The organism is Rivibacter subsaxonicus (assembly GCF_004217215.1).
Lineage (GTDB): Bacteria > Pseudomonadota > Gammaproteobacteria > Burkholderiales > Burkholderiaceae_C > Rivibacter > Rivibacter subsaxonicus.
In genome coordinates this window covers 446085-670798 of sequence record NZ_SHKP01000004.1, presented here as the reverse complement: position 1 = coordinate 670798, position 224714 = coordinate 446085, and the positions used below count along the sequence as shown (strand labels likewise).

General features: G+C 70.1%; 214 protein-coding genes and 2 tRNA genes (2 of these 216 cut by a window edge). 113 read left to right on the top strand and 103 right to left on the bottom strand.

The features are described from left to right. Positions 1-600: the 3' portion of an MBL fold metallo-hydrolase gene (locus EV670_RS03060; RefSeq protein WP_130430332.1), read on the top strand. The gene continues 366 nt to the left of window position 1, outside the view; the window shows 600 of its 966 coding nt (coding positions 367-966); the start codon falls outside the window, past its left edge; its stop codon occupies positions 598-600. A 23-nt stretch (positions 601-623) separates the two neighbouring features. Here EV670_RS03060 and EV670_RS03055 read toward each other — a convergent pair whose 3' ends face one another. The 4 genes from EV670_RS03055 to EV670_RS03040 all read right to left on the bottom strand — a co-directional run bounded on the left by EV670_RS03055 (position 624) and on the right by EV670_RS03040 (position 4448). Next, on the bottom strand, positions 624-998 hold the full coding sequence (locus tag EV670_RS03055; RefSeq protein ID WP_130430331.1) for a TraR/DksA family transcriptional regulator: 375 nt from the start codon (positions 996-998) through the stop codon (positions 624-626). 98 nt (positions 999-1096) lie between these two features. Further along, entirely contained in the window at positions 1097-2341 is a 1245-nt protein-coding gene (locus EV670_RS03050; protein WP_130430330.1) for an MgtC/SapB family protein, read from the bottom strand. Continuing rightward, positions 2334-3689, bottom strand: coding sequence for an MBL fold metallo-hydrolase RNA specificity domain-containing protein (locus EV670_RS03045; RefSeq protein WP_130430329.1), 1356 nt, complete (start codon positions 3687-3689; stop codon positions 2334-2336). The genes EV670_RS03050 and EV670_RS03045 overlap by 8 nt, the downstream gene beginning before the upstream one ends. A 27-nt stretch (positions 3690-3716) precedes the next feature. Next, positions 3717-4448, bottom strand: coding sequence for a helix-turn-helix domain-containing protein (locus tag EV670_RS03040; RefSeq protein WP_130430328.1), 732 nt, complete (start codon positions 4446-4448; stop codon positions 3717-3719). 111 nt (positions 4449-4559) lie between these two features. Here EV670_RS03040 and hemN point away from each other — a divergent pair, with 111 nt between their 5' ends. Further along, a complete protein-coding gene (gene hemN, locus EV670_RS03035; protein ID WP_130430327.1) occupies positions 4560-5957 on the top strand; it encodes an oxygen-independent coproporphyrinogen III oxidase in 1398 nt (465 codons plus the stop codon). Between the two features lie 148 nt (positions 5958-6105). On the opposite strand, the gene EV670_RS03030 is transcribed toward hemN, so the two are convergent. Further along, the gene (locus EV670_RS03030) at positions 6106-6933 is read right to left on the bottom strand and encodes a universal stress protein (protein WP_130430326.1); all 828 of its coding nucleotides are present in this window, start codon (positions 6931-6933) and stop codon (positions 6106-6108) included. Between the two features lie 146 nt (positions 6934-7079). Further along, a complete protein-coding gene (locus EV670_RS03025; protein ID WP_130430325.1) occupies positions 7080-7274 on the bottom strand; it encodes a YgaP family membrane protein in 195 nt (64 codons plus the stop codon). Between the two features lie 209 nt (positions 7275-7483). On the opposite strand from EV670_RS03025, the gene EV670_RS03020 reads away from it, so the two are divergent. From EV670_RS03020 to EV670_RS03010, 3 genes are all read left to right on the top strand, one after another. Further along, positions 7484-7891, top strand: coding sequence for a TraR/DksA family transcriptional regulator (locus EV670_RS03020; RefSeq protein WP_130430324.1), 408 nt, complete (start codon positions 7484-7486; stop codon positions 7889-7891). Positions 7892-7947: 56 nt separating this feature from the next. After that, positions 7948-8982 (top strand): S1C family serine protease, encoded by a 1035-nt coding sequence (locus tag EV670_RS03015; protein ID WP_130430323.1) that lies wholly within the window; start codon positions 7948-7950, stop codon positions 8980-8982. Between the two features lie 127 nt (positions 8983-9109). Beyond that, positions 9110-9748 carry a bacteriocin class II family protein gene (locus EV670_RS03010; RefSeq protein WP_130430322.1) on the top strand — a complete coding sequence of 213 codons (639 nt, stop codon included), beginning with the start codon at positions 9110-9112 and terminating at the stop codon, positions 9746-9748. A 16-nt stretch (positions 9749-9764) separates the two neighbouring features. On the opposite strand, the gene EV670_RS03005 is transcribed toward EV670_RS03010, so the two are convergent. Both EV670_RS03005 and EV670_RS03000 read right to left on the bottom strand, forming a co-directional pair. After that, positions 9765-10385, bottom strand: coding sequence for a thioredoxin family protein (locus EV670_RS03005; protein ID WP_130430321.1), 621 nt, complete (start codon positions 10383-10385; stop codon positions 9765-9767). Between the two features lie 34 nt (positions 10386-10419). Then, positions 10420-12585, bottom strand: coding sequence for a protein-disulfide reductase DsbD family protein (locus tag EV670_RS03000; protein WP_130430320.1), 2166 nt, complete (start codon positions 12583-12585; stop codon positions 10420-10422). A 168-nt stretch (positions 12586-12753) separates the two neighbouring features. Here EV670_RS03000 and EV670_RS02995 point away from each other — a divergent pair, with 168 nt between their 5' ends. Both EV670_RS02995 and EV670_RS02990 read left to right on the top strand, forming a co-directional pair. Further along, complete coding sequence (locus tag EV670_RS02995; RefSeq protein WP_130430319.1) at positions 12754-13419, top strand: DsbA family protein; 666 nt, start codon at positions 12754-12756, stop codon at positions 13417-13419. Continuing rightward, positions 13416-13991, top strand: coding sequence for a TMEM165/GDT1 family protein (locus tag EV670_RS02990; protein WP_130430318.1), 576 nt, complete (start codon positions 13416-13418; stop codon positions 13989-13991). The genes EV670_RS02995 and EV670_RS02990 overlap by 4 nt, the downstream gene beginning before the upstream one ends. 9 nt (positions 13992-14000) lie before the next feature. Here EV670_RS02990 and EV670_RS02985 read toward each other — a convergent pair whose 3' ends face one another. Both EV670_RS02985 and EV670_RS02980 read right to left on the bottom strand, forming a co-directional pair. After that, on the bottom strand, positions 14001-15260 hold the full coding sequence (locus EV670_RS02985; protein WP_130430317.1) for an MFS transporter: 1260 nt from the start codon (positions 15258-15260) through the stop codon (positions 14001-14003). Beyond that, positions 15253-15762, bottom strand: a complete 510-nt coding sequence (locus EV670_RS02980; RefSeq protein WP_130430316.1) for a MarR family winged helix-turn-helix transcriptional regulator — start codon at positions 15760-15762, stop codon at positions 15253-15255. The genes EV670_RS02985 and EV670_RS02980 overlap by 8 nt, the downstream gene beginning before the upstream one ends. A 58-nt stretch (positions 15763-15820) precedes the next feature. On the opposite strand from EV670_RS02980, the gene EV670_RS02975 reads away from it, so the two are divergent. The 4 genes from EV670_RS02975 (at position 15821) to EV670_RS02960 (ending at position 19778) form a co-directional block, all read left to right on the top strand. Then, a complete protein-coding gene (locus EV670_RS02975; RefSeq protein ID WP_207224986.1) occupies positions 15821-16360 on the top strand; it encodes a PaaI family thioesterase in 540 nt (179 codons plus the stop codon). Between the two features lie 20 nt (positions 16361-16380). Next, positions 16381-16800 carry a lactoylglutathione lyase gene (gene gloA, locus EV670_RS02970; protein ID WP_130430314.1) on the top strand — a complete coding sequence of 140 codons (420 nt, stop codon included), beginning with the start codon at positions 16381-16383 and terminating at the stop codon, positions 16798-16800. 124 nt (positions 16801-16924) lie between these two features. Next, a complete protein-coding gene (locus tag EV670_RS02965; protein ID WP_130430313.1) occupies positions 16925-17602 on the top strand; it encodes a gamma-glutamylcyclotransferase in 678 nt (225 codons plus the stop codon). Beyond that, positions 17595-19778, top strand: coding sequence for an acyltransferase family protein (locus EV670_RS02960; RefSeq protein ID WP_130430312.1), 2184 nt, complete (start codon positions 17595-17597; stop codon positions 19776-19778). Before EV670_RS02965 ends, EV670_RS02960 begins: the two co-directional genes overlap by 8 nt. On the opposite strand, the gene EV670_RS02955 is transcribed toward EV670_RS02960, so the two are convergent. The 3 genes from EV670_RS02955 to EV670_RS02945 all read right to left on the bottom strand — a co-directional run bounded on the left by EV670_RS02955 (position 19676) and on the right by EV670_RS02945 (position 23191). Next, entirely contained in the window at positions 19676-20290 is a 615-nt protein-coding gene (locus EV670_RS02955; RefSeq protein WP_130430311.1) for a nucleotidyltransferase family protein, read from the bottom strand. The genes EV670_RS02960 and EV670_RS02955 overlap by 103 nt on opposite strands. 173 nt (positions 20291-20463) lie before the next feature. Beyond that, positions 20464-22716 (bottom strand): xanthine dehydrogenase family protein molybdopterin-binding subunit, encoded by a 2253-nt coding sequence (locus EV670_RS02950; protein WP_130430310.1) that lies wholly within the window; start codon positions 22714-22716, stop codon positions 20464-20466. A gap of 13 nt (positions 22717-22729) precedes the next feature. After that, the gene (locus EV670_RS02945; protein ID WP_130430309.1) at positions 22730-23191 is read right to left on the bottom strand and encodes a (2Fe-2S)-binding protein; all 462 of its coding nucleotides are present in this window, start codon (positions 23189-23191) and stop codon (positions 22730-22732) included. A 132-nt stretch (positions 23192-23323) separates the two neighbouring features. Between EV670_RS02945 and pdxH the strand changes: the two genes are divergently transcribed. Both pdxH and EV670_RS02935 read left to right on the top strand, forming a co-directional pair. Continuing rightward, the gene (gene pdxH / locus EV670_RS02940) at positions 23324-23983 is read left to right on the top strand and encodes a pyridoxamine 5'-phosphate oxidase (RefSeq protein WP_130430903.1); all 660 of its coding nucleotides are present in this window, start codon (positions 23324-23326) and stop codon (positions 23981-23983) included. Positions 23984-23993: 10 nt separating this feature from the next. Then, a complete protein-coding gene (locus EV670_RS02935) occupies positions 23994-24794 on the top strand; it encodes a DUF72 domain-containing protein (protein ID WP_130430308.1) in 801 nt (266 codons plus the stop codon). On the opposite strand, the gene EV670_RS02930 is transcribed toward EV670_RS02935, so the two are convergent. The 15 genes from EV670_RS02930 to EV670_RS02860 all read right to left on the bottom strand — a co-directional run bounded on the left by EV670_RS02930 (position 24791) and on the right by EV670_RS02860 (position 32834). Next, positions 24791-25372: a GNAT family N-acetyltransferase gene (locus tag EV670_RS02930; protein WP_130430307.1), complete on the bottom strand. Its 582-nt coding sequence runs from the start codon at positions 25370-25372 to the stop codon at positions 24791-24793. The genes EV670_RS02935 and EV670_RS02930 overlap by 4 nt on opposite strands. Positions 25373-25406: 34 nt before the next feature. Beyond that, on the bottom strand, positions 25407-25886 hold the full coding sequence (locus EV670_RS02925; protein WP_130430306.1) for a GNAT family N-acetyltransferase: 480 nt from the start codon (positions 25884-25886) through the stop codon (positions 25407-25409). Positions 25887-25953: 67 nt separating this feature from the next. Next, positions 25954-26217 (bottom strand): hypothetical protein, encoded by a 264-nt coding sequence (locus EV670_RS02920; protein WP_130430305.1) that lies wholly within the window; start codon positions 26215-26217, stop codon positions 25954-25956. Between the two features lie 114 nt (positions 26218-26331). Continuing rightward, the gene (locus EV670_RS02915) at positions 26332-26682 is read right to left on the bottom strand and encodes a nuclear transport factor 2 family protein (RefSeq protein ID WP_130430304.1); all 351 of its coding nucleotides are present in this window, start codon (positions 26680-26682) and stop codon (positions 26332-26334) included. An 87-nt stretch (positions 26683-26769) separates the two neighbouring features. Then, positions 26770-27183, bottom strand: a complete 414-nt coding sequence (locus EV670_RS02910; RefSeq protein WP_130430303.1) for a DUF1801 domain-containing protein — start codon at positions 27181-27183, stop codon at positions 26770-26772. Between the two features lie 81 nt (positions 27184-27264). After that, positions 27265-27780 carry an OsmC family protein gene (locus EV670_RS02905; RefSeq protein WP_130430302.1) on the bottom strand — a complete coding sequence of 172 codons (516 nt, stop codon included), beginning with the start codon at positions 27778-27780 and terminating at the stop codon, positions 27265-27267. 250 nt (positions 27781-28030) lie between these two features. After that, the gene (locus EV670_RS02900; protein WP_130430301.1) at positions 28031-28426 is read right to left on the bottom strand and encodes a GFA family protein; all 396 of its coding nucleotides are present in this window, start codon (positions 28424-28426) and stop codon (positions 28031-28033) included. A gap of 167 nt (positions 28427-28593) precedes the next feature. Further along, positions 28594-29034, bottom strand: a complete 441-nt coding sequence (locus tag EV670_RS02895; RefSeq protein WP_165393216.1) for a YybH family protein — start codon at positions 29032-29034, stop codon at positions 28594-28596. Positions 29035-29112: 78 nt separating this feature from the next. Then, positions 29113-29490 carry a VOC family protein gene (locus tag EV670_RS02890; protein ID WP_130430299.1) on the bottom strand — a complete coding sequence of 126 codons (378 nt, stop codon included), beginning with the start codon at positions 29488-29490 and terminating at the stop codon, positions 29113-29115. Positions 29491-29547: 57 nt separating this feature from the next. Continuing rightward, complete coding sequence (locus EV670_RS02885) at positions 29548-30051, bottom strand: cupin domain-containing protein (protein WP_130430298.1); 504 nt, start codon at positions 30049-30051, stop codon at positions 29548-29550. 171 nt (positions 30052-30222) lie between these two features. Continuing rightward, on the bottom strand, positions 30223-30585 hold the full coding sequence (locus tag EV670_RS02880) for a DsrE family protein (RefSeq protein ID WP_130430297.1): 363 nt from the start codon (positions 30583-30585) through the stop codon (positions 30223-30225). A gap of 168 nt (positions 30586-30753) precedes the next feature. Then, complete coding sequence (locus EV670_RS02875; RefSeq protein ID WP_130430296.1) at positions 30754-31218, bottom strand: VOC family protein; 465 nt, start codon at positions 31216-31218, stop codon at positions 30754-30756. Between the two features lie 47 nt (positions 31219-31265). Then, on the bottom strand, positions 31266-31739 hold the full coding sequence (locus tag EV670_RS02870; protein WP_130430295.1) for a hypothetical protein: 474 nt from the start codon (positions 31737-31739) through the stop codon (positions 31266-31268). 99 nt (positions 31740-31838) lie between these two features. Beyond that, the gene (locus EV670_RS02865) at positions 31839-32219 is read right to left on the bottom strand and encodes a hypothetical protein (RefSeq protein ID WP_165393215.1); all 381 of its coding nucleotides are present in this window, start codon (positions 32217-32219) and stop codon (positions 31839-31841) included. A gap of 78 nt (positions 32220-32297) precedes the next feature. After that, entirely contained in the window at positions 32298-32834 is a 537-nt protein-coding gene (locus EV670_RS02860) for a GNAT family N-acetyltransferase (protein ID WP_130430293.1), read from the bottom strand. A gap of 136 nt (positions 32835-32970) precedes the next feature. On the opposite strand from EV670_RS02860, the gene EV670_RS02855 reads away from it, so the two are divergent. Beyond that, complete coding sequence (locus tag EV670_RS02855; RefSeq protein WP_130430292.1) at positions 32971-34056, top strand: integron integrase; 1086 nt, start codon at positions 32971-32973, stop codon at positions 34054-34056. Between the two features lie 27 nt (positions 34057-34083). Here the strand turns inward: EV670_RS02855 and EV670_RS02850 are convergent, their stop codons facing one another. The 3 genes from EV670_RS02850 to msrA form a co-directional block, all read right to left on the bottom strand. Continuing rightward, a complete protein-coding gene (locus tag EV670_RS02850; protein ID WP_242616811.1) occupies positions 34084-36132 on the bottom strand; it encodes a TonB-dependent receptor in 2049 nt (682 codons plus the stop codon). Between the two features lie 124 nt (positions 36133-36256). Then, positions 36257-36634 carry a hypothetical protein gene (locus tag EV670_RS02845; protein WP_130430291.1) on the bottom strand — a complete coding sequence of 126 codons (378 nt, stop codon included), beginning with the start codon at positions 36632-36634 and terminating at the stop codon, positions 36257-36259. Between the two features lie 5 nt (positions 36635-36639). Beyond that, positions 36640-37239, bottom strand: a complete 600-nt coding sequence (gene msrA, locus EV670_RS02840; protein ID WP_130430290.1) for a peptide-methionine (S)-S-oxide reductase MsrA — start codon at positions 37237-37239, stop codon at positions 36640-36642. A 110-nt stretch (positions 37240-37349) separates the two neighbouring features. On the opposite strand from msrA, the gene EV670_RS02835 reads away from it, so the two are divergent. The 4 genes from EV670_RS02835 (at position 37350) to EV670_RS02820 (ending at position 43513) form a co-directional block, all read left to right on the top strand. Beyond that, positions 37350-38171 (top strand): YdcF family protein, encoded by an 822-nt coding sequence (locus EV670_RS02835; RefSeq protein WP_242616810.1) that lies wholly within the window; start codon positions 37350-37352, stop codon positions 38169-38171. Between the two features lie 11 nt (positions 38172-38182). Further along, positions 38183-39907: a DNA primase gene (dnaG, locus tag EV670_RS02830; protein WP_130430289.1), complete on the top strand. Its 1725-nt coding sequence runs from the start codon at positions 38183-38185 to the stop codon at positions 39905-39907. Positions 39908-40220: 313 nt separating this feature from the next. Next, entirely contained in the window at positions 40221-42422 is a 2202-nt protein-coding gene (rpoD, locus tag EV670_RS02825) for an RNA polymerase sigma factor RpoD (protein ID WP_130430288.1), read from the top strand. Positions 42423-42562: 140 nt separating this feature from the next. Beyond that, positions 42563-43513, top strand: a complete 951-nt coding sequence (locus EV670_RS02820) for an adenylate/guanylate cyclase domain-containing protein (protein WP_130430287.1) — start codon at positions 42563-42565, stop codon at positions 43511-43513. A 13-nt stretch (positions 43514-43526) separates the two neighbouring features. Here EV670_RS02820 and EV670_RS02815 read toward each other — a convergent pair whose 3' ends face one another. Further along, complete coding sequence (locus EV670_RS02815) at positions 43527-44243, bottom strand: HAD family hydrolase (protein ID WP_130430286.1); 717 nt, start codon at positions 44241-44243, stop codon at positions 43527-43529. Positions 44244-44321: 78 nt separating this feature from the next. Between EV670_RS02815 and hemH the strand changes: the two genes are divergently transcribed. The 11 genes from hemH (at position 44322) to EV670_RS02765 (ending at position 55658) form a co-directional block, all read left to right on the top strand. Further along, positions 44322-45428, top strand: coding sequence for a ferrochelatase (hemH, locus tag EV670_RS02810; protein WP_130430285.1), 1107 nt, complete (start codon positions 44322-44324; stop codon positions 45426-45428). Between the two features lie 30 nt (positions 45429-45458). Then, positions 45459-45893, top strand: a complete 435-nt coding sequence (locus tag EV670_RS02805) for an RNA-binding S4 domain-containing protein (protein ID WP_130430284.1) — start codon at positions 45459-45461, stop codon at positions 45891-45893. A 201-nt stretch (positions 45894-46094) separates the two neighbouring features. Continuing rightward, positions 46095-46646, top strand: a complete 552-nt coding sequence (gene grpE, locus EV670_RS02800; protein WP_130430283.1) for a nucleotide exchange factor GrpE — start codon at positions 46095-46097, stop codon at positions 46644-46646. A 105-nt stretch (positions 46647-46751) separates the two neighbouring features. Continuing rightward, positions 46752-48689, top strand: a complete 1938-nt coding sequence (gene dnaK, locus EV670_RS02795; RefSeq protein ID WP_130430282.1) for a molecular chaperone DnaK — start codon at positions 46752-46754, stop codon at positions 48687-48689. An 83-nt stretch (positions 48690-48772) separates the two neighbouring features. Next, a complete protein-coding gene (gene dnaJ / locus EV670_RS02790; RefSeq protein WP_130430281.1) occupies positions 48773-49924 on the top strand; it encodes a molecular chaperone DnaJ in 1152 nt (383 codons plus the stop codon). Between the two features lie 31 nt (positions 49925-49955). Continuing rightward, positions 49956-50627, top strand: coding sequence for a response regulator (locus EV670_RS02785; RefSeq protein ID WP_130430280.1), 672 nt, complete (start codon positions 49956-49958; stop codon positions 50625-50627). Then, positions 50624-52054: an ATP-binding protein gene (locus EV670_RS02780; RefSeq protein WP_242616809.1), complete on the top strand. Its 1431-nt coding sequence runs from the start codon at positions 50624-50626 to the stop codon at positions 52052-52054. Before EV670_RS02785 ends, EV670_RS02780 begins: the two co-directional genes overlap by 4 nt. Positions 52055-52093: 39 nt before the next feature. Continuing rightward, complete coding sequence (locus EV670_RS02775) at positions 52094-53830, top strand: phosphoethanolamine transferase (protein WP_130430279.1); 1737 nt, start codon at positions 52094-52096, stop codon at positions 53828-53830. Then, positions 53796-54197 (top strand): hypothetical protein, encoded by a 402-nt coding sequence (locus EV670_RS18805; RefSeq protein WP_242616808.1) that lies wholly within the window; start codon positions 53796-53798, stop codon positions 54195-54197. Before EV670_RS02775 ends, EV670_RS18805 begins: the two co-directional genes overlap by 35 nt. A gap of 289 nt (positions 54198-54486) precedes the next feature. Beyond that, on the top strand, positions 54487-54819 hold the full coding sequence (locus EV670_RS18960; protein WP_341274603.1) for a phosphatase PAP2 family protein: 333 nt from the start codon (positions 54487-54489) through the stop codon (positions 54817-54819). Positions 54820-54860: 41 nt separating this feature from the next. Next, complete coding sequence (locus EV670_RS02765) at positions 54861-55658, top strand: peptidoglycan-binding protein (protein WP_130430278.1); 798 nt, start codon at positions 54861-54863, stop codon at positions 55656-55658. A 3-nt stretch (positions 55659-55661) separates the two neighbouring features. On the opposite strand, the gene EV670_RS02760 is transcribed toward EV670_RS02765, so the two are convergent. Continuing rightward, positions 55662-56768, bottom strand: coding sequence for a PA0069 family radical SAM protein (locus EV670_RS02760; RefSeq protein ID WP_130430277.1), 1107 nt, complete (start codon positions 56766-56768; stop codon positions 55662-55664). Between the two features lie 105 nt (positions 56769-56873). On the opposite strand from EV670_RS02760, the gene EV670_RS02755 reads away from it, so the two are divergent. The 7 genes from EV670_RS02755 to EV670_RS02725 all read left to right on the top strand — a co-directional run bounded on the left by EV670_RS02755 (position 56874) and on the right by EV670_RS02725 (position 64679). Then, positions 56874-57857, top strand: a complete 984-nt coding sequence (locus EV670_RS02755; RefSeq protein WP_130430276.1) for a hypothetical protein — start codon at positions 56874-56876, stop codon at positions 57855-57857. Between the two features lie 16 nt (positions 57858-57873). Beyond that, positions 57874-59598, top strand: coding sequence for a single-stranded-DNA-specific exonuclease RecJ (recJ, locus tag EV670_RS02750; RefSeq protein WP_130430275.1), 1725 nt, complete (start codon positions 57874-57876; stop codon positions 59596-59598). 49 nt (positions 59599-59647) lie between these two features. Beyond that, positions 59648-60895, top strand: coding sequence for a PQQ-dependent sugar dehydrogenase (locus EV670_RS02745; protein ID WP_130430274.1), 1248 nt, complete (start codon positions 59648-59650; stop codon positions 60893-60895). Positions 60896-60922: 27 nt separating this feature from the next. Beyond that, the gene (locus EV670_RS02740) at positions 60923-62074 is read left to right on the top strand and encodes a PQQ-dependent sugar dehydrogenase (protein ID WP_207224985.1); all 1152 of its coding nucleotides are present in this window, start codon (positions 60923-60925) and stop codon (positions 62072-62074) included. A 70-nt stretch (positions 62075-62144) separates the two neighbouring features. Continuing rightward, positions 62145-63026, top strand: a complete 882-nt coding sequence (locus EV670_RS02735) for a 3',5'-nucleoside bisphosphate phosphatase (RefSeq protein WP_130430272.1) — start codon at positions 62145-62147, stop codon at positions 63024-63026. A 29-nt stretch (positions 63027-63055) separates the two neighbouring features. Then, a complete protein-coding gene (locus EV670_RS02730) occupies positions 63056-64036 on the top strand; it encodes a DMT family transporter (protein ID WP_242616807.1) in 981 nt (326 codons plus the stop codon). Positions 64037-64040: 4 nt separating this feature from the next. After that, entirely contained in the window at positions 64041-64679 is a 639-nt protein-coding gene (locus tag EV670_RS02725; protein WP_130430271.1) for an L-threonylcarbamoyladenylate synthase, read from the top strand. A gap of 51 nt (positions 64680-64730) precedes the next feature. On the opposite strand, the gene EV670_RS02720 is transcribed toward EV670_RS02725, so the two are convergent. From EV670_RS02720 to EV670_RS02700, 5 genes are all read right to left on the bottom strand, one after another. Next, positions 64731-65039, bottom strand: coding sequence for a hypothetical protein (locus EV670_RS02720; RefSeq protein WP_130430270.1), 309 nt, complete (start codon positions 65037-65039; stop codon positions 64731-64733). A gap of 100 nt (positions 65040-65139) precedes the next feature. Further along, positions 65140-65553 (bottom strand): glutaredoxin family protein, encoded by a 414-nt coding sequence (locus EV670_RS02715; protein ID WP_130430269.1) that lies wholly within the window; start codon positions 65551-65553, stop codon positions 65140-65142. 6 nt (positions 65554-65559) lie between these two features. After that, complete coding sequence (locus EV670_RS02710; protein ID WP_130430268.1) at positions 65560-65916, bottom strand: RidA family protein; 357 nt, start codon at positions 65914-65916, stop codon at positions 65560-65562. A 26-nt stretch (positions 65917-65942) separates the two neighbouring features. Further along, a complete protein-coding gene (gene plsY, locus EV670_RS02705) occupies positions 65943-66608 on the bottom strand; it encodes a glycerol-3-phosphate 1-O-acyltransferase PlsY (protein WP_130430267.1) in 666 nt (221 codons plus the stop codon). A gap of 26 nt (positions 66609-66634) precedes the next feature. Continuing rightward, positions 66635-67129 carry an aminoacyl-tRNA deacylase gene (locus EV670_RS02700; protein WP_130430266.1) on the bottom strand — a complete coding sequence of 165 codons (495 nt, stop codon included), beginning with the start codon at positions 67127-67129 and terminating at the stop codon, positions 66635-66637. A 46-nt stretch (positions 67130-67175) separates the two neighbouring features. On the opposite strand from EV670_RS02700, the gene EV670_RS02695 reads away from it, so the two are divergent. The 3 genes from EV670_RS02695 to EV670_RS02685 all read left to right on the top strand — a co-directional run bounded on the left by EV670_RS02695 (position 67176) and on the right by EV670_RS02685 (position 69565). Further along, complete coding sequence (locus EV670_RS02695; protein WP_130430265.1) at positions 67176-68015, top strand: enoyl-CoA hydratase-related protein; 840 nt, start codon at positions 67176-67178, stop codon at positions 68013-68015. Next, the gene (locus tag EV670_RS02690; protein ID WP_130430264.1) at positions 68012-68605 is read left to right on the top strand and encodes a hypothetical protein; all 594 of its coding nucleotides are present in this window, start codon (positions 68012-68014) and stop codon (positions 68603-68605) included. Before EV670_RS02695 ends, EV670_RS02690 begins: the two co-directional genes overlap by 4 nt. Positions 68606-68734: 129 nt before the next feature. After that, positions 68735-69565, top strand: a complete 831-nt coding sequence (locus tag EV670_RS02685; RefSeq protein ID WP_165393214.1) for a porin family protein — start codon at positions 68735-68737, stop codon at positions 69563-69565. An 18-nt stretch (positions 69566-69583) separates the two neighbouring features. On the opposite strand, the gene EV670_RS02680 is transcribed toward EV670_RS02685, so the two are convergent. Next, positions 69584-71305, bottom strand: coding sequence for an acetate--CoA ligase (locus EV670_RS02680; protein ID WP_130430262.1), 1722 nt, complete (start codon positions 71303-71305; stop codon positions 69584-69586). Between the two features lie 114 nt (positions 71306-71419). On the opposite strand from EV670_RS02680, the gene EV670_RS02675 reads away from it, so the two are divergent. The 8 genes from EV670_RS02675 to EV670_RS02640 all read left to right on the top strand — a co-directional run bounded on the left by EV670_RS02675 (position 71420) and on the right by EV670_RS02640 (position 79580). Next, a complete protein-coding gene (locus EV670_RS02675) occupies positions 71420-72202 on the top strand; it encodes a 2OG-Fe dioxygenase family protein (RefSeq protein WP_423213558.1) in 783 nt (260 codons plus the stop codon). A gap of 59 nt (positions 72203-72261) precedes the next feature. Then, positions 72262-73179, top strand: a complete 918-nt coding sequence (locus tag EV670_RS02670) for an alpha/beta fold hydrolase (RefSeq protein ID WP_130430261.1) — start codon at positions 72262-72264, stop codon at positions 73177-73179. Between the two features lie 72 nt (positions 73180-73251). After that, positions 73252-73689 (top strand): DUF3617 domain-containing protein, encoded by a 438-nt coding sequence (locus EV670_RS02665; protein WP_130430260.1) that lies wholly within the window; start codon positions 73252-73254, stop codon positions 73687-73689. Positions 73690-73789: 100 nt separating this feature from the next. Beyond that, positions 73790-74894 (top strand): peptide chain release factor 2 gene (prfB, locus tag EV670_RS02660; protein WP_130430259.1). Its coding sequence is split into 2 segments (ribosomal slippage): positions 73790-73870 and positions 73872-74894, totalling 1104 coding nucleotides; the frame shifts between segments, so codons are not numbered across the junction. A gap of 54 nt (positions 74895-74948) precedes the next feature. Further along, positions 74949-75173 carry a type II toxin-antitoxin system Phd/YefM family antitoxin gene (locus EV670_RS02655; RefSeq protein ID WP_165393213.1) on the top strand — a complete coding sequence of 75 codons (225 nt, stop codon included), beginning with the start codon at positions 74949-74951 and terminating at the stop codon, positions 75171-75173. A gap of 5 nt (positions 75174-75178) precedes the next feature. After that, a complete protein-coding gene (locus tag EV670_RS02650; protein WP_130430257.1) occupies positions 75179-75613 on the top strand; it encodes a type II toxin-antitoxin system VapC family toxin in 435 nt (144 codons plus the stop codon). 10 nt (positions 75614-75623) lie between these two features. Then, entirely contained in the window at positions 75624-78311 is a 2688-nt protein-coding gene (pepN, locus tag EV670_RS02645) for an aminopeptidase N (protein ID WP_130430256.1), read from the top strand. 9 nt (positions 78312-78320) lie between these two features. Next, positions 78321-79580 carry a 6-phosphofructokinase gene (locus tag EV670_RS02640; RefSeq protein WP_130430255.1) on the top strand — a complete coding sequence of 420 codons (1260 nt, stop codon included), beginning with the start codon at positions 78321-78323 and terminating at the stop codon, positions 79578-79580. On the opposite strand, the gene EV670_RS02635 is transcribed toward EV670_RS02640, so the two are convergent. Beyond that, positions 79573-80550: an FUSC family protein gene (locus tag EV670_RS02635; RefSeq protein ID WP_130430254.1), complete on the bottom strand. Its 978-nt coding sequence runs from the start codon at positions 80548-80550 to the stop codon at positions 79573-79575. The two genes, EV670_RS02640 and EV670_RS02635, sit on opposite strands and share 8 nt — an antisense overlap. Before the next feature lie 57 nt (positions 80551-80607). Between EV670_RS02635 and EV670_RS02630 the strand changes: the two genes are divergently transcribed. After that, positions 80608-80683, top strand: a tRNA-Thr gene (locus EV670_RS02630). 81 nt (positions 80684-80764) lie between these two features. Here EV670_RS02630 and EV670_RS02625 read toward each other — a convergent pair. Further along, the gene (locus tag EV670_RS02625) at positions 80765-81136 is read right to left on the bottom strand and encodes a DUF2628 domain-containing protein (protein ID WP_130430253.1); all 372 of its coding nucleotides are present in this window, start codon (positions 81134-81136) and stop codon (positions 80765-80767) included. Between the two features lie 803 nt (positions 81137-81939). Between EV670_RS02625 and EV670_RS02620 the strand changes: the two genes are divergently transcribed. Next, positions 81940-84192 (top strand): putative bifunctional diguanylate cyclase/phosphodiesterase, encoded by a 2253-nt coding sequence (locus EV670_RS02620; RefSeq protein ID WP_130430252.1) that lies wholly within the window; start codon positions 81940-81942, stop codon positions 84190-84192. After that, positions 84189-84668, top strand: coding sequence for an ABC transporter substrate-binding protein (locus EV670_RS02615; protein WP_207224984.1), 480 nt, complete (start codon positions 84189-84191; stop codon positions 84666-84668). The genes EV670_RS02620 and EV670_RS02615 overlap by 4 nt, the downstream gene beginning before the upstream one ends. Before the next feature lie 14 nt (positions 84669-84682). Here EV670_RS02615 and EV670_RS02610 read toward each other — a convergent pair. Further along, positions 84683-84770: transfer RNA gene (locus EV670_RS02610), tRNA-Ser, on the bottom strand. An 88-nt stretch (positions 84771-84858) separates the two neighbouring features. Here EV670_RS02610 and EV670_RS02605 point away from each other — a divergent pair. The 3 genes from EV670_RS02605 to EV670_RS02595 are packed head-to-tail and all read left to right on the top strand — an operon-like array spanning position 84859 to position 87928. Next, positions 84859-85278, top strand: a complete 420-nt coding sequence (locus EV670_RS02605; RefSeq protein ID WP_130430250.1) for a DUF2946 family protein — start codon at positions 84859-84861, stop codon at positions 85276-85278. 53 nt (positions 85279-85331) lie between these two features. Beyond that, positions 85332-87416, top strand: a complete 2085-nt coding sequence (locus tag EV670_RS02600) for a TonB-dependent receptor family protein (RefSeq protein ID WP_130430249.1) — start codon at positions 85332-85334, stop codon at positions 87414-87416. Then, positions 87416-87928, top strand: coding sequence for a YcnI family copper-binding membrane protein (locus EV670_RS02595; protein ID WP_130430248.1), 513 nt, complete (start codon positions 87416-87418; stop codon positions 87926-87928). The genes EV670_RS02600 and EV670_RS02595 overlap by 1 nt, the downstream gene beginning before the upstream one ends. A gap of 7 nt (positions 87929-87935) precedes the next feature. On the opposite strand, the gene EV670_RS02590 is transcribed toward EV670_RS02595, so the two are convergent. After that, positions 87936-88757, bottom strand: coding sequence for a symmetrical bis(5'-nucleosyl)-tetraphosphatase (locus EV670_RS02590; RefSeq protein WP_130430247.1), 822 nt, complete (start codon positions 88755-88757; stop codon positions 87936-87938). A 98-nt stretch (positions 88758-88855) separates the two neighbouring features. Between EV670_RS02590 and EV670_RS02585 the strand changes: the two genes are divergently transcribed. Both EV670_RS02585 and EV670_RS02580 read left to right on the top strand, forming a co-directional pair. Then, a complete protein-coding gene (locus EV670_RS02585) occupies positions 88856-90190 on the top strand; it encodes a hemolysin family protein (protein WP_130430246.1) in 1335 nt (444 codons plus the stop codon). A 2-nt stretch (positions 90191-90192) separates the two neighbouring features. Then, positions 90193-90960 (top strand): SapC family protein, encoded by a 768-nt coding sequence (locus EV670_RS02580; RefSeq protein WP_130430245.1) that lies wholly within the window; start codon positions 90193-90195, stop codon positions 90958-90960. Positions 90961-91016: 56 nt separating this feature from the next. On the opposite strand, the gene EV670_RS02575 is transcribed toward EV670_RS02580, so the two are convergent. The 5 genes from EV670_RS02575 to EV670_RS02555 are packed head-to-tail and all read right to left on the bottom strand — an operon-like array spanning position 91017 to position 99844. After that, complete coding sequence (locus tag EV670_RS02575) at positions 91017-92483, bottom strand: c-type cytochrome (RefSeq protein ID WP_130430244.1); 1467 nt, start codon at positions 92481-92483, stop codon at positions 91017-91019. Positions 92484-92497: 14 nt separating this feature from the next. Then, positions 92498-94105: a c-type cytochrome gene (locus EV670_RS02570; protein ID WP_130430243.1), complete on the bottom strand. Its 1608-nt coding sequence runs from the start codon at positions 94103-94105 to the stop codon at positions 92498-92500. A gap of 18 nt (positions 94106-94123) precedes the next feature. Further along, a complete protein-coding gene (locus EV670_RS02565; protein WP_130430242.1) occupies positions 94124-96313 on the bottom strand; it encodes a hypothetical protein in 2190 nt (729 codons plus the stop codon). Positions 96314-96335: 22 nt separating this feature from the next. Beyond that, positions 96336-97241, bottom strand: a complete 906-nt coding sequence (locus EV670_RS02560; protein WP_207224983.1) for a hypothetical protein — start codon at positions 97239-97241, stop codon at positions 96336-96338. Positions 97242-97252: 11 nt separating this feature from the next. Further along, the gene (locus tag EV670_RS02555; protein ID WP_130430241.1) at positions 97253-99844 is read right to left on the bottom strand and encodes a cytochrome c; all 2592 of its coding nucleotides are present in this window, start codon (positions 99842-99844) and stop codon (positions 97253-97255) included. A gap of 209 nt (positions 99845-100053) precedes the next feature. Between EV670_RS02555 and EV670_RS02550 the strand changes: the two genes are divergently transcribed. Then, a complete protein-coding gene (locus tag EV670_RS02550) occupies positions 100054-100401 on the top strand; it encodes a hypothetical protein (protein ID WP_130430240.1) in 348 nt (115 codons plus the stop codon). Positions 100402-100691: 290 nt separating this feature from the next. On the opposite strand, the gene EV670_RS02545 is transcribed toward EV670_RS02550, so the two are convergent. Continuing rightward, complete coding sequence (locus EV670_RS02545) at positions 100692-101471, bottom strand: IclR family transcriptional regulator (protein WP_130430239.1); 780 nt, start codon at positions 101469-101471, stop codon at positions 100692-100694. A gap of 92 nt (positions 101472-101563) precedes the next feature. Between EV670_RS02545 and EV670_RS02540 the strand changes: the two genes are divergently transcribed. From EV670_RS02540 to EV670_RS02475, 13 genes are all read left to right on the top strand, one after another. Beyond that, a complete protein-coding gene (locus EV670_RS02540) occupies positions 101564-102520 on the top strand; it encodes an MBL fold metallo-hydrolase (protein WP_130430238.1) in 957 nt (318 codons plus the stop codon). A gap of 5 nt (positions 102521-102525) precedes the next feature. Next, positions 102526-104133: an FAD-dependent oxidoreductase gene (locus EV670_RS02535; protein WP_423213557.1), complete on the top strand. Its 1608-nt coding sequence runs from the start codon at positions 102526-102528 to the stop codon at positions 104131-104133. 5 nt (positions 104134-104138) lie between these two features. Beyond that, the gene (locus EV670_RS02530) at positions 104139-104354 is read left to right on the top strand and encodes a DUF2783 domain-containing protein (protein ID WP_130430237.1); all 216 of its coding nucleotides are present in this window, start codon (positions 104139-104141) and stop codon (positions 104352-104354) included. Beyond that, positions 104351-105625 (top strand): homogentisate 1,2-dioxygenase, encoded by a 1275-nt coding sequence (gene hmgA / locus EV670_RS02525; RefSeq protein WP_130430236.1) that lies wholly within the window; start codon positions 104351-104353, stop codon positions 105623-105625. The genes EV670_RS02530 and hmgA overlap by 4 nt, the downstream gene beginning before the upstream one ends. Further along, positions 105622-106935 (top strand): fumarylacetoacetase, encoded by a 1314-nt coding sequence (fahA, locus tag EV670_RS02520; RefSeq protein WP_130430235.1) that lies wholly within the window; start codon positions 105622-105624, stop codon positions 106933-106935. Before hmgA ends, fahA begins: the two co-directional genes overlap by 4 nt. 106 nt (positions 106936-107041) lie before the next feature. After that, positions 107042-108079 carry a TRAP transporter substrate-binding protein gene (locus EV670_RS02515; protein ID WP_130430234.1) on the top strand — a complete coding sequence of 346 codons (1038 nt, stop codon included), beginning with the start codon at positions 107042-107044 and terminating at the stop codon, positions 108077-108079. Continuing rightward, positions 108076-108618: a TRAP transporter small permease gene (locus tag EV670_RS02510; protein WP_242616806.1), complete on the top strand. Its 543-nt coding sequence runs from the start codon at positions 108076-108078 to the stop codon at positions 108616-108618. The genes EV670_RS02515 and EV670_RS02510 overlap by 4 nt, the downstream gene beginning before the upstream one ends. Positions 108619-108700: 82 nt before the next feature. Continuing rightward, positions 108701-110026 (top strand): TRAP transporter large permease, encoded by a 1326-nt coding sequence (locus tag EV670_RS02505; RefSeq protein WP_130430233.1) that lies wholly within the window; start codon positions 108701-108703, stop codon positions 110024-110026. Between the two features lie 94 nt (positions 110027-110120). Beyond that, on the top strand, positions 110121-110756 hold the full coding sequence (locus tag EV670_RS02500; protein ID WP_130430232.1) for a hypothetical protein: 636 nt from the start codon (positions 110121-110123) through the stop codon (positions 110754-110756). 55 nt (positions 110757-110811) lie between these two features. After that, on the top strand, positions 110812-111984 hold the full coding sequence (locus EV670_RS02495) for a methyltransferase (RefSeq protein ID WP_130430231.1): 1173 nt from the start codon (positions 110812-110814) through the stop codon (positions 111982-111984). A 176-nt stretch (positions 111985-112160) separates the two neighbouring features. Beyond that, complete coding sequence (locus tag EV670_RS02490; RefSeq protein ID WP_130430230.1) at positions 112161-112658, top strand: hypothetical protein; 498 nt, start codon at positions 112161-112163, stop codon at positions 112656-112658. Between the two features lie 296 nt (positions 112659-112954). Then, entirely contained in the window at positions 112955-113380 is a 426-nt protein-coding gene (locus EV670_RS02485; protein WP_130430229.1) for a YciI family protein, read from the top strand. A 194-nt stretch (positions 113381-113574) separates the two neighbouring features. Further along, positions 113575-113994, top strand: coding sequence for a VOC family protein (locus EV670_RS02475; RefSeq protein WP_130430228.1), 420 nt, complete (start codon positions 113575-113577; stop codon positions 113992-113994). A 225-nt stretch (positions 113995-114219) separates the two neighbouring features. On the opposite strand, the gene EV670_RS02470 is transcribed toward EV670_RS02475, so the two are convergent. Continuing rightward, positions 114220-114678 (bottom strand): RidA family protein, encoded by a 459-nt coding sequence (locus EV670_RS02470; protein ID WP_130430227.1) that lies wholly within the window; start codon positions 114676-114678, stop codon positions 114220-114222. A 175-nt stretch (positions 114679-114853) separates the two neighbouring features. Here EV670_RS02470 and EV670_RS02465 point away from each other — a divergent pair, with 175 nt between their 5' ends. The 9 genes from EV670_RS02465 to EV670_RS02425 are packed head-to-tail and all read left to right on the top strand — an operon-like array spanning position 114854 to position 120738. Then, a complete protein-coding gene (locus EV670_RS02465; RefSeq protein ID WP_130430226.1) occupies positions 114854-115567 on the top strand; it encodes an aspartate/glutamate racemase family protein in 714 nt (237 codons plus the stop codon). A 55-nt stretch (positions 115568-115622) separates the two neighbouring features. Continuing rightward, positions 115623-116033, top strand: coding sequence for a PaaI family thioesterase (locus EV670_RS02460; protein ID WP_130430225.1), 411 nt, complete (start codon positions 115623-115625; stop codon positions 116031-116033). Positions 116034-116057: 24 nt separating this feature from the next. Continuing rightward, a complete protein-coding gene (locus tag EV670_RS02455; RefSeq protein WP_130430224.1) occupies positions 116058-116816 on the top strand; it encodes a sugar nucleotide-binding protein in 759 nt (252 codons plus the stop codon). Positions 116817-116855: 39 nt separating this feature from the next. Continuing rightward, positions 116856-117230, top strand: coding sequence for a nuclear transport factor 2 family protein (locus EV670_RS02450; protein WP_130430223.1), 375 nt, complete (start codon positions 116856-116858; stop codon positions 117228-117230). Next, positions 117230-117679 carry a GNAT family N-acetyltransferase gene (locus tag EV670_RS02445; RefSeq protein WP_130430222.1) on the top strand — a complete coding sequence of 150 codons (450 nt, stop codon included), beginning with the start codon at positions 117230-117232 and terminating at the stop codon, positions 117677-117679. Before EV670_RS02450 ends, EV670_RS02445 begins: the two co-directional genes overlap by 1 nt. Positions 117680-117723: 44 nt before the next feature. Then, positions 117724-118707 (top strand): NAD(P)H-dependent flavin oxidoreductase, encoded by a 984-nt coding sequence (locus EV670_RS02440; protein ID WP_130430221.1) that lies wholly within the window; start codon positions 117724-117726, stop codon positions 118705-118707. 57 nt (positions 118708-118764) lie between these two features. Further along, entirely contained in the window at positions 118765-119526 is a 762-nt protein-coding gene (locus EV670_RS02435) for an SDR family oxidoreductase (protein ID WP_130430220.1), read from the top strand. A 25-nt stretch (positions 119527-119551) separates the two neighbouring features. Continuing rightward, entirely contained in the window at positions 119552-119896 is a 345-nt protein-coding gene (locus EV670_RS02430; protein ID WP_130430219.1) for a hypothetical protein, read from the top strand. A gap of 44 nt (positions 119897-119940) precedes the next feature. Continuing rightward, complete coding sequence (locus EV670_RS02425; RefSeq protein WP_130430218.1) at positions 119941-120738, top strand: alpha/beta fold hydrolase; 798 nt, start codon at positions 119941-119943, stop codon at positions 120736-120738. Positions 120739-120750: 12 nt separating this feature from the next. Here the strand turns inward: EV670_RS02425 and EV670_RS02420 are convergent, their stop codons facing one another. After that, a complete protein-coding gene (locus EV670_RS02420) occupies positions 120751-123348 on the bottom strand; it encodes an ABC transporter permease (RefSeq protein ID WP_130430217.1) in 2598 nt (865 codons plus the stop codon). Between the two features lie 107 nt (positions 123349-123455). Here EV670_RS02420 and EV670_RS02415 point away from each other — a divergent pair, with 107 nt between their 5' ends. From EV670_RS02415 to EV670_RS02400, 4 genes are all read left to right on the top strand, one after another. Then, positions 123456-124340, top strand: coding sequence for a DODA-type extradiol aromatic ring-opening family dioxygenase (locus EV670_RS02415; protein ID WP_130430216.1), 885 nt, complete (start codon positions 123456-123458; stop codon positions 124338-124340). Between the two features lie 115 nt (positions 124341-124455). Then, positions 124456-125043: a CBS domain-containing protein gene (locus EV670_RS02410; RefSeq protein ID WP_130430215.1), complete on the top strand. Its 588-nt coding sequence runs from the start codon at positions 124456-124458 to the stop codon at positions 125041-125043. A 358-nt stretch (positions 125044-125401) separates the two neighbouring features. Beyond that, positions 125402-125878 carry a hypothetical protein gene (locus EV670_RS02405; RefSeq protein WP_130430214.1) on the top strand — a complete coding sequence of 159 codons (477 nt, stop codon included), beginning with the start codon at positions 125402-125404 and terminating at the stop codon, positions 125876-125878. A 21-nt stretch (positions 125879-125899) separates the two neighbouring features. Next, positions 125900-126382: a hypothetical protein gene (locus EV670_RS02400; RefSeq protein ID WP_130430213.1), complete on the top strand. Its 483-nt coding sequence runs from the start codon at positions 125900-125902 to the stop codon at positions 126380-126382. A gap of 149 nt (positions 126383-126531) precedes the next feature. Here the strand turns inward: EV670_RS02400 and EV670_RS02395 are convergent, their stop codons facing one another. The 8 genes from EV670_RS02395 to EV670_RS02360 form a co-directional block, all read right to left on the bottom strand. Beyond that, the gene (locus EV670_RS02395) at positions 126532-127596 is read right to left on the bottom strand and encodes an adenosine deaminase (RefSeq protein ID WP_130430212.1); all 1065 of its coding nucleotides are present in this window, start codon (positions 127594-127596) and stop codon (positions 126532-126534) included. After that, entirely contained in the window at positions 127596-128591 is a 996-nt protein-coding gene (locus tag EV670_RS02390) for an aromatic ring-hydroxylating oxygenase subunit alpha (protein ID WP_130430211.1), read from the bottom strand. The genes EV670_RS02395 and EV670_RS02390 overlap by 1 nt, the downstream gene beginning before the upstream one ends. A gap of 74 nt (positions 128592-128665) precedes the next feature. Further along, complete coding sequence (locus tag EV670_RS02385) at positions 128666-129826, bottom strand: BMP family ABC transporter substrate-binding protein (RefSeq protein WP_130430210.1); 1161 nt, start codon at positions 129824-129826, stop codon at positions 128666-128668. 38 nt (positions 129827-129864) lie between these two features. Next, a complete protein-coding gene (locus EV670_RS02380) occupies positions 129865-130785 on the bottom strand; it encodes an ABC transporter permease (RefSeq protein ID WP_130430209.1) in 921 nt (306 codons plus the stop codon). After that, on the bottom strand, positions 130782-131891 hold the full coding sequence (locus EV670_RS02375; protein ID WP_130430208.1) for an ABC transporter permease: 1110 nt from the start codon (positions 131889-131891) through the stop codon (positions 130782-130784). The genes EV670_RS02380 and EV670_RS02375 overlap by 4 nt, the downstream gene beginning before the upstream one ends. Continuing rightward, on the bottom strand, positions 131884-133419 hold the full coding sequence (locus tag EV670_RS02370) for an ABC transporter ATP-binding protein (protein ID WP_130430207.1): 1536 nt from the start codon (positions 133417-133419) through the stop codon (positions 131884-131886). The genes EV670_RS02375 and EV670_RS02370 overlap by 8 nt, the downstream gene beginning before the upstream one ends. Before the next feature lie 15 nt (positions 133420-133434). Beyond that, positions 133435-134751: a guanine deaminase gene (guaD, locus tag EV670_RS02365; RefSeq protein ID WP_130430206.1), complete on the bottom strand. Its 1317-nt coding sequence runs from the start codon at positions 134749-134751 to the stop codon at positions 133435-133437. Positions 134752-134762: 11 nt separating this feature from the next. Further along, positions 134763-135716, bottom strand: coding sequence for a LysR family transcriptional regulator (locus EV670_RS02360; protein ID WP_130430205.1), 954 nt, complete (start codon positions 135714-135716; stop codon positions 134763-134765). 70 nt (positions 135717-135786) lie between these two features. On the opposite strand from EV670_RS02360, the gene xdhA reads away from it, so the two are divergent. From xdhA to EV670_RS02340, 4 genes are read left to right on the top strand one after another with little or no spacing between them, the layout of a single operon-like run. Further along, a complete protein-coding gene (xdhA, locus tag EV670_RS02355; protein WP_130430204.1) occupies positions 135787-137310 on the top strand; it encodes a xanthine dehydrogenase small subunit in 1524 nt (507 codons plus the stop codon). Positions 137311-137320: 10 nt separating this feature from the next. After that, on the top strand, positions 137321-139675 hold the full coding sequence (gene xdhB / locus EV670_RS02350) for a xanthine dehydrogenase molybdopterin binding subunit (protein WP_130430203.1): 2355 nt from the start codon (positions 137321-137323) through the stop codon (positions 139673-139675). Beyond that, complete coding sequence (gene xdhC / locus EV670_RS02345) at positions 139672-140475, top strand: xanthine dehydrogenase accessory protein XdhC (protein ID WP_130430202.1); 804 nt, start codon at positions 139672-139674, stop codon at positions 140473-140475. Before xdhB ends, xdhC begins: the two co-directional genes overlap by 4 nt. Further along, complete coding sequence (locus tag EV670_RS02340; protein WP_242616805.1) at positions 140472-141047, top strand: hemerythrin domain-containing protein; 576 nt, start codon at positions 140472-140474, stop codon at positions 141045-141047. Before xdhC ends, EV670_RS02340 begins: the two co-directional genes overlap by 4 nt. A 38-nt stretch (positions 141048-141085) precedes the next feature. On the opposite strand, the gene EV670_RS02335 is transcribed toward EV670_RS02340, so the two are convergent. The 6 genes from EV670_RS02335 to EV670_RS02310 all read right to left on the bottom strand — a co-directional run bounded on the left by EV670_RS02335 (position 141086) and on the right by EV670_RS02310 (position 145176). Continuing rightward, positions 141086-141703 (bottom strand): HD-GYP domain-containing protein, encoded by a 618-nt coding sequence (locus EV670_RS02335; RefSeq protein ID WP_165393212.1) that lies wholly within the window; start codon positions 141701-141703, stop codon positions 141086-141088. 131 nt (positions 141704-141834) lie between these two features. Next, positions 141835-142218: a hypothetical protein gene (locus EV670_RS02330; protein ID WP_130430200.1), complete on the bottom strand. Its 384-nt coding sequence runs from the start codon at positions 142216-142218 to the stop codon at positions 141835-141837. Beyond that, entirely contained in the window at positions 142215-142796 is a 582-nt protein-coding gene (locus tag EV670_RS02325) for an RNA polymerase sigma factor (RefSeq protein WP_130430199.1), read from the bottom strand. Before EV670_RS02325 ends, EV670_RS02330 begins: the two co-directional genes overlap by 4 nt. A gap of 9 nt (positions 142797-142805) precedes the next feature. After that, on the bottom strand, positions 142806-143204 hold the full coding sequence (locus EV670_RS02320) for a DUF6249 domain-containing protein (RefSeq protein WP_130430198.1): 399 nt from the start codon (positions 143202-143204) through the stop codon (positions 142806-142808). A 120-nt stretch (positions 143205-143324) separates the two neighbouring features. Beyond that, positions 143325-143711, bottom strand: a complete 387-nt coding sequence (locus EV670_RS02315) for a DUF488 domain-containing protein (RefSeq protein WP_130430197.1) — start codon at positions 143709-143711, stop codon at positions 143325-143327. A gap of 274 nt (positions 143712-143985) precedes the next feature. After that, positions 143986-145176 carry a CHRD domain-containing protein gene (locus EV670_RS02310; RefSeq protein WP_165393211.1) on the bottom strand — a complete coding sequence of 397 codons (1191 nt, stop codon included), beginning with the start codon at positions 145174-145176 and terminating at the stop codon, positions 143986-143988. Between the two features lie 247 nt (positions 145177-145423). Between EV670_RS02310 and EV670_RS02305 the strand changes: the two genes are divergently transcribed. The 9 genes from EV670_RS02305 (at position 145424) to EV670_RS02265 (ending at position 157066) form a co-directional block, all read left to right on the top strand. Continuing rightward, on the top strand, positions 145424-148105 hold the full coding sequence (locus tag EV670_RS02305) for a helix-turn-helix transcriptional regulator (protein ID WP_130430195.1): 2682 nt from the start codon (positions 145424-145426) through the stop codon (positions 148103-148105). Between the two features lie 209 nt (positions 148106-148314). After that, positions 148315-149163, top strand: coding sequence for a TauD/TfdA dioxygenase family protein (locus EV670_RS02300; protein ID WP_130430893.1), 849 nt, complete (start codon positions 148315-148317; stop codon positions 149161-149163). Between the two features lie 67 nt (positions 149164-149230). Next, positions 149231-150289, top strand: coding sequence for a beta-keto acid cleavage family enzyme (locus EV670_RS02295; RefSeq protein ID WP_130430194.1), 1059 nt, complete (start codon positions 149231-149233; stop codon positions 150287-150289). A 72-nt stretch (positions 150290-150361) separates the two neighbouring features. Next, positions 150362-150931, top strand: coding sequence for an RBBP9/YdeN family alpha/beta hydrolase (locus EV670_RS02290; RefSeq protein WP_130430193.1), 570 nt, complete (start codon positions 150362-150364; stop codon positions 150929-150931). A gap of 39 nt (positions 150932-150970) precedes the next feature. Further along, positions 150971-151942 carry a quinone oxidoreductase family protein gene (locus tag EV670_RS02285; protein WP_130430192.1) on the top strand — a complete coding sequence of 324 codons (972 nt, stop codon included), beginning with the start codon at positions 150971-150973 and terminating at the stop codon, positions 151940-151942. Positions 151943-151958: 16 nt separating this feature from the next. Beyond that, positions 151959-153314, top strand: a complete 1356-nt coding sequence (locus tag EV670_RS02280; RefSeq protein WP_130430191.1) for an MFS transporter — start codon at positions 151959-151961, stop codon at positions 153312-153314. 39 nt (positions 153315-153353) lie between these two features. Then, positions 153354-154994: a 3-(methylthio)propionyl-CoA ligase gene (locus tag EV670_RS02275; RefSeq protein WP_130430190.1), complete on the top strand. Its 1641-nt coding sequence runs from the start codon at positions 153354-153356 to the stop codon at positions 154992-154994. Between the two features lie 13 nt (positions 154995-155007). Then, positions 155008-156018 carry a YeiH family protein gene (locus EV670_RS02270; RefSeq protein WP_130430189.1) on the top strand — a complete coding sequence of 337 codons (1011 nt, stop codon included), beginning with the start codon at positions 155008-155010 and terminating at the stop codon, positions 156016-156018. 58 nt (positions 156019-156076) lie between these two features. Further along, positions 156077-157066, top strand: a complete 990-nt coding sequence (locus EV670_RS02265) for a Bug family tripartite tricarboxylate transporter substrate binding protein (protein WP_130430188.1) — start codon at positions 156077-156079, stop codon at positions 157064-157066. Positions 157067-157255: 189 nt separating this feature from the next. Here the strand turns inward: EV670_RS02265 and EV670_RS02260 are convergent, their stop codons facing one another. The 14 genes from EV670_RS02260 to EV670_RS02195 form a co-directional block, all read right to left on the bottom strand. After that, positions 157256-158629: an alpha/beta hydrolase gene (locus EV670_RS02260; RefSeq protein ID WP_130430187.1), complete on the bottom strand. Its 1374-nt coding sequence runs from the start codon at positions 158627-158629 to the stop codon at positions 157256-157258. Positions 158630-158705: 76 nt separating this feature from the next. After that, positions 158706-159698, bottom strand: a complete 993-nt coding sequence (locus EV670_RS02255) for an Lnb N-terminal periplasmic domain-containing protein (protein WP_130430186.1) — start codon at positions 159696-159698, stop codon at positions 158706-158708. Between the two features lie 57 nt (positions 159699-159755). Beyond that, positions 159756-160238 (bottom strand): hypothetical protein, encoded by a 483-nt coding sequence (locus EV670_RS02250; protein WP_130430185.1) that lies wholly within the window; start codon positions 160236-160238, stop codon positions 159756-159758. A 113-nt stretch (positions 160239-160351) separates the two neighbouring features. Continuing rightward, a complete protein-coding gene (locus EV670_RS02245; RefSeq protein WP_130430892.1) occupies positions 160352-161506 on the bottom strand; it encodes a formylglycine-generating enzyme family protein in 1155 nt (384 codons plus the stop codon). 68 nt (positions 161507-161574) lie between these two features. Next, a complete protein-coding gene (locus EV670_RS02240) occupies positions 161575-163923 on the bottom strand; it encodes an arylsulfatase (protein WP_130430184.1) in 2349 nt (782 codons plus the stop codon). Between the two features lie 166 nt (positions 163924-164089). After that, positions 164090-165094, bottom strand: coding sequence for a SphA family protein (locus tag EV670_RS02235; RefSeq protein ID WP_130430183.1), 1005 nt, complete (start codon positions 165092-165094; stop codon positions 164090-164092). Between the two features lie 34 nt (positions 165095-165128). After that, the gene (locus tag EV670_RS02230) at positions 165129-165530 is read right to left on the bottom strand and encodes a response regulator (protein WP_130430182.1); all 402 of its coding nucleotides are present in this window, start codon (positions 165528-165530) and stop codon (positions 165129-165131) included. A 110-nt stretch (positions 165531-165640) separates the two neighbouring features. Next, positions 165641-166261, bottom strand: coding sequence for a response regulator (locus tag EV670_RS02225; protein ID WP_207224982.1), 621 nt, complete (start codon positions 166259-166261; stop codon positions 165641-165643). A gap of 26 nt (positions 166262-166287) precedes the next feature. Beyond that, positions 166288-168057 carry a sensor histidine kinase gene (locus tag EV670_RS02220; RefSeq protein ID WP_130430181.1) on the bottom strand — a complete coding sequence of 590 codons (1770 nt, stop codon included), beginning with the start codon at positions 168055-168057 and terminating at the stop codon, positions 166288-166290. 466 nt (positions 168058-168523) lie between these two features. Next, positions 168524-168985, bottom strand: a complete 462-nt coding sequence (locus EV670_RS02215) for an ion channel (protein WP_242616804.1) — start codon at positions 168983-168985, stop codon at positions 168524-168526. Continuing rightward, entirely contained in the window at positions 168982-170025 is a 1044-nt protein-coding gene (locus tag EV670_RS02210) for a DUF2955 domain-containing protein (protein WP_130430180.1), read from the bottom strand. The genes EV670_RS02215 and EV670_RS02210 overlap by 4 nt, the downstream gene beginning before the upstream one ends. An 8-nt stretch (positions 170026-170033) precedes the next feature. Then, entirely contained in the window at positions 170034-171149 is a 1116-nt protein-coding gene (locus EV670_RS02205) for an HlyD family secretion protein (protein WP_130430179.1), read from the bottom strand. Continuing rightward, positions 171146-172699, bottom strand: a complete 1554-nt coding sequence (locus EV670_RS02200) for an efflux transporter outer membrane subunit (RefSeq protein WP_130430178.1) — start codon at positions 172697-172699, stop codon at positions 171146-171148. Before EV670_RS02200 ends, EV670_RS02205 begins: the two co-directional genes overlap by 4 nt. 14 nt (positions 172700-172713) lie before the next feature. Next, positions 172714-173841, bottom strand: coding sequence for an AI-2E family transporter (locus EV670_RS02195; RefSeq protein WP_130430177.1), 1128 nt, complete (start codon positions 173839-173841; stop codon positions 172714-172716). Positions 173842-174198: 357 nt separating this feature from the next. On the opposite strand from EV670_RS02195, the gene EV670_RS02190 reads away from it, so the two are divergent. After that, entirely contained in the window at positions 174199-175200 is a 1002-nt protein-coding gene (locus EV670_RS02190) for a BamA/TamA family outer membrane protein (RefSeq protein ID WP_130430176.1), read from the top strand. A 112-nt stretch (positions 175201-175312) separates the two neighbouring features. Here EV670_RS02190 and EV670_RS02185 read toward each other — a convergent pair whose 3' ends face one another. The 9 genes from EV670_RS02185 to EV670_RS02145 form a co-directional block, all read right to left on the bottom strand. Next, positions 175313-177766 carry an efflux RND transporter permease subunit gene (locus EV670_RS02185; protein WP_130430175.1) on the bottom strand — a complete coding sequence of 818 codons (2454 nt, stop codon included), beginning with the start codon at positions 177764-177766 and terminating at the stop codon, positions 175313-175315. Positions 177767-177791: 25 nt separating this feature from the next. Continuing rightward, on the bottom strand, positions 177792-178889 hold the full coding sequence (locus EV670_RS02180; RefSeq protein ID WP_130430174.1) for a WD40/YVTN/BNR-like repeat-containing protein: 1098 nt from the start codon (positions 178887-178889) through the stop codon (positions 177792-177794). A 28-nt stretch (positions 178890-178917) separates the two neighbouring features. Beyond that, the gene (locus EV670_RS02175) at positions 178918-180267 is read right to left on the bottom strand and encodes a DUF1329 domain-containing protein (RefSeq protein WP_130430173.1); all 1350 of its coding nucleotides are present in this window, start codon (positions 180265-180267) and stop codon (positions 178918-178920) included. A gap of 11 nt (positions 180268-180278) precedes the next feature. Beyond that, positions 180279-182075: a DUF1302 domain-containing protein gene (locus EV670_RS02170; protein WP_130430172.1), complete on the bottom strand. Its 1797-nt coding sequence runs from the start codon at positions 182073-182075 to the stop codon at positions 180279-180281. A gap of 208 nt (positions 182076-182283) precedes the next feature. Next, a complete protein-coding gene (locus tag EV670_RS02165) occupies positions 182284-183570 on the bottom strand; it encodes a glycerate kinase type-2 family protein (RefSeq protein WP_130430171.1) in 1287 nt (428 codons plus the stop codon). A gap of 22 nt (positions 183571-183592) precedes the next feature. Next, complete coding sequence (gene glxR / locus EV670_RS02160; RefSeq protein ID WP_130430170.1) at positions 183593-184645, bottom strand: 2-hydroxy-3-oxopropionate reductase; 1053 nt, start codon at positions 184643-184645, stop codon at positions 183593-183595. Continuing rightward, the gene (gene hyi, locus EV670_RS02155; protein WP_130430169.1) at positions 184539-185318 is read right to left on the bottom strand and encodes a hydroxypyruvate isomerase; all 780 of its coding nucleotides are present in this window, start codon (positions 185316-185318) and stop codon (positions 184539-184541) included. The genes glxR and hyi overlap by 107 nt, the downstream gene beginning before the upstream one ends. A 5-nt stretch (positions 185319-185323) precedes the next feature. Beyond that, positions 185324-187114, bottom strand: coding sequence for a glyoxylate carboligase (gene gcl / locus EV670_RS02150; RefSeq protein ID WP_130430168.1), 1791 nt, complete (start codon positions 187112-187114; stop codon positions 185324-185326). 117 nt (positions 187115-187231) lie between these two features. Continuing rightward, a complete protein-coding gene (locus EV670_RS02145; protein WP_130430167.1) occupies positions 187232-188170 on the bottom strand; it encodes a glycosyltransferase in 939 nt (312 codons plus the stop codon). 235 nt (positions 188171-188405) lie between these two features. Here EV670_RS02145 and EV670_RS02140 point away from each other — a divergent pair, with 235 nt between their 5' ends. The 6 genes from EV670_RS02140 to EV670_RS02120 all read left to right on the top strand — a co-directional run bounded on the left by EV670_RS02140 (position 188406) and on the right by EV670_RS02120 (position 198320). Then, entirely contained in the window at positions 188406-189317 is a 912-nt protein-coding gene (locus EV670_RS02140; RefSeq protein ID WP_130430166.1) for a LysR family transcriptional regulator, read from the top strand. Between the two features lie 86 nt (positions 189318-189403). Further along, a complete protein-coding gene (locus tag EV670_RS18640) occupies positions 189404-189571 on the top strand; it encodes a hypothetical protein (protein ID WP_165393210.1) in 168 nt (55 codons plus the stop codon). Between the two features lie 156 nt (positions 189572-189727). Next, positions 189728-191407 (top strand): NAD(P)/FAD-dependent oxidoreductase, encoded by a 1680-nt coding sequence (locus tag EV670_RS02135; protein WP_130430165.1) that lies wholly within the window; start codon positions 189728-189730, stop codon positions 191405-191407. Positions 191408-191625: 218 nt separating this feature from the next. Next, entirely contained in the window at positions 191626-193074 is a 1449-nt protein-coding gene (locus EV670_RS02130) for an oxygenase MpaB family protein (protein ID WP_130430164.1), read from the top strand. A 40-nt stretch (positions 193075-193114) separates the two neighbouring features. Continuing rightward, complete coding sequence (locus EV670_RS02125; protein ID WP_242616802.1) at positions 193115-194866, top strand: diguanylate cyclase; 1752 nt, start codon at positions 193115-193117, stop codon at positions 194864-194866. A 151-nt stretch (positions 194867-195017) separates the two neighbouring features. Next, a complete protein-coding gene (locus EV670_RS02120; RefSeq protein WP_130430163.1) occupies positions 195018-198320 on the top strand; it encodes a hypothetical protein in 3303 nt (1100 codons plus the stop codon). A gap of 22 nt (positions 198321-198342) precedes the next feature. Here the strand turns inward: EV670_RS02120 and glgA are convergent, their stop codons facing one another. From glgA to uraH, 5 genes are all read right to left on the bottom strand, one after another. After that, on the bottom strand, positions 198343-199791 hold the full coding sequence (gene glgA, locus EV670_RS02115; RefSeq protein ID WP_130430888.1) for a glycogen synthase GlgA: 1449 nt from the start codon (positions 199789-199791) through the stop codon (positions 198343-198345). A 220-nt stretch (positions 199792-200011) separates the two neighbouring features. After that, positions 200012-201277: a glucose-1-phosphate adenylyltransferase gene (gene glgC / locus EV670_RS02110; protein WP_130430162.1), complete on the bottom strand. Its 1266-nt coding sequence runs from the start codon at positions 201275-201277 to the stop codon at positions 200012-200014. Between the two features lie 57 nt (positions 201278-201334). After that, complete coding sequence (locus tag EV670_RS02105; protein ID WP_130430161.1) at positions 201335-202993, bottom strand: nucleobase:cation symporter-2 family protein; 1659 nt, start codon at positions 202991-202993, stop codon at positions 201335-201337. A gap of 19 nt (positions 202994-203012) precedes the next feature. Beyond that, positions 203013-204212: a urate hydroxylase PuuD gene (locus EV670_RS02100; RefSeq protein WP_130430160.1), complete on the bottom strand. Its 1200-nt coding sequence runs from the start codon at positions 204210-204212 to the stop codon at positions 203013-203015. 154 nt (positions 204213-204366) lie between these two features. Beyond that, positions 204367-204720 carry a hydroxyisourate hydrolase gene (uraH, locus tag EV670_RS02095; RefSeq protein ID WP_130430159.1) on the bottom strand — a complete coding sequence of 118 codons (354 nt, stop codon included), beginning with the start codon at positions 204718-204720 and terminating at the stop codon, positions 204367-204369. An 83-nt stretch (positions 204721-204803) separates the two neighbouring features. Here uraH and EV670_RS02090 point away from each other — a divergent pair, with 83 nt between their 5' ends. The 8 genes from EV670_RS02090 (at position 204804) to EV670_RS02055 (ending at position 214032) form a co-directional block, all read left to right on the top strand. Then, positions 204804-205562, top strand: coding sequence for a GntR family transcriptional regulator (locus tag EV670_RS02090; protein WP_130430158.1), 759 nt, complete (start codon positions 204804-204806; stop codon positions 205560-205562). A gap of 262 nt (positions 205563-205824) precedes the next feature. Further along, positions 205825-206790 carry an allantoinase PuuE gene (gene puuE / locus EV670_RS02085; protein WP_130430157.1) on the top strand — a complete coding sequence of 322 codons (966 nt, stop codon included), beginning with the start codon at positions 205825-205827 and terminating at the stop codon, positions 206788-206790. 10 nt (positions 206791-206800) lie between these two features. Next, positions 206801-208594 (top strand): 2-oxo-4-hydroxy-4-carboxy-5-ureidoimidazoline decarboxylase, encoded by a 1794-nt coding sequence (gene uraD, locus EV670_RS02080; protein WP_130430156.1) that lies wholly within the window; start codon positions 206801-206803, stop codon positions 208592-208594. Then, positions 208591-209841, top strand: a complete 1251-nt coding sequence (locus tag EV670_RS02075) for a M20 family metallopeptidase (RefSeq protein ID WP_130430155.1) — start codon at positions 208591-208593, stop codon at positions 209839-209841. Before uraD ends, EV670_RS02075 begins: the two co-directional genes overlap by 4 nt. Positions 209842-209863: 22 nt before the next feature. Next, positions 209864-210928, top strand: coding sequence for an ABC transporter substrate-binding protein (locus EV670_RS02070; protein ID WP_130430154.1), 1065 nt, complete (start codon positions 209864-209866; stop codon positions 210926-210928). Further along, positions 210925-211767 (top strand): ABC transporter ATP-binding protein, encoded by an 843-nt coding sequence (locus EV670_RS02065; protein ID WP_130430153.1) that lies wholly within the window; start codon positions 210925-210927, stop codon positions 211765-211767. The genes EV670_RS02070 and EV670_RS02065 overlap by 4 nt, the downstream gene beginning before the upstream one ends. Before the next feature lie 73 nt (positions 211768-211840). Continuing rightward, complete coding sequence (locus tag EV670_RS02060; RefSeq protein ID WP_130430152.1) at positions 211841-212617, top strand: ABC transporter permease; 777 nt, start codon at positions 211841-211843, stop codon at positions 212615-212617. A gap of 8 nt (positions 212618-212625) precedes the next feature. Beyond that, complete coding sequence (locus tag EV670_RS02055; protein WP_130430151.1) at positions 212626-214032, top strand: M20/M25/M40 family metallo-hydrolase; 1407 nt, start codon at positions 212626-212628, stop codon at positions 214030-214032. Positions 214033-214236: 204 nt separating this feature from the next. On the opposite strand, the gene EV670_RS02050 is transcribed toward EV670_RS02055, so the two are convergent. Beyond that, entirely contained in the window at positions 214237-215520 is a 1284-nt protein-coding gene (locus EV670_RS02050; RefSeq protein ID WP_130430150.1) for a tetratricopeptide repeat protein, read from the bottom strand. Between the two features lie 123 nt (positions 215521-215643). On the opposite strand from EV670_RS02050, the gene EV670_RS02045 reads away from it, so the two are divergent. Continuing rightward, the gene (locus EV670_RS02045) at positions 215644-216684 is read left to right on the top strand and encodes a GlxA family transcriptional regulator (RefSeq protein WP_130430149.1); all 1041 of its coding nucleotides are present in this window, start codon (positions 215644-215646) and stop codon (positions 216682-216684) included. Positions 216685-216766: 82 nt separating this feature from the next. Continuing rightward, the gene (locus EV670_RS02040) at positions 216767-217660 is read left to right on the top strand and encodes an urease accessory protein UreD (RefSeq protein ID WP_130430148.1); all 894 of its coding nucleotides are present in this window, start codon (positions 216767-216769) and stop codon (positions 217658-217660) included. A 9-nt stretch (positions 217661-217669) separates the two neighbouring features. On the opposite strand, the gene EV670_RS02035 is transcribed toward EV670_RS02040, so the two are convergent. The 4 genes from EV670_RS02035 to EV670_RS02020 all read right to left on the bottom strand — a co-directional run bounded on the left by EV670_RS02035 (position 217670) and on the right by EV670_RS02020 (position 220156). Continuing rightward, entirely contained in the window at positions 217670-218701 is a 1032-nt protein-coding gene (locus EV670_RS02035; protein ID WP_130430147.1) for an NAD(P)H-dependent glycerol-3-phosphate dehydrogenase, read from the bottom strand. Between the two features lie 17 nt (positions 218702-218718). Further along, complete coding sequence (secB, locus tag EV670_RS02030) at positions 218719-219210, bottom strand: protein-export chaperone SecB (protein WP_130430146.1); 492 nt, start codon at positions 219208-219210, stop codon at positions 218719-218721. 140 nt (positions 219211-219350) lie between these two features. Next, complete coding sequence (gene grxC / locus EV670_RS02025; RefSeq protein ID WP_130430145.1) at positions 219351-219617, bottom strand: glutaredoxin 3; 267 nt, start codon at positions 219615-219617, stop codon at positions 219351-219353. Positions 219618-219739: 122 nt separating this feature from the next. Next, positions 219740-220156 carry a rhodanese-like domain-containing protein gene (locus EV670_RS02020; RefSeq protein ID WP_130430144.1) on the bottom strand — a complete coding sequence of 139 codons (417 nt, stop codon included), beginning with the start codon at positions 220154-220156 and terminating at the stop codon, positions 219740-219742. A gap of 87 nt (positions 220157-220243) precedes the next feature. Between EV670_RS02020 and gpmA the strand changes: the two genes are divergently transcribed. Beyond that, complete coding sequence (gpmA, locus tag EV670_RS02015) at positions 220244-220987, top strand: 2,3-diphosphoglycerate-dependent phosphoglycerate mutase (protein WP_130430143.1); 744 nt, start codon at positions 220244-220246, stop codon at positions 220985-220987. Positions 220988-221032: 45 nt separating this feature from the next. Here the strand turns inward: gpmA and EV670_RS02010 are convergent, their stop codons facing one another. The 5 genes in view from EV670_RS02010 to ruvX are tightly spaced (at most 19 nt apart) and all read right to left on the bottom strand, a layout consistent with a single transcriptional unit that may run on beyond the window. Next, entirely contained in the window at positions 221033-221848 is an 816-nt protein-coding gene (locus EV670_RS02010; RefSeq protein ID WP_130430142.1) for a lysophospholipid acyltransferase family protein, read from the bottom strand. Next, on the bottom strand, positions 221848-223173 hold the full coding sequence (locus tag EV670_RS02005) for a dihydroorotase (protein WP_130430141.1): 1326 nt from the start codon (positions 223171-223173) through the stop codon (positions 221848-221850). The genes EV670_RS02010 and EV670_RS02005 overlap by 1 nt, the downstream gene beginning before the upstream one ends. A 3-nt stretch (positions 223174-223176) precedes the next feature. Next, on the bottom strand, positions 223177-224139 hold the full coding sequence (locus EV670_RS02000; RefSeq protein WP_130430140.1) for an aspartate carbamoyltransferase catalytic subunit: 963 nt from the start codon (positions 224137-224139) through the stop codon (positions 223177-223179). Beyond that, positions 224139-224663 (bottom strand): bifunctional pyr operon transcriptional regulator/uracil phosphoribosyltransferase PyrR, encoded by a 525-nt coding sequence (gene pyrR, locus EV670_RS01995; protein WP_130430139.1) that lies wholly within the window; start codon positions 224661-224663, stop codon positions 224139-224141. Before pyrR ends, EV670_RS02000 begins: the two co-directional genes overlap by 1 nt. A gap of 19 nt (positions 224664-224682) precedes the next feature. Continuing rightward, positions 224683-224714, bottom strand: the final stretch of a protein-coding gene (ruvX, locus tag EV670_RS01990; protein ID WP_130430138.1) for a Holliday junction resolvase RuvX. It continues 382 nt past the right edge of the window; the window shows 32 of its 414 coding nt (coding positions 383-414); its start codon lies off the right edge, out of view; its stop codon occupies positions 224683-224685.

Genomic DNA, 224714 nt, shown 5'->3' with positions numbered 1-224714 from the left:
GCGCGCATCTATGGCCAGATCCAGCCGATCGCCTCCGAGCGCGTGCAGACCAGCAGCGACGGTCAGCGCATCCGCCTGGGCGAGCGCGAGCTGCTGCTGATCGACAGCCCCGGCCACGCGCGCCACCACCATTGCATCTGGGACGGCGCCAGCCGCGGCTGGTTCACCGGCGACACCTTCGGCATCTCGTACCCGGAATGCGACGCGCCCGGCGGCCGCTACATCTTTCCGACCAGCACCCCGGTGCAGTTCGAGCCCGAGGCGCTGCATCGTTCGGTGCAACGCATGCTGGAGCAGGCGCCGGTCTGGATGTACCCGACCCATTGCGGCCGCATCGGCGGCAGCGAGGCCGAGGTCAAGCGCCTGGCCGCACTGCTGCTGGAGCAGGCCGACACGATGGCGGCCGGGGCGCGCGAGCTGATCGCAGCCCCCGAGCGCCACGCGGCGCTCAAGCGCAGCGTCGAGGCGCTGTTCAGCGATCGCTGGCACTGGCTCGACCCGGGGCGCAAGCAGGCCGAGATCGCCGAGTTGATCGCGATCGACGTCGAGCTCAACGCCCAGGGCCTGGGCGTCTGGCTCGACCGCGGCGCGCGCGGCTGATCAGGCGGTCGTGGTGGTGGCGCCTAGCGCCGGGCTTCGCGCGCCTGCTGGCAGGGCGTGCAACGCTCCGCCGCGGGCTCGATCTGCAGCCGCGCGAGCGCGATCGCTTCACCGCAATCGGCGCAGCGACCGTAGTCGCCACGCTCGACGCGCCTGAGCGCGGCCTCGATCGCGCACAGCGCGACCGCGTCTCGATGCGCCTCGGCGCCATCGACCGCATGGGCCAGATCGAGCGCGGCCTCGTCCTTGCGATCGAGCACCTCGCGCGGCTCCTCGTCGACGCGCGCGAGTCCGCTCTCGTCCAGGTGACGCAGGCGCTGGCGCAACGCGGCCGCCTGCCGCTCGAGCAACTGCCGCAACACCGGCGTCGCGTCGGCACCCACGAACTCTTCTGCCATCGCGTTCTCCTTGCCAGGCAAGGCCTGCAGCAAGCATTGTTGGCACCCGCGCCGCCGCCGCGTTGACGCGGCGCAAGAAGTGCGCACGCGGCGAGCGTTCAGGACAACCAGTGGCGGGCGCCCCAGGCGGCAGCCAGGCCGCCGCACAGCACCCAGCCGACGCGCAGTGCAAAGCGCGGGCCGCCACTGACCAGGGCCACGCCGAGCCGCGTCAGCGTGTTGACGCCGATCGCCAGCAGCACGCCGGACACGAACTGGCCGCCGTCGAGCCGGCCGGCGGCCTGCAACGAGGCCAGCGAGACGACCGGCGCATGCGCGTCGGCCAGCGCGGCAGTGGCCACGCCGAGCCAGAGCCCGGCGTCGCCGAAATGCTCGTGAGCCAGGCCGACGACGGCCGACACACCCAGCAGCAGCAGCGCCACCGCGAGCGCCTCGCGCGGCCGCAGCGCGCTACCGCTGGCGGCCGCCGGCGACGGCCCGGCGGCGGCGCCCGAACGCCAGAACAGCAGGCTGCACGCGAGGCTGGCGACGACCGCCGCCACCACCACCGGCGCCAGCGCCGCGGCAGCCGCCGGCGCCAGCGCAGCAGTCATCAACAGGGCCTGCAGCCAGGTCGCCACGCCCGACAACCCGGCGCTGCCGGCCAGCGCCCGGGCCTGGGCCGGGTCGGCGCGGACCCGCGCGCCGCACGAAGCCACCGTCGCGGTGCTCGAGACGAAGCCGCCGGCAAAGCCCGACAGCGCCGCGCCGGCGCGCGGCCCGAAGGCACGCAGCGCCACATGGCCGGCCGCCTGCAGGCCGAGGATCAGCAGCACCATCGCCAGCAGCGGACGCGGCGCCATGCCGCCCAGCCACGGCGCCGGCCCGGGCGGGATCAACGGCAGCACGACCAGCGCCAGCGCCGCCAGCAGCAGCGCGTCGTGCAGTTCCTGCTCGCTCAGCCATTCGGTGGCAAAGCGGTGCAGGCGCCGGCGCGCCGACAGCAACACCGCGAGCACGACGCCACAGGCGGCGCCGAGCGCTGGCGCCTGTGCCGACAGCACGCCGACCAGGTAGGTGCAGAACAGCGCGAGTTCGGTCGTGATGCCCGGATCGCGCGAACGGCTGCGCAGGTAGGCCACGACGCCCAGCGCGGCCACCAGCAGCGCGCCAACCGCCACCAGCCATGGCGATGCGAGCGACTGCGCCAGCGCGCCGGCAAGCGCGGCGACGGCGAAGCTGCGCACGCCGGCGGCGGCACGGTCGTCGCCCTGGCCCTTGCGGCGCTCGCGCTCGATGCCGATCAGCAGGCCGCAACCGAGCGCCACGGCCAGGCCGACCCAGGCCGCCTGCAACTCAGACATCGACGCTGGCGCGGTGCTCGGGCACCGAGACCGACCAGCCCAGCTCGTCCTGGATGCGCAGGCGCAGCGTGTCGGCCGCGTCGGGCTCGCCGTGGACCACGAAGCAATGCGCCGGCGCGGCATGGAACCCGCGCAGCCAGGCCATCAGTCCGTCGGCATCGGCGTGGCCGGAGAAGCCCTCGAGATGGCTGACCTCGGCCTTGACCGCGACGTACTCGCCGTGGATCTTGACCTCGCGCGCGCCCCCCACCAGGTGCGCGCCGCGGCTGCCGGCAACCTGGAAGCCGGGGAACACGATGTGGTGGCGCGGGTTCGGCGCCATCGCCTTGAGGTGGTGCAGCACCCGGCCGCCAGTGGCCATGCCGCTGGCCGAGATGATCACGCTGGGCCAGCGCGAGCGCGTCAGGCGCTGCGACTCGGTGGCCTTGCCGACCAGCGTGACGCCCTCGCAGAGGCCGGCGGCCTCGCGCTTGGGGATGCGCAGCAACTTCGCGTGGCGCTGGTAGAGCGCGGTCGCGGTGCTCGCCATCGGGCTGTCGAGGTAGATCGGCAGCTCCTGCGGAATCTCGCCCGCCGCCTTGAGCCGCTGCAGCACCAGCAGCAGCGCCTGCGCGCGGCCGACCGCGAACGAGGGCAGCAGCACGCTGCCGCCGCGGCGAATCGTGGCGCGCACGATGGCACCGAGCCGGGCCTGTACGTCGTCCTGCGGATGGCGCCGGTTGCCGTAGGTCGACTCGACCAGCAGCACGTCGGCCTGCGCCAGCGGCTGCGGCGGCGGCATCAGCAGGTCGTCGGCGCGGCCGAGATCGCCCGAGAACACCAGGCTTCTGCCGCCGGCCTGCAGCCTCAGCGCCATCGCGCCGAGCAGGTGGCCGGCCGGCGACATCGAGACCTCGACCTCGCCGATGCGCACGCTGCGCCCGGTCGCCACCGGCACGATCCTGGCGATCGCGCGCCGCGCATCGGCGCTGGTGTAGAGCGGCAGCGCCGGCGCGTGGCGCGTCCAGCCGCCGCGGTTGGCGCGACGCGCGTCTTCTTCCTGCAAGTGGGCGCTGTCGAGCAGCAGCACCTCGGCCAGGTCGCGCGTGGCCGGCGAGGCATGGATCGGGCCGCGAAAGCCCTCGCGCACCAGGCGCGGCAACCAGCCGCTGTGGTCGAGGTGGGCGTGGCTCAGCACCACCGCGTCGATCGAGTCCGGCGCCACCGGCAGCGGCGCCCAGTTGCGTTCGCGCAGGGTCTTGAAGCCCTGGAACAGGCCGCAGTCGAGCAGCACGCGGGCGCCGCCGGTCTCGACCAGATGGCGCGAGCCGGTGACGCTGTCGGCGGCGCCGAGGAAACTGATCTTCATCGCAGCTTCCGCTGCCGAAGAGTCTGACTAGCAGCCGGCGCCGTTGACCAGCCGCTGCAGCCCCGCCTCGTCGAGGATGCGGATGTCGCGCTGCTTCACCGCGAGCAGGCCCTCCTCCTGGAACTTCGAGAAGGTGCGGCTCACAGTCTCGAGCTTGAGGCCGAGGTAGCTGCCGATCTCCTCGCGCGTCATGCGCAGCACCAGCGCGGTCGACGAGAAGCCGCGCGCCTTGAGCCGCTGCGCCAGGTTGAGCAGGAAGGCCGCGAGCCGTTCCTCGGCGCGCATGCTGCCGAGCAGCAGCATCACGCCGTGGTCGCGCACGATCTCGCGGCTGAGGATGCGATGCAGTTGCTGCTGCAGCTGCGGGAACTGCTGGCCGAGCTCGCCGATCTCGCGGTAGGAGATCACGCAGACCTGCGAGTCCTCGAGCGCCACCGCGTCGACGCCATGGACGCCGGTGCCGATGCCGTCGAGGCCGAGCAGTTCGCCCGCCATCTGGAAGCCGGTGACCTGGTCACGACCGTCCTCGCTGCCGAGGCAGGTCTTGAAGAAGCCGGTGCGCACCGCGTAGAGCGACTCGAAGCGGTCACCGCAGCGGAACAGCTCGCCGCCACGCGGCACCGCCTTGCGCACCAGCTTGAGCTCGTCGAGCCGCGCCAGATCGTCGTGCGACAACCCCACCGGCAGGCACAGCTCGCGCAGGTTGCAGCTCGAGCACGAGACCTTCAGGGCATCGGCGATCGGAACGGTAGCGGACATGGACTTGGCGGCAGACCCGCGCAATGACGGAACTTTGATTCTGCGCCTTCGATCCGGGCTCGGCTTGATCGACGTCAAGACCGATGTTCGCCGCCGCGGCACAGTCGCTGCATGAGCGCCGAAACCGCCGACCGCTTCGGTCAGTTGCTGGCACGTTTTGACGTGCCGGGGCCGCGCTACACCTCCTACCCCACCGCCGACCGCTTCGTCGAGGCCTTCGGCCCGGCCCAGTACCGGCAGGCGCTGGCGCACCGCGCCGTGGCCGGACCGGTGGGCGGGGTACTGCCGCTGTCGATCTACGTGCACGTGCCGTTCTGCGAATCGGTCTGCTACTACTGTGCCTGCAACAAGGTCGTCACGCGCCAGCACGACCGCGCTCGCGAGTACCTGGCGGCGCTCGAACGCGAGATCGAGCTGCATGTGCAGGCGCTCGGCACGGCCCAACCCGTGTCGCAGCTTCACCTGGGCGGCGGCTCGCCGACCTTCCTCAGCGACGCCGAGCTCGAGCGGCTGATGCTGGCGCTGAACCGCGCCTTCCGGCTGCAGCCGCAGGCCGAGGTCTCGATCGAGGTCGACCCGCGCACGGTCGACGGCGCCCGCCTGCAACGCCTGGCCGACATGGGCTTCAACCGGCTCAGCTTCGGGGTGCAGGACTTCGACCCCGAGGTACAGAAGGCAGTGCACCGCGTCCAGCCCTTCGAGTCGGTGCGCGCGCTGCTGCTGCGCGCGCGCGAGATCGGTTTTTCCTCGATCAACGCCGACCTGATCTACGGCCTGCCGCGCCAGACCGAGGCCTCGTTCGAGCGCACCATCGGCCAGGTCGGCGGGCTGAGGCCGGAGCGCATCTCGCTCTACGCCTACGCGCACCTGCCGGCGCGCTTCAAGCCGCAGCGCCGCATCCACGCCGCCGAGCTGCCGCCGGCCGCGGCCCGGGTCGCGATGCTGCGCAGCGCGCTGACCGGCTTTCTCGGCCTGGGCTATGCCCATGTGGGCATGGACCACTTCGCGCTGCCCGACGACCCGCTCGCGGTCGCCAAGCGCCAGGGCCGGCTGCACCGCAACTTCCAGGGCTACAGCACGCATGCCGATTGCGACCTGGTCGGACTCGGCGTCTCGGCGATCGGCCGCATCGGCGCCTGCTACAGCCAGAACAGCAAGACGCTGTCGGAGTACTACGACGCGCTCAATCAGCACCAGTTTCCGGTCGCGCGCGGGCTGGCGCTGAACCGCGACGACCTGCTGCGGCGCACGGTGATCATGGCGCTGATGTGCCAGGGCCGGGTCGACTTCGAGTCGGTGGAACTGGCGCACCTGGTGCGGGTGCAGGATCACTTCGGCGCCGAGCTGGCGCGCCTGCGGCCGTTGGCCGACGAGGGCCTGGTCGAGATCGAGCGCGACGCGATCCAGGTCACCGCGCTCGGCTGGTACTTCGTGCGCGCGATCGCGATGGTCTTCGACCGCTACCTGCAGACCGACCTCAAGCGCGAGCATTTCTCGCGGGTCATCTGAGCTCGTCGACCGACTCGACCAGCGCTCGGTGGCGCCACCGAGCGCGTGACTCGGCCTAGCCAGCAGCCGCCGCGGATCCGGCTCTGCCGGTCCGCCAGCGGCGCCCCCTTGAGGGGGAGGCGCCGAAGGCGCTTCGGGGGTGACCCAGCTAATGCACCATCAGCACCGGCACCGTCATCGACGCCAGCACCGTGCGCGAGGCGCCGCCGAGCACCAGCTCGCGCGCGCGGCTGTGGCCGTAGCAGCCCATCACGAGCAGGTCGGCATTGGCGTCGGCCGCCAGTGACAGCAGGCCGTTGCCGACATCGCGCGCCAGCGCCCCGTGCTGCTCGACTGGCGCCGTCACGCCGTGCAGGCGCAGGTAGTCGAGCAGTTCGTTGCGCTGCTCGGGGCTGACCCCGGGTGCGGCGACCAGGTGCACGCGCCGTGCATTGCGCAGCATCGGCAAGGCCGCGACCAGCGCCCGGGCCGACTCGCGTGCCGGCTTCCAGGCCACCAGCGGCTCGCGCCCGGGCTCGCCGTCGATCTCGCCGGCGTAGGGCACCACCAGCGTCGGACGGCCGGCGCTGACCAGCACCGACTCGGCGAAATCGGCAGGCACGCCGCCGCCGTTGGGATCGGTGGGGTTGTGCTGACCCAGGACCAGCAGATCGGCACTCAGCGCCTGCCGGACCACGCTCTCGATCAGCGGCTCCGTGCCCGCCTCGATCCAGCGCGTCGGTGCCACACCACCGGCCAGGTCCTCGAAGATTGCGCGCGCGCGTTGCCGGCGCTGCGCCTGCAGTTCCTCGATCAGCGGGTAGATCGCGCTCGCCCCACCCATCACGACCGGCAACTGGCTGGTGATCGGCATCACCGCGAACTGGGCGCTGAGCCGCGCGCCATGCTGCGCCGCCAGTGCCCGTGCCACGCGGGCGCAACGCGGATCGTTGTCGCTGCCGTCGAGGTGCAGCAGGATCGACTTGAACTCACTCATGGAGTCGCTCCTTTCGATTGACTTCGCTTAGTCGAGCGTCACCCAGGCCACGCACAGGCGCAGTAGCAGCCAGCCCGCCGCGACCACGAGCGGCAGTGCCAGCGCCAGCCCGGCGATCCACGCGTGGGCATGTGTCATGACCGGCCTCAGCGCGGCTTGGTCGCGCAGGTGCTCAGGCCCAGCAACGAGTAGCCTGGGCAGACCCGCAGCAGGCCGGTTGCCAGTGGCAGCACGCCCAGGTAGCCCCAGACGCCGACGACACCGCTGGCGGCCAGCGCGATCAGCGCCAAGCCGGCGCCGATGCGAGCGACGCGGTCAAGAGATCCGACATTGGGCTTCATGCTGACTCCTGCGTTTGGGTTGAACCATGCTGCGCCGCGCCTCGCAACGCGTCATTGCGCCAGATCAAGGCGCGCCGCAATCGCCTGCGCCATGCTGACCCGCCTGCAGCGTGCCTTGATCTGGCGCAACGATCGGGCGCCGGCGCTGCGTAGAGTTCCAAGCGGGTCGACCCGGCCGACGGGTCCGCCTCTTGAACCGGAGTCTTGCCATGGTATTCAGTCCCAGCACCACCACCGGCATCCAGGACAAGGCGCTCAGCTCGACGCCACGCAGCGAGCTCGTGCGCTTCCTGCTCCGCCAGCGGCTGCACGACCTGGAGCGCCGGCTGATCGACATGTCGCACGCACCGCAATGGCGGCGCTGCGCGGTCGTCGGCGACGGCGAGCTCGAGCCGGCGTCTGCGCCGGCCGAGATCACGGCGCCGCTGGCCGAGGTACGGGCCGCGATCGAGCGCTTCGCCCATGGCCACTTTGGCCACTGCACGGACTGCGGCGTGGAGATCGAGACCGACCGCCTGCTGCTGCGGCCACAGGTGCGGCGCTGCGCCGACTGCGAGGCCGCGGCCCGCGCCGAAGCCGGCTCGCATCGCCCGGAGACCAGCTCGGAACCCCGGTGATCGGCTCCGACGGCGACGCCGGCCCACCCTTGCCGCCACGCTCTCGCGCAACCCGCGTGGCCGCATGGCGGCTGGCGGCGCTGGCCTGGTTGCTGCTGGCCGGCGCCGCGTCGCTCGCAGGCGCGGCCGAGCCCGCATCGCCGCCGACCCGCGCCAGCCTGATGCCGATCAGCTTCGCGCCGGCGCTGCAGCGCGGCCTGGCGCTCGCCGTCGGCGTCTACGGCGTGGCACGTCCCGATCCGGCCGCCGCCAGCACGCGGCGCGCGGGCGAAGAGGCCGGGGCGCGCGCCGGCGACAGCATCGGTGCCGGCTTCATCGTCGGCGCCGACGGGATGATCGTGACCGCGGCGCATGTGGTCGCCGACGCTGCGCAGATCGTCGTGCGCCTGCCCGACCAGCGCATCGTCGCGGCCACGCTGGTCGGCGCCGATGCGGCCTCGGACATCGCGCTGCTGAAGGTGCCGCTGCGCCTGCCCGAGCCGGCGACGCGCGGCGAGTCGGGCACGCTGCGCCCGGGCGACTGGGTGCTGGCGGTCGGCGACCCCTACGGCCTGGCGCGCTCGGTCACGGCCGGCATCGTCGGCGGCACCGACCGCCACTTTGCCGAGGACGCCGGCCTGCTCTTCATCCAGACCGATCTCGCGATGGCGCCGGGCAGTTCGGGCGGACCGCTGCTCGACATCAACGGCCGCGTCGTCGGCATGAACACGCGCATGCTGGTCGGCGCCTACGGCAGCGTCGGCATGGGGCTGTCGGTGCCGATCGAGATCGTGATGCAGATCGCCGAGGAACTGCGCCTGGGCCGGCCACCGAGCCGGCCTCGGCTCGGCGCGAGCTTCGACGACGTGTCGCCGCCGGCCGCCCTCGCCGCCGGCCGGCTGCACGCGCTGGGGGTGGTGATCGACGAGGTCGAGCCGGACGGCGTCGCCGCGCGCGCCGGGCTGCTCGCGGGCGACGTGGTCATCAACATGAACGGCAGCGCGATCGACCGCAGCGCCGACCTCGCGCGCGCCCTGCTGGCTTGGCGCCGCGTCGAGGGCAGCAGCTTCACGGTGCTGCGCGCGGGACGGTTGGTCGAGCTTCGACCCTAAGGTCCGCCAGGTCGCCGAGACTGCTGCCGGTTGCGATCGCGAACGGCCCGCTAGCACCCGACTGAGGAGAGCGCGCGGCTCGCGTGTTGCCTATGCTTGCTCGCCACATACCGCGAGGAGGCAGACCATGCTCAACACCGGCTCCATCCACCCGCGCCGCGCGATGCTCGCAGCGGCCATCGCCGGCACCGCCGCCGCGCTGCCGGTGTTGCCGGCGCTTGGCCAGCCATCCGATCCGGAGAAGCAGAAGCGCAGGCTCGAGGAGTTCCCGGCCGACAAGGCCGGCGAGGCGCATGGCGACGGACTGGACGCCATCAAGAAGCAGATCGGCGACACCCCTCTCTCGACGCCGCCGGCGCTGCAGAAGCTGCTGGACGAACTGGTACGGCGCGGGTTGCTGACGCCGGCCGACGCCAAGGACATTGCCGAGATCATCGCGATGCTCAAGGCCGACAAGCCGGTGTCGGACATCAAGCGCGTTGCGGACCAGATGCACGAGCGCCTGCTGAAGGCCAAGGACAAGAGCAGCCGGCTGGCGCTGGCGATCGTCGGCATCGCCAAGAACAGTTGCCTCAAGGCGCTCGAGTTCGCGAAGGAACATCGCTACCAGATCCGCATCGTCTGCGCCGACATCGGTGGTGCCCTCACCGGCGCACAGGCCGGCGCGATCTTTGGCGGCCCGGCAGTGGCAGCAGCCACCGCCGTCATCGGCGCGATCGCGGCCTCGGCTTACTCCGCCTTCGGTGACGAGCCACCGCGGCGCTGAGCACCGATCGCGGTGATTAGCTCGAGTACTTCACCGAGCAGCCGTAGGCCTGCGTGGTGGGCGTGCTGACCGGCTTGCCGGCCATCGCCTCGGCCAGCGCGGTCTTGACGTAGTTGGTCGCGGCCGGGATGTCGGCCGGGTTCGCGGTCGGCTTGCTGTCGATCGCGCCGGCGTAGATCAGCTTGCCCTGCGGGTCGATCACGAAGGTGTGCGGCGTGGCCTTGGCGCCATAGGCGCGGCCGACCTTGCCGTCGTCGTCCATCAGCGTCGCGGTCGGCGCGCCCCCCTGCTGCTGCATCCACTTGCCGAGTTCGGCCGGCTTCTTGTAGTCGCCCGCGCCCGGCGCGGTGCTGCTCACCGTCAGCCAGACCGCGCCCTTGGCGGTGGCGTCCTTCTGCGTGGCCTGCATGTTGGCGGCGCCGTAGTGCTTGACGACGAAGGGGCAGCCGGGGTTGACCCACTCCATCACGACGTACTTGCCCTTGTAGTCGGCCAGGTTCACGGTCTTGCCGCCGGTGTCGGTGACGCTGAAGGCCGGGGCCGGCTGGCCGACGGTGGCCGCCGCCATCGCGGTGCCGCCGGCGAGGCAGGCGGCGGCGATCAACGCGGGGGCGAACACGAACTTGCTGAAGGTCATGGCAACGGCTCCTTGAGGTTTCGAGGACGGTTCATCACAACTTGCCGAGCGCCTCACGCACCTCGGCCACGCTTGGAAGCTCGGACAGCAGCAACGGGCCACCCGTGGCGCCTGGCTTGTAGAACGCATAGACGGGCACCCCGCTGCGGCCCAGGCGCGCGAGTTCGGCGCTGATGGCGGCGTCGCGCGCGGTCCAGTCGGCGCGCATCAGCGTGACCTGTTTGGCGTCAAAGGCGGCCAGCAGCTCGGCGTTGGCGAAGGTGGTGCGCTTGTTGTACTGGCAGGTCACGCACCAGGCGGCGGTGAAGTCGACGAAGACCGGCTTGCCCTGGGCATTGAGCTCGGCCACGCGCTCGGCCGACCAGGGTTGCCAGCGGGCGCCGCTGGCACCGGTGGCGGCGGCGGTAGCCGGAGCCGCGGTCCACAGCGGCAGCGCCAGCGCCAGCGCGGCCACCACGCCCGCGGCAGAGGCCGACCTGAAGCCCAGCCGCGCCGCCGGGCCGAAACCGCGCGGGCCGAAGGCCCAGGCCGCGAAGCCCACCGCCACCAGCACCGCCAGCAGCGCCGCGGCGCCGTCGACGCCAACCTGGCGGCCCAGCACCCAGACCAGCCAGACCACCGTCGCAAACATCGGGAACGCCAGCAGCGCACGCAGCCGCGCCATCCAGGCGCCGGGCCGCGGCAGCGCGCGCGCGATCGCCGGCACCAGGCTCGCCGCGAGGTAGGGCAGCGCCATGCCGAGGCCGAGCGCGGCAAAGATCACCAGCGCCTGCCAGGCCGGCAGCGCCAGCGCGGTGCCGAGTGCGGCACCCATGAACGGCGCGGTGCAGGGCGAGGCGATCGCCACCGCCAGCACGCCGGTGAGGAAGGCGTCGAGCGCCGGATGGCGGGCGCGCAGCCCGCCGACGCTGCCCGGCAGCACCGAGCCGACCTCGAAGACATCGAGCAGGTTGAGGCCGATCAGCGTGAACAGCACCGCCAGCGCGGCGACGAAGCCGGGCGACTGCAACTGGAAGCCCCAGCCGATCTGCTCGCCGGCCGCGCGCAGCGCCAGCAGCAGCCCGGCCAGCAGCACGAAGCTCGCGATCACGCCCACCGTGTAGGCGACGCCACCGATCGCCAGCCAGCGGCGGTCGTGCGCATGGTCGGCAAAGCTCAGCACCTTGAGCGAGAGCACCGGGAACACGCAGGGCATCAGGTTCAGCAACATGCCGCCGAGCAGCGCGAAGACCAGCGCCAGGGTGAAGCCGGCGTAGCCGCTGGCGGGCTGGGTCGACGTCGCTGCGCCGGCGTTGCGATCGAGCGCCTCCTGCAGCGCCGGGCTCACCGGCGCGATCGGCTTCAGCGCCGGCCAGTCGCCCTCGACCCTGGCCTCGATGCGCCAGGCGGGGCCGCCCTTGGCGTCGTCGAAGCGCAGCAACGCCGCCATCTGCGCCGGGCTCTCGCTGCGCTGCAGGGCCAGCGGCACGCGCGCGGTCCAGGCATCGCCCTGCCATTGCTGCTTGATCGGCGCGGCGGTTTCGATGACGCCGGCCAGTTCGGCATAGAACGCGGCCTCGCGGCCCTGCGCCGATGCGGGCAGGCCGGCGACCGTCCAGAGCAGCGCGTCGCCGTCGATGCGGGCGCTGGCCCTGGCCGCGGGCAGCACCTGCGGCCGGCGCGCGAACGCGGCCTCGAAGGCCGCACCGTGCGCGGCGATCGCCTGCGTGGTCGGCAGGCTGAGGCTGAACTCGCCGGACTCGGGGATGCACTCGGTCTTGCAGACCAGCCAGTCGGCGCGCAGCTTCACGTCGAGCCGCTCGCCGCTGAAGTCGGCCGGGACGGTGAGCGCCACCGGCAGCAGCACCGTGCCCTCGTAGCCGTGGTTCAGCAGCGGGCCGATCGGCAGCCGGCTCGGCGCCGGCCAGTCGATCGCCGAGGCCGTCACGCCGGTCGGCAGGGTCCAGGCCAGCGTGGTCGGCAGGCCGGAGTCGCCCGGGTTCTTCCAGTAGGTGTGCCAGTGCGGTTCATGCTGGATCTGCAGGCCGAGCCAGACCGGCTTGCCCGGGCCGACGCCCTCGGGCGCGTGGGCCAGCAGTTCGGCGCGCACCTGCTCGGTGCTGACGACGGTGCGATCGGTGGCGGCGGCCTGCGCCGACAGCGCGAGCGCAGCGAGAACGAGGCCCGCGAAGGGGCGCCAGAACAGCGAACTCAAGGACATGGGCAATCTGAATGCGAATCGGACCCGGGAGTTCCGGGCACCGGCCGGTTGCGAGCCGGCCGGCCGGTGAGTCGGCGCGCAGCGCGACGCCATTACACTGATTGTCCCCCGTGCCGCGCCCGCGCCGCTGCCACGGGTTTTTCGTTTCAGAACGTAGCTGTCGCCCCGATGTCTTCCTCCACGAACCCCGCCGCCGCCGGCTGGTCGCTGCTCTACGTGGCCGACCCGCTGTGCTCCTGGTGCTACGGCTTTGCGCCCTCGCTGGCGGCGGTGCACGCGCGCTGGCCGCAGTTGCCGATCGAGCTCGTGCTCGGCGGCCTGCGGGTCGAGGGCGAGCCGCTCGACGCGCGCCTGCGCGGCCTGCTGCAGCATCACTGGGACGAGGTCGCACGCCGCAGCGGCCAGCTCTTCGTGCCCGACGCGCTGCAGCGCGAGGGTTTCGTCTACACCACCGAGCCGGCCTGCCGGGCGGTGGTGACGGTGCGCGAACTGGCACTGGCCGAGGATCCGGCCAGCGCGCCGGCGCAGGCGCTGGCGATGTTCCATGCGATCCAGGTCGCGTTCTACGCCGAGGGCCGCGACGCCACCGATGCCGAGCTGCTGGCCGACGTGGCGCAGCGCATCGGCGTCGATCGTGCGCGTTTCGCATCGGCCTTTGCCGATGCCGCGATGCAACTGCGCACGCAGGAAGACTTCGTGACCGCGCAGCGCCTGGGCATCCGCGGCTTTCCGGCGCTGGCGGCGGTGCGCGAGGGCCAGGGCCGATTGCTGGCGCAGGGCTGGCTGGCGCCCGAGGAGTTGCTGGCCCGACTCGAGACCGAGTTCGGCGCATGAACCTCGAGGCCCTGGTGGTCTCGACCGGCGTCGTCGCCGTCAGCGAGATCGGCGACAAGACTCAACTGCTGGCGCTGGTGCTGGCGGCGCGCTTTCGGCGGCCGTGGCCGATCGTCGCCGGCATCCTCGTCGCAACCTTGGCCAACCATGCCGGCGCGGCGCTGCTCGGCAGCGTGATCCAGGATCTCATGCCGGCGCACTGGCTGCGCTGGGCCCTGGCGGCCAGCTTCTTCGCGGTAGCGCTGTGGGCGCTGAAGCCCGACGAGCTCGACGACGACGGCGAGCTGCCGCGCGGCTCGGCGCTTGGCGTGTTCGGCGTCACCACCGTCGCCTTCTTCCTCGCCGAGATGGGCGACAAGACCCAGATCGCGACCGTGATGCTGGCCGCGAAGTTCGACTCGATGCTCAGCGTGACGATCGGCACCACGCTCGGCATGCTGCTGGCCAACGTGCCGGCGGTCTTCCTCGGCGACAAGGCCGTCAAGTTCGTGCCGCTGCACTGGGTGCGGCGGATCGCGGCGGCGCTGTTCGCGCTGCTCGGCGTGCTGGTGCTGGCCGGCGTCGGTGGCTGAGCAGACCGCTCAGGCCGCAGCCGGCTTGACCACTGCCAGCTTGCGCGCCTCGCGAATCGGCAGGTGCAGCAGCGCGGCGGCGACCGCCAGCAGGATGTCGGCGTACCACATCCAGTCGTAGCTGCCGGTCAGCTCGAAGCTCTTGCCGCCCAAGTACGCGCCGAGGAAGCCGCCGATCTGGTGCGCCAGCATCACCACGCCGAACAGCAGGCCCATGTTGGCGGTGCCATGGAACTTGGCAACCAGGCCCGCGGTCGGCGGCACGGTCGAGAGGTAGGTCAGGCCGATCACCGCGGCGAAGACCAGCATCGTGATCTCGGTCTTCGGCGCCAGCACGAAGATCAGCACCGCCAGCGCGCGCGTCGCGTAGATCAGCGACAGCAGCGACTTCATGCGCCAGCGCCCACCCTGGAAGCCGATGGCCCAACCGATGGCGAAGCTGCCGATGATGTTGAACAGCCCGATCATCGCCAGCGACCAGGCGCCCACCGCCGGCGGCAGCTGGCAGCTCGCGACCACGCCCGGCAGGTGGGTCGCGATGAAGGCGACGTGGAAGCCGCAGACGAAGAATCCGGCCGACAGCAGCCGGTAGCTCGGATCGGCCAGCGCCTTGCGCAGCGCACTGCCGCTCGAGACCGGCGCTGCCGCGGCACCCGTCGCGCCCGCGGCCTTCAGCGCCGCCGCACCGCTGCCGCGCAGCACCCAGGCCGCCGGCAGTGCGAGCAGGCTCAAGAGGGCGAGGCTCTGCACCGCCGCCACCCAGCCGGCCGCCGCCGCGATGCCACCGGCGATCGGCGCGAACAGGAACTGGCCGAAGGAGCCGCCGGCGTTGACGATGCCGGTGGCCATGCCTCGCTTCTCGGCGGGGATCAGGCGCGCGGTGGCGGCCATCAGCACCGAGACCCCGGCCAGCCCGGCGCCGCCGGCGGCCAGCACGCCGATCGCCAGGATCAGGCCGGCGGTGCTCTGCATGAACGGGATCAGCGCGGTGCCCAGCGCGACCATCAGCACGCCGGCGACGATCACGCGCCCGGCGCCGACGCGATCGGCCATCAGGCCGGCAATGGGCTGGGTCAGGCCCCACCACAGCTGACCGAAGGCGAAGGCCAGGCTGATGCTGGCGATGCCGAGGCCGGTGGCGCTGTTGATGTTGCCGAGGAACAGGCCCATCGACTGGCGCGCGCCCATCGTCACCGCGAAGGTGCCGCCGGCGGCCAGCAGCACCAGCCAGACGGCGGGCGCGGCGCGCATCGATCGTTGCTCAGTCATCCTGCTCTCCCTCGTCGGATTCCCCGGCCTCGGCGGCGTCGAGCTGCAGCAGGCATTCGTCGATCAGCGCATGCAACTGCACCACGCGCTCCTCGCCCAGGCGCGCGTTGAGCTCGAGCTGCGATCGCTTCCAGGCGCGCTGGGCCTGCGCCCGCAGCGCCTGGCCGGACTCGGTGGCGCTGACCAGCAGGCTGCGCGCGTCGGCGCCGGGCTCGATCACGATCCAACCCTGGGCCTGCAGCGGCTGCAGGTTGCGCGTCAGCGTCGAGGGCGCGATGCCGATGGCCGCGGCCAGCGCGCCGGGCTGGATCGGCCCCAGCTTGACGACATAGGACAGCAGCGAGTACTGGGTGCCCTTGAGCCCCAGCGCCCGCACCTCGGCGTCGTAGAGCCGCGCGACGCGGCGCCCGAGCTGGTGCAGCTTGAGGTTGGTGCAGCCCTGCGGCGACGCCACGGCAAGCTTGCCGTCACGCGTGGCCTTCTTCTTGACGCTGGTGTCCATCTGCATTATTGTAGTTGCATCATTTGTATATGCAACTAGTTTGACCAAGGATCTGGAAATGGACATCAACGAGACCATCGCCCGCTGGGAAGCCGACGAACAGGCGGTGCGCGCCCGGCTGAACCCCGGGATCGGCTGGGCACGGCCCGAGCAGGTGATCGGCAAGCCGGGCATGGCGCTGTTCGAGGCCATCTTCGACGGCAGCCTGCCGTCGCCGCCGATCGGCCACACGCTGGACTTCCTGCCGGTCGAGGTCAGCCCCGGCCGCGCGGTATTCCAGGGCCGACCCAACGCGCGCCACTACAACCCGATGGGCGGCGTGCATGGCGGCTGGTTCTGCACCCTGCTCGACTCGGCGGTCGGCTGCGCGGTGCACTCGGCGCTGCCGGCCGGCAAGGCCTACACCACGCTCGAGATCAAGGTCAACATCGTGCGCGGCCTCACCGATCGCGTGCCGCTGGTGCGTGCCGAGGGCGTGACGATCCACGTCGGCAACCAGACCGCGACCGCCGAGGGGCGGATCGTCGGCCCCGATGGCAAGCTGTACGCTCACGCCACCACCACCTGCCTGGTGTTCGACTTCCCACCCAAGGGTTGAAGCCGAATGCCCGTTCCGCGATGAGACTTCTTCACACCATGCTGCGCGTCGGAGACCTGCAGCGTTCGATCGACTTCTACACCCAGGTCATGGGCATGAAGTTGCTGCGCCGAAGCGAGAACCCCGAGTACAAGTACTCGCTGGCCTTCCTCGGCTACGGCTCCAACCCCGAGCATGCCGAGATCGAGCTGACCTACAACCATGGCGTCTCGAGCTACGAGATGGGCACCGCCTACGGCCATCTCGCGATCGGCGTGCCCGATGCCGCTGCCGCCTGCGAGAAGATCCGCGCCGGCGGCGGCAACGTCACGCGCGAGGCCGGACCGGTCAAGGGTGGCAGCACCGTGATCGCCTTCGTCACCGACCCCGACGGCTACAAGATCGAGCTGATCGAGCGCCGCGAGTCGGCGGCGCAGCCGGCCGACCCGCTCAAGGCCTAGCAGGGCGCCGGCCGCGACCGGTCGCCGGGGCGCCGTCAAGACCCAGTACAAAGCGTCACCAACGCTTGGCGCGGCCGCAACGCGTGGCTTGACGCCGCCGGGGCCACCGCTCAGGCTTGAGTTCATGCAGTCCGACGACGAGCGCCGCGCCGTCAGCCATGAGCCCGAGTCCCCGCCACCGGCGGTGCCGGTGCTGCGCGACCCGCGCCTGCTGCTCGAGCGCACGCTGGCCGGCTGGCAGGACGACCAGGACCTCTGGGTCTTCGGCTACGCCTCGCTGATCTGGCGGCCCGAGTTCGAGGCCAGCGAGCGGCGACTGGCCAGCGTCCACGGCTGGCACCGCTCGCTGCGCATGCGCTCGCGCATCAACCGCGGCTCGCCCGAGCGGCCGGGGCTGGTGTTCGCCCTGCTGCCGGGTGGCAGCTGCCGCGGCGTGGCCTACCGCCTCGCGCGCGAGCGGGTGCCGACCGAGATCGAACGGCTGTGGGCGCGCGAGATGGCCACCGGCGTCTACGACCCGCGCTGGTTGCCCTGCCGCACCCACGCCGGCCCGGTGCGCGCGCTGGCCTTCACGCTCGGCCGCAACAGTCCCAACCACACCGGGCAACTGGCCGAGGAAGAGCTGCTCGCGATCCTGCGCCACGCGCGCGGCCGCTACGGCAGCACGCTCGAGTACCTGCTAGACACCGAGCGCAGCCTGCGCGCGCACGGCATCCGCGACCGCGGCATCGAGCGCCAGGTGGCGCTGGCGCTGCGCCACGGCCTGGCCGCGCCGCGCAGCGAGCGCGGCGGCGATGACTGAGGGCCTGCCTGAGGGTCCGCGCCCGGCGCGCCACCTCCATTTCATCGACGGCCTGCGCGCCCTGGCGGTGCTGGCCGTGATCGTCTACCACCTCGACGAGCGCCTGCTGCCGGGCGGCTTCACCGGGGTCGACGTGTTCTTCGTGATCTCGGGCTACGTCGTGAGCCAGTCGGTGGACGGCCTGCAGCCGCGCAGCCTGCTCGAGTTCGTCAGCGCCTTCTACGCGCGGCGCATCCGCCGCATCGTGCCGGCGCTGCTGGTCTGCCTGCTGGTGAGCGCGCTGGTCTCGACGCTGCTGGTGCCGCGCGCCTGGCTCAGCGACACCAACGAGCAGACCGGCATCGCCGCCTTCTTCGGCGTCAGCAACGTGGTGCTGGCCCACCAGAGCGACACCTACTTCTCGCCGCGCAGCGAATACAACCCCTTCACCCACACCTGGTCGCTCGGTGTCGAGGAGCAGTTCTACCTGGTGTTCCCGCTGCTGTTCTACGGCTGGGTCGCCGCCGGCGCGGGCTGGGCCCGGCAGCGGCGCTCGATGCTCGGCTACGCGCTGGTGCTGGTGGCCTCGGTGGTCGCCGCGCTGCTGCTCGGCAGCAGCCATCCGCAACTGGCCTTCTATTCGATCCTGACCCGCTTCTGGCAGCTGGCGGCCGGCGTGCTGCTCTACCAGCTGACGCGCCGGCCCGCCTGGGCTGCCTTGCGGCTGCCGCCGGCCGCCCTCGCCGCGATCGGCGCGCTGGGCCTGGCGCTGATCGTCAGTGGCTTGCTGTTCGCCAACGCCGAGCGCTTTCCGCTGCCCTGGGCGCTGGCCCCGGTAGTCGGCACCCTGCTGGTGCTGGCAGCGCTGCGCGCGGAGCCCCTGCCCTCGCCCGTGAACCGCCTGCTCTCGGTGCCGCCGGTGGCCTACACCGGCCGCATCTCCTATTCGCTCTACCTCTGGCACTGGCCGGTGCTGGTGATGCTGCGCTGGACCATGGGCATCGAGCAGCCGGCCCAGAAGGCCCTGGCGCTGGCGCTCACCGCCGCGCTGGCGGTGGCCTCCTATCACGCGGTCGAGAAGCCGTTCCGGCAGCAGCGCGGCAGCGGCGGTCCCTCGCGGCGCGCGGTCATCGCCTGCGGGCTCGGCGCGGTGGCGCTGGGCGGCGCGCTGGCGGCGGCGATGTTCGCCGCGCAGCCGCGGCTGAGCCTGAGCCGCACCCACGACGCCGCCATCTGGTACCCGGACGGCGTCCCGGCCCAGGCCGCGGTGGCGCCCGCCTGCGCGCTGGCCGAGAGCAGCGCGCCCTTCGAGGATGGCTCGCTGCGGCACTTCGCGCCCGGTGGCTGCCCGGCCGCCGCCACGGCGCCGCGGCTCTTCGTCGCCGGCGACTCTCATGCCTGGGCCTATACCTCGATGCTGCGCCGCCACGCGCAGATCAGCGGCAGCGAGATCTGGCTCTACACCAAGGGCGGCTGCGGCTTCATGCGGCTGACCTTCGCCCAGTTCGTCGAGCGGCCGCATTGCCACCGCTACCTCTCGGCACTGGCGGCCGAGCTGCAGCGCCAGGCCCGCCCCGGCGACGTGTTGTTCCTGCCTTCACTGCGGCTGGAGCGGCTGGCCAACCAGTGGGGCGCCTTCGAGCGCGAGCAGGTGCTGGCGCGCTCGGCCAGCGAGCAGGCGCAGACGCGGCGCCGCGCGGCGGCCGAGGAGGCGATCGGCGTGCTGCGTCCGCTGACCGAGCGCGGCGTGCAGGTGGTGTTCGAGGCACCGAAGCCGCTGTTCGCGGTGGCGCCGTTTCGCTGCAGCGACTGGTTCAACCGCATGAACCCTTCCTGCGCGGCCGGCTTCGAGATGGCGCGCGACTTCCTGCTCGACTATCGCAAGCCGATCCTCGAGTCGATGGCGCGCGTGTCCGGCGAGCTGCGCCACGTGACGATCTGGGATCCGTTCCCGGTGCTGTGCCCGGCCGCACCCTGTCGCGCGGTGGATGAGCGCGGTCCGATCTACTTCGATGCGGACCACCTCAGCGGCCTAGGCAACCTGCGGCTCTATCCCAGCTTTGCCGAGCGCATGCTGCAGCTCAGGGACGCGGCTCAGGGCGCCGCGTACAACTCGCGCAGCAGCGCGAGGTCGGAGCGTGTGTCGACGTCGAGCAGCACGCCCGGGTCCGCCAACTCGACGCCGAAGGACGGGTAGCGGCCCAGCAGGCGCCGCGCGCCCTCGTCGCCCGAGAGCGTGGCCAGTTCCGAGTAAAGCTCGGCGGCAAAGCCGACCGGATGGCCGCGCTGGCCCTGGTGCTGCGCGTAGACCGCCGGGTGCTGCGGCAGGTGCCGCGCCAGCTGCACCAGCGTCGACGACTTGATCATCGGCATGTCGCCTGGCAACACCAGCCAGCCGCTGGCGTTGGGTCGGGCGCAGACGCCGGAGGCGATCGAGTAGCCCATGCCGAGCGACTCGCCGGCGCCCGGGCTGCCCGGCAGCGGCAGGAGCACGATGTCGCGCGCCGCCACATGGCTGGCCACCTCGGGTTGCAGCGCGCCGGTCGTCACCACGACCACGCCCAGCCCGCTGCCCAGCGCGTTGCTGATCGTCGTGCCCAGCACGGTCGACGTTCCCAGAGACTGCGCCAGCTTGTGGCGCTCGCCGTTGAAACGCGAACTCCGTCCCGCCGCCAGCACGATCACTACCGGTGCCTCGCGGTTCACCATCGCCACATCCTTGCTTCGAACGCCGGCTCCCAACGGCCGACGCATGTGCCTATCTCAGCTTGAGCACCGCCCCGGCGTAACCCGTGCGTGCACTTACTCGATTGCCCGACCCCAAGCTTTGGCTGCGGCGAACCCTAGGAAGTCTCGTGCATGTGCAAGCGCACGCCTGCGCCTCAGGCCAGGGTTTCGAAAGGCAACTTGCGCAAGCGCTTGCCCGACAGCGCCGCCACCGCGTTGGCCACCGCCGGCGCCAGCACCGGCGTGCCGGGCTCGCCGAGGCCGGTCGGCGGATCGCTGCTCGGCACGAAGTGCACCGCCACCTTCGGCGCCTCGGGCAGCCGGATCGGCGCGTAGTCGGAGAACTGACCCTGCTCGATCGCGCCGTTCTTCAGCGTGATCGCCGCCCCCGGCAGCGTGGCGTTGTAGCCATAGGTGGCACCACCCTGGATCTGCGCCTCGGCGTTCTTCGGGTTGACGATGGTGTTGGCGTGCACGCCGGCGGTGACGTTGTGCACCACCGGCCGGCCCTCCTTGATCGACACCTCGGCAACGTAGGCCACCACCGAGCCGAAGCTCTCGTGCACCGCCACGCCGAAAGCGCGACCCTTGGGCAACTGGCGCTTGCCATAGCCGCTCTTGTCCACCGCCAGCTTGAGCGCGGCGACGTGCCGCGCGTGCTTCTTGTCATCGCCCCAGCGCGCCAGGCGCCAGGCCACCGGGTCCTGGCCGGCGGCGCGCGCGACCTCGTCGGCCAGCGTCTCCATCACGAAGGCGGTGTGGGTGTGGCCGACCGAGCGCCACCACAGCACCGGCACCGGCTCCTCGGGGTGCGTGACGCGCACGCGCAGCGGCACGCCGTAGTCGTTCTCGACCACGCCCTCGGTCATGGTGGCGTCGATGCCGTCCTTGACCATGAATTGCTCGAAGGGCGTGCCCTTGAGGATCGACTGGCCGACGATCGCGTGGTCCCAGGCCACGACCTTGCCGCTGGCGTCGAGCCCGATCTCTGCGCGGTGCACATGGGAGGGCCGGTAGTAGCCGCCCTTGATGTCGTCCTCGCGCGTCCACACGACCTTGACCGGGCCGCCGCTCGCGCCGCCCTTCTCGCGCCAGGCCTTGGCGATCTGCGCGGCCTCGCGCAGGTAGTCCGAACTCGGCACCGCGCGCCGGCCGAAGCCGCCGCCGGCCGCCATCGTGTTGAGCACGACCTGCTCAGGCTTGAGGCCGAGCACCTGCGCCAGCGCCATCTGGTCGATGGTCTGGAACTGCGAACCGGCCCACACCGTGGCGCCGCCGTCGCGCAACTCGATCGTCGCGTTGAGCGGTTCCAGCGGCGCGTGCGCGAGGTAGGGGAACTCGTACTCGGCGACGATCTTCTTGGTCGCGGCGCCGAGCGCGCTCACGTCGCCGGCCAGCGCGGTGAGCTTGGGCGCCTTGGCCTCGGTCTTGAAGCGGGCGATCTGCTCGGTGCTGTCCAGACCGGCACTGGCACCCGGCTTCCACGTCACCTTGAGCGCATCGCGCGCCTGGCGCGCCGGCCAGAAGCCGGTGGCGACGATCGCCACGCCGCTGCCGCCGCGATCGCTCGGCACCTCGAAGACATCCAGCACGCCGGGGATCGCCTTGGCCGCGCCGGCATCGAGCGTGTCGACCTTGCCGCCGAAGGTCGGCGCGCGCACCAGCATCGCGGTCTTCAGGCCCGGCAGCTTCATGTCGATGCCGTAGCTCTTGCGGCCGGTGACCGTGGCGACCGCATCGATGCGCGGCGTGCCGTTGCCGATGGTGCGAAAGGCCTTGGCCTCCTTGAGCTGCACCTTGGCCGGCAGCGGCTGCTGCGCGGCCGCGGCGGCCAGCAAGGCATAGCTCGCGCGCCGTTCGCCGGCGATGACGAAGCCCTTCTCGGTGCGGATACCGGCCGGATCGATGCCCCACTCCTTGGCGGCCGCGGCCACCAGCATCGCGCGCAAGGTGGCACCGACCTCGCGGTACTGCGGCCAGGAGTGCGCGGTCGCGGTCGAGCCGCCCGTCATCTGGATGCCGAACAGCGGATCCTTGAAGGGCTCGGCCGCCGGCGCGAGGCTGGCGCGCACCTGCGACCACTCGACGTCGAGTTCCTCGGCTAGCAGCATCGGCAGCGTGGTGAGCGCGCCCTGGCCGAAGTCGAGCCGGTTGACGCGGATCTCGACCGTGTTGTCCGGGTTGATCCTGACAAAGGCGTTGGGATCGGCCGGCGGCTTGGGCGGTGGCGCCGCGCCATCGGCGGCCTCCGCCGTCGGCGCCGCGGCGAAGGCCACCGCGAGGCCGCCTCCGGCCAGAGCCGAGAGTTGCAGGAAGGCGCGGCGATCGACCTCGCCACCCTGCCAGCGCGCGGCGGCCTCGGCGCCAGTCGACTGTTCGTCGCGCCACATCATGCGTTCGAGCTTCATGGTCTTGCTCCCTTCAGGCCAGCGACTTCGCGGCGTCGTGGATCGCGGCGCGGATGCGCTGGTAGGTGCCGCAGCGGCAGACGTTGCCGGCCATCGCGGCGTCGATGTCGGCATCGCTGGGCTTGCGCTTGGTCTTGAGCAGGCCGGTGGCGCTCATGATCTGGCCGCTCTGGCAGTAGCCGCACTGCGCCACGTCGTGCTTGAGCCAGGCCGCCTGCACCGCCTTGCCGACGCGGTCCTCGCCGACCGCCTCGATGGTCGTGACCTTGGCACCGGCCACCGCCGACAGCGGCAGCACGCAGGAGCGCGTGGCCGCGCCGTTGAGATGCACGGTGCAGGCACCGCAGGCGGCGATGCCGCAGCCGAACTTGGTGCCGGTCTGGTCGAGATGGTCGCGCAAGGCCCACAGCAGCGGCGTGGTGGGGTCGGCATCGACCGTGACGGACTGGCCGTTGAGGCTGAACTGGGTGCTCATCGAAGGAGTCTCCTGGCTGGCTCGATCGCCGACTGTGACCGCAGGCGGCGCCGCGCGGCGGCGCTCGCCGCAAACCCCAACGCGGCGCGGGGGCAATGGCACCGGGCCGGTGCCACACTTCGCACCATGACGATGAACAAGCCCTCCGACCTGGCCGAGCTGCGCAAGAGCTACGAGGCCGGCGAACTCGACGAAGCGCAGGCCGCGAGCCTGCCGCTGCAGCAGTTCCGAGCCTGGCTCGAGCATGCGATCGAGGCCAGGGTTCCCGAGCCCAACGCGATGACGCTGGCGACCATCGGCACCGGCAGCGATGGCATCGCGCGGCCCTCGACGCGCGTGGTGCTGATCAAGGGCTGCGACGAGCGCGGCATCGTCTGGTACACCAACTACGAGAGCCGCAAGGGGCGCGAACTGGCGGCGCACCCTTTTGCGGCGCTGCAGTTCCACTGGGTCGAGCTCGAGCGCGTGGTGCGCATCGAGGGCCGGGTCGAACGCGTCAGCGATGCCGAGAGCGACGCCTACTACGCGACGCGCCCGCTCGATTCGCGCCTCGGTGCCTGGGCCTCGCCGCAAAGCCGGGTGATCGAGTCACGCGCGGTGCTCGTGACCGGCGCCGCCAAGGCCGCCGTGCAGCACGGCCTGCACCCGCCGCGGCCGCCGCACTGGGGCGGCTATCGCCTGGTGCCGGAACGCTTCGAGTTCTGGCAAGGCCGCAAGAGCCGGCTGCACGACCGGCTGCGCTACACGCTGCAGGAAGGCGGATCCTGGCTGCGCGAGCGGCTCGCACCCTAGGACGACGGCGATGAGCGCGCGCATTCATGTCGGCATCGGCGGCTGGAACTTCGAGCCCTGGCGCAACAACTTCTACCCGGCAGGCTGGCCGCAGGCACGCGAGCTCGAGTACGCCAGCCGCCAGCTCGGCGCGATCGAGATCAACAGCACCTACTACAGCTCCCAGAAGCCGAGCACCTTTGCGCGCTGGCGCGACGAGACGCCGGATGACTTCGTCTTCTCGCTGAAGGCCTCGCGCTTTGCCACCAACCGGCGCGTGCTGGCCGAGGCCGGCGAATCGATCACGCGCTTCGTCGGCAGCGGCATCGCCGAACTCGGACCGAAACTCGGCCCGATCGTCTGGCAGTTCGCGCCGACCAAGCGCTTCGATGCGGCCGACTTCGAGGCCTTCCTGCAGCAGTTGCCGCCGGCCGTTGACGGCATCGCGCTGCGCCACGCGATGGACGTGCGGCACGAGAGCTTCAAGAGCGCCGACTACCTCGCGCTGGCGCGCCGCCACGGCGTGGCGACCGTCTTCACCGACTCCGACGACTACCCCTCCTTCGCCGACATCAGCGGCGGCTTCGTCTACGCCCGCATGATGCGCACCGACCCCGCGCTGCCCGAGGGCTGCACGCCGCAGGCGCTCGACCAGCTTGCCGCCTGCGCCCGCGCCTGGCGCGACGGCCTCGAACCCGCCGGCCTGCCGCGCGTCGAGGCGCCGCCGGCGGCGCCGGTCGCGCCGCGCGATGTATTCATGTTCTTCATCAGCGGCGCCAAGGAGCGCGCGCCGGCCGCCGCGATGGCGCTGCAGCGGCGGCTGGCGCCTTAGCCCGGACCGGACCGGCTCCGCCCGCCGCCCGCGGGCCACTCCTCGCGCAACAGCCCGTAGACATGGACGTCGTAGGTCGCACCCTTGGCCGTCCAGCGCTGGCGCAGCGTGCCCTCGCGCGTGAAGCCCACGCGCAGCAGCAGCGCATTGGAGGCCTCGTTGGCCGGGTTCACCTCCGCCTCGAGCCGGCGCAGGCCGAGCTGCGCAAAGCAATGCGCGCAGAAGGCCTCGAGCGCCTCGTGCATCAGGCCCTGCCCCCAATGCCGACGGCCCAGCACGTAGCCGATCTCGGCGCGCGCGCTCGACTCCTCGTAGCGAAAGAGCAGCAGCGTGCCGATGACCTTGGCGCTGCTGCCGAGCTCCAGCACCAGCTGCCGGCCCGAGCCCGCCTCGCCCAGGGCCGCCATCCGGGCCAGCCAGCTGCGGCCATCCAGTGCCGACTGCCAGGTGCTGTAGGGCAGGAAGGCGGTGACCTCGGGATCGCCGTTGATCTCGAGCAGGTCGTCGAGATCGGACTCGCGCACCGGGCGGATCGTCAGGCGGGCGGATGCGATGGCATCGATCGGTGGCAGTGACATGGCAGAGCTATTCGTTCGCGGCTCGGCGGCTGGCTCAGGCCAGGTCCGCCACCATCAGGTGGTAGGTGCTGCGCAGCTCGATCTTCCTGAAGCCGCAGGACTCGTACAGCTGCTGCGCGGGGTTCTGCGGATGCACCGTCAGCGCGACGCGCGCATGGCCCGCCTGCCGGGCGGCCGCCAGCGCCGCCTGCATCAGCGGACGTCCGTGGCCCCGGTGCTGGAACGGCGGCAGCAGCGCGATGCCCAACTGCGGCGTCTGCTCATCCATCGAGGCCAGGCCGACGCCGGCCGGCAGCAGGCGCATCCAGCAGGCACCGGCATCGACCCCGTCGACCTGGGCAACGACGCCGACATCGCCCGGCCGGCCCCAGTCCTCGGCGTAGATGCGCACCCCGGGGACCTCGAGCACCTCGATCGGACGCAGGCCCGCGGGCGGCGGGTCCCAGAGCGCCACGTGGAGCCAGTGCCACAACTGCGGCTGGTCGGCGGCGACGAGGGGGCGGAAGCGAAGCATGACTTTCGATTCGAGCTTGGGCGCGCGCTCAGCGCAGCGACGGCGACATGCCGGGGCACCGCATCCGCTAAGACTCGAGCGCCCGGAAGATGAGCAGGAAGACCGGAGGAACCAGCGCGATCGCGAGGCTCACCAGCGAAGGCCTGAGCAGGGGGCCGCTGGTGCGCGCGACCTTGAGGCCATGCACCAGCAGGGCGAGCACCGAGGCAGCCGCGACCGGGATCGCCAGCAGCCCCATGAACGAGCCGCCGCCCTGCGCCGCCATGAAGACGACGATGTAGGCATAGACCTGCAACAGCAGTGGAAAGATGAAGGTGGCAAGAACTCGCATTCAGCAGCGGCGATGCGGTGTAGGCGCAGACGATTGCCTGCGGATCGAAGCTTATCCCGCAGCCACGGGGATCGGCGGTATCGCCGCCGTCCCTGCGTGGAGGCGGCCGCGTCGCTACGACCCGCTGACGAACCAGACCTTGGCGATGCCGGCCGGCGAGACCTCGTAGATCGCCGCGACCTCGAGCGGCGCGTCCGGAACACCGGTGACGCGCTCCTGGTCGATGACCTTGTTGCCGAAGACCATGCGGTTCACCAGCTCGGCATGCAGCCCCGGCAGGTTGAAGCGGTTCTTGCGGTAGTGCTCGGCCAGCGCCGCCTTGCCGACGATGACGGGCTCCGCGCCCGGCAGCCGGTAGACGAGCACGTCGTCGCTGTACTCGCGCACGAAGCGCTCGAGGTCGCGCGCGTTGTAGGCGTCGAGCTGGCGCTGGGCAAAGGCGGCGGGGTCGAAGGCGTCGGGCATGGCGGTGGTGGAGTGCGGAGGGTGGCGAGTCGGGCGAGTTTGCGGCATGCCGGGGCAGGCTTGGCCGCGCCCGGCCCGGCGCCACGTTCAGGCGGTGCTCCGCGCCGCCGGGCCGGCGGCGACGGTCGGGTCGCCGATCACGCGGTTGAGCATGGCGGCCTCGCTGGCGAGGCGCGTCACCGTGGCCCTGAGCAGCGGCGTGTCCGGCCCGAGCTGCAGGGTCGCCATCTCGTACTTGCCTCCGGGCTTGAGCCTCGGCTCGATGTGGCGCAGCCGTTGCCCGCGCCAGAAGCCGAACAGCACCCGGGCAGGCTCGGCCCGGATCAGCAGCACCGGCCCGTTCAGGAAGTAGACCAGGTGGCCCCATTTCAGCCTCTCTTGCAGCTCCGGCACCGCGTCGCGAACCGCTAGCCGCAGCGCCTCGGCCTGGGCCCGCTGCCAGCCACCGAGGCAGGCGATGTACTGGTCGGGATCGGTCGCGGGCGTGAGGATCATCTTCATGGGTCGGGCCGGGTCAGGGTGTACCGGATGTCTGGACAGGTCGAAGCCGGGCGCGTCACTGGCAATGACACGCGGCACGGCTCAGGCCGGCTCGATGGTCATGCTCATGGGGATGACCCGGCGCAGCGCATCGCCCACCGGCGAGTGCGCTTCCGCCCACTCGACGATCTGCCGAAGCTGCCCGGCCGATGCCCCATCGGCGGCGATCACCACGCGGATGCGCATGGTCAGCGGCCCCGCCGGGATGCCGTCGCCAAGCCCGAACATGCCGCGATCGTCCGAGTCGCTCTCCACCGTGACCTCCAGCCTGGTGAGCGCGACACCGAGCTGCGCGGCGCGCATGGCAATGACCGTGGCATCGCAGTTGGCAAGCGCGGCGCGCAGCAGCCAGCCCGGCGTGGGCGCGGACCCGCCGCCACCGATGCTCTCGGGCATGTCACTGAACAGCGCCGCTCCGTTCGGCCCTTCGGCCCTGCAGCGCAGCCCCTCCTCGAGGATGGCAACGGCGGCCGCGTCAGTCACCCGACCCTCTTGCGGATGCTTCGCGAAGAACCTGGCGACGCCTTCGATCGACTGCTGGATCCGGGCCATGGTCATGAGGCAGCTCCTGTCGGCGGTGGTTGTGGGTGAGGCGGCTTTTCATACCTGCCGCTTGCAACGATTGGCGCCGCGCTGACGCAGATTCCTCCTGAGCCTGTCGAAGGACGGCACGGGCCCTCATTACGCAGCACACCTCAGATGCCGGATGGTCGACTGCAGGCTCAACCCTTCGCGCCCTCACCGGATCGGCCAGTCGCTGGCGTTGACAGGGAGTCCATGCAGGAATGGTCGGGCGCCGGTGTGTTCACTACGCCATGTGCTCGATGTTGGAAGGCAAGCCGACCCAAGCGTGCTTGCGTTCTTCGTAGACCGAGAAGCTTGGCTCGGGAAAGGCGGGGTCGGCGAATGCGCCGACCGGAATGACTACGCTGTCTCCTCGACCTTCTATTTCGTAGTGGACTGTTGCGCCGCAAGTGGGGCAGAAGCTGAATGTGGCTCTGCCTCCCTCATCTCCGATACGGACGTACTGCCTGGATTGACCTTGGATCGTTACGCTCTTCTTGTCAAAGCGAGCTTGAGCACCAAACACACTCCCGGTTCGACGCTGACATGCAAGACAGTGGCAGATCGAGACACGAACTGGGTCTTCAGTTGCCGTCGCTGTCAGTTGCCCGCAGCTACAGGAGGCGATTCGTGTTTTCATGATCGGCGACCTCGTCTGCGTGCCTGCTGGCGCCCGACGTCCAAGCTGAGCGGGCGCCACCGGCGTGGCGCAGCGAAGCGGAACGTGCGCATGAACGTGAGAGCTTCGACGAGCCATGCCGGTCGGTCCGCTCGAGCGCAGGGTTGGGCGTCACGAGGTCTGCATCCTCAAGGCTTGCTCGCACGCTGAAGAATTGCCTTCTGATCATCGAAACCTACGGGCGCCGAAGTGTGCTCATGAATGATTCTCGGGACGTGACCACTCGTCTTGAGAACCCACGTGAGCCGGTTCTGCATCGCATTCAGCTGTTCACCGCGCGCTGAATGGACAGCGTAGGTGACTATGGCGCTGACAGATGCGAACGCAGGAGTGGACACCGAGCGAACGTCCTCAAACACAACGCTGAACCGGTCGGCTGGGTGTGACACAAACCAACCTTCGACGGCGACTCGCCATGCTGGAACGGTTTCATACGACCAGACACCCCAGGCGTCGAAGACCCTCGCCGTCGGGTCATAGAGGTGCATGAATGCATCGATATCTCTTGCGGCGACGGAGGCCCTGTACGCCTCGATGACTCTGTCGATGGAAGCTTCGATCTCACTCACTTGGACCTCCTGGTTTTCGTGACGCCTGAGGTCTGCCTTGAGCGCGCCGTCGCAGGCCGGGTCCGCTTGAAGCAATGGTCAGGCCCCGGGTGCGTGGCAAACCGCTTCGATGTTGTGCCCGTCCGGACCAATGACGAAAGCTGCATAGTAGTTCGCGTGGTAGTGCGGGCGCAGACCAGGCGCACCATTGTCTTTGCCACCCGCCGCAAGGGCCGCGCGATAGAAGGCATCGACTTGCTGGCGGCTCTCGGCCGCGAACGCCAAGTGAAGATGCGCCGGCTTCTCCTCGGTTTGGTATAGGCACAAGGAAGCCTTGCTCTTTGGGCCCACCAACTCGACACCGTAGGTTGGCGCCCCCTCCGACACAACAGCTACGCCGAGCGGCTCGAGTGCCTTGAGGAAGAACGCTTTGCTCGCTGCATAGCTGCCGACTCCGAATTTGACGTGGTCGAACATGAGTTCTCCTGAACTGTGCGGGGCCTGCGCGAGGCCCAAGGTTTGAGTCAGGCGGCACTAGCCTTCGCCCTCCCAGTAAGGAAGGCTGTTGCCAGCCTTTCCGATGACTTCGAACGGCTGCTTGGTCGCCAAGCCACCTTCCGCGAGGTACTTGCCGGAGTCCGGGTACTCGCAGATCTCCGGATCGTCGGTCGTACCGATGGCGAGGTACCTGAGTGGGGCGTCGGAGGTGTTGATGATCTGGTGAGGGAACTCGCGCCCCGGAGGGATGAAGATCGTGTCCCCGGCCTTGATTGGGAGCAGTTCGCCAGCGACACGGAGCGTGCCTGAGCCTTCCAACACGATGAACATCTCTTCTTGGGCGTGATGGAGGTGATATGGGCAGGCCCGCTTGCCTGGCGCTACGACGTTGACGCCCACGGCCAACTTTGCGGCTGCAGTGCCTTCGGACAGCCTGGCGTGACTGCATTCGTACTTTGGCTCGAGGGCGGCGTGGTTGAGCGGAACCTCGTTGAAGTTGCGAATGAGCCTTGAGTACAAGGAGGTTTTCGTTTCACTCATGCGCGACTCCCTGGTTGATGCCTGTGACGCCCAACGTCGGAGCTAAGCGCCCGGAATCGGCTGGCCGCGTAGGGCAAGACAGTAAGGCGCCCGTAGCCGCCAGCCGGTGGAGGTCCGCTTGAGCGACCTGTTAGGCGGCACCCTCGGACCTTGAGTTACGGGATTGGGCTGCTAGTAACTGAGTACCCGATCACTCTCGAGCGAGAGGCGAATGAGTACGTTGGGCATGGCGAACTCACCTGGCTTGCCGGCGAGGTCTGCCTCCGACATGCCGCGCGACTTGGCAGACATGCCCGAGAGGTAGAACCGAGCACCTCCAGCGACCAGGGCGTCATAGTGCTCTCGCAGCTTGCCAGTGCCCAGCCCGACGAGGGAGTCCAGCACTGCGTCGCGAAAGAGTTGTACCGCGTCGCCGGCCAAGAAGAGCTTGACCGTGTGGCCTTCGTCGAGCGCGGCCTTTGCCACAAGAAATGAGAGGGCAGCGCGCGTTGGGTCATTCGGCCCGCATGTCGCGTGAACGAGGATGTTCGCCATGGATGCCTCCGTTGCCGATGAGGAGCCAGAGTCTACGGCTAGGCCAGTGAGCCATGGAGCCGCGACTTCCGCTTGGCGAACAGGCGGGTGTCCAGTGCAGCCTGGCGCCTGAATCAAGCCGCGCCACATAGCGGCGTCGGCTTGAATGAATTGTCAGGCCATGGACTTCTAGGCAAGAACCGCCGCTTCGATTTCGGCAATGTCGATCTTCTTTTGCTTCATCATCGCCGCGATCGCCTTGGCAGACACATTCTTGTCGGCACGCAATGTCAATTCTGTCAGCCGCCTCGGGAAAACCTGCCACGACACCCCGTAGCGATCCTTGAGCCAGCCGCAGTGGCTTTCCTCGCCGCCATTTGTGGTTAGCGCTGCCCAAAGCCTATCGGTCTCTGCCTGATCGTCCGTTTCGACCGAGATCGACACTGCCTCGGTTAGAGTGAACATCGGTCCTGCATCGAGTATCTGATACGGCACCCCGCCCAGCGTGAAGTCGATTAGCCAGGAAGCACCGTCGCCTGAGATATCGAAGGTCGCTTCGATCCGACTTCCCGGAATCAGAGCGCAGTAAAACTCTGCGGCCTCACGACCGCGGCCGTCACGGAACCAGAGGCAGGTACGTATGGAACTGGCCATCGTGTTGCTCCTCGTGTGAGTAGGTTGATGCAGCAGTTTTGCGCGGCCTAGCGTTTGACATGAGAGGCTCGACCCGGCTTGCCGGGGCGAGTCCTCTCGATTGATGGGTTGGGCTCTTGTTTTACTCGGACTGTGATGTGCCAGAACACCAGTGCGGCCGTTGTCCAAGCCAGTACCTCCCAGAATGTTCGCTGTAAAGCTTCGGGGGCACTCAAGTCCGTAATTAGCCATGGCGCAGCACGGTACTTGGCAAGCCGGGCGAGGGGCTCAACCATTCCAAGAATGAGCCCAGCGGCAATGTATACCCACCATTGCGTCCAATGAAGTGCCTTGGCTACGGCACAAAAAGGTAGGCCGAGAAATAGCAAGATCCACAGCCCCTTCCAATAGAAGTACGCGAAGGCGAACCAGAACCACGACGCGTTATGCCTTGCCTGCGGCGACAGCAGCAGATCGCTCAACGCGCCGCCCGCCAATGGGACCGCAAGAATGATGATGAGAGCTGCTGCAACGCGCTTCATGAGGCCCAACGTCAGCCGTGAATGGACCGCAACGGCGCACTCAGCACCAAGGAATGGTGACCACGCTGGCCGCCGTTGTGGGTCCACTCGACGAACCCGTTAGGACTTAGCCGGTTCAACATGCAGTCTTCCTTTCACTGCTGAAAGATGAGCGCGATCTTGAACGGTCACAGACCACTCCGGCTCATCCCCTTCCACGCCAGTCAACAGGCGAATACCGTTCGAGAACCCCACCAATAGTTCAGAGTTTGACTGGACTTCGATGCTGAGAATCTCTGCCCCCAAGATCTCCGTGCCGTGAGGCTTCTTGATGTCACCTTGCCAGTGAAAGCCAGCATATACGGTGACCTCGCCTTGAGGGTTGTTTCGCTTCGGAGGTGTTAGCTTCCCAAGCTCGATGTACATGGCCCTGTAATCGCTGAACCAGACGTGCGATACGGTCTTGCTTTTCGCTGCGTTCAGGATATCTATGGGCGTCAAGCTGAGTCCTAACGCTTGAGCTCACCTGCGGGCGCCGGACGGCGAAGCCGGCTGGCGAACGTCAGGTGGAGCGAAGGGTTAGACGGCACCGCGTGCTTCCGTGCCAGAAGGAACAGCCTTTGACATAAGGATACTGAGGAAGTTTGTATGCGGGCGCCAATCGCATGTGCCAACCTGTATGTACCCCCAAGAGCGGTACATGTTGATGAGCGCCACTGCTGGTTGCGCAGTATGCAGCGCCATGACCTGGCAGCCAAGCGTGGCGGCCTCCAGCAACGCGGTATCGTGGAGCTGCTTGCCGAAGCCCCGGCCCTTGTGGAATGGCGCGACTGCGAACTGGCCGAACGACCAGGTGTGTGGCTCGCGCAGGAGCTCGACTTTGGATGCTGGATCTGGCCGGGCCAACGCGATGGTTGCGATGATCTCGCCACCGAGCTCCCCGACGAAGCAGACTCCGCGCGCGATGCGTTTCTCGGTGTCGGCCACCGACTGGTGCGTTGCCCAATACCGCAGGCCGGTGGCAGCGTGGGGCGCATACGCCGCGTGAATAAGCTCAGTCAGCGCGTGCAGGTCGTCCGATGCAGAAACGCGCCGTACGTGGAGATGATCGGACATGTTCCTGTGCCGTCTAACTTTGTTCCCGAATCCGGGACGCAGTCTCCCTAATCTGGCAGGTCGAGTCGGCCGCCAAGCCGCTTGAACGCTCGCGTCGTGGCGCGTAGGCTGTATGTTCATACAGTACTAACGCACCATGAAAAGCGGCAGCCCGACACTCCCTTCGCTGAAGGCGCCAAAGGTACTGGACCAGTTGCGCGAGCGCATCCGATTCTTCCATTACAGCCTGCGCACCGAAGAGGCATACGTGTACTGGGCGCGCGCATTCATCCGCTTCCACGGCGTGCGCCAGCCGGCAACGATGGGCGGGCCCGAAGTCGAGGCGTTCCGCACCTGGCTCGCCAACGCGCGCGGCGTCGCTGCGTCCACCCATCGGCAGGCCCTGTCGGCGTTGTTGTTCCTCTACGGCAAGGTGCTCGGTCACGATCTGCCGTGGATGCAGGATATGGGCCGCCCTCGCGTGCCACGGCGGCTGCCGGTGGTGCTCGGCGCGGCCGAGGTGGCGCGCCTGTTTGCCGCGCTGGCCCACAACACCACGCTGCACCTGCTTGCGCAACTGCTCTACGGCACCGGCATGCGCATCACCGAGGCACTGCAGTTGCGCGTCAAGGACGTGGAGTTCGACCGCGGCGCCTTCATCGTGCGCCAGGGCAAGGGCGGCAAGGATCGCGTGGTCATGCTGCCGGCCACGCTGGTCGAGCCGCTGCGGGCGCAACTCGCTGCCGCGCGCGAGCTGTGGCTCGACGACCGGCACCGTGGCCGTGGCGGCGTGTTCATGCCCGACGCGCTCGATCGCAAGTACCCGCGCGCCGACCAGTCGTGGGTCTGGTTCTGGGTCTTTCCGCAGGCCACCCACGCCACCGATCCGCGCTCAGGCGTCGTCCGCCGCCACCACCTCTACGACCAGACGTTCCAACGCGCCTTCAAGCTCGCCGTGGCTGCCGCCGGCATCCACAAGCCGGCCACGCCGCACACGCTGCGGCACTCCTTTGCCACCCACTTGCTGCAGGCGGGCTACGACATCCGCACCGTGCAAGAACTGCTTGGCCACAGCGACGTGAGCACGACGATGATCTACACCCACGTGCTGCGGCTGGGCGGCGCGGTGCGCAGCCCGCTCGATGCCCTGCCGGGCACGGAGTCGGCCGGGCGCCCCGCGCCCTACTGGGCTGCGACGCTCGGTTCAGCGCATGCCCCACTGGCGTCCGCGCCGGCAGCGTGAAGCTGCTCTTGCCGTCGCCGATGCACCTCAAAAGCTCAACCTCAGCCCCGCGCTTAGCGCCCTCCCGCCCAGCGGCGCGAGCGGTCGCACGGTGCCGATGGTGCTGGCGTTGAAGGCGAGCTCGTCCGTCAGGTTGTCGAGCTTGAGGTAGGCCAGCCCGGCCGCGCCGCCGAGTCCGAAGCTCTTGCTGAGCGCCAGGTTGAGCAGCGTGTAGCTCGGCGTGGCGACGTCGTCCGACGGCACCCGGCTCTGGCGCGCCGCGTGGCGAACTTCGCCGCGCAGCAGCCAGTCCTCGGCAAAACCCCAGCTCGCGCCGAGCGCGGCGCGCAGCGGCGCGATGCGCGGCAGCGGCTCGCCGCTCGTGCGGTTGTCGGCACGCACCCAGTCGAGCTGGCCATCGAGGTCGAGCGTGCGGCCGGCGTCGAGCAGGCGCCAGCGCGCTTCCAGTTCGCCGCCGACGAAGCGGGCCCTGACGCCCTGGAAGGCGTAGACCGGGAAGCTCTCGCCGCTGTCGGCGTCGATGAAGTCCGGCTCGCCGGTCGCCAGCAGCGCGATGTAGTTGGAAAAGTCGCTCGCGAACAGGCTGGCCTTGACGCTGCTGTGCGGCGAGGTCGACCACTGCAGGCCGAGATCGAGGTTGCTGCCGCGCTCCTTGTGCTGGTCGAGGCTGCCGCGCTCGAAGGTGCCGGTGGCGGCGTGCACACCGTTGGCGTAGAGCTCGTAGAGCGTGGGCGCACGCTCGGTGTAGGCGAGGTTGGCGCTCGCCTGCCAGCCGCCCGCCAGCGGCCACAGCCCGCCGAGCGCGGCGCTGCCGGTGGTGAAGCGGCGACTTTGCGGATCGCCGAACTTCGGCTCGGCGGGATCGGCGTCGCCGGCCGAGTCGACTGTGGTGCGCTCGATTCGGCCGCCGAAGCTGATCTTGGCTTCGCCCACGCCGAGCTCTTCGAACACGAAGCCGGCGAACTGGCGCGTGCCGGTGCTGGGCACGAAGGCCTCGTCGCCGAGTGCCGAGAAGTCGGAGTCCTCGGTCTGCAGGCCGATCACGCCCTTGAGCGCGCCGATAGCCGCGTGCTCGAGTTCGAAGCGGCTGTCGGTGCCCTTGTTCTCGAAGGTGGTGCCGACCTCGCCCGTGCCCTCTACCTCCTCGTGCTGGTAGTCGGTGCGCTGGACGCGACCGCTGATCTTGCGCACGAAACCGTCGTTGAAGCGGTACTCGCCGGCGAGCGCGAGCTTGTCGCGCTGCATCTTGATGAGGATGTCTTCCTCGGCCACGACGCCGTAGTCGTTGCGATAGCTGTCCCAGGCCAGGCCGAGGTAGCCGCGGCTGCCGACCCAGGAGCCGCCGAGCGCGCCGCCCCTGCCCTCGCTGGTCGAGTTGATGATGCGGTTCTCGCGCGTGAAGCCGCCGGCGCCGTCGGGGCGCTTGTAGTCGGGCGTGCGCAGGTCGTCTGTGCGGCGCGCGAAGGCATCGGCATGCAGCGCGAAGCCCTCGCCGCCAGCGTCGACCGCACCGACCGCCGCGCGCTCGCGTGCGGCACCGCCGCCGCGGGCTTCGGCCACGCCGCTCACGCCTGGCTGCGGCTCGCGCGGGATGCGGTTGTCGATCGCGTTGACGACGCCGCCGACCGCGCTGCCGCCGTAGAGCAGCGCGGCCGGACCGCGCAGCACCTCGAGCCGCGTGACCAGCAGCGGGTCGAGCGGCACCGCGTGGTCGAAGCTCAGCGAGGAGGCGTCGAGCGAAGCGCCGGCGTTGTTGAGCACGCGGATGCGGTCGCCGTCGAAGCCGCGGATCACCGGCCGGTTGGCGTTGGGGCCGAAGTAGCTGCTGGAAACACCCGGCAGCGAGCCGAGCGTGTCGCCGAGCGTGCTGCCACGGCGCAGCACGAGTTCGGTGCCCGTCAGCACGCTGGCCGGCGTGGCGAGGGCATCGGCGGCGAGCGGGTTGCCGGTGACGAGCACCGGCGCGAGGGTGGCGGCGGCCGCGGCAGCGTCCTGTGCGCGGACGGCGCAGGCAGCGCCCAGCACGGCAAGGGCCAGCACGCTGCGCAGCGGCGGCCGAAAGGGCGGAGTTGGCATGGCTCACGTGGCGCCTCCCTGCGGGGGCGCCATCCGGGAATGGGGTGGTGGCGACCGGCGCGCGGCCACGAGGCCGGCGCGACAGATCAGCAGCTGCGCGCCTCCGGGGCGCGCAGGATCGGGCTCAGGCGCTGTGGCCGAGCGGGGGCGCGCGCGCCGCCGGCCGTTGCCAGGCGGTGGCGAGGACATCGCTGCCGAGGGCCGGCAGCGTGTCGAAGGCGGGCACGAGCACCGGCGATGCCGGTGGCGCGCTCGAGACCAGAGCGGCGGCGACCAGCAGCTGGTCGAACAGGCCGCAGTCGGCGCTGCCGCGCGTGTGACCCAGGGCCGAGCCCGGGTCGGCGAACTCGGCGCTGCCCGGCACGGCCTGCACCAGCGTGGCGGGCAAGCCCTGCGGCGCGTGCGCGATGCGGTGCCAGCCGCCGAGCAACTGCGCGCCGAGCAGCGCCCACGCCAGCAGCAGGGCCAGCGGCAGCGACGGGCGGCGACGCAGCAAGTGCATCGGACTCAGGCGCCGGACGGTTGCCGACGGCGCGCGGCAAAGGTCCTGCGGAACTTCTCGAGCTTGGGCGCGACCACGAAGGCGCAATAGCCCTGGCCCGGATGCTGGGCGAAATAGTTCTGGTGGTAGTCCTCGGCGCGCCAGTAGTTGCGCTCGCGCTCGACCTCGGTGACCACCTTGGCGCCGCGCAGCACGCCGCTGGCCTCGATCTCCTTGATCACCGCGCGCGCGACACCGGCCTGCTCGTCGTCGTGGGTGTAGATGCCCGAGCGGTACTGCGGGCCGACGTCGTTGCCCTGGCGATCGAGCGTGGTCGGGTCGTGGATCGTGAAGAAGATCTCGAGCAGCTCGCGAAAGGCGATGCGGGCCGGGTCGAAAGCCACGCGCACCACCTCGGCATGGCCGGTGGTGCCGCTGCAGACCTGCTCATAGCTGGGATCGATGGCGTGGCCGTTGCAGTAGCCCGATTCCACCGACAGCACGCCCTCGACGTCGAGGAAGACCGCCTCGAGGCACCAGAAGCAGCCGCCGCCGAGCGTGGCCACGGCAGGCGCGGGCCGGCCGGCAACGGCGCTGCGGTCGTCGGCGTCGGGTTCAGGGTTCATCACGAGGCGGCGGGGCCACAGTCCGCGTTGGCGTCAATGCGGGCCACGCGGCCCGCCGGGCAGAATCCTACGGTCTTTTGCCGCCTTGCGTGATCGCCCTGGACCTGACCGTGTTTGATAGCTGGAAACCCATCCTGACCGCGCTGGCGCTGCCGCCGGTGCCCCTGCTGCTGCTGATCCTGCTGGGCTGGGGGTTGTCGGCGCGCCGCCGCTTGCTGGGCGGCATGATGGTGCTGCTGTCGTGCATCGCGATCTGGCTGGCCTGCTGCACGGCGGTGGCCCGCGTGATCGAGCGCCAGGTGCTGCGGCCACCGGCGCCGATTGCCGAGGAGACGCTGGCCGAACTCAAGTCGGGCAGCGGCAAGCAGGCCAAGAGCCACGTCGCGCCGAGCGCGGCGATCGTGGTGCTCGGCGGCGGCCGCATCCCGCGCGCCAAGGAACTCGGCACCGCCGACCTCAACAGCTGGTCGCTGCAGCGGCTGCGCTACGGCATCCGGCTGGCACGCGAGACCGGGCTGCCGATCGCCTTCTCGGGCGGCATCGGCTGGTCGCAGCAGAGCCAGGCGCCGGCCGACAGCCAGCTGAGCGAGGCCGAGATCGCCGCGCGGGTGGCCGAGGACGAGTTCCTCAAGCCGCTGCGCTGGACCGAGACCCGTTCGCGCGACACGCGCGAGAACGCGCAGCGCACCGTGGCCCTGCTGCGCGCCGACGGCGTGCAGCAGATCGTGCTGGTCACCCATGCCTGGCACATGCCGCGCGCGCTGCGCGCCTTCGAGCAGGCGGCCGGCGGCAGCCTGAAGATCACGCCGGCGCCGCTGGGATTCTTCGTCTCCGAACAGGCACCCGAACTCGAGTGGCTGCCGACGCTGCAGGGCTTCACGCAGGTGCGGCTCGCGCTGCGCGAGCTGCTCGGCAGCTTGGTCACTCGATAGGGACCGCGAGGATGATCCCGCCCGGCTTCATCCAGGAGCTGCTGGCCCGCGCCGACATCGTCGAGGTGGTCGGTCGCCATGTCACGCTGAAGAAGTCTGGCGGCGACTGGAAGGGGCTTTGCCCCTTCCACGGAGAGAAGACGCCGAGCTTCTACGTCGTTCCAGATAAGCAGTTCTACAACTGTTTTGGTTGTGGCGTACACGGCGACGCGATTCGGTTTCTCACGGAATTCACAGGCGCCACGTTCGTCGAAGCTGTCGAGGATCTCGCGCAGCAGCTTGGCATGCAGGTGCCCGAGGAAGAACGCAGCCCCGAGGAACGCGAGCGCGCCAAAGCCGCCAAGGAACGCCAGCAGACGCTGACCGAGGTGCTGGCCAAGGCCGCGGCGCACTACAAGGCCAAGCTGAAGGCCGACGCTCGTGCGGTGGCCTACCTCAAGGGTCGTGGCCTCAGCGGCGAGATCGCGGCCCGCTTCGGCCTGGGCTACGCGCCCGAGGGCTGGCGCGGGCTGGCCAGCGTCTACCCACGCTACGACGATCCGCTGCTGACGGAGTCGGGCCTGGTGATCGTGACCGGCGACGAGGGCGAGGAGCAGAAGCGCTACGACCGCTTTCGCGACCGCATCATGTTCCCGATCCGCAGCGTGCAGGGCGAGGTGATCGGCTTTGGCGGTCGCGTGCTCGACAAGGGCGAGCCCAAATACCTCAACTCGCCGGAAACGCCGGTGTTCAGCAAGGGGCGCGAGCTCTACGGCCTGTTCGAGGCACGCCAGGCCCTGCGCGCCAAGGGCTATTGCCTGGTGGTCGAGGGCTACATGGACGTGGTCGCGCTGGCCCAGATGGGCTTTGCCAACGCGGTGGCGACGCTCGGCACCGCCTGCACCGCCGAGCATGTGCAGAAGCTGCTGCGCTTCACCGACAGCATCGTCTTCAGCTTCGACGGCGACGCCGCCGGCCGCCGCGCCGCCGCGCGCGCGCTCGAGGCCGCGCTGCCGCACGCAAGCGACACGCGCAGCTTCCGCTTCCTGTTCCTGCCGACCGAGCACGACCCCGACTCTTACATCCGCGAGCATGGCCAGAGCGGCTTCGAGAGCTACGTGGCGCAGGCGCTGCCGCTGTCGCGCCAGCTCGCCGACCTGGCGCGCGAGGGCTGCGACCTCGGCACCGCCGAGGGCCGCGCGCGCTTCGTCGCCCAGGCCAAGCCGCTGTGGCTGCAGTTGCCCGACGGGGCGCTGAAGCTGCAGGTGGCCGGCGAACTGGCGGCGCTGGCCCAGTTGCCGGGCGAGGAGCTGATGGCGCTGTTCACCGGCGTGCGCCCCGGCGCCGCGCGCTCGGCCGCTCGCGGCGCGCGCGGCGGCGCCCCCCGCGCGCCGCGCCGAGCGCCGCGCGCCGCGATCCGCGGCCCGGCCGACAACGTGGCCTGGGCGCTGGCCGGCCACGCCGAGGGCTGGTTGCAGCTCTCCGACGCCGACCACGAACTGCTGTCGGCCCAGCCCGGCTGGCACGGCGAGTTCTTCCGCTGGCTCGACCGCGAGGTGCAGGAACATGGCGCCCAGCCCTGGGCCACGCTGCGGGTGGCGCTGGCCGGCCTGGAATGGGCCGCGCCGGTGCTGGCCCTGATCGACGCCAACGACCCGGCGCTGCAACCCGCGCTGGAGGACCTGCCGGTGTTGATGAATCAGTTGCAAAAGGATCGGATCCGCGCCGAAATCTCGCCCCTGCTGGGTCGGCGCTAGGGTCTGTCCAGGCCCCGCCAAGGGGCTTCCCGCCTTGATCGGCGGCCCCCAGTTTGTATAATGGCAGGCTTGTCAGCGATGACAACGCTCACATCGCCACCACTTTGAGAGCGAAGCAGCACCTCCGGCCCCGGCCACCCGCGACACGGGTTACATCATCCGGCCAACCTTCCCGCAAGGGCTGCGCTTCCCGACGGTCACCCGACCCGCTCCTGCATTACCGGCCTCCGCGCCCGGCCTGCTTGCGTACGCGCGGCCGGCAGACGCGGACCGATCGCCCCGAATTTCGTCCTAACGCCCGACGAGGAACTGCATGACCGCCAAGAAGAGCGCCCCCGCGAAGACTGCTGCCGCCAAGCCCGCGGCCAAGACCGCCGCTGCCGAGCTGGAAACCAAGAAGCCGGCAGCCAAGGCGGCCGCCAAGGCAGCGCCCGCCGCCGCCAAGCCGACGGCTGCCGCCAAGGGCAAGCCCGGCCGCAAGCCGGCCGCGGCCAAGGCGGCGCCCGAACTCGAGGTGGACCTGTCCGACATCGAGGCCGATCTCGAACCCGATGCGGTCGAGCAGGAGGGTGGCGACGAGAAGGCCGTCAAGGCCAAGCCGCTGCGGATGAAGGTCAGCAAGGCCAAGGAACGCGCGCTGATGCGCGAGTTCGGCCTCGACGAGTCGGCGCTCAGCGAAGAGGAGTCGAACAAGCGCCGCCAGGAGCTGAAGACCCTCATCAAGATGGGCAAGACGCGTGGCTACCTCACGCACCAGGAGATCAACGACCACCTGCCCGAGAAGCTGGTCGACGCCGAGATCTTCGACGCCATCGTCTCGATGCTCAACGACATGGGCATCGCGGTCTACGAGCAGGCGCCCGACGCCGCAACGCTGCTGATCGCCGGCGGCGGCAACGCCACGGCGACCGAGGAAGAGGCCGAGGAAGCGGCCGAGGCGGCTCTCTCGACCGTCGACTCCGAGTTCGGCCGCACCACCGACCCGGTCCGCATGTACATGCGCGAGATGGGCACGGTCGAGTTGCTCACGCGCGAGGGCGAGATCGAGATCGCCAAGCGCATCGAGGGCGGCCTGCAGGCCATGATGCTGGCGATCAGCGAGTCGCCGACCACGATCGCCGAGATCCTGGCACTGGCCGGCAAGCTGCGCGCCGGCGAGATGCAGATCTCCGAGGTGGTCGACGGCTTCGTGCTCGACGACGAGGCCGACGACTACGTGGCCGAGGAAGACTTCGACGAGTTCGACGACTCCGAGGAAGACGACGAAGCCGCCAGCTCGAAGGCACTGACCAAGCGCCTCGAGGAGCTCAAGACTCAGGCGCTGGCCAAGTTCGACGACCTGCAGGCCAACTTCGACAAGATGCGCCGCGCCTACGAGAAGGACGGCTACAAGTCGCAGCCCTACAACAAGGCGCAGTACGCCGTGTCGGGCGTGATCATGAGCATCCGCTTCACGGTCAAGACCATCGAGCGGCTGTGCGACATCCTGCGCTCGCAGGTCGACGACGTGCGCCGCTACGAGCGCGAGCTGCGCAAGATCGTGGTCGACAAGTGCGGCATGCCGCAAGAGCACTTCATCAAGAGCTACCCGCCCAACGCGCTCAACCTGAAGTGGGCCGAGAAGGAAGTCGCCGCCGGCAAGCCCTACAGCGCCGTGATGGCGCGCCACCTGCCGCCGATCCAGGATCTGCAGCAGAAGCTGATCGACATCCAGTCGAAGGCGGTGGTGCCGATCGAGGACCTGAAGCTCATCAACAAGAAGATGAACCAGGGCGAGAAGGCCTCGCGCGACGCGAAGAAGGAAATGATCGAGGCCAACCTGCGCCTCGTGATCTCGATCGCCAAGAAGTACACCAACCGCGGCCTGCAGTTCCTCGACCTCATCCAGGAGGGCAACATCGGCCTGATGAAGGCGGTCGACAAGTTCGAATACCGCCGCGGCTACAAGTTCTCGACCTACGCCACCTGGTGGATCCGCCAGGCGATCACGCGCTCGATCGCCGACCAGGCGCGCACGATCCGCATCCCGGTTCACATGATCGAGACGATCAACAAGATGAACCGCATCTCGCGCCAGCACCTGCAGGAGTTCGGCTTCGAGCCGGACGCGCCGACGCTGGCCGAGAAGATGGAGATGCCCGAGGACAAGATCCGCAAGATCATGAAGATCGCCAAGGAGCCGATCTCCATGGAGACGCCGATCGGCGACGACGACGACTCGCACCTGGGCGATTTCATCGAGGACACCAACAACACCGCGCCGATCGAGGCCGCGATGCAGGCCGGCCTGCGCGACGTGGTCAAGGACATCCTCGACTCGCTGACCCCGCGCGAGGCCAAGGTGCTGCGCATGCGCTTCGGCATCGAGATGTCGACCGACCACACGCTGGAAGAAGTCGGCAAGCAGTTCGACGTCACCCGCGAGCGCATCCGCCAGATCGAGGCCAAGGCGATCCGCAAGCTCAAGCACCCGAGCCGCTCGGACAAGCTGCGCACCTATCTGGACAACCTCTGAGCCACGCCGCGCCGGGCCGCCACTGCGGCGCCCGCGCCACGGCCCGCGTCGAGCAATCGACGCGGGCCGTTTTTCATGGGCAGCCCGGCTAAACTTCGGTGCGCACTACTTCACGTTCTGCGCCCTCCCTTGCCCCGCGAATGACCTCGATCATCGAACGCACCGTGCTGTTCGCCGACCTGCGCGGCAGCACCGGCCTGTACGAAAGCCTCGGCAACGCGCAGGCCGCGGCCGTGGTCACGCACAGCGTCGGGTTGATGGTGCAACTGGTCGACCACTTCGGCGGGCGAGTCGTCAAGACCCTCGGCGACGGACTGATGGCGGTGTTCGAGCAGCCGCAGGACGCGGTCGATGCCGCCGACGAGATGCACGAGGCGATCGAGCGCATCGTCGAGAACGAGCCGCGCAGCGGCAAGCGGCTGCCGGCGCTCAAGCTGCAGATCGCGATGTCGCACGGCGAGGTGGTCGAGTTGCAGGGCGACTGCTTTGGCGACGCGGTCAACGTCGCGGCGCGCCTGATCGACAGTGCCGGCGACGACGAGACCCTCTCCACCGAGCAGGTCGTGCGCCGGTTGGAGGAGCAGCACCGCGGGCGCTTTCGCTCGCTGAGCCAGCTGCAGTTGCGCGGCCGCGCCGAGCCGGTGCATGTGCTGCGGCTCGAGGCCAAGCGCTTCGGCGAGACGGTGGCCACACTGTTCGAAGGCACGCTGCCGAACCCGACCCCCGACAGCATCCGCCTGGTCTGGCTCGACGTCGAGCGCATCCTGAGCGCGCCCGACATGCCGGCCGTGCTTGGCCGCAGCGCCGAGGCGACCTACGTGATCGAGGACAGCCGCGTCTCGCGCTCGCATGCCCGCATCGAGCGCCACGGCGGCACCTTCCAGATCAGCGACCTCAGCTACAACGGCACCTTCGTGCGCTTCCTCGGCCAGAACGAGTTCGTCTCGCTGCGTCGGGGTAGTTGCACGCTGCATGGCCGCGGCGTGATCTGCCTTGGCGCCGCGCCCAACGACCCGACCGCGCCGACGGTGCAGTTCGAGGTGCTGACGCCGCCCGACACCGTGCGCGGCGGCGCCTTCGCGGCCGGTTGACGGTAGTCGAGCCTCAGGCCCCGAGCCAGTCGGCCAGCGCGATCAGGTCGGCGCCCTGCCAGTCGGCCTGCGGTGGGTCGGCATGCTCGGCCGCCGCGGCCAGCCCGGGCCGACGAATCCATGCGGTGCGCAGGCCGGCCGCGCACGCGCCCGCCACGTCCAGCCGCGCGTCGTCACCCACGTGCAGCACCGCCTGCGCCGGCAGGCCCAGGCGCGCGCAGGCGGCGGCAAAGAAACGCGGGTCGGGCTTGCCGACGCCGAACTCGCGCGCCCCGAGCTGGCCGGCGCTGAACCATTGCGCAAGGCCGATGCGCGCCAGGTCGGCGTTGCCGTTGGTCAGCGCCAGGATCGGCCAGCGACGCGCGATGCGTTCGAGCGCGGGCGCGACATCAGCGTAGCAATCGACCTGCTGGCGCGCCGCGAAGAAGACCTCGAAGGCCGGCTCGGCCAGCGCCGGATCCTCGCCCGCCTCGCCGAGCGCACCGCGGATCGCCTCGAGCCGCAGCCGGGTCAGGTCGTGCGCCCATTGCGGATGCTCGGCCGCGGCGCGCTCGCGCCAGCGGCGCAGCGCCACGGCGCCAAGGCCAGCGGTGGCCGGTGCGTTGGCCGCGAGCCAGTCGTGCAGCTGCCGCTCGGCGCGCGCGATGGTCGGCCAGATCGGCCACAGCGTGTCGTCGAGGTCGAGCGTGATCGCGGCGATCGGGGAGGCGTGGACGGCGTGCAGATTCATCGCGGATTTCCTGTCCCGCTACGGTAGCCGATCGAATGTTCCGTGAAAGCGCAGCGGGCTCTGGCAGGATCGCGCCCCATGCCTCACCACGCGCCCGAACCCGCCTTCGTCCACGGCCAGCACGCCCGCATCGGCGTGCTGCTGTTCAACCTGGGCACGCCCGACGCCCCGACCGCCCCGGCGCTGCGGCGCTACCTGGCCGAGTTCCTTAGCGATCCGCGCGTCGTCGAGATTCCGCGCGCGCTGTGGCTGCCGCTGCTGTACGGAATCATCCTGGTCGTGCGGCCCGCCAAGTCGGCCGCCAAGTACGCGAGCATCTGGACGGCCGAGGGCTCGCCCCTTGCGGTCTGGACCCGCAAGCAGGCCACGCTGCTGCGCGGCTACCTCGGCGAACGACTGCAGCGCGACGGCGCAGCGCCGCCGCTGGTGCGCCACGCGATGCGCTACGGCAAGCCGGCCATCGCCTCGGCGCTCGACGAACTCAAGGCCGAGGGCGCCACGCGCATCCTGCTGCTGCCGCTCTATCCGCAGTACTCCGCCACCACCACCGCGAGCGCCTTCGACAAGGTCTACGAGTGGGCGAGCCGGCAGCGGCGCGTGCCCGAGCTGCGCTTCGTCAACAGCTACCACGACGATCCGGGCTACATCGAGGCGCTGGCCCTGAGCGTGCTGCAGCACTGGCAGACCAATGGCCGCGCCGAGCGGCTGGTGATGAGCTTTCACGGCGTGCCCGAGCGCACGCTGCAGCTGGGCGATCCCTACCACTGCGAATGCCTCAAGACCGCACGCCTGCTGGCCGAACGCCTGACGCTGCCACCCGAGCGTGTGAAGGTGACCTTCCAGAGCCGCTTCGGCAAGGCCCGGTGGCTCGAGCCCTACACCGAGCCGACGCTGGTCGAGCTGGCGCGCAGTGGCGTGAAGAGCGTCGACCTGATCTGCCCCGGCTTCACCGGCGACTGCCTGGAGACGCTGGAAGAGATCGACCAGGAGGCGCGCGCGGCCTTCCTGCAGGCCGGCGGCGCGAGCTTCAACTACATCCCCTGCCTCAACGACCGTCACGAGTTCATCGCCGCGCTGGCCGGCGTCGCGATCCGCCACATGGGCGGCTGGCCGTTGCAGGAAACGCCGACGGCCGAGCGCGAAAGCAGCGCCGCACGAGCGCGTGCTGCCGGCGCCACGCGCTGAAGCCTTGCTCCGTGGCCGTACCATCGCGCCGTGAACAAGGCAGTTGAAACCGAGGGCGGCCCCCGCCTCGACAAGTGGCTGTGGGCGGCGCGCTTCTTCAAGACGCGCGCGCTGGCGGCCGAGGCGATCGACAAGGGTCGGGTGCTGTCCGGCGGCCAGCCGATCAAGCGCTCGCGCGAGGTGCGGGTCGGCGACCGCCTCAGCGTGCGCCAGGGTGCACCCGGGGAGTTGCCACGCGAGATCGAGGTGCTGGCGCTCAGCGCGGTGCGCGGGCCGGCGCCGGTGGCGCAGCAGCTTTATGCCGAAACCGCGCAGAGCCTGGCGGCGCGCGAGGCCGCGGCCAAGGCGCGCAAGCTCGCGCCCGAGCCGGCACTGGCGATCGAGCATGGCCGGCCGACCAAGCGCGACCGGCGCGAGTTGCACGAATGGCAGCGCTGGAGCGCCAGCGTCGACGACAAGGGCTGAGACCGGGCCGTCGTTGTTGCTAGCATCTCGGCCCCGCCGCCGGGTGCGAGCGCCCAGGCACGCGATCCGCTGCGCCTGCCCCGCGGCCCGACTTTTTTGCCGGGCGGGCCCTTGAAAACCACGTTGGCGTCCCAAGTTCTACGACAACGCGGAACGTGAGTGTCCGCCAACATTCTTCTGACCCCTTTCCAGTTGTCGCCCATGGCCGATCCGACCCCGACCAACGAGCCCCTCAACGTGCCCGCCGGCGAGACGCCCGCCGAGGCGGGCCAGCAGCAGGCCGCCGAGTTCACGAGCGACGCGGCCACCGAGCTGGCGCAGCTCCAGGCCCGCCACGCCGAGGTCTCCGACGCCTACCTGCGCGCCAAGGCCGAGGCCGAGAACACCCGCCGCCGTGCCGAGGACGAGATCAGCAAGGCGCGCAAGTTCGCGATCGAGGGCTTTGCCGACAGCATGCTGCCGGTCAAGGACAGCCTCGAGGCCGCGCTCGCCATCGAGAACGCCACGCCGGAGCAGTTGCGCGAAGGCGTGCAGGCCACGCTGCGTCAACTGGCCCAGGCCCTGGAGCGCAACAAGGTGGTCGAGATCGCACCGGCCGCCGGGGCCCGCTTCGACCCGCACCAGCACCAGGCGATCAGCGTGGTGGCGGCCGCGCAGGACCCGAACACCGTGGTGATGGTGCTGCAGAAGGGCTACCTGATCGCCGAGCGCGTGCTGCGCCCGGCACTGGTGACGGTGACAGCACCGAAGTGATGGCAGAGGTGGATCCGGACCGCCGCGGCTCTTGAAAGCCGGCGTCTTATCCACAACTGATCAACAAGCAGATTTTCAGTTTTCAGGATTCAGGAGATAGAGACCATGGCCAAGATCATCGGCATCGACCTCGGCACCACGAACTCGTGCGTCGCCATCATGGAAGGCAACACCACCAAGGTGATCGAGAACAGCGAGGGTGCGCGCACCACGCCGTCGATCGTCGCCTACCAGGAGGACGGCGAGATCCTCGTCGGTGCCTCGGCCAAGCGCCAGGCAGTGACCAACCCGAGGCACACCTTCTACGCGGTCAAGCGCCTGATCGGGCGCAAGTTCACCGAGAAGGAAGTGCAGAAGGACATCAACCTGATGCCCTACACGATCGTCGCCGCCGACAACGGTGACGCCTGGGTCGAGGAGCGCGGCAAGAAGCTGGCGCCGCCGCAGGTCAGCGCCGAGGTGCTGCGCAAGATGAAGAAGACCGCCGAGGACTATCTCGGCGAGACGGTGACCGAGGCCGTGATCACGGTACCGGCCTACTTCAACGACGCCCAGCGCCAGGCGACCAAGGACGCCGGCCGCATCGCCGGCCTCGAGGTCAAGCGCATCATCAACGAGCCGACCGCGGCCGCGCTCGCTTTCGGCCTCGACAAGCACGACAAGGGCGACCGCAAGATCGCGGTCTACGACCTCGGCGGCGGCACCTTCGACATCTCGATCATCGAGATCGCCGATGTCGACGGCGAGATGCAGTTCGAGGTGCTCTCCACCAACGGCGACACCTTCCTCGGCGGCGAGGACTTCGACCAGCGCGTCATCGACTACATCATTGCCGAGTTCAAGAAGGAGCAGGCGGTCGACCTGAGCAAGGACGTGCTCGCGCTGCAGCGCCTGAAGGAAGCGGCCGAGAAGGCCAAGATCGAGCTGTCCAACAGCACCCAGACCGACATCAACCTGCCCTACATCACGGCCGATGCCAGCGGTCCGAAGCACCTCAACATCAAGCTCACGCGCGCCAAGCTCGAGGCCCTGGTCGAGGAGCTGATCGAGCGCACCGTGGCGCCTTGCCGCACCGCGATCAAGGACGCCGGCGTCAGCGTCGGCCAGATCGACGACGTGATCCTGGTCGGCGGCATGACCCGCATGCCCAAGGTGCAGGATGTCGTGAAGAACTTCTTCGGCAAGGAGCCGCGCAAGGACGTCAACCCGGACGAGGCGGTGGCCGTCGGTGCCGCGATCCAGGGCCAGGTGCTGGCCGGCGATCGCAAGGACGTGCTGTTGCTCGACGTGACCCCGCTATCGCTCGGCATCGAGACCCTCGGTGGCGTGATGACGAAGATGATCACCAAGAACACCACGATCCCGACCAAGTTCGCGCAGACCTTCTCGACTGCCGACGACAACCAGCCGGCGGTGACGATCAAGGTGTTCCAGGGCGAGCGCGAGATCGCTGCCGGCAACAAGCTGCTCGGCGAGTTCAACCTCGAGGGCATCCCGCCGGCCGCGCGCGGCACGCCGCAGATCGAGGTCAGCTTCGACATCGACGCCGACGGCATCCTGCACGTCGGCGCCAAGGACAAGGGCACCGGCAAGGAAAACAAGATCACGATCAAGGCCAACTCCGGCATCTCGGAAGAAGAGATCCAGAAGATGGTCAAGGACGCCGAGCTCAATGCCGTCGAGGACAAGAAGAAGCTCGAACTGGTGCAGGCCAAGAACTCGGCCGACGCGATGGTGCACAGCGTGCGCAAGTCGCTCGCCGAGCATGGCGACAAGCTCGACGCCGGCGACAAGGAGAAGATCGAGGTCGCGCTGAAGGAGGCCGAGGAAGCGATCAAGTCCGACGACAAGGCCGCGATCGATGCCAAGACCGAGGCGCTGATGAACGCCAGCCAGAAGCTGGGCGAGAAGATGTATGCCGACGCGCAGGCCGCACAGGCCGCCGCCGGCGGCGCAGCGGGTGGCGCGGACGAACCCTCGGCCAAGCCGGCCGACGACAACGTGGTCGACGCCGATTTCACGGAAGTGAAGGACAAGAAGTAAGCACTACGCGTCCGGCAATCCGACCCACCCCCGTGAGCACTCGCTGCCCACGGGGGCTTTTCGCTTAAGAACGAGCCGAACCCATGGCCAAGCGTGATTACTACGAGATCCTCGGCGTCGCCAAGAACGCGAGCGAGGAAGAGATCAAGAAGGCCTACCGCAAGCTGGCCATGAAGCACCACCCCGACCGCAACCAGGGTGACGATGCCAAGAAGGCCGAGGAGAAGTTCAAGGAGGCCAAGGAGGCCTACGAGATGCTCTCCGACGCCGCCAAGCGCGAGGCCTACGACCGTTTCGGGCATGCCGGCGTCGATCCCAACATGGGCGGCCGCGGCGGCCCGGGACCGGAGGGCTATGGCGGATTTGCCGAGGCCTTCGGCGACATCTTCGGCGACATCTTCGGCCAGCAAGGCGGCCAGCGCCGCGGCCCGGGCGGTGGCGGGCCGCAGGTCTACCGCGGCAGCGACCTCAGCTACGCGATGGAGATCACGCTCGAGGAGGCCGCGCACGGCAAGGAATCGCAGATCCGCATCCCGAGCTGGGAGAACTGCGAAACCTGCAAGGGCAGCGGCGCCAAGCCGGGCACCAGCGCCAAGACCTGCACCACCTGCAACGGCTCGGGCACGGTGCACCTGCGCCAGGGCTTCTTCTCGATCCAGCAGACCTGCCCGCAATGCCACGGCAGCGGCAAGATCATTCCCGAGCCCTGCACCACCTGCAACGGCCAGGGTCGCGTCAAGAAGGCCAAGACGCTCGAGGTCAAGATCCCGGCCGGCATCAATGAGGGCATGCGCATCCGCTCGGCCGGCAACGGCGAGCCGGGCACCAACGGCGGCCCGGCCGGCGACCTCTACATCGAGATCCGCATCAAGGAACACGCCATCTTCGAGCGCGACGGCGACGACCTGCACTGCACGGTGCCGATCGGCTTTGCCACCGCCGCGCTCGGCGGCAGCATCGAGGTGCCGACGCTGGTCGGCAAGGCCGAGATCGACCTGCCCGAGGGCACCCAGCACGGCAAGACCTTCCGCCTGCGCGGCAAGGGCATCAAAGGCGTGCGCTCGAGCTATCCGGGCGACCTCTACTGCCACGTGGCGCTGGAGACGCCGGTCAAGCTCACCGAGCACCAGCGCAAGCTCTTCAAGGAGCTCGACGAGTCGCTGAAGAAGGGCGGCGACAAGCACTCGCCGGGCGGCAAGGGCTGGGCCGATCGGGTCAAGGACCTGTTCAAGTAGCGCCGGCCGGTCGCTCGCGCAGAATGCCGCGATGCGACTGCTGATCGTCGAAGACGACATCCTGCTCGGCGACGGCCTGGCGACCGGCCTGCGCGCGCTGGGCCTGGCGGTCGACTGGTTCGTCGACGGCCGCGAGGCCGATGCCGCGCTGGCGGTGGTCGACTACGACGCGGTGCTGCTCGACCTCGGCCTGCCCGGCGGCGACGGCCTCGGCTGGTTGCGCCGCTGGCGCGCACGCGGGCTGGCGATGCCGGTGCTGATCCTGACCGCGCGCGACGCCCTCGAGCAGCGCGTGGCCGGACTCGACGGCGGCGCCGACGACTACCTGGTCAAGCCGCTCGACATTGCCGAGCTCGCGGCGCGGCTGCGCGCGGTGCGCCGCCGCGTGGCTGGCCGTGCCGACAGCCTCTGGACGCACGGACCGCTGAGCTACCGGCCCGATGCCCGCAGCGTGCAGTGGCTGGATCGCCCGGTCGAACTGACGACCCGTGAAACGACCCTGCTCGAGTTGCTACTGGCCAACCCTCAGCGGGTGCTGCCGCGCGCGCTGATCGAGGACAAGCTGCATGCCTTCGGCCGCGAGGCCGAGAGCAACACGCTCGAGGTCCATGTGCACCACCTGCGTCGCAAGCTGCACCCGAAGCTGGTGCGCACGGTGCGCGGTGTCGGCTACGCGCTTGGCGCGGTCGAGGAACTGGGATGAGCCTGGTTCCGGGCTCCACCGCGGGCGCCGCGCCGTCTGCCGGCGGCATGGCGGCGGGTGCGCTGCGTTGGTGGCGCCGCTGCAGCCTGCTGCAGCGCGTGCTGTTCAGCATCGCGCTGGCGGCGCCGCTGGTGTGGCTGCTGGCCGCGTCGCTGAGCTATCGCCATGCCCGTCACGAGGTGCACGAGCTCTTCGATACCCAGATGATCCGGCTCGCGCGCCAGATCCAGGCGACGCTGCCGAGCGCGGCGCTCGAGGACCGCGCGGCGCCGGATGCGCGCCCGCCGGGCGACATGGGCGAGGCCGACCTCGAGGACATGGCGATCGCGGTCTGGGACCGCGAGGGCCGGCTGCTGCTGGTCGACCGCGAGGGCGCCCAGCTGCCGAACCGCGGCGACGCCAGCGGCTTCGTCGACCTGCGACTGGGCGACGCTGGCTGGCGCGCCTACTACCTGCCGGCGCTCGATGGTCGCTGGCTGATCGCCGTCGGTCAGACCCACAACGAGCGCGACGAGATCGTCGAAGGCCTCGTGCTGAGCCAGCTCGTGCCGTGGCTGCTGATGCTGCCGCTGCTGCTGGTGGCGATGGCCTGGGCGGTGCGCCAGGCGCTGCGGCCTCTGGGCGAGCTTGGGGTCGAGGTGGCGCGGCGCCGGGTCGACGACCTCGAGCCGCTGCCGGTCGAGCAACTGCCGCGCGACCTGCAGCCGCTGGCGATCTCGATGAACGCGCTGTTCCTGCGCGTTGACGCGGCGATCGAGCGCGAGCGCCGCTTCACGGGCGACGCCGCGCACGAGTTGCGCACGCCGCTGGCGGCGCTGCGCGCTCAGTGGGATGCGCTGCGGCTGCAGCATGCGGCGAGTGGTTCCGACGACAGGGCCGCCAACGCGAAGATGGACGCCGGCTTCGAGCGCCTGCAGCGCCTGCTCGGCCAGTTGCTCGAACTGGCCCGGATCGATCACCGCAGCACGCTCGTCGATCCGCGGCCGCTCGACTGGTCGGCGCTGGTGCCGTCGGTGCTCGACGAACTGCTGCCGCTGGCCACGCGCCGGCAGGTCGAGCTGGCGGTCGAATGGCCGGCCGATGCGCCATCGGCCGCGCTGCCGCTGGCCGGCGACGGCGGGCTGATGAGCGTGCTGCTGCGCAACCTGCTCGACAACGCCCTGAACGCGAGCCCGCCCGGCGCGACCGTGACGCTGCTTTTTGCGGCCGATGCGGTCGAGGTGCTCGACGCCGGCCCCGGCATCGACGCGGCGGCGCTGCCGCACCTGGGCGAGCGCTTCTTCCGCGCGCCGGGCAGTGCCCCCGGCGGCAGCGGGCTCGGGCTGTCGATCGCCACGCGCATCGCTGCGCTGCACGGCCTGGTGCTCGACTTCGAGCTCCGCACGCCCGGCCCCGGCCTGCGCGCACGGTTGCGCCGCGCCGCCTGACTTAATGCTGCGCTAAGGCCCGCCCGCCAGAGTGGCGGAATGCTGTCCGATTCCACCGCGCTGCGCGCCCCGGCCGCCGCGCGCCCCCTCGGCCCGGTCACGCGCCGCACCGCCTCGCTTCATCCGCCGCGGGCCTGGTCCCCAACCACGCTCGCACTGCTGGCCGCGGCCTGGCTCGCCGCCGTCGCCAACTGGCCCCTGTGGCGCGCGATCGCCGCGCTGCCCGAGATGGGCGGCGCGCGCGGGCTGCTGTTCGGTCTAGCAATGTGCCTGATCGTCGCCGCGCTGACCGCGCTGCCGCTGCTGCTGTTCGCCTGGCGGCCGCTGCTCAAGCCGGTCGTCGCGATCTTCCTGCTCGTCGCCGCGGTGGCGGCCCACTTCATGGGCAGCTATGGCGTGCTCGTCGACAGCAGCATGCTGCGCAACGTGATGCAGACCGACGTGCGCGAAGCCGGCGCGCTGCTGAGCCTGCCGCTGCTGCTCAACCTGCTGCTGGTCGCCGGCCTGCCGATTGTCTGGCTGTGGCGCCAGCCGCTGCGCGCGGTGGCGGGCCGGCGCCTGGCGCTGAGCAACCTCGCGGCCGGCGCCGCCGCGCTGGGCCTGGCACTGGCGCTCACGCTGTTGGCGTTCCAGAGCCTGTCGGGCACGATGCGCAACCACAAGTCGCTGCGCTACCTGGTCAACCCGCTCAACAGTGTCTACGCGCTCGGGCTGCTGGCGCGCGAGGCGCAAGCCAGGCCGGCCGGGCCGCCGACGCCGATCGGCCTCGATGCGCGCGCGCTCGCCATGCCGACCGGCGCCAGGCCGCCGCTGGTGCTGCTGGTGGTCGGCGAGACGGCGCGCGCCGATCACTTCTCGCTCAACGGCTACCCGCGGCCGACCAACCCCGAACTCGCACGCTTCACCGACCTGGTCAGCTTCGGGCGGGTGCAATCCTGCGGCACCAGCACCGCCGCCTCGCTGCCGTGCATGTTCTCGTCGCTGGACCGCAGCGCCTTCCTCGACCGCGCGCAGGACAGCGAGAACCTGCTCGACCTGCTGCAGCGCGCCGGCCTGGCAGTGCTGTGGCTCGACAACCAGTCCGGTTGCAAGGGACTGTGCGATCGCGTGCCGCATGCCTCGACCAGCGAGCCGACGCCCGGCCGCACCAGCGCGCCGGCCGCGCTGTGCCGCGCCGGCGAATGCCTTGACGAGGCGCTGCTCTACGACCTCGACGCGCGGCTGGCCGCGCTCGACCCGCAGCGCCGTGCACGCGGCACGGTGCTGGTGCTGCACCAGATGGGCAGCCACGGGCCGGCCTACGGCGAGCGCTCGCCGGCCGCGAGCAAGCCGTTCCAGCCCGAGTGCCGCAGCAACGTGCTGCAGGACTGCAGCAATGCCGACCTGGTCAACGCCTTCGACAACTCGATCGTCTACACCGACCTGGTGCTGGGCCGCGCCATCGCCTGGCTGCAGGGCCATGCCCAGAGCTTCGACGCCGCGCTGCTCTATGTCTCGGACCATGGCGAGTCGCTCGGCGAGAACGGCCTGTACCTGCACGGCATGCCCTACGCGATCGCGCCGCAGGCGCAGAAGCAGGTGCCGATGATCCTGTGGACCTCGCCGGCCGCGCGCGCGAGCCTGGCGCTCGACGGCGCCTGCGTCGAGCATGGCCGTGACGCCGCGCTCTCGCACGACCACCTGTTCCACACCGTGCTTGGCCTGGCGCGGGTGCGCGCGACCGAGTACCGGCGCGAACTCGATGCGCTGGCAGCCTGCCGCGGCAGCGGTGGCTGAGTCGCGCTGGCGCACCGACCTGCGCATCGCCCTGTTCGGCGCGTTGGGGCTGCTGCTCTGGGATGTCGGCGGGCTCGACCTGCCGCTGATGCGACTGATCGGCAGCCAGTCCGGCTTTGCGCTGCGCGAGCACTGGTTCGTCAGCGGGGTGCTGCACCGCGGCGGCTACTGGCTCAGCGTGCTGCTGTTTGCCTGCGTGCTGAAGAACTGTCTCGGCCCCTGGCGCGATCACGCGCTCGATCGCGCCACGCGCATCGCGTGGCTCGGTGGCGTGGTGCTGAGCCTGCTGCTGGTGCCGGCGCTCAAGCAGGCCAGCGCCACCAGTTGCCCCTGGTCGCTGGCGGAGTTCGGCGGCAGCGCGCATTAGGGCCTGTTCACACTGCGCAGACCCGTGCGAACGGGTCTGCCAGGGCGCAGAGCAAGGCGCACGACAACGCCCAGGCTGGACGCCTGGGCTAGGAGTGCAACGCCGAGCTGCGCCCTGGCAGGCCCGTTCCCGTCCGGGTTGCCACCAGAAAGGCCGCGCGCGTCGTTGCCCATCCTCGCCGGGGGCCGACCCCGGCTGCGGTGTGCGCCTAACTCGCGACCTTTCTGGTGACAACGCATCGGGTCTCCGCAGTGTGAACAGGCCCTAGCTCTCGCACTGGGCCTGGGGCATCGCCGATGGTGGCCCGGGCCGCTGCTTCCCGGGCGGCCATGCATCGGGCGCCTTCGCCTTCGTCGGCGGCTGGTTCGCGCTGCGCGAGCATCGACCGACGCGTGCGCGTGCCTGGCTGATCGGCAGCCTGCTGCTCGGCGCGAGCTTCAGCACCGCGCAGACGCTGCGCGGTGCCCACTATCCGAGCCATGGCCTGTACAGCGCGTGGATCTGCTGGTGCGTCTGCGCGACTGCCAGTGCCCTGGCACGCGGCCCGCTGCCCGGCCATCGCTTGCGAGTCCCTAGTGCGAGGGCGGCGGACCGCACCGCGCGCGGCAACGCGGGTCTATAACTGCGGGCCCGGGACGTCCGGACGCAACGAGGAGGCAGGCGATGGCAACCCTGGAACTCGGCGATGGCAGCCCGTCGGTGCGCAAGCTGCAGAAGGCGCTCAAGGACGCCGGCTTCGATCCCGGCCTGGTCGACGGCGAGTTCGGCGCCGGCACCGAGGCCGCGCTGAAGGCCTTCCAGCAGAGCGCCGGGCTGCTCGCGGATGGCGTGGCCGGACCGCGCACGCTCAAGGCGCTCGGCCTGGTCAAGAGCGACAAGCTCGAGCCGGCGCTGGACCGCTTCAGCACCCAGGTCGTGGCCCAGATGTTCGTCGGCGCGCCGCTGGCCAACATCCGCAACTACCTGCCGGTGGTGCTCGAGGCGATGAAGGCCGCCGGCATGGTCGACCGCACGATGCTGCTGATGGCGCTGTGCACGATCCGCGCCGAGACCGCCGGCTTCGCGCCGATCAACGAGGGCGTCTCGCGCTACAACACCTCGCCGCGCGGACACCAGTTCGACCTCTACGACAACCGCAAGGACCTCGGCAACCGGGGCGAGCCCGACGGTGCCAGCTACAAGGGCCGCGGCTTCATCCAGCTCACCGGCCGCAGCAACTACCAGACCTACGGCAAGCGGCTCGGCGTGCCGCTGGAGAAGGAACCCGATCGCGCCAACGAGCCGATGGTGGCGGCGCAGATCCTGGCCTGCTTCCTCGCCGACCGCGAGCGCCAGATCAAGGAGGCCGTGCTCGAGGGCGACTTGCGCCATGCCCGCCGGCTGGTCAACGGCGGCTCGCACGGCCTCGACGTCTTCGTCCAGGCCTGGCGCATCGGCGACATGCTGACCGACGACGAGTAGGCGCTAGAAAAGCGAGCCCTGCGCCGTGTCGCGCGAGGGCGCGACGAAGTGGTGCTCGTCGAGCTGCGGTGACTTGCGCGACAGGCCGTTGCGAGCCGCCGCCTTGTCGATGCGCTGGCGGATCAGCTCGGCCCACGGGCCCTGGCCGCGCATGCGGTGACGGAAGTCGGCGTCGTAGTCCTTGCCTCCTCGCAATTCCTGAACCCGCGCCATCACGCGCGCCGCGCGATCGGGCACGTGGGTCTGAAGCCACTCGCGAAACAGCGGCGCCACCTCCCACGGCAGCCGCAGCACCGTGTAGTGCAGCGAGCGCGCACCGGCCTCGGCCGCGGCCTGCGCGATGCGCTCGATCTCGGGCTCGTTGAGGAAGGGAATGATCGGCGCCACGTTGACCGCCACCGGAATGCCGGCCTCGGCGAGCCGCCGCACCGCCTGCAGCCGCCGATGTGGTGCCGCCGCGCGCGGCTCGAGCGTGCGCGCCAGCCACGGATCGAGCGTCGTGATGCTGACGAAGACGCCGACCTCGTTGCGCGCGGCCGATTGCGACAGCAGGTCGATGTCGCGCTCGATGCCGGCCGACTTGGTGATGATCGTGTAGGGGTGGCGGCACGCGACCAGGATCTCGAGCAGCGCGCGCGTGAGCCCGAGCCGCCGCTCGAGCGGCTGGTAGGCGTCGGTGGCCGAGCCGATGTTGATCGGGCTCGGCCGGTGGCCCGGCTTGCCAAGCTCCGCCCGCAGGCACTCCGCGGCGTTCATCTTGGCGACGATCTTCGTCTCGAAGTCGAGCCCCGGCGACAGGTTGAGGTAGCCGTGGTTGGGCCGCGCGTAGCAGTAGATGCAGCCGTGCTCGCAACCGCGGTAGGGGTTGATCGCGTGGTCGAAGGGAACGTCGGGCGAGTCGTTGCGGTTGATCAAGGTGCGCGCCTGCTCCTCGATCAGTTCGGTGGCCACCGCCGCCCCGCGCTGGCCATCGAGTACCTGCTCCTCGAGCGCCCCCCAGCCGTCGTCCTCGAGCTCCCGGGTCTGCATCTCGAAGCGATGGGCGATGCGCACCGGCGTGCCACGGCCCTTGATCGGCGCGGCAGGCGGGAGCGGCGTTGCGTCTGACATGGTCAGACGAGCTTAACTGTGTTTTTATACAGTATCAAGCCACTTCTTCGACAGCACCGACTCCATCGGCCGGGTCGACGGACGGCGCCGGGATAATCGACAGCGATGTCCGATGCCCGCGAAGACTGGCCCCTGTCCGCCGAACTGATCCTGCCCTTTGCCGGCGTACCGCTTGCCGACGACGGCTCGGTGCCTTCGATCGAGCTGCCAGCGCTGCCGCGACTCGCGGCGCTGCTCGCGCGGCTCCCGGTCTCGACCCGCGACGAGGCCGATGCCTACTCGCCGAGCCCGCCGCACGAACGCGCGCTCGCGCGCGCGCTCGGCTTCGAGGGTGCCGCCGGCTGCCTGCCCTGGGCCGCGCATGCCGCAGCCAGCGATGGCATCGCCACTGGCGACCTGGCCTGGGGCCTGTTGAGCCCAGTGCACTGGCAGGTCGGTCGCGAGCACCTGACGATGGGCGATCCGGACGAACTCGGCCTCGACCTCGCGAGTTCGCGCGCCTTCTTCGAGGTGCTGCAGCCGCTGTTCGAAAGCGAGGGCTGGTTGCTGGTCTTTGGCGCGCCGACGCGCTGGTACCTCGCGCACGAGTCGCTGGGCGCCCTGGCCACCGCCTCGCCCGATCGCGTGATCGGCCGCAACCCTGACCTGTGGCTGCCGGACGACCCTGCGGCACGCGGCTTCAAGCGGCTGGCGAGCGAGGTGCAGATGCTGCTCTACACGCATCCGCTCAACGCGCAGCGCGAGGCGCGCGGCGAGCTGCCGCTCAACAGTGTCTGGCTCTCGGGCTGCGGCGTGCGCCAGCGGCCACGCGCCGACGCCACGCCCGTCGTCGATCAGTCGCTGCGCGGCGCCGCACTGGCCGGCGACGCCGACGCCTGGCGCGCCGCCTGGCAGGCGCTCGATGCCGGACGGATCGCCGACCTGCTGGCGCGTGCCGAGCGTGGCGAAGCCGTCGCGCTGACGCTGTGCGGCGAGCGCAGCGCGCTGCGCCTGGAGACGCCCGCCGTCGCGCCCGGCCTGTGGCAGCGCCTGCGCCATGCGGTAGCACCGCCGCGCATCGACCTACCTGCGCTGCTGGCCTCGCTCTGAACCGGACAATCGCCGCATGCAGATCACCCCCCGCGACGTTCCGCCGCGCAGCGCCTGGGCGCTCGAAGAAGCCGGCGTCCATCCGCTGCTGGCCCGCCTCTTTGCCGCGCGCGGTGTGAGCCGGGTCGAGGATCTCGACGACGCGCTCGCCAAGCTGCTGCCACCCTCGACGCTGCTCGGCGCCGAGGCCGCCGCGCGCGCGCTGGCCGACGCGATCGAGCGCCGCGAACGCATGGTCGTCGTCGCCGACTACGACTGCGATGGCGCCACCGCCTGCGCCGTGGCGCTGCGCGGCCTCAGGCTGCTCGGCGCCGATCCGGCCGCGCTCGGCTACGTGGTGCCCGATCGCGCGGTCCATGGCTACGGGCTGACGCCGGCGATCGTCGATCTCGCCTGCGGCAGCGTCCCACCCGACTGGCTGATCACGGTCGACAACGGCATCGCCAGCCTCGAGGGCATCGCGCATGCCAACGCGCGCGGGCTCAAGGTGCTGGTCACCGACCACCACTTGCCAGCGCTGGTCGGCGGCGTCGTCAAGCTCCCCGACGCGGCGGTGATCGTCAACCCCAACCAGCCTGGCTGCGGCTTCGCCAGCAAGCACATCGCCGGCGTCGGCGTGATGTTCTACGTGTTGCTCGCCACGCGCGCCGAGCTGCGCGCGCGCGGACGCTTTGATCTCGCCAACCAACCCAAGCTCGACGCGTTGCTCGACCTGGTCGCGCTCGGCACCGTGGCCGACGTGGTGCGGCTCGACGCCAACAACCGCCGCCTCGTCGCGCAGGGCCTCAAGCGCATCCGCAGCGGGCGCATGCAGGCCGGCGTGGCGGCACTGTTCGCGGCCGCGGCGCGCGAGCCGGCGCGCGCCGCCAGCTTCGACTTCGGCTTCGCGCTCGGCCCGCGCCTCAACGCCGCCGGGCGGCTGTCGAACATGAGCATGGGCATCGAGTGCCTGCTGACCGACGACGCCACCCGCGCCGCCGAACTCGCGCAGCAACTCGACGCGATCAACCGCGAGCGGCGCGAGATCGAGTCGGGCATGCGCGAGCAGGCCGAGGCGATGGTCGAACTGCTGCTGCCCGAGGACGGCAGCGCCCCACCGGCGGTCGCGCTCTACGACCCCGAGTTCCACGAAGGCGTGGTCGGCATCGTCGCCTCGCGCGTCAAGGAGCGGCTGCACCGGCCGAGCTTCGTCTTCGCGCTCGGCCAGGACGGCCTGCTCAAGGGCTCGGGCCGCTCGATCGCCGGCTTCCACCTGCGCGACGCGCTCGACCTGGTCGCCAAACGCCACCCCGGCGTGCTGCGCAAGTTCGGCGGTCATGCGATGGCGGCCGGCGCCACGCTGGCCGAGGAGGACTTCCACACCTTCGAGCAGGCCTTCGCGCAGGTGGCGCTCGAGTGGCTCGACGCCGCCACGCTGGCACGCCGCGTCGCCACCGACGGGCCGCTCGAGGCGCAGTGGTTCAACCCCGAGACCGTTCACGCGCTCGACGCCGCGGTCTGGGGTCCGGGCTTCGAGCCGCCTATGTTCGAGGACGAGGTCGAGGTGGTCTCGCAGCGCCTGGTCGGCGAAAAGCACCTGAAGCTCTCGCTGCGCCTGGCCGGCCAGATGCGCGATGGCATCTGGTTCAACCACGTGGAGCCGCTGCCGGCGCGTGCGCGGCTGGCCTACCGCGTCAGCGTCGACAGCTGGAACGGCCGCGAGCGGGTGCAGATGCTGGTCGAGGCGGCACAGGTGAAATAGAACTTACATCGGGTAGCACGACAGGCCGCTGCAGGGGCAGACTGTGGTCATGAATCGCCACGCAGACCTCCCTCGCCGGGCGACCCTGGGCTTCGGCTTCGCGCTCGTCATGTTGCTGGCCACCGGTTGTGGCGGCGGTGGTGGCGACGCCGCTGCCCCCGCGCCGGCTCCGCCGCCGGGAAGCCCGAGGGCGGTCACCATCGCCAGCGGGCTCGACCACCCCTGGTCGCTCGCCTTCCTGCCCGATGGTCGCTACCTCGTGACCGAGCGCGCCGGCCGGCTGCGCGTGGTGGCCACCGACGGCACGCTGTCGGCCCCCGTGACCGGCCTGCCCGCGGTGCAGGCTGCCGGCCAGGGCGGCTTGCTCGACTTGGCGCTGGCACCCGACTTCGCCACCAGCGGGCGCATCTACTGGAGCTACGCCGAGGCCGGCAGCGGCGCCGAGGCCGGCCGCAACGGCACCACGGTGGCACGCGGCACGCTCGACCTGGCCACGCGCAGCGTCAGCGGTGTCCAGGTGATCTACCGCCAGCCCAAGGTGGCGGGCAGCAACGGGCATTTCGGCGGCCGCATCGCGCTGGCGCCGGACGGCAAGCTGTTCATCGCGCTCGGCGACCGCCAGATCGACAGCGAACGCGGCTACGCCCAGGACCTCTCGCGCGGCAACGGCAAGATCGTGCGCATCAACTCCGACGGCAGCATCCCGGCCGACAACCCCTTCGTCGCCATCGCCGGCGCACGGCCCGAGATATGGAGCCGCGGCCACCGCAACCCGCAGGGCGCCGCCATCGATCCGACCAGCGGTGCGCTCTGGAGCGTCGAGCACGGCCCGCAGGGCGGCGACGAACTCAACGCCGTCGCGCCCGGCAGGAACTACGGCTGGCCGCTGATCAGCTTCGGCTGCGAGTACGGCGCGACCCCGCTCGACAGCTGCACCCCGGTCGGCGGCAGCAGCGCCGGCGCCGGCCTCGAGCAGCCGCTCGCCTACTGGGTGCCGACCTCGACCGCACCCAGCGGCATGGCCTTCTACACCGGCAGCGCGATCCCGGAATGGCGCAACTCGCTGCTGATCGGCGCGCTCGCCGGCCAGACGCTGTGGAAGATCGATCTGGCCGGCAGCGGCAACATCGTCTGCACGCCGCGCTCCGGCGAAGTCGCCAACCGCTGCGCGCAGGTCGATCTGCTCAGGTCCTTGAACAGGCGGATCCGCGACGTGCGCCAGGGCCCGGACGGCTTCGTCTACCTGCTCACCGACCAGGGCGGCAACGCCGACCAGATCATCCGCGTCCAGCCCTGAGCGATGGCTGGCGCTAGAGTCGCGCCCATGATCCAGCGCCGTCATCTCCTCCTCGCCACCCCCGCCCTGCTGGCCCGTCCCGCGGGCGCGCAGAACATGGCCGCGGCCACCGCCGAGGGCCGCATCGTCACCACGCCGCTGGCGCGCGGCCTGGCCAATCCATGGGCGGTCGCCGTGCTGCCCGAGGGTCGGTTGCTGGTCACCGAGCGACCGGGGCGGATGCGCATCGTCGCCGCCGACGGCACGCTGTCGGCGCCACTGCGCGGCCTGCCGCCCGTCGTGGTGCGCGGCCAAGGCGGCCTGCTCGACGTGGTGCTGGCGCCCGACTTCGCCAGCAGCGGCCTCGTGTTCTGGAGCTACGCCGAGGCCGCGGCCGATGGCGGCGGCGCCAACAGCACCGCCGTCGCGCGCGGCCGGCTCGATGTCGCGGGCCTCGCGCTGAACGAGGTGCGCGTGATCTTCCGCCAGCGCCCCAAGTTCGATTCCGGCGCCCACTTCGGCTGCCGCCTGGTCTTCGACCGCGAAGGCCGGCTGTTCGTCACGCTCGGCGATCGCTTCGTCCGCAGCGAAGACGCGCAACTGCTCGACAACGACCACGGCAAGGTGCTGCGCATCAGTCCGGATGGCGGCGTGCCCGACGGCAACCCCTTCGTCGGCAAGGCCGGCGCACAGCCCGAGCTGTGGAGCTTCGGCCACCGCAACGTGCAGGGCGCGGCGCTGCACCCGGTCACGGGCGAGTTGTGGACGCATGAGCACGGCCCGCAGGGCGGCGACGAACTCAACGTCGATCTCGCCGGCCGCAACTATGGCTGGCCCCTCATCACCTGGGGCCGCCAGTACGTGACCGGGCTCAAGATCGGCGAGGGCAGCACGCGCGCCGACATCGAGCCCGCGGTCCAGACCTGGGTGCCGTCGATCGCCCCGAGCGGCATGGCCTTCCTCGCCGGCAAGCGCTACGGCGCGCCGCCGACCGGGGCCAACGCCAGCGTGTTCATTGGTGCGTTGAAGGCGCAGGCGCTGGTGCGGCTCGACCTCGACGGCCGCCGCGTGCTGCGCGAGACGCGCTATCCCGTCGGCGCCCGCGTGCGCGACGTGCGCCAGGCGCCCGACGGCCACCTGCTGCTGCTCACCGACGACGGCAACGACGGCCGCGTGCTGCGGGTCGATCGGCTCGACTGAGCCCCGATCACCGGCACGGTCAAGAACGGCGGCGACAGCGCCGACCGGGGCTCGTTCCTACAATGGCCCGGTGGCCATCCTCAACGCCGACCTGCACTGTCACTCCAATGTCTCCGACGGCACGCTGAGCCCGGAGCAACTGGCCGCGCGAGCCAGCGCCAACGGCGTCGAGTTGTGGGCCCTGACCGACCACGACGAGGTGGGCGGCCAGCGGCGCGCAATGGCCGCGGCCTCGGCGCTCGGCCTGCCCTATCTCACCGGCACCGAGATCTCGATCACCTTTGCCGGCGAGACGGTGCACATCGTCGGCCTCGGCTTCGATGCCGACGACCCGCAGTTGAAGCAGGGCCTGGCCGCGACCCGCGGCGGCCGCGAGGCGCGGGCGCGCGAGATGGCGGCCGGCCTCGCCGTGGTCGGCGTCAAGGATGCCTTCGAGGGCGCGCTCAGGTACGTCGGCAACCCCGAGCTGATCTCGCGCACCCACTTTGCGCGCCATCTGGTCGAGACCGGCGTCTGCAATGACACCTACGAGGTGTTCCGCCGCTTCCTGGTCGAAGGCAAGCCGGGCTACGTGCCGCACCGCTGGGCCAAGCTGGGTGACGCGGTGCGCTGGATCAGCGAGGCCGGCGGCATCGCGGTGGTGGCGCACCCTGGCCGCTACAAGTTCACGCCGACCGAGGAGTACGCGCTCTTCACCGAGTTCGTGGCCCACGGCGGGCGCGGGGTCGAGGTCGTCACCGGCAGCCACAGCGCGGCCGAGTACCTCAAGTACGCCGACCTGGCGCAGGAACTCGGCCTGCTCGCCTCGCGCGGCTCCGACTTCCACGCCCCCGGCGAAAGCCGCACCGATCTTGGCGCCCTGCCCTGGCTGCCCGGCACGCTGGCGCCGGTGTGGGAGGCGCTGGCCGATCGCGTGATCGCACCCCTGGACGCCGCCACGGCGTCTTCGTGAGCGTTTCGTCGACGCCAGGTCCTGCTTCCGTGGCCGCGGCCGCGGCGGCGGACCCGAGGGCGAGCACGCAGCAGCATCCGCTGCTCGGCGTGCTGCTCATCCTGCTGATGGGCATGTGCTTCGCCACGCTCGACACCAGCGCCAAGTTCCTGAGCCTGTCGCTGCCGGTGCTGGTGGTGCTGTGGGTTCGCTACAGCTTCCAGGGCCTGGCGATGGCGCTCTGGCTCAGCGTGCATTGGCTCAGCGGCCGCGGCAACCTGTTCCGCACCCGTCATCCGCGCTTCCAGTTGCTGCGCGGCGCGCTGCTGCTGGTGACCAGCGCCCTGCTGTTCTTCGGCATCCAGTTCATGCCGGTGGCCGAGTTCACCGCGGTCGGCATGCTGACGCCGGTGCTGACGACGGTGCTGGCCGCCGTCTTCCTGCACGAGAAGGTCTCGCGCCTGCGCCTGCTGCTGATCGGCGGCGGCTTCTGCGGCGCGCTGATCGTGGTGCGGCCCGGCTCGGGCCTGTTCGGCTGGGTCGCGCTACTGCCGCTGGCGATGGCCTCGGTCTATGCCTGCTACCAGTTGCTGACGCGGCGCATGTCGGGCCTCGAACATCCGCTGACCACGCACTTCTACACCGGCGCGATCGGCGCCCTGATCGCCTCCCTGGTGATGCTGCTGGTCGGGCTGTTCGGCAGCACGCCGCTGCTTGCGCCGCTGGCCGCGCTCGACACGCGCGGCTGGGCGATCGTGCTGCTGGCCGGCGTGATGGGCACCGCGGGCCACCTGTTCTTCATCCTCGCCGTGGCACGGGCGCCGATGGCCTTGCTGATGCCCTTCACCTACGCCCAGATCGGCTTCGCCAGCTTCACCGGCTGGCTGGCCTTCGGCCATGTGCCGGACTTCTGGGCCTTCGTCGGCATGGGCGTGGTGGCGGCCTGCGGGGCGGCGGCGGTGGCGCTGAGTTTTCGCGAGGCATCGGTAGCTGCCCGCAGTCTCAACGCCAACAGCGTTGCGGAAGAATGACGGGATGACCATCCATTTCGAGATCCATCCCGACAACCCGCAACCGCGCTTCCTCAAGCAGGCCGCGAACATCCTGCAGGCCGGCGGCGTCGCCGCGATCCCGACCGACTCGAGCTATGCGCTGGTCTGCCGGCTCGACGACAAGGCGGCGGCCGAGGCGCTGCGCCGCCTCCGCGATGTCGACGACAAGCACCACCTGACGCTGCTGTGCCGCGACCTGAGCGAACTGGCCAGCTACGCGCGCGTCGACAACCGCCAGTACCGGCTGCTGAAGCTGGCCACGCCCGGGCCCTTCACCTTCATCCTCGAGGCGACCAAGGAAGTGCCGCGCCGCGTGAGCCATCCCTCGCGCCGCACGATCGGCCTGCGCGTGCCGGATCACAAGGTGACGCAGGCGCTGCTCGAGGTCTTTGGCGCGCCGTTGCTGGCGACCACGCTGATCCCGCCCGGCGCGAGCGAACCGCTCAACGACTGTGCCGAGATCGTCGAGCGCTTCGGCAAGCAATTGCGCGCGGTCGTCGACGCCGGTGCCTGCCCGATGCAGCCGACCACCGTGATCGATCTCAGCGACGGCGAGGCGCCGGTGCTGGTGCGCCTGGGTCGCGGTGACCCGGCGGCGGTGGGGTTGGCGCTGCCGGCCTGAGCCTGGGCGGCGAGAACGCAGCCAGGAGCCGACGCGCGATCGACGCGGGTCTCAGCGATCGTAGGCCGCCACCGACGCGGCCACGGTGCTGGCCGCTTCTTCGTCATGGCCGGTCACGTCCGTGACGGCCGGCGCGCGGCCGGCCGGCGGGCCGGTCGGCCCGGGTTGCGCGCGCAGCAGCGCGGCCTGCGACAGCTCGCTCGTCTGCAGGTTCAGCAACGGAGCGGGCGCCGGCGTCGCCAGCCACCACAGGCCGGCCAGCGCGGCAATCGCGGGCAACGCGGCCCACAGCCACCAGTCACGAGTCGATGAAGTCCGGCGACGTGTGTCGCCCTGCGCTCTGGCATCTGGAGAGTCCATGCTGTGCTCCTGAGATTGGGACATCGATGACCCAATCTAGGCAGCAACGGCAAATGGCGCTTCCGTCCGCGGATGTATGCGGCGCGGCGCGTGACAACGATCAGCTGTGCTTGTCGCCTGCTCCGCCTTCGGTCCCGCGCAGGCGATCGAGCACGCGCGCGGCATCGAATCCCAACTGCGGCTCGCCCCGCACGACAACGATCGGCGTCGCGCTGCGGCCCAGCTTGTGCGCAATGGCGTCGAAGCGCGCCTTGCAGTCGGCGTCGAGGTCGATCTCGCAGACCGTGTAGTGCACGCCGCCGGCGTCGAGCATGCGCTTGGCGCGCGTGCACCAGCCGCACCAGGTGGCGGAGTACAGCGCCAGGTCACCCGGCCGTGCGAGGCCGGCGATCTCGGCACCGAGCGTGGCGTTGCGATGGCGCTGCCACAGCGCGGTGGCGCCGACGGCCAGCGCAATCACCAGCCCCAGCGACAGTAGCGACCTGCGCCGCGTCGGTGGCACCGGCGCGTTCATGCGGGATCAGACGGCGGCGGTCGCCACGATCTCGATCTTCCAGCCCGGTCGCGCCAGTTGCGCTTCCACCGTCGCCCGCGGCGGCGTGTGGCCGGGCACGACCCAGGCGTCCCAGACCTCGTTGAGCGCCGGGAAGTCGGCGACATCGGTGATGAAGATCTGCACCATCAGCAGGCGGCTCTTGTCGGTGCCTGCACGGGCCAGCAGCGCGTCGATCGCGGCCAGCACCTGGCGGGTCTGGTCGCGCATGTCGAGCGAGGCGTCGGCAGGCACCTGGCCGGCAAGGTAGGCCACGCCGTTGTAGACCGACATCTCGGAAAGGCGCGCGCCGACGTCGAAGCGCTGGATCGGTTGTTGGCTCATGGTGTCCTTGTTCCTGGGTTCGATCATCAACGGTGGTGCGGCTTGCCCGGCGCCTTGTGGTGCCCGTCGCCCGTGCCGGCTGCCGCCTTCTGCCCGAGCTTGCTCTCGGTGCCGTTCATGAGCTTGCGGATGTTGGCGCCGTGGCGCCAGATCAGCAGCAGGCCCATCGCGCCGATCGCGAAACCGGCGGCGCTGGGGCCCCAGATCAGCAACTCGTAGAAAGGTGCAAACGCGGCCGCCACGATCGATGCCAGCGACACATAGCGGAAGAAGAAGACGATGATCACGAAGCTGGCCAGCGTCGCCAGGCCGAGCCACGGGTTCAGGCCGAAGATCACGCCGGCCGCGGTGGCCACGCCCTTGCCGCCCTGGAAGCGAAAGAACACCGGCCACAGATGGCCGACGAAGGCGGCCAGACCGACCAGTGCCGCGGTGCCCTCGCCGAGGCCGAAGCGCTCACCCCACAGCAGCACCGCCATCACCGGCAGGTAGCCCTTGAGCGCGTCGAAGGCCAGGGTCAGCAGCGCCGCCGCCTTGTTGCCCGAGCGCAGCACGTTGGTGGCGCCCGGATTGCCGGAGCCGTAGCTGCGCGGGTCGGCCAGGCCGAAACCGCGGCTGACGATGACGGCAAAGGACAGCGAACCGATCAGGTAGGCCACCAGGGTGGCCAGCAGGGGCGCGAGGATTGGCATGCCGGGATTGTGCAGCTGCCGATGACCTAGTCCGCAAGCGCGCAATGCACCGGCTGTGCCTGCAGCAACGCCACGAGCACCGCCGGCTCGATACCCACGAGGTAGCCGCGCCGGCCACCGTTGATGTAGATCTTGTCGAGCGCCAGCACGCCGGCCTCGACGAAGACCGGCATGGGCTTGCGCAGGCCGAAGGGCGAGGTGCCGCCGACCTGGTAGCCGCTGTGGCGCTGCGCCACCTCGGGCGCGCAGGGTTCGACCTTCTTGCGGCCGATCTCGCGCGCCAGGTTCTTGGTGCTGACTTGGGCGTCGCCGTGCATCAGCACGATCAGCGGGCGCGCCGACTCGTCCTGCATCACCAGCGTCTTGATCACCGCGTGCTCGGGCACGCCGAGCTGGCGTGCCGACTCCTCGGTGCCGCCGCGATCCACGTAGTCGTAGGGATGCTCGCTGAAGACCACGCCGGCGCGCCGCAGCATCGCGGTTGCCGGGGTCTCGCTGACATGGGTTTCCTTGCGTGCCATGGGCACTCAGTGTGCCAAATACACTGGGCCACAGGAGGCCATCGCCATGAACCGCAGCAACGACTTCTTCACGCTCGAGCTCGACACCGTCAGCGGCATCGCGCAGCTCCGGCTCAATCGTCCCGAGCGCATGAACACGATGGCGCCGGCCTTCTTCACGGCCTTGCGCGACGCGGTACTCGCGCTCGACGCCGCCGGCGGCACGCGCGTGCTCGTCGTCGCTTCCAGCGGCAAGCACTTCAGCGCCGGCATGGCGCTCGACGTCTTCGGTGGCGAGGGCATCTCTATCTGCGCCACGCCGCGCGAGCGCCTGCACTTTCAGCGCTCGCTGCGCGAACTGATGCGCTGCTTCGACGTGCTCGACCAGGCGCGCTTTCCGGTGATCTGCGCGGTACACGGCGCCTGCGTCGGCGGCGCGCTCGACCTGGCCGCGGCCTGCGACATCCGCGTCGCCAGCGCCGATGCCTTCTTCGCGGTGCAGGAGATCCACATCGGCATGGCGGCCGACCTCGGCGTGCTGCAACGGCTTGGCAAGCTGATCCCCGAGGGCCTGGCGCGCGAGCTGGCCTACACCGGCGACCGGCTCGACGCCCAGCGTGCGCTGGGCTGCGGCCTGGTCAACGCGGTGCTGCCCGACTTCGACGCGCTGCAGGCGCATGCGCTGAAGCTCGCCACCACCATCGCCACGCGATCGCCGCTGGCGCTGGCCGCCAGCAAGCTCTCGCTGAACCATGCGCGCGACCACGGCGTGGCCGAGTCGCTGACCCACATGAGCTGGCTGCAGAGCGCGGTCTTCGATCCGCCGGAGATGGCGCGCGCGATCGAGGGCTGGCAGCGCAAGCAGGTGCCGAGCTTCGAGCCATTGCGGGCCGACGACGACGCATGAGAAGCCCGCCGCCGGGCCTCGGCCCTGGCCGCGCGCGCTGGGTCGCGCCGACGGTGCTGCTGCTGCATGCCGCCGCGCTGATGCTGCTGTGGCGACTGGTCGCGCCGCCGGCGCCGGGTGGTGCGGCGCGCGCGGTGCGCCTGAGCCTGATGGCACCGAGGCCGACCGCGTCGGCGATACCGGCATCGCCCCAGGAAAGGCCAGCGATCGAGCGCTCGCGCCCGCCGGCCCCTCGGTCGCAGACGACAGCGACGACCGCCATCGCGCCGCCGACCGAGGCACCGCGGGCGGCGCCGGCCGAAGCCCCGCGTGCGATCGCCGCCGACGAACCATCCTCCGAACCGCCGCTGCTCGACGGCGCGGCGACCCGGCGCGCGATCCGGGAGTCGGCGCGCAACCCTGGCCTGGCGCAGCGCAGCGACGACGCGCTCGGCAATGCACCGCGCGATGCCAACGCGACGCTGCGCGAGGGCGTCGACAAGGCCGCCCACGGCGACTGCGCCAAGGGCGAGTACGTCGGCGGCGGCATGGGCCTGCTCAGCCTGCCGTTCTGGGCCGCCGCCGAACTGGCCGGCAGGTGCGCGCGCTAGCCAGCCAGCCAGCCATCGTGATGGGTGGACGAGCGTTGCATGCGCACTCGGCGACGTGCAGTCCCGATTGACTTCGACTGGCCGCCACGGGAAGCTTTGAGCGTCGCCAGCTCCACTCGATCGGCCACCATGAGCACGAAGCAGATGCGCCACTCCCTGTTCAAGGTCCATGCGGTCGCGGCTGCATTGCTGCTGTCCGGGACCTGCGCCTGGGCCGAACGACCGACCGACCGCTACTGGGCGCAGCTGCAGGGCTACTGGCCGAGCATCGAATCGACCGCCCGCGCCGACGTGCTGGCCACGGGCCAGCCCGGCACCGAGTTCAGCTTCGAGAGCGATCTCGGGCTGTCCGACCGCAAGGCCCTGCCTGCAGTGCTGCTGGGCATGCGCTTCTTCGACAACTGGCGCCTCGAATTCGAGTACTACTCGCTCGAGCGCAGCGCCACCAAGACGCTCGGGCGCCAGATCGTCTGGGACGACACGGTCTTCGACATCGCGGCCCAGCTGCACAGCGAGTTCGATTCGTCAATCTACCGCCTCACCGCCGGCTACTCGTTCCTGAAGTCGCAGGACGCCGAGCTCGGGGTCTCGCTTGGCCTGCACATCACCGACTTCATGGTCTCGCTCGAAGGTACCAGCAACGTCGGCATTGCCTTCGATCGCGAAGCCAAGGATGCGCTCGCGCCATTGCCGACGCTCGGCCTCTACGGCAGCTACGCCTTCTCGCCGGCCTTCGGCGTCCGCGCCCGCGCCGACTACCTGAGCCTCAAGTACCAGGACTACGACGGCAAGTTGCTCAATTTCGAAGCCACGCTCGACTGGCGCTTCAGCCAGCACTTCGGCGCAGGCTTGGGCTATCGCTACGTCGACTACCGGCTCGACGTGACGAAGTCGGACTGGAACGGCCAGCTCAAGTACAAGTTCAACGGGCCGTTCGTCTTCCTCGAAGCGGCCTTCTGACGGAGTCGCCGGCGCGGCTCAACCCGCCGCGCCGGCCCCTCGCGCCCGCTCCTCCTCCTGCAGCCGCAGCACCCGCCGCTGCACCTTGCCGGTGGTGGTCATCGGCAGCGCGTCGATGAACTCGATCTCCTTGGGGTACTCGTAGGGCGCAAGGCGGCCGCGCACATGGCGCTGCAGCTCGTCGACGAGCTGCGCGCTGGCGGCGTGGCCGGGTGCCAGCACCACGTAGGCCTTGACCACCGCGCCGCGCTCGCGGTCGGGCTTGGGCACCACCGCCGCGTTGGCCACCGCGGCATGCTTGACCAGGCAGTTCTCGATCTCGCTCGGCCCGATGCGGTAACCGGCGGCCTTGAACACGTCGTCGCTGCGGCCCTGGTACCAGAGGTAGCCGCGCTCGTCCATGACCGCGGTGTCGCCGGTGCGGCACCAGGAGTTGGCGGGGTCGCCGGTGAACTTGGCGCGCGTTGCGTCCTCGCGCTTCCAGTAGCCGAGGAAGAAGATCGGGTCGAGGTCGCCATGCACGTCGCGCCGGTGCAGCGCGACGTCGCCGGCGCTGCCGGGTGGCAGCTCGCGGCCCTCGTCGTCGACCACCGCAATGCGGTGGCCGGGATAGGCGCGACCCATGCTGCCCGGTTGCGCCGGCCAGCCGCTGTGGCCTCCGCCGTTGATGTCGACCCAGCGCCCGCAGTTGCCGACGATGTAGTTGATCTCGGTCTGGCCGAACATCTCGTTGATCGCCAGGCCGAGCTGCTCGCGGCCATAGGCGAAGACCGCGTCGCCGACCGCCTCGCCGGCGCTCATCACGCCGCGCAGGTGCAGGTCGAAGCGCAGCGAGGGCCGCGGCACCGCCTTCATCATCGCCTTCAGCGCGGTCGGGAACAGGAAGCTGTGGGTGACCCGATGGCGCGCCATCAGCGCAAAGGCCTTCTCGGGCCCGAAGCGACCCTCGGCGGCCAGCACCGGGCGGCCGAAGTACAGGCTCGGCAGCAGCGCGTCCATCAGGCCGCCGGTCCAGGCCCAGTCGGCGGGCGACCAGAACACGCTGTCGGCCTGCGGGAACCAGTTCTGCGAGCAGACGAATCCAGGCAGGTTGCCCATCAGCGCCCGCTGCGGAATCAGCGCGCCCTTGGGCGGGCCGGTGGTGCCGCTGGTGTAGATCAGCACCGCCGGGTCGTCGGCGCGCGTGCTCAGCGCGTCGAAGACCGCGTGCTCGCGCGCCAGCGCGGCCTCCCAGTCGACGCTGCCGCGACCGGCGGCGGCACCGACCGCGATCACATGCTCGAGCGCCGGACAGGCGCCGCAGGCGGCGAGCAGCGCCTCGATGCCGCTCTCGTCGACGATGGCGACCGTGGCGCCGCTGTCGCACAGCCGGTACTCGAGCGCCTCGGGGCCGAACAGCATCGACAGCGGCATCGCCACCGCGCCGAGCTGGCTGATCGCGATGTGGGCGACCGCGGTCTCGGGCCGTTGCGGCATCACGATCGCGACGCGGTCGCCACGCCGCACGCCAAGCCCTTCGAGCGCGTGCGAGAGCCGGTTGGCCTGCGCCTGCAGCGCACCGAAGCTCAGCGTGCCGACGCCGCCGTCCTCGCGCTCGTAGATGACCGCGGTGCTGAGCGCGTTGTGCGCGTCGCGAGCCCAGCGGCCGCAGCAGGCCTCGGCCCAGTTGAAGCTGGCCGGCACGCGCCAGCGAAAGCTGCGGTGCAGGTGCGCGTAGTGGTCGGTCGATGCGGCGCCCATGCCTCGTCTCCTCGCGGTGTTCCTGTGTCTGCGGTCGCGGTCTACGGTTTCGCCATGCTAGGCTGATCGAGCTCTTCGGCATCCGAAATTTGTCGTTTCCAGACACCTGTTTCCATGTCCAGCTTTGCCGCCGCCAGCTACGACCGCATCGACTTCGAAGCCGTGCCGCCCTCCGCCACGCACGCGATGCGGCTGCGCGGCCAGGGCTTTGCGGTGCTCGGTCCGCAGGCGCTGGCGGCGCTGTGCGGGCACGCGCCGGCAGAGCTCGACGGCGCGCTCGCGCCCTTTTGGGAGCGGCTGGCACCGGATGCCTACCTGAAGGACGGCGGCCGCTACCGCAAGCGCCGCCACGGCTGCTACCTGCACGAACTCGACGCCGGCCGGCTCGAGGCCATGCCGCACCGTGCCCACTGGCAGCCGACCACCTACAACGCGCTGCATGGCGGCATGGAGCGCTGGTTCGACCCGATCGAGCCGGCGATGGCCGCGCAGCCGGCCTGGCGCGACCTGGTGACCTCGATCGGCAGGCTCTTCGGCGAGGTCGCCACGACCCCGCCGCGGCGCTGGTACGTGGAGGCGCATCCCTTTCGCATCGACACCAGCGACGGCGTCGGCCGACCGACGCCCGAAGGCGCGCATCGCGACGGCGTCGACTTCGTCGCAGTGATCCTGGTCGGGCGCCACGGCGTCAAGGGCGGCGAGACGCGCGTCTTCGAGGCCGAAGGCCCGCGCGGCGTGCGCTTCACGCTGGAGCAGCCCTGGAGCGCGCTGCTGCTCGACGATCCGCGCGTGATCCACGAGAGCACGCCGATCGTGCCGCTCGACGAGACCCGGCCCGGCCATCGCGACACGCTGGTGCTGACCTACCGGGCCGACGGCTTCCAGGCGCCGGCCTGACCCAGTCTGTCCCTGCCGCGACGCCGGGCCTGCGCGCCAGCACCTAGAGTCGAGCCCACATGGAACCCGTCTACCTTGCGCGCCGCGCGGCGCAATCCCGCTTCTTCGAGGTCCGCGGGCTGCGCCTGCACGCGCATGTCTGGGGCGATGCCTCGCTGGTCACGCCCGAGCGGCCGGCGCTGCTGCTGATGCACGGCTGGATGGACGTCGGCGCCTCGTACCAGTTCGTGGTCGATGCGCTGGCCGCCGATCGCTACGTGATTGCGGCCGATTGGCGCGGCTTCGGCCGCAGCGAAGCCCCGCAGCCAACCGACGGCTACAGCTTTGCCGACTACCTCGGCGACCTCGACGGGCTGGTCGATGCGATCTCGCCCGAGGCGCCGATCGACCTCGTCGGCCACAGCATGGGCGGCAACATCGTGATGCTCTACGCCGGCGTGCGACCGCAAAGGGTGCGGCGGCTGGTCAACCTAGAGGGTTTCGGCCTGCCGCAGATGGCGCCCGAAATGGCGCCCAAGCGCTACGCGCAGTGGCTCGACGAGCTCAAGACGCCGCAGGCGCTGCGCGACTACGCCAGCGCCGACGAGGTGGCACAGCGGCTGCGCAAGAACAACCCGCGCCTGAGCGCCGACAAGGCGACCTGGCTGGCACCGCACTGGGCGCGGCTCGACGTGGCCAGCGGACGCTGGCAGATCCAGGGCGATCCGGCCCACAAGCGCACGAACCCGGTGCTGTACCGGGTCGAGGAGATCCTGGCCTGCTGGCGCCGCATCGAATGCCCGCTGCTGTGGATCGAGGGCGAGGCCACCGACATCGGCAAGTGGTGGGGCGAGCGCTACACCAAGAGCGAGTTCGACGCCCGGCTGGCGGTCGTGCCGCAGGTCGAGCGCCATGCGCTGGCCGACTGCGGCCACATGCTGCACCACGACCAGCCGCAGCGGGTGGCGGCGCTGGTCGAGGCCTTCCTCGACCGCTGAAGCGCCGCGCCGCTTGCCCGGTGACGGCGTGCCGCCTATGGTTGCTGGCACCATCCTGCGCAGGAGAACCGCATGGACAAGCACAGCTCGTGGATCGCCATGGCCGCGCTGCTGCTGTCGCTGGCGCCGACGGCGCTGGCCCAGGCCCCGAATCTTCGCCCCGGTGGCTGGGAGCAGACCCTGACCATCAGCGCCGGCGGCGGGGCGCAGCGCGTGACCAAGCTCAAGAGCTGCATCACCAAGGAAGATCTCGCCAGCATGCGCACCTTCGAGAAGGATGAGAACTGCAAGAACCAGTACACGACGCGCAGCGCGGCCCGCATCGCCGGCAGCCAGGTCTGCGTCCACGGCGGCCAGCAGCGCAAGGGTGAATTCGACATCCAGTTCCAGTCACCCGAAAGCTACCTGATGACGGCGGGCTCGCGCGTCGTTGGCGAGCCGGCCAGCGAAATGCGCATGGAGATGAAGGCGCGCTGGGCCAGCCCGAACTGCACCGGCTACGACGACTGAAGGGCCCCATGCGGCGGTGGCGCCGCGGGATGCGAAAATCACGGTTTGGCCGGCGCGGTGCCACCGTGGCGCCCCGGCCCCAGAACAGCCGGAGCCCTGAATGGACATCGAACGCATCAACACCATCGGCGCCACCCTCGCGGACCTGAGCCAGCGCGCCCAGGACCTCCGGAGGTATCTTTGACGTCGACCAGAAGGCACGCCGGCTGAGCGAGGTCAACGCCGCACTCGAGGACCCGGCCGTCTGGAACGAGCCGAAGAAGGCGCAGGAGCTGGGCCGCGAGAAGAAGTCGCTCGAGGTCGTGGTCGAGGTGCTTGACCGCGTCGGCGCCACGCTGGCCGACAACAGCGAGCTCTACGAGATGGTCAAGGCCGAGGAAGACCTCGACTCGCTGGCCGCGATCGAGACCGACGCCGCCGCGCTCGCCACCGAGATCGAGGCGCTCGAGTTCCGCCGGATGTTCAACAACCCGGCCGACCCGCTCAACTGCTTCATGGACATCCAGGCCGGCGCCGGCGGCACCGAGGCCTGCGACTGGGCCAGCATGCTGCTGCGCCAGTACCTGCGCTACTGCGAGCGCAAGGGCTTCAAGCCCGAGGTGATGGAAGAGAGCGAGGGCGACGTCGCCGGCATTCGCAGCGCCACGATCAAGATCGAGGGCGAGTACGCCTTCGGCCTGCTGCGCACCGAGACCGGCGTCCATCGCCTGGTGCGCAAGAGCCCTTTCGACAGCGCCGGCGGCCGCCACACCTCGTTCGCGTCGGTCTTCGTCTACCCCGAGGTCGACGACACCATCGAGATCGAGATCAACCCGGCCGACGTGCGCACCGACACCTATCGCGCCAGCGGCGCCGGCGGCCAGCACATCAACAAGACCGACTCGGCGGTGCGGCTGACGCACATCCCGACCGGCATCGTCGTGCAGTGCCAGAACGACCGCTCGCAGCACCGCAACCGCGACGAGGCCTGGCAGATGCTGCGCTCGCGCCTCTACGAGCACGAGATGCGCAAGCAGATGGAAGCGCAGCAGAAGCTCGAGGACAGCAAGACCGATGTCGGCTGGGGCCACCAGATCCGCAGCTACGTGCTCGACCAGAGCCGCATCAAGGATCTGCGCACCAACGTCGAGATCAGCAATACGCAGAAGGTGCTCGACGGCGACCTCGACCCCTTCATCACGGCGAGCCTGAAGCAGGGCGTTTGATCCGGGCGTGTCACGCAAGATACAATGCGTGACACGCACAACAGGAACGCTTCGATGAAGACCATCAACGTCCGCGAGTTGCGAGCCGAGATGCCCCGGTTGCGCGAAACTCTGGCCAGGGAGCAGGAGTTGGTGCTGGTGTCCAACGGCGAGCCGGTCGCCCGCATCCTGCCGATCGCGCGCGAGCGCCGGTTGCGCTCGCTCAGTGAGCATCGCGCCACGATGCCGATGCTCGAAGGCATCGACCAGCTGATTCGTGAGGAGCGCGATCGGCGTTAGATCCAATGAGCGTCTACATCGACACCAGCGCGCTCGCCAAGCGTTACCTGGCAGAGCCTGCATCGGATGCTTTCGACCGATTCCTCGCGACTTGCGGTGACGACTACGTGATCAACCCGCTTGGCGCCACCGAGTTCGAATCGGTGCTGCAGCGCCTGCAGCGCCAGCAACTGATCGATGCAAGACACGCTCGCCGCGCGCGCACGGAGTTTGGCAAGGATCTCGCTGCGGCGCTCTGGAACATGCAACCATTCGACAGCGACAGCTTCTCGCTGGCCACGGCCCTGATGCAGGACCTCGGCGTTGCACTCGCGACGCTTGACGCGCTCCATCTGGCCTCCGCAATCAGCCATCAATGCTCCGGCTTGGCGACCGGTGATCGCCAACTTGCCCGGGCTGCCGCAGCGCGTGGCCTCGACGTCTACCCATTTCACACCTGAGACCAACACCATGCGTGAAGGCACTGCCCCCATCATCCGGCGCGAGGACTACCAGGCTCCGGCCTACTGGATCCGCACGGTCGACCTGAGCTTCGACCTCGACCCGGCCAAGACCCTGGTCATCAACAAGATGACGATCGAGCGCAACGCCGAGCTTCCGGTACAGTCGCTGCGGCTCGATGGCGAGGACCTGAACCTGACCCGCGTGATGGTCAACGGCGAGCCGGCGACCTTTCGCGTCGAGAACGACCAGCTGGTGCTCGACGCCCTGCCCGACGGCCCGTTCACGCTCGAGGTGCGCAACACCATCGCGCCCGAGAAGAACCTGCAACTCAGCGGCCTCTACACCTCGGGTGGCGGCTTCTTCACGCAGTGCGAGGCGCAGGGCTTTCGCCGCATCAGCTACTTCCTCGACCGCCCCGACGTGATGGCGGTCTACACCGTCACGCTGCGCGCCGATGCGGAGAAGTACCCGGTGCTGCTGGGCAACGGCAACCTGGTCGCGCAGGGCGAGCTCGACGGCGGCCGCCACTTCGCCAAGTGGCACGACCCGTTTCCCAAGCCGAGCTACCTGTTCGCGCTGGTCGCGGCCAAGCTGGTCAGCCGCGAGCAGAAGATCGTCTCGCGCAGCGGCAAGGAGCACCTGCTGCAGGTCTACGTGCGCGCCGGCGACCTCGACAAGACCGAGCACGCGATGAACTCGTTGATCGCCTCGGTGGTCTGGGACGAGGCCCGCTTCGGCCTGCCGCTCGACCTCGAGCGCTTCATGATCGTCGCGGTCAGCGACTTCAACATGGGCGCGATGGAGAACAAGGGCCTCAACATCTTCAACACGAAGTTCGTGCTGGCCAGCCCGGCGACGGCCACCGACGCCGACTTCGCCAACATCGAGAGCGTGGTCGCCCACGAGTACTTCCACAACTGGACCGGCAACCGCGTGACCTGCCGCGACTGGTTCCAGCTCTCGCTGAAGGAAGGCCTCACGGTCTACCGCGACCAGGAGTTCAGCCAGGACATGGCCGGCGAGGCCAGCGCGCGCGCCGTCAAGCGCATCGAGGACGTGCGCCAGTTGCGCCAGTTCCAGTTCCCCGAGGACGCCGGCCCGATGGCGCACCCGGTGCGGCCCGAGCAGTACCAAGCGATCGACAACTTCTACACCGCCACCGTCTACGAGAAGGGTGCCGAGGTGGTGCGCATGATGGCCACGCTGGTCGGCCGGCGCGGCTTCGCCAAGGGCATGACGCTGTACTTCCAGCGCCATGACGGCCAGGCCGTGACCTGCGACGACTTCGCCCAGGCCATCGCCGACGCCAACCCCGGCAGCGAGCTGGCCGAGCGCCTCGATGCCTTCAAGCGCTGGTACAGCCAGGCCGGCACGCCGCAGGTGACGGCACGCGGTGCCTACGACGCCGCGGCGCGCACCTACACGCTCGAGCTGGCCCAGACCGGCACGCCGAACCCGGGCCAGCCGCACCGGCTGCCCTCCGTGATCCCCTTCGCGATGGGCCTGCTGGCGAGCGACGACGGCAGCGCCCTGCCGCTGCAATTGGCCGACGAACCGGGCGACACCGGCACCCACCGCGTGCTGGTGCTGGCCGAGGCCGAGCAGCGCTTCGTCTTCGTCAACGTCGACCGCGAGCCGGTGCCCTCGCTGCTGCGCGGCTATTCGGCACCGGTGCACCTCGACGCCGCGCTGGCCGACACTGCGCTGCTGACGCTGCTGCAGCACGACAGCGACGCCTTCAACCGCTGGGAGGCCGGCCAGCAGCTCGCGCTCAACCGCCTGCTCGCCGCGCTGCGCGGTGGCAGCACGCAGCTCGACGCGGCGTTCATCGACGCGATGCGCGGCGTGCTGCGCCACCCCACGCTCGACGCCGCGCTCAAGGAACTGGTGCTGACGCTGCCGAGCGAGACGGTGGTCGCCGAGGAACTCGGCGCCGAGGTCGACCCGGCCCGCATCCATGCGCTGCGCGAGGGCTTCCGGCTGCAGCTGGCGCAGGCACTGCGCGACGACTGGGTCTGGGCCTTCGAGACCCAGGCGCCGATCGGCGGCTACTCGCCCGACGCACGCGCCGCCGGCCAGCGGGCGCTGGTCAACCTGGCGCTGTCGATGCTGGTGCTCGACGCCACCGCCAGCGGCGACACCGTCTGGCCCGGCCGCGCCTACCAGCGCTTCAAGGACGCCACCAGCATGAGCGAGCGCTTCGGTGCACTGACCGCGCTGGTCAATGCCCATGCCGAGTTGGCGGCACCGGCGCTGGAGCGATTTCACGCGCTGTTCGCCGACGAGGCGCTGGTGATCGACAAGTGGTTCGCGCTGCAGGCCGGCGCGCCCGAGCCGCTCGGCGAAGGCGCCGGCGCGGTGTTCGAGCGCGTGCGCACGCTGGCCCAGCATCCCGACTTCACGCTGCGCAACCCCAACCGCGCGCGCAGCCTGCTGATGCCGCTGACGCTGATGAACCCGGCCGCCTTCCACCGTGCCGATGCCGCCGGCTATGTGTTCTGGGCCGACAAGGTGGTCGAGGTCGACGCCTTCAACCCGCAGCTGGCCTCGCGCCTGGCACGCTCGCTCGACCGCTGGCGCCTGCTCGCCGAGCCCTACCGCAGCGCGGCGCGCGAGGCGATCGCGCGCGTCGCGGCAAGGGCCGAACTCTCGGACGACACCCGCGAAATCGTCACCCGTTCGCTTCAAGACTAAGGCAAACCCATGGCCCGCAAGAAAAACGCCTTCTACGCCCAGTCCGGCGGCGTCACCGCCGTCATCAACGCCTCGGCCTGCGGCGTGATCGAGACGGCGCGCAAGCACGACGACGTGATCGGCAAGGTCTACGCAGGACGCAACGGCATCATCGGCGCGCTGACCGAGGACCTGATCGACACCAGCAAGGAATCGATCGCGGCAATCCGCGCGCTGCGCAACACGCCCTCGGGCGCCTTCGGCTCGTGCCGCTACAAGCTGAAGTCGCTCGAGACCCACAAGCGCGAGTACGAGCGCCTGATCGAGGTCTTCAAGGCGCACAACATCGGCTACTTCTTCTACAACGGCGGCGGCGACTCGGCCGACACCTGCTTCAAGATCAGCCAGCTCTCCGAGCAGATGGGCTACGGGGTCCAGGCGATCCACGTGCCCAAGACCGTGGACAACGACCTGCCGATCACCGACTGCTGCCCCGGCTTCGGTTCGGTCGCCAAGTACGTCGCGGTCTCGGCGCTGGAAGCCAGCTTCGACGTGCGCTCGATGGCCCGCACCTCGACCAAGGTCTTCGTGCTCGAGGTCATGGGCCGCCACGCCGGCTGGATCGCGGCCGCCGGCGGCCTGATCGAGGATCACGGCATCCCGGTCGTGATCCTGTTTCCCGAGGTCGAGTTCGACGAGAAGAAGTTCCTCGCCCGCGTCGACGCGCTGGTCAAGGAGCATGGCTACTGCACGGTGGTGGTGTCCGAGGGCTGCCACTATCCGGACGGTCGCTTCCTCGCCGAGCAGGGCACGCGCGATGCCTTCGGCCATGCGCAGCTCGGCGGCGCCGCGCCGGTGGTCGCCAACATGATCAAGGACGCGCTCGGCCACAAGTTCCACTGGGCGGTGGCCGACTACCTGCAGCGCGCGGCGCGCCACATCGCGTCGAAGACCGACGTCAAGCAGGCCTACGAGTTGGGCAAGAAGGCGGTCGAGTTGGCGGTCAAGGGCCACAACGCGGTGATGCCGACCGTCGAGCGCGTCTCCAACGTTCCCTACAAGTACCGCATCGGCGTGGCGCCGCTGGCCAAGGTGGCCAACGTCGAGAAGTTCATGCCGCGCGACTTCATCACCGCAGACGGCTTCGGCATCACGGCCAAGTGCAAGCGCTACCTGCTGCCGCTGATCCAGGGCGAGGACTACCCGACCTACGAGAACGGACTGCCGGTCTACGTGACGCTGAAGAACCGCGCGGTGGCGAAGAAGCTGTCGCCCTTCGAGCTCAAGTGATCCGGGCGGGCGCGCGGCCCGCCAGTACCTGGTCGATTTCGCGCAGTTCGTGCAGGTAGCCCTGGGCCACCAGGACCAAGGGCCCGGCCGGCGCCGCGGCGACGCGCGCGGCGAGTTCATCGAAGCGTGCCGATGCGCCCGGTTGCGGATGGGCCGTCGTCGCGGCGCGCACCCGCGACGCCAGCTCGGCTGCCAGCGCACGCGCCTCTTGCAAGGCCTCGTCCCGCAGTCCGCCTGAGGCCAGTTCGGCGTAGGCCAGGCTGGCGGCCATCGCGCACAGGCTCACCGTGTGTGCGACCCGCGCCCGCGCCATCAGCGCGGCGACGTCCTCCCGCAGCAGCTTCTCGTTCTGCAGGTCCTTGCCAGCCTTGTCGAGTTCCATCGTCGCGCTCAGCAAGGCGGCGCGCAGCGCCCGCGCGCCGCCGGTGCCACTGCCATCGATCTGCTCGAGCAGCCTGGCCGCGGCTGAAAGCGTGCTCGCGTGGCAGCGCGCGACCTCGTCGCGGCCGCGCACCGGCAACACCACGAAGCTGACCAGCAGGCCGACCGTAACGCCGATCAGCGTGTTCGCGGTACGCATCAGCGCGTAGTCGAGCACGTTGCCGGTGTGCATCACGATCGTCACCGCGCACAGCGAGGCACCGATGCGTGCCGCCGGCACGCCCCAGCCGAAGCCGACCGAGATGAAGGCGGTGAGTGCCACGCCGGCAGCCAGCGACCAGATCGACACGCCGAACAGCATCGCCATCGCGAGCCCGGCAGCCAGGCCGGCCAGCGTGCCGCGCACCCGGTTGCCCGAGGTGGCCAGGTCCTCGCCGACACTGCTGCCGACGACCAGCGCGGCGGTGAAGGCACTGTAGACACCGTACTGCTGCTGATCCCCGACGCACAGCAGGTAGCCGAAGAAGGCGGCGACACCGACCTTGAGGCAGTAGTGGAGCTTGGCTCCGGCGGGAGTGTTCCAGGCCATCGGTGGCTAGGGGCTGAATGCCGGGCGCGGCAGGCCCGCTATAATCGCATTCTTGTTGCCGGTGTAGCTCAGTTGGTAGAGCAGCTCATTCGTAATGAGAAGGTCGGGGGTTCGACTCCTCTCTCCGGCACCAGAACAGCCAAGGGCCTGACGCGAGTCAGGCCCTTTTGCTTTGCATCGAACAAGTCGCGGCGGGCATGCCGCCGTCGAGGCCTCAGCCGGCCAGCGGCGCGGCGGCTGTCGGTCGGATCTCGACCTCGCCGTCGGCGACCAACTCGTAGCCGTCGTCGAGCAGGTTCTGCTCGCGCCAGCGGTTGCCCAGCAGGCCCGGCACCAGGAACAGTGCACCGTACGCGGCAGCCAGGGCCACGGCCATCGGCACACGGCCCGCGGCCGCGGGCGAAGCCTCGAGCACCGCGTGCAGGTAGCGGCAGCCGAGCAGCGCGGCAACCCACAGCGCGGCCTGCGACCAGAGCCGGTTGTAGAGCATCCACGCCACGTTGAAGAAGAAGGCCGGCCAGCAGAAACCGACCTTGACCACCTGTGGCGGATGCAGGCGCTGCGTGAAGACCCTGTGCTGTTTCATGTTCCTTCTCCCGACGATGCGCCGCAAGCGGCATTCGATTCGTGCGCCGAAGGACAGCGAGGACTGCGGCTGTCCGGCAAACCGGTCAATCGACCGGCTTGCTTGCCGCAGCGTAGCGGGAACATCCTCTTACAGATAGCTTCGACGCGTCGGTGGGCACGCTCGGCGTAGCGAACAGCCAACAGCAGCGAGCCCCGAGGGGGCGATGGCGATCGCTCGTCACGCCGTGACGACGGCGCCGCGATCGTCGTTGCCCGCGACTTTCTTCACGCTGCCGACTGACGCACGGGCTGCGGCAGTCGAACTGTGCGGACGCAAGACGATTGCAGGCGCGTCCTGCGGCCGCAGACACCGGGCGAGAAGCACGTCACGGATCGACGGCTCGATCGGCCCAAGATGTGAGCAATGCACGCTTCGCAGCGGCGATGACGCTCGCAGTTGTCCGACTGGCGCACACATGAACGACCGGCGGACCTTCGCCAGCGCGCCGTCGGCAATCGCGCGAACCTGCGACGAAGATCCCGAACGCGACCGCGCGCATGGCTTGCAAACCCCTGTCGCTGCGCATTTTTCCCGGCCTGACGCCTCGCCCCAGCGCGCACAATCTCAAAGGTCGAGACTGGGTGCTGCCGCTTCGGCGGACACCCTCAGCCTGTCCTTGTCTTCATGCCTGCATCCGATCCGAGTCCCGATGCGGCCGCCGATCGCGGTCGCGCCTACAGCGCATCACTCGCCCGCACGTGGCTCGACGCCGATGACGTGACTCGACCGTGCGCGCACGCCCTGCGGGCCGGAGCGCGTTGATGAGCAGTCCGCACGCAGACCCCGGCCAGGCGCCGGGCGAGCAGGCTCCGCCGCCGCGGGTCATGCTGGTCGACGACGACGAAGTCAACCTCGGCCTGACCGCGACCGCGCTGACCGAACGCGGCTTCGCGGTGCTCGCGCTCGGTAGCGGGCAGGATGCGCTGCATCAAGTGGCCGACTGGCTGCCCGATGTCGTGGTGCTCGACACGATGATGCCGGGCCTTGACGGCTTCGAGACCTGCCGCGCGCTGCATGCGCTGCCGCGCTTTGCATCGATGCCGGTGCTGATGTTGACCGGCGTCGACGACGAGGCCTCGATCGGTCGCGCCTACGAGGCCGGCGCCACCGACTTCTTCGTCAAGGGAACGCAGTGGAGCCTGCTGGCCGGGCGCCTGCGCTACCTGCTGCGGGCCTCGCGCACGCGCATCGAGCTCGAGCGCAGCAAGAGCCGGCTGGCACGCGCGCAGGACCTGGCACGCATGGGCAGCTTCGAGTGGTGGCGGGCACAGGGCCGGCTCCACTTTTCGCCGGAGGCGCTACGCGTGTTCGGCCTCGGCAGCGGCGAGCGTCCGGGCCTGCGCAGGTTGGCGCGGATGGTGCCGCCGGCCCAGCGCCGGGCCTTCATCGAACTCTTGCAGCAGACACCGACCGCCGAACGCCAGCTCGTGGTCGACGTGACGGTCAGGCTGGCCGAGGACCGCCAGCGCATCATCCACGTCGAGGCCGAGCCCGAGTTCAACGACCAGGGTCGGCTGGCCGGCTTCACCGGCATCGTGCAGGACGTGACCGAACGCCGCGCGGCCGAGGAGCACATCCGCCATCTGGCCAACTTCGATGCCCTGACCGGCCTGCCGAACCGGCGCCAGCTGATCTGGCGCGCCGAGCGCGCGATCGAGCATGCCAAGCGGCTCGATCACCAGGTCGGGCTGCTGCTGATCGACCTCGACCGCTTCAAGCTGATCAACGACACGCTCGGCCACGGTGCCGGCGACGAGTTGCTGATGGAAGTCGCGCGTCGGCTGCGTTCCTGCGTGCGCCACACCGACCAGGTGACCGAGGCCGCCGGCGACCCGCACGCCCCGCGCGCCCATCGCTCGCTCGAGGCGGTGGGCCGGCTCGGCGGCGACGAGTTCGTGGCGCTGCTGCCCGAGGTGGGCAACGACCTCGATGCCGAGCGCGTTGCAATGCGCATCCTCGAGGTCATGCGACCGCCGTTCATGGTCGGCGGCGAGGAATGCTTCGTCACCGCCAGCATCGGCATCGCGATCTTCCCGCGCGACGGCGCCGGCGTGGTCGACGTGCTGCGCAATGCCGACGTCGCGATGCATTCGGTCAAGACCGGTGGCCGCAACGCGACCGCGACCTACCGGCCGCACCTGGCCGGCAAGGGCCGCGAGCAGATCGAGACCGAGAGCGCGCTGCACAAGGCCATCGAGCGCGGCGAACTGGTGCTGCACTACCAGCCCAAGGTCGACGTGCGCTCGGCGCGCGTGGTCGGCGTCGAGGCGCTGATGCGCTGGCAGCGCGGCAACCGCCTGGTGCCGCCGGCGCAGTTCATTCCGCTGGCCGAGGAAACCGGCCTCATCGTGCCGCTCAGCGAGTGGGCGATCCGGGAGGCGGCGCGCCAGGCCGGCGTCTGGCGCGATCGCATGGGCTTCGAGACGCCGATCGCGGTCAACCTGCCGAGCCGCCTGTTCGAGCGCTCGGACCTGGTGACCCACATCCAGGCCGCCGCCGCGCGCCACGACCTGCTGCCGCGCGTGATCCAGATCGAGATCACCGAAGACCGGCTGATGAAGAACCTCGAGGTGCGGCCCACGCTGCACCGGCTCAACGAGATCGGCGTCGAGATCTCGATCGACGACTTCGGCACCGGCTATTCCTCGCTCGCCTACCTGAGCCGGCTGCCGATCAGCGAGCTCAAGATCGACCGCAGCTTCGTGCGCGAGCTCGGCACCACGCCGCAGAGCGCAGCGGTGGTCACCGCCATCATCGCGCTGGCGCGCGCGCTCGGCATCCGCGTCGTGGCCGAGGGCGTCGAGACGCTCGGCCAGATGGAGATGCTGCACCGCCTGGGCTGCGGCCTGATGCAGGGCTTCCTCTTCAGCCAGGCCCGGCCCGGCGACCAGCTCGAACGCTGGATCATGGAGACCGTGCTGCCGCGCATGGCGCCGCGCATCGCCCATGTCGAAGGTACCGAGATGACACCCGCGGGCGAGTCGATCCGGCTCGGGTACAGCACCACCGCGTGAGCGCGGCGCGGCCGAAGGCCGTGATCCTCATGGCCTTCGGCCCCTCGGTCGAGCCGGCGGTGCGCGCCGCGCGGCTGTATGCGGGTGCACCGATCTACGCCATCGGCATCGTCAACTCCCGCTCGACGCTCGAGGCCCTGGGCGACCAGGCGCGCGGCCTGGCCTTCACCCAGGTCACGCCCTATCCGTTCCAGCCCAACACCGCGATCACGCGCGACTACGGCGCTGCGATGGCACGCGCCGGACTGCCGCTCGACGTCGATCACTTCTTCGGCTACCTGAACCTGCGCGTGCTGCTCGAGGCAATGCGCCGCACCGGCAAGTCGATCAGCCCGCAGAGCCTGCTCAACACGCTCGAGTCGGTCGGCAAGATCGGCCTCGGCGGCTACGAGGTGAAGTGGGGACCGCAGAACCACCACGGTTCGAGCTTCGTCGACGTCATGGTGGTGGGGCCAGGCGGGCGCTTCATTCGCTGAGCGATTGCGAGCCGTGGCGGAAGCGGTGAGATTCGAACTCACGGACGGTTGCCCGTCGCCGGTTTTCAAGACCGGTGCAATCGACCACTCTGCCACGCTTCCAGCGGCGCCGATTCTACGGGGCTGAGTCGATCGGCCGGGCGCGTCGGCACGGGTTCCGCGCGGCCCGCCGCTAAACTCGCGCCCTCGCATGAAGCCCTCGCCTCGCCACCCGCTGCAGTCCCTGCGCCGCCTCGCGTTGCGCGAGGGCTGGGCGCGCGTGCTGCTCGGCCTGTGGCTCGCTTTCGGCCTGCTGGTCGCGCCGATCCAGGCGGCCCAGCATGGCGCGGCGATGGCGCTGGCGCAGGAGGTCTGCTCGGCCGCTGGTGCGCTGATGGTCGATGCCAACGGCCAGCCGCTGGCCGACGGCGCCGGCACCCACGCCGGCCACGACTGCTGCACGGGCGGCCTGAGCGGGCTGCCCTCCTCGGTGCCCACGCTCGTGGCGCCGAGCTTGCCGTTGCCGAACTGGCAGCCAAGTGCGGTGGCCGCGACGCCCGCGCTGGCGCTGGGCGTGCCGCCGGCGCGTGGCCCGCCAGGTGGCCTCGCCCCCACGCGCATGCCGCACTGAGGCACCCGAGAGCGGGGGCCTTGCGGCCCCTTCACGCTTTCGGAGCGCCTCCCATGCCCACTGTCCCCTCCCCGCGGCCGCTGGCCGCCGCCTGCGCCTTGCTGTGCGCCGGCCTGGCGCAGGCCCAACCCTCGCCGCCCGATGCCGAGGTCGGCACGATCACGCTCAAGCCGGTCGTCGTCAGCGGCAAGCGCAACGCCGACCAGTCCACGCTGACCCAGCCCGACCTGCCGACCGCGCGCGCCCGCATCGAGCTGACGCCGGGAGGCGTCGGCATCGTCGATGCCGAGCAGTACAGCGAGGGCCGCGTCGCCACGCTGGCCGACTCGCTCGGCATGGCGACCGGCGTCTTCGTGCAACCGCGCTTCGGTGCCGAGGAGGCGCGCATCGCGATCCGCGGCTCGGGCCTGCAGCGCACCTTCCACGGCCGCGGCTTGAAGCTGATGCAGGACGGCGTGCCGCTCAACCTGGCCGACGGCAGCTTCGACTTCCAGGCGGTGGAGGCGCTGTCGGCGCGCTACGTCGAGGTCTGGCGCGGCGCCAACGCGCTGCAGTACGGCGCGGCCACGCTCGGTGGCGCGATCAACTTCGTCTCGCCCAACGGCTACAACGCCGATGAATGGCGGCTGCGCGGCGAGGCCGGCAGCTTCGGCTACCGCCGCGCGCAGGCCTCGACCGGCCAGATCCTCGGCTCGGTCGATGCCTACGTGGCGCTGAGCCATTTCGGCCAGGATGGCTATCGCGACCATGCTGAGCAATCGAGCCAGCGCGCCTTCGCCAACATCGGCTGGCAGCTCGCGCCGAACCTGGAGACGCGCTTCTACCTCGGCCAGGTGCGCAGCCGCTCCGAGCTGCCGGGCGGCCTGACGCCGGCCCAGTTCGAGGCCGATCCGCGCCAGGCCAACCCCGGCAACATCACGCTCGACCAGCGCCGCGACATCGACTGGACCCGCGCCTCCAACAAGACGGTCTGGCGCATCGATGGCGAGCAGCAGATCGAGCTGTTCGCCTTTGCCGCGTGGAAGCAACTCGACCACCCGATCTTCCAGGTGCTGCAACAGGACAGCCGCGACCAAGGGCTGGAAGCGCGCTGGCTCAGCGAGGCATCGCTGGCGGGCCGGCGCAACCGATTCGTCGCCGGCATCAACGCCGCGCGCGGAGTCACCGATGACGACCGCTTCGTCAATGTCGGCGGCAGCCCCGGCGCGCGCACCGACCAGAGCCTGCAGACGGCGCGCAACCTCGAGCTCTATGGCGAGTGGCAGCACGAGGTGCAGCCCGCCTGGTGGCTGGTGGCCGGGCTGCATGGCCTTGAGGCCTCGCGCCGCTTCGAGGACCGCTACATCGTCGCCGGCAACGATCAGAGCTTCGACCAGCGCTATCGCGGCTGGAGTCCGAAGCTCGGGCTGCGCGTCGATGCGGCGCCGGGCTGGCAGTGGTTCGCCAATCTCTCGCGCAGCTTCGAGCCGCCGAGCTTCGGCGAGCTCACCGGCGGCTCGGTGCCGGTGCTCAACGAGGCGCAGCGCGGCACCACGCTCGAGCTCGGCACGCGCGGGCGCACGCCTTTGCTGCAATGGGACCTGGCGCTCTACCAGACGCGCATCGATGGCGAGCTGCTGTCCATCTCGGGCACCAACGGCAACGGCACCACCGTCAACGCCGACCGCACGCTGCACCGCGGGGTCGAGCTGGGCCTGGCCAGCCCGGAGGGCAGCACCTCGCCGCTGGGCTGGCGCCTGAACGGACTGCTCAACGACTTCCGCTTCGACGGCGATGTCGTCTATGGCAACGCACGGCTGCCGGGCATCCCGCGCGCCACGCTGCGCGCCGAGCTGGGCTGGCGCTTCGCCCCGGCGCTGCGCGTCTCGCTGCAGGCCGAGGCGGCGAGTTCGACGGCGATCGACTACGCGCGCACGCTGTTTGCCGCGGGCTACGCGACATGGGGGCTGCGCGCAGCCGGCAGCTTCGACGCGCAGGGGCGGCTCGGCTGGTTCGTCGAGGGCCGCAACCTCGCCGACAGGCGCTATGCCGCCACCACCGGCGTGATCCGCGACGCCTCGCTGCCCGGCGCGCCGCTGGCGCAGCTCTATCCGGGTGACGGCCGTGCCGTCTACGCCGGCCTCGACTGGAGACTCTGATGAAAACCCATCAATTCGCGCTCGCCTCGGCATTGCTGCTGTCGGCCCTCGCGCCGGCCGCGGCCCATGTGGGCGTCACGCCCGACCACCTGCCGGCCGGCGCCTATGCCCGACTGGCCTTCACGGTGCCGCATGGTTGCAAGGGCAGCGCCACGACCGGTCTGCAGCTGCGCATCCCGCACGAGCAGCTCCACGCCGCCAGGCCGATGCCCAAGCCGGGCTGGACGCTCGAGATCCGGCGCGCGCCGCTGGCCGCGCCGGTATCGCTGCACGGCCGCGAGCTCAGGGACAGCGTGGTCGAGATCAGTTGGAGCGGCGGCCCGCTGGCCAACGCCCACTTCGACGAGTTCGTGATCCAGGGCAAGCTCGCCGACGGCAACGCGCCGCTGCGCTTCGAGGTGCTGCAGATCTGCGAGCAGGGCCGCACCGAGTGGAACGGCACGGCCGGCTCCGAGAGCCCGGCACCGGTGCTGAAGATCGACGACGCCGATCCGCATGCCGGGCATCACTAGGGATCGCTCAGCCGGGCCTCTGCGCCTGCGCGCACTTCACCTGCAGCACCTCGCGCCGGCCGCCGTCGACGCGCACCGCGCTCAGCGCGCCGCCCCAGACGCAGCCGGTGTCGAGCGCCAGCAGGTCGGGCCGGTCGATCAGCCCGAGCGTGGACCAGTGGCCGAAGGCGATCGGATCGCCTTCGGTGCGCCGGCCCGGCACCGCGAACCACGGCATCAGCCCGGGCGGCGCGCCATCGGCGCCTTCCTTGGTCTTGAGGTCGAGCATGCCCTCGGCCGTGCAGAAGCGGATGCGGGTCAGCACGTTGACCGCAAAACGCAAGCGCTCGTGGCCAGCCAGCGCATCGCTCCAGCGCGAAGGCTCGTTGCCGTACATCACTTCGAGAAAGCCATGCAGGTCGGGCCCGCGCAGGCAGGCCTCGAGTTCGGCCGCCAGTTGCAGCGTCAGCGCCCGGTCCCACTGCGGGGCGACGCCGGCATGCACCAGCAACCAGCCTTCGGCCTCGGCCGCCATCTGCCGGTGGCGCAGCCAGTCGAGCCAGTGCGCGCGACGCGGCGAGGCCAGCACCTCGTCGAAGGTGTCGCTGCGGTGCGCCTTGCGCACGCCCTGCGCCACGGCCAGCAGGTGCAGGTCGTGGTTGCCGAGAAGGCAGCTTGCGGCATCGCCGAAGGAGGCCAGGCGTTCGAGCGTGCGCAGCGAGGCCGGGCCGCGGTTGACGAGGTCGCCCAGCACGAAGATGCGGTCGCGCGAAGCCGAGAAACCGATCTCGGCGAGCAAGCGGTCGAGCGCGTCACAGCAGCCCTGCAGGTCGCCGATCAGATGAATCATGGGTCGATTCTGCTACGCTGGGCGCCCTCTTCGGCCCTCCGCGGCGCCGTCTGCAGTTCGCGCCTCACGCGCGTGCCCGCAGCGCCGGCCCGCCCTGCATGGAATTCCTGTTCCTCGGTTTCCTGATCCTGCTCAACGGCGCGTTTGCCATGTCGGAGATGGCGCTCGCTGCCAGCCGCAAGGCGCGGCTGCAGGTGCTGGTCGAGAGCGGCGACTCGGGCGCCGCGGCGGCGATGGACCTGCACGACAACCCGACCCAGTTCCTGTCGACGGTGCAGATCGGCATCACCTCGATCGGCATCCTCAACGGCATCGTCGGCGAGGCCGCATTCGCCGCACCGCTGGCGACCTGGCTCAAGCGCGGCTTCATGGTGCCCGAGCGGGTGGCCGACATCGGCGCGCTGGTGCTGGTGGTGGTGATCATCACGTTCCTCACCATCGTCTTTGGCGAACTGGTGCCCAAGCGCATCGGCCAGATGTACCCCGAGACAGTGGCGCGCCGGGTGGCCACGCCGATGCGCTGGCTCAGCAGCGCCACGCGGCCCTTCGTGCGGCTGCTGTCGTGGAGCACCGGCGCCGTGCTGCGCCTGCTCGGCGTGCGCGACTCGGGAGCGCGCACCGTGACCACCGAGGAGATCGCCGCCAGCCTCGAGGAGGGGCTCGATGCCGGTGTCATCGAGGCCCACGAGCACCAGATGGTGCGCAACGTGTTTCGCCTCGACGAGCGCCAGGTCGGCTCGATGATGATTCCTCGCGCCGAGATCACCTGGCTCGACGCGGGCGAGCCGATCGAGGCGGCGTTGCAGGTGATCGCCGACCAGGATCACTCGCGCTACCCGGTCTGTCGCGGCGGTCTCGACGAGGTGCTGGGCGTGGTCGCGGCGCAGCAGCTCTTGCAGTTGGTCGCGCGCGGCCAGCCGCTGTCGCTGCAGCAAGGCCTGCAGCCGCCGGTGTTCGTGCCCGAAACGCTGACCGGCATGGAGCTGCTCGAGCATTTCCGCGGCTCGGACACGCAGATGGTGTTCGTGGTCGACGAATATGGCGAGGTGCAGGGCGTGATCACCGTGCGCGACGTGCTCGAGGCCATCACCGGCGAGTTCAGCGCACCGAGCGACGGCGATGCCTGGGCGGTGCAACGCGAGGATGGTTCGTGGCTGGTCGACGGCCTGATTCCGGTGCCCGAATTGAAGGACCGATTGGGGCTGAAAGAGCTGCCCGACGAGGACCGCGGCCGCTACAACACGCTGGCTGGCATGATCATGCTTTTGCTCGGCCGGTTGCCGCAGACCGCCGACGTCGTCGAATGGGCCGGATGGCGCTTCGAGGTCGTCGACCTCGACGGAAAGCGGGTCGACAAAGTACTGGTCGTCAAGTCGGCCGAGTCCGCAGCACGCGGCAATTTGGTCACAACATCTGAAGTATCCGGAGTCTAGAAATGAGTTCCCCCCAAGCGATTTACCGTGAACCCGTGCTGCTCGATCGCACGAAGCACCGCGGCAAGCGCCTCAAGCCCAGCAGCAACGTGGCCTTTGCCGCGCCGATGAACTCGGTGTTCGTCGCCGTCAGCGAGTTTCCGGAAGTCTGCAAGGAGTTCGTCATCGGCTTCGTCGACGCCGGCGATGTCAAGGACGCCGCGGGCCGCCAGGAGGTCTCGCCGATCGCGCTGCTCGGCCTGCGCGACAACGAGAACCTGTTCGTCGATGCCGATGGCAGCTGGAACGGCCGCTACGTGCCGGCCTTCATCCGCCGCTACCCGCTGGGCTATGCCAACACCGGCGAGGGCCAGACGAGCGTGATGATCGACGAGGCCTTCGAAGGCCTCAACGACAGCGAGGGCGAACTGCTGGTGCAGGACGACGGCGAGGCCACGCCCTTCCTGCAGGAGGTGATCAAGTTCCTCGACAACTTCGAGCTCGAAGTGCAGCGCACGCGCCAGCTGTGCCAACGCATCGTCGAACTCGACCTGCTCAAGCCGGTGACGATCGACATCACCCAGCCCGACGGCTCGCAGTTCAGCGCCGGTGGCGTGCAGATGATCGACGAGGCCAAGCTCAAGGCACTGCCCGAGGCGGTGGTGGTGGAACTCACGCGCAACGGCGCGCTAGGCCTGCTGCATGCGCACCTGATCTCGACCACCAACGTGCAACGCCTGACCGAGCGTCTGGGCACGCGGATGGCCAAGGCTGCAGCGCCCGCTGCCTGATCGCGAGCCCTCGCGATCGAAGAGCAGGCCGCCCTCGGGCGGCCTGTGTCGTTTCGCTAGAGGGTCTTCAGGTACTCGAGCAGCGCCTCCTTGTCGGCCGCCGGCAGCGCGGTGCCGAACTCGTGGCCCTGGTTGCCGCCGCCCTTGCGGCCCACCTCGTAGAGCGTGCCGATGCGCTCGGCCTCGGTGCCGCTGCTGACGAAGCCGACCCGGACCGGGTCGTAGACGTCATAGCCGCGATAGAACTTCTGCGGCCGCGCCGCGGCGGGCTCGAGCAGGTCGTGCAGCGTCGGTACCGAGCCGTTGTGCAGGTAGGGCGCGCGCAGCCAGATGCCGTCGAGGAAGGCCGCGGTGTAGCCGATCAGGTCTTCCTCGACCAGGCCCCTGCGTTCGATGCCCATCGCCGCCACCGCCTTGTTGGCGGCGATGGCGGCTTCCTTGTTCCACGTGTCCATGCGGTTGCGGTCGGTCTTGACCTCCGCCAGCGGCAGCCGCGTGCCGGTGAGCTCGCTCGCGTGGCAGCTCGCGCACTCGCGCTCGAAGAGCGCCTTGCCGGCGGCCGAGCGCGTTGCGTTGACCGGGAACGGGTACTTCGGCGCTTGCAGCTTGCCGAGGTATTCCTGCAGCCATGCGATGTGACCGAGGAACTCGTCCTTGCGCTTGGGCGCTGCGCCGAGCACGCCGAGCGCGGAGTCGATGATCACCGAGTGCGCATCGTGGCTATCGCCGGCGTAGTTGAGCCGCATGCCCTTTTCCCAGTCGTACTTCTGCAGGTTCCAGACCGAGGGCATGTCGGTCGGGCCGAAGTGGTCGTCCATCGGCAGCTCGAGCATGAAGTAGCGCGTCAGGTTCATCGCGTCGTCGCGACCACGGCCCCAGTCGGGAAAGTCCTTGCGATAGATCCAGGCGAACTGCTTCTCGCGCTCGGTCAGGCGCTGCTTGGTGATCGGGATCACGAAGAAGCGGTAGAGCAGCTTGTCGATCAGGTCGAGGTCGGTCACGAGGTTGATCTCGCGCATCAGGTTGTCGGCGTTGAAGCGCGGATCCTTGGCGCAGTCGACCAAGAAGCGGAAGAAGCCCTCGACATCGGTCGTGTGGCCCGGACCGGCGACGACGAAATGCGGCGTGTCGGTCAGGCTCGCGCGCCAGGTCGCCACGTGGCAGACCGCGCAGGTGTTGGCCACGCGCGGAAAGCCGATCGTCTTCTTGGTGAAGCCGACCGGCAGTTCCTGGCCCTGCTCCCACGGCACGCCGAGCGAGGCGTAGCCGCCGGGGCCGGGCAGCTTCTCGGGAAACATGCGCGGCAGCACGTAGAAGATCCAGTACGGGATGCCAGCGTCGTGCTCGGCGCCGATCGAGCCGTACTTGAAGCGCATCTCGGGCGTGGCCGTCACCCAGGCCGGCTGCGGCCGCTCGCGAAAACCGCGGTCCCAGGCGATGTAGGCGCCGACGGCGACCAGCACGCCGACCAGCAGCAACGCCAGCTTGAACCAGCGTCTCTTCCACAGCGGCAGCGCGTCCATCACGGCCTCCTGGCTCAGAAAGTCTTCAGGTACTCGAGCAGCGCGCGCTTCTCGGAGTCGGGCAGCTCGGTGCCGTAGTCGCGGCCCTCGTGGCCGGCATTCGAGTTGCCCTTGGCCCTGGTGTCGTAGCGGAAGTAGCGGCGCTCGCCCTCGGCGGCCATGTCGGCGACGAAGCCGACGCGCACCGGGTCGTAGAGATCGTTGCCGCGATGGAAGCTCTTCGGTCGATTCGCCGAGGGCTCGAGCAGGTCGTGCAGCGTCGGCACCGAGCCGTTGTGCAGGTAGGGCGCGCGCAGCCACAGCCCGTCGAGCGGCATGTTGGCGTAGCCATGGGTCTTGCGGAAATGGCAGAAGCGCCACGGGTAGCCGGCGTAGTTGGTCGACAGGTTCTGCGCCAGCACCTCGCTGAAGGAATCGAGCCGGCGCCGGTCGGTGCCGATCTGCTCCCAGCGCGTGATCCGGCCGACCCGCGGGCCGTAGAGCTCGGCGTCGCTCTCGCCCGGCTGCACGCAACGCACCTCGCGTTCGGCCTCGGGCAGCGCGAACTCGGCACCGCTGGCGCCATGGCAGCCGGCGCAGTAGGCCTTGTAGACCGGCGCGCCCTGCGCGGCGAGCGCCTCGTCGATCGCGAAGAAGCTGTCGAAGGCCGGCGGTCGGGCCGTCAGCAGCCAGTTCTCGACGCGGGCGATGCGCGCCAGGTCGATCGTCGGCGGCAGCGTGCCGGTGCCGAAAGCCGCGTTCTTGTTGCGCTCCTCCGTGCTGTTGTTGTTGCCGTCCCAATGCAGCTGCATGCCCTTCTTCTGGGCCTGGTTCCAGATCGCCGGGAAGTCGCCCGCCGCATTGAGCTCGCGCTCGTCGACGCAGCGCTTCTCGTCGCCGTCGGCGCAGACCAGCGGAAAGTTGAACAGCACCTTGTTGGCGCTGAAGGTGTCGACCCGCCCCGGCCCCCAGTCGTTCTGGTCCCAGACGAAGTCGAAGCGTCCGGCCAACTGCAGGATGCGATCGCGCATCAGCGCGATCGCCACCGGATAGACGACATAGCGGTCGATCACGTCGAGCCCGGCGCCGAGCCGCTCGATCTCGGGAATTACGTGCTCGACGGTGAACTTCGGATCGGCGGCACAGCGGAAGAAGAATTTCTCGAAGTCCATGATGTCGAAGCGATGCGCCGGCATGCCGCTGATGACCACCGGCGCCGCACCGGCCACGGTGCGCACCGTGCTGGTGTGGCAGGCCGCGCAGTTGAGGAAGACGCGGTCGACGCCCTGGTAGCGCCGCCTTGAAACGCCGACCGGCAGGTCCAGCGGCCGGCCCTCGGCCCCGTTCTCGAAGATGAAGCCCAGCGACTCGTAGCCGCGGCCGGGATCGGGCAGGTGCTGGGCGCAGACCTGCGGCAGCGCGCGCCAGATCCAGTACGGAAAGCCGCTCGCGATCTCGCCGCCGGTCGAGCCGTACTTGAAGTGCTGCTCCGGCGCGGCGTAGTCCACCGGCTCGTCGCCCGAGAAGCGCAGCAGCAGGTAGAACGCCACAGCCGCCGGCAGCGCGAGCGCGAGGATCGCGAGACAGATGAAGCGGCGGCGCCAGCGGCGCGCGGCGTCGGCATGGGGAGGGGCGGTGTCCATGGCGTGCCTGCGAGGCCTTCAATGGCGCGTCGGCGCGGCCGCGCCGGCGGCCTCGTCGAGGCAGGGCCGCAGCCGCTCGTAGCCACCGGCCAGGAGCGCCGCGACATCGGGCGCGCGGCCGGTCTGCTGCCGCAGCAGCTCGGCCACATGCTTGCGCATCGACGCCAGTTCGGTGCCGTCGCGCCACGCGAGCTCGTTCGAGCCGGCGGCGCGCAGCGCGGTGGCCGGCGGCATCGGCGTCTTCGCGCGCTGCCCGGGCGGCGACTGCCACATCGACAGCCGCACATGAAGGCGCTCGGCGCATTGCGCGAGGTTGGCGTCGACCCGCGCCGCGTCGCCGCGCAGGAAGGCGGGCGGAAAGCGATCGACCGTGAGGTGGCACCCGGCGCAGTGGCGATAGAAGCTCTCGTGGGCCCGCGCCGCGGCGACGGTTGCCGGCGGGCTTGATGGCTCGGTCGGCGGCGCATCCACGGCCGCCGCGGGCAGACCCCTGGCATCGAGGCAGCACCAGTCGAGCCTGGGCATCCGCAGCCCTTCTTCCAGTGCCGGCAGCAGGCGCGCGCGCCTGAAGGCTTGCGCGTCGAAGCCGTCGAAGCGCCCTTCGCGCGCGGACCGCAGCATCGAATCGATAGCGGCGGCGACCGGTGCGAAGTCCTCGACGAGGATCGCGCTGGCGTTGCCCTCGGCGCCGCCCCAGGCGAGTTCGATCGCCTCGATCGCGTTGCCGTCGGCGGCGCGAGCCGACAGCGCCCCCGCGCGCAGCGGCAACCGGGCGCGGTACCGCTGGCCGGCGCGCTGCAGCGGGCCGGCGCCAAGCTCGAGCGCACGCAACTCGCCACCCGCCCCGCCCTGCCGCAGGCTGGCGACGCGGCCGCCGACGACGCGCGAGCCGCGGACATCGACATGGCCGTTCGGCGCAAGGCCGCCACCGGCCGCGCCAGCGCTCGGCTCGCAGCTGAAGTCGATGCGCTGCGGCGCGTCGCTCGCCGCCGCCGGCGTGCGCGCGAAGCGGCAGTCGGCGCGCAGGCTGCGCCGCGTCGCGCCGTCGCGGCGCGCGGCGAGGCGGGCATCGAGACGCGCCAGGTCGGGCGCGGCGATGAACGGCACGAGGCCGATGACGGCGCGCTGCGCGAGCGAGTCATCGTCGCTGCGCCAGACCTCGATCGGCGGCCGCGCCAGCAGCGGGTCGTAGGCCGCGGCCACGTCGAGCCGCGCGCTCGGCTCGACGCCCTCGGCCGCGAGCGGCGCGCGGTTGGGAAGGTCCGGGTTGCCGATCGCCAGCCCGCCCGGCCATTGCGCGCGACCGCGCGCCGCGAAGGTCGGCAGCACCTGCTCGCGCCAGCCGCGCGCGTCGCGGTCGAAGGCGCGACCGCCGCTCAGGGCCTGCTGCAGCACCGCGCTGAACAGCGCCGCGCGGCAGGCCAGCGCCGCGTCGTCGTCACCGCCGCAGCCATCGCGCCACAGTCGCTGCGCCGCGACCAGCAGGTTGGCGCGGTCGGTGGCATCGTCGATCGCGTTCGGCATGTCGACGCCGCGTGCGACCGCCACGCCCTCGAAGGCCGGACCATGCGCCAGCAGCCGCGCCGCGACCGCGGGATTGGCGTTGGTCTCGTCCCAACCCGGGCGCGAGAAGATCGGCCCGCCGTTCTGGTGGCAGCTCAGGCACAGCGCGCGCCGCGCGTAGACCACGTGCGGGCTACCGCCTGGGCGGAAGTCGCGCACCACCTGGAACTCGAAGCGGCCGGCGGCCTCGTTGTAGCTGATGACCTCGAGCAGGTCGGCCCTGGGCTGGAAGCCGAGGTAGAGCCGGTCCTTCAGCAGCAGCCCGGCGCGGCCGGGGCGCGTGGCCGCTGGCTCGTCGACCGCGAGCACGATGCGCGGCGAGGCAAAGGGCTCGGCGCCGCCGGCCAGGCGCTGCAACGAGCGACCGAGCGGGATCAGCACCTGCTTCAGGCCGGGGACGGCGGCGGCCGGATCGCGCACCACATGCGCCTCGATGCGCCGGCGCAGTTCGTCGAAGGAAGTCGGCAGCCGCCGCTCGCCGGGCTCGGCCAGCAGGTGGTCGAACAGCGAGCGGCCGACCGGCGGCAACTCGTCGCCGGCCAGGGCCGGATCCACCGCCCAGGTCGGCGCCGGCGCCGCGCTCAGCGCGGGCGGCGCAGTGTCGGCGCAGACCATGGTTGCCAGCGACAGCAGCACGCTCGCCATGAGTGCAGGCCGTCGGCTCGCGTCATCGCGCTTCATTCGGGCCGAGTGCTCGGCTCCCGGCCGTCAGCCGCCGCTGCGTGCCGCTCCAGCAGTCCTCGGCGCTGCCGGTGTGCAGGAAGGCCGGCCCGTCGCGCTCGGCGATCGCCGCGTTGTAGAGCGTGAAATTGAGGCCGAAGGCGCGGTTGAGGTAGGCCCGACCGAGGTAGAAGCCGGGCCGCACCATGCGAATCTCGTCGCGCACCACCAGCCCGCGGCGGCCGGCGAGGAAGTCCGGCTTCTCCTGGTAGCCGGCGATCTCGTCGCTGAAGAAGTAGTCGATGATGACCGACTCGCGGCGCGAATCGAACAGGCTCTGGCCGCAGTAGAGCTTGGCCGGGAACAGCAGCCAGGTCTGGCGGCCGCCGGCCTCGAACTTCTGCGGCTCGCCCTCGACCAGGCCGAGCTTCTGCAGCAGGCCCAGGTCCTCGATGCGGTTGCGCAGCACGCGCTGGTCGCGGAAGAAGACCTTGCCGCGCCAGAGCTGCTCGCCGACCGTCTCGAGCTCGAGCCCCTTGAGATGCACGATCAGCCCGCCGAGGCCGCCGACGATCTCGGCCACGCGGAACTTGCCGCTGCTGCCGCGCGGCAGCAGGATCTTGCCGTCGTAGGGACCGTCGGGAATGGGACCGGCGCTGAGTCGCGCGTAGATCTGGTCGATCTGTTCCTGGTCGAGCTTGGCCAGGTTGTCCGGCGTGATCTTGGCCAGGTCGGCCGGGCCCAGCGGATAGCGGTACTCGACCTCGGCCAGGTCCATTCGCGCCTGCGCGGCCTCGCCGTAGGGAGCGAACGGAACCTCGGGTGCGCGCTGGAAGAAGTCGCAGCCGGCCGGAAGCAGCAACAACGGCAACAGCGCGAGGGCGAGCAGCTTGCGGGTCATGGCGGTTCGCATGCCGTGTTCCCCTAGAAGGTCGCGACGAAGGCGATCAGCGCCTTCTTGTCGGCGGCGGACAGGTCCTCGCCGAAGCGATGGCCCTCGTTCTCGATGAACTGCGTGCAGCTCTGGTAGTTGGCATCGAGAAACTCGCGCCGCTCGCCGAGGATGTCGACCAGCCGCGTCGGCTGCTGCGCCACCTGCTCGACGATCTGGCGCAGCGTCGGCGCCAGCGCCTTGCGCCCACCCGCCTCCAGCGCCGCCGGGTCGCGCTTGGCAAGGTACAGGTCTGCGATGAGCTGCTTGTGCTGCAGGCCGTTGAGGGCGCCGGCGCGCGCGCCCTTGGGCACGCGCAGTTCGGCGATGCCGAGCAGCGACTTCTCCTGCTTGCCGTCCCAGCTGCGCGGGCCGAGGTCGACGATCAGGTCGGCATCGGTCAGCGTCGCCTTGCTGCCGCGCAGCCCGGGGTTGAGCAGCTCGATCATCGAGTGCTTGTAGAGCTCGAAGCGGCCCTCGACGCTGGGGTCGTAGGGCAGGCACTCGGGCTGCTGCGCGAGCAGCCTGCCCTGCTCGTCGACGTAGCGGGCGCGGAAGAAGTCGTTGCCCTTGTTGGCCGGCTTGCCGCAGATCTCGGGCCCGATCGCGTTGTTGTGCATGAAGGGCGCGGTGGCCCAGACGTTGAGCAGCGAGATGTTGCGGTAGTGGCCGCGGCCGCCGTTCTTGAGCGCCTCGCGCTCGGGGATGTCGGCTACCAGCGGCCGCTGGTGCAGCGTGTCGGAGGCGTACTCGGCGTAGAGGTTGCCCGGCAGGTGGTTGGAGTGCAGCGCGCGGCAGCGGAAGGTGCCGACCTCGGTGACCGGCGTGGCGCGGTCGTTGCCCATGAAGTCGGCGCGGATCGCGCGCGGGTGGCCGTCGGCCGGAGCATCGAAGTCGCGCGTCGCCAGCGGGTTGGTCGGGCTGTCGGCGAGGCTCGAATGGCAGCGCGCGCAGCCCTGCGCAAACAGCGTGCGGCCGCGGCTCACCGCGCCCTTGCCGAACTCGGCTTCGAGGTCGCGCACCAGGTCCGCGCGGCCGTAGTTCTTGCCCGGGCTCTTCGACCTGATCTGTGCATTGCGCGCCGCATCGAGGTCGGTCGCGTCGGCCTCGGCCGAGAGGAAGAAGTCGAGGAGGTTGTCGAGCCGGTCCTCGATGGCGCGGAAATTCGGGCAGTCGCGCCGGCATTGGCCGATGTTGAACGCGGTCTGGCCGAACCCGCGCTGCAGCGGATCGACCACGCGCAGGTCGCTCAGGTGGTTGACCCAGCATTGCTCGGAGCAGGAGCCGATGTTGAGGTAGACGCGCTGAATCGCCTCGAGGCCGCCGATCGAGTCCTCGCCGCCCTTGAGGATGTGGTGCACGCCGGGCAGCGTGGCCTGCTTGCCCGCGACGCGGACCACGGTCGCGTCGTCGCTGCGGCTGCTCTTGAGCCAGCACTTGCCCTCGTGCCCGGGCTCGCACCAGCACTTGCTCTCGTCCTTCTCGGCGCCGCAGCTTGCGGCCTTGCGCCACTTGTTGACCACCTCGCCGGTGAAGGTCGGTCGCTGCGAGGTGTTGATGATCGCGTTGATGGTTCCCGGGTTGTTGATCTGGTCATGCGAGATCGCCGAGGTGTCGGTCACGCCCGGCCGCGGGTGGGCGAACATCTGCCACTCGAGGCTGCTGCGCGGCATGCCCGAGCCGAGCAGCTCGGACATCCGCGTGTACTGGTTGCCGATCAGGCCCTTGATGTTTTCCCACTTCGGGTTGGCCGGGTCGGCCGGCGGATGGCGCGGATCGAAGGCGATGTGGCAGGAGCCGCAGGTGGTGCCGATGCGGAACGGCGGCTCGATCGAGGCATCGGCGAGCCTGGTCACGCGCTGGTCGGAGGGCACTCCGGTCTGCGCCGCCAGGCTCCGGTTGAAGCCCTCCCAGCTGGCGAGGCCGCCGTTGAGCTTGCGCCACTTCTCGAGATCGAAGTTCGGGTTCGGGAACTTGCGAAAGCCCAGCGCCCCGGTCGAGGTGCCGAAGCGCAGGTCGCAGGCCGACTGGCGCGGATCGGGCGCGCCGGGGCGGGCATGCGGATCGCCGGCCGCGATCGGCGCGTCCTTGAGTTCGCAGGCCGGGTCCACGTAGCCCGGCTTGCCGACGAAGCGCAGCAGCACGTCGTCGCCGGGGCACCATTCGAAGCCGAAGGTTTCGTCGAGGCTTTTTGCCGGGCAGTTGGCGTCACCCGGCTTGCAGCAGGCCGGGTCGTTGATGATTCCCCAGGCCCTGAAGCGGTCGTCGCGCTGGTCGGCGCGCAGCACGCGGAACCAGTCGACCAGCACGCCGATGCGCTGCTGGAAGGTGTAGGTGTGAAAGCGCTCGTTGCCACCGGTGGCCTTGAACCAGATCAGGCGGCCGACACATTCGGAGTCGTTGAGCCCCTCGCGCGCGCAGGCCTCGAAGTAGGGCGCGTTCTGGTCGACGCTGGCACGCTGTTGCGGCTCGGTGGCGGTGGGGCTCGCCGCCGGCGTCGGTACCGGTGGCGCCGGCTGCGTGACCGCGTAGGCCAGGGCCAGCGTGGCCGCGAGAGCGAGCGCTACGAGACTGGTGCGACCCATGATCGCCTCCGCGCGATGGCACGCACCAGCGGTGCGTCGACCACCTGCGGCGGGCACCGTACGCCTCGCGGCGCACGGGCTTCCATCCCTAAGCCCGCGAATCTCCGGCCTGCTCCATCCACAAGGATATCGATGCCACCGGCGCGCGTCCGCGCAAGACTGGCTGCAGGGCCGTCGGTTCCGGCCCCACAGGTGCAAGGAGCGAGATCATGCGCAAGCTCTCGACAATGGCCTTCTTTGCCGTCGTCATCACGCTCGCGAACTCGATGCCGGTCGAGGCCATGGCGGCGGGATGCAAGTCCGGCTTCGTCTGGCGCGACGCCCAGGACGGCGATGGCGTCTGCGTCACGCCGGCCGAGCGCGCGGAGGCGAAGGCACAGAACGCCAATGCCAGGAACAACAAGGTCGTCGGCGGCGGGGCCTACGGCCCGAACACCTGTCGTGGCGGCTACGTCTGGCGCGAAGCCTTCGGCGGCGACGTCGTGTGCGTCACACCTCACGAGCGCGAGCAGGCCAAGCGGCAGAACGCGATGAGCGCGTCACGCACGGCCAATTGACGATCCGGGTGGGACAGCACGCTAGGGCCTGTTCACACTACGGAGACCCGATGCGTTGTCACCAGAAAGGCCGCGAGTTAGGCGCACACCGCAGGCGGGGTCGGCCCCCGGCGAGGATGGGCAACGACGCGCGCGGCCTTTCTGGTGACAACCCGTACGGGAACGGGCCTGCCAGGGCGCAGCGCGGCGTTGCACTCCTAGCCCAGGCGGCCCAGCCTGGGCGTCGTCGTGCGCCTTGCTCTGCACCCTGGCAGACCCGTTCGCACGGGTCTGCGTAGTGTGAACAGGCCCTAGGCCGCCGCCCGACCGAGCCGCGCCGCGACATGCGCTGCCGCCGCCTGCAGGTGGCGCGCCACCGCACCGCGCGCGGCCACGTCGAAGATCGAGCTCGGCCCGATCGCGGTGAGCGCCAGCAGCAATGCGCCGTCGGGGCCGAATACCGGCGCCGCCATCGCGCTGACGCCGGGCACCAGCGCATCGACCGAGATGCCCAGGCCCTGCGCGCGCACGCGGCCCAGCCGCTGTTCGAGTTCGGCCGCGTCGATCTTCGGACGCTCGGCCTTCAGCAGCGGCCGCAACTCGGCCGCCGGCCGGTGCGCGGCGAACAGTTGCCCCGAGGCGGTGCCGGCGAGCGAAAGCACGGTGCCGGGCCGCATCGCCACGTGGATCGCGGTCGGCGGCAGCTCGATGCGAACGATGGTCGGCCCCTGCGTGCCCCAGACCGCGATCGCCACCGTGTGGCCGATCTGCGCGGCCAGCGCCGGCAGCGCCTCGCCGGCCAGGCGCACCGGGTCGAGCCGCTGCTGCGCCACCAGGCCGAGCTGCAGTGCCAGCGGCCCCAGGCCGTAGTGGCCGCTGGCCTCGTCCTGCTCGATCAGTCCGAGCTTGCCGAAGCTGACCAGGTAGGGATGGGCCTTGGCCGCGCTCATGCCGGCCTGCTCGGCCAACGCTTTCAAGGGCAGCGCGCCACCGGCGCGCAGCAGCGCCTGCAGCAGCCGGCCACCGACCTCCACGCTCTGGATGCCGCGCGGCGCACGTGCGGCGGGGGAGCGGTTGCTGCTGTCGGGCATCGGAATGTGATTGTGATTAGGCAAACGCGTTAGACATTAGCGAATTGTGGCGCTAAGATCAAGCTCTTCTGTTCCACCGGAGCGCGCAAGCCATGAGCCAGAAGGCCTTTGCCTCCCACGCCGACCTCGAGGTCAAGCAGGTCAGCTTCACGCAACTCTCGCCACATGCCTGGGCCTACACCGCCGAGGGTGACCCGAACACCGGCATCGTGGTCGGCGACGACGCGGTGATGGTGATCGACACGCAAGCCACGCCAGCCATGGCGCAGGACGTGATCCGCCGCATCCGCGAGGTCACCGACAAGCCGATCAAATACGTGGTGCTGACCCACTACCACGCGGTGCGCGTGCTCGGCGCCAGCGCCTACAAGCCCGAGCACGTGATCGCCAGCCATGACACGCTGGACCTGATCCGCGAGCGCGGCGAGCAGGACAAGGCCAGCGAGATCGGCCGCTTCCCGCGCCTGTTCAACAACGTGGAGTCGGTGCCGCCCGGCCTGACCTGGCCGACGCTGAGCTTCACGGGAAAGATGACGCTGTGGCTCGGCAAGCTCGAGGTGCAGTTGCTGCAACTCGGCCGCGGCCACACCAAGGGCGACACGGTGGTCTGGCTGCCGCAGGACAAGGTGCTGTTCAGCGGCGACCTGGTCGAGTTCGACGCCACGCCCTACGCCGGCGACGCCTACTTCTCCGACTGGCCGCAGACACTGCAGAACCTCGCGGCACTGAAGCCCGAAAAGCTGGTGCCCGGCCGCGGCGCAGCGCTGCAGACGTCGGAGCAGGTGCGCGCCGGGCTCGAGGGCACGCGCGCCTTCGTCAGCGAGCTCTACGCCAGCGTCAAGGCCGGCGTAGCCGCCGGCCGCGAGCTGAACGCCGTGTATCGCGAAACCATCGACGCGCTACGACCCAAGTACGGCAAGTGGGTCATCTTCGACCACTGCATGCCCTTCGACGTGACACGCGCCTTCGACGAAGCCGGCGGCCTGCGCGATCCGCGCATCTGGACCGCCGAGCGCGACGTCGCGATGTGGAAGGCCTTGGAAGGCTGAACTGCGTGGGCTTCCGTCTCGACCCGGCCGCGACGGCCGCGCAGGTGCAGGCGACAGTTTTCGCCTGGCACCGTTCGCCCGAGCAGGACGCCGCCACGTCGGCGCGCCATCCGGTGGTGATCGTCGGTGCCGGCCCGGTCGGCCTGACGCTGGCGATCGATCTCGCGCAGCGCGGCCAGCGCGTGCTGCTGCTCGACAACGACGACAAGCTCTCGACCGGCTCGCGCGCAATCTGCTTTGCCAAGCGCACGCTCGAGATCTGGGACCGGCTCGGTGTGGCGCAGCCGATGGTCGATCGCGGCGTCGGCTGGCACACCGGCCGCGTGCTCTTCGGCGATCGCGAGGTCTTTCACTTCGACCTGCTGCCCGAGGCCGGGCACGAGCGGCCGGCCTTCATCAACCTGCAGCAGTACTTTGCCGAGGCGGCGCTGGTCGAGCGCGCGCTGGCGCTGCCGCTGATCGAGTTGCGCTGGAAGAACGAGGTTGTTGCCGTCGAATCGAATGACGACGGCGCGCTGCTCACGGTGCAGACCCCCGATGGCCGCTACCAGTTGCATGCCGACTGGCTGGTTGCCTGCGACGGCGCGCGCTCGCCGGTGCGCGCCGCGCTCGGGCTCGAGGCCAAGGGCCGCGTGTTCCGCGACCGCTTCCTGATCGCCGACGTCACGATGGACGCCGACTTTCCGGCAGAGCGCCGCTTCTGGTTCGACCCGCCCTTCCACCCTGGTCAGAGCGTGCTGCTGCATCGCCAGAGCGAAGGCGTCTGGCGCATCGACTTCCAGCTCGGCTGGGACGCCGACCCCGACGCCGAGAAGCAGCCCGAGCGCATCCTGCCGCGCGTCAAGGCGCTGCTGGCCGCCAGCGGCGTTGCCGAGCCGGGCGTGCAGCTGGTCTGGGCCAGCGTCTACACCTTCGCCTGCGAGCGCATGGATCGCTTCGTCCACGGCCGCGTACTGTTCGCCGGTGACGCGGCGCACCGCGTCTCGCCCTTCGGCGCGCGCGGCGCCAACTCCGGCGTGCAGGATGCCGACAACCTGGGCTGGAAGCTCGATGCGGTGCTGCGCGGCGAGGCCGGCACGGCGCTGATCGCCAGCTACGGCGTCGAGCGCGAGGCCGCCGCCGACGAGAACCTGCGCGCCTCGACCCGCAGCACCGACTTCATCACCCCCAAGAGCGAGATCTCGCGCCTGTTCCGCGACGCCGTGCTGGGCCTGGCGCGCGAGCACGGCTTCGCGCGCGCGCTGGTCAACAGCGGGCGGCTCTCGCTGCCGACGACCTACACGAGTTCGCCGCTGAACAGCGTCGACGAGGGCGGCTTCGACGGCGGCGTCGCGGTCGGCGCGCCGGCGCTCGATGCGCCGACCACCGAGGGCTGGTTGCTGCGCCGGGTAGGCCCCGGTTTCACGCTACTGGTCTTTGGCTCGGCGCCGGCGGTGGACGGCATCGCATACCTCACGCTGGCCGCCAATGAACAACTTGCCTGGCAACGCTACGACGCGCGCCCCGGCACCGCCTACCTGCTGCGCCCGGATGGCCATGTCGCCGCACGCTGGCGCGCCCCGACCGCCGACGTGGTGCGCGCCGCACTGCGCCGCGCGCTGGCGCAGGAGTGAAGCTCATGGCAACGCTGCTCACCGACAACCGCCTCGCGTCACCCGACGCCTTCTACGAGGCCCTGCTGCAGGCCCACCAGGGCCTGAGCACCGAACAGAGCCACGCGCTCAACGCACGCCTGGTGCTGCTGCTCGCCAACCATATCGGCGATGCCGAGGCGCTGGGCGAGGCACTGGCCGCGGCGCGCATCAATACTCTCGACCAGGATTCAAGGCAATGAACTACCAGAGCGGCTTTGGCAACCAGTTCGCGACCGAGGCCGTGGCCGGCGCGCTGCCGGTCGGCCGCAACAGCCCGCAGCGCGCACCGCACGGCCTCTATGCCGAGTTGATCTCTGGCTCGGCCTTCACCGCGCCGCGCGCCGAGAACCAGCGAAGCTGGGTCTACCGTCGTCGGCCCTCGGTGGTGGTGGGCGCGTTCACGCCGCTGGCCCAGCCCTGGCTCAAGACCGGCGCCAGGGACGGCATCGACACGCCGCCCAACCCGCTGCGCTGGCATCCGATCGAGGTACCGGCCGCGAGCGCCGACTTCGTAGAGGGCCTGCGCAGCATCGCGCTCAACGGCGACCCCGAGGCGCAGACGGGCATGGCGGCGCACCTGGCGCTGTTCAACCGCTCGATGGACAAGCGCGCCTTCGTCAACGCCGACGGCGACCTGCTGCTGGTGCCGCAACAGGGTGCGCTGCAGATCCGCACCGAGCTCGGGCTGCTGGACGTGAAGCCGGGCGAGATCGCGCTGCTGCCGCGCGGCATCGCGTTCAGCATCGCGGTCGACGGGCCGACGCGGGTCTACGTCTGCGAGAACTACGGCGCCGCGTTCAGGTTGCCGGAGCTGGGCCCGATCGGCAGCAACGGCCTGGCCAACGCGCGCGACTTCCTGGCGCCGGTGGCGGCGGTGGACGACACGACCGGCGAGTTCGAGATCGTCAAGAAGTACGGCGGCGCACTCTGGCGCGCCACGCAGCCGCACTCGCCCTTCAACGTCGTCGCCTGGCACGGCAACCTGGCACCGCTGAAGTACGACACCGCGCACTTCAACACCATCGGCTCGATCAGCTTCGACCATCCCGATCCGTCAATCTTCACGGTGCTGACCTCGCCGACCGACACACCCGGCACCGCCAACTGCGACTTCGTGATCTTCCCGCCGCGCTGGCTGGTGGCCGAAGACACCTTCAGACCGCCCTGGTACCACCGCAACGTGATGAGCGAGTTCATGGGCCTCGTCTACGGCCAGTACGACGCCAAGCCCGAGGGTTTCAGGCCCGGTGGCATGAGCCTGCACAACGGCATGGTGCCGCACGGGCCCGACACCGAGGCCTTCGACAAGGCCAGCAACGCGCCGCTGGCGCCGCACAAGCTCGACAACACGCTGGCCTTCATGTTCGAGAGCCGCTGGCGCTTCAGGCTGACCGAGTTCGCGCTGAACGGCGGCGCGCTCGACGCGGCCTACGCCGATTGCTGGGCTGGCTTGAAGGAGGCAGCGCGATGAACTCCTCGATCGACTTCACCCACGACCCGGCCGCGCGCAGCTGGGTCGAGTCGGCCAACGCGCCCGACACCGATTTCCCGCTGCAGAACCTGCCACTCGGCCGCTTCCGCCGCCGCGGCGATCACCACCCGGCGGCCTGGCGCATCGGCATCGCGATCGGCGACCAGGTGCTCGACTTCCGCAAGGTGGCCGAGGCCAAGATCGATCTCGGCGTGCCGCTCGGCGCGCTCGAGCGCGGCGTGCTCAACGCCTTCCTCGCCACCGGGCCCGAGCGCCGGCAGCAGTTGCGCCACGCTGTCTTCAACGCGCTCGGCGAGGACAGTCCGCTGCAGGGCGCGCTGCAGCGCTGCCTCGTGCCACAGAGTGCGATCGAGCTCTCGCTGCCCTGCCGCATCGGCGACTACACCGACTTCTACACCGGCATCCACCACGCCACCGCGGTCGGCAAGCTGTTCCGCCCCGACCAGCCGCTGCTGCCCAACTACAAGCATGTGCCGATCGGCTATCACGGCCGGGCCAGCTCGATCGTCGTCAGCGGCACCGAGGTCACGCGCCCGCGCGGCCAGCTCAAGGGTCCGCAGGACGAGCTGCCGCGCTTTGCGCCCTGCGAGCGGCTCGACCACGAGCTCGAGCTCGGTGCCTTCATCGCGACCGGCAACGAGCTGGGAGCGCCGCTGTCGATGGAGCAGGCCGAGGCCGCGCTGGCTGGACTCGTGCTGCTCAACGACTGGTCGGCGCGCGACATGCAGGCCTGGGAGTACCAGCCGCTCGGGCCCTTCCTCGCCAAGAACTTCGCCACCACCATCTCGCCGTGGCTGGTGACGATGGAGGCACTGGCGCCGTTTCGCGCGCCCTTCGAGCGTCCGGCCGGCGACCCGCAGCCGCTGCCCTACCTCGACGGCGAGTTCAACCGCGGCGCGGGTTCCATCGACATCGCGCTCGAGGTGTTCCTGTCGAGCGCGGCGATGCGCGAGCAGGGCCTGCCCGCGCTGCGCATCAGTCAGTCCAACTTCCGCGACGCCTACTGGACGCTGGCGCAGATGGTGGCGCACCACGCCAGCAACGGCTGCAACCTGCAGCCCGGCGACCTGCTCGGCACCGGCACCCAGAGCGGCCCGGGGCCGGGCCAGGGCGGATCGATGCTCGAGCTCTCGCAGGGCGGCAAGGTGGCGCTCACATTGCCCGATGGCAGCGAACGCCGCTTCTTGCAAGACGGCGACGAGCTCACCCTGCGCGCCCGCTGCGAGCGGCCCGGCGCGCGCCGCATCGGCTTCGGTGCCTGCGCCGGGATCGTGCTGCCGGCCGCCTGAGCGCCACCGCGCGTGCGATCAGCGCGCGCGCTCGCGTACTTTCCCCGTTTGCGTCGCCGCGCGGCGCGCGCATCATCGGCCGCGATTCGAACCACGAGGAGACCCCATGAAGAAGCAACCGATTCTCAAGTCGCTGCTGCTGGCCGCCGGTGCCGTGCTCGCCCCCTTCACCGCCGGGGCGCAGGAGATCACCCTCAAGGTCCATCACTTCTGGCCGCCGGCCGCGATGCCGCCGACCAAGATCCTCGGCCCCTGGTGCGACAAGATCGCCGCCGAATCGAACAACCGAATGAAGTGCCAGGTGTTCCCGGCCATGCAGCTCGGCGGCACGCCGGCGCAACTGATCGACCAGGTCAAGGACGGCGTGGTCGACATCGCCTTCACGCTGCCCGGCTACACCGCCGGCCGCTTCCCGGTGATGGAGGTCTTCGAGCTGCCGTTCATCAGCAGCAGCGCCAGCGCCGGCTCCAAGGCGGCCTGGGATTTCTACGGCAAGTACGGCCAGAAGGAATTCGCCGGCATCAAGCCGCTGATGTTCGCCACCCATGACGACGGCTACGTCCACACCCGCGAGAAGCAGGTCAAGACCATGGCCGACCTCAAGGGCCTGAAGATGCGCGCGCCCACCCGCATGACCAACAAGCTGCTGGCCTCGCTCGGCGCCACGCCGGTGGCGATGCCGCTGCCGGCGGTGCCGGAGGCGGTGAGCAAGGGCGTGATTGACGGCTTCCTGCTGCCGTGGGAGGTGATCCCTTCGGTCAAGCTGCACGAGATGGTCAAGTACCACTCCGAGACCGACCCGACCCGCCCGGCGCTCTACACCGCGCTGTTCATCCTGGCGATGAACCCGGCCAAGTACGACAGCCTGCCGGCCGACCTCAAGGCCATCATCGACCGCAACAGCGGCGCGGGCCTCTCCGCGATGGCCGGCAAGATCTGGGACGAGAGCCAGGCCGCCGGCCGCAAGCCCGCCACCGACCGCGGCAACACCTTCTACACGATCCCCGGCGCCGAGCTCGACAACTGGGTCAAGGCCTCGGCCCCGGTCTACGACGAGTGGGTCGCCAACCAGGACAAGGCCGGCAACAACGGCAAGCAGATGCTGCAGGACGCACGCGACCTGCTCGCGAAGAACCGCCAGTGAGCACGGTGCGGCTCGGCCGCGTGCTGCGGCCGCTGCGCACCCTGGCGCACGCCTTTGCCCTGCTCGGCGGCCTGGCCGCCTTCTTGGTGGCGATGCTGACCGTGGCCAGCATCGCCGGCCGCGTTCTGGCCGGCACGCCGATTTCCGGTGACGTCGAACTCACGCAGTTCGGCGTCGCGCTGGCGATCTCGCTGTGCCTGCCGTGGGCGCAACTGCATGGCGCCAACATCATCGTCGACTTCTTCACGCAGAAGCTGCGCGCACCGGCCCGGCGCCGGCTCGATGCCGTCGGCGCGCTGCTGATGGCGGTGTTCTGCGGGCTGCTGGCCTGGCGCACCGCGGCCGGCGCCTTCTCGGTGGCGGCCGCCGGCGAGACCACGATGATCCTCGGCGCGCCGATGTGGATCAGCTACGCGGTGCTGGCGCCGGGCCTTGCGCTGATCGCGCTGATCGCGCTGGTGCAGGCGATCGGTCTGTGGCAGGGCACGCTCGAGCAACCGGCCCACGCGGCCGAGGTCGGCATGCAGGTGGCGAAATGAACCTGACGCCGGGCCGCCCCAAGCCAGGCTCCGCCCCCGCGGGGGGCAGCGCAGCGGCACAGCCGCAAGCGTGGGGGCACACATGACTCCAAGCACCCTCGGCCTGCTGATGTTCGGCGCCATGCTGCTGCTGATGGCGCTGCGGGTGCCGATCGCGGCGGCGATGTTCATTCCCGGTGCCGTCGGCTACTGGGCCATGACCAACGACATGGCGCTGCTCAACACGCTCAAGGGCTCGGCGGTGGCGCGGCTGTCGGTCTACGACCTGAGCGTGATTCCGCTGTTCCTGCTGATGGGCCAGTTCGCCACCCAGGGGGGTCTGAGCAAGGCACTGTTCAAGGCGGCGGCGGCCTTCGTCGGCCATGTGCGCGGCGGCCTCGGCATGGCGGCGGTGCTGGCGGCGGCGGCCTTCGGCGCAGTCTGCGGATCGTCGGTCGCGACCTCGGCCACGATCGCGCAGGTGGCCTACCCCGAGATGAAGGCACATGGCTATCACGGGCGCCTGTCGACCGCGGTGCTCGCCACCGGCGGCACGCTCGGCATCCTGATCCCGCCCTCGGTGCCGCTGGTGGTCTACGCGATCCTCACCGAGCAGAACATCGCCAAGCTCTTTGCCGCGGCGCTGATTCCCGGGCTGCTGGCGATGGCCGGCTACATCGCGGTGATCGCGATCGTCTGCCGATTCAACCCCGAGCTCGCCACCCCGGCCGAACCCTTGCCCTGGAACGAACGCTGGCGCGCGCTGTTCGGCGTGTGGCCGATCGCGACGATCTTCGTGCTCGTCTTCGGCGGCATCTACGGCGGCTTCTTCACGCCGACCGAGGGCGCCGCGGTCGGTGCGCTCGGCACCTTCGTGGCCGGCATCGCGCAGCGCGAGCTCGGGCTCGAGGGCATCAAGCGCAGCTTCCTCGGCGCCGCCGAGACCTCGGCGATGGTCTTCATGATCTTCCTCGGCGCCGACATGATGAACGCCGCCCTGGCGCTCACGCAGATGCCGGCGCAACTGGCGCAGTGGGTGGGCGCGCTGCACGTGGCGCCGCTCGTGATCGTGGCCGCGGTGCTGCTGTTCTACGTGGTGCTCGGCTGCGTGATGGACGAGCTCTCGATGCTGCTGCTGACGATTCCCGTGCTGTTCCGGGCCATCATGGGCCTGGACCTGTGGGGTCTGTCGGCCGAGCACAAGGCGATCTGGTTCGGCATCCTGGTGCTGATGACGGTGGGCATCGGGCTCGTCGCGCCGCCGGTCGGGCTCAACGTCTACGTGGTCAACAGCATCGCGCGCGAGGTGCCGATGAGCGAGACCTACAAGGGCGTGCTGCCCTTCCTCGTCAGCGACGTGCTGCGGGTCACGGTGCTGCTGTTCGTGCCCGGGCTCAGCCTCGGCCTCGTCTGGCTGTTGTTCCGATAACGCAGCCGTCCGCGGGTCGGCGTTTGCCGGCCTCTGCGCCGGCCCTGGTGCGCGCTATGCTGCCCGCCATCCAGGCGATCGAAGGGAGACACCCATGCTGACGAACCACCGGATCGCGGCCGCCAGTGCCGCCGCCCTCTGTGCCCTCGTGCTTGCCGGCTGCGCCACGGGCCCCACGCTCGACGCGCAGTGGGTCGACCCGCAGTTCCGCGGCAGGTCCTTTGCCGGCGCCCGCGTGATGGTCGTCTGCGAGGCGGGCGACAACACGATCCGCCTGGTCTGCGAGGAGCAACTCGCGGCCCAGGTCACGGCCGCCGGCGCCAGCGCGGTGCGCGCGCCGGCCGGTGCCGCCAGCGGCGGCCAGGGTGCCGCGGCCTACCTGCCGGCCGCGCGCAACGCCAACGCCAAGGCGCTCGCGCTGGCCGTGGTGGCACCGTCGTCGCAGGCCTTCAACCAGAGCCCGCAGTTCAGCATCGGCCTCGGCGGCTTCAGCGGTGGTGGCGGCGGCGGTGGCGTCAGCGTGGGCGGCGGCGTCTCGGTGCCGGTGGGCGGCGGTGGCGGCAGCGTCAACACCGGCTTCGGCATGGAACTCGGCATCACCGACGTGGCCAGCGGCCAGCTCGTCTGGACCGGCCGCGCGACAAGCTCGCCGTCGAGCAACGTCAACGCCCAGATGGCCGACCTGACGCGCACGACGATGGGCGCGGCACGCACCGCCGGGGTGTTCTGAAGAACCGGTCCGCCGCTTGGCGGACACTCCGGGGCCGCCTTCAACAAAGTCCCGGATGAACACTCCCACGCACCCCGTCCTCACCTGGACCGAAGGCGGCCAGCCGCACACCGCGCGCTGGCGCTCCGAGGCCGGCGTGCCGCCGCCCAAGCGCGTGCGCGTGGTCGACGACACCCTCAACGCCGACACCGCCTTTCGCCTCGCCAGCGAAGGCAATGCGCTCTTGTGGCGTGGCGACTTCCAGAACGCGCGCCAGTTGCTGCAGGCGCTCGCGCGCCGCGTCGAGGCGAAACCCAAACCCAAGCGCGCCGACGCCAACAAGCCGCCGCCGGCGCTGGTCGACGCCTTCAACCAGCATCGCCAGGCACAGTCGCAGCGCGCGCGCACGCTGGGCATGCTGCTCATTCCGCTCGACGCCGAGCACCGCGTGCCGCTGCGCCGCGCGGCCGACATGCACGCCGCCTGCACCGAGGTCTGGGGCCCCGGCGATGGCCAGCCGAGCGTGGCCTCGCTGCGCGAGCTGCTGGGCCTGATCGGCGCCCACGAGTGGCGCAAGAAGGGCGTGCCGATCGAGGCGCTCGGCGGCGAGCACATCCACCCGCACTACGGCGTGTTCTCGCCGGTGCGCGGCGAGTACGTCGACCTCGTCGCCAAGTTCGAGCTGCCGCGCGACAGGGAACTCGCCTTCGACATCGGCACCGGCACCGGCGTGCTCGCCGCACTGTTGGCGCGGCGCGGCGTCAAGCGCGTGATCGCCACCGACTCCGACCCGCGTGCGCTGGCCTGCGCGCGCGAGAACCTCACGCGCCTCAAGGTCAGCGACCGCGTCGAACTGCTGCAGGCCGACCTCTTCCCCGAGGGCCGCGCGCCGCTGGTGCTGTGCAACCCGCCCTGGCTGCCGGCGCGGCCGAGCTCGCCGATCGAGCACGCGATCTACGACCACGAGAGCCGCATGCTGCGCGGCTATCTGGACGGCCTGGCGGCGCACCTCACGCCGGGCGGCGAAGGCTGGCTGATCCTCTCCGACCTCGCCGAGCACCTGGGCCTGCGACCGCGCGAGCAGTTGATGGGCTGGATCGAGGCCGCCGGCCTGCGCGTGGCGGGCCGGCTCGACACCCGGCCGCGGCATCCGAAGACGGTAGACCGGAGTGATCCGCTGCATGTGGCGCGGGCGCAGGAGGTGACGTCGTTGTGGAGGTTGGTGGCGGGGCCGAAGGCGGCGGGGTGATAGCGGGAAATTGAGACCGTCCAACGCGTCGCGCCGCCTCCGTTGCAAAGGCGCGAAGGGCGCATCAGCGCTGATGCCTCGGGCGCTAGGATCGACGCAATCGTCGGTGCGCTGGACCGCATTTCGCACGCTCACCATCGACGTCCATTGCACGCTACGCCTATGGAGGAAGTTGCATGGAGTCAGCTGTCTGGGGATTCATCGGCACGCTGGTGGGCGCCATCGCCAGTATCGCGACCGTATGGATATCTAACAACCATGCCGTCTCATTGCAGCGGTCCGCTTCGGACATCGACAGAGAGGAGCGCCGTCGGGCGTTTCAGCGAGACACTCTTCTCAGTCTGCAGGACGCCCTGCATGACGAACTAAGGCTAGTTACGCGTGTCTATCTTGCGGACAAGCGATCTTTCGCCAATAGCGGAGAGTGGGGCACACAGCTCTTGGATGACGAACTCAATGAGTCGACCCGACTCGCAGGTCGCAAAGCGCTGATTCTGCTGGACAGGGTGACAGACGATGAGTTGCGCCGAGATGTGGCAAACCTTCGCTCAGCTATGAGCAACCTCACCTTAGCTAACTCTGCAAAGAGTGCGGAGACTCTCTTTCGCGACATCACGGAGAGAGCTCCGATCACGATGAAGCAAATCGGCAAGGGCTTGCGGTCCCAGTACTAGTGAACCGGCAGCAGCCCATGCCGCTGCTTTCTTTGCCTTCCTGGCGTGGTCCGAGTGCAAGTCGTGGCGCCAAGCGCGGCAAGACGTAGTGGCGTTGAATCATTTGCCAAGTGACGCGCAAGGCTCGGACGCACCACCCGTTCTGAAGCCGTCGAGCTCCTGAGAATTCATCGCTTCAACCCGAATTCATCAGGCCCGCCTGTCGACTTCCCACACACTCGATCGTCGTGGCGGTGCGACCCGGTCCCGCGGACCTGGACCCAATCACATTGCCCACATGACAAGGAGAGACGACCATGAAATTCATGATCCTGGTGAAGGCGACCAAGGACTCCGAGGCAGGCGTGATGCCCAGCGAGCAGTTGCTGACGGCGATGGGCAAGTACAACGAGGAACTCGTGAAGGCGGGCGTCATGCTCGCGGGCGAGGGGCTCCACCCGTCGTCGAAGGGCGCGCGGGTGCGGTTCTCGGGAGCCGGCCGCACGGTCATCGACGGTCCCTTTGCCGAGACCCAGGAGCTGGTGGCGGGCTTCTGGCTCTGGGAAGTCAAGTCGCTGGCTGAGGCCATCGAGTGGGTCAAGCGCTGCCCCAACCCGATGCTCGAGGACTCGGAGATCGAGATCCGGCAGGTATTCGCAGCCGAGGATTTCGGCGCCGAGTTCACTCCTGAGCTGCGCGAGCAGGAGGAACGGCTGCGCCAGCAGGTGGCGAGCAAGGGCTGAGCCGCGGTACGGTGCCGGCGTCGCTTTCGCCGACACTTTCACCCGCCGCTGAAAGCGCGCGATGGCCACACCACTAAACATCGGCATCGTCGCCTGCTCGGCCGATGGCGCTTCGCTCTGCTGCCGGACGGTCTGCGCCGAAGCCGCGGCGCCGCTCGGCTCGATTCGCTGGACGCCTCGAACAGAGGAACACCATGCTCTCGTACGTCTGCATCGGAACCAATGACATGGCGCGGTCGGTGGCGTTCTATGACGCCGTGCTGGCGCCTCTGGGGTTCAGGCGTGGTACCGCCCCGGGCGAAGAGGAACGCACCGGTTGGGCCGGCTGGGGGACGTCGGAAGCAAAGGGAGCCGCAGAACTAGCGCTGTGGCTGTGCCGGCCGTTCAACGGCCTAAGTGCCACGGCAGGCAACGGAACGATGGTGGCGCTCAAGGCGCAAAGCTGGGCCGCGGTGCAGGCCTTCCATGCTGCTGCGCTGGAGAACGGCGGCAGCTCGGAAGGCGAGCCGGGGCTTCGGCCGCAGTACGACGACGACTTCTACTCCGCGTACGTGCGTGATCTCGATGGCAACAAGCTCGCGGCCGTCTGCAGGGGCTTCACCAGTGCTCAGTAGCCATGGACATGCGGCACGAGTCCGGGCTCATCCGCGAGCAGCCTTGACGCGCACACGCGTCGTCCGTCCATCGCTCCACGCGATGCCATGACTGTCAAGCAAGCGCTGGCGCGACTTGAATCTCTCGGCAGCTAGAGAATGCGCGCGCAGAACGCCGGGAAGAAGTGGTGAGTCGCCAGGCTTGAACCGGCTCAAGGCGCGCGCCGAGGCCGATCCCATCAGCGCCTACTCGGGCTCCACCTCGACAATCGCTTCGATCTCGACGGTGATGCCGAAAGGCAGGCTGCCGACGCCGATCGCAGACCTTGCATGCCTGGCACCGAAGACCTGTTCGAGCAAGTCAGAGCAGCCGTTGATGACGCGCGAGTGCTCGCTGAAGTCCGGCGCCGCGTTGATCATCCCCAGCAGCTTGATGACGCGCCTGGCGCGGTCCAGGCTTCCAAGCTCATGCCGCAGGATCGCCAGGATGTTGAGGCCGACGAGCCTCGCATGCTCGACCGCTTCATCGGCCGAGACGTCGGCGCCCACCTTTCCTCTGGGGATGGTTCCGTCGGGTCTTGCCGCTACCGTTCCCGACAGGTAGATGGCATTGCCCATGCGCACCGCGTTCACGTAGTTCGCGGCGGGCGTGGGCACCTTCGGGAGTTCAAGCCCGAGCTCCTGGATGCGCTTCTCGATGGACATTTGGCTGCCTCGACGGTCTGCAGGTTCCCCCCGGAACCCAAGCCCTAGGCTACGCCGCCCGCACAGTTCAAGACCTCCCCTGCCCCTGCCACCCTGCGCCAGCAAAGGGTTCCGCCAAGCGGGCAACGCTGGCGCCGCCTCCATAGACAGTCTCACCTGATGTTGCGAGTGCTCCATGGCCACACCCCTCCACATCGGCATCGTCGCCTGCTCCGCCGAGGGCGCTTCGCTCTGCTACCGCACGATCTGCGCCGAGGGCGCCGCGCTGCTAGGACCGCATGCGCATCCCGAGGTCTCGATGCACACGCCCTCGCTCGCGGAGTACGTGCGCTGCCTCGACGCTGCCGACCTGCAAGGCGTCGGCGAGCTGATGCTGGCCTCGGCGCGCAAGCTCGCGGGCATCGGATGCGACTTCCTGGTCTGCCCCGACAACACCATCCACCAGGCCTTCGCCCATGTCGAGCCGCGCTCGCCGCTGCCCTGGCTGCATATCGCCGATGTGGTGGCGGCCGAGGCGGCGCGGCGCGGCTACCGGCGCCTGGGCCTGATGGGCACGCGCTGGCTGGTCGACAGCGAGGTCTACCCGCAGAAGCTGGCCGCGCGCGGGCTGGCTTGCGTGCGACCCGGCGCCGCCGAGCGCGACGAGATGCACCGGATCATCATGGACGAGCTGGTCTGCGGGATCGTCCGGCCCGAGGGTGTGGCCTGCTTCCAGTCGGTGGTCCGGCGCTTCAAGGCGGAACAGGGCTGCGAGGCCGTCATACTCGGCTGCACCGAGATCCCGTTGATCCTCGACGACGCCAACTCCGCCCTGCCCACGCTGGACTCGACGCGGCTGCTGGCGCGGGCGGCGCTGCTGCGGTCGGTGGGCGCGGGGCATGCATCCTGAGCGCGGACCGCACCCGTGGATGCCGATCAGCAAACCACCTTCAGCACGCACGCACATGGCCACCAAAGAAGAGATCACCGAGTTCCTGGCATCGGCGTTTCCGCAGAACAAGAGCATCGTCGAACAGGTCGGCAATGCGTCCGCCACCGTGATTCATCCGGTCGGCTTCGACGAGTTGCGGCCGGGCGGCACCGTGTCGGGGCCGGTGATGATGACCGTGGCCGACGTGGCGCTGTACGTGGCGATCCTCGGCGAGATCGGCATCGTGCCGCTGACGGTGACCACCAGCCTGAACATCAACTTCCTGCGCAAGCCGTCGGCCGATCGCAGCATCGTCGGCGTCTGCAAGCTGCTCAAGCTCGGCAGGACGCTGGCAATCGGCGAGGTGTCGATCTACTCGCAGGGCGTAGCCGAGCCGGTGGCGCACGCGGTCGGCACCTATGCCATTCCGCCGGGCTCGCGTTGAAGGGTCGCGCACCGTGCATGCCGCATGAAGCTGCTCGTCACCGGCCTCAACGGTACCCTCGCACCACGGCTCGCCCAGGCGGCGCGCGCGGCCGGCGTGGACGTGATCGGCTGGGACCGTGCGCGCATCAACCCCGATGACATCCAGGCCACGCAACGGTGGCTCGACGCGACGCGAGCCGAGGCGATCGCCCACCTTGCGATGGGGAGCGCCGACTGGGCCGCGCGGCTGGCGGCTCACGCGGCCGAGCGGGCGATGCCCTTCGTCTTCACGAGCACCGCGATGGTCTTCGATCACGAGCCCGACGGCCCGCACGCGCCGGACTCGGCGCGCAACGCCCGTGACGACTACGGCCGCTACAAGATCGCCTGCGAAGACGCGGTGCTCTGCGCCAATCCCGGCGCCACGGTGGCGCGCATCGGCTGGCAGATCGACCCCAGCCAGCCCGGCAACAACATGCTGATGGCGCTCGACCAGTGGCAGGCCCGCGATGGCTGCGTGGCGGCCAGCCGCGCATGGCGCCCGGCGTGCTCGTTCATGGCCGACACCGCGGCCGCGCTGCTGGCGCTGCTGCAGCAGCCGCGGGCCGGCGTGGTGCACCTGGACAGCAACGCCGCCGAGGCCCACAGCTTCGTGGCCATCGTGGCGGCGCTCAAGGCGCGCTTCGCACGCGACGCGTGGATCCTGCGCGAGCACGAGGACTACCGCCACGACCAGCGCCTGGCGGGCGGCGCGCGGCTGGTGCCGCCGCTTTCGGCGCGGCTCCCGCAACTTGCGCGCTGAACACCAACTGCCGCCTCACCCACCTCGCGAGCCACGCCGATGCCAAGCCAACACACGCTCGAACGCTTCATCGCCCGCGTCGAAGAGAACGCGCATGCCGAGGCCATCGAGGAGTTCTACACGGCCAGCGCCTCGATGCGCGAGAACCAGGCCGAGCCGCGCGTCGGCCGCGAACTGCACGTGGCCAACGAACGCAAGGTGCTGGCGCGGGCCCGCTCGGTGCACTCGCAGTGCGTGCGCCCGGTCTTCGTCGAGGGCGACCGGGTGGTGATCCGCTGGATCTTCCGCTTCGAGTGGCTCGACGGCACGGTCACGCAGATGGAAGAGCTGGCCTACCAGCGCTGGGAGGGCGAGCGCATGGCCGAGGAGCAGTTCTTCTACGACCCGGCGCAGCGCGTGCCGAGGCAGGCCTGATGCGCCAGCAGGATGCGAACTCGCTGGTCTGGTCCGACTCGCTCGAGGAACTCGACTGGCACGAACTCACCGCGCTCTACCGCGCGGCGCCGCTCGGCAACAAGAACCCGGCCGACCTCGAGACTGCCTTCTCCAACAGCCGCTTCCGCTGCTTCGTGCGCGACGGCGGCCGGCTCGTGGCCGTCGGCCGCGCGCTGGCCGATGGCGTGGACTGCTCCTACATCTGCGACGTCGCGGTGCTGCCGAGCCACCAGGGCATGGGGCTCGGCAAGCAGGTGGTGGCCCGGCTGCTGAGCTTGTCGCGCGGGCACAAGAAGGTCATCCTCTACGCCGTGCCGGGCAAGGAGCCGTTCTATGCGAGGCTCGGTTTCAGGCGCATGACGACGGCGATGGCGATCTTCGAGAACCAGGACCTGGCGCTGGCACGCGGCTACCTGAGCGAAGGCTGAACCGGCCTCGCCCGGCAAGCGGCACCCGCCGAACGGAGGACAGGATGCAGACGCGACTGACGGAGATGCTCGGCATCGAGCATCCGATCCTCTCCGCGCCGATGGGCGTGGCGGCCGGCGGCAAGCTCGCGGCGGCCGTGTCGGCGGCGGGCGGACTCGGCCTGATCGGCGGCGGCTACGGCGACGCCGCCTGGCTGGAGCGCGAGTTCGCGGCGGCCGGCACGGCCCGCGTCGGCTGCGGCTTCATCACCTGGTCGCTGGCGCAGAAGCCGCAGTTGCTCGATCTGGTGCTGGCGCAGACGCCGGTCGCGGTGATGCTCTCCTTCGGCGAGCTGGCCCCGTTCGCGCCGCGCATCAAGGCCGCCGGCGCGCGGCTGATGTGCCAGGTGCAGACGCTGGCGCTGGCACGCGAGGCGGTTGCGGCCGGCGCCGACGTGATCGTGGCGCAGGGTGCCGAGGCCGGCGGCCACGGGCTCGCGCGCGCGACCTTCACGCTGGTGCCGGAGATCGCCGACTACCTGGCCGGCGCCGCGCCCGACACCGTGCTGGTCGCGGCCGGTGGCGTTGCCGACGGGCGCGGGCTCGCGGCGGCGCTGATGCTGGGCGCCGATGGCGTGCTCGTCGGCACGCGCTTCTGGGCCAGCAGCGAGGCGCTGGTCGCACCGAGCCTGCAGGCGGCAGCGGTGGCGGCCGACGGCGACTCGACGGTCCGCACCACGGTGCCCGATGTCGCGCGCCGCTACCACTGGCCCGGATCGTTCACCGCGCGCGCAATCAGGTCGCGCTTCGTCGACGACTGGCATGGTCGCGAGTCGGTGCTCGCCGAGCCGGGCACCCTCGAACGCGAGGAGGCACGCTACTGGCAGGGCTTCCACGCCGGCGACCCCGACAACACCTGCATGCTGGCCGGCGAGGCGGTCGGCCTGATGCACGATGTGGCGCCGGCCGGCGACATCGTGCAGCGCATGACGCGCGAGGCGCAGGCCCTGCTGGCACGCGCGGCGGGCACACGAGCGCGCGTCGCCTGACCCGAAACACCCGCCTCGCAGCGCCGAGGCATCGACTTCCCAAGCTGGAGAAACTCCATGACGACCTTGTTCAACGGAGAAGTCGCCCTCGTCACCGGCGGCAGTTCGGGCATCGGACGCGCCACGGCGCTGGCCTTTGCCGCCGAGGGTGCCCGCGTGGTGGTCGCCAGCCGGCGCAGCGAGGAGTCGACCGAGACGGTGAGCCTGATTCGCGCCGCCGGCGGCGATGCGATCTTCGTCAAGGCCGATGTGTCGAAGGCGTCCGAGGTCGAGGCGCTGGTCGCCCGCGCCGTCGAGCACTACGGCGCGCTGAACTTCGCCTTTAACAACGCCGGCATCGAGGGCGATCCCTTCGTGCCGCTGGCCCGGTACTCGGAAACCAGCTGGGACGAGGTGATCGACATCAACCTCAAGGGCGTGTTCCTCAGCATGAAGTACGAACTGCCGCACATCGTCAGGACGCGCGGCGCCATCGTCAACATGGCCTCGGTGGCCGGTCTGCGCGGAGGCCGGCTCGGGGTCGCCTACTACGCCAGCAAGCACGGCGTGGTCGGGCTCACCAAGGCGGCGGCGCTGGAGTACGCCGACCAGGGCGTGCGCATCAACGCGGTCGCGCCGGCCGTGATCCAGACGCCGCTGGCCGATCGCGCCGGCCTCACCTCGGACCCGGCCAGGACGGCCCGGGTGCTGGCGATGCATCCGCTCGGACGCGTCGGCGTGCCCGAGGAGGTGGCCAACGCCGTGCTGTGGCTGTGCTCGAAGGGCGCGTCGTTCACCACCGGCCATGCACTGCCGGTCGATGGCGGCTACCTGATCTGAGTTCGGGACGCAGCGCGGATCGCTCATGTACGAATCGAAAAAGCAGCCCCCGCTGTCGCACGCCGGATTTGCCAGGCGCCTGCTGGTGCACGTGCTGCTCGCGGCCGGTCTGGTGCTGGTGTCGCTCGGCATCGGCATGCTCGGCTACATGCACTTCGAGCAGCTCTCACTGATCGACGCCTTTCTCAACGCCGCCATGCTGCTCGGCGGCATGGGGCCGGTCAATGCGCTGACCACGCCAGGCGGCAAGCTCTTTGCCGGCCTGTACGCGCTCTACGCCGGGCTGGTCTTCGTGGCCGCGACGGCCCTGGTCTTCACGCCGATCGCACACCGCGTGCTGCACCAGTATCACTGGGACTCGAAGCTGTAGGCGCCGCGCTGCCCGGACCGCCACCGCTGCCACAGGAGCCACCGATGCCACAGCTCGAAGCCTTCTTTCGTGAAGCCGGAACCGGCCCCGGGGTCGTGTGCATGCACTCCAACGCGAGCAACTCGACGCAGTGGCGCGGGCTGCTCGAGTTGCTGGCACCGGACTTCCACGTGCTGGCGCCGGACTCCTACGGTTCCGGCAAGAGCCCGGAGTGGCCCTCGGACCGCGTCATCAGCCTGCGCGACGAGGTTGCGCTGATCGAGCCGGTGCTGGCCAGGGCCGGCTCGCCGCTGGCGCTGGTCGGCCATTCCTACGGCGCGGCGGTCGCGCTACTCGCGGCGCTGGCCGATCCGGGGCGCGTGCGCGCGATGGCGCTGTACGAGCCGACCCTGTTCGCGCTGATCGAGGCGCAGTCCCCCGCACCGAACGAGGCCGATGGCATCCGCGACGCGGTGGCAGCCGCCGCCACCGCCCTCGACGCGGGCAACCAGGACGCCGCCGCCGCGTGCTTCATCGACTACTGGATGGGCGCCGGCAGCTGGGCGCGCACGCCGGAGCAGCGCAAGCCGCCGATTGCCGAGTCGGTGAGGAACGTGCGTCGCTGGAAGCATGCGCTGTCCACCGAGCCCACGCCGCTGGCGGCCTTCCGCGCGCTCGACATGCCGGTGCTCTACATGGTGGGCAAGCGCAGCACGGCCTCGGCGCACGGGGTGGCGCGGCTGCTGACGGCGGTGCTGCCGCGGGTCGAGGTGCTGGAGTTCGAAGGCCTGGGCCACATGGGGCCGGTCACCCATCCCGAGGTGGTGAACCAGGCCATCGCGCGCTTCCTCGCGCGGGCCTGAGCGGCACGCGCCCTACTCCGGCGCGCGCCTCAGGGTCTCCATCACCGGCCGCCGCAGCACCTCGCGCAGGCCCCACCAGCCGGCCGCCAGCGCGAGCAGCGCACCGGCCGCGCCGCCGGCCAGCACCACCCAGGGCGAGGCGGTCCAGCTGAACTCGAAGACATAGCGCGCCAGCGCCCAGCCGACCGCCGCCGCCGCCAGCGCGGCCAGCACGCCGGCGAGCAGGCCCACGCCCACCAGTTCGGCCCGCTGGACCCGGGCCAGCAAGGCGCTTCCGGCGCCCATCGCGCGCATCACCGCGTACTCGCGCGCGCGCTGCTCGCGGGTGGCGGTGACGGCGGCGAACAGCACGACCAGGCCCGTCGCGAGCGTGAAGCCGAACAGGAACTCGACCGCGCGCACCACCTGGTCGAGCACGCGCTGCACCTGCGTGATCGAGGCCGAGACATCGACGTTGGTGATGTTGGGGTAGGCCTTGGACAGCGCACTGTCGAAGGCGACCGCCGCCACGCCCTCGGGCGCACGGAAGGCGGCGATGGTGGTGGCCGGCAGCTCCGGCATCTGGTCCCGCTGGAACATCACGAAGAAGTTGACCCGCATCGAGCCCCAGTCGACCTTGCGCAGGTTGGCGATGCGGCCGCTCTTCTGGATGCCGGCGATGTCGAATGTCAGCGCGTCGCCGAGCTTGAGGCCCAGTTGCGCGGCCAAGCCCTCCTCCACGCTCAGGGCCTCGGGGTCCTCGGCGACCCACTTGCCGGCGGTGATCGGGTTGTGCGTCGGCGGCTGCGCCGCGTGGCTGAGGTTGAACTCGCGCTCGACCAGGCGTTGCGCGCGGTCGGCCGCGAAGTCCTCGGGCCTGACCGGCTTGTCGTTGATCGCCACCAGCCGGCCGCGGATCATCGGGTACCAGTCGTAGCGCTCGACGCCGCCGGCGCGCAGCTGGCGCTGGAAGGCCTCGCTCTGCTCGGGCTGGATGTTGATGACGAAGCGGTTCGGCGCATCGGGCGGCGTCGCGGCGCGCCAGCTGTCGACCAGGTCGGTGCGCAGCAGCACCAGCAGCATCAGCGCCAGCAGGCCGACGCTGAGCGCGCTCACCTGCAGCACGGCGTAGCCCGGCCGCGCCGCGACCTGGCGCGTTGCCAGGACCAGCCAGCGCGGCGCTCTGGAGCCCGGCACTAGCCGTCGCAGCAGGCTCACCGCGATCCACGCGACCAGCGCGAAGACGCCGATCGCCGCCGCGAAGCCGCCGACGGTGATCGCGCCGAGCTTCGGGTCGGAGGCCACCGCCAGCAGCAGCGCGCAGAAGCCCACCGCACCGAGCGCGAGCACCAGCAGCGAGGTGGCCTTCATCTCGCCGAGGTCGCGCCGGATCACGCGCAGCGGTGGCACCCGAGCCAGTTGCAGCACCGGCGGCAGGCCGAAGCCGACCAGCAGCGTCAGGCCGACACCGATGCCGAACAGCGCAGGCCACAGGCTCGGCGCCGGCAGGCTGGCCGACACCAGGCCGACCAGCAACGCAACGAACACGCCATGCACCGCCAGGCCCAGCAGCACGCCGAGCACGCTGGCGAGCAGGCCGACCGCGATGAACTCGAGCGCGTAGGCCCAGGCGATGCGGCGCTGCGACTGGCCGAGCACGCGCAGCATCGCGCAGTCGTCGAGCCGGCGCTGCGCGTACTCACGCGAGGCGATCGCCACCGCCACCGCCGCCAGCAGCGCCGACAGCAGCGCCACCAGGTTGAGAAAGGCCTGCGCGCGCGCCAGCGTCTGCGTCATCTCTGGCCGGCCGCTCTCGAGCGACTCGACGCGCACGCCGCGCCAGCCCTCGCTGTCGATCTTGGCCTTCACGGTCTTCACGAACTCGCGCACGGCAGTCTTGGCGCGCGCATCGCCGGTTCGCGCCGCCACCGCGCTGCGATAGATCACGCGGCTGGCCGGCTGCACCAGCGCGGTCGCGGCAAGATCGCCCTCGGCCAGCATGACGCGCGGCGCAAAGCTCATGAAGCCGGTGCCGCGATCGGGCTCCTCGCCGATGATGGCGGCGATGCGCAGCGCCGCGTCGCCGAGCAGCAAGGGGTCGCCGATGCGCAGGTTGAGCGAGTCGAGCACCGCGGCGTCGACCCAGACGGTGCCGGCGGCCGGGATCTCGCGCGTCTGGCGCGGCGTCGCGCCGGGCGCATCGGTGATGCGCAGGCTGCCGCGCAGCGGGTAGCCGGGACTGACCGCCTTGACCGCGACCAGACGCGCGGCGCCACCCTGCGCCTCGTCGGCGCGCGCCATGCTCGGGAAGCTCACGTTGCGCGCGAGCGCCAGGCCGGCGGCGCTGGCCGCCGCGGCCACCGCCGGCGGCGCCGGCTGGTCGCTGGCGACGATCGCGTCGCCGCCGAGCAGCGCGCTGGCGTCGCGCGCGAGGCCGGCGTTGAGGCGGTCGGCAAAGAAGCCGACCGCGCTCAGCGCCGCCACCGCCAGCGTCACCGCCACCACCAGCAGCCGCAGTTCGCCGGCGCGCAGGTCGCGCAGCAACTGGCGCCAGGCGAGCGTGAAGACCGAAGGCGGGCGCAACGCTGGGTGGGATGCGGGCAATGCAGCGGGAGTCGGGATCACGGCCATGGCCGCGACCTTAACCCGCCAGTGCATGGGCGCACCAACCGAGGGGCTTGAACGCTGCCTGCAAAGCCCTTGAATCCGGCACGTGGCGCGCAGTGATTCAATGCCTCATGTCCACTGCCAATCCCCTCCTGCCCGCCCTGTTCATCTCGCATGGCTCGCCGATGCTCGCGATCGAGCCCGGCAGCACCGGCGCCTTCCTGCAGCGCCTGGGCCCGGCCATCGACGCCACCTTCGGCCGTCCGCGCGCGATCGTCGTGGTCTCGCCGCACACCAGCGCGCCGCTGCCGGTGGTGCTGGGCAGCGCCGCGCACCACGCGGTGCACGACTTCGGCGGCTTCCCGCGCGAGCTCTACGCGCTGCAATACGCGCCGCCCGGCGCACCGGCACTGGCCGATCGCGCCGTGGCCCTGCTCGCCGCCGCCGGCATCGACAACACCCGCCTCGACGACGAGCCCGGCCTCGACCACGGCATCTGGAGCGTGCTGCGCTTCGCCTGGCCGGACGCCGACATCCCGGTGCTGCCGATCGCGCTGGCGCCTCGCGCCGCCACCGCCGATCAATGGGCACTCGGCGCCGCGCTGGCGCCGCTGGCGGCCGAGGGCGTGCTGGTGCTCGGCTCCGGCAGCCTGACCCACAACCTGGGCCTGGTCGGCCGCAGCGCGATCCAGGCCGCCGGCGACACACCGGCCGGGCAGGAACTGCCGCAAAGCCGAGACTTCCGCGACTGGGTCGCCGAGCGCGTCCAGGCACGCGACCAGGCGGCGCTGCTGGACTACCGGGCGCAGGCACCGCATGCGGCGCTGATGCACCCGAGCGACGAGCACTGGCTGCCCTTCTACATCGCCGCCGGCGCCGGCGGCCTGGACGCCACCCCGGCCCGGCTGCACGCGAGCGTGACCTACGGCTCACTGGCGATGGACGCCTACGCCTTCGGCCCGGGCGCGCAGGCGCTTCGGGCAGCACTGGTCACGTCGGCAGCGGCCGGTGCGTAAAACTAGGTGAAGCCGGCCGCGCCCCGTTGACGCTGCGCCGGCGCAGGCAGAACATCGGATCACACCGGCCTCGCGGCGCGTGTTGTCGCTGTCGGCCGAATGCGGGGAGTTCATCGTGACCAGCTACCGTGCCCTGACGCTCGCGCCTGACCCAGGCCAGATGCTGCTGTCGCCGCAGCGAAGCTCGGCCAGCGCCTCCGATCCGGCGATGTCGCTGCTGACCGACCTCAGCAGCGGCGCGGTGGTCGTGGTGCAGCCCGACGACCGCGCCGACCAGGTGCTGCAGATGCTGATGCGCGCCGGCGTGCGCATGGGCTTCGTCGGCGAGGTGCGCGAGGGCCGCGGCACAATCCGCGGCGTCGTCACCGCCGGCGACCTGGCCGGCGAGCACGTGACGCGGCGTGCGCTCGACCTCGGCGTCGCCCACGACGAACTCAGCGTCGAGCAGGTGATGAGCCCGCTGAGCGACTGGCCGCTGGTCGAATTGCGCAGCCTGCCGCGCGCCGCGGTGGGCGACGTGATCGCCACGCTGCAGGCCTCCGGCCAGCGCTACCTGATCGTCATCGAGACCGTCGACGGCCAGCCGGTGCTGCGCGGCGTGTTCTCGGCCAGCCGCATCGAGCAATCGCTCGGCACCTCGCTGCAGATCAGCCTGCGCTCGCAGAGCTTTGCCGAGCTGCACTCGGCGCTGCAGCACAGTTGAGGCGTTGCAGGCATCCGCGCGCGGTGAAATCGACCCGGGGTCGCACTCCGGCCCAGCAGACTGACAACGCGGTCGGTCTGACGCGATCCGGCAAGGCGTTGCCGCAGTCGTCTCGGTGAAGGCGGAGATGGATGATCGTCAGACCTCGAATCCCGCCGATTGCAAGGGGCGAGCGCATGAGCGCCGCCCCTGGGCGCGCTGCTGATCCTGGTCGCAATCCCGACCGCCGTTATCGCGGTGATGCCGGCACAGGGAGCGCGGCGCACACACGTCGCGATGATCGGCGCGATCTTCCGACCCTGAGCACCGCACCGGCAGCAGCGACTCTCGAATTTCCAACCACCCCAGGAGGACGACCATGCCTTGCCCACCCCTTTCCCGCGGCGCCGTGGCGCTGCTCGCGGCCGTGATCTGCGGCGCCGGTGTCTCGGCGCAAACCTTCGTCTATCCGGCCAAGGGCCAGTCGCCGGATCAGCAAAAGAAGGACGAAGGCGAGTGCCACACCTGGGCCGTGCAGCAGAGCAAGTACGACCCGGCCAACCCGCCGCCGGCACCCGCCGCCGCCAAGCAGCCAACCACGGCGACCGGGACGACGCCAGGGGCCGGCGCGCGCGGCGCGGCGCGCGGTGCGGTCGTCGGCGAGATCGTGGCCGACGACGCCGGTGCCGGCGCCGCGGTCGGCGCAGCGGCCGCGCGCGGCCAGAGTCGGCGCCAGAATTCGGCGCAGACACAGCAGCAGCAGCAGGCCGCCACTCAGCAGTCGCAGGCGGGGATGGCGGCGTACCAGAAGGCACGCGCGGCCTGCCTCGAAGGACGCGGATACACCGTCAAGTAGCCAACCGGAGGAGGACGCAACATGAGACACGAGCAGCCTTTGAGAATTCTCGTCGCGTGCCTGGCGCTGGCCCTGGCCGCCGCGTTGGCGCCGGCCTCCGCGCAGACTGCCGCCGACACGATGCAGCAGGTGCGCGACAGCGCGCGCAAGGACAAGCGCGCCTTCGTCGAGCAGCAGTTGAAGCTCGACGAAGCCCAAGCCAAGGCCTTCTGGCCTCTGTACGAGCGCTATCAGAAGGAGTTGCTGGCCATCAACCGGCGCTCGACGGTCGCGGTGGTCGACTACGTCAACGTCCAGGACCGCCTGACGGACGGGGCGGCCGGCCAGTTGCTGCGCGAGCTCACCGCGATCGACACCGACCGCGCCAAGCTCAAGGAGGCTTACCTGAAGCGCTTTCTGAAAGTCCTGCCGGGCAAGCAGGTCGCACGCTACTACCAGCTCGAGAACAAGATTCAGGCGGTGCAGGAATACGACTCGACGAGCCAGATTCCGCTGGTGAAGTAGGCCGGGACCGCTGGGAAGGCGCGCGCAGTTGCCGATGTCGCGTCACGCAGCAGCTCTTTGAGCCTCACGGCGAAGTGACCGACGGTTGACGAGATCGGAACACGACATCGCGCACGGCCGCTCGCCTCCGCAAGCCACAAGGGCTCGCTTCAAGCACCGGCCGCCGCGATGAAGTGATGGTCGAGCGCCTCGCGCCATTCACGCTTGCGCGGCTCGGGCGCGAAGCTGGCGTCGATGCTGTTGCGCGCCAGCTGCCAGGCATGGCCGGCATCGAGCCCGAGCGCGGCGAAGCTCTGCTGGTAGTTGGCTGCGAGGTAGCCGCCGAAGTAGGCCGGGTCGTCGGAGTTGATCGTCACCACCAGGCCGGCATCGAGCAGCTTCCTGAGTGGATGGGCGGCGATGTCGTCCACCACGCACAGCTTGAGGTTGGACAGCGGGCACACCGTCAGCGGCACCTTGTCGCGCGCCAGCCGCGCCACCAGCGCCGGGTCCTCGAGGCAGCGCACGCCGTGGTCGATGCGTTCGGCCTTGAGCAGATCGAGCGCGGCCTCGATGTAGGCCGGCGGCCCCTCCTCGCCGGCATGCGCCACCACGTGCAGGCCAAGCTCGCGGCAGCGCGCGAAGACGCGCTCGAACTTGCTCGGAGGATGGCCGCGCTCGCTGCTGTCGAGGCCGACGCCGATGAAGCGGCTGCGGTAGGGCAGCGCCTGCTCGAGCGTGGCGAAGGCGGCCTCCTCGCTGAGGTGGCGCAGGAAGCACAGGATGTAGGAGGCCGAGAGCCCGAACTCGGTCAGCGCGATGTCGGCCGCGCGCGTGAGGCCGTTGATCACGGTGGCGAAAGGCACGCCGCGATCGGTGTGGGTCTGTGGATCGAAGAACACCTCGGCATGCACCACGCCCTCGGCGGCGGCGCGCTCGAAGTAGGCCAGCGCCATGTCCTCGAAGTCCTCTTCCTGCAGCAGCACGCTGGCGCCGGAGTAGTAGATGTCGAGAAAGCTCTGCAGGTCGGTGAAGGCGTAGGCCTTGCGCAGCGCCTCGAAGTCCGAGTAGGGCAAGGCGACGCGGTTGCGCTGCGCGATCTCGAAGATCAGCTCGGGCTCGAGCGAGCCCTCGATGTGGATGTGCAACTCGGTCTTGGGCATCGAGGCCAGCAGACCGGGCAAGGCGGCCGGCGCGATGCGGGCGGGGTCGAAGGGCAGGACGGTGGTGTTCATCAGCAGATCCCGAAGGTGATGCCACGAGCCATGAGCATACGGCGGTAGGCGCTGCTCAGCCGATCGGCCGCGCTGTGCAGTTCGCGCACCGGCGCGGCGTCGGAGATCGGCAGGCGCCTGGGGCGCTGCGACTCGAGCACCGGCCGGTCCTGCGCAAAGATGGTGTCCTGGAAGGCGGCGATCTCTTCGTCGCTCGAATCGAAGTCGGTCAGCGCCATGCGAAACCAGACCCGGCTCGACTCCGGCGTCAGCGGACACACGAGCAGCGCGATCACGTCGCGGTAGCCCGGCTGGCCCTGCGGCGCCTTGCGCAGCACCGCGCTGAAGGGCGCCGGCACCTCGTAGCGGTAGTCGACCTCGCTGCCGGCTTCCGAGAGCCGGTTGCTCTGCGGCTGCCAGGCGCGGCAGCCGCTGGCGATCAGCGTGCCGTCGGCGGCGGTACTCACCTCGTAGGCCGGCTGCGCCAGGTGCGCGCGATCGCCGAGCCAGCCCTCGTGGACCAGGCCGAAGTGCGAGAGGTCGAGAAAATTCTCGACGATGCGCGGCGCGCTGGTCGCCACCTCGTAGGGGCCGACCGTCAGCTTGCGCAGCGCAGGGTCGCGCTCGGCGGCCTCGAGCATGCCGAGCGCCGGTGCGGCGGCTCCACCCTCGTCGAGCCGCAGCCACAGCATGCCGGCCGCCTCGAGCGCGGCATGGCTGCAGGCGCGATGGGTCGCCGGCGGCCTGAAGTCCGGCAGCGCCGGAATCGCGACGCAGCGCCCGCCGCCCTCGAAGCGCCAGCCGTGGTACGGGCATTCGAGTTCGCCGGTGGCGACGACGCGGCCCATCGACAGCCGCGCGCCACGGTGCGGGCAGCGGTCGGTGAAGGCGCGCGCCACGCCCTGCGCGTCGCGCCACAGCACGAGTTCCTCGCCGAGCAGCGCCACGGCCAGCGGCGCGCCGGCGGCCAGCGCCTCGCTGCGCGCCACCGGATGCCAGAGCTGCCGTTCGATCATCGATTGCCGTTCAACAAACACACAGGCCGCCCGGCGAGAGCCACGGCGGCCTGTGTTCGTCCATCGTGCCGGGCCTACTTGCCGCTCGGCACCTTGCCCTCTACGCCCTTGACGTAGAAGTTGACGCCGGAGAGGAACTTGTCGTCGGCGACCGCGTCCTTGGCGATCAGTTCTTTGCCGTCGGAGCCGAGGATCGGGCCCTTCCAGATCGCGAAGCTGCCGTCCTTGAGGCCGGCCTTGACCGCATCGACCTTGGCCTTGGTCTCGGCTGGCACGTCGGTAGCGATCGAAACCATGTCGATCGCGCCTTCCTTGACGCCCCACCAGGTGCTGGTGCCGCCGGTCCACTTGCCCTCGAGCGCCTCGCCGACCGACTTGATGTAGTACGGCGCCCAGTTGATGATCGCCGAGCCCAGGTGCGCCTTCGGGCCGTAGGCCGTCATGTCGCTGTCCCAGCCGAAGGCGCGCTTGCCCATCTTCTCGGCGGTCTGCAGCACGGCCGAGGAGTCGGTGTTCTGCATCAGCACGTCGGCGCCGCCGTTGATCAGCGCGGTCGCGGCCTCGGTCTCCTTGGGCGGGTTGAACCACTCGTTGACCCAGACCACCTTGGTCTTGATCTTCGGGTTCACGCTCTGCGCGCCGAGGGTGAAGCTGTTGATGTTGCGGATCACCTCGGGGATCGGGATCGAGGCCACCACGCCGAGCGTGTTGCTCTTGGTCATGCCGCCGGCGATCACGCCCGCCATGTAGGCGCCCTCGTAGGTCCGGCTGTCGTAGGTGCGCATGTTGGGCGCGGTCTTGTAGCCGGTGGCGTGCTCGAACTTGGCGTCGGGGCTGTCGGCCGCGACCTTGAGCATCGGCTCCATGTAGCCGAAGGTGGTGCCGAAGATCAGCTTGTTGCCCTGGCCCACCATGTCGCGGAACACGCGCTCGGCGTCGGCCGCCTCGGGCACCTTCTCGACGTAGCTGGTGATCACCTTGTCGCCGAACTCCTTCTCGACCGCCTTGCGTGCGTTGTCGTGGGCGAAGGTCCAGCCACCGTCGCCGACCGGGCCGACGTAGGCAAAAGCGATCTTCAGCGGCTCGGCCTTGGCCACCGGGCCCGAGGCCGCCGGTCCCGCGGCCGGGGCGGCGGGAGCCTCGTCCTTCTTGCCACAGCCGGCCAGCGCCGCCGCGGCCGCGATGGCGGCCAGGCTGCCGAGCTTCAACAGGGAACGCTTCGAGTTGGAATGCATGTCCGCTCCAGGGGTGAAAGCAATGAAATCGATTATCTCTAGCCGCCAGGGAAGAAGGGCTTGCCGAGCGAGGCCGGCATGTTGACGCGGATCCACGCCGGGTTGCGCGAGATCAGCACCAGCACCACGATCGTCGCCAGGTAGGGCAGCGCGCTGAGCAACTGGCTCGGCACGTCGACCCCCTGGGTCTGCAACTGGAACTGCAGCATCGTCACGCCGCCGAACAGGTAGGCACCGAGCAAGACACGTGCCGGCCGCCAGGTCGCGAAGGTCGTCAGCGCGAGCGCGATCCAGCCCTTGCCGGCCACCATGCCCTCGACCCACAGCGGCGTGTAGATCACCGAGAGGTAGGCCCCGGCCAAGCCGCACAGCGCGCCGCCGACCATCACCGCGAGCAGGCGGATGCCACGCACCGGATAGCCCAACGCATGCGCCGACTCGGGCGACTCGCCGACCGCGCGCAGCACCAGGCCGGCGCGCGAGCGGTAGAGGAACCAGATCAGCCCGAAGGTGAAGGCGATCGCGAAATAGACCATCGGATGCTGGCGAAACAGCGCCGGGCCGACGAAGGGAATGTCGGCCAGGCCGGGGATCGCGAAGTTCGGCCGATCGGGCAGCTTGGCCTGCACGAAGCCGATGCCCACAAACGCCGAGAGCCCGGCGCCGAACAGGCTCAGCGCGAGCCCGGTCGCGTACTGGTTGGTGTTGAGCCAGATCACCAGCAGGCCGAAGGCGGCCGCGAGCAGCGCCCCGGCGCCGGCGCCGGCGGCAAAGCCGAGCCAGTCGCTGCCGGTGGTCACCGCGGTGGCGTAGCCGGCGATCGCCGCGACCAGCATCATTCCCTCGGCACCGAGGTTGACGATGCCGGCGCGCTCGTTGATCAGCAAGCCCAGCCCGGCGATCGCCAGCACGGTGCCGGCGTTGAGCGTGGCGGCGATGAGGAGTGCGAATTCGTTCATCGTGCCACCTCGGCCTGGATCAGCGGCGCCGCGGCCGGCGCCGGCTTGGGCGCCGACTTCCAGCGCACGCGGTAGTGGATCAACGTGTCGCAGGCCAGCAGCGCGAACAGCAGCAGGCCCTGGAACACGCCGGTCAGCGACTTCGGCAGGCCAAGCCGCGACTGCGCCAGTTCGCCACCGATGTAGAACATGCTCATCAGGATCCCCGAGAACACGATGCCCACCGGGTGCAGCCGGCCGACGAAGGCGACGATGATCGCGGCGAAGCCGTAGCCCACCGGCACATAGGGCGTGAGCTGGCCGAGCGGCCCGGCGGCCTCGATCGCACCGGCGAGGCCTGCCATGCCGCCCGAGAGCAGCAGCGCGGTCCAGAGCGCGGTGCGCGAGGAGAAGCCGGCATAGCGCGCCGCCGCCGGTGCCAGCCCGCCGACCTGCAGCTGGAAGCCGGCGTAGGTGCGAAACAGCAGCACCCAGAACGCCAGCACCGCGAACAGCGCGATCAGCACGCCGATGTTGGCGCGGCTGCCCTCCATCAGGCGCGGGATCTTGGTGACCGCGGCGAAGGTGATGGTCTGCGGAAAGTTGTAGCCGGCCGGATCCTTCCACGGTCCGTAGACCAGCCAGTTGAGCAGGAAGATCGCGACGTAGACCAGCATCAGGCTGACCAGGATCTCGTTGGCGTTGAAGCGGTCGCGCAGCAGCGCGACGATGCCCGCCCACAACATGCCGCCGAGCACGCCCGCCACCAGGATCGGCAGCACGATCCAGGCGCCGGTACTAGGCCCGGCCTGCATCGCGACCCAACCCGCGGCCAGCGCGCCGAGCACGAACTGGCCCTCGGCACCGATGTTCCAGATGTTGGAGCGAAAGCAGACCGCCAGGCCGAGCGCGATCAGGATCAGCGGCGTCGCCTTGATCGCCAGCTCGCTGAGCGCGTAGGCGCTCTTCACCGGCTCGATGAAGAACATCTGCAGGCCGCGCAGCGGGTCCTTGCCGAGCAGCATGAAGAGCAGCACGCCGACCAGCACGGTGATGGCCAGCGCCAGCAGCGGCGAGGCGAGCGACATCGCCTTCGAGGGCTGGGGGCGGACTTCGAGCCTAAGCATGGGCCACCTCCCCGGTCGGCGCCGCGGGACGCTTCTTGTCCCACAGCCCGCTCATCCATTCGCCGATCATCTCGATCGTGGCCTGCGAGGTCGGCACGCTCGGCGAGAGTCGACCCTGCGCCAGCACCACCAGTCGATCGCTCAGCTCGAACAGTTCCTCGAGTTCTTCGCTCAGCACCAATAGCGCGCAGCCGGCGTCGCGCAACTTGAGCAGCTCGCCGCGGATCTGCGCCGCGGCGCCGACGTCGACGCCCCAGGTCGGCTGGGCGACGATCAGCAGCTTCGGGTTGACGGAAATCTCGCGACCGACGATGAACTTCTGCAGGTTGCCGCCCGACAGGCTCTTGGCCGCCGCGCCCGGCCCGCCGGCCTTGACCTTGAAGCGCTCGATCAGATCGGCCGCGAGTTGCTGCACCTGGCCCGTGCGCAGCCAGCCGCCAGGACCAACCGCCTCGGTGCGCGTCAGCAGCGTGTTCTGCGCCAGGCTCATGGTCGGCACCGCGCCGCGGCCGAGCCGCTCCTCGGGCACGAAGTGCAGGCCCTGGCGGCGGCGGCGTCGCGGGGAGGCCTGCGCGATGTCGGTGCCGAACAGCTTGATCGAACCCGGCGGCGCGCGCCGGTCCTCGCCCGAGAGCGCGGCCATCAGCTCCTGCTGGCCGTTGCCGGAGACGCCGGCGATGCCGACGATCTCGCCGGCCCGGACCTCGAGGCCGATGTCGACCAGCGTGGTGCCGAAGGGGTCCTGCTTGGCCAGGCTGAGTCGCTCGACCGCCAGCACCTTGGCGCCGAGCCGGGCCTGGATGTGCTGCAGCTGCGGCGGCTCGGCGCCGATCATCAGCCGCGACAGGCTGGCGTTGCTTTCCTTGCCCGGGTCGACCTCGCCGGTGACCTTGCCGCCGCGCAGCACCGTGCAGTGGTGGCACAGCGCGCGGATCTCGTCGAGCTTGTGGCTGATGTAGAGGATCGAGCAGCCCTTGTCGGCCAGCTGGCGCAGCGTGACGAAGAGCTTCTGCACCGCCTGCGGCGTCAGCACCGAGGTCGGTTCGTCGAGGATCAGCAGCTTGGGGTCGGTCAGCAGCGCACGCACGATCTCCACGCGCTGGCGTTCGCCGACCGAGAGCGTGTGGACCGGGCGCAGCGGATCGACGTCGAGCCCGTACTCGTGCGAGACCCTGGCGATGCGCTCGCTGATCTCGGCCAGCGTGCCCGATTTGTCGAGCCCGAGCCAGACGTTCTCGGCTGCCGTCAGCGTGTCGAACAGCGAGAAATGCTGGTAGACCATGCTGATGCCCAGCGCCCGCGCCTCGTGCGGGCTCTTGACCTGCACCGGCTGCCCGTTCCAGTGGATCGTGCCCTCGTCGGGCTGCACCGCGCCGTAGATGATCTTCATCAGCGTGCTCTTGCCGGCACCGTTCTCGCCGAGCACCGCGTGGATCTGGCCCGGCGCCACCTGCAGGTTGATGCCGTCGTTGGCCTTGACGGCCGGGTACTGCTTGCTGATGTTGGCGAGTGCCAGGCGCGGGGTCATGAGGGTGGCTCCGGTTCAGGGCGCGATTGTCGTGCGCTCGAAGCGCGCTGTTCCCGCCACGTAGGCGGCGGCCAGGTGACGCTCGTCGGCGAGCGTCATCCAGGCAAAGAGCTTCTCGTGCAAGCCCCGGGCCAGCGCGAGGCGATTGGCATCGATCTCGGCGCGGGCCCAGTCCCAGACGCAGAGGTCGGCCATCAGCCCCGGCTCGAGGCGGCCGATCTCGTGGCCGAGGCCGAGTGCATCGGCGGCGCCGGCGGTGGCGCTGTGCAGCGCCTTCCAGGCCGACAGCCGCACGCCCTGCAGCGCCTGCACCTTGTAGGCCTCGGCCAGCGTGCGCAGCATCGACAGGCTGGTGCCACCGCCAACGTCGGTGGCCATCGTGACCTTCGCTCCCGCTGCCTCGAGTGCCTGCCAGCCGATCAGGCCGCTGCCGAGAAAGAGATTCGATGTCGGGCTGTGCGCGATCTGGGCACCGCTGGCGGCCAGCAGCGCGCGATCCTCGTCGTCGAGCCAGATGCCATGCGCGAGCACCGCGCGCTCGTTGAGCAGGCCGTGCCGGTGGTAGACGTCGAGGTAGCTGCGCGCCTGCGGAAACAGCTCGCGCACCCAGGCCACCTCGGCCCGGTTCTCCGCGACGTGGGTCTGCATGTAGAGACCCGGCACCTCGCACAGCAGGCGGCCTGCCATGTCCATCTGCGCCTCGCTGCTGGTCGGCGCGAAGCGCACCGTCATCGCGTAGGCCAGTCGGTCCTTGCCGTGCCAGCGCTCGATCAGTTCGAGGCTGTCGCGCTCGGCGCTTTCGACCGTATCGGCGAGCCACTCGGGCACATGGCGGTCCATCAGGCACTTGCCGGCGATCAGGCGCATGCCGCGGGCGTTGGCGCTGGTGAACAGCGCCTCGCAGCTCTGCTTGTGCACGGTCGGGAACACCACCGCCGCCGTCGTGCCATGGGCCAGCAGCGCATCACAGAAGCGCTCGGCGCCGGCCCGCGCCACCTGGGGATCGGCATGGCGGCGCTCGGCCGGGAAGGTGTAGGTCTCGAGCCAGTCGAGCAGCTCGGTGCCGTAGCTCGCGATCACGTCGAGCTGTGGGCTGTGGACATGGGTGTCGATGAAGCCGGGCAGGATCAGGCGACCACGCTGGTCGATGCGGCGGTAACTGGCGTCGGGCTCGCTGACCGATGCATCGAGCACGCCGGCGATGCGGCCATGCTCGTCGACCAGCAGCCAGTGATCGGGCCGCCACCGAACGCCGGGGACTGCGTCGGGCGGACCGAAGCCGGGATCGGTGCTGAAGTCGAGCAGGTCGCCGCGCAGCGCGATGCGGTTCATGAGTCGGTGAATCAGTTGGAGCCGTTTGGCAAGCTTCGCGCCAGCTCGCGCACCTGCTCGCGCAGCCAGCGCACCGCGGCCGACTGGTGCTTGAGTTCGTGCCAGAGCTGGTAGTAGACCAGCGCCGGGAAGGCAACCGGGCAGCGAACGATGCGCACCGCGAACTGGTCGACATAGCGGCTGCAGAACAGGCGCCCGGTGGTGAGCACCAGCTGCGTGCGCGCCACCATCAGCGGCACCAGCCCGAAGTGCGGGCTGCGCACCGCGATGCGACGTTGCAGACCCTGCAGCGCGAGGTGCTCGTCGATCACGCCGAGCGCGCCGGCGTGCAGGCCGGTCGGCGCCACGTGATCGCTCTGCAGGTAGCGCTCGGCGGTCCAGCCGCGCGGGTTCTTCACGGCCGGGTGGTCGGCCGCGACCAGGCAAACGACCTCGTCGGCCAGCAGCCGGCCCAGGTGCAGCTCGGCCGGCGGCTGCAGCCAGTTGCCGATCACGAGGTCGACCTCGCCGCGCGCCAGGCCCTGGCGATAGTCGAACTCGCGCGACAGCGGCAGGATCTCGATCGTGACGTTGGGGGCCAGCGCCCGCACCCGCGCCACCAACTCGGGCAGGAACAGCGGATCGAGGTAGTCGCTGGCGGCGATGCGAAAGACCTGCCGGCTGGCGGCCGGCTCGAAGCCGCGGCTCCTGGTGCCGCTGCCGAACAGCGTTTGCGCCTGCTGCAGCAGCTCGGCGGCCGGCGCCAGCAGCTCGAGCGCCACCGGCGTCGGCGCCAGGCCGTTACCCGAGCGCACCAGCAGCGGATCACCGGTGAGCTCGCGCAGCCGCCTGAGCTGGGCGCTCAGCGCCGGCTGGCTGCTGCCGAGCTTGAGCGCGGCGCGCGAGACATTGCGTTCGGTGATCACGGTGTGGAGCACGCGGATGAGGTAGATCTCAATCTTGTCGAAGTCGGCTCGTTGCGCCATGCGCTACTCCGCATATCGGATATCCATGCAATCGTATACACAGAGCGCGATCACGGAGTACCTTTAGGGTATGTCCCTGAGCACCGACACGCGCCCGATCCGCTTCTTCCACCGCGGCCAGATCGCCGAGGTCGAGGGCGCGGCGACCACTCGCAGCCTGCTCGACTGGCTGCGCGTCGATGCACGCTGCACCGGCACCAAGGAAGGCTGCAACGAGGGCGACTGCGGCGCCTGCACGGTGATCGTCGCCGAGCTGGCGGAGCGCGCGACGGCGGCGCCGGGCACCCTCGTCGGCGGCCTGAGCATCCGCACCGTCAATGCCTGCCTGCAGTTTTTGCCCACGCTCGATGGCAAGGCGGTGCTGACGGTCGAAGACCTCAAGACCATCGCCGGCGGCGCGCTGCATCCGGTGCAGCAGGCGCTGGTCGACTGCCACGGCTCGCAATGCGGCTTCTGCACGCCGGGCTTCACGACCAGCCTCACTGCCTGCTACGAGCGCCATTGCGAGGCAGGCACGACGCCGAGCCGCCAGCAGCTGGCCGACGAGCTCAGCGGCAACCTGTGCCGCTGCACCGGCTACCGGCCGATCCTTGATGCCGGGCAGCGGATGTTCGAGTTGCCGACGGCTCGGCTCGATACCGCGCCGATCGTGGCCGCGCTGAAGACACTGAGCGAGCAGCCGCCGCTGCACTACGCGGCCGATGGACAGCAGTTCTTCGCGCCGCGCAGCCTCGACGAACTCGCGACTCGCTTCGCCGCCGAGCCGCAAGCCAGGCTGGTGGCCGGCATGACCGACATGGGCCTGTGGGTGACCAAGCAGTTTCGCGAACTGCCGCTGCTGATCTCGACCACCGAGGTCGACGAGCTGCGGCGCATCGAGGACGGGGATGGCGTGCTGCGCATCGGCGCCGCCACCCCGCTCGAGGATGCCTGGCGCGCGATCGCGGCACGCTGGCCGGCGCTCGAGGAGATGGGCCTGCGCTTCGCCTCGCTGCCGGTGCGCCATGCCGGCACGATGGGCGGCAACGTCGCCAACGGCTCGCCGATCGGCGACAGCGCGCCGGCGCTGATGGCGCTCGATGCGGCGTTGGTGTTGCGGCGGGGCGAGCGCGTGCGACGGCTGGCGCTCGACGGTTTCTATCTCGACTACATGAAGAACGCGCTGGAGCCGGGCGAGTTCGTACAGGCCATCGAGATTCCGCACGGCGACGCGGCGACCACGGTGCGCGGCTACAAGCTCAGCAAGCGCTACGACTGCGACATCTCGGGCTTGTGCGCCGGCTTCGCGCTCAGGCTCGATGCGCAAGGCTCGGTCGCTCATGTGCGCCTGGCCTTCGGCGGCATGGCGGCGACGGTCAGGCGTGCGCGCAGTGCCGAGGCGGCGCTGCCCGGCCAGCCCTGGACCGAGGCCACGCTGGAGGCCGCCGTCACCGCACTGGCCGCCGACTTCAAGCCGCTGACCGACCTGCGCGCCTCCAGCGGCTACCGCCAGCGCACCGCGGCCAACCTGCTGCGGCGGCTGTGGCTGGAGACGCGGGTCGAGGCGCCGCTGCCGGCTGCGGCCATCAGCGTCTGGCACCGGGCCGCGGCGTAGGGGGCGGCAGATGAACAGCAGCACCGACGCCTTCATCCGCCAGCTCGCCGCGACCGCGGGCGAGGTCGGCAAGGCGCTGCCGCACGAATCGGCCGCGCTGCACGTGGCCGGCGAGGCGAGCTACATCGACGACCTGCCCGAGCTGGCCGGCACGCTGCACGCGGCGCTCGGCCTGTCGCCGCTGGCACATGGCCGACTGCTGGGCATCGATCTCGAAGCCCTGCGCGCGCTGCCCGGCGTGGTGGCGGTGTTCAGCGCGGCCGACATCCCCGGCCCCAACGATTGCGGGCCGATCGTCCACGACGACCCGATCCTGGCCGAGGGCGAGGTGCACTACCTGGGCCAGCCGGTGTTCGCGGTGATCGCGGCCGATCGCGATGTCGCGCGCCGGGTCGCTGCGCGCGCCAAGGAGTTCCTGCGCATCGAGCCCTTGCCGGCCGTGCTGACGGCGCGCGAAGCGCACGCACAGGGCCGCTACGTGCTGCCACCGGCGCACCTCACGCGCGAGCAGTCGCCCGGCGCCACGCGCGCCGCGATCGTCTCGGCGCCGCACCGGCTGCAAGGCAGCCTGAGCGTCGGCGGCCAGGAGCAGTTCTACCTGGAAGGCCAGATCTCCTACGCGGTGCCGCTCGAAGGCGGCGCGCTGCGCGTGCATTGCTCGACCCAGCATCCGAGCGAGATGCAGCACGCGGTGGCGCACGCGCTGCTGTTGCCGGCCAACGCGGTGCAGGTGGAATGCCGGCGCATGGGCGGCGGCTTCGGTGGCAAGGAGAGCCAGTCGGCGCTGTTCGCCTGCGTCGCCGCACTCGCCGCGAGCAAGCTGCGGCGGCCGGTGAAGCTGCGCGCCGATCGCGACGACGACTTCATGATCACCGGCCGCCGCCACGGCTTCGAGTACGACTGGGAACTGGGCTTCGACGACGCCGGCCGCATCCTCGGCGTCGAGATCGACCTGATCTCCAACGCCGGCTTCAGCGCCGACCTGTCGGGCCCGGTGATGACGCGCGCGCTGTGCCACTTCGACAACGCCTACTGGCTGCCGAACGTGTCGATGCACGGCTACTCGGCGCGCACCAACACGCAGAGCAACACCGCCTTCCGCGGCTTCGGCGGGCCGCAGGGCGCGATCGCGATCGAGTGCATCCTCGAGGCGGTGGCGCGGGCGCTGGGCAAGGATCCGCTCGAAGTTCGGCGGGCCAACTTCTACGGCGTCGGTGAACGCGATCTCACGCCCTACGGCCAGCGCGTCGAGGACAACATCGCAGCACCCATGGTCGACGAACTGGTCGCGCAGAGCGGCTACGCGGCGCGGCGCGGCGAGATCGCGGCGTGGAACGCGCAGAGCCCGGTGCTCAAGCGCGGCCTGGCGCTGTCGCCGGTCAAGTTCGGCATCTCGTTCAACGTCAAGCATTTCAACCAGGCCGGCGCGCTGGTCCACATCTACACCGACGGCTCGGTGCTGGTCAACCATGGCGGCACCGAGATGGGCCAGGGTCTCAACACCAAGGTCGCGCAGGTAGTGGCGCACGAACTCGGCCTGCCGCTGGCGCGGGTGCGCTGCACGGCGACCGACACGACCAAGGTCGCCAACACCTCGGCGACCGCGGCCTCGACCGGCGCCGACCTCAACGGCAAGGCGGCGCAGGACGCGGCGCGCCAGCTGCGCGAGCGGCTCGCGGCCTTCGTCGCGCAGCGCGCGGGCGGTATCGATGCCGCCGCGATCCGCTTCGCCGACTCGCAGGTGCTGCTGCCCGACGGCACTCCCCTGCCCTTCGACACCGTCGTCGCCGACGCCTACGCCGAGCGCGTGCAACTCTGGAGCGACGGCTTCTACGCCACGCCCGGCCTGCACTGGAACCGCGAGACGCTACAGGGCAAGCCCTTCCACTACTTCGCCTACGGCGCCGCGGTCAGCGAGGTCGTCGTCGACACGCTCAGCGGCGAGTACCGGCTGCTGCGCGCCGACCTGCTGCACGACGTGGGCCGCTCGCTGAATCCGGCGATCGACATCGGCCAGGTCGAGGGCGCCTTCATCCAGGGCATGGGCTGGCTGACGATGGAGGAGCTGGTCTGGCATCCGCAGAGCGGTGCGCTGCTGACGCATGCGCCCAGCACCTACAAGATCCCGACCGCCAACGACGCGCCGCCGATCTTCAACACGCGGCTGTTCGAGGGCGAGAACCCGGCCGACAGCATCCATCGCAGCAAGGCGGTCGGCGAGCCGCCGCTGCTGCTGGCCTTCTCGGTGTGGCTGGCGATCCGCGATGCGATCTCGGCCGCGGGCGACCATCGCGTCGATCCGCCGCTGCGTGCGCCGGCGACGCCGGAAGCGGTGCTGGACGCCATCGAAGTGGTGATGCGATGAGCGCGGCGCTGCTCGCCACCGCCACCCGCTGGCTCGCCGAGGGCCGCGCGGCGCAGGTGGTGCTGGTGCTGAGCAGTCGCGGCTCGGTGCCACGCGAAGCAGGCACCCGCATGCTGGTCGGCCCCGACGCGGTGGCCGGCACCATCGGCGGCGGACACCTGGAGCACCAGGCCATCGCGCTGGCGCGCGAGCGGCTCCAGCGCAACGCGGTGCAGCCGCTGGAACAACCCATCGCGCTCGGCCCCACGCTCGGCCAATGCTGTGGCGGCACGCTGGTGCTGCGCTACGGCGCGCTCGACGCGGAGGCCCTGGCCGCCTGGCCGCGCGCGCTGCCGCGCTTCGAGTTGCAGCTGTTCGGTGCCGGCCACGTGGGCCGCGCGGTCGCGCACCTGCTCGAAGGCTTCGACTGCCGCGTGCAATGGATCGACGAGCGCGAGGCCGAGTTTCCGGACCAGCCCTCGCCGCCTCACGTCGTGCGGGTCTGCGTCGACGCCCCCGAGGCCGAGGTGCGGCTGGCGGCCCCTGGCACCTGCTTCCTGATCCTCACGCATCAGCACGAACTGGACCTGCGCATCTGCGAGGCGGTGCTGCGGCGTGGCGACTTCCGCTTCTGCGGGCTGATTGGCTCCGCCACCAAGCGCGCGCGCTTCATTCACCACTTCGAACGGCGCGGCGTGGTGGCCGAGGCCGTCGCGCGCCTCGTCTGCCCGATCGGCATCACGGGCATCGAGGGCAAGGAGCCCGAGGTGCTGGCGGTCGCGGTGGTGGCGCAACTGTTGCAACAGTGCCCGCCGCGATGAGCCGCCTGCCGTTTCCCGTGTCGGCAGCGACGCTGCACGCCTCGCCCGACGCCAGCTTCGACGAGCCCTTCGGCATGCTGGCCGCCTGCCACGGCCGCGTGCAACGCTCGTGCGCGCTGCTGGCGCGGCTGGTCGAGCACCTGCTGCAGTTGCAGCAACAGCCGGTCGATGCGATGGCGGCCGACGCGGCACGCGACGTGCTGCGCTACTTCGATCTCGCCGCGCCGGCCCATCACCTGGACGAGGAGCGCCATGTCTTCCCGCGCGTCGAGGCCGGCGGCGATGCCGAGCTCGCGGCGCTCGTCGGCCGTCTGCACACCGAACACCGCCTGCTCGACGCGCAGTGGCGCGGCCTGCATGCGCTGCTGCAGCCGGTGGCGAGCGGCGGCTTCGACGCCACCACGCTGCCGGCGCTACAGATCGCGGCCCGCGATTTCATCGCCCTCAACGAATCCCATCTCGCACTCGAGGACCGGCTCGTGCTGCCGGCCGCCGATGCGCTCGCCAGCGCCGCCGACCGCGCCGCGATGGGCGCCGAGATGGCGGCGCGGCGCGGGCTGCCAAGGCCCTAGCGCAGCAACCGGCACGCCTGCGCGCGTGCCGGGCTCCGTCATGCGAGCGGCGAACCGCGCGACCTGAACGCGCTCCGCTCGATCAGCCCCGCGAACCTGCCCAGCAGATAGGGGTCGTACTTGCCGCTGTTGGTCTCATGGAGGACCTCCATGATGGCAGCGTGATCCTTGGCGCGGTGGTAGGGGCGATCGGTCGCCATCGCGTCGTAGCTGTCGACGATGGAAATGATCCGCGCCAGCACCGGGATCGCCTCGCCTTTGAGGCCGCCCGGGTAGCCGTTGCCGTCGTAGCCCTCGTGATGGCGCAGCACCGCCTCGGCCACCACGGCCAGCGTCGCGTCGGGCACCACCGCCAGGATGTCGTGGCCGCGCTGCGGGTGCGTCTTCATCACCAGCAGTTCGTCGGACTCCAGTCGTCCCTGCTTGAGCAGCACGCGGTCGGGAATGCCGATCTTGCCGATGTCATGCAACTGGGCGGCCAGCCCCAGCGAGCACAGCGCCGCCGCGGGCAGGGCCACGGCGCGGCCCAGTTCCAGCGCCAGCGCGTGGGTGCGGTCGCAGTGCTCGCCGGTATCGGGGTCGCGCTCCAGCAGGGCACGCACCAGGGCCACCGTCTCCCTGGTGAGGTGCGGGAGGCTGGGGTCGTTGTCATCCATGAGCACTCCCGGATGGGGTGGAGGCTGGGTACGGATTCGCCGGCCTGCGCGGCCATTGTGTGGGCCAGCCATGGCGACGCCAAGCGCCCGTTCGGCGGTGGGCAAGCCCGCCTCGCCCGGCTCGCGTTCGACTACGCGCGCTCCAGCAGCACCGCCGCCGCCAGCACGATCGACGTCACCAGCCCGGCCAGCATCGGGGCGAGTGCCAGGCGCAGGTCGACGCCGCTCGCACCGCCGCCAGCAGCGGCAGCGCACGCGATCGCGACGACCAGGCCGGCGCCGGCACCGACCAGGCTCCAGCGGCCGAGGCGGCGCTCCTGCTCGCGCCGCGCCGCCAGCGCCTGCAGCGCGCCGGCAGCCGGCACGGCAGTCACCGCCGTCGCCGCCACGCGCCGCATCAGCGCCGCGACGAAGCCCTCGTCGGGGATGGCTTCGCCGGCGCCCGCGCGCAGCAGGGACTCGAGCCAGTCAGGTTCGTCGTCGTCGCGACCGCTCGCTGGTGGATGCGTGTTCATCGTCTAGCCTCCTCGGGTTGCCAGGCGGCCAGCCACTCGCGCAGCCGCGCCTTGGCGCGCGCCACCTGCGTCTTGAGCGTGCCGAGCGGGATGCCCAGCACCTGCGCCGCCTCCTCGTGGCTGAGGTCGAGCTGGAAGCAGTGCACGATCGCCAGCCGCTCGTGCTCGGGCAGGCGCGCGATGGCGCGCTCCACGTCGAGCCGCAGCGGCACGCCGGCAGACTGCTCGTCGATGGCGATCGGCTCGAGGCCGCCGCCTTCGGCTGCGCCGTCCAGCGATGCGGGCGCCGCGCCGCTGCCGCGCCGGTGCATCAGGTAGCGGGTGTAGGCGATGCGATGCAGCCAGGTCGACAGCCTCGCCTCGGCGCGAAACGCCGCCAGCCCGTGCCAGGCCTGCATGAAGACCTCCTGCGCCAGATCGTCGGCCAGCGCCGCGTCGCAATGCGTCAGGCGGCGCAGTTGCTGGCGCACGCGCGACTGGTGGCGGCGCACGAGCGTGGCAAAGGCAGCGGCATCGCCACGGCGGGCGTGCTCGACCAGCGCCGCTTCATCCTCGGGCTCGGCCACCACCGGCGTCACGACCGGCGCCTAGCGGCCGGCCTCGACGGCGCCGGGGGCGCGGTTGCGCTCGATGCGCAGCGCGATCAGTTGCGCAACGCCGATGCACACCAGCAGCGCGCCGATGCCCATCAGCCAGCCCAGCCCGAGCCACTTGAACATCACTGCCAGGCCGACGCCGACGCCGATCAGCGTGATGGCGCGGAACAGCGGCGACTCATGCGGCTTCTGCGGCGGATTCAGCAACTCCGGCGGCACCGGCTGGCCGCGGTCGGCGAGGTACTTGACGGTCTCGTAGAGCTTCTCGTTGCGGCGCTGGCGGTATTGCAGCGCGATCCAGACGATCAGCACCGGCATCAGGATTGCGACCGCGCCGGTCAGGATCGCGGTGATGGCAACGATGTCCTTGGAGGCAATGAAGGCGTCCATGCAGTGATTCCTCGTGGGCAGGGCGATGGCCGCGGCGGGTTGCCGTGGCGCTGGCGCCCGCAAGCTTGGATGCAGGCTGCTGCCATTCTGGATGCCGGCCCGCGCTGCCGGCCGCAGAACTCAGGTCAATTCGGCCCCGCGCTCGGCCAGCAGCGCGCGCAGCACCGAGCGGTGGCAGCGCGATTCGTCCTCGCAGTAGCAGCCGATCGAAAAGCTGGTCTGGCGCGACAGCGCGGCCAGCAGGTCCAGCGTGCGACCGGCCTCCGGTGCCGCCATCTCGGCGCGAAACCTGCGCCGGAACGCCTGCCAGTCCCGCTCGCTCGCCGCCTGCTGGCCCAGCTTCATCGTCTCGACGCTGGGGGCGAGGTTCGGGTACCAGAGGTCGTACCAGTCCTGGCGGGCGAACTCGCTCTTGGGCACGCCGCGCGGCGGCCGCCGCACGGTGCCGATGCGAAGCCCCTCGCCGGCGGCGCGCGGGGATCCCAGGCGAACGATTCGGATCGGCATCGGCGGCTCCAGCGACGAGAGCAGGGGCTTCGGCAGCGGCTGAAGCGAGGTTCCGCAGCGCTCGTGGCGAGCACTCCTTGGCCGGGCTCGCCAGCGCCATGGCTCGTCCGGCCCGGCAACGATAGCCGAGCCGGCACGAACGGCGCTGTGGAGCGCTCGACGCCGCGCTGCACGAGACGCGGAAAAGCTCATCAACCTCGGTGCAGCCGCCTGCGGGCGGGCGCTGCCGACGGCGCGCGCCCGCTCCCTGCGCAAGGCGTTCGCGCCACCGATCTCACTGCGTGGCGATCTGGCCGCGGATCTCGCCGCCCGGGTAGGCCGCGCTGTGCACGTTGAAGTACAGGTTGCCGGCCTTGAAGCTGCTCAACTGGCTTGGCGTCAGCACCGCGCCTGCAGCGGCACTCCAGCGGCCGCTGGCCGCGGGAGCCTCGCCGAAGTTGACGATGATCGGGCCGTTGACGCCAGTCGCCGCTTCGTGGATGTGCGCCATGGATCCCGTGAGGCCGCTGGTCTTGACGCCGGCGCTGATGGCCAGCGTGACCGGGTCGACGACGGCGATGCCGCGACCGGTCGCGGCCGATGCATTGGGCGGCACCTCGTTGGCCGCGCTCAGTTCGCCGCCGCCGATGATCGGACCCAGCTGGCCGCGGATCTCGCCAGCGGGAATGGCCGCGCTGTGCACGTTGAAGTAGTAGTTGCCGGCCTTGAGCGTCGCGTACTGCGCATCGCTGAGCGTCACGACGGTGCCCCACACACCACTGCCAGGGGTGGTCTCGGTCAAGGGAAAGACGATCGGCCCGCTGACGCCCGCGGCTCCTTCATGGATGTGCGCCACGGTACCGGCGACCCCGCTGGTGGTGACGCTGGCCGTCAGCGTCCTGGTGACCGGGTCGACCGCAACGAAGCCGCGGCCCGTGGCGCCACTCGCATTCGCCGGCACTTCTTCGGCGCCCTTCAGCGCCGAGCCGCGCACGTCGCGCCCGATCTGGCCGCGGATCTCGCCGGCCGGGAAGGCCACGCTGTGAACGTTGTAGTACATCGCCCCGGCGAGCAGGTCGGCGTACTGGGCATCGCTGAGCATGGTGTTCGCCGGCACCGCCCAGACCCCGCTGCCGGCCGCGGTTTCCGCCAGCGGAATGGTGATCGGCCCGTTGACGCCGGCCGCACCGGTGTGGATGTGCGCCACCGAGCCGGTGATGCCGACGGTGGTGACGCTGCCGGTGATGGCCTTCGTCACGGTGTCCACCGTGAGCACCGCAAACGCGACGCCGGTCGAGGACACGTTCGCGACCTCCTGCGCGCCGCACAGCGTGGCGTTGAAGCTGGTGGTGTTGACGATCGGCTGCGACGGGGCGAGGGGTTCGCCCCCGTAGTCGTCGTTGTCACTGCAAGCGGCAGCCACCACGACCAGGACGGTCGCCCACAGCGGCCGCACCAAGGACGAACGAGCGGGGAATGTGCGCATCACGGGCCTCCTGCTTTCGCTTCGCAGGCGGCCTGCATCCCGGTTCGCGACATCCGGATCGATGTCGCCCGGCGCCGGGATCGCACCGCCGCCTTCTTCTCGATAGCTCGCTTTGCGCGAGTCGTTGCTATCGCTTGTACCGATCGGGAGCGCGACTGCGGCAAGCCCGGAGCCGGAATGGCGAGACTGCGGAGTACGATCGATCGGTTGCTTGCGGGCCGCCGGATCGGTCCGTGCCCACCGTCGCATGCCGCCAATTGCTGCCCCTGGGCCTTCCGGGGATCTGCTGCTCAAGGTCACGCCGCCGCGGGTGCCGCGCGAACTGGTGCTTCGCTCGCGCCTGATGGCCGGCGACGTTCGCCTGCGCGAATGCCCGGTGCTGCTGCTGCAGGCGCCGGCCGGCTTCGGCAAGACCTCGCTGCTGGCCCAGTGGCGGCGCGAATACCTGGGCAGCGGCGACGTCGTCGCCTGGCTGTCGGCGCAGCAGCGCGACGACCCTTCGCGCCTGATCCAGAGCCTGGCGCTGGCGGTGCGGATGGGTGCGGCGCGGCCGACCTTCGGTCACACCCTGCTCGATTCGGTCACCACGCCGGACGGACTCGAGGGCATCACCGCGTGGCTGGCCGAGGTGGCCCAGAGCGCGCTGAGCCTGGTGCTGATCGTCGACGAGGCCGACCGGCTGCCGCCGGCCTCGCGCGAGGCCCTCGCCTACCTGCTGCGCAATGCGCCGCCCAACCTGCGCGCGGTGGTCGCGGCGCGGGCCGACTGCGACCTCGGCTTCGGCGACCTGATCGCCTATGGCCAGTGCCTGGTGCTGGGCCAGGCCGCGCTGCGCTTCACGCTCGAGGAAACGCTGAGCCTGGTCCAGGCCCGGCTCGGCGCGCGCGCCGACGCCGACACCGCCGCGCGCCTGCACGAACTGGCCGAGGGCTGGCCGCTGGGAGTGCAACTGGCCCTGTCGGCGATCTCGGCCAGCGCCGATCCGCAGGCCGAGGTGCTGACGATGACGGCGCCGCGCGGCGGGCTGCGCGAGCATTTCGTCGGGCTGATGCTCGCCAACCTGGAGGCGCTCGATCTGGCGTTCCTGACCCGGATCGCGCTGCTCGACAACCTGCACCCCGAGTTGTGCCGGATGCTGACCGGCGACGACGACGCCTCGCGGCGCCTGGAGCGCATCAGTCGCGAGACCCCAGTCTTCGTTGCCGCCGAGCACGGCGACTGGCTGCGCATGCACACGCTGGCGCGCGACGCATTGCGCCAGCGCGCCGAGATGCTGCCGCTGACCGAGCGCAACGGCCTGCACGCGCGCGCCTCGTCCTGGCTGGCCGAGCGCGGCCTGCTCGAGGAGGCCGCCGGCCACGCGCTGCTGGCCGGCGAGCACGATCGCGCCTACGACCTGGCCGAGCGCAGCCTCTACGAATCCATCATGGTGCGCGGGCGCCAGGGCGCGGTCATCGCCTGGCTCGACCGCTTGCCCGAGGCCGAGCTCGACCGCCGGCCGCGCCTGCTGCTGGCGGCCGCGTGGTCGCTGGCGCTGAGCGAGCGCCACGAGGAGGCCGGACGGCTGGTCGCGCGCATCCTGGCCGGCCCCGAGGTCGATGCGGCGCTGCGTTGCGAGTGCGCGCTGATCCTCGGCGGTGCCGCGGTCTTCGCCGACCAGCCGGACCGCTTTGCCGACCTGCACGATCCCTGGGCCGAGTCGCCGCCGCTGCGCGATCCGCTGCTGCTCTTCGTGCATGCCAACCGCACCGCCTTTCGCACGCTGCTCGAGGGCGACCCGGCGCTGGCGCGACTGCGCCAGCAGCAGGCGCCGCGCGGCGACTTCGGGCGTGCCTTGGAGTACGTGGACCGCTGGGGCGAGTTCATCGTCGGCCTGAGCTATGTCTGGGAGGGCCAGGTGCTGCTCGCCGAGAGCCTGCTGCGTCCGACCCTGGCCCGCGCCGATGCCGACCTGGGCCGGCGCAGCGCCTTTTCCTGCATGCTGGCCGCGCTGCTGGCGGCCGCGGTGTGGGAGCTCGACCGCCCGGCCGATGCCGCGGCCTTGCTGGCCAACCGCCTCGATGTGCTCGAGCGCAACGGCCTGCCGGAGACCGTGCTGCTGGCCTATCGCACGCTGGCGCGCGCCGCGATGGCCGAGGGCGCCGAGCACCGGGCGCTGGAACTGCTCGCCGGCATGCACGCGGTCGGCGTCGCGCGCGGGCTGCCGCGGCTGTGCCTGGCCAGCCTCGGCGACCAGGTGCGGATGCACGCGCGACGCTATCGCGCCGACAGCTGCCGCCGCAGTTGCGAGCAGATCGACGCGCTGATGGCCGACCCGGCCACGCCGCGGGGCCGGCTGTGGCGGCGCCATGCCGATCTGCTGAGCGAGCTGGCCCATGGCTACGCGGCCATTGCCGCCCAGGACTGGCGCCAGGCCATCGAGCCGCTGGCGCGCGCCGAGGCGCTGGTGCTGGAACTGGGCCAGACCCGGCTCCACATCGAGATCCTCGGCCTGCGCGCCTTCGCGCTCGACCGCTGCGGCGAACGATCGCAGGCGTTGCTGCGCGAGGCGGTCGACCTGGCCGACACCTACGGGCTGCGGCGGGTCTTCGCCGACGCTCACCCCGACCTCGGCCAATGGGTGCTCGACGCCGCGCCCGCCGGAGCCGGGCGGCCGACGCCGGCCGCCGCGCCGGTGCGACCGGATGCCGAACGCGACGGCGGCCGGCCGCGCTCGACGCCCAGCATGGCGCTCACGCCCAAGGAGCGCGAGGTGCTGGAACTGCTGGCGCGCAGCCTCTCCAACAAGGAGATCGGCCGCGCGATGCAGGTCGGGGAGGAGACGATCAAGTGGCACATGAAGAACCTCTTCGCCAAGCTTGACGCCGGCACCCGCAAGCAGGTCGTGCAGCGCGCGCGCATCCTCGGCCTGCTCAGCGAGGAGGGCTGAGCGGCACCCCTCCCCCCTCTGCGATGGGGGGGAGAAGGCGCAGCGGGCTGCTTAATCTCCGTTTCCAGAGCCCGTCGTCCCTGCAACGGCGGCTTCCTGCCTCGCGGCCACCACCGCGCAACGCAGAACCCGGAGAACAGCGCATGGATCCACTCAACACTGCAAACCCGCCGGCGGCGACCGTTGCCCCCGTCGTGCTCAAGCACTCGATCAAGGTCGAGCCGCTGACCTGCACGATCGGCGCCGAACTCTCCAACGTGAACCTCGGCGTCGCCTCGCGCGACCCGGCCCTGGTGGCCGAGATCCGCGCGCTGCTGCTGAAGCACCGGGTGCTGTTCTTCCGCGACCAGCACATCACGCGCGCCGAGCACGTGGCCTTCGCGCGCCATTTCGGCGAGCTCGAGGACCATCCGGTGGCCGGCAGCGACCCGGAGAACCCGGGCCTGGTGCGCATCTACAAGTCGCCCGAGCAGCCCGCCGATCGCTACGAGAACGCCTGGCACACCGACGCCACCTGGCGCGAGAAGCCGCCCTTCGGCTGCGTGCTGCGCTGCATCGAGTGCCCGCCGGTCGGCGGCGACACGATGTGGGTCAACATGGTCGAGGCCTATGCCCGCCTGCCCGAGCACATCAAGGCCCAGATCGCCGGCCTGCGCGCGCGCCACAGCATCGAGGCCAGCTTCGGCGCCGCGATGCCGATCGAGAAGCGGCTCGCGCTCAAGGCCCAGTTCCCGGACGCCGAGCACCCGGTGGTGCGCACCCATCCGGAGACCGGCGAGAAGGTCCTGTTTGTCAACGCCTTCACGACCCATTTCACGAACTTCCACACGCCGGAGAACGTGCGCTTCGGCCAGGACCACACGGCCGGCTCGGCGCAGCTGCTGCAGTACCTGATCAGCCAGGCCCACATCCCCGAGTACCAGGTGCGCTGGCGCTGGCAGCCCGACAGCATGGCGATGTGGGACAACCGCTCGACCCAGCACTACGCGGTGATGGACTACCCGCCCTGCCATCGAAAGATGGAACGCGCCGGAATCATCGGCGACGCCCCGTACTGAAACCGGCTCCACGCCCTTGCGTCGCCGTGTCGACGCGCCACCGAATACCGCAAGCGAAGGACAGCAAATGAATTTTCTCGACGGCTCCCTGTTCCCTGAAAACCAGGACAAGCTGGTCATCACCGCCGCCCCCTACGGACCCGAGTGGATCCCGTCGGACTTCCCGCAGGACATCCCGGTCACGATGGAAGAGCAGGTGCAGAAGGCGGTCGACTGCTACAACGCCGGCGCCACCGTGCTGCACCTGCATGTGCGCGAGCTCGACGGCCGTGGCAGCAAGCGCCTGTCGATGTTCAACGAGCTGATCGCCGGCGTGCGCAAGGCCGTGCCCGAGATGATCATCCAGGTCGGCGGCTCGATCTCCTTCGCCCCCGAGAGCGACGGCGCGGCCGCCAAATGGCTGTCCGACGACACCCGCCACATGCTGGCCGAGCTGGACCCGAAGCCGGACCAGGTGACGGTGACCGTCAACACCACGCAGATGAACGTCCTCGAGCAGATGGACGTCAAGGACACCGCCGGCACCTCGCTGGCCGAGATCGATGGCGCCCGCGCCTACTCGAACATGATCGTGCCCTCGACGCCGAGCTTCTTCGAGGAGCACGTGCAGCGCCTCACGAAGGCCGGCATCCAGAGCGCCTTCCAGTTCTACAACGTCAACAGCTACGAGACGGTCGAGCGCCTGATCCGCCGCGGCCTCTACAAGGGCCCGCTGGTGTGCAACTGGGTGGCGATCGGCGGCGGCATGGACCAGCCGACGATCTACAGCCTGGCCAACTTCCTGCGCGCCATCCCCGACGGCTCGATGCTGACCGTCGAGAGCAGCATGCTCAACACGCTGCCGATCAACATGATGGGTATTGCGATGGGCCTGCACGTGCGCTGCGGCATCGAGGACAACCTCTGGAACCAGACGCGCACCGCCAAGATGACGACGGTGCAGCAGATCGAGCAGTTGGTGCGCATCTCGCGCGAGTTCGGCCGCGAGATCGCCACGGCCAAGGAAGCCCGCGAGATCTGCAAGATCGGCGTCTTCTACGACACCGTCGAAGAGACCCTGGCCGCCAACGGCTTCGCGCCCAATCCCAAGGGACGGCAGCAGGGCTATCTGCGCAAGGCGGCCTGAGCGGTGTCATCGACGGACCGTCGCGGGAGCCCGATCGGTGTGGCCAACGCCGCGCGACCGGAACCACCGCCGATGAACACGCCGATCGAAGCCACCGTGCTGATCGTCCCCGGGCTGCGCGACCATGTGGCGCAGCACTGGCAGACCCTGCTCGCCGCGCGCCTGCCGCGCGTGCGCAGCGTGGCACCGATGGGCCGGGTGGACCTGAACTGCGCCGCGCGCGTGGCGGCGATCGAGCGCGAGGCGCAGGCCATCGAGGGCCCGCTGATCCTCGTCGCCCACAGCGGCGGCGTGATCACGCTGCTGCACTGGGCACGCCAGACCCGGCGCGCGGTGCACGGTGCGCTGCTCGCGACCCCGCCCGACTTCGATGTCGAGATGCCGGCCGGCTACCCGAGCCTCGACGAGCTGCGCCGCGCCGGCTGGCTGCCGGTGCCACGCGACCCGCTGCCCTTCCCGAGCATCGTCGCGGCCAGCCGTAACGACCCGCTGGCGCGCTTCGGTAGCGTCGCCGAACTGGCGTTCTGCTGGGGCAGTCGCCTGGTCGACCTCGGCGAGGTCGGTCACCTGAACCCGGCCTCCGGTTACGGCGAATGGCCACGCGCCGAGAGCCTGATCGACGAACTCGCGGCCGCGCGCTGAAGCGCTCGCTGCCGCAACTACTGAACATTGGAGACAGACATGGCACAAGTCATCCGCGTACACGAGATCGGCGGCCCCGAGGTGATGCGACTGGAGCAGGTCGAGGTCGGTGACCCCGGCCCCGGCCAGGCACGCGTGCGCCACAGCTTCGTCGCGGTGAACTTCATCGACATCTACTTCCGCACCGGGCGCTACCCGATGCCGCTGCCCAATGGGCTCGGCTCGGACGCGGTCGGCGTGGTCGAGGCGGTCGGTGCCGGCGTCGTCGACATCAAGGTCGGCGACCGCGTCGGCTACCTGCTCGGCCCGCAGGGCGCGTACTCGGACGTGCGCCTGATGCCGGCCGAGGTGCTGATCCCGCTGCCCGATGGCATCTCGGACCGCAGCGCCTCGGCGCTGATGATGAAGGGCATGACGGCGCAGTACCTGTTCCGTCAGGTCTACCCGCTCAAGGGCGGCGAGACCATCCTGTACCACGCCGCCGCCGGCGGCGTCGGCCTCGTCGCCTGCCAGTGGGCGCGCGCACTCGGCGTGACGATGATCGGCACCGTCAGCACCGACGAGAAGGCCGAGGTTGCAAAGGCCCATGGCTGCGCGCACGTGATCGTGACGTCGCGCGAGAACATCGCCGAGCGGGTGCGCGAGATCACCGACGGCAAGGGCGTGCCGGTGGTCTACGACTCGGTCGGCAAGGACACGCTGATGGCCTCGCTCGACAGCCTGCAGCCGCGCGGCACGCTGGTCAGCAACGGCACCAGCTCGGGCCCGGTGGTGGTCGACACCACGCTGCTCGCGGTCAAGGGCTCGATCTGGCTGACCCGGCCGGCGATGATCCACTACGCGACCCCGCGCTCGCAGATGCTGGCGATGGCCGACGAGCTCTTCGGCCTGGTGCTGGCCGGCAAGATCCGCGGCGAGCCCAAGCAGGTCTACGCCCTGCACGAGGCGGCCGAGGCGCACCGCGCGCTCGAGTCGCGCCGCACCACCGGCGCCACGGTGCTGGTGCCCTGAGAGCAGCGAGCCCGCCATGCAACTGCCCGCCTCTGACGCCTCACGCACCGGCGCCGACGACTACCTGTTCGGCCGCCGCCAAGCCTGGTTCGCCTTCGCGATGACGATCAGCCTGATGGTGGTCGACTATGTCGACCGTCAGGTCATCGTCTCGCTGTTCCCCTATCTGAAGGCCGAGTGGGCGCTGTCCGACAAGCAGCTCGGTGCGCTGGTCTCGGTGGTCTCGCTGACGGTGGCGCTCGGCGCGCTGCCGATCGCGCTGTTCGCCGACCGCGCCGGGCGCGTGCGCACCATCGTCGTGATGGCCACCGCCTGGAGCCTGGCGACGATCTCCTGCATGTTCACCCGCAGCTACGGCCAGCTGGTGGCGGCGCGCGCGATGGTCGGCCTCGGCGAGGCGGGCTACGGCTCGGTCGGCGCGGCGCTGATCGCGAGCCATTTCCCGGCCCGCATGCGCGGCGCCCTGCTGGCCGCCTTTTTTGCCTCGGCCTCGATCGGCTCGGTGCTCGGCGTAATGCTTGGCGGCCTGATCGCGGCGCGCTGGGGCTGGCAGGCCGCCTTTGGCGTGGTCGGCGTGCCGGGCCTGCTGCTGGCGCTGCTCTACCTGAAGGTGCGCGACTACCGCACCGTCGAGCTGACGCCGCGCCTGGACCGTGCAACCAGCTCGCCGGGCGGCGTCGCGCGCCACATCGTGCGGGCGCTATCGCGCTCGCGCACGATGCTGTGGGTCTGCATCGGCGGCGCGGCGCAGCTGATCGTCGTCTCGGCGGTCTGGTCCTGGCTGCCGAGCTTCCTCAACCGCGTGCACGGCATGGCGCCCGATCAGGCGGCCCTCAAGGCGGCCCTGGTGGTGCTGCTCGGCGCGATCGGCAGCGTGGTCTGGGGTGCGCTGGTCGACCGCGCCGGTCGCCGCCGCCCGCGGCTGAAGCTGCTGGTGCTGGCCGCGCTGTGCCTGCTCGCGCTGCTGGTGCTGGTGGCAGCCTTTGGCGCCTCCCTCCTCGGCCTGGCGCCCGGCGCCGCCACGCAGTTCGCCCTGATCGGCCTCGGCGGCTTCCTGATGACCTGCAGCGTCGGCCCGGTGTCGGCGATCGTGATCGACGTCGTCCACCCCGGTGTGCGCGCCACCGGCGCCGCGGTACTGGCCCTGTTCCAGAACCTGTTCGGCCTGGCCGCCGGCCCCCTGCTCGCCGGCATCCTCTCCGACGCGCTCGGCCTGCAGTCGGCGCTGGCGCTGATGCCGCTGTTCGGCCTGCTGGCGGCGCTGGCCTTCCTGGTCGCCGCGCGCAGCTACGAACACGATCTGCAGCGCGCCGGCGAACCGCTGGCGGGCGACGACGTCGTCGCCCCTGCGCAGCGCGAGGCCCACGCCTGAAGCGCTTTCCCCTGACACCGACCCGAACCCGACCCCAACATGAACGGACAGATGATGCAGCAACCGCTGCTGGTCTCGATGCTGCTCCGGCACGCCGAGCGGCACCACGGCGAGCAGGAGATCGTCTCGCGCCGCGTCGAAGGCGACGTGCATCGCTGCACCTATCGCGAACTGGCGCAGCGCTCGCGCCGCCTGGCCGCGGCGCTGGCCGCGCGCGGAGTGGGCTTCGGCGACCGCGTTGCGACGCTGGCCTGGAACGGCTACCGCCACATGGAGCTGTACTACGCCGTCTCCGGCTCGGGCGCGGTGCTGCACACGTTGAACCCGCGCCTGCATCCCGACCAGGTCGTGTGGATCGCCGACCATGCCGAGGACCAGGTGCTGTTCTTCGACCTCAGCTTCCTGCCGCTGGTCGAGGCCATCGCGTCGCGCGTCAAGACCATCAAGGCCTTCGTGGCGATGACCGACCGTGCCCACATGCCCGCCCTGTCGACGGTGCCGGGGCTGCTGTGCTACGAGGAGCTGGTCGAGGCCCAGGCCGACGACTTCGCCTGGCCCGCCTTCGACGAAGACAGCGCCTCTTCGCTCTGCTACACCTCGGGCACCACCGGCAACCCCAAGGGCGCGCTCTACAGCCACCGCTCGACGCTGCTGCACAGCTATGCCGCGGCGCTGCCCGACTCGCTGAACTGCTCGGCGCGCGACGTGATCCTGCCGGTCGTGCCGATGTTCCACGTCAACGCCTGGGGCCTGCCCTACGTGGCGTGCATGGTCGGCGCCAAGCTGGTCTTCCCGGGCCCGTGGCTGGACGGCAGGTCGCTGCACGATCTCTTCGAGAGCGAGGGCGTGACGATGTCGGCCGGCGTGCCGACCGTCTGGCAGGGACTGCTCGCGCATGTCGAGGCCAACGGCCTGGGCTTCTCGACGATGCGCCGCACCGTGATCGGCGGCTCGGCCTGCCCGACGACGATGATGCGCACCTTCCAGGATCGCTTCGGGGTCCAGGTGCTGCATGCCTGGGGCATGACCGAGATGAGCCCGGTGGGCACCGTCTGCACGCTCAAGGCCAACCAGCTCAGGCTCGACGCCGAGCAGCGGATCGCGGTGCAGGCCAAGCAGGGCCGGGCGGTGTTCGGCGTCGACATGAAGATCGTCGACGACGAGGGCCATGAGCTGCCGCACGACGGCAAGGCCGCCGGCGAACTGCTGGTGCGCGGGCCCTGGATCATCGCCAACTACTTCAAGGGCGAGGGCGGCGACCCGCTGGTCTGCAACGACGGCCAGGGCTGGTTCCCGACCGGCGACGTCTCGACCATCGATGGCGACGGCTTCATGCAGATCACCGACCGCAGCAAGGACGTGATCAAGTCCGGCGGCGAGTGGATCGGCTCGATCGACCTCGAGAACATCGCGATGGCCCATCCGGCAGTGGCGATGGCGGCCTGCATCGCCGCCAGCCACCCGAAGTGGGACGAGCGGCCGCTGCTGGTCGTGGTGAAGAAGCCCGGCGCCAAGCTGACGCGCGAGGAACTGCTGGCCTTCTTCGACGGCAAGATCGCGCGCTGGTGGACGCCGGACGACGTGGTCTTCGTCGACGCCATCCCGCTCGGCGCGACCGGCAAGATGCAGAAGAACAGGCTGCGCGAGACCTTCAGGGATCATCGCCTGCCCACGGCATGAGCGGCGCCCACGCATGAGCAGCCTCTCGCTCGCCGCCTGGCCGGCGCACGGCCGCACGCTGTTTCCCGGCGTGCTGGCCAGCATCGTCGTGGCCGCCGCCGCGACCTTCCTGTCGCAGCACTACGGCGCACCGGTGATGCTGTTCGCGCTGCTGCTCGGCATGGCGATGAACTTCCTCTCGACCGAGGGGCCCTGCGCGCCCGGCATCGAGTTCACCGCGCGCCAGGTGCTGCGGGTCGGCGTCGCGCTGCTCGGCCTGCGCATCACGCTGGCCCAGGTCGTCGCACTCGGCTGGCAGCCGGTGGCGCTGGTGGTGGTGGTGGTAGTGCTGACGATCGCCGTGTCAATGCTGGCCGCGCGCCTGCTCGGATTCCAGTCGATCTTCGGCCTGCTGACCGGCGGCGCGACCGCGATCTGCGGCGCCTCGGCCGCGCTGGCGCTGGCCGCCGCGCTGCCGGCCCATCCGCTGAAGGAGCGCGCCACGCTGTTCACCGTGATCGGCGTCTCGGCGCTGTCGACGCTGGCGATGATCGTCTACCCGATGCTGGCGCGCGCGCTCGGCCTCGACGAGCACCAGGCCGGGGTCTTCCTCGGCGCGACGATCCACGACGTGGCGCAGGTGGTCGGCGCCGGCTACGGCATGTCTCATGACACCGGCGACGTCGCGACCCTGGTTAAGCTGATGCGGGTCGCGATGCTGGTGCCGGTCATCGTCTTCGCGGCCATGATCACGCGTGCCCGCGGTGCACAGGGCGGCGGCAAGCGGCCGCCGCTGCTGCCCTGGTTCGCGGTCGGCTTCGTGCTACTGGTGCTGCTCAACAGCAGCGGCTGGCTGCCGGCTCCGGTCGGCGCGCTCGGCAACGACCTGTCGCGCTGGTGCCTGGTCAGCGCGATCGCAGCGATCGGCATGAAGACCCAGCTGCGCGAGCTCGCCACCGTCGGCCTCAAGCCGATCATGCTGATGCTCGGCGAGACCATCTTCCTGGCCGCGCTGGTGCTGGCGCTGTTGCGCTGGGCCGCTTGAAGACGAAGCGCGACCGGCCGCGGCCCGCGGGCCGGCGTTAGGCTCGCGCAATCGCCAGATGCAACGTCGCCCCTTCCTCCTCCACGGGCTGAGCGCGCTCGGCGCCGGCCTCGGCCTCGCCGCCGGTGCCGCGCATGCGCAGGGCAGCGCCTGGCCGCAGCGCGGCCTGCGCATCATTGCCGCCGGCGCCGCCGGCGGCTCGGCCGACATCGTCGCGCGCCTGCTCGCCGACCAGTTGGGCAAGCAGACCGGGCGGACGGTGATCGTCGAACCCAAGCCCGGCGCCGCCGGCGTGCTGGCGGTCAACGAACTGTCGCTGGCGCCGCGCGACGGCCACGCGCTGCTGGTCGGCGTGAACTCGCTGGTCAGCGAGATCCCGCACATCGTCCGGCTCAAGCTCGACATGGCCGCCGAGATCAGGCCGCTGGCCGAGCTGGCGTGCGGCGGGCTGGTGATGGTCGCCAACCCCGCGCTGCCGGCCAGGACGCTGGCCGAGCTGGTCGCGTACGCCCGGGCCAATCCCGGCAAGCTCAACTTCGCCTCCTACACCGCCGGCACGCTGTCGCATGTGATGGGACTGCAGCTGAACCAGGCCGCCGGCATCGACCTGACGCATGTGGGCTACAAAGGTTCGACACCGGCGCTGCAGGACCTGATGGGCGGCCATGTGCCGCTGATGTTCGACGGCATGGCGACCTCGATCCCGCTGATCCGGGCCGGCAGGATCAGGGCCTTCGCCGTCAGTACGCCGAAGCGCTCGCCGCTGCTGCCCGAGGTGCCGACCTTCACCGAGCTCGGCTACCCGCGGCTCGAGGCCACGGCCTGGATGGGCCTGTGGGTCAAGCCCGAGTTGCCCGCGCCGGTTCAGGCGCAGATCCGCGACGCGGCGCTGAAGGCGATCGCGCAGCCGGCGCTGCGCGATCGCCTGGGAGAAATCGGCTTCGAGGCCGGGCAGCCGCGCACGCCCGAACAGCTGGGCGCTTCGCTGAAGGCCGACTACGAGCGCGTCGGCGCGGTGCTGCGCTCGATCGGCTTCCAGCCCGAGTAGGGGCGCCGCGGGCGCGGCGCCGAAGCCCTCGCGCAAGCCGCATGGGTGTTGGGCGCGAAGGCCGCAACGCCCGCTTCCGGGCAGGAGCAACCGATGGGCAACTGCCGGGCGAAGCGGTCAATCGCCCGCCGCGCCGAAGAGCGCCATGCGCGCCGAGGAATGCGGACCGTCGGCATAGCTGCAGTCCCGCTAGTTGCTGGCCGCGCGCGCCGGCGAGATTCTCCAGAAGGGTCGCGAGATCTCCTCGAGCGGGCGGCCCGGCTCGCCAGGCTCGAGGCCATAGCGAACGAGCGAAACCAGGTCTGCGCTCACCGCTGGGTCGGACACGAAATAGCTGTGGCCGATGAAACCGGCTGTGTTGGTGACCTGGACAAAGGTGGCGAAGCCGGAAATGGCCCGCGACTTGGCGATCTGTTCCTTGCTGAGTGAGGCTTGATCGACACGACCCATCCGGCGCAGGCTGCCCATCAACCATTCGGAGACGCCGAGCGCCTTGTCGCCCTCCGACATGTAGACAGTGAGCCGAAGCTTGGGTGCAGGGAGGACGAGCCGCGGATTCGGCGTCCCTCCGAAAGGCAGGGTCGGATCGGATTCGATGCTGAAGAGCTTGGCGACGCCGACATCAAGATCGAGGTCCGGCGACATCAGCACGATGTTGCGGACCTTGAATCTGCTGTCGAGAAACAGCCCGCCCATGTAGGCCTCGATCTCGAGCTCGCGCAGGGCCGTCACCAGCACATCGGTGCCGCGGCTGTGGGCAAGAAGGTGCAGCTTTTCCACGCCGGGCGTGTCGGCGATCAGGCGAACGGCCTGCTTGAGGTGATGCACGGCGAACTCGCCCGACTCGCGATCGACGTTGTAGCCGAAGAACAGGCCGCGCGAGCCGCCCGCGGGCCAGGTGAAGATCGCGCAGACGAACTCGCGACCCAGGAAGTGGCACAGCTCGCCCATCGTGAACGTCGCGTCCTGGAAGGTGTTGGCATAGCCATGGACGAACAGCACGACCTCCTTGCGCGGCGCGGCGCCGAGGCGGCGCGCGACCTCGCGCTGCAGCATGGCTGCCGCTCGCTCATGCGCCTCGATCGCTGCGGGTGCTCGCACGAGGCCGGTGGGGACAGGCTCGACGCCATAGGGAATCGGCGGGAAGCGCCCAAGCTCCGTGGTCGGCCCGAGCTTCAGGTCAAGCGGCACCGTGCGCTTGCTCAGCGTGCTTTGCGCCACCAGGGTGTCCAAGGGGACCCCCTCACCGAACTCGACCGTGACCGTGCCGAACGCCATCGAATGCGAGCGCTCGGCGCTGTAGGGCAGCGTCTTGGCCGCCTCGGTCCCGGGTGCGCGATCGGTGACGTACAGCAGGTCGATGGCGGCCTTCTGGTCAGCGGCCGCAGCCGCCGCGAGAAGGGGCTTGCCCTGTGGCCCGACATACACCGTCGGGGCGGGCATCAGCGGATAGGTGCTTGTTGCGCAACCAGTGACGAGCGCAAATGCCCCGAGCATTGCGCAGAGTGACATGGCAACGCCAGCACGCCGGTGAGAACCACTCGTTGAACGTGTTTGGTTCATGCTCGGCCTCGTCACGTTGGCTCAGGTGCTGCAGGCACGTTATACCCAACACTCAGTTGGCGGTCAGCGTCGAAGCTCAAGGCTGCCGCGGATCGGGCAGCCCTTCGCGTATCCGCCGTGAGAACGTGGGATCCCGAGCCGCTGCCTTCGCCTTGTCGTCGATGTGGCTCAGCTTGCGAAGCTCTGCGAACGGCAGGCTCGTGTCCACGATGCTTCGGTCGTACAAGCGCTGGTCGAGGTAGCCGTTGGCAAAGAGACGCCAATCGAGCGGAGGCGCGTCCGGATCCACGTGCTCCCGGTGGCGGCGGATGCTCGTCGTGCAGTTGTCGGCGAGCGCGTTGTAGAACTGCGGCTGTTCAACCAGGCTGTTGATGCTGTCGACATAGTCCAGCAGGAGCGCTCGGGCGAGCGCCGGCGTGGACCTCAGCCGGTACAGGTAGACCTGCTCGCCACGATGATTGGTGCGCAGCCCCACCACGTCGTGCTCGTCGGCCACCACGTAGATGATCTCGTACTGCTTGAAGAAGCCCTTGACCGCCGAGTATTCCTGCCCCTTGCGCTTTCGCGTCTCGATCGAGACGGCCAGTGGCGGCGCGTTGTCGAACTGCCAGCTCATGATCGTGTGCGCGATGGCTGGCGACCCCCAATAGGACATGAAGACATCGACCCCGCGAAGAGTCGAGAGGTCGTAGCTTCGATCCACATAGCGAGGAGTGAAGTCGCTCTCCGTGCGGTAGTCGAAGTTTCGAATGTTGTGGACGACCAGGTGCTGTCCCCGAACCTCGACCCGCGGCAGGCGCGCCACCTCGGCCTGCCAGTCGCCATCGTTGCTCGGCCGAATCGTGCTCCACCAGATCAGCAACGCGACGAAGGCGAGTCCGCAGGCCGCGAGCGCCCAGGCGAACGGCCGCAGCCACAGAAGAATCGCGAGCGTGCCCAATGCGTAAGTTGACGCGAGCGCAATGCTCAGCCATGCGGGGGCGGGTCCCGCAAACACCAGTGCCAGGGTCCACCAAGCCGTCACCAGGAGGATGGGAATGCTGGCTGCGACAACGATCGCGCGCTTCACGTCAGTGCTTCCCTTGCGTGGATCCGCCTCGTCGACCTGCGCTCTCTCGACGTGGCCTCACTTGACGGTATAGCCACGCCCTTCCAGGCACGCCGCACGCGCCTTCTGGTAGTTCGCCATGCCGGCCTGCGATTGCTGCGTCGCGGCCTGTTGCTGCTGCTGTGCCGTCGCCGAGTTCTGGCGTCGGCTCTGGCCGCGTGCGGCTACTGCGCCCACTGCCGCGCCGGCACCGGCGTCGTCGGCGACGATTTCGCCGACCACGGCCCCACGCGCCGCGCCGCGCGCACCGGCACCCGGCGTGGTACCGGTCGCCGTCGTGGGTGCCGGCGCCGTGGCCGGAGGCGGCGGCGGATTGGCGGGGTCGTAATTGCTCTGCTGCACGGCCCAGGTGTGGCACTCGCCTTCGTCCTTCTTCTGCTTGTCGGGCGATTGGCCCTTGGCAGGGTAGACGAAGCTTTGCGCGGTGGCGCCGACGGCGAACACCGCGGCGATCAGCAGCACAGATGCGCGTCCTGCGCGCTTCACGAAGTCGTGGTTCATCTCTTCACCTCCTTTGATTTCGACGGGCCACCAGGTCCTGTGGAGTGGCGGTTCGAGCGGTCCATGACATCAAGCTCGTCGTAGCCCTCGAGGTTCAAGTGACACGAGGCGGCTCAGCTCGGCCGCTTCCAGTCATTCGCGTCCGCCACCAGCCTGAACCCGACGTGCGACATCGGGTTGAACGGATCGTTGCCGCGACGCGCGCTCGGGCGGTAGCTGAGGCAGTAGTCCACGTTGCAAAGGAACGACCCGCCGCGGATGACGCGCTTGGGCGCGTCGACGGGCACTCCCCGGTCTTCGGGGTCATAGCTCTTCGCTGGCCCTGTCGGATTCACCACGCTGGCCGATCGGGCCTGCAGCACAAAGACGTCCGAGCGGTACCAGTCGGCGACCCACTGCCACGCGTTGCCCGTCATGTCGTAGAGACCGTAGCCATTGGCAGGAAAGGTGCCTGTGCGCGAAGTGCCGACGGCGCCGCCCGCCTGCGCGCTCACGACCGTTTTCACGATCGGAAAGCGCTGCCCCTTCTGCTCCCAGACGTTCGCCATCAGTCGGCCCTGGGGCGCGAAGTCGTCGCCCCAGGCGTAGGTTGCCTGCTCGAGACCGCCACGCGCAGCAAACTCCCATTCGGCCTCGGTGGGCAGGCGCTTGCGTGCCCACTTTGCATAGGCGAGCGCGTCGTCGTACGAGACCTGCACCACCGGGTGGTCGTCCTTGCCCTCGATGGAGCTCGCAGGCCCTTGCGGATGGCGCCAGTCCGCTCCGGGCACGAACGCCCACCATTGCGAGTAGTCGTCGAGCGGGACCTGCTCGGGGGTGCCGACGAACACCATCGCGCCCGGCACCATGTCCGAGTCCGGCGGCTTGGGCGTTCCGGGCGCCAGCTGCACGCCGATGGCCTCCCAGTCGAGCTTGCGCTCGGCGGTCGTCACATACCCGGTCGCCCTGACGAAGGCCGCGAACTGCGCGTTGGTGACATGACTGCGGTCCATCCAGAAGCCGTCGACGCGCACCTTGTGCGCCGGCCGCTCGTTGCTCTGGGCGAGCTTGTGGTCGCTGCCCATGAGGAACTCGCCGCCGGGAACCCACGCCATGCCGAGCGGCCCCTGCACGCCATCGCCGACGACCACCGCGGGCCCTGCCCGAGTAGCCGGCGCTGCCGTTGCGTCGCGGCCATGCCACCACGACATGCCCGCATAGCCCGCACCCACGCCGGCGGCAATGATCGCACCGGCCATCAGTACATGGCGGCGGGTGCGGCTTGCCATCGCGGGCGCGGCTGCCGCCGGTGCGACTGCCGCGGGCGCCGGTGCCCGCCGTTGCTTGCTGCTTCTGCTCATTTCGACACTTCGAGCGTGACCTTGTTGATCTTGCCAGTGAATCGCGTTTCCGCGCCGATGCCGATGCCCTGGGCCACTGGCGTCTGGTTGTCGATGCCGACATCGGCCGTCTCGTCGGCCGAGAAGATGTTGGGCTGCGTCTTCTCGACCCGCCCCTCGGCCACCGACTTGCCATTGACCAGCATCGTCGCCTTGCCACCCTTGCCGGCGCCACCGCCGTCGTACACAAAGTCGAGGGTCACGGTCGACGCGCCAGCGGGCAACGCGTCGGGTGCCGCCACGGTGTAGCGCGACAGCCCGAGGAAGTTGTAGACATACGCCGGCTTGCCGTCCTTCATGTACAGCGACCAGCCGCCAAAGCGCCCACCCTGCGCCAGGATCACGCCGTTGGCGCCGCCGGCCGGGATGTCGAGATCGGCCGTGATCTTGGTGGAGCGGTTCTTGATGTTCATGAAGGTGTTCTCGAGCATCCCCTCCATGCCTTCGTACAGCGTGAGGCTCGTGCGGTCGCCCATCACGTCGGGCCGGCCAGCGGTGGCCGGATTCATGCGCTCAAGGACCCGGTCGTCGATCGGCAGCACGTTGTACTTCTGCGCTTCCTTCATGAACAGCGCCTGCATCTCTTTCAGCTTGGCGGGCATCGCGGCGGCGCGGTCGTTGGTGAGGCTGAAGTCATCCTTCGTGTTGAAGAGCTCCCACACGTCGGTGGTCAGCGGCGGCAGGTTGCTGGTCTTCCACGGTGCGCGGTGGATCGTGCGCGCAAACCAGCCGTCGTTGTAGATGCCGCGGTTGCCGAACATCTCGAAGTACTGCACCTTGTGCCGCTCGGGGGCCTCGGCGTTGTTGAAAGCGTAGAGCATGCTGGTGCCTTCGATCGGCGTCTGCACCACGCCGTTCACGCTCTTGGGCTGCGGCAAGCCTGCTGCTTCCAGGATGGTCGGTGCGACGTCGATCACGTGCGAGAACTGGCTGCGCAGGCCGCCTTTGTCCTTGATGCCCTGGGGCCAGTGGACGACCACGCCGTTGCGCGTGCCGCCGAAGTCGGACGCGACCTGCTTGGTCCACGAGAACGGCGAATCGAAGGCCACGGCCCAGCCGGCCGCCATGTGCGGGAAGGTCTCCGGGCCGCCCCACTTGTCGATCAGCGGGATCAGGTCCTCGACCTTCTCGGCGACGCCGTTGAAGTAGGTCATCTCGTTGTACATGCCGACGAAGCCGCCTTCGGCACTCGTGCCGTTGTCGCCGGCGATGTAGATGAACAGGGTGTTGTCCATCTCGCCGATGTCCTCGATCGCCTTCTTCAGGCGACCGACCTGGTCGTCGGTGTGCTCGAGGAAGCCCGCGAACACCTCGGCCTGGCGCGCGAACAGGCGCCGCTGGTCGGCCGGCAGCGTGTCCCAGGCCTTCAGGTCCTTCGGCCGCTCGCCAAGCTTGGTGTTCACCGGAATCACGCCCATCTTCTTCTGGCGTTCCATCGTGTCAATGCGGGTCTGGTCCCAGCCCTTGTCGAACTGGCCCTTGTACTTGTCGGCCCACTCCTTGGGCACGTGGTGCGGCGCGTGCACCGCGCCGGTGGCGTAGTACATGAAGAAGGGCTTGTCCGGCGTCATCGACTGCTGCGCCTTCATCCAGTTGATGGCCTGGTTCGTCATGTCGACGCTGAAGTGGTAGTCCTTCATCTTCGGCGGCTCGACCTTGATCACGCCGTCATAGATCAGCGGGTACCACTGGTCGGTTTCGCCGCCGATGAAGCCGTAGAACTTGTCGAAGCCCTGGCGCGTGGGCCAGCGATCGAAGGGGCCAGACACGCTGGTCTCCCAAGCGGCGGTCTCGTGCCACTTGCCGAACGCACCGGTGCTGTAGCCATTCAGGCGCATCGTTTCCGCCAGCGGCGCGATGCTTTGCGGGATCTGCCCAGTGTTGCCGGGGAATCCCGTCGAACTCTCCATGATCGAGCCGGCATTGGCGCTGTGGTGGTTGCGTCCGGATTTGAGCGCGATGCGTGTCGGCGAGCACAGCGCTGTGGTGTGGAAATTATTGAAGCGCAAGCCACCGGCGGCGAGTTGATCAAAGGTCGGCGTGCGGATCGGGCCGCCGAAGGTGCTGGGGCCGCCGAAGCCGATGTCGTCGATCAGCACGATCACCACATTGGGCGCGCCCTTCGGTGCCTTGACCTCGAAGCGCGCCGGCGGCTTGACGTTGCGCGCGTCGAGCTCGGTGTAGGTCGGCCGCTTCGGCTCGGCAATCGGCAGCACCGTGCGGTCGATCGGTTGCTGCGCCGAGGATGTCGTCGCGGCGATGGCCAGGACGACGCCAAGAACCGCGCATGGTAAGGATCGCTTCATGACTCTTCACCTCGCTTTGGTTTGGACGAAGGAACCGGTACTGCACTCAGGTCAGGGTCTGCGGGATTGCCGCTCGAGTCGATCGGGCTAAGGAGTCGACACCGACGACGGAACCTTGGCGACGCACACGATCCTCTTCATGGCACGCCTCCTTTCTGTGGTCAGTTCACGGCTTGGCCGATCCGAGCGGGATGGCCAACGTCAACCACACGTTCCAGCCTTCCGGCCGGTTCCTTGCGTCGAACTCGTAGTAGCCACGCAGATTCACATAGGCCTTGTGGCCACCCATCGGGAAGAAGTAGCCCACTTGCGGGCCGATGCCCGACACCCGCGACTTGAAGTCGCCGAGCACCGCACCGGCGCCGCTGTCGCCCGTGATCTGGTAGTAGAAGTAGCCGGCCAGGCCGACGTGGATCTGTTCCGAGAGGAACTGCGAGGCGGCCCAGTCCAGGTGGGCGCTGGTGCCGTTCTGGTACTGCGTGTCGCTGTTCTCCCAGTTGTAGGTGAAGCCGAGCACCGCAGAGAACTCGTGTCCCTTCTTCGGGTCGAGGTAGGTGTAGCCGCCGCCCGCATCGAGCGACCAGTGGTTGGTGCCGAGGTTGGCCAGGCGTCCGACCTCGTAGCTGCCCACCGGCACGCCCGCCATCGTGTAGGCAAGGTAGTTGTGGTTGCCGTCGTTCCACCTCAGCGAGGCGACGGGGTAGAGATCGCCGACGCTCGTCAGCGAATCGCTCTGACTTCCCGTCACCGTGTTGCCGCCGGGGCCGGTGAGCGTCGCATCGACGCCGACCTTCACGCGGCCGAACAGCCCCGTGATACCCAAGGACGCCCTGCCACCGGCGAGCGGCGCCTCGAACACGTAGCCGGGTGCGAGGAACAACAGGTCGGCCGTCACGTCCAGACCCGCCGTTATGCGGCCGCCCACCGGAAACGAGCGCCCGCGCCCTGCTTCGGTGGAGCTGTGGAAGTAGACGACCGGCAGGCTCCAACCCGGGTCGCCGGGGACCGCGGCAAAGCTGGAGAACTGGCCCGGCAGCCAGAAGCTCACGCCGCTTTCGTCGGCCGCAGCGGGACGCGGCGCAAACAGCAGAGCTGCAATCAGCGGCAGCACCGCCACGAGGCCCCGGAGCCGGTGGGTGCTGATCGTGGATGCGAGTCGTCGACCTGTCATCACGTCACTCCTGTCATGGGCCGGTCTGTGCGGGTCACCGTGCGATCTCCGGTGAGACGAAACGCTGCCCTGCGAGCACGGCATCCACCGCAGGCATCAGGTCGGTGGCCAGGGAACGCTTCAGCACCACCGCGTGTGCCCCGGCAGCCAACGCGGATTCCGCGACCGTGCGTTCGTCGTGCACCGACAGCAACAGCAGCTTGGCACCAGGTGCGCATGTACCGAGGCGCTGGAGCAGGCCATCCAGGTCGCCGTGGGAGAGCGACAGGTCGAGCACCACGACGGTCGGGTTCAAGCGCCTGGCACCTTCGAGCAGCGCGGATTCGGTGGCCACCATGAACACGGTGTCGAACTCCGTTTCGAGCAACCCTCGCACGCTGTCGCGCAAGCCGTGGTGACGGTCTGCAAGCAACACACAGTTGCTTTCGCTGCTCATTTGAGCCACACGATAGGCCGCGAGGCCGTAATGCGCTGCCCGCAAAGCTACGGCCCCGGCCACCGGAAAACTACGGGACCCAGGCACCGCCCGGACCGTTGCCGCGGAAGCTAGCGGATCAGTCCGTGCTTGATCGCGAAATGGATCAGCTCGACGCTGTTCTCGATGCCCAGCGTCTCCATCATGCGGTACTTGTGATCCTCGACCGTGCGCGCCGACAGGCCCATGACAGCGGCGATCTCCTTGGCCGACTTGCCTTCGGCCAGCAGCTGCAGCACCTCGCGCTGGCGCGCCGTCAACAGATCCGGATCGGCGGTGCGCTGCGAGCCAGGCTTGCCCGTGCGCATCAGGTCGGCGGCAAGATCGGGCGTGACGAAGGTGCGCCCCTGGAGCGCGGCATGCACGGCCATCACCAGCTCGGTACTGGCGGAGTGCTTCAACACGAATCCGGCGGCGCCCAGTTCGAGCGCACGCCGCGCGTAGGCGATGTTGCGATGCATGGTCAGGAACACAACGCGCACCTGCGGATCGTGCTCCTTCAACTCGGCCAGCGCGTCGATGCCGTTGAGCAAGGGCATCGAAATGTCAGCCACGATCACATCGGGGCGCAACTCCCGCGCCGCCCTCACCATCGCGCGGCCGTCTTCGACAACCCCGGCGAGTTCGAACTCGTCGGCGAGCAGAACCTTCAGCGCCTCGGTGAAGATCCGATGGTCGTCGGCGAGCAGCACGCGGGGCTTGTTCCCGTTGGCCATGTTCATGTTGATGTCGGCACCCACGCGATCACCGTGGTACCGCGCCCAGGCGTGCTTTCGATGTCCAGTACGCCGTGCAACAGGCGCACCCGTTCGCGCATGCTGGCCAGGCCCAGACTGGCACGCTCGCGCGACTGGGCCGGGTCGAAGCCGCTGCCGTTGTCGGCCACCGCCAACTGCAGCCCGCGGTCACGCGACGACAGCAGCACCGTCACGGCGCTCGCTTGTCCGTGTCGCGTGGCGTTGCTCATCGCCTCCTGCGCGACGCGGAACAGACACAGCGACGCTTCGGCCGGCACCGACCTGGGCACGCCGTGCGCCTCCACATCCACCTGCAGGTCGCCGCTCTGTGCCACCCGATCGCACTCCGCACGCAGCGCTTCAACCAGGCCCAGATCGTCCAGCACCGAGGGATGCAACCGGTACGACATCGCGTGCACGTCTTCGCTGAGGTGCGCAAGGTCCACGCGCATCGCCGCCGCGTCGGCACCAGCGGTGCGTTCCAGGCGGCCCGCATCGACGGCGAGGCGTGCCAGGCGCTGGGTCAGGTCGTCGTGCAACTCGCGCGCGAGGCGGCGGCGCTCGTCCTCGTGCGCGGTGAGCAGGCGACCGCTCATGCCGATGGCCTCCTTCTCCGCATGTCGGCGGCGTGAGCGCTGGAACAGCAGCGCCGCAATGAGGACAGCCTGCAACAGGACAACGGCGGCGCCAGCCAGGATCAGCTGCCGGTTCTCTTCCCAGACCGAAGGCGGCCGGAAGCGCACTTCTGCTCCGGGCGGCAGCCGCGACTCCGGAATGTCCCAGCGCCGGAGTTCGCGCCAGTCGAAGCTCGGCGCCGGCACAGGCATCGGCACCTCCACCTTGTCACCGGTCAGTTCGCCCTTCAGCATGCTTGCTGCCAACTTCGCCGTGACGACGCCCATGTTGCGCGAGTCGACGAGCGGTCCGCCCACGATGCCCCTGCCGAGCTGGTCGCTGAAGATGCCGTAGACCGGTGCGTTCGACGACTCCCGAATGGCGGGGAGCGCGCGCTCGTCCTCATGCAAGGCGCCGTCATTGCTGACGGCGAACATGTAATAGAACACGGCGGAGCGCGGCGGCAGCGCGGCAACGCGCTGGCGCATCTGCTCGAGGTTCAGGTCGCCCGCCGGCAGCACGCGCAGGCGGTCGGCGAACGGCGCCAGTTCACGCTCGATCGCCTTGCCCCAGAACTGCTCGATCTGCGAGCGGCCATAGACCAGCGCGAGCGTGTCCGTCTCGGGCCTCAGCTTGAGGATGGTGCGTGCGACGGCCGGGAAATCGAGCGTCACGGTGACCGCGCGATCGCCCGGGGGGAGCTTCACCGTTTCCAGGCGGCGACGGTCGAGGCCGGTGACGAGCAGTGGCCGGCCCGGAAACAGCTGGTCGCGGTAACGCAGGCAGAAGAGCATCGCCGGGTTGGCGATTGCAATCACCAGATCGGGTGGCGCGCCGTGGTTGCGGCGCACGAGGTAGTCGAGGAACAGGCGCTCGTTCTCGGGGCTGCTGCCGAGCTCGAGGTCGAGCGAGGACTCGTACAAGGCCACCGACTCGCGCATCAGCTGCGTGAGGTCGGTGCGCAGTGTCGTGGCGACGATGTTGTACGGCGCGAAATCGCGACCGAACGAGTGAATGATCAACACGCGCTTGGGCTCGGCAGCGTGTGCAACAGGCGAGAGCAAGCCCGCCAGGAGCGTCAGAAGCGCCAGCAGCCAGGGTCCACGCTTGAGCCCGCGGTCCGACGGTCTGTTCACCGCGGCATTCTGTCACTCGCGTCCGAATCATCAATGGTCGAAGCTTGGCTGCAACGGGAAGCTGCGCACGGACCGGCACGAGAATCCGCGCCACCAGCGCCGCACGGTCTCGGGCTGCAAGGCGCGCGACTGCTGACGGCGTAGACGGCCGGTTCCGCACTCGACCAGAGACCGCTAGGGATCGATGGCGACCCGTGGCCAGTGGTCAGTGGTCAGTGGATGCCGAACGGTCGGTTGCCGTCGCTGGCCACGCCAAGGTGGCGAAGCCAGCCTTGGGGACGGAACCCTGCCCTGCGCACCGTGCCGGCAGGCTGGGCTCCGCTGAACTACGGTGGCATGCTCTTGCAGCCGCGCGGCAGCGCGTGGGACCGGCCTCAGGGAGCGGCCGCGGCAGGCGGTGGCCGATCCACCGCACTGACGGCCATGCGCGGAGTTCGGCGACGACCCGTCTTCGCGGAGCGCTTCTTCAGGGCCGACCGCCAGCAGTTCCATCCAGCTTGGCCTCGCGCAGCAGCGTGATCATGTGCTGCACGATCGCCATCAGGGTCGCCGCGCTCATGCCCAGCATCAGCACGCCGTTCACCGCCTCGAGCGGGCCGAGCAGCTTGCGCTCGCGGCTCATGACGATGTCGCCGTAGCCGAGCGAGGTGAAGTTCACCGCCGAGTGGTAGACCGCGTCGTAGATGTGCTCGAACTCGCCGAGCCACAGGAACAGCCCGCCCCACAGCATGATCTGCACCATGGTGCCGAGCATCAGCGCCAACGAGGCGACGATCAACGGTCGGATGCCGGCCAGGAAGCCCTGGCCGCTGCCGACATTTGGCGCGTGGCGCACGTAGTGGCGCACACACCAGAAGGCCACCGCCGTCTGCAGGATCAGGCACAGCAGCATCACCGGCAGGCCGATCATGAAGTTCACGAAGATCATGGGCTCTCCTCCAGCAAGGCATCGACGGCGGCCGCGCGTGGCCGCCTGGTACGCCAGCGCTCCAGCGCCCAGACGGTCGCCCAGGCATACAGCGCCACGCCGACGAACAGGATGGTGCGCATCACGGCGCCTTCGAGCACGCTCTTGCCGCTGGCACTGTCCTCGATCGCCGGGCCGAGCAGGATCAGCGAGGTGATCAGCGCGTTGCTCCAGAACGATGGACTGAACCGCGAGCGGCGCGCGCCGAACAACGCCGATCCGGCCCACAGCGCGGCGGCCATCAGCCACAGCATCAGCATCCACAGGCTGGGCCACAGCGACAGGCCGAGCCAGACCGCCAGTGCGATCAGCGCCCCCATCAGCGTCGAGCCGACGAGCTCGCGCCCGGCGTGGCGGGCATCGGTCTCGCCGGCCTGCTGCCCCAGCGCCACCGTCTTCATGATCGCCGCCATGTAGAAGGACGGGTTGGTCAGCGCGAGCACGAACACCGGCATCACGATCAGCGTGCCGCGCCCGGCGACCCAGCGCGCGTTCTCGCGGTCGGGCTCGGTGGCCGGCGCGGCCCGGGCCGCAGGCGCCGGCGGATCGGGGAAGATGGCATTCGACGCCGCACTGACCGCGCCGCCGACGAGCACGCCGACCGCCAAGGTCTCGGCGAGCACGCCGACCAGCGCCTGCTCCTGCACCCCGGCCACCGGGATCAGCGTGAACGCCAGCACCAGCACGGTGGTCAACGGATTGGCGCGCAGCTGTCCGAAATAGAACAGACCGAACAGCAGCACCGCCGTCAGCAGCACGCCGGCCGCGGCGTAGTGTTCGAGCAGCGGCACCATCAGCACGCCGGCAGCCACCAGCCCGGCGAACACGCCCGCGATCACGAGCGACTTGAGCATGGGCAGCGGCGGCCCCGGCTTGCACAGCACCAGCAAGGCCATGATGCAGACGACAAAAGGCGCCTGCAGCCCCAGGCCGTAGGCGACGAACACGGCCAGGCCCAGGCCGATCGTCAGCCGCAGGGCCGCCTTGTCGCCGCGCGCCATGTGGCTGCTCAGTACAGGTAGCTGAACCAGCTGACGACGCGCATGTAGAACGCGGCCAGCGGGTTCATCAGCGGGTGATTGTCGGTGTAGACCAGCACGTCGGCCTGGCCGCCGATGCGCACCGCCTTCAGGCGCGGCCGCATGTCGGCGTCGAACTCCACCGCCACCGGAATGCGCTGCGCCTGGCGCAGCCAGTCCTTGTTGTTCTGCACCACCGGCAAGGTGCCCGGCGGCGTCGACTGGCCACTGCCGACGCCGCCGCCGATGCTGCGCACGCGGCCCTTCAGCACCTCGCCGGGCATCGCGTCGAGCACGATCGCCACCGGATCGCCGGGATCGACATGGCCGATGTTGTTTTCGGTGAGGTCGGCGCTGATCCACAGGTCGTGCATCGCGATCAACGTCATCACCGGCGCGCCGGGCTGCGCGAACTGGCCGACGTCGGTGCGCAGATCGGTGACCACGCCGCGCGCCGGCGCGACGACGCGCGTGCGCGCCAGGTCGAGTTCGGCCTTCTCGACCGCCGCTACCGCGCTGCGCAGCTGTGCGTTTTCGTCGCCCGCCTCGCCGGCGGCCTCCTGCGCCTTGCTCAGGTCGGCCTGGGCGCGGTGCACCTTGCTGCGCGCCTCGTCGCGCGTGGCTTGCGCGGTCTCGAGGCGACGCACCGAGATCGCGCCGGGATCCTCGTCATACAGCTTCTCCAGCCGGCTGGCGTCGCGTTCGGCCATGTCGCGGCTGGCCTTGGACACCGCCAGCGAGGCCCGCGCCGCCTCGACGCCGGCCACCGAACCCTTGACCGAACTGCGCACCGACTCGAGGTCGGCGCGCGCCCGCGCCAGCGCAATGCGATAGGGCTGCGGGTCGATGTCGAACAGCGGCTGGCCGGGCTGCACCTCGTCGTTGTTGCGGATGTGCACGACCAGCACCTTGCCGGCAACTTCGGCCGCCACCGGCACCACGAAGGCCTGCACCCGCGCCTGCGAGGTGCTCGGCGTGAGCCGGTCGCCGACAAAGTACAGCAGCAGGCTGACGACGATCAGCGCGGCGATCACCAGGGCGCCGACGCGCGCGCCGCGGCCCGCGGGTGCGGCCTCATGCGGTGTCGGTGCGGGACCTGGGCTCATGGCGGCTGGCTCGTGGAGGGTGGCGCGAACTCTGCCGACGGCGGCGGCAGGGGGGCCTTCAGCAGCGACTTCCAGTCGCTGCGCTCGCCCATCGTGGCTTGCGTGGCGTCGTCGAGCACCGGCCACGAGCGGCCGGCGTGCCAGCCGCCACCCATCGCCTTGTAGACCGCGATCAGGTACTGGACCACGCCGCCCTGGCTGGCGACCAGGCGTTCCTGCGCACTGAACAGGGCCCGCTGCGAATCGAGCACGCGCTGGAAGTCGACCAGGCCTTCGCGATACTGGATCGTCGCGATGTCGAGCGAGCGTCTTGCGGCCTGCACAGCGTCGCGCAGGATGCCGACCTGCGCGCGGGTGTAGGCGAAGCTGCTGGCCGCATCGTCAAGTTCGCGTGCGGCGCGCAGCACCACGTCCTGGTACTGCTCGTACAGCTGCTGGAAGCGCGCGTCCTGCACCAGCACCTGGTTCTTCAACCGGCCGTGGTCGAACACGTTCCACACCAGCGCCGGGCCGAGTGCCCAGCTCAGCGTGGTGCTCGGCGAGCCGATGCTGGTCGCCGACAGGCCCACCGACCCCGCAAGCGCGATCGACGGATACAACGCCGCTTCGCTGATGCCGATCTGCGCCGACTGCGCTGCCAGCTGCATCTCGGCGGCGCGCACGTCGGGCCGGCGCCGCAGCAGTTCGGCCGGCAGGTCGACGATCGTCTCGAGCCGCGCTTCGGGAATCTTCGCGCGCCCGCCCTGCAGCTCGGGCAGCGCATCGGGCGGCCGGGCAAGCAGCACGCACAGCGCGTTGCGCGTCTGGCGCAGGCTGCTCTCGATCTCGGGGATCGTCGCCAGCGTGCCGAGGTACTGCGAGCGCGCCTGCTGCACGTCGAGTTCGGCATCGTTGCCGCTGCGAAACAGCCTTTCGGTGATCTCCAGGCTGCGCTGCTGGATCGCGGCGTTCTCGTTGGCGATGCGCAGCCGCAGCTCGTTGGTGCGGATCGTCGCGTACAGGCTCGCCGCCTGCGCCGCGACCAGCACCTGCACGTCGTCGTACTGCGCGATGCTGGCGAAGTAGGCGGCGTCGGCCGACTCGATGCCACGCCTGAACTTGCCCCAGAAGTCCAGCTCCCAGGCCAGCTCGAAAGCCAGGCCGCCGGACCAGAAGCCGGTACCGTTGCCATCGCTACCGCGGCTGCCGACGCGCAAGGCCTCCGCGTTGAGCTGTTGCAGTTGAGGATAGAGTCCGCTGCCGGCGATGCCGAGTTGGGCCCGGGACTCCATGATCCGCAGCCCGGCGGTACGCACTCCCGGGTTCAGCCGCTGCGCCTCGGCCACGAGTTGGTCGAGCACCGGGTCACCGAACTGGCGCCACCATTCGTCGTCGCGGGGCTGAGTGCCACGCGGCGCTTCGTCGGCCAAGGTGCGCCAGGCGCCGCCGGTCCAGCCCTGCAGCCAGGGCACCTGCGGTGCGCTGAACTCCGGCCCGAGCGTCGTGCACCCACCCAGCACCATCACGGCCGCGGGCACCGCCATACGCAAGAGCCCGCGCGTGGCTGGCATCGGCGGCCGTGAGTTCAGTCGGCTGCGGACGGGGCGCCGTCACCCGTCGGCGGCTTTGCCGCAGTGCTCGCCGCCACCCAGCCCATGAAGATCTGGTAACCCAGCGCCAGCAGCGTCGCTCCAACGAAGAGCCCGAGGATGCCGGCAGTAGCCATGCCGCCGAGCGCGCCGAGCAGGATCACGGGCATTGGCGCATCGACCCCGCGGCCGAGCATCAGCGGCTTGAGCACGTTGTCCATCATGCCGGCCACGAACAGCAGCACCGAGTAGATCGCGGCTGCGCCCGTGCCATGGTCGCCGCTCGACCAGAGGTAGGCGATCGCCGGCAGCGTCACGACCAGTGCCGGCACCTGCGCGATGCCGAGCACGAGCACCACGCCCGCCAGCACGCCGGCCAGCGGCACGCCGGCGACGAGCAGGCACAGGCCGACGAGGATGGCCTGGATGAAGGCGATGCCGATCACGCCCTGGGCGACGGCGCGGATCGTCGCGACCGACAGGACGGTGAACTCGTCGCCGCGGTCGTCGCCGGTGAAGCACCCGATGATCGCCCGGCTGGCGCGAGCACCGGACTCGCCGAAGGCCATCAGGATGCCGGAGATGATGAACGCCGCGACGAACATCAGCAGGCCGCCACCGATGCTGCCCACCACGTAGAGCGCTGCCTTGGCCAGTTCGCCGAGCTGCGGTTGCAGCTTCTTCACCAGCGCGGGCAGGTCGGTATGGGCCAGCTGCCAGGCGGCGTGGAGTCGCTCGCCGACGAGGGGCCATTGGGCGACGCTGGCCCGCGGCGGCGGGATCTCGAGCGTGTCGTTCTGCACGTTGTCGATCAGTCGATGCACCGAATCGCCCGTCGAGTTCAGGAGCACGGCCGTGGGCGCGACGATCAGCGTGACGCCGAGGACGACGATCAGCGTCGCGGCCAGACCCTGCTTGCCGCCGATTCGGGCGGCGAGGGCCTGATGCAGCGGATACAGCGCGACCGCCAGGATCACCGCCCAGGCCATCAGCGTGATGAAGGGCGAGAAGACCCGGTAGCACAGCATCACCAGCGCCAGGATCAGGCCGGCGCGGATCAGCACGTCGAGCAGCAACTCCGAGAGGCGCTTCTCGTTGGCAGGATCGGATGGATCGGTTCTCATGATCGACCTCCCTCGCGTAGCGGATCCCGCGCCGTGGTGCCGGGTACGCGTCCGGCAGCGCCATCCCGCTGAGTATGCGCTGATCAGCGCCGCCGGTGCCCCCCCAAATGGCGCGTGTGAAGTGCTTGGCCGCGAGTCGATGCTCACCACCGAAAGACTGCAGCCTGGCCTTGGTCCGCGGGGCCGAGGTGCAGGCGGCGATCTTGGTCACGGCGCTGCCAGTGCGAGACTCCCGGCAAAGTCCCGGTTGGCCATGTCACCCACGATCCAGGTCCGACGCCCATGGAAACGAGACGCAGAGCGAGGTCCAGCCTCACAGGGGCGCTCTTGGCTGCCTGCTGCCTGTTCGGCCACTCAGTGAGCGCGGAAGAGGCCTCGACACAGACCCCGTCGCCATGGTTGTTGTTGCCGACGTTCTCGAACAACCCGAAGCTCGGCACGTCGGTCGGTGCGCTGGCGGGTTACCTGCAAAAGTTCGACCCGCAATCGCAGGTCTCCATCTTCGGAGTCAATGCGCAGTACACCTCCACGAACTCTGCGACTGCATCGCTGTTTGCCCGCACCTCGTTTGCCGCCGACCATCATCGGGTGTCGATACTCGCGCTCGGCGGCAAGATCAAGAACGACTACGACGACTTCCTCGGGACCGGCGCGCCCTTGAAGTCCGAAGATCACATTCGCGCACTCGTGGCACGCTACCTCTACCGCGTGAAGGACGACTGGTTCGTCGGCGCGCAGGCGCTGTCCACGAACTACCAGATCGTCGGCCAGAGCGCCCTCGACGACGAGCGGCTCTCGCTGCTCGGACTGACCGGGTTCAAGGCGGCCGGCCTGGGGGTGGTCTTCCTCCATGACTCGCGCGACCTGCAGGACGCGCCGACCCAGGGCTGGCTGCTCAATCTGAACAGCATTGCCTATCGGCCAAGCGCGGAGGACAGCGGCGACTTCGACGTGTACCGGCTCGACTACCGGCACTTCTTGGGCCACGGAGAAGGCCATGTCCTCGCTGTCCGCCAGAGCAACCAGTGGACTCAGGACGCGCCCCCGGGGGCCTATGCGCCGGTGCTGCTGCGCGGTTACACGGCAGGCGAGTACCTGGGCAAGTCCATGTCCTCGATCGAAGTCGAGGAGCGCCATCGATTGGCCGAGCGCTGGACGGCCACCGCGTTCGCCGGCGTGGCCTGCCTCTATGGTGCAAATCGGGGTGGCTGTTCGGGATCGGACAACCTCTTCCCCAGCCTTGGTGCCGGCGTCCAGTACATCCTCAAGCCGGCTCAGGGCATCGTGGCCAACCTGGAGTTCGCGGCCGGCAAGGACGGCAACCGCGCGCTGCTGTTCAAGATGGGATATGCGTGGTAGCGAGCGTGCGCGCCAGTGGACCGCCTTCAGCGGTCCATCACGGCAAACGTTGAACGACCGCTTCCATCGGGTCTGATCGACCGCAGCGGTTCCACGCCAGAGCGCAACTCGCTCAGCTCGCCGTCGCAACCGCCGGCGCCGAGCCTTCGGCCGCCGGCCGCGGGCCGGGCAGCAGGAAGTGCGACAGCGCCGGGATCAGCACGATCGCGCCGATCATGTTCCACAGGAACATGAAGGCCAGCAGGATGCCCATGTCGGCCTGGAACTTGATCGGCGACAGCGCCCAGGTCGCCACGCCGGCGGCCAGCGTCACGCCGACCAGCACCACCACGCGGCCGGTGAACTGCAACGCGATGCGGTAGGCCTCGGCCAGCGTCGCGCCCTGGCGCTGCTGCGCCAGCTGCACGCTCAGCAGGTAGAGCGCGTAGTCGATGCCGATGCCGACGCCGAGCGCGATCACCGGCAGGGTCGCGACCTTGACGCCGATGCCCAGGCAGACCATCAGCGCCTCGCACAGCACCGAGGTGACGACCAGCGGCGCGACCGCGACGATCACCGCGCGCCAGCTGCGGAAGGTGATGAAGCACAGCACCACCACCGCCAGGTAGACCAGCAGCAGCATCTGGACCCAGGCCTTGCGCACCACGATGTTGGTGGCGGCCTCGATGCCGGCGCTGCCGGCGGCGAGCAGGAACTTGCGATCCTCGCTGCCATGCGCGGCGGCAAAGTCGGCGCTGGCCGCGACCACGCGGTCGAGCGTCTCGGCGCGGTGGTCCGAGAGGTAGGCGATGACCGGCATCACCGAGCACTCGGTGTTGAACAGGTCCGGGTTGTTGACGCTGGCCTGCTGCGCGCCGTAGTTCAGCACGTCCTGGTTGCGCGCGATCGTCAGCCACTTTGGGCTGCCTTCGTTGCTGCCGGCGGTGATCTGGCGCACCGCGTTGGTCAGCGCCACCGTGGTCTGCACGCCCGGCACCTGCTGCAGCGTCCAGGCCAGCCGATCGGCCTCGATCAGGGTCTGGTACTTGAGGCAGCCTTCCTTCTCGGTGCGCACGATCACGGCGAAGGTGTCGCTCGACAGCGAGTAGTTCGCGGTGACGTAGGCGTTGTCGAGGTTGTAGCGCGAGTCGGGCCGCAGTTCGGGCGCGCCGGGGTCGAGGTCGCCGATCTTCAGTCCGGTGCTGATCACGAAGCCGAGCGCGGTCAGCGTTGCCGCCACGACCAGCGTCACGGTCGCCCAGCGTCGCTCGACCAGGCGGTCGAGCAGGTTCCAGGCGTGGTTGAGTCCGCTGTCGGCTCGCTCCGGGCTCTCGGCGCGCAGGCTGCGCTCGGCGGCCGACGGGTCGACGCCGACATAGGACAGCAGCACCGGCAGCAGGATCAGGTTGGTGAAGATCAGCACCGCCACGCCGATGCTCGCGGTCAGCGCGAGGTCGCGGATGACCGGAATCGCGATCAGCATCAGCACCGCAAAGCCGACCGCATCGGCCAGCAGCGCGGTCAGGCCGGCCATGAACAGGCGACGGAAGGTGTAGCGCGCGGCGACCAGGCGGTGCGCGCCGCGGCCGATGTCCTGCATGATGCCGTTCATCTTCTGCGCGCCGTGCGAGACGCCGATCGCAAAGACCAGGAAGGGCACCAGGATCGAGTAGGGGTCGAGCTCGAAGCCGAGCCCGGCGACCAGACCCAGCTGCCACACGACCGCGACCAGCGAGCAGGCGATCACCAGCGCGGTGCTGCGCACGCAGCGGGTGTAGTAGAAGATGATCGCCGCGGCCACCAGCGCCGCGAGGCCGAAGTACAGCGCCACCTGGTGCAGACCGTCGATCAGGTCGCCGACCAGCTTCGCAAAGCCGACCACATGCAGACGCACCGCCGGCTCCTTGCCGGCCTCGGCGCTCTGGTGGTGGTCGCGGATCTTCTCGATCGCCCGCGACAGCGCGTGGTAGTCGATGCGCTTGCCGGTACCGGGATCGACGTCGAGCAGCGGCACGACGATCATGCTCGACTTGAAGTCGTTGCCGACCAGGCTGCCGACCAGGCCCGAGCGCGCGATGTTGGCGCGCAGCTGCTCGGTGACGGCTGCCGAGCCGTCGTAGTTGTCGGGCATCACCGGACCGCCGCGGAAGCCCTCCTCGGTGACCTCGGTCCAGCGCACCGCCGGTGCCCACAGCGACTTGAGCCAGGCGCGATCGACGCCCGGCATCAGGAACAGTTCGTCGTGGATCTTGCGCAGCGAGTCGAGGTAGGCCGGCGCGTAGATGTCGCCGCTCGGGTTCTCGACCACGATGCGCAGCGAGTTGCCCAGGCCGCGCAGCTCGTCCTTGTGCTCCAGGTAGTTCTGGATGTAGGGATGATCCTGCGGGATCATCTTCTCGAAGCTGGCGTTGAGCCCGAGCCGCGCGAAGGCCAGCGCGCCGAGCACCAGCGTCAGCAGCGCGCAGATCACCAGCACCATGCGCCGGTTGTTGAACACCAGGCGCTCGAGCCGCGATCCCGATTGCGGGTCGAAGTCCTCGAGCGAACCGGGCGCGGCCAGTTCGGCCGGCGTGCCAGTAGCGTGCATCTGAAATTCTCCGGAGGCTGCCCGCTCAGGGCAGCGCAATGCCTTGAATGCCGCGCGGACCGCCGAGCACCAGGGCGCTCTTGCCGGACGCGACGACCGCGGCCGTGGGTTGCGGCCGCTGCTGCGGCACGGGGCGGAAGCTGGCGCCGTCGTCTCGACTGGCCAGCACATGGCCGGCCTGGCTGACGACGAACAGCGTGCCGTCCTCGCCGCGGGTGCTGGCCGTCAGGCCGACCTGCAGGCCCGAGGGCACCACGGCCCAGTTCGTGCCGCCGTCGGTGCTGCGCAGCAGGCTGCCGCGCAGGCCGTGCGCGACCAGCGCGCGCTCGTTGCCGGTCAGGCCGAACAGCGTGCCCTTGTAGGGCAGCTCGATAGCGCGGAACTGCGACTTCTCGCGATCGAGGCGCAAGGCCAGGCCCTGCTCGCCGACGATGAACAGCGCGTCGCCGACGGCAGCCACCGCGTAGAGATGCAGGCCCTTGGGGTTGTCGACCGCATGCAGCCATGGCTCCCAATGGGCGCCGCCGTCGGTGGTGCGCAGCACCTGGCCGAAGGCACCGACGACGAAGCCGGTCGAGGGACTCTCGAACCAGACGTCCAGCAGCGGGTTCTCGGCGCCCTGCTCGGCGAAGCGCCGGGCCTCGGCCAGCGCCGCCTCGATGCGCTTGAGCTCCTCGGCCGGCGTGACGCCGGCTGCCAGTCGCTTCTCGTAGTGCTCGACCATCAACGCGCCGCTGCGCCGCCCGTCGAGCTGCAGCGTCCAGCTGCGGCCGGCGTCGGCGCTGTGCAGCACGACGCCGTCGTGACCCACCGCCCAGCCGCGCTGGTGGTCGGAGAAACAGACCGCGACCAGGTCGGAGCTGACCGGCACCTGGGCCTGGGTCCAGCTCCTGCCTTCGTCGTCGGACCACAGCACGTGGCCACGCTGGCCGACCGCGACGATGCGCGAGCCGGCGCGAGCGAGGCCGCCCACCAGGGCCCGGGGCGCGAGCACCGAGGGCAGCGCCGGCGTGTCGAGCACGTCGCGCCAGCCGGCGGCCGCGCCGCCGGCGGCGCGCGTCAACGTGCAGACGGCGGCACCGGCCAGCGCGAAGCCGAGCAAGCGGCGGCGATCGGTCAGCATGGCAGGACTCCGTGCACTGCGGCTGACTTCAGCGGATGCCGGCGCCGGCCAGGGCGTCGGGCGTCCACTCGCGCTCGGCCAGCGGCTTGGTCTGGCGCATGCCGCCGGTCTCGGCGGTGAAGCCGGTCACCGAGTAGACGCCGGACACCAGGTCGTAGTGGCCGAACATGTCGGTGTACGGCGCCGGCAGGTCGTAGCTCGGCGCCATGTAGGCGAAGCCGGCGCGGTAGAGCTGGCCGCGGGCGTCGTACTCGTCCGAAGCCACCGCCGCCCACGAGTCCTCGTCGAGGTAGAAGGTGCGCTTGCTGTAGACATGGCGCTTGCCTTCCTTCAGCGTCGCCTCGACGACCCAGACGCGGTGCAGTTCCCAGCGCACCAGATCAGGGTTCAGATGGCCGGGCTTCAGCAGTTCATCCTGCTTGGCCTGGTAGACCGCACCATAGGCGTTGTACGGGACGATCATCTCCTTCTTGCCGACCAGCTTGAAGTCGAAGCGCTCCATCGAGCCGTTGAAGATGAAGGTGTCGTCGAAGGTCGTCGCACCGGCGGTGCCGGGGTTCGGCGTGTCGTGCGACAGGTCCGGTGCGACCTTCACGCGGCGCTGCCCGGGCAGGTACATCCAGGCCTTGCGGTCCTTGCTGCCGATGTCGAGCGGGTCGACCAGCATCAGCGCCTCGCCGGCGCGCCGCGCCGGGCCGGTGTAGCTCAGCTTGATGCGCCAGTAGGTGTCGGCCGTCGGCTTGGCGATGTCCCAGTACGGGAATTCCTGCGTGCTGAGGCCTTCGGTCGACAGGGTCGCGCGGCCGCTGGCATCGACGCTCAGGTTGCGGTACTTGGCCTCATAGGCGACGCCGTTGAAGCGCACCAGATGGTTCCACATCGCCTCGTTGCCGGTCTTGGGGATCGGGAACGGGAAGCCGGCATGCGCGCCTTCCATCGAACGGCCGTCGTTGGTGGTCTTTGCGGTGACCGCGGCCTTGGCCGTGTTTTCGGTGACGAACTTCGGGAACGCGACGGTGCGGTGCGTCGGGTAGACGTCGACGCGCATCGTGGGGTACTTTTGCAGCAGTGCCTTGGTGCCTTCGGTCAACTGGCCCGCGTTCGCGGCCATGTTCTTGGCGTCGATCTGCAGACGCGGCTTCTCGGCCGCGAACGGGTTCGGGCGGATGCCGTCGCCGGCCTTGAAGCCAGCCGGCGGCGTGGTCAGACCGCCGGCGTAGGCGGGGATCGTGCCGGCGGCGTTGCCGGCCTTCTCGGCGCCGATCAGCGTCAGGTTGCCGCCCAGGGCCTTGGCCTCGTCGGCGCTGACGGCGGCCTGCGCGCCAAAGGCAGCGAGCAGAGCGGCTGCGACGGTGATGCGATGGAAATTGCGGTTCATCGTGGCAATCCTCAGAAAGTAGTCTTGAAGGTCAGGCTGACGAAGCCGCGGTCGACCAGATAGGTCGTGAAACCGTTGACGGCCGTGACGGAGGTGCCGTTGTCCTTGTAGTGGCCGACGAAGTCGACGTACTTCAGGTCGAAGCGGTACTTCTGTTGCACGTCGGCGGACAGGCCCAAGGTGTAGTTACCCAGGCCCTGGTTGCCGCCGAAGGTGACGGCCGCATTGCCCTTGAGGCCCACGGCGTAGGACATCGGCGCCGACAAGTCGACCCCGGGCAAGACCTGGAACCAGGTCGGGGTGAAGGCCAGGCTCGTGCCGACGTAACTGCTCGTCGCGCAGCCGTCCCACTTGCCCTTGGCCGGCGCGGTGCCGACGGCGGCGCAGGGCGCGTAGCCGACACCGTTGAACAGGGTCTCACCGCTGGTGACCTTGTCCAGGTGCATCCACTGCAATTCGGCGCCAAAGGTCGCGGCGTCGAACAGCGGCGTCTTCGCGATCGCGCCCAGCATGTTGACCAGGCCGTGCCAGGTATTGCCGCGCGGGCCCTTGGTCTCGCCTTGCTCGGGCAGGCCGGGGGCGACGCCCAGGATCTGCGAGTTCAGCGGCATGTTCTTGCGGTACGAGATCTCGGCGCTGGCGCTCACCGAACCGATATTCTTCGCAATGCTGGCGCCGAGCAGCTGGATGCGGTCAGCGTAGATCATGTTGTATTCGCTGCCGCTGGCCAGCGGCACCCTGCCCACGCCCGGCAGCGCGGGGCTCAAGGTGACCTTGGTCGCCAGCGCCTGCGGCAGCTTGTCGGCGAAATCGCGATAGTAGAGGCCCGCCGTTCCACCATCGAGCAGTTCCGGCGTCCAGCGTGCCGCCAGGCCCCACTCGCCGCGTTGCTTCGGCTCCGCGGCGTTGCCGCGCGTGAAGCCGACGCCTTGTCCTGCCAAGGGGCCTAGCGCCGGGTTGTTCGGCAGGTTCGCCACCAGAAAGCGATCGGGGCCGTTGAACGCAAAGTCCACCGGGCCGAGGTAGGTGCCGCCCTCGGGGAAGCGCGCCGGCTCCCACTCGAGCAGGTACTGGCCAGCCAGCGACAGGGTGTCGGTGATCTGTGCCTGCGCCGACAACTGGTTCAGCGGACGGAACAGTTCCTTGACTTCGGTGCCGGGCGTGGCGAAGCCCTTCTGCAGATCCAGCGGCGACTGCGCGTACGACACGCTGTGCAGGTGGCCGCCGAGGTAGACCGACTCGCCCCAGTAGATCGTGTGACGGCCGGCTTTGGCGTTGACCGGCACGTCGCCGAGGTCGACGCCGCCGAAGACGAAGGCATCGAGCAGTTCACCCGAGGCGCCGCGATAGAGGCGCTTGGTGGTGCTGCTGAAGACGTTGTTGATGTAGCTCGGAATCTGCGACAGCGGCGGATTCGGGTTGGAGCGGCCGTTGCTGCCGTAGGCAGCATCGAACCAGCCGGCGCCGCTGATGCGGGCGCCGTAGCGCTTCTTGTAGATGACATCGAGCTCGGACAGCAGGTCCAGGCGCTTGGCGACCATGTCGCCCTGGTCGAAGAGCCAGGTGCCCTCGTCGGCGGCCGGCGTGTTGCCGATCTTGTCGTCACGGTTCTCGACGCGGGCGGCGAGGTTGGCACGCACGGTGTTGTCCCAGCGAATCGCGATATCGGGATTACCCGTATCGATCTCGAAGGCCTGCGCGCCGCCGGTGGCCAGCAATGCGGCCAGCGCGGCCGTCGCGACGGCAGTGATCCGCAGGGGGCTGGTGCCCGCGCGGGAAGGGACGACACAAGGTCTCGGGTGGCGCATGAAGTCTCCGCTCGTTGATCTGAACCCGCACGTCGCGCAGCGCGCTGCGCCTTGTCGAGTGCTGGCGAAAATTTTGAGCGGCAGACCCCTTTCATCCCCCCCTCTTGGCGGGGGGCACGGCGGGCTGGCGTGGGGGTGGGATTGCCCCGGGGCGGCGCCAAAAAGGCGCCCGGGAGACGGCGGGCGGGCAGACGCTGCCAGCGGCTGGCTACAGCACCAGCAAGGCCCGGAAATCGTTGACGTTGGTGAAGGTCGGGCCGGTGGTCACGAGGTCGCCGAGCGCCTCGAAGAAGCTGCAGGCGTCGTTGGCATCGAGCCGCTCCTGCGCCTTGAGGCCGAGCGCCGTGGCGCGCGCCAGCGTGTCGGGTCCGGCGATGGCGCCGGCGTTGCTCTCGACGCCGTCGATGCCGTCGGTGTCGCCAGCCAGCGCCCAGACGCCGGGCTCGGCCTGCAGCGCGATCGCGCAGCCGAGCAGGAACTCGGTGGCGCGCCCTCCTCGGCCGCCCTTGCTCTTCACCGTCACCGTCGTCTCGCCGCCGCTGAGGATCACGCAGGGCCTGGCGAAGGGTTGCCCGCGCCGCGCCACCGCGCGCGCCAGCGCCGCGTGGACCTTGCCGACCTCGCGGCTCTCGCCCTCGATCTCGTCGCTGAGGATGTGCGCCTCGACGCCGGCCGCGCGTGCCGCCGCCGCGGCGGCCTCGAGGCTCTGCTGCGGCGTGGCGATCATGCGCAGTTCGTTGCGCTGCAGGCGCGGGTCGACCGGCTTGGGCGTCTCGAAGGCGCCGCTGCGCAAGCCTTCCAGCGCGGCGCCCGGCACCTCGATCGCATAGCGCTGCAGGATCGCCAGCGCGTCGGCGCAGCTGCTGGCGTCGGCCACGGTCGGGCCACTGGCGATCACGCTCGGGTCGTCGCCCGGCACGTCGGAGATCAGCAGCGTGATCACCCGCGCCGGCGCGCACAGCGCCGCCAGGCGCCCGCCCTTGATCGCCGAGAGGTGCTTGCGCACGCAGTTCATCTCGGTGATGTTGGCGCCGCTGTGCAGCAGCGCGCGGTTGATGCGCTGCTTGTCGTCGAGCGTGAGGCCTTCGGCCGGCATCGACAGCAGCGAGGAGCCGCCGCCGGAGATCAGGCACAGCACCAAGTCATCGGCCGTGAGACCGCGGGCGAGTTCGACGATGCGACGCGCGGCCTGGGCCCCGGCTTCGTCCGGCACCGGGTGCGCGGCTTCGACCACCTCGATGCGGCCGGGACTGGCCCGGTAGGCCGGCGGCACGTGGTCGTAGCGGGTCACGACCAGGCCCGACAGTGGCGCGTCCTTGGGCCACAGCGCATCGACCGCCGCCGCCATCGCGCCGCCGGCCTTCCCGGCGCCGAGCACCAGCGTGCGGCCCTTGGGTGGCGCCGGCAGATGCGCGGCCGTCACCAGCGAGGGCTGGGCCGCGGCAACGGCGGTGTCGAACAACGAGCGGAGGAAGGTGCGGGGTTCGATATCCATGCGCGGATCTTCGCGCGTTTCTTCAGTCCGGCATGACCTTGTGGTTGGCCATCAGCTCCAGCGCCCGCACCAGCGCCGAGTGGTCGAGCTGACCCTCGCCGTTGGCGGCGCAGGCGTTCATCAGCTGCGCCGCCCCGGCGGTCTGCGGCAGGGCGACGCCGAGCGCGCGCGCGCCGGCCAGCGCCAGGTTCAGGTCCTTCTGGTGCAGCCCGATGCGGAATCCCGGCGCGAAGCTCCGCTTGATCATCCGCTCGCCATGCACCTCGAGGATGCGGCTGGCGGCGAAGCCGCCCATCAGCGCCGCGCGCACCTTGGCCGGGTCGGCCCCGGCCTTGCTGGCAAAGACCAGCGCCTCGCCGACCGCGGCGATGTTGAGCGCGACGATGATCTGGTTGGCGACCTTGCAGGTCTGGCCGTCGCCGTTGCCGCCGACCAGGGTGATGTTCTTGCCCATCAGCTCGAACAGCGGCCTGACCCGCTCGAAGGCGGCCTCGGGCCCGCCGACCATGATGGTCAGGCTGGCGGCCTTGGCGCCGACCTCGCCGCCCGAGACCGGGGCGTCGAGGTAGTCGCAGCCGAGCGCGTTGATCTTCTGCGCGAAGGCCTTGGTCTCGATCGGGGAGATCGAGCTCATGTCGACCACGGTCTTGCCCACGCGGCCGTCCGGGCCGCGATCGCATTTCGTCAGGCCGGCCGCGACGCCCTGCTCGCCGAACAGCACCGCTTCGACATCCGGCGTGTCGGGCAGCATCAGGAAGACGATGTCGGCGCACTGGGCGACCTCGGTGGCCGAGCCGCACGAGACGGCGCCGGCCTCGGCCAGCGCCGCCGACACCTTGCTGCGGGTGTGGACGAAGAGTTCGTGCCCGGCGGCGCGCAGGTGGCCCGCCATCGGAGCGCCCATGATGCCCAGGCCGATGAATCCGAGCTTGAGGGAAGTTGTCGTCATGGCTTGCCTTGGTTCTTGTTCACTGCGCCAGCTTCTGCCGCCAGCCCAGCCCCGCCTCGGTGCCGTTGGCCGGCTTGTACTCGCAGCCGATGTGACCCTGGTAGCCGATGCGGTCGAGGTGCGCAAAGAGGAAGGGCCAGTTCAGCTCGCCGCTGCCGGGTTCGTTGCGGCCCGGGTTGTCCGCGAGCTGGACATGGCCGATGCGCGCCAGGTGCTTCTGCAGCGTCGCGGCAATCTCGCCCTCGGTCCGTTGTGCGTGATAGATGTCGTACTGGACGAAGGCGTTGGGCACGCCGACCTCGTCGAGGATCGCGATCGCCTGCTCGGTGCGGTTGAGGAAGAAGCCGGGGATGTCGTAGCGGTTGATCGGCTCGATCAGCAGTTGCAGGCCGGCCCGGTGCAACTCGGCGGCGGCGAACTTCAGGTTGGCGACGAAGGTGGCGCGCAGCACCGCCTCGTCGGCACCGGCCGGCATCTTGCCGGCCAGGCAGTTCAGGCGCGGCACGCCGAGCGCGGTGCCGACCTCGATCGCCTGCGCCACGCCGGCGCAGAACTCGGCCTCGCGGCCGGGGATGCAGGCGATGCCACGCTCGCCCGCGTCCCAGTCGCCGGCGGGCAGGTTGTGCAGCACGAGTTGCAGACCATTGGCATCCAGCCGGGCCCTGATGTCGGCGGTCGCGAAGGCGTAGGGAAAGAGGAACTCCACGGCCGTGAAGCCGGCCTTGGCGGCGCGCTCGAAGCGGTCGAGGAAGGGCACCTCGGTGAAGAGCATCGAGAGGTTGGCGGCGAAGCGTGGCATCGGGTTCACTCCAGCAATCCCGCCATCTCGAGCCCCTGGCGGCCCTCCGGATGGCGGCAGTCGATCTCCTCGAACTCGTTGATCTTGTCGATCTCGGTGCCCATCGCGATGTTCGTGACCTTCTCGAGGATCACCTCGACCACCACCGGCACGCTGTACTTTCGCGCCAGGGCCTGGGCCTCGATCATCGCGCCTTCGATCTTCTCGGGGTCGGTCACGCGCAGCGACTTGCAACCCAGCCCCTGCACCACCGCCTGGTGGTCGACGCCGTAGCTGCGCAGCGCCGCGTCCTCGACATTCTGGTTCTCGAAGGCGAGCTGCACGCAGTAGTCCATCTCGAAGCCGCGCTGGCTCTGGCGGATCAGGCCGAGGTAGCTGTTGTTGACCAGCACCTGCACGTAGGGCAGGCGGAACTGGGCACCGACCGCGAGCTCCTCGATCAGGAACTGGAAGTCGTAGTCGCCCGAGAGGCCGACCACGGTGCGGGTCGGGTCGGACGCGACCACGCCGAGCGCGGCGGGGATGGTCCAGCCGAGCGGGCCGGCCTGGCCGCAATTGATCCACTGGCGCGGGCCGTAGACATGCAGGAACTGCGCGCCGGCGATCTGCGACAGGCCGATGGTCGTGACGTAGACCGTGTCGCGGGGGAAGACCTTGTTCATCTCCTCGTAGACGCGCAGCGGCTTGATCGGCGTCTCGGTGAAGTGGGTCTTGCGATGCATCAGCTTCTTGCGCTCGGCGCAGCGCGCGGCCCAGTCGCCGAAATCCTTGAGCCGGCTCGCCGCCTTGCGCTCGCGCGCGACCTGCACGAAGAGCTCGAGCGCCGCCTTGGCATCGCTGACGATGCCCAGATCGGGGTTGAACACGCGGCCGATCTGCGTGGGCTCGATGTCCACGTGGACGAAGGTCCGGCCCTTGCAATAGACCTCGGTCGAGCCGGTGTGGCGATTGGCCCAGCGGTTGCCTATGCCGAGCACGAAGTCGCTCGCCAGCATCGTCGCGTTGCCGTAGCGGTGGCTGGTCTGCAGCCCGCACATGCCGGCCATCAGCGGGTGGTCGTCGGGAATGGTGCCCCAGCCCATCAGCGTCGGGATCACCGGCACGCCGGTGAGTTCGGCGAACTCGACCAGCAGCGAGCTTGCGTCGGCGTTGACGATGCCGCCGCCGGCGACTATCAGCGGCTTGCTCGCGGCCTGCAGCATGTCGAGCGCACGCTCGATCTGCTTGCGCGTCGCGGCCGGCTTGTAGACCGGCAACGGCTCGTAGCTGTCGATGTCGAACTCGATCTCGCCCATCTGCACGTCGAAGGGCAGGTCGATCAGCACCGGACCGGGCCGGCCCGAGCGCATCAGGTGAAAAGCCTGCTGGAAGGCGCGCGGCACCAGTGCCGGCTCGCGCACCGTGACTGCCCACTTGGTGACCGGCTTGGCGATCGACTCGATGTCGACCGCCTGGAAGTCTTCCTTGTAGAGCCGCGCCCGCGGCGCCTGGCCGGTGATGCACAGGATCGGGATGCTGTCGGCGCTGGCCGAGTAGAGCCCGGTGATCATGTCGGTGCCGGCCGGACCCGAGGTGCCGATGCAGACGCCGATGTTGCCGGCCCGGGCCCGGGTGTAGCCCTCGGCCATGTGCGAGGCGGCCTCGACATGGCGCGCCAGGATGTGGGCGATCGACTGCCGCTCGCGCAGCGCCGCGTAGAGCGGGTTGATCGCCGCACCCGGCACGCCGAAGGCCTGGCTGATGCCTTCCTTCTCCATCACCAGCACCGCGGCCATTGCGGCCTTCATCTTTGCCATCGCCATCTCCTGCAGCTTCAGTCCTGGGCAGGATGGTCGCGGCCGGGCGTCGGCTTGTGAACGGCGGTCAGGCGATAAGTGCTATTCCGCGGCGGAATGACGCGCTGGCAGCGCGGGCTATCGGAACCGCTGGCCGGTGGTGTCGCGCCCGCGAAGCGAATCGAGCATGCCGCCGATCTCCAGGACCGGCAGCAGCAGGCTCAGCGTCAGAGCCAGCGGCGTGTCGAGCGGCTTGAGTTCGCGGTGGCCACTGGAACGCAAGTGACCGAGCAGCCGCCGGCTGTTCCTGGCTGCCAGCGGCAGCACCTTCGACAGCGACTTGGACGACTGGCGCTCCATGGCCTGAAAGCCCTTTTGCCGGCGGTACTCGAGTTCGAAGCCGACGCCGTCGAACTCGTGGATGTTGATGGCCTGCGGGTCGTACATGAGGCGGTGTCCGGCCTCCCGCAGGGCCACGTTCCGACGTTGCGCCGAGATGAAGGGCGAGGGCAGCTCCTGCAGCGGGAACTGCCTGGCCACCTCGGTACGCACCAGCTGCGCGTCGCTGGAGACGAACGGCACCTCGCCCAGGCGGTCGATCTGCTGCTGGCCGCGCCCCATGAAGCCCAGGCAGCGACGCAGCGAACTCCGGTCGGCGCCGCGGTACACCGTCCTCGCGCTGACGCCGCTGATGTGCGGGTACTGCAGCAACGTGGCCACGAGCCGCGACAGGCAATCCGGCAAGGGCACGCAGTCGGCCTCGAACACCGCCACCAGTTCGCCGCGGGCCTTGGCAACGCCCAGGTTCTTGAGCGCCGACGAACTCTCGGCCACCAGGAAATCAACCGCCAGCCGAGGATGCTCCGCCAGCAGCTGCGCCGGGAACCCGCAGCGATGGCGTTCGCTGTCGACCAGCAGGATGTCGATCGCACCGCGATAGTCCTGGGTGGCGAAGGCCTCGATCGCCTTGGTCTCGTTCTGCCACGAGCGATCGACGGATCGCTCGTCGGAGACGATGACCACGGTCACGCTCGGCAGGCGAGCTTCGAGTTGACTGCTCGTGGGAGTGGGGCTCATGTGGAAGTTGGCGGCTCTTGACGCACCGCACTTGTCAATCCCTTGGCGCACAGGCCAACAAGTCTGACTTGGCGGTTGATCACCCGCAACGGCTGTGTGGCGCCCCCGCCTAAAGCCGGGATCGACGCCGACGCCATCGTCTGCTCGAAGCGGCGCCCGGCGGCGGACGCCGCGCCGCTGCGACGGGCACCGCCTCGGGTGCGCGCCCGCCGTTCGCACCTAATAAAGTCCGCGCATGGACCGCATCACCGGCATCGAGCTCTTCATCCGCGTCGTCGAGACCGGCAGCTTCAGCAAGGCCGCCGAGGAACTGCGCATCGCCCAGCCGACCGCCACCAAGCATGTGGCGGCACTCGAACAGCGCCTCGGGGCGCGCCTGCTCCACCGCAGCACGCGCGGCGTCAGTCCGACCGAGGTCGGCCAGCTCTACTACGACAAGTGCAAGGCGATCGCACGCGACCTCGAGGAGGCCGACAACGTGGCCCAGCTCGCCGGCGCCGGCATGGCCGGCACCTTGCGCGTCAGCACCTCGGTCGCCTTCGGCCGGCGCGTGCTGACGCCGCTGGTGCTGGCCTTCATGCGCGAGCATCCGCAGTTGCTGGTCGACCTCAGCTTCGACGACCGCTACGTCAACCTGGTCGAACAGGGCGTTGACGTCGCGCTGCGCATGGGCAGCCTGGCCGATTCCACGCTCGGCGCGCGCTGGCTCGGCAGCAACCCCTGGCTGCTGGCCGCGGCGCCGGCCTACCTGCGGGCGCGCGGCACGCCGGCCACGCCGGCCGAACTCGCCGGGCATGCCTGCCTCGTCTACAGCAGCGTGATGGGCGATGCGCGCTGGCAGTTCGTCGATACCTCCGCCGCCGATGGCCGCCAGTTCACGGTGCCGGTGCATGGCCCGCTGCGCAGCAACAACCTGAGCGCGCTGCTGGCGGCCTGCGAGGCGGGCCTGGGCATTGCCGCCCTGCCCTGGTACGTGGCGCACGCCGCGGTCAGCGCCGGCCGGCTGCTGCCGGTGCTCGGCGGCCACGGCCTGCCGGCGCAGGAGATCCATGCGGTGTTCCCCTCGCCCAAACTGGTGCCGGCCAAGGTGCGCGCCTTCATCGACTTCCTGCAGCCGCAGTTTCGGGGCGACTGGTGGGCCTTGTAGCGGGTCCGGCGGGAGCGCTCACCACGGCGGCGAGCCGGGTTGTGGCCTAATCAAGGGTTTTCCACCCATCTTCAGCCGAGCCAATCATGGGCAACAAGATCATCACCGAAGCCGACCGTCGCGCGACCCCCCGGCCCACCCCCGTGGCGGGCATGACGCAGACCACCGGCCGCGGCCAGAAGTGCAGCCTCGAGCGTGGCTCGCACACCCGCAGCAAGAAGAACCCGGGCAAGCGCCCGCACAAGGGCGGTTGAATCCGCTTCGGCGCGGCCCCGCCGCCGCGCCGACACCGGACCCGATGCCCCGCGCTCGGGCCCAGCATCGAACCGAAATCGTGCCTGCCGTTCCCGGCCCGGCATGATTTTCTGCGTCCGCCGAAGGCCGTCGCCCGTCCGTCCTGACATCGCACCATGCTGCGGATCACCGATCTTCGACTGCCGCTGCGCCATGCCGAGGACGCGCTGCGACCGGCGATCCTGGAGCGTCTGGGCATCATTGATGCCGCGCTGAAGGGCTTCAGCGTCTTCAAGCGCAGCTACGACGCGCGCAAGAAGACGGCGATCGTGCTGATCTACACGCTCGATTGCGAACTCGCCGACGAGGCCGCGGTCTTCGCACGCCTGGCCGGCGATCCGCACATCCGGCCCACGCCCGACACGAACTACCGCCTGGTGGCGCAGGCGCCGGCCGACTGGCCGCACGAGCGGCGCCCGCTGGTGGTCGGCTTCGGCCCCTGCGGCCTGTTTGCCGCGCTGATCCTGGCCCAGATGGGACTGCGCCCGATCGTGCTCGAGCGCGGCAAGGAAGTGCGCCAGCGCACCAAGGACACCTGGGGCCTGTGGCGCCAGGGCGTGCTCGATCCCGAGTCGAACGTGCAGTTCGGCGAGGGCGGGGCGGGCACCTTCTCCGACGGCAAACTCTGGAGCCAGATCTCCGACCCCCGGCACCTCACGCGCAAGGTGCTGGCCGAGTTCGTCAAGGCCGGCGCGCCGGAAGAGATCCTGTTCGTCAGCAAGCCGCATATCGGCACCTTCCGCCTGGTCAGCATGATCGAGAAGATGCGTGCCGACATCGAGGCGCTCGGCGGCGAGATCCGCTTTCGCCAGCATGTGAGCGATGTGCTGATCGAGGGCCGCGAGGGATCGCGCCATGTGCGCGGTGTGGTGCTCGCCAGCGGCGAGCAACTGCGCGCCGACCACGTGGTGCTGGCGCTCGGCCACAGCGCGCGCGACACCTTCACGATGCTGCACGAGCGCGGCGTGTTCATGGAGGCCAAGCCCTTCTCGATCGGCTATCGCATCGAGCATCCGCAGAGCCTGATCGACGCGGCCCGCTTCGGCTCCAACGCCGGCCACCCGATCCTCGGGGCCGCCGACTACAAGCTGGTGCACCACGCCAGCAACGGCCGCTCGGTCTACAGCTTCTGCATGTGCCCCGGCGGCACCGTGGTCGCCGCGACCTCGGAGCCCGAGCGCGTGGTCACCAACGGCATGAGCCAGTACTCGCGCAACGAGCGCAACGCCAATGCCGGCATCGTGGTCGGCATCGGGCCACAGGACTATCGCCAGGACGGCCGCAGCGACGGCCCGGTCAGCCCGCTCGACGGCATGGCCTTCCAGCGGCTGTGGGAGTCGCGCGCCTACGTGATGGGCGGCGGCGGCTACCAGGCCCCGGGGCAACTGGTCGGCGACTTCATCAAGGGCCAGCACAGCAGCGCCTTCGGCAACGTTCTGCCCTCCTACAAGCCGGGCGTGCACCTGACCGACCTGCACGAGCCGGACGCCGCCGGCCGCGCCAGCCTGCCGGCCTACGCGCTGGCCGCGATCCGCGAGGCGCTGCCCGCCTTCGAGCGCCAGATCAAGGGCTTCTCGCTGCCCGATGCGGTGCTGACCGGGGTCGAGACGCGGACCTCCTCGCCGCTGCGCATCACGCGCGGCCGCAACCTGCAGAGCCTCAACGTGGCCGGGCTCTACCCGGCCGGCGAGGGCGCGGGCTACGCGGGCGGCATCATGTCGGCCGCGGTCGACGGCATCGAGGTGGCCGAGGCACTGGGGGCCGACTTGCTGGGCCGGGCGGTAGCTACAGCCTAGGACGTGCGCGTCCCGGGCAGCACAGGCCCGCCGGCCCCAGAGCCGCGCTCCGTCTCGCGCACAGTCGCTTACAGACAGGCTTTCGAGGACTAAGTTCACGCGCCTCAGGGGCTTGACCGGTGACGCGATCCGGCCGAGTCGGGCGAAGATCGGAGGTTGGGCGGAGGGCCCGGACGTGGTCCGGCTCTTGCACCGCCAGAACTCCGAACAAGAAGCGCATGAACATGTCCCGCCAGGCCGCCCCCGACGAGCTGCTCGACCGCATGGAGTACCAGGCCGACCCTCTGGCCGACGCCACCATCGCCGCCATCCTCGGTCCCTGGGACGCGATCGCCCCCCCCAGCGCGACCGGCACGCTGCAGTCGATGCACGCCGACCATTGGCGGCGCCTCGAAGCGGTCAACCGGGTCTTCGCGCAGTGGGAAACCAACCGCGGGATCGAGACCTGGCGCGCCGACGCCAGCGTGCCGCCCGAGGTCGCCGGCCCGCTCGAGGCCTACGTGCGCCAGGCCCAGGTGCTGCCGGCCTGGGCCGACCACGCAGCGATCGACCGCGCCGAGCAGCTGTTCATCGACCACGGCGTGCTCTCCTGCACCCTGCTGTTCTGCGCCAGCCTGCCCGAGTGCTACGTGGTGCCCGACCTGTCGGAGGTGCTGCACCAGACCGGCCAGCTCGAGCGGCGCACCGAGTACCGCATCCGCTCGACCGCCGCGATGGTGTTCCCGCTGATGATGCGTGGCGGCCTCAACGCGCCCGACGGCGGCGGCCTGGCCCAGGTGCTCAAGGTGCGCCTGATCCATGCCACGGTGCGCCACCTGATCCTGCGCGGCAGCCCGCAGGAAGCGGTCGCCGCACTCGGCTCGCAGCGCAAGGTGGTCGGCGCCGGCGTCGTGGCGCCCATGCCGGCCTCGACGGCGGCGGCCGGCGACATGCACCACGCGCTGTTCATCCACGGCTGGAAGCTGGGCGAGGACGGCCTGCCCTGCAGCCAGGAGGAACTGGCCTACACGCTGCTGACCTTCGGCTATGTCTTCCTGCGCGGGCTGCGCACGCTCGGCGTCGGCCTCGAACGCCACGACGAGGAGGCCTACCTCCATGCCTGGAACGTCGTCGGCCACGTGCTCGGCATCGAGCGCGAGCTGATGGCAGAGACCATGGACGAGGCCGCGGCGCTGTTCGCGCGCATGCAGGCGCGCGGCCGGGCCCAGCCGATCAAGCCCGACCCGCGGCCCGAGCTCGGGCGCGCGCTGATGGAGTCGATGGCAAAGATCATCCCGCTGCGGATCGCCAAGCCCTTCCCGGTGCTGCTGACACGGCAGCTGTGCGGGCCGGCCACCTCGCGTGACATCGGCCTCGACCAGCATGTGTCGTGGTGGTCGAGGGCGGTGTTCGCGGTGTGCCTGTTCGTGATCAGCGGCATCGACCGCTTCGTGCGCCTGTTCGTGCCCGGTTTCTCGATCTCGCGCTTCATCACGCGCCTGGTGGGCTACCAGCTGATGACGCGCTTCCTGATGGACCAGACGCGGCCGCTGAAGCTGCCCGAGCACGTGCTGCAACGCGCGCACGGCATGATGAACGGCTGGGGCAACGACCCGCGTGCGCCGGGCTGGCTCAACCGCCTCGAGGCCCGCTGCACGCGCGGCCGCGACGCCGCGATGGCGGCCTGAGGCCGGCTTCGAGCCACCACAGCAGACGCCCACCCGCGCGATGAGTCACCTCCACCTGCCGTGGCGCGCCCTGCTCGGGGCGCTGCTGCTCGCCGCGAGCTGCCTGACAGCAGCGGCGGCGCCAGCCGCGCTGGTGCTCGACGACCGGCAGGCACGCGTCGAGGCCTGGCCCGCCGTGACCGTGATGGTCGACGCCAGCGGCAAGCTCGACCTGGCCCAGGTGCTGGCCGCCCCCGAGCGCTTCGAGCCGCCGACCACGGCCTACGCCACGCTCGGGCTCAACCGCGACGCGACCTGGCTGCGCATTCCCTTCTCTGTGCCGGCCGAGGCGCGCGAGCCGCGCGTCCTCGACATCGAGTACGCGCCGCTCAATCGCGTCGACCTGTTCCTGGTGCAGGACGGGCGAGTGGTGCAGCAGGCGCAGATGGGCAATCTGCAGCCCTTTGCCGAGCGCCCGATCGCCAGCCGCACCCATTCGGTGGAGCTGCTGCTGCTGCCGGGGCGCGACTACCAGTTGCTGCTGCGCGTGCAGACGCTCGGCGCGCGCATCCTGCCGATCAGCTTCAACACGCTGTCGGCCTTCCACGCGCGCGCACTGGGCGAGCAGATGCTGCAGGGCCTGCTCGCCGGACTCGGGCTGTGCCTGGTCATCTACAGCCTGATCCAGTGGTGGGGCCTGCGCGACACGCTCTATCTCAAGTACGCGATCCTCACCACCGCCAGCCTGCTGTTCTCGGTGGCGCAGTTCGGCATCGGCGCCCAGTACCTCTGGACCGACAACCTGTGGGTCGAGATCAAGGCGCCCGGGCTGCTGGCGCTGATCGCCGGCGCCGGCACTTTCCTGTTCGTCGAGCATGTGCTGGCCGGGCCCGATGCCGGCCGCTACTTCAGCCGCGTGATGAAGGGCGGCGCGATCTTCCTGTTCGGGGTCGCGCTGGCCTATGCCCTGGACCTGATCGACGTGCATCTGGTCAGCCTGGTGGTCGGCACCGTCGTCCTCGCGCCGGCGCTGATGGGCATGCCGGGCGCGATCCGGCGCGCACGGCGCGGCGACGCCATCGGCGGCTATTTCCTGGTGGCCTGGGCCGGCTACTTCGTCACGACCGCGTTGATGGTCGGGCTCATCAAGGGTCGCGTCGACTGGGGCTTCCTGAGCATGCACTCGTTCCAGATCGGCGCCACGCTCGACATGCTGATCTTCATGCGCGTGATCGGCCTGCGCGCGATGGCCGCCGCCGCCGCCGCCGAGCATGTGCACCGCGAGCGCGACGTGCTGCTGTCGCTCGCCCACACCGACCCGCTGACCGGCCTGCCCAACCGCCGCGGCCTCAACGCCAGGCTCGGCGCGGCGCTGCCGCGCTGCAGCCCGGACCACATGCTGGCGGTCTACATGCTCGACCTCGACGGCTTCAAGCAGGTCAACGACCGCTTCGGCCACGATGTCGGCGACGAATTGCTGGTCGCGGTGGCCCAGCGCCTGAAGGCGCACCTGCGCAGCAGCGACGTGGTGGCACGCGTCGGCGGCGACGAGTTCGTCGTCATGGCCAGTGGCCCGCACAACGAGCGCCAGGCGCACGACCTCGGCAGCAAGCTGCTCGAGGCCTTCGAGGCGCCTTTCGACCTGAGCCGCCAGCGCTGCAGCGTCGGCCTGACGATCGGCTACGTGCTGGTCCCGCACGACGGCACCGATGCCGTGGACCTGCTCAGGCGCGCCGATGCGGCGATGTACCTGGGCAAGCAGAGCGGCAAGAACTGCCTGCGCCGCGGCGAACTCGACCTCGTGCTCGAGTAGCGACGGCCAACGCGGCCGACCGGCGGCACGGCCCCGAAAGCGCCCTCCGCGCCAGCGAGCAGGGTGGCCGGCGCGCGCGCTTCATCCTGCGTACGTGGGACGCCGATCGCCTTGCCGGCGCCTACGCTGGTGTTGAACGACCCCGTTCAACATGGACAAGGACTCGAAATCAGGCTCACCGGGCCTGCCGGGCAACGCGCTGATCGCCGCCGTGCTGCTCGGCGCCGGCGCGCTGTTCCTGCGCGAGGCGCCGCTCGAGGGCACGCGTCCGGCGGCCAACGAGCCGCGCATCGAGCAGCGCTTCGCGCAACAGGACATCGATGCGCGCCTGTGGCAGGACCCGCTCGGCGCGATCACCCGGGCCCGCCAGGACGCCGCCGCGCGGCTCGGTGCCGCGCGCGCGCGCGCCGAGGACGAACGCCGCAGCGACCGCCAGCTCGCCGCCGAGATCGCGCGCAAGGGCGCGCATGGCGTCGACGAAGTCGTCGTGCTCGCCGTGATGCTGGGCGGCGGGCCGTACGCGGAGTACGTGGAGAACCGCCGCCGCACGCGCTACGCGGTGCTGGCCGGCCTCAACGCCGAACGCTTCGCCCCGGTCGATACCGAACATCTGGGCTACTTCATGCCCTCGGACAACCTGCGCGCGCCGCGCGACCTGCCGGAGACCGTGCCCTACGAGTGGTTCGAAGCGGTGCCGAGCGGTCGCGCGCAGGAGGCCGGCTCGCGCGAGGTGCTGGTGCTGTGGCTGGACAACGATGCCTTCTCGAGCAGCCCCTTCGCCCGCCTCAGGAAGCTCGTCGGTGGCCTGCAGCCGACCGCCCGGCCCGGCGACCCGCCGCCGCCCCGGATGCTCTGGCGGATGCTGGGGCCGACCGGTTCGGACGGCCTGCGCGCGATGGTGCAGGAAGTCGCCGCGGCCGACTTCGACGGCGCCCGGACCTTTGCCGGCGTCGACCTGCGGCTGCTGTCGCCGTCGGCGACCGTGCCCGACGACATCCTGCTCGCGCCGTTCAAGCTGGGAGCCCGCGGCCAGAGCCTGGAGGCCGTGCTGGAGCGCAAGGGCATCTCGCTGCTGCGCACGATCGGCGACGACCGACGGCTGGGCATCACCCTGGTCGAAGAGCTGGAGCGGCGCGGCCTGTCGGCGGATGCCAGTCGCGCCGCCACCGCAAGCGAGGCCAAGACCAGGCTCGACCAGTACCGCGAGACCTGCAGACGCCTGTCGCAGCACGAGAACGCACCGAGCCACATCGCCCTGGTCGCCGAATGGGACACGCTGTACGGCCGCAGCCTGCGCCGCCAGTTCGACATCGATCCCAAGACCGGCCGCGGCTTCTGCATCACCCGCCTCAACTACGTGCGCGGGCTTGACGGCCAGTTGCCCGACCGCGGCGCGGTCGAGACGCCGGCCGCCGGGCGGGAGTCCGGCAAGGGCGCCGACGACAAGAACCGGCGCAACGATGCCAACCTCGTCGAGCGCGCCGAAGGCCAGGCGCAGCTCGACTACCTGCGCCGGCTCGCGACCCGGCTGCGCGAGCGCGATGCGGAGCTGCGCGCCTCGGAGGTCGACGGCGCCGGCATCCGCGCCATCGGCGTGGTCGGCAATGACGTCTACGACAAGCTGCTCGTGATGCAGGCCCTGAGGCCGGAGTTTCCGAACGCGATCTTCTTCACCACCGACCTCGACGCCCGCTTCCTGCATCCGCGCGAGCAGGCCTGGGCGCGCAACCTGATCGTCGCCTCCAACTTCGGCCTGCGCCTGGACGACGGCCTGCAGGCCGGCACGCCGCCCTTCCGCGACAGCTACCAGACCTCGACCTTCCTGAGCACGCGGCTGGCGCTGGACGAGATCCGCCGCGACACGGCCTTCACGCCGACGCAGATCGATGCCTGGCTCAAGCAGCCGCGCCTGTTCGAGATCGGCCGCACCAGCGCCTTCGACTTCAGCACGCCGACGAAGTGGCGCATCGACGCCGGCAGCCGCTCGTGCCGCGGCTCCGACTGGGCGAACTGCGTCGACATCCACCCACCGGGTTCGCGGCGCTACCCGCATGTGCCGGTCGTGGCGCTCGCGCTGATCGCCAGCGGCACGCTGTTCCTGCTCTGGTTCCCGGCGTTCGCGCTGCACCGTCCCCTGCGGCGCCGGCTGCGTCGCTTCGTCGCGCACAGCGGCGGCAGCACCGCGGCACGCTGGTCACGGCGCATCGGCCTGCTGCTGCTGGCGCTGCTGGTTCATGTGCTGGTGCCATGGCGGCTCGCGCTGGCCTGGCCGCGGTTCGCCACCTGGCTGACCGGCAATGGCGAGGGCTCGAGCACCGCCATCGGCGACGGCAAGCCGATCAGCCTGACCGAGGGCATCAGCATCTGGCCGACCGAGGCGATCTACCTGCTCACGCTGCTGCTGTGCGTCTACCTGGTGTTCCGCGGCTGGACCGCGCTCGCGCGCAACCTCGACGAGATCAGCCGTGCCCTGCACCTGGGCAACACGCGGCGCCGCCTGGTCGCGGCGCAACTGCGCGAGGACCGCAAGCTCGCCTGGTGGCAGCGCCTGGTCAACATCTTCAGTTGCCGGCCGCCGGCACCGCGGTACGACGCGGTCGCGGCGGCGTCACTGGACCCGCGCATGAGTGCTGCCGCGCTCGCCTTCTGGCAGCTCTACATCGTCCAGAACCGCAGCAGCGCGCGCTTCATCCGCAGCCTGGCCTGCGTGCTGGTGGTGCTGGTCTTCGGCTGGCTGGTGGTCGAGGCCTTCGGCGAACCGCATGGCGCGCCGGTGCGCGGCCAGGTGTCGGCCCACGCCCACATGCTGCTGGCCGGCGGCGCGGTGGTCGTTCTCAACTTCCTGGTCTTCTACGTCGCCGACGCCACCCTGTTCTCGGTGCGCTTCGCGCGTGATCTGCGCACCCTGCATTCCAACTGGCCAGAGCGTTCGATCAGGTACTTCGAGAAGCGCCTGGGCAAGCTGCCGCCGGCACTGCTCGACCACTGGATCGACCTGCAGTTCGTGGCCCGGCGCACCAAGTGCGTGACCGGGCTCATCTACTACCCCTTCATCGTGCTCTCGCTGCTGCTGATCTCGCGCAACCCGGTGTTCGACAACTGGCGCATGCCGACCGGGCTGATGGTGCTGGCGCTGCTGAGCGTGGGCATCGTGCTGGGTTGCGTGGTGGCGCTGCGCCGGGTCGCCGAGAACTCGCGCCAGCACGCGCTGCGCGCGGTCGACGAGGCGCTGCTGCGTGCCAACGCGGCATCGGCGGCCGCAAACGATCCGCCGCAAGGCACCGCGCCCGCCTCGCCGGCCCAACTCGAACTGCTGCGGCACCAGATCGTCGACCTGCGCGAAGGCGCCTTCGCGCCCTTCTCGCAGCAACCGCTGCTCAAGGCGCTGGCACTGCCCTTCGCCACGCTCGGCGGCACGGCGCTGCTCGACTACATGGCGATGGCGAACCTCTAGCCAGCGGGTACCGCGCGACCGCTCAGCCTTCGAGCAACTCCCGGTAAACCTCGGCATAGCGCGCCGCCGCAACGTCCCAGCCAAAGCGCTGCTGCATGCCGCGCTGCTGCACCGCGCGCCACTCGTCCGGCCGCGCGAACAGCACGCAGGCACGGCGCAGCGCACGTGCCAGCGCCTCGGCGCTGAAGGCATCGAAGACGAAGCCGGTGGCGCGGTCGTCGGCAAGATCCTCGAGCGTGCTGTCGACCACGGTGTCGGCCAGGCCGCCGACGCGCCGCACCAGCGGCAGGCTGCCGTAGCGCAGGCCGTACATCTGGGTCAGGCCGCAGGGTTCGAAGCGCGAGGGCACCAGCGTCACGTCGCTGCCGGCAAAGAGCCGGTGCGCGAGCGCCTCGTCGACGCCGAAGCGCACCGCCACCCGGCCTGGGTGGGCTTCGGCGGCGGCGCGCAGCGCGGCCTCGATGCCCGCGTCGCCGCTGCCAAGCACCGCGAGTTGCGCCTCGGGCTGTGCCAGCAGCGCCGGCAGCGCGTCGAGCAGCAGTTGCAAGCCCTTCTGCTCGGCCAGCCGGCTGACCATGCCGAACAGCGGTGCCTGCGCCTGCGGCCGCAGCCCGAGTTCCTGCTGCAGTACCAGGCGGCAGCTCGCCTTGGCGTCGAGCCGGTCTGCATCGAAGGGTGCGACGATGGCGGCGTCGGTCGCCGGGTTCCAGACCGCGTCGTCGACACCGTTGAGGATGCCGTGCAGCGCGCCGGCGCGCGTACGCAACAGGCCGTCGAGCCCGCAGCCCTGCTCTGGCGTGAGAATCTCGCGCGCGTAGCTCGGGCTGACCGTGGTGATGGCGTCGGCAAACACCAGCCCGCCCTTCATGAACGAGAGCCGGCCGTGGAACTCGAGCTGGTGCAGGTCGAACAGCCGCGCCGGCAGCCCGAGCTCGACCATGACGCCGGACTCGAACAGCCCCTGGTAGGCCAGGTTGTGGATGGTGAAGACCGAGCGTGGCCGCGAGGGCTCGAGCGCGAGGTAGGCCCCGGCGAGCCCGGCATGCCAGTCGTGGCCATGCACGATGCGTGGCCGCCAGTCGGCATCGGCGCCGGCCGCGATGCGCGCCGCGGCGAAACCCAGCCAGCCGAAGCGCAGGTGGCTGTCGGCATGCGGCCGCCCGCCGGCGTCGGTGTAGGGGTGGCCGCCCTCGCCGAGGCGCGTCGGCACGTCGATCACGTAGGCCGGCAGCCCGCCCACCGCCGGCAGCCGGCCGGCGTGCAGCACGCCGCGCTCGCCCCAGGGTGCTTTCAACTCGGCCACCGGTCGCGCGTCGGCCAGGCCGGCGAGGATCGCGGGGAAGCCCGGCAGCAGCAGCCGCACCTCGCAACCCGCCGCGCGCAGCGCCTGCGGCAGCGCGGCTGCCACGTCGGCCAAGCCACCGGTCTTGAGCAGCGGATAGATCTCGGCGCTGAGCTGGAGCACGCGCATCGGGCGTTCGCTCACGCCGCTCCCTCCGAACCACTGGTGGACGCTGGCACCGCCGTGCCGTCGGTCGCTGGCGGCACTCGGGCTGCGTCGATCCCCGCTGCGCGGGTGTTCGACGCAGCGACCGTGCCTGCGAAGCTGCGCAGCGAAGTCGAACAGGTCAAGCGCCTACGCTGCGCACGTCCCGAGGCGCCACGCTTCGGCGCTTGCTCGCCGAGTGCGCTCACGCCGCCAGCCGCGCCAGCATCGGCCGCGTCACGAGCACCACGCCGCCCTCGGTGCGCTCGAAGCGCGCGGCATCTTCGGCGGCGTCCTCGCCGATCACCGTGCCGTCCGGAATCTGGCAGCCGCGATCGATCACGACCTTGCGCAGCCGGCAGCGGCTGCCGATGGTCACGTCGGGCAGGATCACCGCCTGGTCGATGTTGCAGAAGGAGTGCACCCGCACGCCGGAGAACAGCACCGAGTTCGCCACGTGCGAGCCCGAGACGATGCAGCCGCCGGAGACGATGGTGTTGACCGTCATGCCATGGCTGCCGTTGTGGTCGGGCACGAACTTGGCCGGCGGCAGCTGGCGCTGGTAGGTCCAGATCGGCCAGTCGCTGTCGTAGATGTCGAGCTCGGGGTCGATCGAGGCCAGGTCGAGGTTGGCGGCCCAGAAGGCGTCGATGGTGCCGACATCGCGCCAGTACGGCGGCGCGCCGCTCGGGTTGGCGATGCAGCTCAAGGCGAAGGGATGGGCCAGCGCGCGGCCCTCGGTCACCACGCGCGGGATCACGTCCTTGCCGAAGTCATGGCTGGACTCGGGGTTGGCGAGGTCTTCCTCGAGCAGCCTGTAGAGGTAGTCGGCATCGAAGACATAGATGCCCATGCTGGCCAGCGAGACATCGTCGCGCCCGGGCACCGCCGGCGGATTGGCCGGCTTCTCGACGAAGCTGCGGATGCAGCGCGCCGCGTCGACCGCCATCACGCCGAAGGCGCTGGCCTCGGCGCGCGGCACCTCGATGCAACCGACGGTGCAGCCGGCGGCGTGGCCCACGTGGTCCTTGAGCATCAGCGAGTAGTCCATCTTGTAGACATGGTCGCCGGCCAGGATCACGACGTAGTCGGGTCTTGCGGCCTTGATGATGTCGAGGTTCTGGAACACCGCATCGGCGGTGCCGCGGTACCAGTGCTCCTCGTCGACCCGCTGCTGGGCCGGCAGCAGGTCGATCATCTCGTTCATCTCGCCGCGCAGGAAACCCCAGCCGCGCTGCACGTGGCGCATCAGCGAGTGCGACTTGTACTGGGTGACCACGCCGATGCGGCGGATGCCCGAGTTCAGGCAGTTGCTGAGCGCGAAGTCGATGATGCGGAACTTGCCGCCGAAGTAGACCGCGGGCTTGGCGCGGCCGTCGGTCAGCTGTTTCAGCCGCGAACCGCGCCCGCCGGCCAGCACGAGCGCGAGGGTGCGACGCACCAGTTGATGCGGCTGAACGGGCCGTTCCATGGCGATCTCCTGCAGCGTTTGACGCCGACGCTACACGGGCCGGGGCATGCCGGCAAGCTAAGCGTGCGCCTCCTGCGCCTTGGCGGCCTCGATCGCCTCGCGCGCGTCGCCGCGGGCGCCGTTGAAGAACAGGTTCAGCAGCACCGCGCTCAGCGCCGCAAGCAGGATGCCGCTCTCGAGCAGCGGATGCAGTTCGTGCGGCATGTGCTGGGTCCAGCGCGGCGCCACCAGCGGCAGCATGCCGAAGCCGATCGCGACCGCGACGATGTAGAGGTTGTAGCGGTTGCCGCGATAGTCGACGCCGGCCAGGATGCGGATGCCGGTGGCCGCGACCATGCCGAACATCACCAGCCCGGCGCCGCCGAGCACCACGGTCGGCACCGACTCGACCAGCGCCGCCATCTTGGGCAGCAGGCCGAGGCCGATCATGATCACCCCGGCCGCCACGCAGACATAGCGGCTGCGCACGCCCGTCACGCCGACCAGGCCGACGTTCTGCGAGAAGCTGGTGTAGGGGAAGGTGTTGAAGATGCCGCCGATCAGCGTGCCCAGGCCGTCGGTGCGCAGGCCGGCGGTGAGCTCGCGCTGGCTGATCTTCTTGCCGGTGATGTCGGACAGCGCGAGAAACATGCCGGTCGACTCGATCATCACGACCACCATCACCAGCACCATCGTCAGGATCAGCACCGGGTCGAAGGTCGGCATGCCGAAGGCGAAGGGCGTCACCACGTCGAACCAGCCGGCCTTGGCGACCTTCTCGAAGCTCATCTTGCCGAGCGCGGCCGCCAGCGCGCAGCCGGCGACGATGCCGATCAGCACCGAGATGTTGGCGATGAAGCCGCGCCCGAAGCGCGCGATCAGCAGGATCACGCCGAGCACGAAGGCGGCGACCGAGAGATTGTCGAGCGCGCCGTAGCCCGGGTTGTTGGTCTGCGGCAGCGGACCGGGCAGCTTGCTGACGACCGGCGCCCCGAGCGGCGAGGCGGCCGCGGCATTGGCGGCCGAGGTGGCGGCCGCGACCTGCGGCATCAGCGCCGAGGCGGCCTGGGCCGGCGTCTGCACCGAAGACGGCGCGGTCGATGGCGTCGTGTTGGCCGCCGAAGCGCCACCGCCGGTGGCCGCCCCCAGCACCGCGGCGGCGCCGGCCTGCGCCGCGGCCTCGGCCTTGGCGCGGTCGACCATGATCACCAGCTTGGGCACGTCGGTGAACTGGGCCAGGTTGGCCGGCCCGCCCATCGCCCAGCCGATGCCCACGCGCATCAGGCTGATGCCGATGACGGAGATGATGGTGCCGGTCACGACCGGCGGAAAGAAGCGCAGCAGGCGCCCCATCAGCGGCGCGATCAGGATCGAGATGACGCCGGCGCCGATGATCGCGCCGAAGATCGCCTGCGCGCCGGCGGTGCCGGGGTTGGCGTTGGCCATCGCCACCAGCGGTCCGACCGCGGCGAAGGTCACGCCCATCATCACCGGCAGCCGGATGCCGAACCACTGGGTGAAGCCGAGCGACTGGATCAGCGTGACGATGCCGCAGCAGAACAGGTCGGCCGAGATCAGCAGCGCCACCTGCTCGGGGCTGAGCTTGAGCGCGCGACCGATGATCAGCGGCACCGCCACCGCGCCGGCGTACATCACCAGCACATGCTGCAGGCCGAGGGCCGCCAGGCGCGGGGCGGGCAGGATCTCGTCGACGGGGTGGACGGTCGTGGCACTCATGTCGTCTCCTGGAGGGCGATCAACGGGTGGTGGCGCCGGCCTCGAACCAGCGCTTGAGGAGCAGGCGCTCCTCGTCGGTCATCTGGGTGGCGTTGCCCATCGGCATCAGCTTGAGCACCACCGCCTGCTGGTAGATCGCCTGGGCATGCTGCTCGACCAGCGCCGGCGTGTGCAGCGCGACGTTCTTGTTCTGCACCTGCGCGCCGTGGCACAGCACGCAGCGCTGCTCGACGACAGCCTGGACCTGGGCGAAGCTCGGAGCCGGCGTGCCGGCGGCCACGGCCGCCACAGGCGCCGGCCGCAGCCACGCCACCAGCGCGACGATCGCCAGCGTGCCCACCGTGGCGTACTCCCACGGCACCCGCTTGCCGGCGACCAGCGCCTTGTGACGGGCGACGAAGCTGTGGCGGATCAGCGCGCCGGCGGCCATGATCGCCACCAGCACGATCCAGTTGTGCGGGCCGGTGTAGAGAAAACCGTAGTGGTTGCTGAGCATCGCCACCAGCACCGGCAGCGTGAAGTAGGTGTTGTGCACGCTGCGCTGCTTGGCGCGCTGGCCGTGCACCGGATCGACCGGCTCGCCCGCCTTCATCTGCTTGATCACCGTGCGCTGGCCCGGAATGATCCAGAAGAAGACGTTGGCGCTCATCGCCGTCGCGATCATCGCGCCCACCAGCAAAAAGGCGGCGCGGCCGGCGAACAGGTGGCAGGCCAGCCATGACGCAAGGACCACCAGCAGCGTTGTCAGCAGCGCGACATTGCGGTCGCCGTTGGGCTTCTGGCCCAGCGTGCGGCAGATCGCGTCGTAGGCCAGCCAGAACACGGCGAGGAAGGCCAGCGCCGCCGCGATCGCCGCGCCCGGGCTCCAGGCGAACACGCTCTTGTCGACCAGGAAGGTGCCGGCGTTCCACAGGTAGAGCACCGTGAACAGCCCGAAGCCGGTGAGCCAGGTCGAGTAACTCTCCCAGTAGAACCAGTGCAGGTTCTCGGGCAGCGACTTTGGCGCCACCATGTACTTCTGCGGGTGGTAGAAGCCGCCGCCGTGCACCGCCCACAACTCGCCGTTGACGCCCTTGTCCTTGAGCGCCGGGTCGGTCGGCGCCGTCAGGCTGTTGTCGAGGAAGACGAAGTAGAACGAGGAGCCGATCCACGCGATCGCGACGATCACGTGCGCCCAGCGCAGCAGCAGATTGGCCCAGTCGAGCAGGTAGGTGTCCATGCGATCGTCGCTACGGTTTCACCTCACCACGGCGGGCACTGTGAGGTGACGGATCGGTCGCGTCCCTTGCGGGGCGCCGCGGCGACCGGGTCGTGTGCAGCAAAGTGTATACACCTTGGCGCGCACTTCAAGTCGAAACGAACTCAAGCAAACCCTAGGACCCGCGGTAGGTGGAGTAGGCCCAGGGGCTCGCGAGCAGGGGCACGTGGTAGTGCGATCCGGTGTCGGCAATGCCGAAGTCGAGCGGCACCGCGCCCAAAAAGGCTGGCTCCGGCAGCACCACGCCGCGTCCGCGGAAATAGGCCTCGACCTCGAACACGAGCCGGTAGCGGCCCGCCTTCAGCTCGGCACCCTCGAGCAACGGCGCATCGGCGCGGCCGTCGTGGTTGAGCGTGATGCGCTTGATCGACTGCGGGCCGGCCTCGCCCAGTCGCAGCAGTTCGACGCTCATCCCGGCCGCCGGGCCGCCATGCATGGTGTCGAGCACGTGGGTGGTGAGCTTGCCCATCGCTGGTCCTCGTCGGTCGGGGTTGATTCTGCAGCCAAAGTGTATACAGTTGCCTGTGCAAGACAAGCACTTTCGCTACAACAATGACAGCGCGCCGCCCCGCCCCCACCCCCGCCCGACCGCCCACGGCCCGCAAGCGCGCCGCCGAGCCAGCGGCCGCGCAGACATCGACCGAGCGCATCGTCGACTCGATCACCACCGCGATCGTCGAGCGCCGGCTGATGCCCGGCACCAAGCTAGGCGAGCAGAAGCTGGCCGACATCTTCAAGGTCTCGCGCACGCTGGTGCGGCAGGCGCTCAACCAGTTGAGCCGCGACAAGCTGGTGACGCTGACGCCGGCCCGCGGCGCGTTTGTGGCCACGCCGAGCGTCGAGGAAGCGCGCCAGGTCTTCGAGGTGCGCAACCTGATCGAGTCGGCGCTGGTGCAGCGGCTGGCGCAGAGCATCACGCCGGCCCAGGTCGCCGAGCTGCGCACCCACTTGCGCGACGAACGCAACGCGGTGCAGCGCACCGACGTCTCGGGCCGCACCCGGCTGCTGGCCGACTTCCACGTGGTGCTGGCGCGGATGTTCGGCAACGAGACGCTGGCGGACCTGGTAGCCGACCTGCTGTCGCGCTCCTCGCTGATCTCGCTGATGTACCAGTCGGCGCATTCGGCCGAGGCCTCCTATGCCGAGCATGTGGCGATCGTCGACGCCCTCGAGAAACGCGACGCCCGCGCGGCGCTGCGGCTGATGAACGAGCACCTCGAGCATGTGGAGCAGAACCTGCGCCTGCACCCGCGCGTGCCCGACCTCGCCGAGGCGTTAGGGTCTGTTAACGCTACCGGGGGGCTCGCGTGACCCAGGAAACAAAGGCCATCAAGGCGCAAAGCGCAGCTGGGGTCGGCCCCCGGCGAGCTTTGCAACGCGGAGGGCCGCAGTTTCCTGGGATCACCCTTCAGGCCCGGGTCGCGCGGGCCGCGGGGCGGCGTTGCTCGGTCGTAGCGTGCATGAGCACGCGTCCTCCCTCGCGCCTACCCCTGCGGCCCGCGCGGCCCGGGCGCGAGCCCCCCGGTAGCGTTAGCAGGCCCTGAGCGCCTGACAACCGAAGGCTCCGAACCCCATGACCACCGTCTTCCGCTCCGGCGCGGCCTACCCGCGCGACCTCCACGGCTACGGCCGCGACCTGCCCGAGGCGCGCTGGCCCGGCAACGCGCGCATCGCGCTGCAGTTCGTGCTGAACTACGAGGAAGGCGCCGAGAACAACGTGCTGCACGGCGACGAGGGCAGCGAGCGCTTTCTCTCCGAGATCATCGGCGCCGAGAGCTACCCGGCGCGCCACATGAGCATGGAGTCGATCTACGAGTACGGCTCGCGCGTGGGCGTCTGGCGCATCCTGCGCGAGTTCGAGCGGCGCGGCCTGCCGCTCACCGTGTTCGGCGTCTCGATGGCGCTGCAGCGCCACCTCGAGCTGACCGAGGCGCTGCTCGAGTTGCAGCACGAGATCGCCTGCCACGGCTGGCGCTGGATCCACTACCAGAACGTCAACGAGGTGGTCGAGCGCGAGCACATCCGCATCGGCACCGAGATCCTGCAGAACCTCACCCGCGGCCAGTGGCCGCTGGGCTGGTACACCGGCCGCGACAGCCCCAACACCCGGCGCCTCGTCGCCGAGCAAGGTGGCTACGAGTACGACAGCGACTACTACGGCGACGACCTGCCGTTCTGGATGGAAGTGCCGCTGTCGAATGGTCACAAGACAGGCGGCAGCACCCAGCAACTGATCGTGCCCTACACCCTCGACGCCAACGACATGCGCTTTGCCACGCCGCAGGGTTTCAACACCGGCGACGACTTCTTCGAGTACCTGCGCGACAGCTTCGACGTTCTCTACGCCGAGGGCGCCGAGCGGCCGCGCATGATGAGCGTGGGCATGCACTGCCGCCTGCTCGGCCGGCCCGGGCGCATGCGCGGGCTGCAGAAGTTCCTCGATCACGTGGCGGCGCACGACCGTGTCTGGGTCTGCCGCCGCATCGACATCGCGCGCCACTGGCGCCGCGAGCATCCCTTCGTCGCGCCCAAGCCCTGAGTTCGCCACCATGCCGACCCTCGCCCAGATCAACGCCGCCGGTGCCGACGAGTTCGTCGCGCTGCTGGCCGGCACCTACGAACACTCGCCCTGGATCGCGCGCGCCGCGGCCGCGCGTCGCCCCTTCGCCTCGCTCGCGCAGCTCAAGCACGCGCTGGTACGCGCGGTGCGCGAAGCGCCGCGCGAGGCCCAGCTCGGCCTGATCCGCGCCCACCCCGAGCTGGCCGGCAAGGCGATGGTCAGCCAGAGCCTCACAGCCGAGAGCACGAACGAGCAGACCGCCTCGGGCCTGACCGCCTGCAGCGCCGAGGAGTTCGCCCGGCTGCAGCAGCTCAACGCCGACTACAACGCGAAATTCGGCTGGCCCTTCATCCTCGCGGTGCGCGGCCCGCGCGGTGCCGGCCTGACGCGGGACCAGATCATCGCCACCTTCGAGCGCCGCCTGCACAGCCGGCCCGATCTCGAGTTCGCCGAATGCCTGCGCCACATCGACCGCATCGCCGAACTGCGGCTGAACGACAAGTTCGGCGTCGAGCCCGCGCTCGGCAACCAGGTCTGGGACTGGTGCGAGCAGCTCGCGGTGCACAGCGACCCCGGCTACCTGGAGCGCGGCGAACTCACCGTGACCTACCTCACCGAGGCGCACCAGGCATGCGCGCGTCAGATCGAGGCGTGGATGCGGGAATGCGGCTTCGATGAGGCACGCGTCGACGCGGTCGGCAACGTCGTCGGGGTCTATCACGGCGCCGATCCGTCGTCGAAGCGGTTGCTCACCGGATCGCATTTCGACACCGTGCGCAACGGCGGCAAGTACGACGGCCGGCTCGGCATCTTCGTGCCGATGGCCTGCGTGCAGCAGCTCGCGCGCGCCGGCCGGCGCCTGCCCTTCGGCCTCGAGGTCGTCGGCTTCGCCGAGGAGGAAGGCCAGCGCTACCCCGCCACCTTCCTCGGCTCGGGCGCGCTGGTCGGCGGCTTCGATCCGGCCTGGATGACGCAGCTGGACGCCGACGGCATCGCGCTCGCCGACGCGATGCGCGCCGCCGGCCATCCGGCCACGCTTGACGCCATCGCCGCGCTGCGGCGCGACCCGGCGCGCTACCTCGGCTTCGTCGAGGTTCACATCGAGCAGGGTCCGGTGCTCAACGAGATCGACCTGCCGCTGGGCATCGTGACCTCGATCAACGGCAGCCTGCGCTACCTCGGCGAGGTGCAGGGCGTGGCCAGCCATGCCGGCACCACGCCGATGGACCGTCGCCGCGATGCCGCGACCGCGGTCGCCGAGCTGGCGCTCTACGTCGAGAAGCGCGCCGGCCGAGTCGATGGCAACAGCGGCGGCAGCTGCGTCGGCACCGTCGGCCAGCTCGAGGTGCCGAACGGCTCGATCAACGTCGTGCCGGGCCGCTGCCGCTTCAGCCTCGACCTGCGCTCGACCACCAACCCGGTGCGCGACGCGCTGGCCGCCGACGTGCGCGCCGAACTGGCCGCGATCTGCGAGCGGCGCGGCCTGAACTTCACGCTGACCGAGATCATGCGGGCCAGCGCCGCACCGAGCGCCCCCGCCTGGCAGCAGCGCTGGGAGCGCGCGGTCGAGTCGCTGGCGCTGCCGCTGCACCGCATGCCCAGCGGCGCCGGGCATGACGCGATGAAGCTTCACGAGGCGATGCCGCAGGCCATGCTGTTCGTGCGCGGCCTCAACGGCGGCATCAGCCACAACCCGCTCGAATCGAGCACCAGCGACGACATCGATCTCTCGGTGCGGGCCTTCGCGGCGCTGCTCGATGATCTGGCACGAGAACAAGCATGAACAGCGACAGCAACCACGAGCTCTACGCCCGCCTCGACGCCTGGATCGACACCCACTTCGACGAGGAAGTCCGCTTCCTGCAGGCGCTGGTACGGGTGCCGACCGACACCCCGCCCGGCAACAACGCGCCGCATGCCGAGCGCAGCGCCGAGCTGCTGGCCGGCATGGGCATCGCGGTCGATTCGTACCCGGTGCCGCAGGCCGAGGTGCAGGCCGCCGGCATGGGCTCGATCACCAACCTCGTCGCCCGCCGCCGCTACGGTGCCGGCGGCCCGGTCATCGGTCTCAACGCACATGGCGACGTGGTGCCGCCCGGCGAGGGCTGGAGCTTCGATCCCTACGGCGGCGAGATCTCTGACGGCAAGCTCTACGGCCGTGCCGCAGCGGTCAGCAAGAGCGACTTCGCGAGCTACAGCTTCGCGCTGCGCGCGCTCGAATCGCTTGGCGCGCCACTGCGCGGCGGCATCGACCTGCTGTTCACCTACGACGAGGAGTTCGGCGGCGAACTCGGCCCCGGCTGGCTGCTCGAACGCGGACTCACCAAGCCCGACCTGCTGCTCGCCGCCGGCTTCAGCTACCAGGTGGTCACGGCCCACAACGGCTGCCTGCAGATGGAGCTCACGGTCAACGGCCGGATGGCGCATGCCGCCATTCCCGACACCGGGGTCGACGCGCTGCAGGGCGCGGTCGCGATCCTCAACGCGCTCTACGCGCAGAACACGCTCTACAAGCAGGTCCGCTCGCAGGTGCCCGGAATCACGCACCCCTACCTCAACGTGGGGCGCATCGAGGGCGGCACCAACACCAACGTGGTGCCCGGCAAGGTAGTGCTCAGGCTCGACCGCCGCATGATCCCGGAGGAGGACCCGGTCGCGGTCGAGGCCGAGCTCCGCCGCGTGATCGCCGAGGCCGCGGCGACGCGGCCCGGCATCGGCGTCGACATCCGTCGCCTGCTACTGGCGCGTTCGATGCAACCGCTGCCCGGCAACAAGCCGCTGGTCGAGGCGATCCAGCGCCACGGCGAGGCCATCTTCGGCGAGCCGATCCCGGCCGTCGGCACGCCGCTCTACACCGACGTGCGGCTGTTCGCCGAGCGGGGCATTCCCGGCGTGATCTACGGCGCCGGCCCGCGCACGGTGCTAGAGAGCAACGCCAAGCGCGCCGACGAGCACCTGGTGCTGGAAGACCTGCGGCGCGCGACCAAGGTGGTGGCACGCAGCCTGCTAGACCTGTTGCGAGCCACCTGACCATCCGACCGGAGCCCTCCCGATGAGCCCTCTCGCCCAGAACAAGAAGCGTCAGTTCCTGCGCGCCGCCGCTGCCACCCTGGCGCTGGGCGCCGCGCTCGCCACGCCGGCGCTGGCGCAAGCTGAAACGCCGGTCCGCTTCCAGCTCGACTGGCGCTTCGAGGGGCCGAGCGCCTTCTTCCTGCTGCCGGCGGCCAAGGGCTACTTCAAGGCTGAGAAGCTCGCCGTCACGGTCGACGCCGGCAACGGCTCGGGTGCTGCGGTCACGCGGGTGGCCTCGGGCAGCTACGACATCGGCTTCGCCGACCTCGCGGCGCTGATGGAGTTCCACGCCAACAACCCCACCGCGCCGAACAAGCCGGTCGCGGTGATGATGGTCTACAACAACACGCCGGCCGCGGTGTTCTCGCTCAAGAAGAGCGGGCTCAAGGCGCCCAAGGACCTGGCCGGCAAGAAGCTCGGCGCGCCGGTCTTCGACGCCGGGCGCAAGGCTTGGCCGATCTTCGACAAGGCCAACAGCGTCGGCAAGGTCGAATGGATCAGCATGGACCCGCCGCTGCGCGAGACCATGCTGGCCAAGGGCGATGTCGACGCGATCACCGGCTTCTACTTCACCAGCCTGCTCAACCTCGAGGCGCGCGGCGTCAAGGCCGAGGACGTGGCGGTGATGCCCTACCCGCAATACGGCGTGCGCCTCTACGGCAACGCGATCATCGTCAGCGAGCCCTTCCTCAAGCAGAACCCGGAGGCGGTGATGGCCTTCCTGCGCGCCTTCAGCAAGGGCGCCAAGGAAGTGATCGCCGACCCCAAGGCGGCGATCGAGTTCGTCAAGGCGCGCGACGGCATCATCAACAGCGAACTCGAGACGCGGCGCCTGAAGCTGGCGATCGACAGCTCGATCGCCACCGCCGACGCCAGGGCCGAGGGCTTCGGCGAGGTCAACGGCCCGCGCCTGGCGCTGATGGCCAGCCAGGTGGCCGATGCCTTTGCCACCAAGGGCCGCATCGAGCCGGCCGCGGTCTGGAACGGCGGCTTCCTGCCGAGTGCTGCCGAGCGCAACATCTTCGTCGCGACGGCGAAGAAATGAGCAGCAGCCCGGCGCCGCACTTCGTCGACTTCAGCGACGTCTGGCTGGCCTACAACGAGGAGTTGCTCGCCGCGCAGCAGTTCGCGGTCGAGGCGATCGACCTGAAGGTGCGCCAGGGCGAGTTCATCGCGATCGTCGGCCCCTCGGGCTGCGGCAAGAGCACCTTCATGAAGCTGGCCACCGGGCTGAAGATGCCGAGCCGCGGCCGCATCCTGATCGACGGCCAGCCGGTGGCCGGCCCGCTCAAGATCACCGGCATGGCCTTCCAGGCGCCGAGCCTGCTGCCGTGGCGCACCACGCTCGACAACGTGCTGCTGCCGCTCGAGATCGTCGAGCCCTACCGCTCCAGCTTCAAGCGCAAACGCGCCGAGTACGTGGAGCGCGCCCGCACGCTGCTGCAGAGCGTGGGCCTGGGCGGCTACGAGGAGCGCTTCCCATGGCAGCTCTCCGGCGGCATGCAGCAGCGCGCCAGCATCTGCCGCGCGCTGATCCACGAGCCCAAGATGCTGCTGCTCGACGAGCCCTTCGGCGCGCTCGACGCCTTCACCCGCGAGGAACTGTGGAACGCGCTGCGCGACCTGTGGACAAGGCAGCGTTTCAACGTGATCCTGGTGACGCACGACCTTCGCGAGGCGGTCTACCTGGCCGACACGGTCTACGTGATGAGCCGCAGCCCGGGCCGCATCAATGCTCGTCGCGAGATCGACCTGCCGCGTCCGCGCGAGCTCGACATCACCTACACGCCGGCCTTCACCGACATCGTGCACGAGCTGCGCGGCCACATCGGCGCGCTGCGTAGGCCGACCTCGCTCGGCACGGGCTCGGAGGTCGCGCAATGAGCCCACTGCCCGGCCGCCCGAAAGTGGGCTCGCTCCCGCCTGGCGGGACAGCGCGCAGCGCAAGGGTGCCCACATGAGCCCGTCGAAGCGCCGCGCCTTCGAGCGCTGGTCACCGTGGCTGCTGCTGCTCGCGATCCTGCTGGTCTGGCAGCTGATCTGCAGCGCGTTCCAGGTTTCCGAGTTCATCTTCCCGAGCCCCTGGCGCATCGCCGAGCAGATGCTCGAGTACCGCGGCGTGATCGCCCAGCATGCCTGGCGCACCTTCTGGGTCACGATGGTCGGCTTCGGCATCTCGATCGTGGTCGGCGTGCTGCTCGGCTTCCTGATCGGCAGCTCGCGCATCGCCTATGCCGCCGTGTACCCGCTGATGACGGCCTTCAACGCGCTGCCCAAGGCCGCCTTCGTGCCGATCCTGGTCGTCTGGTTCGGCATCGGCGCCGGGCCGGCGATCCTGACCGCCTTCCTGATCAGCTTCTTCCCGATCATGGTCAACATCGCCACCGGCCTGGCGACGCTGGAGCCGGAGCTGGAGGACGTGCTGCGCGTGCTCGGCGCCCGGCGCTGGGACGTGCTGGTCAAGGTCGGCATGCCGCGCTCGCTGCCCTACTTCTACGGCTCGCTGAAGGTGGCGATCACCCTGGCCTTCGTCGGCACCACGGTCAGCGAGATGACGGCCAGCAACGAGGGCATCGGCTACCTGCTGATCAGCGCCGGCTCGAGCATGCAGATGGGCCTGGCCTTCGCCGGCCTGGTCGTGATCGGCGCGATGGCGATGGCGATGTACGTGCTGTTCGCGCGGATCGAACAGCGCACCACGGCCTGGGCCCATCGGCGCGCGGACGCGGCATGATGCCGGGCATGTTGCCGCTGCCCACCCTCCTCGCCCGCTGCCGCCTTCTCGTTCTTCGCGCCGCCGCCGCGCTCTCGCTGGCCGGCCTGGCCGCTCTGACCCACGCCGCCGAGCCGCCGCTGGCGCTGCCGGTCGAGCAGCCACTGCTGCGCCAGGTCGCGGCCGCGGTCAGCGCAGGCGAGCAGCGCGCGACGATCGAGAAGCTGGTCGGCTTCGGCACCCGCCACACGCTCTCGGACACCGTCTCCGAGACGCGCGGCATCGGCGCCGCGCGGCGCTGGGTCCAGGCGCGCTTCAGCGCGATCGGCAAGGACTGCGGCGGCTGCCTCGAGGTAATCACGCCGTCCAAGGTGATGACCGGCCGACGCATCCCGCAGCCGACCGAGGTGATGAACGTCGTCGCGATCCAGCGCGGCACCAGCGACCCCGAGCGCGTCATCGTCATCAGCGGCCATCTCGATTCGCGCGCCAGCGACATCATGGACGCCACCAGCGACGCACCCGGCGCCAACGACGACGCCTCCGGCGTCGCCGCGGTGATCGAGGCCGCGCGCGTGCTCTCCAAGCACCGCTTTCGCGCCACGCTGGTCTATGCCGCGCTGAGCGGCGAGGAACAGGGCCTGCTCGGCGGCCAGATCCTGGTCGAGCATGCCCGCGCGCAGGGCTGGAAGGTCCAGGCCGATCTCAACAACGACATCATCGGCAACATCCACGGCCAGAACGGCGTGGTCGACAACAGCAGCGTGCGCGTGTTCTCCGAGGGTACGCGCGCGCTCGAGACGCCCGAGGAGGCCAAGCGCCGCCGCTACAACGGCGGCGAACTCGACGCGCCCTCGCGCAACATCGCGCGCTACATGGCGGCGCTGTCGGAGCGCTACCTGACGAACCTGCGCGTCAACCTGATCTACCGCACCGACCGCTTCGGCCGCGGCGGCGACCAGGTCGCTTTTCTCGATGCCGGATTTCCGGCGGTGCGCGTGACCGAGGCCAACGAGCATTACCACCGCCAGCACCAGGACCTGCGGGTCGAGGCTGGCGTGCACTACGGCGACACCATCGACGGTGTCGACTTCCCCTACCTGGCCCAGGTCACACGGCTCAACCTGGTGACGATGGCGGCGATGGCGCAGGCGCCCGGCGTTCCGACCGGCGTCGCGATCGAGGGCGCGGTCACGCCCGACACCACGGTGAAGTGGCAGCCGGTCAAGGGCGCCACGGCCTACCGCGTCTGGTGGCGCGACACCATCGACCCGCGGTGGCGCTTCAGCCGCACCGTGGCCGCCAGCGGCAGCGGACCGCAGCAATTGCGCTTGCCCAACATCGTGATCGACGACTGGTTCTTCGGCGTCTCGGCGATCGGTGCCGACGGCCACGAGTCGCCGGTGGTGTTCCCGGGCGAGGCCGGCGCGTTCTGAGCGACGCCGGCCCCCGGCCTCAGAGGCAGAGCTTGCGCGAGCAGGGCAGCTCGGCCCTCGCGTCGGCGTCGGCGTGCACCGGCGGCAGCGGCGGCTCAACGGGCTGCGACCGCGCATCGCAGCCACCCACCAGCGCGGGCGCCAAGGCCGCCCACGCCGCGAGCACGGCGATCCGCGCCGCCGGGGCTGTCGCAAACGGTGGGCTCATTGCAGCCGCCCGCTTCGCTGGCCCCGGATGGCCGCACGCTCGACCTCCAGCGCCTTCGCCAGCCCGGCCTGGCCGCCGCGGCGCGCCGCGCAGATCAGCGTCTGGTCGATCAGGTCGCGCTGAGCGTGGCTGCCGCCGAAGCGCTGTGCCTGGTTGCGCGTGGCGCGCAACAGATCGACGCAGCGCGCGTTGTCACCGGCGACGAAGGCCAGGATCGCCTGCGTGACCGGCGCCCCGACCTCGCGCGTGAAGTCGCGGTTGTCGTCGTCGCGCCGGATCGCCTGCTCCTGCGCGGCGAGCAGCTCGCGCACCAGATCGTCGCGACCGGCGTTGGCGAAGGCCATCGCCGCGTGGGCGTCGTTGAAGGCGTAGTTGCCGCTGCCGGCGGCCGGCGCCCAGCGCTCGGCCAGCGAGGTCCAGCGCGCACCGACATCGACCCCGCGCAGCATCAGCCGCCACAGCAGCGCGCTGCCATCGACCAGTTCGAGCAGTACCGCGGGCCGGTGGCCGTCGATCGGGCCGTCGAAGAGATCCAGCACCGCCGCATGGTCGCCCTGCTCCAGGTGGTACAGCGCCAGGTGCCACCAGTTGTGGACGCCGATGAAGCTGTCGTGCTGCCAGCCGGGGTTGTCGCGCATCCAGCGCACGCCGTCGGCGGTGCGGCCCTGCATCTCCAGCACATGCGCCACCGCATGCTGGGCCCAGCCGTCGCGCGGCTCGAGTTCGATCGCCTCGCGCCCGAGGCGCTCGGCGGGGGCGTAGTCGCCGTTCTCCTCCAGGCCGAAGGCAAGCATGCCGAGCACCGCGTGATGGCCCGGCATCGCGCCCGACCAGGCCGGCAGCGCGCGCGCGATGCGGTCGCGCAGCATGCGGCTGTCGCCCATGAAGAAATCGAGCTGCTGGCCGACCTGCAGCGCGAGCGCGTCGCGCGGGAAAGCGATCGACAGGTCCTCGAGCGCGCGCGCCGCGGCGCGCCACTGGCCGGCGCACAGCAGCTCGATCGCGCGCAGGTGCCCGGCCTCGCGCTCGTTGTGCGGCAAGGCGACGGCGGTGGACCAGGACTCGCGCGCCACCGGCACCGCCGCCGCCTCGGTGCCGAGCAGGTGCAGCCAGGCGCGCAGCACATGCGCCATCACGCAGTCGGGCGCGGCGGCGATCGCCGCGTCGGCCGAGGCCAGCGGATCGGTCGCGAAGCAGCGCATTTCGTGCAGCCCGCGCTCGAGCAGGTCGATCGCCTGCGAGTTGCAGCCCGACAGCTCATGTCCAACGGAATCCTTCATTGCAAATCTCCTGAAGTTGGGGAACACGGCGCCAGCGCGCCCGGTGCCTGCATCGTCGCGCTGCGTGAAGCCTTGCACTAAAGTCATCTCGGCAACAAACCGGACATTCCCGCCAACCCCGCCATGAGCGAATCCCCAAGCCTGCGGGTGGCGCTGCTCGCGGTGCCCGACACCACGGCCTCGACGCTGATGGGGCTCTACGACCTGCTGCTCAGCGCGCGCCGCGACTGGCAGATGCTGATGAACCGGGTCGAGGTCGCCGCGCCGATCGAGGTGCTGATCGTCAGCCGCGACGGTGCGCCGCTGCGCTGCGCCAACGGGGTGCGCGTCGAGCCGCACGCGGGCTTCGGCGACGACCCGCGACCCGATGTGGTCGTCATCAGCGACCTGATGGTGCCGCCCTGGCAGCCGCTCGGCGAGCGCTACGACCCCGAGGCGGCCTGGGTGCGCGAGCGCTACGAGGCGGGCGCGACGGTGGCCTCGGCCTGCTCGGGCGCGGTGCTGCTGGCGCGCACCGGCCTGCTCGCCGGGCTCGAGGCGACCTCGCACTGGGGCTACTGCGAGGCGCTGCAGCGCGAGCATCCCGACACCCGCTGGCAGCCCGACAAGGCGCTGGTCACCGCCGGCGTCGGCCAGCGCCTGCTGATGGCCGGCAGCGGCACCAGCTGGCACGCGCTGGCGCTGTTCCTGATCGCGCGCTACGTCGGTGCCGAGGAGGCGATGCAGGTCGCGCGGATCAACCTGCTCGACTGGAGCTCGAGCAGCCCGCTGGCCTACGCCGCGATGTCGCGCACCGCGCAGCTGCAGGACCCGCTGATCGCGCGCTGCCAGGAGTGGGCGGCCGAGCACTACCGCAGCGAGGCGCCGGTGGCGACGATGGCACAGATGAGCGGTCTGGCCGAGCGCACCTTCCAGCGCCGCTTCGTGCAGGCCACCGGGCTGGCGCCGCTCGAGTACGTGCACACCCTGCGGCTCGAGGAGGCCAAGCAGATGCTCGAGAGCACCGAACTCGCGGTCGAGGCGATCGCGCTCGAGGTCGGCTACCAGGACGCCAGCTTCTTCGGCCGGCTGTTCCGCCGCAAGCTCGGGCTGACGCCGGCCCAGTACCGCAAGCGCTTCGGCGCGCTGGCGCGCAAGCTGGCAACGGCGGCGCGGACGGCCTGAGCGGCGATCCGGGTAGGCTCGCGGGCGTTCGGCCCGAATCCTGCGGGCACGCACGCTGCCCCAGCCCCCTCTCCCCGCACGCATGACCTGGCACGGCCACCTCAAGCTCGACTACCGGCTCGACCCCCACGCCGCGGCGCCGCGCACCATCGGCCGCGGCGAGCACAGCGGCCCGCTGCGGGTGCTGCAGAGCCTCTACCCCGAGGGCGACGCGGTCTGCCACCACGTGCTGGTGCATCCGCCGGGCGGCATCGTCGGCGGCGACGTGCTGCAGATCGAGGCCCAGGTCGACGCCGGCGCGCATGCGCTGATCACGACGCCGGGCGCGACCCGCTTCTATCGCAGTGGCGGGCCCACCGCTCGCCAGTCGCTGGCGGCGCGCGTGGCCGCCGGCGCGCGGCTCGAGTGGCTGCCGCTCGAAACCCTGGTGCACGACGCGGCGCGCGCCAGCAACCATCTGCGCTTCGAGCTCGCGCCGGGCGCCACGATGATCGGCTGGGACCTGATGGCGCTCGGCCTGCCGGCCAGCGATGCGCGCTTCGAGCACGGTCGCTTCGAGCAGGCCATCGAACTGGCGGCGGTGGATGGGGCGGGCTGCGACTGGATCGAACGCGGCGTGCTCGACCTCGACGACCCGGCGCTGGCCGCGCTGACGCGCCGCCGGCTGCAGAGCCCGCTCGGCTTCGGCGGCCGCTCGGTGCTGGCGACCGCCTGGTGCGCCTTCGGCAGCGCGCCGACACAGATCGAGCGCGAGGCGCTGGTGGAAGCGGCGCGTGCGGCCTGGGATCAGGCGCCGGGCGCCGGCGGTGCCGAGTTGCTGGCCGGCGTCACCTCGCCACACCCGCGCGTGCTCGTGCTGCGTGCCATGGCCGACCGCGTCGAGCCGCTGATGCAGCGCCTGCTGCCCGTCTGGGCCGCCTGGCGCCACTCGATGTGGGCGTTGCCGGCGTGCGCGCCACGCGTCTGGCGCACCTGAAGACCCGGCTCAGGCCTCGGCTCGCGCCTCGCGCCGCATCAGCCGCGCCAGCGCCTCGGCGGCGCGGCTGCGGCCCTCGATTACCTCCACCACCGCCTCGGTGATCGGCATCTCGACGCCGAGCGCGCGAGCGCGCTGCAGCACGACGGCGGCGCTCGCCACGCCCTCGGCCACGTGGCCGAGTTCGGCCAGCACCTGCGCCAGCGGCTTGCCCTGCGCCAGCTCGAGGCCGACACGGCGGTTGCGCGACAGCGCGCCGGTGGCGGTGAGCACCAGGTCGCCGAGGCCCGACAGGCCCATGAAGGTGTGCTCGCGTGCGCCCAGCGCCAGGCCCAGGCGCGTCATCTCGGCCAGGCCGCGGGTGATCAGCGCGGCGCGGGCGTTGAGGCCGGGTCCGGCCGCGTCGGCTTGCGACATGCCATCGCAGATGCCGGTCGCGATCGCCAGCACGTTCTTGACCGCGCCGCCGACCTCGACCCCGACCGGATCGGCGCTGCTGTAGACACGCAGCGTCTCGGCGTGGAAGGCCTCGATCGCCTGTTGCGGCAGGCGATCGTCGAAACTGGCCGCGACCAGCGCGGTCGGCTGGCCGCGCGCGACCTCGAGCGCGAAGCTGGGGCCCGAGAGGATGCCGGTGCGCAAGCCGGGCGCCACGTCGCGCGCGATCTCGTGGCCGAGCAGGCCGCTGCCGGCCTCGAAGCCCTTGCACAGCCACAGCAGGCCGTGGCCGGCCGGCAGGCTGGCCGCGCAGCGCGCGAGCATCTCGCGCAGCCCGGCCATCGGCGTGGCGATGACGAGCAGTGCCGCGTCAGCTGGTGCCTGGGTGCAATGCGCAAGCACCGCGTCCAGATCGGCGCTGATGTTCAGCGCCGGCGGCAGCGCCACTTCGGGCAGATAGCGTGCGTTGACACGTGTCGCGGCGATCGCTTGCGCCTGCTGCGCGTCACGCGCCCACAGCAGCACCTCGTGCATGCCCGAGGCCGCCGCGCTGGCGGCCAGCGCGCTGCCCCAGGCCCCTGCGCCGAGGACCGTGATCTTCATCGCGGCCTCGGCGTGCTTCAGGCCGTGGCGATGATCGGCGAGCCGCCGTTGCCGTTGGGGGCCGCGCCCTGCTGCTGGGCGAGCGCTTGCTGTTGGGCCTCGAACATGGCCTGGAAGTTCACCTCGGTCAGGTGCACCGGCGGGAAACCGGCCCGCGTGATGATGTCGGCAATATTGCCGCGCAGGTACGGGTAGACGATCTGCGGGCAGGCGATGCCGAGCACCGGCTGCATCTGGTCCTGCGGCAGGTTGCGCAGCTCGAAGATGCCGGCCTGCTTGCCTTCGACCAGGAACAGCACGCGCTCGCCGACCTTGGTCGTCACGGTCGCGGTGACTGCCACTTCGAACAGCCCTTCGTTGATCTGCTCGGCCGAGACGCCGAGATTGATCTCGACCTGCGGCTGCGCCTGCTCGAGCAGGATCTGCGGCGCGTTGGGCTGCTCCAGCGACAGGTCCTTGAGGTAGACGCGCTGGATCTGGAACACGGGGGAAAGGTCTTGCTCGGCCATGATGGATTCCGGTGTCTGGGGGCGGCATGGCAACAGAGTCCACGCCGCAAAGCAAACGGCCCGCACGCCACGGTGCGGGCCGAGGAACAGCGAAGATTATCGCCGAGGCGCGGCTGGCTACGGCGAGGGCGGACCCAGGCTCAGACCGGCAGGCCCTGCAGCAGCGGCTGCAGGCCGCCGCGCTGGTCGAGCGCGATCAGGTCGTCGCAGCCGCCGACATGGGTATCGCCGATGAAGATCTGCGGCACCGTGCGGCGGCCGGTGAGTTGGGTCATCGCGTCGCGCTGGGCGGGATCGAGATCGATGCGCACCTCCTCGATGGCATCGACACCACGCTGCTTGAGCAGCATCTTGGCGCGCTGGCAGTAGGGGCACACCAGCGTGGTGAACATCTTGACGGCTTGCATGAATCGGGCACAACGCAAATGCGAAGCCTGAATTGTCATGCGCCTGTCACGGCCTTGCATTCTGCAAGGCTTGCGGCGGCGTGATAGGGATCACGCCGCGTTGCCGGCCGACTGCGGGCGGCTCAGCCGGCCGACTTTTCCACCGGCAGCTGCGCCTCGCGCCACGCCGAGAGCCCGCCCGCCACGGAGCGGACGTTCTGGAAGCCGAGCTTGGCGAGCACCCCCACCGCACGGCCGGCGCGGGCGCCGGTGGGGCACATCAGCAGCACCGGCAGGCTCTTGTTGGTCGGCAGGCCCTTGGGTGAGCTCTCCAGTTCACCAAAGGGAACGTGGCGCGCGTTCAGGGCGTGGCCGGCGGCGTACTCGGCCGGCTCGCTGACGTCGACCAGCACCGCCTTCTCGCGGTTGATCAGCGTCACCGCCTCGGCCGGGCTCACCGAGCTGGCACCGCCCTTCTTGCCGATCACGGGCCACAGCAGGGCGGCACCGGAAACGGCGGCGGCAAGGAAGAGGTACCAGTTGTCGAGGAAGAAGCTCACGGGGGTGCTCGGGATCAGGGACGAAGTCGGCGATTCTAGAATCCCGGTCGCTTTCCCCAACCGTCACCCTCCGCCGGACCCCGCGCCATGCATCAACTCGTCCTCATTCGCCACGGCGAATCGACCTGGAACCTCGAGAACCGCTTCACCGGCTGGACCGACGTGCCGCTCACCGCCACCGGCGTGAGCCAGGCCAAGGAAGCCGGCAGGTTGCTCAAGGAAGCCGGCATGGAGTTCGACGTGGCCTACACCTCGGTGCTGCAGCGCGCGATCTGGACGCTCTGGCACTGCCTGGACAACATGGAACGGACCTGGCTGCCGGTGATCAACGACTGGCGCCTCAACGAGCGCCACTACGGCGCGCTGCAGGGCCTCAACAAGACCGACATGGCCAAGCAATACGGCGAGCAGCAGGTGCTGACCTGGCGCCGCAGCTACGACACGCCGCCGCCGGCGCTCGAGGCCTCCGACGCGCGCAGCGAGCGCGGCGACCTGCGCTACGCGAAGCTTGGCGCCGAGCAGATCCCGCTGACCGAATGCCTGAAGGACACGGTGGCGCGCGTGCTGCCGCTGTGGAACCAGACGCTGGCACCGGCCATCAAGAGCGGCCAGCGCATCGTGATCGCCGCGCACGGCAACTCGATCCGGGCGCTGGTCAAGCACCTCGACGGCATCAGCGACGAGGCCATCGTCGGCGTCAACATCCCCAACGGCATCCCGCTGGTCTATGAACTGGACGCCGAACTGAGGCCGATCTCCAAGCGCTACCTCGGCGACGCCGAGGCGGCGGCCAAGGCGGCGGCGGCAGTGGCGAGCCAGGGCAAGGCCTGAGCGAAGAACCCGCGACGGTCGTCCCGGGCCGCTTCGCTCGACGGCTCAGGCCGAAGGGGTGTCGGACGCCGCGTCGACTGGCTCGATCACCACGCCCAGCGCCGAGCCGATCTCCCGGCGCAGCAACTCGGCCAGCGCGCGCCGATCGGCATGCCGGCTGCCCTGCGCCGGCAGCCACTCGACACGCACGACCAGATCGCGGCCGCGCGCGATCATCCACATCGACTGCGCCAGCGTCGTCTCACCGACGAACATCGCAGCCGGGCTGACCGCGTTGACGGCGTCGCGGTAGCGCAGCGCCACCGGTTGCACCGGGACCCCGACCGCGATCGCGGCCTGCAGCAGGTTGGCATGAAACGGCAGCAGGCCGCGTCCGTCGCTGGTCGTGCCCTCGGGAAACACGGCCACGACGTCGCCGGCCTTCAGCACCGCCGCCACGTCGTGCACCAGGCGCATCGCGTCGCGCCGGCGTTCGCGCTCGATGTAGAGCGTGCCGGCACTGTCGACCAGCTTGTTGATCAGCGGCCAGGCCTTGACGTCCGCCTTGCTGACGAAGCGGGCCTGCGGACAGACGGCGTGGATCGCCATGATGTCGAGCCAGGAGATGTGGTTGGCGGTGACCAGCGTGCCGCCACCCGGGCGCGGCACACCCGCGACCTCGAGCCGCATGCCCAGCATGCGCAGCATCTTGGCGGCCCACCATTGCACATGGTGCTGGCGACGCTCGATGCTCACGCGCGGAAATACCAGCAGCACCAGCCACAGCCCGTGCAGCGCGTGCAGCGTGGCGCGCGCCAGGCGCCAGGCGGCGCGCGGCGCGCCGACGCGGGCGTCGGCCGTTTCGGCTGCGACGAGTTGCATCAGGCCGTCGGCACCGATGCCGCGGCCTCGTGCGCCACGTGCCCCGCCACCAGCGTGAAGCGGACGCGGCCCGGCAGCGCCATGCCGGAGCTGGCAAAGGCGAAGGGCGTGTGCTTGCCCTGGCTGGCGAGTGCGGCGTCGTCGACCATCCACTCGGCGGCCGGATCGAAGAGACAGAGGTCGGCCACGCCGCCCTCGACCAGGCGTCCGGCACTGGCCGCGAGCGATCCGAGCGCGCCGCCGAGCACCCGCACCGGCTCGCTGGTCACGCGCGCCAGCGTCTGCGCCAGCGGCAAAGCGCTCTCGGCGCCCCACTTCAGCGCCAGGCTCAGCAGCAGTTCGAGCCCGGTCGCGCCCGGCTCGGCCTCGCCGAAGGGCAGGATCTTGGCGTCGGCCGCGACCGGCGTGTGGTCGCTGACCAGCGCGTCGAGCGTGCCGTCGGCCAGCGCGGCGCGCAGCGCGTCGCGGTCGCGCTGCTGGCGCAGCGGCGGCACCAGTCGCATCGCCGGGTTGAAGTAGCCGATGTCGACGTCGGTGAGGTGCAGCGAGTTGATGCTGACGTCGGCCGTGACCGGCAGGCCCTCGGCCTTGGCGGTACGCAGCATCTGCACGCCGGCCGCGCTCGACAGGCGGCACAGGTGGACCCGGGCGCCGGTGGCGCGCACCAGCTCGAGGATCGTCGCCAGCGCCACCGTCTCGGCCGCCACCGGCACGCCGGAGAGGCCGAGCCGCGTCGCGATCGCGCCGCTGGCCGCCACGCCCTTGCCGAGCCAGGGATCGTTGGGTCTCAACCAGACCGCGTAGCCAAAGGTCGCGGCGTACTGCAGCGCGCGCTGCAGCACCTGCGTGTCGGTGATCGGCGCGTCGGCCTGCGAGAAGCCGATGCAGCCGGCCTCGGTGAGCTCGGCCATCTCGGTCAGCGTCTGTCCCTCGAGCCCGCGCGTCAGCGCACCGAGCGGGAACAGCCGGCAGCGGCTGAGCTTGCGGGCGCGAAACTTGAGCATCTCGACCAGGCCCGGCTCGTCGAGCGCGGGATCGGTGTCGGGCAGGCAGACCAGGCTGGTGACGCCGCCGGCGGCCGCTGCCGCGAGTTCGCTTTCCAGCATGCCCTCGTGCTCGTGGCCCGGCTCGCGCAGCCGCGCGGCGAGATCGACCAGGCCAGGCGCGACGACGAGGCCGCTGGCGTCGATCGTTCGATCGGGCGCGAAGTCGCTCGAGACTTTGCCGAGGCCGACGATGCGGCCGGCGGCGATGGCGACATCGCCGTGTTCGTCGCGGCCGGAGGCGGGGTCGATCAGGCGTCCGTTGGTGATGAGGATCTTCATGACTTAAGCGTCGTTACCAGCAATGGTCGCCATCACCGCCATCCGCACCGCGATGCCGAAGGTCACCTGCGGCAGGATCACGCTCTGCGCGCCGTCGACCACCGCAGAGTCGATCTCGACGCCGCGGTTGATCGGGCCCGGGTGCATGACGATCGCGTCGGGCTTGGCCAGCCTGAGCTTCTCGGGCGTCAGGCCGAAGCTCTTGAAATATTCGCCGGCGCTCGGCAGCAGCGCGCCGCTCATGCGCTCGTTCTGCAGCCGCAGCATGATGATCACGTCGGCATCCTTGATGCCTTCCTCGAGCGTGTGGCAGACCCGCACGCCCATCTCCTTGAGGTCGCCCGGCACCAGCGTCTTGGGGCCGACCGCGCGGATCTCGGGCACGCCGAGCGTGGTCAGCGCGTGGATGTCGGAGCGTGCGACGCGCGAGTGGACGATGTCGCCGACGATCGCCACCCGCAGCTGCGTGAAGTCGCGCTTGTAGTGGCGGATCGTGTACATGTCGAGCAGGCCCTGCGTCGGGTGCGCGTGGCGCCCGTCGCCGGCATTGACCACGTGCACATGCGGCGCCACATGCTGCGCGATCAGGTAGGGCGCACCGCTCTCGCTGTGGCGCACGACGAACATGTCGGCGTGCATCGCACTCAGGTTGGCGATGGTGTCGACCAGGCTCTCGCCCTTGGCCGTGCTCGAGCGCGCGATGTCGAGGTTGATGACGTCGGCGCTGAGTCGCTTGGCCGCGATCTCGAAGGTGGTGCGGGTGCGGGTGCTGTTCTCGAAGAACAGGTTGAACACGCTCTTGCCGCGCAGCAGCGGCACCTTCTTGACGTCGCGGTCGTTGACCGAGAGAAAGGTGCCGGCGGTGTCGAGGATGCCGGTCAGCACTGCCTTCGGCAGGCCCTCGATCGACAGCAGGTGGATCAGCTCGCCGTGCGAGTTGAGCTGCGGATTTCGCTTGGAGAGCATCAGGCGGCTCCCTCCTGGTTGTTATCGGTGATGGCAAAGGACAGGCGGCCGGCCGCGTCGCGCGTGAGCGTGAGCTTTTGCGAAGCCGGCAAGCTGATGCGCGCCGCAGAGACGGCCGCCTCGATCGGCAGTTCGCGGCCGCCGCGATCGACCAGCACCGCCAGCGTCACGCTTGCCGGGCGGCCGTAGTCGAAGAGCTCGTTGATCACGGCGCGCGTCGTGCGGCCGGTGTGGAGCACGTCGTCGATCAGCAGCACGTGGCGGCCGTCGACGTCGAAGGGCAGCGCGGTCGGGTCGGCGGTCGATGCGAGGCCGCGCGAGCCGAAGTCGTCGCGGTGCAGGGTGCTGCTGATCACGCCATGGGCGCCGGGCAGGCCGAGCTCGCGCTGCAGCCGCTCGGCCAGCCAGGCGCCGCCGGACCAGATGCCGACGAGAACGACACCGCCTTCCGGCGCGGGCAGCGCGCGCAGCCGCCGCGCCAGGTCGGCGGCCAGGGCTTCGGCGTCGAGTGAGAGAGTGCTCATGACTTGGGCTCGTGGTTCTTCAGGGCAGTGCGCGCAGATGCTGGTTCAGCA

Bases quoted from the DNA above. Each gene is read 5' to 3' on its own strand.
- EV670_RS03055 (WP_130430331.1), bottom strand. From the start codon at position 998: ATGGCAGAAGAGTTCGTGGGTGCCGACGCGACGCCGGTGTTGCGGCAG.
- EV670_RS03050 (WP_130430330.1), bottom strand. From the start codon at position 2,341: ATGTCTGAGTTGCAGGCGGCCTGGGTCGGCCTGGCCGTGGCGCTCGGT.
- EV670_RS03045 (WP_130430329.1), bottom strand. From the start codon at position 3,689: ATGAAGATCAGTTTCCTCGGCGCCGCCGACAGCGTCACCGGCTCGCGC.
- EV670_RS03040 (WP_130430328.1), bottom strand. From the start codon at position 4,448: ATGTCCGCTACCGTTCCGATCGCCGATGCCCTGAAGGTCTCGTGCTCG.
- hemN (WP_130430327.1), top strand. From the start codon at position 4,560: ATGAGCGCCGAAACCGCCGACCGCTTCGGTCAGTTGCTGGCACGTTTT.
- EV670_RS03030 (WP_130430326.1), bottom strand. From the start codon at position 6,933: ATGAGTGAGTTCAAGTCGATCCTGCTGCACCTCGACGGCAGCGACAAC.
- EV670_RS03025 (WP_130430325.1), bottom strand. From the start codon at position 7,274: ATGAAGCCCAATGTCGGATCTCTTGACCGCGTCGCTCGCATCGGCGCC.
- EV670_RS03020 (WP_130430324.1), top strand. From the start codon at position 7,484: ATGGTATTCAGTCCCAGCACCACCACCGGCATCCAGGACAAGGCGCTC.
- EV670_RS03010 (WP_130430322.1), top strand. From the start codon at position 9,110: ATGCTCAACACCGGCTCCATCCACCCGCGCCGCGCGATGCTCGCAGCG.
- EV670_RS03005 (WP_130430321.1), bottom strand. From the start codon at position 10,385: ATGACCTTCAGCAAGTTCGTGTTCGCCCCCGCGTTGATCGCCGCCGCC.
- EV670_RS03000 (WP_130430320.1), bottom strand. From the start codon at position 12,585: ATGTCCTTGAGTTCGCTGTTCTGGCGCCCCTTCGCGGGCCTCGTTCTC.
- EV670_RS02995 (WP_130430319.1), top strand. From the start codon at position 12,754: ATGTCTTCCTCCACGAACCCCGCCGCCGCCGGCTGGTCGCTGCTCTAC.
- EV670_RS02990 (WP_130430318.1), top strand. From the start codon at position 13,416: ATGAACCTCGAGGCCCTGGTGGTCTCGACCGGCGTCGTCGCCGTCAGC.
- EV670_RS02985 (WP_130430317.1), bottom strand. From the start codon at position 15,260: ATGACTGAGCAACGATCGATGCGCGCCGCGCCCGCCGTCTGGCTGGTG.
- EV670_RS02980 (WP_130430316.1), bottom strand. From the start codon at position 15,762: ATGGACACCAGCGTCAAGAAGAAGGCCACGCGTGACGGCAAGCTTGCC.
- EV670_RS02975 (WP_207224986.1), top strand. From the start codon at position 15,821: ATGGACATCAACGAGACCATCGCCCGCTGGGAAGCCGACGAACAGGCG.
- gloA (WP_130430314.1), top strand. From the start codon at position 16,381: ATGAGACTTCTTCACACCATGCTGCGCGTCGGAGACCTGCAGCGTTCG.
- EV670_RS02965 (WP_130430313.1), top strand. From the start codon at position 16,925: ATGCAGTCCGACGACGAGCGCCGCGCCGTCAGCCATGAGCCCGAGTCC.
- EV670_RS02960 (WP_130430312.1), top strand. From the start codon at position 17,595: ATGACTGAGGGCCTGCCTGAGGGTCCGCGCCCGGCGCGCCACCTCCAT.
- EV670_RS02955 (WP_130430311.1), bottom strand. From the start codon at position 20,290: ATGGTGAACCGCGAGGCACCGGTAGTGATCGTGCTGGCGGCGGGACGG.
- EV670_RS02950 (WP_130430310.1), bottom strand. From the start codon at position 22,716: ATGAAGCTCGAACGCATGATGTGGCGCGACGAACAGTCGACTGGCGCC.
- EV670_RS02945 (WP_130430309.1), bottom strand. From the start codon at position 23,191: ATGAGCACCCAGTTCAGCCTCAACGGCCAGTCCGTCACGGTCGATGCC.
- pdxH (WP_130430903.1), top strand. From the start codon at position 23,324: ATGAACAAGCCCTCCGACCTGGCCGAGCTGCGCAAGAGCTACGAGGCC.
- EV670_RS02935 (WP_130430308.1), top strand. From the start codon at position 23,994: ATGAGCGCGCGCATTCATGTCGGCATCGGCGGCTGGAACTTCGAGCCC.
- EV670_RS02930 (WP_130430307.1), bottom strand. From the start codon at position 25,372: ATGTCACTGCCACCGATCGATGCCATCGCATCCGCCCGCCTGACGATC.
- EV670_RS02925 (WP_130430306.1), bottom strand. From the start codon at position 25,886: ATGCTTCGCTTCCGCCCCCTCGTCGCCGCCGACCAGCCGCAGTTGTGG.
- EV670_RS02920 (WP_130430305.1), bottom strand. From the start codon at position 26,217: ATGCGAGTTCTTGCCACCTTCATCTTTCCACTGCTGTTGCAGGTCTAT.
- EV670_RS02915 (WP_130430304.1), bottom strand. From the start codon at position 26,682: ATGCCCGACGCCTTCGACCCCGCCGCCTTTGCCCAGCGCCAGCTCGAC.
- EV670_RS02910 (WP_130430303.1), bottom strand. From the start codon at position 27,183: ATGAAGATGATCCTCACGCCCGCGACCGATCCCGACCAGTACATCGCC.
- EV670_RS02905 (WP_130430302.1), bottom strand. From the start codon at position 27,780: ATGACCATGGCCCGGATCCAGCAGTCGATCGAAGGCGTCGCCAGGTTC.
- EV670_RS02900 (WP_130430301.1), bottom strand. From the start codon at position 28,426: ATGAAAACACGAATCGCCTCCTGTAGCTGCGGGCAACTGACAGCGACG.
- EV670_RS02890 (WP_130430299.1), bottom strand. From the start codon at position 29,490: ATGTTCGACCACGTCAAATTCGGAGTCGGCAGCTATGCAGCGAGCAAA.
- EV670_RS02885 (WP_130430298.1), bottom strand. From the start codon at position 30,051: ATGAGTGAAACGAAAACCTCCTTGTACTCAAGGCTCATTCGCAACTTC.
- EV670_RS02880 (WP_130430297.1), bottom strand. From the start codon at position 30,585: ATGGCGAACATCCTCGTTCACGCGACATGCGGGCCGAATGACCCAACG.
- EV670_RS02875 (WP_130430296.1), bottom strand. From the start codon at position 31,218: ATGGCCAGTTCCATACGTACCTGCCTCTGGTTCCGTGACGGCCGCGGT.
- EV670_RS02870 (WP_130430295.1), bottom strand. From the start codon at position 31,739: ATGAAGCGCGTTGCAGCAGCTCTCATCATCATTCTTGCGGTCCCATTG.
- EV670_RS02860 (WP_130430293.1), bottom strand. From the start codon at position 32,834: ATGTCCGATCATCTCCACGTACGGCGCGTTTCTGCATCGGACGACCTG.
- EV670_RS02855 (WP_130430292.1), top strand. From the start codon at position 32,971: ATGAAAAGCGGCAGCCCGACACTCCCTTCGCTGAAGGCGCCAAAGGTA.
- EV670_RS02850 (WP_242616811.1), bottom strand. From the start codon at position 36,132: ATGCCAACTCCGCCCTTTCGGCCGCCGCTGCGCAGCGTGCTGGCCCTT.
- EV670_RS02845 (WP_130430291.1), bottom strand. From the start codon at position 36,634: ATGCACTTGCTGCGTCGCCGCCCGTCGCTGCCGCTGGCCCTGCTGCTG.
- msrA (WP_130430290.1), bottom strand. From the start codon at position 37,239: ATGAACCCTGAACCCGACGCCGACGACCGCAGCGCCGTTGCCGGCCGG.
- dnaG (WP_130430289.1), top strand. From the start codon at position 38,183: ATGATCCCGCCCGGCTTCATCCAGGAGCTGCTGGCCCGCGCCGACATC.
- rpoD (WP_130430288.1), top strand. From the start codon at position 40,221: ATGACCGCCAAGAAGAGCGCCCCCGCGAAGACTGCTGCCGCCAAGCCC.
- EV670_RS02820 (WP_130430287.1), top strand. From the start codon at position 42,563: ATGACCTCGATCATCGAACGCACCGTGCTGTTCGCCGACCTGCGCGGC.
- EV670_RS02815 (WP_130430286.1), bottom strand. From the start codon at position 44,243: ATGAATCTGCACGCCGTCCACGCCTCCCCGATCGCCGCGATCACGCTC.
- hemH (WP_130430285.1), top strand. From the start codon at position 44,322: ATGCCTCACCACGCGCCCGAACCCGCCTTCGTCCACGGCCAGCACGCC.
- grpE (WP_130430283.1), top strand. From the start codon at position 46,095: ATGGCCGATCCGACCCCGACCAACGAGCCCCTCAACGTGCCCGCCGGC.
- dnaK (WP_130430282.1), top strand. From the start codon at position 46,752: ATGGCCAAGATCATCGGCATCGACCTCGGCACCACGAACTCGTGCGTC.
- dnaJ (WP_130430281.1), top strand. From the start codon at position 48,773: ATGGCCAAGCGTGATTACTACGAGATCCTCGGCGTCGCCAAGAACGCG.
- EV670_RS02785 (WP_130430280.1), top strand. From the start codon at position 49,956: ATGCGACTGCTGATCGTCGAAGACGACATCCTGCTCGGCGACGGCCTG.
- EV670_RS02780 (WP_242616809.1), top strand. From the start codon at position 50,624: ATGAGCCTGGTTCCGGGCTCCACCGCGGGCGCCGCGCCGTCTGCCGGC.
- EV670_RS02775 (WP_130430279.1), top strand. From the start codon at position 52,094: ATGCTGTCCGATTCCACCGCGCTGCGCGCCCCGGCCGCCGCGCGCCCC.
- EV670_RS18805 (WP_242616808.1), top strand. From the start codon at position 53,796: ATGCGCTGGCAGCCTGCCGCGGCAGCGGTGGCTGAGTCGCGCTGGCGC.
- EV670_RS02765 (WP_130430278.1), top strand. From the start codon at position 54,861: ATGGCAACCCTGGAACTCGGCGATGGCAGCCCGTCGGTGCGCAAGCTG.
- EV670_RS02760 (WP_130430277.1), bottom strand. From the start codon at position 56,768: ATGTCAGACGCAACGCCGCTCCCGCCTGCCGCGCCGATCAAGGGCCGT.
- EV670_RS02755 (WP_130430276.1), top strand. From the start codon at position 56,874: ATGTCCGATGCCCGCGAAGACTGGCCCCTGTCCGCCGAACTGATCCTG.
- recJ (WP_130430275.1), top strand. From the start codon at position 57,874: ATGCAGATCACCCCCCGCGACGTTCCGCCGCGCAGCGCCTGGGCGCTC.
- EV670_RS02745 (WP_130430274.1), top strand. From the start codon at position 59,648: ATGAATCGCCACGCAGACCTCCCTCGCCGGGCGACCCTGGGCTTCGGC.
- EV670_RS02740 (WP_207224985.1), top strand. From the start codon at position 60,923: ATGATCCAGCGCCGTCATCTCCTCCTCGCCACCCCCGCCCTGCTGGCC.
- EV670_RS02725 (WP_130430271.1), top strand. From the start codon at position 64,041: ATGACCATCCATTTCGAGATCCATCCCGACAACCCGCAACCGCGCTTC.
- EV670_RS02720 (WP_130430270.1), bottom strand. From the start codon at position 65,039: ATGGACTCTCCAGATGCCAGAGCGCAGGGCGACACACGTCGCCGGACT.
- EV670_RS02715 (WP_130430269.1), bottom strand. From the start codon at position 65,553: ATGAACGCGCCGGTGCCACCGACGCGGCGCAGGTCGCTACTGTCGCTG.
- EV670_RS02710 (WP_130430268.1), bottom strand. From the start codon at position 65,916: ATGAGCCAACAACCGATCCAGCGCTTCGACGTCGGCGCGCGCCTTTCC.
- plsY (WP_130430267.1), bottom strand. From the start codon at position 66,608: ATGCCAATCCTCGCGCCCCTGCTGGCCACCCTGGTGGCCTACCTGATC.
- EV670_RS02700 (WP_130430266.1), bottom strand. From the start codon at position 67,129: ATGGCACGCAAGGAAACCCATGTCAGCGAGACCCCGGCAACCGCGATG.
- EV670_RS02695 (WP_130430265.1), top strand. From the start codon at position 67,176: ATGAACCGCAGCAACGACTTCTTCACGCTCGAGCTCGACACCGTCAGC.
- EV670_RS02690 (WP_130430264.1), top strand. From the start codon at position 68,012: ATGAGAAGCCCGCCGCCGGGCCTCGGCCCTGGCCGCGCGCGCTGGGTC.
- EV670_RS02685 (WP_165393214.1), top strand. From the start codon at position 68,735: ATGAGCACGAAGCAGATGCGCCACTCCCTGTTCAAGGTCCATGCGGTC.
- EV670_RS02680 (WP_130430262.1), bottom strand. From the start codon at position 71,305: ATGGGCGCCGCATCGACCGACCACTACGCGCACCTGCACCGCAGCTTT.
- EV670_RS02675 (WP_423213558.1), top strand. From the start codon at position 71,420: ATGTCCAGCTTTGCCGCCGCCAGCTACGACCGCATCGACTTCGAAGCC.
- EV670_RS02670 (WP_130430261.1), top strand. From the start codon at position 72,262: ATGGAACCCGTCTACCTTGCGCGCCGCGCGGCGCAATCCCGCTTCTTC.
- EV670_RS02665 (WP_130430260.1), top strand. From the start codon at position 73,252: ATGGACAAGCACAGCTCGTGGATCGCCATGGCCGCGCTGCTGCTGTCG.
- EV670_RS02655 (WP_165393213.1), top strand. From the start codon at position 74,949: ATGAAGACCATCAACGTCCGCGAGTTGCGAGCCGAGATGCCCCGGTTG.
- EV670_RS02650 (WP_130430257.1), top strand. From the start codon at position 75,179: ATGAGCGTCTACATCGACACCAGCGCGCTCGCCAAGCGTTACCTGGCA.
- pepN (WP_130430256.1), top strand. From the start codon at position 75,624: ATGCGTGAAGGCACTGCCCCCATCATCCGGCGCGAGGACTACCAGGCT.
- EV670_RS02640 (WP_130430255.1), top strand. From the start codon at position 78,321: ATGGCCCGCAAGAAAAACGCCTTCTACGCCCAGTCCGGCGGCGTCACC.
- EV670_RS02635 (WP_130430254.1), bottom strand. From the start codon at position 80,550: ATGGCCTGGAACACTCCCGCCGGAGCCAAGCTCCACTACTGCCTCAAG.
- EV670_RS02625 (WP_130430253.1), bottom strand. From the start codon at position 81,136: ATGAAACAGCACAGGGTCTTCACGCAGCGCCTGCATCCGCCACAGGTG.
- EV670_RS02620 (WP_130430252.1), top strand. From the start codon at position 81,940: ATGAGCAGTCCGCACGCAGACCCCGGCCAGGCGCCGGGCGAGCAGGCT.
- EV670_RS02605 (WP_130430250.1), top strand. From the start codon at position 84,859: ATGAAGCCCTCGCCTCGCCACCCGCTGCAGTCCCTGCGCCGCCTCGCG.
- EV670_RS02600 (WP_130430249.1), top strand. From the start codon at position 85,332: ATGCCCACTGTCCCCTCCCCGCGGCCGCTGGCCGCCGCCTGCGCCTTG.
- EV670_RS02595 (WP_130430248.1), top strand. From the start codon at position 87,416: ATGAAAACCCATCAATTCGCGCTCGCCTCGGCATTGCTGCTGTCGGCC.
- EV670_RS02590 (WP_130430247.1), bottom strand. From the start codon at position 88,757: ATGATTCATCTGATCGGCGACCTGCAGGGCTGCTGTGACGCGCTCGAC.
- EV670_RS02585 (WP_130430246.1), top strand. From the start codon at position 88,856: ATGGAATTCCTGTTCCTCGGTTTCCTGATCCTGCTCAACGGCGCGTTT.
- EV670_RS02580 (WP_130430245.1), top strand. From the start codon at position 90,193: ATGAGTTCCCCCCAAGCGATTTACCGTGAACCCGTGCTGCTCGATCGC.
- EV670_RS02575 (WP_130430244.1), bottom strand. From the start codon at position 92,483: ATGGACGCGCTGCCGCTGTGGAAGAGACGCTGGTTCAAGCTGGCGTTG.
- EV670_RS02570 (WP_130430243.1), bottom strand. From the start codon at position 94,105: ATGGACACCGCCCCTCCCCATGCCGACGCCGCGCGCCGCTGGCGCCGC.
- EV670_RS02565 (WP_130430242.1), bottom strand. From the start codon at position 96,313: ATGGCGAGCGTGCTGCTGTCGCTGGCAACCATGGTCTGCGCCGACACT.
- EV670_RS02560 (WP_207224983.1), bottom strand. From the start codon at position 97,241: ATGCGAACCGCCATGACCCGCAAGCTGCTCGCCCTCGCGCTGTTGCCG.
- EV670_RS02555 (WP_130430241.1), bottom strand. From the start codon at position 99,844: ATGGGTCGCACCAGTCTCGTAGCGCTCGCTCTCGCGGCCACGCTGGCC.
- EV670_RS02550 (WP_130430240.1), top strand. From the start codon at position 100,054: ATGCGCAAGCTCTCGACAATGGCCTTCTTTGCCGTCGTCATCACGCTC.
- EV670_RS02545 (WP_130430239.1), bottom strand. From the start codon at position 101,471: ATGCCCGACAGCAGCAACCGCTCCCCCGCCGCACGTGCGCCGCGCGGC.
- EV670_RS02540 (WP_130430238.1), top strand. From the start codon at position 101,564: ATGAGCCAGAAGGCCTTTGCCTCCCACGCCGACCTCGAGGTCAAGCAG.
- EV670_RS02530 (WP_130430237.1), top strand. From the start codon at position 104,139: ATGGCAACGCTGCTCACCGACAACCGCCTCGCGTCACCCGACGCCTTC.
- hmgA (WP_130430236.1), top strand. From the start codon at position 104,351: ATGAACTACCAGAGCGGCTTTGGCAACCAGTTCGCGACCGAGGCCGTG.
- fahA (WP_130430235.1), top strand. From the start codon at position 105,622: ATGAACTCCTCGATCGACTTCACCCACGACCCGGCCGCGCGCAGCTGG.
- EV670_RS02515 (WP_130430234.1), top strand. From the start codon at position 107,042: ATGAAGAAGCAACCGATTCTCAAGTCGCTGCTGCTGGCCGCCGGTGCC.
- EV670_RS02505 (WP_130430233.1), top strand. From the start codon at position 108,701: ATGACTCCAAGCACCCTCGGCCTGCTGATGTTCGGCGCCATGCTGCTG.
- EV670_RS02500 (WP_130430232.1), top strand. From the start codon at position 110,121: ATGCTGACGAACCACCGGATCGCGGCCGCCAGTGCCGCCGCCCTCTGT.
- EV670_RS02495 (WP_130430231.1), top strand. From the start codon at position 110,812: ATGAACACTCCCACGCACCCCGTCCTCACCTGGACCGAAGGCGGCCAG.
- EV670_RS02490 (WP_130430230.1), top strand. From the start codon at position 112,161: ATGGAGTCAGCTGTCTGGGGATTCATCGGCACGCTGGTGGGCGCCATC.
- EV670_RS02485 (WP_130430229.1), top strand. From the start codon at position 112,955: ATGAAATTCATGATCCTGGTGAAGGCGACCAAGGACTCCGAGGCAGGC.
- EV670_RS02475 (WP_130430228.1), top strand. From the start codon at position 113,575: ATGCTCTCGTACGTCTGCATCGGAACCAATGACATGGCGCGGTCGGTG.
- EV670_RS02470 (WP_130430227.1), bottom strand. From the start codon at position 114,678: ATGTCCATCGAGAAGCGCATCCAGGAGCTCGGGCTTGAACTCCCGAAG.
- EV670_RS02465 (WP_130430226.1), top strand. From the start codon at position 114,854: ATGGCCACACCCCTCCACATCGGCATCGTCGCCTGCTCCGCCGAGGGC.
- EV670_RS02460 (WP_130430225.1), top strand. From the start codon at position 115,623: ATGGCCACCAAAGAAGAGATCACCGAGTTCCTGGCATCGGCGTTTCCG.
- EV670_RS02455 (WP_130430224.1), top strand. From the start codon at position 116,058: ATGAAGCTGCTCGTCACCGGCCTCAACGGTACCCTCGCACCACGGCTC.
- EV670_RS02450 (WP_130430223.1), top strand. From the start codon at position 116,856: ATGCCAAGCCAACACACGCTCGAACGCTTCATCGCCCGCGTCGAAGAG.
- EV670_RS02445 (WP_130430222.1), top strand. From the start codon at position 117,230: ATGCGCCAGCAGGATGCGAACTCGCTGGTCTGGTCCGACTCGCTCGAG.
- EV670_RS02440 (WP_130430221.1), top strand. From the start codon at position 117,724: ATGCAGACGCGACTGACGGAGATGCTCGGCATCGAGCATCCGATCCTC.
- EV670_RS02435 (WP_130430220.1), top strand. From the start codon at position 118,765: ATGACGACCTTGTTCAACGGAGAAGTCGCCCTCGTCACCGGCGGCAGT.
- EV670_RS02430 (WP_130430219.1), top strand. From the start codon at position 119,552: ATGTACGAATCGAAAAAGCAGCCCCCGCTGTCGCACGCCGGATTTGCC.
- EV670_RS02425 (WP_130430218.1), top strand. From the start codon at position 119,941: ATGCCACAGCTCGAAGCCTTCTTTCGTGAAGCCGGAACCGGCCCCGGG.
- EV670_RS02420 (WP_130430217.1), bottom strand. From the start codon at position 123,348: ATGGCCGTGATCCCGACTCCCGCTGCATTGCCCGCATCCCACCCAGCG.
- EV670_RS02415 (WP_130430216.1), top strand. From the start codon at position 123,456: ATGTCCACTGCCAATCCCCTCCTGCCCGCCCTGTTCATCTCGCATGGC.
- EV670_RS02405 (WP_130430214.1), top strand. From the start codon at position 125,402: ATGCCTTGCCCACCCCTTTCCCGCGGCGCCGTGGCGCTGCTCGCGGCC.
- EV670_RS02400 (WP_130430213.1), top strand. From the start codon at position 125,900: ATGAGACACGAGCAGCCTTTGAGAATTCTCGTCGCGTGCCTGGCGCTG.
- EV670_RS02395 (WP_130430212.1), bottom strand. From the start codon at position 127,596: ATGAACACCACCGTCCTGCCCTTCGACCCCGCCCGCATCGCGCCGGCC.
- EV670_RS02390 (WP_130430211.1), bottom strand. From the start codon at position 128,591: ATGATCGAACGGCAGCTCTGGCATCCGGTGGCGCGCAGCGAGGCGCTG.
- EV670_RS02385 (WP_130430210.1), bottom strand. From the start codon at position 129,826: ATGCATTCCAACTCGAAGCGTTCCCTGTTGAAGCTCGGCAGCCTGGCC.
- EV670_RS02380 (WP_130430209.1), bottom strand. From the start codon at position 130,785: ATGAACGAATTCGCACTCCTCATCGCCGCCACGCTCAACGCCGGCACC.
- EV670_RS02375 (WP_130430208.1), bottom strand. From the start codon at position 131,891: ATGCTTAGGCTCGAAGTCCGCCCCCAGCCCTCGAAGGCGATGTCGCTC.
- EV670_RS02370 (WP_130430207.1), bottom strand. From the start codon at position 133,419: ATGACCCCGCGCCTGGCACTCGCCAACATCAGCAAGCAGTACCCGGCC.
- guaD (WP_130430206.1), bottom strand. From the start codon at position 134,751: ATGAACCGCATCGCGCTGCGCGGCGACCTGCTCGACTTCAGCACCGAT.
- EV670_RS02360 (WP_130430205.1), bottom strand. From the start codon at position 135,716: ATGGCGCAACGAGCCGACTTCGACAAGATTGAGATCTACCTCATCCGC.
- xdhA (WP_130430204.1), top strand. From the start codon at position 135,787: ATGTCCCTGAGCACCGACACGCGCCCGATCCGCTTCTTCCACCGCGGC.
- xdhB (WP_130430203.1), top strand. From the start codon at position 137,321: ATGAACAGCAGCACCGACGCCTTCATCCGCCAGCTCGCCGCGACCGCG.
- xdhC (WP_130430202.1), top strand. From the start codon at position 139,672: ATGAGCGCGGCGCTGCTCGCCACCGCCACCCGCTGGCTCGCCGAGGGC.
- EV670_RS02340 (WP_242616805.1), top strand. From the start codon at position 140,472: ATGAGCCGCCTGCCGTTTCCCGTGTCGGCAGCGACGCTGCACGCCTCG.
- EV670_RS02335 (WP_165393212.1), bottom strand. From the start codon at position 141,703: ATGGATGACAACGACCCCAGCCTCCCGCACCTCACCAGGGAGACGGTG.
- EV670_RS02330 (WP_130430200.1), bottom strand. From the start codon at position 142,218: ATGAACACGCATCCACCAGCGAGCGGTCGCGACGACGACGAACCTGAC.
- EV670_RS02320 (WP_130430198.1), bottom strand. From the start codon at position 143,204: ATGGACGCCTTCATTGCCTCCAAGGACATCGTTGCCATCACCGCGATC.
- EV670_RS02315 (WP_130430197.1), bottom strand. From the start codon at position 143,711: ATGCCGATCCGAATCGTTCGCCTGGGATCCCCGCGCGCCGCCGGCGAG.
- EV670_RS02310 (WP_165393211.1), bottom strand. From the start codon at position 145,176: ATGCGCACATTCCCCGCTCGTTCGTCCTTGGTGCGGCCGCTGTGGGCG.
- EV670_RS02305 (WP_130430195.1), top strand. From the start codon at position 145,424: ATGCCGCCAATTGCTGCCCCTGGGCCTTCCGGGGATCTGCTGCTCAAG.
- EV670_RS02295 (WP_130430194.1), top strand. From the start codon at position 149,231: ATGAATTTTCTCGACGGCTCCCTGTTCCCTGAAAACCAGGACAAGCTG.
- EV670_RS02290 (WP_130430193.1), top strand. From the start codon at position 150,362: ATGAACACGCCGATCGAAGCCACCGTGCTGATCGTCCCCGGGCTGCGC.
- EV670_RS02285 (WP_130430192.1), top strand. From the start codon at position 150,971: ATGGCACAAGTCATCCGCGTACACGAGATCGGCGGCCCCGAGGTGATG.
- EV670_RS02280 (WP_130430191.1), top strand. From the start codon at position 151,959: ATGCAACTGCCCGCCTCTGACGCCTCACGCACCGGCGCCGACGACTAC.
- EV670_RS02275 (WP_130430190.1), top strand. From the start codon at position 153,354: ATGAACGGACAGATGATGCAGCAACCGCTGCTGGTCTCGATGCTGCTC.
- EV670_RS02270 (WP_130430189.1), top strand. From the start codon at position 155,008: ATGAGCAGCCTCTCGCTCGCCGCCTGGCCGGCGCACGGCCGCACGCTG.
- EV670_RS02265 (WP_130430188.1), top strand. From the start codon at position 156,077: ATGCAACGTCGCCCCTTCCTCCTCCACGGGCTGAGCGCGCTCGGCGCC.
- EV670_RS02260 (WP_130430187.1), bottom strand. From the start codon at position 158,629: ATGAACCAAACACGTTCAACGAGTGGTTCTCACCGGCGTGCTGGCGTT.
- EV670_RS02250 (WP_130430185.1), bottom strand. From the start codon at position 160,238: ATGAACCACGACTTCGTGAAGCGCGCAGGACGCGCATCTGTGCTGCTG.
- EV670_RS02245 (WP_130430892.1), bottom strand. From the start codon at position 161,506: ATGGCAAGCCGCACCCGCCGCCATGTACTGATGGCCGGTGCGATCATT.
- EV670_RS02240 (WP_130430184.1), bottom strand. From the start codon at position 163,923: ATGAAGCGATCCTTACCATGCGCGGTTCTTGGCGTCGTCCTGGCCATC.
- EV670_RS02235 (WP_130430183.1), bottom strand. From the start codon at position 165,094: ATGACAGGTCGACGACTCGCATCCACGATCAGCACCCACCGGCTCCGG.
- EV670_RS02230 (WP_130430182.1), bottom strand. From the start codon at position 165,530: ATGAGCAGCGAAAGCAACTGTGTGTTGCTTGCAGACCGTCACCACGGC.
- EV670_RS02215 (WP_242616804.1), bottom strand. From the start codon at position 168,985: ATGATCTTCGTGAACTTCATGATCGGCCTGCCGGTGATGCTGCTGTGC.
- EV670_RS02210 (WP_130430180.1), bottom strand. From the start codon at position 170,025: ATGGCGCGCGGCGACAAGGCGGCCCTGCGGCTGACGATCGGCCTGGGC.
- EV670_RS02205 (WP_130430179.1), bottom strand. From the start codon at position 171,149: ATGAGCCCAGGTCCCGCACCGACACCGCATGAGGCCGCACCCGCGGGC.
- EV670_RS02200 (WP_130430178.1), bottom strand. From the start codon at position 172,699: ATGCCAGCCACGCGCGGGCTCTTGCGTATGGCGGTGCCCGCGGCCGTG.
- EV670_RS02195 (WP_130430177.1), bottom strand. From the start codon at position 173,841: ATGAGAACCGATCCATCCGATCCTGCCAACGAGAAGCGCCTCTCGGAG.
- EV670_RS02185 (WP_130430175.1), bottom strand. From the start codon at position 177,766: ATGCACGCTACTGGCACGCCGGCCGAACTGGCCGCGCCCGGTTCGCTC.
- EV670_RS02180 (WP_130430174.1), bottom strand. From the start codon at position 178,889: ATGCTGACCGATCGCCGCCGCTTGCTCGGCTTCGCGCTGGCCGGTGCC.
- EV670_RS02175 (WP_130430173.1), bottom strand. From the start codon at position 180,267: ATGAACCGCAATTTCCATCGCATCACCGTCGCAGCCGCTCTGCTCGCT.
- EV670_RS02170 (WP_130430172.1), bottom strand. From the start codon at position 182,075: ATGCGCCACCCGAGACCTTGTGTCGTCCCTTCCCGCGCGGGCACCAGC.
- EV670_RS02165 (WP_130430171.1), bottom strand. From the start codon at position 183,570: ATGGATATCGAACCCCGCACCTTCCTCCGCTCGTTGTTCGACACCGCC.
- hyi (WP_130430169.1), bottom strand. From the start codon at position 185,318: ATGCCACGCTTCGCCGCCAACCTCTCGATGCTCTTCACCGAGGTGCCC.
- gcl (WP_130430168.1), bottom strand. From the start codon at position 187,114: ATGGCAAAGATGAAGGCCGCAATGGCCGCGGTGCTGGTGATGGAGAAG.
- EV670_RS02145 (WP_130430167.1), bottom strand. From the start codon at position 188,170: ATGAGCCCCACTCCCACGAGCAGTCAACTCGAAGCTCGCCTGCCGAGC.
- EV670_RS02140 (WP_130430166.1), top strand. From the start codon at position 188,406: ATGGACCGCATCACCGGCATCGAGCTCTTCATCCGCGTCGTCGAGACC.
- EV670_RS18640 (WP_165393210.1), top strand. From the start codon at position 189,404: ATGGGCAACAAGATCATCACCGAAGCCGACCGTCGCGCGACCCCCCGG.
- EV670_RS02135 (WP_130430165.1), top strand. From the start codon at position 189,728: ATGCTGCGGATCACCGATCTTCGACTGCCGCTGCGCCATGCCGAGGAC.
- EV670_RS02130 (WP_130430164.1), top strand. From the start codon at position 191,626: ATGAACATGTCCCGCCAGGCCGCCCCCGACGAGCTGCTCGACCGCATG.
- EV670_RS02125 (WP_242616802.1), top strand. From the start codon at position 193,115: ATGAGTCACCTCCACCTGCCGTGGCGCGCCCTGCTCGGGGCGCTGCTG.
- EV670_RS02120 (WP_130430163.1), top strand. From the start codon at position 195,018: ATGGACAAGGACTCGAAATCAGGCTCACCGGGCCTGCCGGGCAACGCG.
- glgA (WP_130430888.1), bottom strand. From the start codon at position 199,791: ATGCGCGTGCTCCAGCTCAGCGCCGAGATCTATCCGCTGCTCAAGACC.
- glgC (WP_130430162.1), bottom strand. From the start codon at position 201,277: ATGGAACGGCCCGTTCAGCCGCATCAACTGGTGCGTCGCACCCTCGCG.
- EV670_RS02105 (WP_130430161.1), bottom strand. From the start codon at position 202,993: ATGAGTGCCACGACCGTCCACCCCGTCGACGAGATCCTGCCCGCCCCG.
- EV670_RS02100 (WP_130430160.1), bottom strand. From the start codon at position 204,212: ATGGACACCTACCTGCTCGACTGGGCCAATCTGCTGCTGCGCTGGGCG.
- uraH (WP_130430159.1), bottom strand. From the start codon at position 204,720: ATGGGCAAGCTCACCACCCACGTGCTCGACACCATGCATGGCGGCCCG.
- EV670_RS02090 (WP_130430158.1), top strand. From the start codon at position 204,804: ATGACAGCGCGCCGCCCCGCCCCCACCCCCGCCCGACCGCCCACGGCC.
- puuE (WP_130430157.1), top strand. From the start codon at position 205,825: ATGACCACCGTCTTCCGCTCCGGCGCGGCCTACCCGCGCGACCTCCAC.
- uraD (WP_130430156.1), top strand. From the start codon at position 206,801: ATGCCGACCCTCGCCCAGATCAACGCCGCCGGTGCCGACGAGTTCGTC.
- EV670_RS02075 (WP_130430155.1), top strand. From the start codon at position 208,591: ATGAACAGCGACAGCAACCACGAGCTCTACGCCCGCCTCGACGCCTGG.
- EV670_RS02070 (WP_130430154.1), top strand. From the start codon at position 209,864: ATGAGCCCTCTCGCCCAGAACAAGAAGCGTCAGTTCCTGCGCGCCGCC.
- EV670_RS02065 (WP_130430153.1), top strand. From the start codon at position 210,925: ATGAGCAGCAGCCCGGCGCCGCACTTCGTCGACTTCAGCGACGTCTGG.
- EV670_RS02060 (WP_130430152.1), top strand. From the start codon at position 211,841: ATGAGCCCGTCGAAGCGCCGCGCCTTCGAGCGCTGGTCACCGTGGCTG.
- EV670_RS02055 (WP_130430151.1), top strand. From the start codon at position 212,626: ATGTTGCCGCTGCCCACCCTCCTCGCCCGCTGCCGCCTTCTCGTTCTT.
- EV670_RS02050 (WP_130430150.1), bottom strand. From the start codon at position 215,520: ATGAAGGATTCCGTTGGACATGAGCTGTCGGGCTGCAACTCGCAGGCG.
- EV670_RS02045 (WP_130430149.1), top strand. From the start codon at position 215,644: ATGAGCGAATCCCCAAGCCTGCGGGTGGCGCTGCTCGCGGTGCCCGAC.
- EV670_RS02040 (WP_130430148.1), top strand. From the start codon at position 216,767: ATGACCTGGCACGGCCACCTCAAGCTCGACTACCGGCTCGACCCCCAC.
- EV670_RS02035 (WP_130430147.1), bottom strand. From the start codon at position 218,701: ATGAAGATCACGGTCCTCGGCGCAGGGGCCTGGGGCAGCGCGCTGGCC.
- secB (WP_130430146.1), bottom strand. From the start codon at position 219,210: ATGGCCGAGCAAGACCTTTCCCCCGTGTTCCAGATCCAGCGCGTCTAC.
- grxC (WP_130430145.1), bottom strand. From the start codon at position 219,617: ATGCAAGCCGTCAAGATGTTCACCACGCTGGTGTGCCCCTACTGCCAG.
- gpmA (WP_130430143.1), top strand. From the start codon at position 220,244: ATGCATCAACTCGTCCTCATTCGCCACGGCGAATCGACCTGGAACCTC.
- EV670_RS02010 (WP_130430142.1), bottom strand. From the start codon at position 221,848: ATGCAACTCGTCGCAGCCGAAACGGCCGACGCCCGCGTCGGCGCGCCG.
- EV670_RS02005 (WP_130430141.1), bottom strand. From the start codon at position 223,173: ATGAAGATCCTCATCACCAACGGACGCCTGATCGACCCCGCCTCCGGC.
- EV670_RS02000 (WP_130430140.1), bottom strand. From the start codon at position 224,139: ATGCTCTCCAAGCGAAATCCGCAGCTCAACTCGCACGGCGAGCTGATC.
- pyrR (WP_130430139.1), bottom strand. From the start codon at position 224,663: ATGAGCACTCTCTCACTCGACGCCGAAGCCCTGGCCGCCGACCTGGCG.